The organism is Glutamicibacter sp. TV12E (genome assembly GCF_052441935.1).
In the GTDB taxonomy this organism is placed as follows: Bacteria; Actinomycetota; Actinomycetes; order Actinomycetales; family Micrococcaceae; genus Glutamicibacter.
Genome location: NZ_JBQVVF010000001.1, coordinates 3198225 through 3428910 on the forward strand (window position 1 = coordinate 3198225; position 230686 = coordinate 3428910).

At 58.9% G+C, this 230686-nt stretch carries 212 protein-coding genes, 5 tRNA genes, 1 other RNA gene and 1 pseudogene (2 of these 219 only partly in view); 97 read left to right on the plus strand and 122 right to left on the minus strand.

All coding sequences use genetic code 11. The features are described 5' to 3' along the window. Nucleotides 1–309, minus strand: the 5' end (the start) of a protein-coding gene (locus ACT7DV_RS15255; protein ID WP_444663813.1) for a sugar-binding transcriptional regulator. The gene continues 699 nt to the left of window position 1, outside the view; the window shows 309 of its 1008 coding nt (coding positions 1–309); the start codon lies at nt 307–309; the stop codon falls past the left edge of the window. A gap of 105 nt (nt 310–414) precedes the next feature. Between ACT7DV_RS15255 and ACT7DV_RS15260 the strand changes: the two genes are divergently transcribed. From ACT7DV_RS15260 to glpK, 3 genes are read left to right on the plus strand one after another with little or no spacing between them, the layout of a single operon-like run. Next, on the plus strand, nt 415–2094 hold the full coding sequence (locus ACT7DV_RS15260) for an FAD-dependent oxidoreductase (protein WP_444663815.1): 1680 nt from the start codon (nt 415–417) through the stop codon (nt 2092–2094). A 59-nt stretch (nt 2095–2153) separates the two neighbouring features. Further along, the gene (locus tag ACT7DV_RS15265) at nt 2154–2882 is read left to right on the plus strand and encodes an MIP/aquaporin family protein (RefSeq protein ID WP_444663817.1); all 729 of its coding nucleotides are present in this window, start codon (nt 2154–2156) and stop codon (nt 2880–2882) included. A 17-nt stretch (nt 2883–2899) separates the two neighbouring features. Further along, nucleotides 2900–4420, plus strand: coding sequence for a glycerol kinase GlpK (glpK, locus tag ACT7DV_RS15270; protein ID WP_444663818.1), 1521 nt, complete (start codon nt 2900–2902; stop codon nt 4418–4420). 92 nt (nt 4421–4512) lie between these two features. On the opposite strand, the gene ACT7DV_RS15275 is transcribed toward glpK, so the two are convergent. Continuing rightward, nucleotides 4513–6387 (minus strand): hypothetical protein, encoded by a 1875-nt coding sequence (locus ACT7DV_RS15275; RefSeq protein WP_444663820.1) that lies wholly within the window; start codon nt 6385–6387, stop codon nt 4513–4515. A 266-nt stretch (nt 6388–6653) separates the two neighbouring features. Here ACT7DV_RS15275 and leuS point away from each other — a divergent pair, with 266 nt between their 5' ends. The 6 genes from leuS (at nt 6654) to ACT7DV_RS15305 (ending at nt 15120) form a co-directional block, all read left to right on the plus strand. Next, entirely contained in the window at nt 6654–9143 is a 2490-nt protein-coding gene (gene leuS / locus ACT7DV_RS15280) for a leucine--tRNA ligase (RefSeq protein WP_444663822.1), read from the plus strand. 9 nt (nt 9144–9152) lie between these two features. After that, the gene (locus ACT7DV_RS15285) at nt 9153–10091 is read left to right on the plus strand and encodes a DegV family protein (protein ID WP_444663824.1); all 939 of its coding nucleotides are present in this window, start codon (nt 9153–9155) and stop codon (nt 10089–10091) included. A gap of 15 nt (nt 10092–10106) precedes the next feature. After that, nucleotides 10107–10763 (plus strand): helix-hairpin-helix domain-containing protein, encoded by a 657-nt coding sequence (locus ACT7DV_RS15290; protein WP_444663826.1) that lies wholly within the window; start codon nt 10107–10109, stop codon nt 10761–10763. Further along, nucleotides 10760–13027: a ComEC/Rec2 family competence protein gene (locus ACT7DV_RS15295; RefSeq protein ID WP_444663828.1), complete on the plus strand. Its 2268-nt coding sequence runs from the start codon at nt 10760–10762 to the stop codon at nt 13025–13027. Before ACT7DV_RS15290 ends, ACT7DV_RS15295 begins: the two co-directional genes overlap by 4 nt. A gap of 34 nt (nt 13028–13061) precedes the next feature. Further along, nucleotides 13062–14054 (plus strand): DNA polymerase III subunit delta, encoded by a 993-nt coding sequence (holA, locus tag ACT7DV_RS15300; protein ID WP_444663830.1) that lies wholly within the window; start codon nt 13062–13064, stop codon nt 14052–14054. Between the two features lie 142 nt (nt 14055–14196). Beyond that, complete coding sequence (locus ACT7DV_RS15305) at nt 14197–15120, plus strand: hypothetical protein (RefSeq protein WP_444663831.1); 924 nt, start codon at nt 14197–14199, stop codon at nt 15118–15120. Nucleotides 15121–15429: 309 nt separating this feature from the next. On the opposite strand, the gene rpsT is transcribed toward ACT7DV_RS15305, so the two are convergent. Both rpsT and ACT7DV_RS15315 read right to left on the minus strand, forming a co-directional pair. After that, nucleotides 15430–15690 (minus strand): 30S ribosomal protein S20, encoded by a 261-nt coding sequence (rpsT, locus tag ACT7DV_RS15310; RefSeq protein ID WP_334123499.1) that lies wholly within the window; start codon nt 15688–15690, stop codon nt 15430–15432. Between the two features lie 170 nt (nt 15691–15860). Then, nucleotides 15861–16421: a type II toxin-antitoxin system PemK/MazF family toxin gene (locus ACT7DV_RS15315; RefSeq protein WP_444663833.1), complete on the minus strand. Its 561-nt coding sequence runs from the start codon at nt 16419–16421 to the stop codon at nt 15861–15863. Nucleotides 16422–16533: 112 nt separating this feature from the next. On the opposite strand from ACT7DV_RS15315, the gene lepA reads away from it, so the two are divergent. Both lepA and hemW read left to right on the plus strand, forming a co-directional pair. Beyond that, on the plus strand, nt 16534–18381 hold the full coding sequence (lepA, locus tag ACT7DV_RS15320; protein WP_444663835.1) for a translation elongation factor 4: 1848 nt from the start codon (nt 16534–16536) through the stop codon (nt 18379–18381). Continuing rightward, entirely contained in the window at nt 18382–19611 is a 1230-nt protein-coding gene (hemW, locus tag ACT7DV_RS15325; RefSeq protein ID WP_444663837.1) for a radical SAM family heme chaperone HemW, read from the plus strand. It begins immediately after the preceding gene. Between the two features lie 15 nt (nt 19612–19626). Here the strand turns inward: hemW and ACT7DV_RS15330 are convergent, their stop codons facing one another. Further along, on the minus strand, nt 19627–20028 hold the full coding sequence (locus tag ACT7DV_RS15330) for a DUF4870 domain-containing protein (RefSeq protein ID WP_444663839.1): 402 nt from the start codon (nt 20026–20028) through the stop codon (nt 19627–19629). Between the two features lie 89 nt (nt 20029–20117). Continuing rightward, nucleotides 20118–20990, minus strand: coding sequence for a DUF3097 domain-containing protein (locus ACT7DV_RS15335; RefSeq protein WP_444663841.1), 873 nt, complete (start codon nt 20988–20990; stop codon nt 20118–20120). Nucleotides 20991–21118: 128 nt separating this feature from the next. Here ACT7DV_RS15335 and hrcA point away from each other — a divergent pair, with 128 nt between their 5' ends. From hrcA to ACT7DV_RS15350, 3 genes are all read left to right on the plus strand, one after another. Continuing rightward, nucleotides 21119–22132, plus strand: coding sequence for a heat-inducible transcriptional repressor HrcA (hrcA, locus tag ACT7DV_RS15340; protein ID WP_444663843.1), 1014 nt, complete (start codon nt 21119–21121; stop codon nt 22130–22132). Nucleotides 22133–22198: 66 nt separating this feature from the next. Continuing rightward, a complete protein-coding gene (gene dnaJ, locus ACT7DV_RS15345; RefSeq protein WP_444663845.1) occupies nt 22199–23323 on the plus strand; it encodes a molecular chaperone DnaJ in 1125 nt (374 codons plus the stop codon). 2 nt (nt 23324–23325) lie between these two features. After that, nucleotides 23326–24099 carry a 16S rRNA (uracil(1498)-N(3))-methyltransferase gene (locus tag ACT7DV_RS15350; protein WP_444663847.1) on the plus strand — a complete coding sequence of 258 codons (774 nt, stop codon included), beginning with the start codon at nt 23326–23328 and terminating at the stop codon, nt 24097–24099. 85 nt (nt 24100–24184) lie between these two features. Here ACT7DV_RS15350 and ACT7DV_RS15355 read toward each other — a convergent pair whose 3' ends face one another. Next, nucleotides 24185–25096 carry a GerMN domain-containing protein gene (locus ACT7DV_RS15355; RefSeq protein ID WP_444663848.1) on the minus strand — a complete coding sequence of 304 codons (912 nt, stop codon included), beginning with the start codon at nt 25094–25096 and terminating at the stop codon, nt 24185–24187. A gap of 311 nt (nt 25097–25407) precedes the next feature. Between ACT7DV_RS15355 and ACT7DV_RS15360 the strand changes: the two genes are divergently transcribed. Genes ACT7DV_RS15360 through era form a run of 4 tightly spaced genes read left to right on the plus strand, consistent with a single transcriptional unit; the run spans nt 25408 to nt 29152 of the window. Then, entirely contained in the window at nt 25408–26436 is a 1029-nt protein-coding gene (locus ACT7DV_RS15360) for a PhoH family protein (RefSeq protein WP_444663850.1), read from the plus strand. Further along, a complete protein-coding gene (gene ybeY / locus ACT7DV_RS15365; RefSeq protein ID WP_444663852.1) occupies nt 26433–26906 on the plus strand; it encodes an rRNA maturation RNase YbeY in 474 nt (157 codons plus the stop codon). Before ACT7DV_RS15360 ends, ybeY begins: the two co-directional genes overlap by 4 nt. Before the next feature lie 4 nt (nt 26907–26910). Next, entirely contained in the window at nt 26911–28206 is a 1296-nt protein-coding gene (locus ACT7DV_RS15370) for a hemolysin family protein (RefSeq protein WP_444663854.1), read from the plus strand. Then, nucleotides 28190–29152 (plus strand): GTPase Era, encoded by a 963-nt coding sequence (era, locus tag ACT7DV_RS15375; RefSeq protein WP_060701628.1) that lies wholly within the window; start codon nt 28190–28192, stop codon nt 29150–29152. The genes ACT7DV_RS15370 and era overlap by 17 nt, the downstream gene beginning before the upstream one ends. Nucleotides 29153–29233: 81 nt before the next feature. On the opposite strand, the gene ACT7DV_RS15380 is transcribed toward era, so the two are convergent. Next, on the minus strand, nt 29234–30406 hold the full coding sequence (locus ACT7DV_RS15380) for an FAD-dependent monooxygenase (protein WP_444663856.1): 1173 nt from the start codon (nt 30404–30406) through the stop codon (nt 29234–29236). A 297-nt stretch (nt 30407–30703) separates the two neighbouring features. Between ACT7DV_RS15380 and leuA the strand changes: the two genes are divergently transcribed. From leuA to ACT7DV_RS15395, 3 genes are all read left to right on the plus strand, one after another. Continuing rightward, nucleotides 30704–32446: a 2-isopropylmalate synthase gene (gene leuA / locus ACT7DV_RS15385; protein ID WP_146275148.1), complete on the plus strand. Its 1743-nt coding sequence runs from the start codon at nt 30704–30706 to the stop codon at nt 32444–32446. 147 nt (nt 32447–32593) lie between these two features. Further along, complete coding sequence (gene recO, locus ACT7DV_RS15390) at nt 32594–33343, plus strand: DNA repair protein RecO (protein ID WP_060701626.1); 750 nt, start codon at nt 32594–32596, stop codon at nt 33341–33343. A 68-nt stretch (nt 33344–33411) separates the two neighbouring features. After that, entirely contained in the window at nt 33412–34146 is a 735-nt protein-coding gene (locus ACT7DV_RS15395; RefSeq protein ID WP_444663858.1) for an isoprenyl transferase, read from the plus strand. 3 nt (nt 34147–34149) lie between these two features. On the opposite strand, the gene ACT7DV_RS15400 is transcribed toward ACT7DV_RS15395, so the two are convergent. Beyond that, a complete protein-coding gene (locus tag ACT7DV_RS15400; RefSeq protein ID WP_444663860.1) occupies nt 34150–35208 on the minus strand; it encodes an alpha/beta hydrolase in 1059 nt (352 codons plus the stop codon). A gap of 42 nt (nt 35209–35250) precedes the next feature. On the opposite strand from ACT7DV_RS15400, the gene ACT7DV_RS15405 reads away from it, so the two are divergent. Continuing rightward, complete coding sequence (locus tag ACT7DV_RS15405) at nt 35251–36315, plus strand: quinone-dependent dihydroorotate dehydrogenase (protein WP_444663862.1); 1065 nt, start codon at nt 35251–35253, stop codon at nt 36313–36315. 322 nt (nt 36316–36637) lie between these two features. Here the strand turns inward: ACT7DV_RS15405 and ACT7DV_RS15410 are convergent, their stop codons facing one another. Continuing rightward, the gene (locus ACT7DV_RS15410) at nt 36638–37231 is read right to left on the minus strand and encodes a DUF3043 domain-containing protein (protein WP_444663864.1); all 594 of its coding nucleotides are present in this window, start codon (nt 37229–37231) and stop codon (nt 36638–36640) included. Nucleotides 37232–37300: 69 nt separating this feature from the next. On the opposite strand from ACT7DV_RS15410, the gene ACT7DV_RS15415 reads away from it, so the two are divergent. The 6 genes from ACT7DV_RS15415 to ACT7DV_RS15440 all read left to right on the plus strand — a co-directional run bounded on the left by ACT7DV_RS15415 (nt 37301) and on the right by ACT7DV_RS15440 (nt 43332). Further along, nucleotides 37301–38710 (plus strand): dipeptidase, encoded by a 1410-nt coding sequence (locus ACT7DV_RS15415; protein ID WP_444663866.1) that lies wholly within the window; start codon nt 37301–37303, stop codon nt 38708–38710. A 130-nt stretch (nt 38711–38840) separates the two neighbouring features. Then, nucleotides 38841–39215, plus strand: a complete 375-nt coding sequence (locus ACT7DV_RS15420; RefSeq protein WP_444663868.1) for a HesB/IscA family protein — start codon at nt 38841–38843, stop codon at nt 39213–39215. A gap of 213 nt (nt 39216–39428) precedes the next feature. Further along, complete coding sequence (gene ctaC / locus ACT7DV_RS15425) at nt 39429–40310, plus strand: aa3-type cytochrome oxidase subunit II (RefSeq protein WP_060701619.1); 882 nt, start codon at nt 39429–39431, stop codon at nt 40308–40310. A 5-nt stretch (nt 40311–40315) separates the two neighbouring features. After that, entirely contained in the window at nt 40316–42034 is a 1719-nt protein-coding gene (ctaD, locus tag ACT7DV_RS15430) for an aa3-type cytochrome oxidase subunit I (RefSeq protein ID WP_444663870.1), read from the plus strand. 2 nt (nt 42035–42036) lie between these two features. After that, nucleotides 42037–42438 carry a cytochrome c oxidase subunit 4 gene (locus tag ACT7DV_RS15435; RefSeq protein WP_444663872.1) on the plus strand — a complete coding sequence of 134 codons (402 nt, stop codon included), beginning with the start codon at nt 42037–42039 and terminating at the stop codon, nt 42436–42438. A 111-nt stretch (nt 42439–42549) separates the two neighbouring features. Further along, nucleotides 42550–43332 (plus strand): GntR family transcriptional regulator, encoded by a 783-nt coding sequence (locus ACT7DV_RS15440; RefSeq protein ID WP_444663873.1) that lies wholly within the window; start codon nt 42550–42552, stop codon nt 43330–43332. Between the two features lie 472 nt (nt 43333–43804). Here ACT7DV_RS15440 and qcrB read toward each other — a convergent pair whose 3' ends face one another. From qcrB to ctaE, 4 genes are all read right to left on the minus strand, one after another. After that, complete coding sequence (qcrB, locus tag ACT7DV_RS15445) at nt 43805–45475, minus strand: cytochrome bc1 complex cytochrome b subunit (protein ID WP_444663874.1); 1671 nt, start codon at nt 45473–45475, stop codon at nt 43805–43807. A 2-nt stretch (nt 45476–45477) separates the two neighbouring features. Continuing rightward, nucleotides 45478–46527 carry a cytochrome bc1 complex Rieske iron-sulfur subunit gene (qcrA, locus tag ACT7DV_RS15450; RefSeq protein WP_444663876.1) on the minus strand — a complete coding sequence of 350 codons (1050 nt, stop codon included), beginning with the start codon at nt 46525–46527 and terminating at the stop codon, nt 45478–45480. 70 nt (nt 46528–46597) lie between these two features. Continuing rightward, nucleotides 46598–47392 carry a cytochrome bc1 complex diheme cytochrome c subunit gene (gene qcrC, locus ACT7DV_RS15455; RefSeq protein WP_444663878.1) on the minus strand — a complete coding sequence of 265 codons (795 nt, stop codon included), beginning with the start codon at nt 47390–47392 and terminating at the stop codon, nt 46598–46600. Between the two features lie 76 nt (nt 47393–47468). Further along, nucleotides 47469–48107, minus strand: a complete 639-nt coding sequence (ctaE, locus tag ACT7DV_RS15460) for an aa3-type cytochrome oxidase subunit III (protein ID WP_060701612.1) — start codon at nt 48105–48107, stop codon at nt 47469–47471. Nucleotides 48108–48393: 286 nt separating this feature from the next. On the opposite strand from ctaE, the gene trpD reads away from it, so the two are divergent. Further along, entirely contained in the window at nt 48394–49461 is a 1068-nt protein-coding gene (trpD, locus tag ACT7DV_RS15465; protein WP_444663880.1) for an anthranilate phosphoribosyltransferase, read from the plus strand. Between the two features lie 79 nt (nt 49462–49540). On the opposite strand, the gene ACT7DV_RS15470 is transcribed toward trpD, so the two are convergent. Next, complete coding sequence (locus ACT7DV_RS15470) at nt 49541–49822, minus strand: Lrp/AsnC family transcriptional regulator (protein ID WP_022875133.1); 282 nt, start codon at nt 49820–49822, stop codon at nt 49541–49543. 161 nt (nt 49823–49983) lie between these two features. Between ACT7DV_RS15470 and ACT7DV_RS15475 the strand changes: the two genes are divergently transcribed. Both ACT7DV_RS15475 and ACT7DV_RS15480 read left to right on the plus strand, forming a co-directional pair. Further along, complete coding sequence (locus tag ACT7DV_RS15475; RefSeq protein ID WP_444663882.1) at nt 49984–50580, plus strand: sigma factor-like helix-turn-helix DNA-binding protein; 597 nt, start codon at nt 49984–49986, stop codon at nt 50578–50580. 75 nt (nt 50581–50655) lie between these two features. After that, nucleotides 50656–51123, plus strand: coding sequence for a hypothetical protein (locus ACT7DV_RS15480; protein WP_444663884.1), 468 nt, complete (start codon nt 50656–50658; stop codon nt 51121–51123). Here the strand turns inward: ACT7DV_RS15480 and ACT7DV_RS15485 are convergent. Beyond that, on the minus strand, nt 51103–51486 hold the full coding sequence (locus ACT7DV_RS15485; RefSeq protein WP_444663886.1) for a DUF3054 domain-containing protein: 384 nt from the start codon (nt 51484–51486) through the stop codon (nt 51103–51105). The genes ACT7DV_RS15480 and ACT7DV_RS15485 overlap by 21 nt on opposite strands. Nucleotides 51487–51636: 150 nt before the next feature. On the opposite strand from ACT7DV_RS15485, the gene ACT7DV_RS15490 reads away from it, so the two are divergent. Next, nucleotides 51637–52629 carry an arsenic resistance protein gene (locus ACT7DV_RS15490; protein ID WP_444663888.1) on the plus strand — a complete coding sequence of 331 codons (993 nt, stop codon included), beginning with the start codon at nt 51637–51639 and terminating at the stop codon, nt 52627–52629. A gap of 90 nt (nt 52630–52719) precedes the next feature. Here the strand turns inward: ACT7DV_RS15490 and ACT7DV_RS15495 are convergent, their stop codons facing one another. Both ACT7DV_RS15495 and ACT7DV_RS15500 read right to left on the minus strand, forming a co-directional pair. Then, nucleotides 52720–53181: a DUF3817 domain-containing protein gene (locus ACT7DV_RS15495; protein ID WP_444663890.1), complete on the minus strand. Its 462-nt coding sequence runs from the start codon at nt 53179–53181 to the stop codon at nt 52720–52722. Nucleotides 53182–53766: 585 nt separating this feature from the next. After that, nucleotides 53767–54129: an ArsR/SmtB family transcription factor gene (locus ACT7DV_RS15500; protein ID WP_444664865.1), complete on the minus strand. Its 363-nt coding sequence runs from the start codon at nt 54127–54129 to the stop codon at nt 53767–53769. A 321-nt stretch (nt 54130–54450) separates the two neighbouring features. Between ACT7DV_RS15500 and zapE the strand changes: the two genes are divergently transcribed. The 6 genes from zapE (at nt 54451) to ACT7DV_RS15530 (ending at nt 59085) form a co-directional block, all read left to right on the plus strand. Beyond that, entirely contained in the window at nt 54451–55503 is a 1053-nt protein-coding gene (gene zapE, locus ACT7DV_RS15505) for a cell division protein ZapE (protein ID WP_444663892.1), read from the plus strand. Then, the gene (gene def / locus ACT7DV_RS15510; protein ID WP_444663893.1) at nt 55500–56141 is read left to right on the plus strand and encodes a peptide deformylase; all 642 of its coding nucleotides are present in this window, start codon (nt 55500–55502) and stop codon (nt 56139–56141) included. The genes zapE and def (ACT7DV_RS15510) overlap by 4 nt, the downstream gene beginning before the upstream one ends. Beyond that, nucleotides 56141–56992, plus strand: coding sequence for a putative RNA methyltransferase (locus ACT7DV_RS15515; RefSeq protein WP_444663895.1), 852 nt, complete (start codon nt 56141–56143; stop codon nt 56990–56992). The genes def (ACT7DV_RS15510) and ACT7DV_RS15515 overlap by 1 nt, the downstream gene beginning before the upstream one ends. Nucleotides 56993–57095: 103 nt before the next feature. Next, nucleotides 57096–57572, plus strand: coding sequence for an NfeD family protein (locus ACT7DV_RS15520; RefSeq protein WP_444663897.1), 477 nt, complete (start codon nt 57096–57098; stop codon nt 57570–57572). 50 nt (nt 57573–57622) lie between these two features. After that, nucleotides 57623–58552, plus strand: a complete 930-nt coding sequence (locus ACT7DV_RS15525) for an SPFH domain-containing protein (protein WP_444663899.1) — start codon at nt 57623–57625, stop codon at nt 58550–58552. Between the two features lie 185 nt (nt 58553–58737). Further along, complete coding sequence (locus ACT7DV_RS15530; protein WP_060701601.1) at nt 58738–59085, plus strand: RNA polymerase-binding protein RbpA; 348 nt, start codon at nt 58738–58740, stop codon at nt 59083–59085. Between the two features lie 180 nt (nt 59086–59265). Here ACT7DV_RS15530 and ACT7DV_RS15535 read toward each other — a convergent pair whose 3' ends face one another. The 16 genes from ACT7DV_RS15535 to ACT7DV_RS15610 all read right to left on the minus strand — a co-directional run bounded on the left by ACT7DV_RS15535 (nt 59266) and on the right by ACT7DV_RS15610 (nt 78052). Then, nucleotides 59266–59994 carry a polyprenol monophosphomannose synthase gene (locus ACT7DV_RS15535; protein ID WP_444663902.1) on the minus strand — a complete coding sequence of 243 codons (729 nt, stop codon included), beginning with the start codon at nt 59992–59994 and terminating at the stop codon, nt 59266–59268. Between the two features lie 411 nt (nt 59995–60405). Next, complete coding sequence (locus ACT7DV_RS15540; protein WP_444663904.1) at nt 60406–62004, minus strand: amidohydrolase; 1599 nt, start codon at nt 62002–62004, stop codon at nt 60406–60408. A 61-nt stretch (nt 62005–62065) separates the two neighbouring features. After that, on the minus strand, nt 62066–64849 hold the full coding sequence (locus tag ACT7DV_RS15545) for a DEAD/DEAH box helicase (protein WP_444663905.1): 2784 nt from the start codon (nt 64847–64849) through the stop codon (nt 62066–62068). Nucleotides 64850–64878: 29 nt separating this feature from the next. After that, nucleotides 64879–65745, minus strand: a complete 867-nt coding sequence (tatC, locus tag ACT7DV_RS15550; protein ID WP_444663907.1) for a twin-arginine translocase subunit TatC — start codon at nt 65743–65745, stop codon at nt 64879–64881. A gap of 8 nt (nt 65746–65753) precedes the next feature. Next, nucleotides 65754–65969, minus strand: a complete 216-nt coding sequence (gene tatA, locus ACT7DV_RS15555) for a Sec-independent protein translocase subunit TatA (RefSeq protein WP_060701596.1) — start codon at nt 65967–65969, stop codon at nt 65754–65756. Nucleotides 65970–66001: 32 nt separating this feature from the next. After that, nucleotides 66002–66361, minus strand: coding sequence for a hypothetical protein (locus ACT7DV_RS15560; RefSeq protein WP_444663909.1), 360 nt, complete (start codon nt 66359–66361; stop codon nt 66002–66004). A gap of 3 nt (nt 66362–66364) precedes the next feature. Then, entirely contained in the window at nt 66365–68362 is a 1998-nt protein-coding gene (locus tag ACT7DV_RS15565) for a helix-turn-helix transcriptional regulator (protein ID WP_444663911.1), read from the minus strand. A 93-nt stretch (nt 68363–68455) separates the two neighbouring features. Then, on the minus strand, nt 68456–68851 hold the full coding sequence (locus tag ACT7DV_RS15570) for an FKBP-type peptidyl-prolyl cis-trans isomerase (RefSeq protein WP_444663913.1): 396 nt from the start codon (nt 68849–68851) through the stop codon (nt 68456–68458). Nucleotides 68852–68884: 33 nt separating this feature from the next. Then, nucleotides 68885–69823: an FKBP-type peptidyl-prolyl cis-trans isomerase gene (locus tag ACT7DV_RS15575; protein WP_444663914.1), complete on the minus strand. Its 939-nt coding sequence runs from the start codon at nt 69821–69823 to the stop codon at nt 68885–68887. A 118-nt stretch (nt 69824–69941) separates the two neighbouring features. Continuing rightward, nucleotides 69942–71315: a Pup--protein ligase gene (gene pafA / locus ACT7DV_RS15580; protein WP_444663916.1), complete on the minus strand. Its 1374-nt coding sequence runs from the start codon at nt 71313–71315 to the stop codon at nt 69942–69944. Nucleotides 71316–71391: 76 nt separating this feature from the next. Further along, nucleotides 71392–71577 (minus strand): ubiquitin-like protein Pup, encoded by a 186-nt coding sequence (locus ACT7DV_RS15585; protein WP_444663918.1) that lies wholly within the window; start codon nt 71575–71577, stop codon nt 71392–71394. 65 nt (nt 71578–71642) lie between these two features. After that, nucleotides 71643–73259: a depupylase/deamidase Dop gene (gene dop, locus ACT7DV_RS15590; protein WP_444663920.1), complete on the minus strand. Its 1617-nt coding sequence runs from the start codon at nt 73257–73259 to the stop codon at nt 71643–71645. Beyond that, nucleotides 73256–74956, minus strand: coding sequence for a proteasome ATPase (arc, locus tag ACT7DV_RS15595; RefSeq protein WP_444663922.1), 1701 nt, complete (start codon nt 74954–74956; stop codon nt 73256–73258). Before arc ends, dop begins: the two co-directional genes overlap by 4 nt. A gap of 159 nt (nt 74957–75115) precedes the next feature. Next, nucleotides 75116–76171, minus strand: coding sequence for a tRNA (adenine-N1)-methyltransferase (locus tag ACT7DV_RS15600; protein WP_444663924.1), 1056 nt, complete (start codon nt 76169–76171; stop codon nt 75116–75118). 43 nt (nt 76172–76214) lie between these two features. Further along, a complete protein-coding gene (locus ACT7DV_RS15605; RefSeq protein WP_444663926.1) occupies nt 76215–77342 on the minus strand; it encodes a site-2 protease family protein in 1128 nt (375 codons plus the stop codon). Continuing rightward, nucleotides 77339–78052 (minus strand): HAD family hydrolase, encoded by a 714-nt coding sequence (locus ACT7DV_RS15610; protein WP_444663927.1) that lies wholly within the window; start codon nt 78050–78052, stop codon nt 77339–77341. Before ACT7DV_RS15610 ends, ACT7DV_RS15605 begins: the two co-directional genes overlap by 4 nt. An 82-nt stretch (nt 78053–78134) precedes the next feature. Between ACT7DV_RS15610 and ACT7DV_RS15615 the strand changes: the two genes are divergently transcribed. After that, on the plus strand, nt 78135–79043 hold the full coding sequence (locus ACT7DV_RS15615; RefSeq protein WP_444663929.1) for a proteasome assembly chaperone family protein: 909 nt from the start codon (nt 78135–78137) through the stop codon (nt 79041–79043). Between the two features lie 56 nt (nt 79044–79099). On the opposite strand, the gene mshC is transcribed toward ACT7DV_RS15615, so the two are convergent. The 3 genes from mshC to ACT7DV_RS15630 form a co-directional block, all read right to left on the minus strand. After that, entirely contained in the window at nt 79100–80362 is a 1263-nt protein-coding gene (mshC, locus tag ACT7DV_RS15620; RefSeq protein WP_444663931.1) for a cysteine--1-D-myo-inosityl 2-amino-2-deoxy-alpha-D-glucopyranoside ligase, read from the minus strand. A gap of 128 nt (nt 80363–80490) precedes the next feature. Continuing rightward, complete coding sequence (locus ACT7DV_RS15625; protein WP_444663933.1) at nt 80491–81315, minus strand: undecaprenyl-diphosphate phosphatase; 825 nt, start codon at nt 81313–81315, stop codon at nt 80491–80493. Nucleotides 81316–81393: 78 nt separating this feature from the next. Beyond that, the gene (locus tag ACT7DV_RS15630) at nt 81394–81603 is read right to left on the minus strand and encodes a hypothetical protein (protein WP_444663934.1); all 210 of its coding nucleotides are present in this window, start codon (nt 81601–81603) and stop codon (nt 81394–81396) included. Nucleotides 81604–81647: 44 nt separating this feature from the next. On the opposite strand from ACT7DV_RS15630, the gene ACT7DV_RS15635 reads away from it, so the two are divergent. Continuing rightward, nucleotides 81648–81887 carry a DUF5703 family protein gene (locus ACT7DV_RS15635; protein ID WP_444663936.1) on the plus strand — a complete coding sequence of 80 codons (240 nt, stop codon included), beginning with the start codon at nt 81648–81650 and terminating at the stop codon, nt 81885–81887. Between the two features lie 11 nt (nt 81888–81898). Here ACT7DV_RS15635 and ACT7DV_RS15640 read toward each other — a convergent pair whose 3' ends face one another. From ACT7DV_RS15640 to ACT7DV_RS15660, 5 genes are all read right to left on the minus strand, one after another. After that, on the minus strand, nt 81899–83038 hold the full coding sequence (locus ACT7DV_RS15640; protein WP_444663938.1) for an acyl-CoA dehydrogenase family protein: 1140 nt from the start codon (nt 83036–83038) through the stop codon (nt 81899–81901). A gap of 41 nt (nt 83039–83079) precedes the next feature. Next, nucleotides 83080–84390: a M20/M25/M40 family metallo-hydrolase gene (locus ACT7DV_RS15645; protein ID WP_444663940.1), complete on the minus strand. Its 1311-nt coding sequence runs from the start codon at nt 84388–84390 to the stop codon at nt 83080–83082. Between the two features lie 88 nt (nt 84391–84478). Continuing rightward, nucleotides 84479–85453, minus strand: a complete 975-nt coding sequence (locus ACT7DV_RS15650; protein ID WP_444663942.1) for a TAXI family TRAP transporter solute-binding subunit — start codon at nt 85451–85453, stop codon at nt 84479–84481. Then, the gene (locus ACT7DV_RS15655; protein WP_444663944.1) at nt 85446–86585 is read right to left on the minus strand and encodes a sensor histidine kinase; all 1140 of its coding nucleotides are present in this window, start codon (nt 86583–86585) and stop codon (nt 85446–85448) included. Before ACT7DV_RS15655 ends, ACT7DV_RS15650 begins: the two co-directional genes overlap by 8 nt. Nucleotides 86586–86875: 290 nt before the next feature. Continuing rightward, nucleotides 86876–87544, minus strand: a complete 669-nt coding sequence (locus ACT7DV_RS15660; protein WP_349931695.1) for a response regulator transcription factor — start codon at nt 87542–87544, stop codon at nt 86876–86878. 241 nt (nt 87545–87785) lie between these two features. On the opposite strand from ACT7DV_RS15660, the gene ACT7DV_RS15665 reads away from it, so the two are divergent. The 5 genes from ACT7DV_RS15665 to ACT7DV_RS15685 all read left to right on the plus strand — a co-directional run bounded on the left by ACT7DV_RS15665 (nt 87786) and on the right by ACT7DV_RS15685 (nt 92447). Then, nucleotides 87786–89069, plus strand: a complete 1284-nt coding sequence (locus ACT7DV_RS15665) for an Nramp family divalent metal transporter (RefSeq protein ID WP_444663947.1) — start codon at nt 87786–87788, stop codon at nt 89067–89069. Nucleotides 89070–89150: 81 nt separating this feature from the next. After that, nucleotides 89151–89798: an NADPH-dependent F420 reductase gene (locus ACT7DV_RS15670; protein ID WP_444663949.1), complete on the plus strand. Its 648-nt coding sequence runs from the start codon at nt 89151–89153 to the stop codon at nt 89796–89798. A gap of 230 nt (nt 89799–90028) precedes the next feature. After that, nucleotides 90029–90112: transfer RNA gene (locus ACT7DV_RS15675), tRNA-Leu, on the plus strand. Between the two features lie 100 nt (nt 90113–90212). Next, nucleotides 90213–91190, plus strand: coding sequence for an alpha/beta fold hydrolase (locus ACT7DV_RS15680; RefSeq protein WP_444663951.1), 978 nt, complete (start codon nt 90213–90215; stop codon nt 91188–91190). Between the two features lie 102 nt (nt 91191–91292). After that, entirely contained in the window at nt 91293–92447 is a 1155-nt protein-coding gene (locus ACT7DV_RS15685) for a glycosyltransferase (protein WP_444663952.1), read from the plus strand. Between the two features lie 52 nt (nt 92448–92499). Here the strand turns inward: ACT7DV_RS15685 and ACT7DV_RS15690 are convergent, their stop codons facing one another. Genes ACT7DV_RS15690 through ACT7DV_RS15700 form a run of 3 tightly spaced genes read right to left on the minus strand, consistent with a single transcriptional unit; the run spans nt 92500 to nt 95993 of the window. Beyond that, nucleotides 92500–93360, minus strand: a complete 861-nt coding sequence (locus ACT7DV_RS15690) for a MaoC family dehydratase (RefSeq protein ID WP_444663954.1) — start codon at nt 93358–93360, stop codon at nt 92500–92502. Further along, nucleotides 93361–94698 carry a 3-oxoacyl-ACP reductase gene (locus ACT7DV_RS15695; RefSeq protein WP_444663956.1) on the minus strand — a complete coding sequence of 446 codons (1338 nt, stop codon included), beginning with the start codon at nt 94696–94698 and terminating at the stop codon, nt 93361–93363. Next, the gene (locus tag ACT7DV_RS15700; RefSeq protein ID WP_444663958.1) at nt 94698–95993 is read right to left on the minus strand and encodes an acetyl-CoA C-acetyltransferase; all 1296 of its coding nucleotides are present in this window, start codon (nt 95991–95993) and stop codon (nt 94698–94700) included. The genes ACT7DV_RS15695 and ACT7DV_RS15700 overlap by 1 nt, the downstream gene beginning before the upstream one ends. 72 nt (nt 95994–96065) lie before the next feature. Between ACT7DV_RS15700 and ACT7DV_RS15705 the strand changes: the two genes are divergently transcribed. Together ACT7DV_RS15705 and ACT7DV_RS15710 are read left to right on the plus strand one after the other, a co-directional pair. Continuing rightward, entirely contained in the window at nt 96066–96725 is a 660-nt protein-coding gene (locus ACT7DV_RS15705) for a TetR/AcrR family transcriptional regulator (protein ID WP_444663960.1), read from the plus strand. Nucleotides 96726–96772: 47 nt separating this feature from the next. Beyond that, the gene (locus ACT7DV_RS15710; RefSeq protein ID WP_444663962.1) at nt 96773–98788 is read left to right on the plus strand and encodes an acyl-CoA dehydrogenase family protein; all 2016 of its coding nucleotides are present in this window, start codon (nt 96773–96775) and stop codon (nt 98786–98788) included. A gap of 51 nt (nt 98789–98839) precedes the next feature. Here ACT7DV_RS15710 and ACT7DV_RS15715 read toward each other — a convergent pair whose 3' ends face one another. The 3 genes from ACT7DV_RS15715 to ACT7DV_RS15725 form a co-directional block, all read right to left on the minus strand. Beyond that, nucleotides 98840–99295: a VOC family protein gene (locus ACT7DV_RS15715; RefSeq protein ID WP_444663964.1), complete on the minus strand. Its 456-nt coding sequence runs from the start codon at nt 99293–99295 to the stop codon at nt 98840–98842. Between the two features lie 142 nt (nt 99296–99437). Beyond that, nucleotides 99438–100373, minus strand: coding sequence for a dihydrodipicolinate synthase family protein (locus ACT7DV_RS15720; RefSeq protein WP_444663965.1), 936 nt, complete (start codon nt 100371–100373; stop codon nt 99438–99440). Nucleotides 100374–100422: 49 nt separating this feature from the next. Then, nucleotides 100423–101388, minus strand: a complete 966-nt coding sequence (locus tag ACT7DV_RS15725; RefSeq protein ID WP_444663967.1) for a DMT family transporter — start codon at nt 101386–101388, stop codon at nt 100423–100425. Here ACT7DV_RS15725 and ACT7DV_RS15730 point away from each other — a divergent pair. Continuing rightward, the gene (locus ACT7DV_RS15730) at nt 101387–102799 is read left to right on the plus strand and encodes an aminotransferase-like domain-containing protein (RefSeq protein ID WP_444663969.1); all 1413 of its coding nucleotides are present in this window, start codon (nt 101387–101389) and stop codon (nt 102797–102799) included. The genes ACT7DV_RS15725 and ACT7DV_RS15730 overlap by 2 nt on opposite strands. On the opposite strand, the gene ACT7DV_RS15735 is transcribed toward ACT7DV_RS15730, so the two are convergent. Next, nucleotides 102796–103359 carry a hypothetical protein gene (locus ACT7DV_RS15735; protein ID WP_444663971.1) on the minus strand — a complete coding sequence of 188 codons (564 nt, stop codon included), beginning with the start codon at nt 103357–103359 and terminating at the stop codon, nt 102796–102798. The genes ACT7DV_RS15730 and ACT7DV_RS15735 overlap by 4 nt on opposite strands. Nucleotides 103360–103669: 310 nt before the next feature. Between ACT7DV_RS15735 and pepN the strand changes: the two genes are divergently transcribed. Next, complete coding sequence (gene pepN / locus ACT7DV_RS15740) at nt 103670–106315, plus strand: aminopeptidase N (RefSeq protein WP_444663972.1); 2646 nt, start codon at nt 103670–103672, stop codon at nt 106313–106315. A 78-nt stretch (nt 106316–106393) separates the two neighbouring features. On the opposite strand, the gene ACT7DV_RS15745 is transcribed toward pepN, so the two are convergent. The 5 genes from ACT7DV_RS15745 to ACT7DV_RS15765 all read right to left on the minus strand — a co-directional run bounded on the left by ACT7DV_RS15745 (nt 106394) and on the right by ACT7DV_RS15765 (nt 110437). Continuing rightward, nucleotides 106394–107449 (minus strand): lipoate--protein ligase family protein, encoded by a 1056-nt coding sequence (locus ACT7DV_RS15745; RefSeq protein ID WP_444663974.1) that lies wholly within the window; start codon nt 107447–107449, stop codon nt 106394–106396. A gap of 134 nt (nt 107450–107583) precedes the next feature. Then, the gene (locus ACT7DV_RS15750) at nt 107584–107841 is read right to left on the minus strand and encodes a type B 50S ribosomal protein L31 (protein WP_047119068.1); all 258 of its coding nucleotides are present in this window, start codon (nt 107839–107841) and stop codon (nt 107584–107586) included. 146 nt (nt 107842–107987) lie between these two features. Beyond that, nucleotides 107988–108821: a TrmH family RNA methyltransferase gene (locus ACT7DV_RS15755; RefSeq protein WP_444663976.1), complete on the minus strand. Its 834-nt coding sequence runs from the start codon at nt 108819–108821 to the stop codon at nt 107988–107990. Nucleotides 108822–108825: 4 nt separating this feature from the next. Then, nucleotides 108826–109623 (minus strand): sulfite exporter TauE/SafE family protein, encoded by a 798-nt coding sequence (locus ACT7DV_RS15760; RefSeq protein WP_444663978.1) that lies wholly within the window; start codon nt 109621–109623, stop codon nt 108826–108828. Nucleotides 109624–109651: 28 nt separating this feature from the next. Continuing rightward, the gene (locus ACT7DV_RS15765; RefSeq protein ID WP_444663980.1) at nt 109652–110437 is read right to left on the minus strand and encodes an ABC transporter ATP-binding protein; all 786 of its coding nucleotides are present in this window, start codon (nt 110435–110437) and stop codon (nt 109652–109654) included. Between the two features lie 123 nt (nt 110438–110560). Between ACT7DV_RS15765 and serB the strand changes: the two genes are divergently transcribed. Both serB and ACT7DV_RS15775 read left to right on the plus strand, forming a co-directional pair. Continuing rightward, nucleotides 110561–111481 carry a phosphoserine phosphatase SerB gene (gene serB / locus ACT7DV_RS15770; RefSeq protein ID WP_444663982.1) on the plus strand — a complete coding sequence of 307 codons (921 nt, stop codon included), beginning with the start codon at nt 110561–110563 and terminating at the stop codon, nt 111479–111481. A 163-nt stretch (nt 111482–111644) separates the two neighbouring features. Continuing rightward, nucleotides 111645–113387, plus strand: a complete 1743-nt coding sequence (locus ACT7DV_RS15775; RefSeq protein ID WP_444663984.1) for a VanW family protein — start codon at nt 111645–111647, stop codon at nt 113385–113387. Between the two features lie 206 nt (nt 113388–113593). Here ACT7DV_RS15775 and ACT7DV_RS15780 read toward each other — a convergent pair whose 3' ends face one another. Both ACT7DV_RS15780 and ACT7DV_RS15785 read right to left on the minus strand, forming a co-directional pair. After that, nucleotides 113594–114343 (minus strand): SDR family oxidoreductase, encoded by a 750-nt coding sequence (locus ACT7DV_RS15780; protein ID WP_444663986.1) that lies wholly within the window; start codon nt 114341–114343, stop codon nt 113594–113596. A gap of 70 nt (nt 114344–114413) precedes the next feature. After that, nucleotides 114414–115136: a beta-ketoacyl-ACP reductase gene (locus ACT7DV_RS15785; protein ID WP_060701552.1), complete on the minus strand. Its 723-nt coding sequence runs from the start codon at nt 115134–115136 to the stop codon at nt 114414–114416. Between the two features lie 214 nt (nt 115137–115350). On the opposite strand from ACT7DV_RS15785, the gene ACT7DV_RS15790 reads away from it, so the two are divergent. Genes ACT7DV_RS15790 through ACT7DV_RS15800 form a run of 3 tightly spaced genes read left to right on the plus strand, consistent with a single transcriptional unit; the run spans nt 115351 to nt 116900 of the window. Beyond that, the gene (locus ACT7DV_RS15790) at nt 115351–115749 is read left to right on the plus strand and encodes a DUF3099 domain-containing protein (protein ID WP_444663988.1); all 399 of its coding nucleotides are present in this window, start codon (nt 115351–115353) and stop codon (nt 115747–115749) included. Then, nucleotides 115749–115994, plus strand: a complete 246-nt coding sequence (locus ACT7DV_RS15795; protein WP_060701550.1) for a hypothetical protein — start codon at nt 115749–115751, stop codon at nt 115992–115994. The genes ACT7DV_RS15790 and ACT7DV_RS15795 overlap by 1 nt, the downstream gene beginning before the upstream one ends. Beyond that, nucleotides 115995–116900: an SURF1 family cytochrome oxidase biogenesis protein gene (locus ACT7DV_RS15800; RefSeq protein WP_444663990.1), complete on the plus strand. Its 906-nt coding sequence runs from the start codon at nt 115995–115997 to the stop codon at nt 116898–116900. A gap of 20 nt (nt 116901–116920) precedes the next feature. Here the strand turns inward: ACT7DV_RS15800 and ACT7DV_RS15805 are convergent, their stop codons facing one another. From ACT7DV_RS15805 to mptB (ACT7DV_RS15835), 7 genes are all read right to left on the minus strand, one after another. Beyond that, the gene (locus ACT7DV_RS15805; RefSeq protein WP_444663992.1) at nt 116921–117358 is read right to left on the minus strand and encodes a hypothetical protein; all 438 of its coding nucleotides are present in this window, start codon (nt 117356–117358) and stop codon (nt 116921–116923) included. Nucleotides 117359–117425: 67 nt separating this feature from the next. Then, nucleotides 117426–119027 (minus strand): ABC-F family ATP-binding cassette domain-containing protein, encoded by a 1602-nt coding sequence (locus ACT7DV_RS15810; RefSeq protein WP_444663994.1) that lies wholly within the window; start codon nt 119025–119027, stop codon nt 117426–117428. 133 nt (nt 119028–119160) lie between these two features. Then, a complete protein-coding gene (locus tag ACT7DV_RS15815; protein WP_146275083.1) occupies nt 119161–120258 on the minus strand; it encodes a GTP pyrophosphokinase in 1098 nt (365 codons plus the stop codon). Nucleotides 120259–120342: 84 nt separating this feature from the next. After that, the gene (locus ACT7DV_RS15820) at nt 120343–121113 is read right to left on the minus strand and encodes a DUF2637 domain-containing protein (RefSeq protein ID WP_444663996.1); all 771 of its coding nucleotides are present in this window, start codon (nt 121111–121113) and stop codon (nt 120343–120345) included. A 116-nt stretch (nt 121114–121229) separates the two neighbouring features. Then, nucleotides 121230–122348, minus strand: coding sequence for a VanZ family protein (locus tag ACT7DV_RS15825; protein ID WP_444663998.1), 1119 nt, complete (start codon nt 122346–122348; stop codon nt 121230–121232). A gap of 60 nt (nt 122349–122408) precedes the next feature. Further along, nucleotides 122409–123920, minus strand: coding sequence for a polyprenol phosphomannose-dependent alpha 1,6 mannosyltransferase MptB (gene mptB / locus ACT7DV_RS15830; protein WP_444664000.1), 1512 nt, complete (start codon nt 123918–123920; stop codon nt 122409–122411). After that, nucleotides 123920–125446 (minus strand): polyprenol phosphomannose-dependent alpha 1,6 mannosyltransferase MptB, encoded by a 1527-nt coding sequence (mptB, locus tag ACT7DV_RS15835; protein WP_444664002.1) that lies wholly within the window; start codon nt 125444–125446, stop codon nt 123920–123922. Before mptB (ACT7DV_RS15835) ends, mptB (ACT7DV_RS15830) begins: the two co-directional genes overlap by 1 nt. Before the next feature lie 212 nt (nt 125447–125658). On the opposite strand from mptB (ACT7DV_RS15835), the gene orn reads away from it, so the two are divergent. The 3 genes from orn to ACT7DV_RS15850 all read left to right on the plus strand — a co-directional run bounded on the left by orn (nt 125659) and on the right by ACT7DV_RS15850 (nt 126986). After that, the gene (orn, locus tag ACT7DV_RS15840) at nt 125659–126267 is read left to right on the plus strand and encodes an oligoribonuclease (RefSeq protein ID WP_444664004.1); all 609 of its coding nucleotides are present in this window, start codon (nt 125659–125661) and stop codon (nt 126265–126267) included. 162 nt (nt 126268–126429) lie between these two features. Further along, nucleotides 126430–126505, plus strand: a tRNA-His gene (locus tag ACT7DV_RS15845). Nucleotides 126506–126910: 405 nt separating this feature from the next. Next, nucleotides 126911–126986, plus strand: a tRNA-His gene (locus ACT7DV_RS15850). Nucleotides 126987–127077: 91 nt separating this feature from the next. On the opposite strand, the gene ACT7DV_RS15855 is transcribed toward ACT7DV_RS15850, so the two are convergent. Next, a complete protein-coding gene (locus tag ACT7DV_RS15855; RefSeq protein WP_444664006.1) occupies nt 127078–127575 on the minus strand; it encodes a DUF2306 domain-containing protein in 498 nt (165 codons plus the stop codon). Nucleotides 127576–128276: 701 nt separating this feature from the next. Here ACT7DV_RS15855 and ACT7DV_RS15860 point away from each other — a divergent pair. Both ACT7DV_RS15860 and def (ACT7DV_RS15865) read left to right on the plus strand, forming a co-directional pair. Beyond that, nucleotides 128277–129425: an acyl-CoA dehydrogenase family protein gene (locus ACT7DV_RS15860; RefSeq protein ID WP_444664008.1), complete on the plus strand. Its 1149-nt coding sequence runs from the start codon at nt 128277–128279 to the stop codon at nt 129423–129425. Nucleotides 129426–129449: 24 nt separating this feature from the next. After that, nucleotides 129450–130022: a peptide deformylase gene (def, locus tag ACT7DV_RS15865; protein WP_444664010.1), complete on the plus strand. Its 573-nt coding sequence runs from the start codon at nt 129450–129452 to the stop codon at nt 130020–130022. Between the two features lie 12 nt (nt 130023–130034). Here the strand turns inward: def (ACT7DV_RS15865) and ACT7DV_RS15870 are convergent, their stop codons facing one another. The 4 genes from ACT7DV_RS15870 to rnpB all read right to left on the minus strand — a co-directional run bounded on the left by ACT7DV_RS15870 (nt 130035) and on the right by rnpB (nt 133256). Continuing rightward, nucleotides 130035–130619 (minus strand): DNA glycosylase AlkZ-like family protein, encoded by a 585-nt coding sequence (locus ACT7DV_RS15870; protein WP_444664012.1) that lies wholly within the window; start codon nt 130617–130619, stop codon nt 130035–130037. Further along, entirely contained in the window at nt 130589–131080 is a 492-nt protein-coding gene (locus ACT7DV_RS15875) for a DNA glycosylase AlkZ-like family protein (protein WP_444664013.1), read from the minus strand. Before ACT7DV_RS15875 ends, ACT7DV_RS15870 begins: the two co-directional genes overlap by 31 nt. A gap of 165 nt (nt 131081–131245) precedes the next feature. Beyond that, on the minus strand, nt 131246–132703 hold the full coding sequence (locus tag ACT7DV_RS15880) for a glyceraldehyde-3-phosphate dehydrogenase (protein WP_444664015.1): 1458 nt from the start codon (nt 132701–132703) through the stop codon (nt 131246–131248). 198 nt (nt 132704–132901) lie between these two features. Continuing rightward, nucleotides 132902–133256: RNase P RNA component class A (rnpB, locus tag ACT7DV_RS15885), an RNA gene on the minus strand. A gap of 102 nt (nt 133257–133358) precedes the next feature. Here rnpB and ACT7DV_RS15890 point away from each other — a divergent pair. Beyond that, a complete protein-coding gene (locus ACT7DV_RS15890) occupies nt 133359–134192 on the plus strand; it encodes a YaaA family protein (protein ID WP_444664017.1) in 834 nt (277 codons plus the stop codon). Between the two features lie 83 nt (nt 134193–134275). On the opposite strand, the gene ACT7DV_RS15895 is transcribed toward ACT7DV_RS15890, so the two are convergent. Together ACT7DV_RS15895 and ACT7DV_RS15900 are read right to left on the minus strand one after the other, a co-directional pair. Continuing rightward, nucleotides 134276–134674, minus strand: coding sequence for a VOC family protein (locus ACT7DV_RS15895; RefSeq protein WP_444664019.1), 399 nt, complete (start codon nt 134672–134674; stop codon nt 134276–134278). A 584-nt stretch (nt 134675–135258) separates the two neighbouring features. Next, on the minus strand, nt 135259–136119 hold the full coding sequence (locus tag ACT7DV_RS15900) for a Nif3-like dinuclear metal center hexameric protein (RefSeq protein WP_444664866.1): 861 nt from the start codon (nt 136117–136119) through the stop codon (nt 135259–135261). Nucleotides 136120–136344: 225 nt separating this feature from the next. Here ACT7DV_RS15900 and msrA point away from each other — a divergent pair, with 225 nt between their 5' ends. The 3 genes from msrA (at nt 136345) to epsC (ending at nt 138663) form a co-directional block, all read left to right on the plus strand. Beyond that, nucleotides 136345–136872, plus strand: coding sequence for a peptide-methionine (S)-S-oxide reductase MsrA (gene msrA / locus ACT7DV_RS15905; RefSeq protein ID WP_444664867.1), 528 nt, complete (start codon nt 136345–136347; stop codon nt 136870–136872). 127 nt (nt 136873–136999) lie between these two features. Continuing rightward, nucleotides 137000–137935 carry a cysteine synthase A gene (cysK, locus tag ACT7DV_RS15910; RefSeq protein WP_444664021.1) on the plus strand — a complete coding sequence of 312 codons (936 nt, stop codon included), beginning with the start codon at nt 137000–137002 and terminating at the stop codon, nt 137933–137935. 143 nt (nt 137936–138078) lie between these two features. Beyond that, nucleotides 138079–138663, plus strand: coding sequence for a serine O-acetyltransferase EpsC (epsC, locus tag ACT7DV_RS15915; protein WP_444664023.1), 585 nt, complete (start codon nt 138079–138081; stop codon nt 138661–138663). A gap of 88 nt (nt 138664–138751) precedes the next feature. On the opposite strand, the gene ACT7DV_RS15920 is transcribed toward epsC, so the two are convergent. The 3 genes from ACT7DV_RS15920 to ACT7DV_RS15930 form a co-directional block, all read right to left on the minus strand. Continuing rightward, a complete protein-coding gene (locus ACT7DV_RS15920; RefSeq protein WP_444664763.1) occupies nt 138752–139636 on the minus strand; it encodes an IS3 family transposase in 885 nt (294 codons plus the stop codon). Next, the gene (locus tag ACT7DV_RS15925) at nt 139603–140085 is read right to left on the minus strand and encodes a transposase (protein WP_444664025.1); all 483 of its coding nucleotides are present in this window, start codon (nt 140083–140085) and stop codon (nt 139603–139605) included. The genes ACT7DV_RS15920 and ACT7DV_RS15925 overlap by 34 nt, the downstream gene beginning before the upstream one ends. A 92-nt stretch (nt 140086–140177) precedes the next feature. Continuing rightward, nucleotides 140178–141461, minus strand: coding sequence for a dicarboxylate/amino acid:cation symporter (locus tag ACT7DV_RS15930; RefSeq protein WP_444664027.1), 1284 nt, complete (start codon nt 141459–141461; stop codon nt 140178–140180). 420 nt (nt 141462–141881) lie between these two features. On the opposite strand from ACT7DV_RS15930, the gene ACT7DV_RS15935 reads away from it, so the two are divergent. Together ACT7DV_RS15935 and ACT7DV_RS15940 are read left to right on the plus strand one after the other, a co-directional pair. After that, on the plus strand, nt 141882–144149 hold the full coding sequence (locus ACT7DV_RS15935; protein WP_444664029.1) for an ATP-binding cassette domain-containing protein: 2268 nt from the start codon (nt 141882–141884) through the stop codon (nt 144147–144149). Then, entirely contained in the window at nt 144146–144661 is a 516-nt protein-coding gene (locus tag ACT7DV_RS15940; RefSeq protein ID WP_444664031.1) for a GNAT family N-acetyltransferase, read from the plus strand. Before ACT7DV_RS15935 ends, ACT7DV_RS15940 begins: the two co-directional genes overlap by 4 nt. Before the next feature lie 101 nt (nt 144662–144762). Here ACT7DV_RS15940 and ACT7DV_RS15945 read toward each other — a convergent pair whose 3' ends face one another. Continuing rightward, on the minus strand, nt 144763–145773 hold the full coding sequence (locus tag ACT7DV_RS15945) for an NADP-dependent oxidoreductase (RefSeq protein ID WP_444664033.1): 1011 nt from the start codon (nt 145771–145773) through the stop codon (nt 144763–144765). Between the two features lie 46 nt (nt 145774–145819). Continuing rightward, nucleotides 145820–146206: a DUF1304 domain-containing protein gene (locus ACT7DV_RS15950; protein WP_444664035.1), complete on the minus strand. Its 387-nt coding sequence runs from the start codon at nt 146204–146206 to the stop codon at nt 145820–145822. 98 nt (nt 146207–146304) lie between these two features. On the opposite strand from ACT7DV_RS15950, the gene ACT7DV_RS15955 reads away from it, so the two are divergent. Further along, entirely contained in the window at nt 146305–146889 is a 585-nt protein-coding gene (locus tag ACT7DV_RS15955) for a TetR/AcrR family transcriptional regulator (protein WP_444664037.1), read from the plus strand. 102 nt (nt 146890–146991) lie between these two features. Here the strand turns inward: ACT7DV_RS15955 and ACT7DV_RS15960 are convergent, their stop codons facing one another. The 4 genes from ACT7DV_RS15960 to gndA form a co-directional block, all read right to left on the minus strand. After that, nucleotides 146992–148599, minus strand: a complete 1608-nt coding sequence (locus ACT7DV_RS15960; protein ID WP_444664039.1) for a carbohydrate-binding domain-containing protein — start codon at nt 148597–148599, stop codon at nt 146992–146994. A gap of 65 nt (nt 148600–148664) precedes the next feature. Next, nucleotides 148665–149762, minus strand: a complete 1098-nt coding sequence (locus ACT7DV_RS15965; protein ID WP_444664041.1) for a GtrA family protein — start codon at nt 149760–149762, stop codon at nt 148665–148667. Beyond that, nucleotides 149759–150763, minus strand: a complete 1005-nt coding sequence (locus ACT7DV_RS15970; protein WP_444664043.1) for a phosphodiester glycosidase family protein — start codon at nt 150761–150763, stop codon at nt 149759–149761. Before ACT7DV_RS15970 ends, ACT7DV_RS15965 begins: the two co-directional genes overlap by 4 nt. Before the next feature lie 197 nt (nt 150764–150960). Beyond that, entirely contained in the window at nt 150961–152400 is a 1440-nt protein-coding gene (gene gndA, locus ACT7DV_RS15975) for an NADP-dependent phosphogluconate dehydrogenase (RefSeq protein ID WP_444664045.1), read from the minus strand. Nucleotides 152401–152606: 206 nt separating this feature from the next. On the opposite strand from gndA, the gene ACT7DV_RS15980 reads away from it, so the two are divergent. Next, nucleotides 152607–153341, plus strand: coding sequence for a FadR/GntR family transcriptional regulator (locus ACT7DV_RS15980; RefSeq protein ID WP_060701526.1), 735 nt, complete (start codon nt 152607–152609; stop codon nt 153339–153341). A gap of 97 nt (nt 153342–153438) precedes the next feature. Here the strand turns inward: ACT7DV_RS15980 and ACT7DV_RS15985 are convergent, their stop codons facing one another. Both ACT7DV_RS15985 and ACT7DV_RS15990 read right to left on the minus strand, forming a co-directional pair. Beyond that, nucleotides 153439–154854 carry a GntP family permease gene (locus ACT7DV_RS15985; RefSeq protein WP_444664047.1) on the minus strand — a complete coding sequence of 472 codons (1416 nt, stop codon included), beginning with the start codon at nt 154852–154854 and terminating at the stop codon, nt 153439–153441. A gap of 47 nt (nt 154855–154901) precedes the next feature. Further along, the gene (locus ACT7DV_RS15990; RefSeq protein WP_444664049.1) at nt 154902–155423 is read right to left on the minus strand and encodes a gluconokinase; all 522 of its coding nucleotides are present in this window, start codon (nt 155421–155423) and stop codon (nt 154902–154904) included. A gap of 319 nt (nt 155424–155742) precedes the next feature. On the opposite strand from ACT7DV_RS15990, the gene ACT7DV_RS15995 reads away from it, so the two are divergent. Together ACT7DV_RS15995 and trhA are read left to right on the plus strand one after the other, a co-directional pair. Next, nucleotides 155743–156003 carry a GlsB/YeaQ/YmgE family stress response membrane protein gene (locus tag ACT7DV_RS15995; RefSeq protein ID WP_444664050.1) on the plus strand — a complete coding sequence of 87 codons (261 nt, stop codon included), beginning with the start codon at nt 155743–155745 and terminating at the stop codon, nt 156001–156003. A 167-nt stretch (nt 156004–156170) separates the two neighbouring features. Further along, a complete protein-coding gene (trhA, locus tag ACT7DV_RS16000) occupies nt 156171–156860 on the plus strand; it encodes a PAQR family membrane homeostasis protein TrhA (protein ID WP_444664052.1) in 690 nt (229 codons plus the stop codon). Nucleotides 156861–156934: 74 nt separating this feature from the next. Here the strand turns inward: trhA and ACT7DV_RS16005 are convergent, their stop codons facing one another. From ACT7DV_RS16005 to ACT7DV_RS16015, 3 genes are all read right to left on the minus strand, one after another. Continuing rightward, entirely contained in the window at nt 156935–158209 is a 1275-nt protein-coding gene (locus ACT7DV_RS16005; RefSeq protein WP_444664054.1) for an MFS transporter, read from the minus strand. Next, nucleotides 158206–159375: an acetylornithine deacetylase gene (gene argE / locus ACT7DV_RS16010; RefSeq protein ID WP_444664056.1), complete on the minus strand. Its 1170-nt coding sequence runs from the start codon at nt 159373–159375 to the stop codon at nt 158206–158208. Before argE ends, ACT7DV_RS16005 begins: the two co-directional genes overlap by 4 nt. Before the next feature lie 85 nt (nt 159376–159460). Further along, nucleotides 159461–160117 carry a TetR/AcrR family transcriptional regulator gene (locus ACT7DV_RS16015; protein ID WP_444664057.1) on the minus strand — a complete coding sequence of 219 codons (657 nt, stop codon included), beginning with the start codon at nt 160115–160117 and terminating at the stop codon, nt 159461–159463. A gap of 67 nt (nt 160118–160184) precedes the next feature. Between ACT7DV_RS16015 and ACT7DV_RS16020 the strand changes: the two genes are divergently transcribed. Then, entirely contained in the window at nt 160185–161408 is a 1224-nt protein-coding gene (locus ACT7DV_RS16020) for a glycosyltransferase (protein WP_444664059.1), read from the plus strand. A gap of 50 nt (nt 161409–161458) precedes the next feature. Here ACT7DV_RS16020 and ACT7DV_RS16025 read toward each other — a convergent pair whose 3' ends face one another. Further along, nucleotides 161459–161653 (minus strand): CsbD family protein, encoded by a 195-nt coding sequence (locus ACT7DV_RS16025; protein ID WP_444664061.1) that lies wholly within the window; start codon nt 161651–161653, stop codon nt 161459–161461. A 439-nt stretch (nt 161654–162092) separates the two neighbouring features. Between ACT7DV_RS16025 and ACT7DV_RS16030 the strand changes: the two genes are divergently transcribed. Next, the gene (locus tag ACT7DV_RS16030) at nt 162093–163094 is read left to right on the plus strand and encodes a methyltransferase (protein ID WP_444664063.1); all 1002 of its coding nucleotides are present in this window, start codon (nt 162093–162095) and stop codon (nt 163092–163094) included. 230 nt (nt 163095–163324) lie between these two features. On the opposite strand, the gene ACT7DV_RS16035 is transcribed toward ACT7DV_RS16030, so the two are convergent. After that, nucleotides 163325–163397 (minus strand) — tRNA-Val (locus ACT7DV_RS16035). A gap of 221 nt (nt 163398–163618) precedes the next feature. Between ACT7DV_RS16035 and ACT7DV_RS16040 the strand changes: the two genes are divergently transcribed. Further along, complete coding sequence (locus ACT7DV_RS16040; RefSeq protein ID WP_444664065.1) at nt 163619–164083, plus strand: hypothetical protein; 465 nt, start codon at nt 163619–163621, stop codon at nt 164081–164083. 88 nt (nt 164084–164171) lie between these two features. Here the strand turns inward: ACT7DV_RS16040 and ACT7DV_RS16045 are convergent. The 3 genes from ACT7DV_RS16045 to ACT7DV_RS16055 all read right to left on the minus strand — a co-directional run bounded on the left by ACT7DV_RS16045 (nt 164172) and on the right by ACT7DV_RS16055 (nt 165187). After that, nucleotides 164172–164247: transfer RNA gene (locus tag ACT7DV_RS16045), tRNA-Val, on the minus strand. 116 nt (nt 164248–164363) lie between these two features. Beyond that, entirely contained in the window at nt 164364–164813 is a 450-nt protein-coding gene (locus tag ACT7DV_RS16050) for a redoxin domain-containing protein (RefSeq protein ID WP_444664067.1), read from the minus strand. Then, entirely contained in the window at nt 164813–165187 is a 375-nt protein-coding gene (locus ACT7DV_RS16055; RefSeq protein WP_098945548.1) for a DUF3052 domain-containing protein, read from the minus strand. Before ACT7DV_RS16055 ends, ACT7DV_RS16050 begins: the two co-directional genes overlap by 1 nt. Before the next feature lie 404 nt (nt 165188–165591). Between ACT7DV_RS16055 and aceE the strand changes: the two genes are divergently transcribed. The 6 genes from aceE to ACT7DV_RS16085 all read left to right on the plus strand — a co-directional run bounded on the left by aceE (nt 165592) and on the right by ACT7DV_RS16085 (nt 173357). Then, complete coding sequence (gene aceE / locus ACT7DV_RS16060) at nt 165592–168336, plus strand: pyruvate dehydrogenase (acetyl-transferring), homodimeric type (protein WP_444664069.1); 2745 nt, start codon at nt 165592–165594, stop codon at nt 168334–168336. A 131-nt stretch (nt 168337–168467) separates the two neighbouring features. Continuing rightward, nucleotides 168468–169676: a PucR family transcriptional regulator gene (locus tag ACT7DV_RS16065; RefSeq protein WP_444664071.1), complete on the plus strand. Its 1209-nt coding sequence runs from the start codon at nt 168468–168470 to the stop codon at nt 169674–169676. Nucleotides 169677–169852: 176 nt separating this feature from the next. Then, nucleotides 169853–170776, plus strand: a complete 924-nt coding sequence (locus tag ACT7DV_RS16070) for an ACP S-malonyltransferase (RefSeq protein ID WP_444664073.1) — start codon at nt 169853–169855, stop codon at nt 170774–170776. Between the two features lie 213 nt (nt 170777–170989). After that, nucleotides 170990–171235 (plus strand): acyl carrier protein, encoded by a 246-nt coding sequence (locus ACT7DV_RS16075; protein WP_060701512.1) that lies wholly within the window; start codon nt 170990–170992, stop codon nt 171233–171235. Nucleotides 171236–171342: 107 nt separating this feature from the next. Continuing rightward, nucleotides 171343–172590: a beta-ketoacyl-[acyl-carrier-protein] synthase family protein gene (locus tag ACT7DV_RS16080; protein WP_444664075.1), complete on the plus strand. Its 1248-nt coding sequence runs from the start codon at nt 171343–171345 to the stop codon at nt 172588–172590. Nucleotides 172591–172781: 191 nt separating this feature from the next. Continuing rightward, nucleotides 172782–173357, plus strand: a complete 576-nt coding sequence (locus ACT7DV_RS16085; protein WP_444664077.1) for a dihydrofolate reductase family protein — start codon at nt 172782–172784, stop codon at nt 173355–173357. A gap of 2 nt (nt 173358–173359) precedes the next feature. On the opposite strand, the gene ACT7DV_RS16090 is transcribed toward ACT7DV_RS16085, so the two are convergent. From ACT7DV_RS16090 to rpsP, 17 genes are all read right to left on the minus strand, one after another. Continuing rightward, entirely contained in the window at nt 173360–173740 is a 381-nt protein-coding gene (locus ACT7DV_RS16090; RefSeq protein ID WP_444664079.1) for a VOC family protein, read from the minus strand. A 294-nt stretch (nt 173741–174034) separates the two neighbouring features. Further along, complete coding sequence (locus ACT7DV_RS16095; RefSeq protein ID WP_060701508.1) at nt 174035–174538, minus strand: DUF3145 domain-containing protein; 504 nt, start codon at nt 174536–174538, stop codon at nt 174035–174037. A 142-nt stretch (nt 174539–174680) separates the two neighbouring features. Beyond that, nucleotides 174681–175685: a tyrosine recombinase XerC gene (locus ACT7DV_RS16100; protein WP_444664081.1), complete on the minus strand. Its 1005-nt coding sequence runs from the start codon at nt 175683–175685 to the stop codon at nt 174681–174683. Nucleotides 175686–175704: 19 nt separating this feature from the next. Then, on the minus strand, nt 175705–176949 hold the full coding sequence (gene dprA / locus ACT7DV_RS16105; protein ID WP_444664083.1) for a DNA-processing protein DprA: 1245 nt from the start codon (nt 176947–176949) through the stop codon (nt 175705–175707). 8 nt (nt 176950–176957) lie between these two features. Then, nucleotides 176958–178511, minus strand: coding sequence for a YifB family Mg chelatase-like AAA ATPase (locus tag ACT7DV_RS16110; RefSeq protein ID WP_444664085.1), 1554 nt, complete (start codon nt 178509–178511; stop codon nt 176958–176960). Continuing rightward, nucleotides 178508–178870, minus strand: a complete 363-nt coding sequence (locus ACT7DV_RS16115) for a YraN family protein (RefSeq protein WP_444664087.1) — start codon at nt 178868–178870, stop codon at nt 178508–178510. Before ACT7DV_RS16115 ends, ACT7DV_RS16110 begins: the two co-directional genes overlap by 4 nt. 96 nt (nt 178871–178966) lie before the next feature. Continuing rightward, nucleotides 178967–179287, minus strand: coding sequence for a DUF2469 domain-containing protein (locus ACT7DV_RS16120; protein WP_022876618.1), 321 nt, complete (start codon nt 179285–179287; stop codon nt 178967–178969). Then, nucleotides 179287–180066 carry a ribonuclease HII gene (locus tag ACT7DV_RS16125; protein ID WP_444664090.1) on the minus strand — a complete coding sequence of 260 codons (780 nt, stop codon included), beginning with the start codon at nt 180064–180066 and terminating at the stop codon, nt 179287–179289. The genes ACT7DV_RS16120 and ACT7DV_RS16125 overlap by 1 nt, the downstream gene beginning before the upstream one ends. Beyond that, a complete protein-coding gene (lepB, locus tag ACT7DV_RS16130) occupies nt 180026–180730 on the minus strand; it encodes a signal peptidase I (RefSeq protein ID WP_444664092.1) in 705 nt (234 codons plus the stop codon). The genes ACT7DV_RS16125 and lepB (ACT7DV_RS16130) overlap by 41 nt, the downstream gene beginning before the upstream one ends. A 185-nt stretch (nt 180731–180915) precedes the next feature. Continuing rightward, on the minus strand, nt 180916–181500 hold the full coding sequence (locus ACT7DV_RS16135) for a hypothetical protein (RefSeq protein WP_444664094.1): 585 nt from the start codon (nt 181498–181500) through the stop codon (nt 180916–180918). Between the two features lie 171 nt (nt 181501–181671). Continuing rightward, entirely contained in the window at nt 181672–183987 is a 2316-nt protein-coding gene (locus tag ACT7DV_RS16140; RefSeq protein WP_444664096.1) for an LPXTG cell wall anchor domain-containing protein, read from the minus strand. A 422-nt stretch (nt 183988–184409) separates the two neighbouring features. Continuing rightward, nucleotides 184410–185057, minus strand: coding sequence for a signal peptidase I (gene lepB / locus ACT7DV_RS16145; protein WP_444664098.1), 648 nt, complete (start codon nt 185055–185057; stop codon nt 184410–184412). 13 nt (nt 185058–185070) lie between these two features. Beyond that, nucleotides 185071–185430 carry a 50S ribosomal protein L19 gene (rplS, locus tag ACT7DV_RS16150; RefSeq protein ID WP_444664100.1) on the minus strand — a complete coding sequence of 120 codons (360 nt, stop codon included), beginning with the start codon at nt 185428–185430 and terminating at the stop codon, nt 185071–185073. Between the two features lie 276 nt (nt 185431–185706). Next, nucleotides 185707–186540, minus strand: a complete 834-nt coding sequence (gene trmD / locus ACT7DV_RS16155) for a tRNA (guanosine(37)-N1)-methyltransferase TrmD (RefSeq protein ID WP_444664102.1) — start codon at nt 186538–186540, stop codon at nt 185707–185709. Between the two features lie 3 nt (nt 186541–186543). After that, complete coding sequence (gene rimM, locus ACT7DV_RS16160) at nt 186544–187080, minus strand: ribosome maturation factor RimM (protein ID WP_444664103.1); 537 nt, start codon at nt 187078–187080, stop codon at nt 186544–186546. A gap of 114 nt (nt 187081–187194) precedes the next feature. Further along, nucleotides 187195–187437 carry an RNA-binding protein gene (locus tag ACT7DV_RS16165; protein WP_060701494.1) on the minus strand — a complete coding sequence of 81 codons (243 nt, stop codon included), beginning with the start codon at nt 187435–187437 and terminating at the stop codon, nt 187195–187197. A gap of 2 nt (nt 187438–187439) precedes the next feature. Continuing rightward, nucleotides 187440–187850 carry a 30S ribosomal protein S16 gene (gene rpsP, locus ACT7DV_RS16170; protein ID WP_060701493.1) on the minus strand — a complete coding sequence of 137 codons (411 nt, stop codon included), beginning with the start codon at nt 187848–187850 and terminating at the stop codon, nt 187440–187442. A 660-nt stretch (nt 187851–188510) separates the two neighbouring features. Between rpsP and efeU the strand changes: the two genes are divergently transcribed. The 3 genes from efeU to efeB all read left to right on the plus strand — a co-directional run bounded on the left by efeU (nt 188511) and on the right by efeB (nt 191944). Next, nucleotides 188511–189350 carry an iron uptake transporter permease EfeU gene (gene efeU, locus ACT7DV_RS16175; RefSeq protein ID WP_444664106.1) on the plus strand — a complete coding sequence of 280 codons (840 nt, stop codon included), beginning with the start codon at nt 188511–188513 and terminating at the stop codon, nt 189348–189350. A 78-nt stretch (nt 189351–189428) separates the two neighbouring features. After that, a complete protein-coding gene (efeO, locus tag ACT7DV_RS16180) occupies nt 189429–190580 on the plus strand; it encodes an iron uptake system protein EfeO (protein ID WP_444664108.1) in 1152 nt (383 codons plus the stop codon). A 38-nt stretch (nt 190581–190618) separates the two neighbouring features. Next, nucleotides 190619–191944, plus strand: coding sequence for an iron uptake transporter deferrochelatase/peroxidase subunit (efeB, locus tag ACT7DV_RS16185; RefSeq protein ID WP_444664110.1), 1326 nt, complete (start codon nt 190619–190621; stop codon nt 191942–191944). A gap of 441 nt (nt 191945–192385) precedes the next feature. On the opposite strand, the gene ACT7DV_RS16190 is transcribed toward efeB, so the two are convergent. The 3 genes from ACT7DV_RS16190 to ACT7DV_RS16200 all read right to left on the minus strand — a co-directional run bounded on the left by ACT7DV_RS16190 (nt 192386) and on the right by ACT7DV_RS16200 (nt 196341). Next, nucleotides 192386–194107 (minus strand): HNH endonuclease signature motif containing protein, encoded by a 1722-nt coding sequence (locus ACT7DV_RS16190; RefSeq protein ID WP_444664112.1) that lies wholly within the window; start codon nt 194105–194107, stop codon nt 192386–192388. A gap of 78 nt (nt 194108–194185) precedes the next feature. Then, nucleotides 194186–195250 carry a FecCD family ABC transporter permease gene (locus ACT7DV_RS16195; protein WP_444664114.1) on the minus strand — a complete coding sequence of 355 codons (1065 nt, stop codon included), beginning with the start codon at nt 195248–195250 and terminating at the stop codon, nt 194186–194188. After that, the gene (locus ACT7DV_RS16200; protein WP_444664116.1) at nt 195247–196341 is read right to left on the minus strand and encodes a FecCD family ABC transporter permease; all 1095 of its coding nucleotides are present in this window, start codon (nt 196339–196341) and stop codon (nt 195247–195249) included. The genes ACT7DV_RS16195 and ACT7DV_RS16200 overlap by 4 nt, the downstream gene beginning before the upstream one ends. Nucleotides 196342–196422: 81 nt before the next feature. On the opposite strand from ACT7DV_RS16200, the gene ACT7DV_RS16205 reads away from it, so the two are divergent. The 4 genes from ACT7DV_RS16205 (at nt 196423) to ACT7DV_RS16220 (ending at nt 200339) form a co-directional block, all read left to right on the plus strand. After that, complete coding sequence (locus ACT7DV_RS16205) at nt 196423–197424, plus strand: ABC transporter substrate-binding protein (protein WP_444664118.1); 1002 nt, start codon at nt 196423–196425, stop codon at nt 197422–197424. A gap of 19 nt (nt 197425–197443) precedes the next feature. Then, nucleotides 197444–197644, plus strand: coding sequence for a hypothetical protein (locus ACT7DV_RS16210; RefSeq protein WP_444664120.1), 201 nt, complete (start codon nt 197444–197446; stop codon nt 197642–197644). Nucleotides 197645–197666: 22 nt separating this feature from the next. Next, nucleotides 197667–199472 (plus strand): glycosyltransferase, encoded by a 1806-nt coding sequence (locus ACT7DV_RS16215; RefSeq protein WP_444664122.1) that lies wholly within the window; start codon nt 197667–197669, stop codon nt 199470–199472. Nucleotides 199473–199550: 78 nt separating this feature from the next. After that, on the plus strand, nt 199551–200339 hold the full coding sequence (locus ACT7DV_RS16220) for a CatB-related O-acetyltransferase (RefSeq protein WP_444664124.1): 789 nt from the start codon (nt 199551–199553) through the stop codon (nt 200337–200339). A 21-nt stretch (nt 200340–200360) separates the two neighbouring features. Here ACT7DV_RS16220 and ACT7DV_RS16225 read toward each other — a convergent pair whose 3' ends face one another. After that, complete coding sequence (locus ACT7DV_RS16225; RefSeq protein WP_444664126.1) at nt 200361–201230, minus strand: VOC family protein; 870 nt, start codon at nt 201228–201230, stop codon at nt 200361–200363. A gap of 127 nt (nt 201231–201357) precedes the next feature. Then, nucleotides 201358–202218 (minus strand): carbohydrate kinase family protein, encoded by an 861-nt coding sequence (locus tag ACT7DV_RS16230; RefSeq protein WP_444664128.1) that lies wholly within the window; start codon nt 202216–202218, stop codon nt 201358–201360. Between the two features lie 147 nt (nt 202219–202365). On the opposite strand from ACT7DV_RS16230, the gene ACT7DV_RS16235 reads away from it, so the two are divergent. The 4 genes from ACT7DV_RS16235 to ACT7DV_RS16250 all read left to right on the plus strand — a co-directional run bounded on the left by ACT7DV_RS16235 (nt 202366) and on the right by ACT7DV_RS16250 (nt 207935). Next, nucleotides 202366–204072 (plus strand): AMP-binding protein, encoded by a 1707-nt coding sequence (locus ACT7DV_RS16235; protein ID WP_444664130.1) that lies wholly within the window; start codon nt 202366–202368, stop codon nt 204070–204072. A gap of 196 nt (nt 204073–204268) precedes the next feature. After that, a complete protein-coding gene (locus tag ACT7DV_RS16240) occupies nt 204269–205687 on the plus strand; it encodes a GntP family permease (protein WP_444664132.1) in 1419 nt (472 codons plus the stop codon). A 29-nt stretch (nt 205688–205716) separates the two neighbouring features. Beyond that, the gene (locus tag ACT7DV_RS16245; protein ID WP_444664134.1) at nt 205717–206976 is read left to right on the plus strand and encodes a CaiB/BaiF CoA transferase family protein; all 1260 of its coding nucleotides are present in this window, start codon (nt 205717–205719) and stop codon (nt 206974–206976) included. Continuing rightward, nucleotides 206973–207935: a hydroxymethylglutaryl-CoA lyase gene (locus ACT7DV_RS16250; RefSeq protein WP_444664136.1), complete on the plus strand. Its 963-nt coding sequence runs from the start codon at nt 206973–206975 to the stop codon at nt 207933–207935. Before ACT7DV_RS16245 ends, ACT7DV_RS16250 begins: the two co-directional genes overlap by 4 nt. A gap of 32 nt (nt 207936–207967) precedes the next feature. On the opposite strand, the gene ACT7DV_RS16255 is transcribed toward ACT7DV_RS16250, so the two are convergent. After that, nucleotides 207968–208768, minus strand: coding sequence for an IclR family transcriptional regulator (locus tag ACT7DV_RS16255; protein ID WP_444664138.1), 801 nt, complete (start codon nt 208766–208768; stop codon nt 207968–207970). A gap of 231 nt (nt 208769–208999) precedes the next feature. Here ACT7DV_RS16255 and ACT7DV_RS16260 point away from each other — a divergent pair, with 231 nt between their 5' ends. Further along, complete coding sequence (locus tag ACT7DV_RS16260) at nt 209000–210697, plus strand: AMP-binding protein (protein WP_444664140.1); 1698 nt, start codon at nt 209000–209002, stop codon at nt 210695–210697. A 111-nt stretch (nt 210698–210808) separates the two neighbouring features. Here the strand turns inward: ACT7DV_RS16260 and ACT7DV_RS16265 are convergent, their stop codons facing one another. The 4 genes from ACT7DV_RS16265 to ACT7DV_RS16280 form a co-directional block, all read right to left on the minus strand. Continuing rightward, on the minus strand, nt 210809–212002 hold the full coding sequence (locus ACT7DV_RS16265) for a hypothetical protein (RefSeq protein WP_444664142.1): 1194 nt from the start codon (nt 212000–212002) through the stop codon (nt 210809–210811). 92 nt (nt 212003–212094) lie between these two features. Then, entirely contained in the window at nt 212095–213324 is a 1230-nt protein-coding gene (locus ACT7DV_RS16270) for a hypothetical protein (protein ID WP_444664144.1), read from the minus strand. Next, complete coding sequence (gene ffh / locus ACT7DV_RS16275; protein WP_444664146.1) at nt 213311–214876, minus strand: signal recognition particle protein; 1566 nt, start codon at nt 214874–214876, stop codon at nt 213311–213313. The genes ACT7DV_RS16270 and ffh overlap by 14 nt, the downstream gene beginning before the upstream one ends. A gap of 169 nt (nt 214877–215045) precedes the next feature. Beyond that, a complete protein-coding gene (locus tag ACT7DV_RS16280; protein ID WP_444664891.1) occupies nt 215046–215372 on the minus strand; it encodes a hypothetical protein in 327 nt (108 codons plus the stop codon). A gap of 118 nt (nt 215373–215490) precedes the next feature. On the opposite strand from ACT7DV_RS16280, the gene ACT7DV_RS16285 reads away from it, so the two are divergent. Further along, nucleotides 215491–215997, plus strand: a complete 507-nt coding sequence (locus ACT7DV_RS16285) for a hypothetical protein (protein ID WP_444664893.1) — start codon at nt 215491–215493, stop codon at nt 215995–215997. A 344-nt stretch (nt 215998–216341) separates the two neighbouring features. Here ACT7DV_RS16285 and ACT7DV_RS16290 read toward each other — a convergent pair. Next, a pseudogene (locus tag ACT7DV_RS16290) lies at nt 216342–217049 on the minus strand (M23 family metallopeptidase); the annotation flags it as partial. Between the two features lie 346 nt (nt 217050–217395). Between ACT7DV_RS16290 and ACT7DV_RS16295 the strand changes: the two are divergent. Together ACT7DV_RS16295 and ACT7DV_RS16300 are read left to right on the plus strand one after the other, a co-directional pair. Beyond that, nucleotides 217396–217926: a hypothetical protein gene (locus ACT7DV_RS16295; protein WP_444664148.1), complete on the plus strand. Its 531-nt coding sequence runs from the start codon at nt 217396–217398 to the stop codon at nt 217924–217926. Nucleotides 217927–218462: 536 nt separating this feature from the next. Beyond that, nucleotides 218463–218654: a CsbD family protein gene (locus ACT7DV_RS16300; protein ID WP_060701468.1), complete on the plus strand. Its 192-nt coding sequence runs from the start codon at nt 218463–218465 to the stop codon at nt 218652–218654. 217 nt (nt 218655–218871) lie between these two features. Here the strand turns inward: ACT7DV_RS16300 and ACT7DV_RS16305 are convergent, their stop codons facing one another. Both ACT7DV_RS16305 and ACT7DV_RS16310 read right to left on the minus strand, forming a co-directional pair. Then, on the minus strand, nt 218872–221061 hold the full coding sequence (locus ACT7DV_RS16305) for a catalase (protein WP_444664150.1): 2190 nt from the start codon (nt 221059–221061) through the stop codon (nt 218872–218874). 139 nt (nt 221062–221200) lie between these two features. Beyond that, nucleotides 221201–222421, minus strand: a complete 1221-nt coding sequence (locus tag ACT7DV_RS16310; protein ID WP_444664152.1) for an ammonium transporter — start codon at nt 222419–222421, stop codon at nt 221201–221203. Between the two features lie 279 nt (nt 222422–222700). On the opposite strand from ACT7DV_RS16310, the gene ACT7DV_RS16315 reads away from it, so the two are divergent. The 3 genes from ACT7DV_RS16315 (at nt 222701) to ACT7DV_RS16325 (ending at nt 224785) form a co-directional block, all read left to right on the plus strand. Continuing rightward, on the plus strand, nt 222701–223369 hold the full coding sequence (locus ACT7DV_RS16315; RefSeq protein ID WP_444664154.1) for a DNA-3-methyladenine glycosylase: 669 nt from the start codon (nt 222701–222703) through the stop codon (nt 223367–223369). A gap of 82 nt (nt 223370–223451) precedes the next feature. Continuing rightward, the gene (locus ACT7DV_RS16320) at nt 223452–223934 is read left to right on the plus strand and encodes a transposase (RefSeq protein ID WP_444664025.1); all 483 of its coding nucleotides are present in this window, start codon (nt 223452–223454) and stop codon (nt 223932–223934) included. Between the two features lie 47 nt (nt 223935–223981). After that, entirely contained in the window at nt 223982–224785 is an 804-nt protein-coding gene (locus ACT7DV_RS16325; protein ID WP_444664868.1) for an IS3 family transposase, read from the plus strand. 88 nt (nt 224786–224873) lie between these two features. On the opposite strand, the gene ACT7DV_RS16330 is transcribed toward ACT7DV_RS16325, so the two are convergent. Both ACT7DV_RS16330 and ftsY read right to left on the minus strand, forming a co-directional pair. Next, nucleotides 224874–227012, minus strand: a complete 2139-nt coding sequence (locus ACT7DV_RS16330) for an acyltransferase family protein (RefSeq protein ID WP_444664156.1) — start codon at nt 227010–227012, stop codon at nt 224874–224876. 361 nt (nt 227013–227373) lie between these two features. Beyond that, nucleotides 227374–228555 carry a signal recognition particle-docking protein FtsY gene (gene ftsY, locus ACT7DV_RS16335; protein ID WP_444664158.1) on the minus strand — a complete coding sequence of 394 codons (1182 nt, stop codon included), beginning with the start codon at nt 228553–228555 and terminating at the stop codon, nt 227374–227376. 475 nt (nt 228556–229030) lie between these two features. On the opposite strand from ftsY, the gene ACT7DV_RS16340 reads away from it, so the two are divergent. Beyond that, on the plus strand, nt 229031–229960 hold the full coding sequence (locus ACT7DV_RS16340; protein ID WP_444664160.1) for a GT-D fold domain-containing glycosyltransferase: 930 nt from the start codon (nt 229031–229033) through the stop codon (nt 229958–229960). A gap of 92 nt (nt 229961–230052) precedes the next feature. Here ACT7DV_RS16340 and ACT7DV_RS16345 read toward each other — a convergent pair whose 3' ends face one another. Then, nucleotides 230053–230686: the 3' portion of a polysaccharide pyruvyl transferase family protein gene (locus ACT7DV_RS16345; RefSeq protein ID WP_444664162.1), read on the minus strand. 590 nt of this gene lie beyond the right edge of the window; only the last 634 of its 1224 coding nucleotides appear in the window; its start codon lies beyond the right edge, outside the window — the gene reads right to left on this strand; its stop codon occupies nt 230053–230055.

Genomic DNA, 230686 nt, shown 5'->3' on the forward strand with positions numbered 1-230686 from the left:
GGACCCGTCGGTGGGCACCACGTTGAAAGTCACCCCGTAGTGCTCGGAGAGCTGGTTTCCCAGCAGGGCAGACATGTTGGCGCTGGGGGTGATGCTGATCGAAACCATGCCGGTGCGCTTTGCGTGAGTGAGCAGGCGGGAGACCGTGGAACGCGAAGTCCCCAGCTCCTTGGCTATCACTTCCATCTTCATGTCCTGCAGGTAGTACAGCTGGGCCGCCCGCAATGCGTCCTTGGCCTTGGGTGTGGTGTGCACAGATGTGCCAGTCACGCCACGCTTGTAGGTTCCCCCGGATGGAATTTTCTTCATCAATCTGACCATTTCTGCACGTTTGTGCATTTTGTTTGACCGATTTGCCGTTCACTCACAAGACTAGCCTCAGACTCATTCAATTGTTACAAAGGGGCACACATCGTGATTCGGGAACAGCTATCCAAACTGCGTGAACGCCCGCAAGCGCGGGTACTGGTAGTTGGCGGCGGCATCAACGGCGTAGCGACTTTCCGCTACCTGGCCATGCAGGGAATCGACGTCGCGCTGATTGAACGCGGCGACTACAGCCAGGGTGCCTCCGGCGCCAGTTCGCATATGATCCATGGCGGCATCCGCTACCTGGAGAATGGCGAATTCCGCCTGGTGCACGAATCCGTGCAGGAACGCAATTCCCTGCTGGAAATCGCGCCCCATTACGTGAAGCCGCTGCAAACCACCATCCCGATCTTCTCCACCTTCTCCGGAATCCTCAGCGCACCGACGCGTTTCCTCACCCACAAATCGGGAAAGCCGACCGAGCGCGGCGCGGCACTGATCAAAGCCGGCCTGATCATGTACGACGTGTTCGCCGGCATCGGCGGCCGCAACACCCCGTGGCACAGCTTCAAGTCCGGCAAGGCGGCCCGAAAGGACCTGCCAGAATTGCGCGACGATGTGAAGTACACCGCAACCTACTTCGACGCATCGGTGCACAACCCGGAACGCCTCACCTTGGATGTGCTGCGCGAAGGCCTGAACGCCAACGATCAGGCCCGGGCCACCAATTACGTTGAACTCGCCGGAGTTGACGGCGGCACCGCCAAGCTGCGCGATGTCCTGACCGGCGACGAATTCGACTTTGACGCCGAAGTGATCATCAACGCGACCGGCGCATGGGTTGATTTGACCAATAAGGAATTGGGCCGCGAAACCAAATGGACCGGCGGCACCAAGGGATCGCACATCGTCCTCGATCACCCGGAACTGCTCGAAGCCACCGGTGGCCGCGAAATCTTCTTCGAACACGAAGACGGCCGCATTGTCTTGATCTACCCGATGCTCGGGCGAGTGCTGGTCGGCACCACCGACCTCGAACACGACATGAACGAACCAGCGGTATGCACCGATGAAGAAGTCCAGTACTTCTTCGATCTGATCCACCACGTGTTCCCGGGCATCAAGGCCACCGAGGACCAGATCGTCTACAAGTTCTCCGGCGTGCGCCCACTGCCAAATCACGACGACACCGCGCCTGGCTTTGTATCGCGCGACTATCAGGTCAAGGAAACGCGCCTGACCGACAAGACCACCATGCTCTCGCTGATCGGCGGAAAGTGGACGACCTTCCGCGCGCTGAGCGAGAATTTGGGCGGCCAGGCCCTGGCGTTCCTGGGCGAGCGCCAAGTGCAGTCGACTGCTGGCGTGCCCATTGGCGGCGGCAAGAACTTCCCTGCCAATGAAGGCGCGCTGGCTGCCTGGTACGCGGCCCGCGAATCCAAGGCTTCGCGTGACCGCCTGCGGGTATTGCTTGAGCGCTACGGCACCCGGGCCGACCACGTCCTGGAGCAGCTGGGTGGTAAAGAGCAGATGCTGGAGCACACCGACGAGCTCTCGTGCCAGGAAATCACCTACATGGCAAACAATGAGCAGGTTGGCCGCTTGATCGACGTTTTCATCCGCCGCACCAACCTTGCCTTCCGTGGCTTGGTGACAAAGAATTTGGTCATCGAGGTAGCCAACTGCCTAGCTGACCCAATGGGTTGGGACCAATCCCAGCTGCAAACCGAAATCGACCATTCGCTCTCGGTTCTCGCAGATAGCCACGGAGTGATCCTGGGCTAATCTGCCACGTGGCCGGCGGCAAGTAGCCGCCGGCAGTCGAAATCACTAAGAGGTCAAAGATGTCCACTCACGTGTTTCTTGCCGAGCTTGTCGGCACTTTCATTCTCCTATTGATGGGTGGCGGCGTCTGCGCGAACGTTGCCCTGAAGGGAACCCTCGGCAGCGCCGCAGGCTGGGTCGCCATCAGCTTTGGCTGGGGCCTCGCCGTTTATTGCGGCGTCTGGATAGCCGGCATTTCCGGAGCCCACCTGAACCCAGCTGTCACCCTGGGCCTGCTGGTTAACCCGGATGTCGCAGAATACGCACCCGGCGTTGCCAAAACCCTGGCCAATACCCTGCTGTACTTCCTGGCGCAATTTATTGGCGCCTTCCTCGGAGCCGTCGGCACCTGGCTGACGTACAAGAAGCATCTGGATGATCCGCAGAATGCAGGCACCCAGCTAGGAGTTTTCTCCACCGGACCGGCCATCCGCTCCTACGGTTGGAACCTCGTCACCGAAATTTTCGGTACCTTCGTCCTGGTGTTCGTGATCGCAGGGCTGGGACATACTCCTCATGAGCTTGGCCCGCTGGCTGTTGCGCTATTGGTTGTTGCCATTGGCCTGTCCCTGGGCGGTCCTACCGGTTACGCTATCAACCCATTCCGTGACCTTGGCCCACGCGTTGCCCACGCCATTTTGCCGATCAAGGGCAAGGGATCCTCCGACTGGGCCTACTCGTGGGTGCCATTGGCGGGACCAGCAATCGGCGGTATCCTTGGCGGACTTGTCGCCGCTCTAATGTTCTAGAAAGAGAGCAGTAAATCATGAGTGAAAAATTTGTGATCGCCATTGACCAGGGCACAACCAGCTCCCGTGCGATTGTCTTCAACCACGCGGGCGACGTGCACTCGGTCGGCCAACTTGAACACGAACAGATCTTCCCGGCCGCTGGCTGGGTAGAGCACGACCCAGCCGAAATCTGGAACAACGTGCGCGAGGTGATCGGCCAAGCCCTGTCCAAGGCCAATCTGACCCGTCACGACATCGAGGTTGTTGGCATTACCAACCAGCGTGAAACCACCGTCGTTTGGGACAAGACCACGGGTGAAGCGGTCTACAACGCCATTGTCTGGCAGGACACTCGCACCCAGGACATCGTTGACGAGCTGGCAGCTTCTGGTGGCGTCGACCGCTACAAGGAAACTGTGGGCCTGCCACTGGCCACCTATTTCGCGGGCACCAAGATCAAGTGGATCCTGGACAATGTGGAAGGTGCTCGCGAGCGTGCCGAAGCCGGCGACCTGCTTTTCGGAACCACCGACAGCTGGGTTTTGTGGAACCTGACCGGTGGCACCGATGGCGGTGTGCACGTTACCGACGTGACCAACGCTTCGCGCACCCTGTTCATGGACTTGAAGACCCTGCAGTGGGATGAGAAGATTCTCGCTGATTTTGGTGTTCCTCTTTCGATGATGCCTGAAATTCGTTCGTCATCCGAGGTCTACGGCAACGTGCACACCAACCAGCTGCTGCGCGAGGTACCAGTTGCCGGCATCCTCGGCGACCAGCAGGCGGCCACCTTCGGGCAGGCCGCATTCACCGCTGGTACCGCGAAGAACACCTACGGCACCGGCTGCTTCCTGATCTTCAACACCGGCACCGAAATCGTGAATTCGACCAATGGTCTTCTGACCACCATGGCCTACAAGCTCGGCGATGCCAAGCCGGTGTACGCACTGGAAGGATCGATTGCGGTAGCCGGATCCCTGGTCCAGTGGTTGCGCGACAACATCGGCATGATCTCCTCCGCACCGGAAATCGAAGAGCTGGCGGCCAAGGTGGAAGATAATGGCGGCGTGTACGTGGTGCCTGCATTCTCCGGCTTGTTTGCGCCGTATTGGCGTTCGGATGCCCGTGGTGCCATTGTGGGCCTGACTCGATTTGCCAATAAGAACCACATCGCCCGTGCCGCATTGGAGGCCACCGCATTCCAGACACGCGAGGTCCTGGATGCTGTGAACGCCGACGCCGAAGTACCGCTGACCGAGCTCAAGGTCGATGGCGGCATGGTTGCCAACGAGGCGCTGATGCAGTTCCAGGCCGACATCTTGGGTGTACCCGTGGTTCGCCCGAAGGTTACCGAAACCACTGCCTTGGGTGCGGCCTATGCTGCCGGATTGGCTGTGGGCTTCTGGAAGGATTTGGGCGAGTTGGAAGCCAACTGGTCCGAGGACAAGCGCTGGGAGCCAACCATGGATGAACAAGCGCGCGAGCGCAACCTGCGCCTGTGGAAGAAGGCCGTGACCCGCACCTTCGACTGGGTCGACGAGGACACCAAAGCCTAATCGCTTGCCCTTGCACGAAAATTGAGCATGAAACGACGCCCGAACCTGCAAAGGTTCGGGCGTCGTTGCGTCCAGCCAATTAGCGCATGCAGCTACGGGGACTCATCAGGATCCGGACCGGCGTTGCTGTCCGTGGCCGGGGGCGTGGGGCCGGCAGGTTCTGCGGGCTGGGTTCTGGCAGGGCAGTCCCCAGCCTGGAGCGCACCCCAGTAGGTGTTGCGCCGGGGTTTTTGTTCCGGATCGAGGTGTTCGGGCAGGATCACATGCGGCAGGCCATCGACGTCGACAACCTTGAGCTGGTCCGCATGCCGCTGATGATGACCGGTCGTGCACAGCCCGGCTCCAGACCAGACACTGGTTTCACCGCCCTCGGACCACGGCACGTCATAGTGGTCGACCTCGGTGTTCTCGGGCGGGGTAGTGCAGTCGGGCACAATGCATCCCCGATCCCGGGCCATGATGGCCGTTCTGATCCCTCCTTTGTGGAAACGCTGTGATCGTCCCATGTCCAGGGGCTGGCTGTTTGATCCCAGCACCAGCGGGATGATTCCCGCGTGGGCCAACAGCCGTCGAAGTTCGCCGGGCGGAATATCAACTCCATGGGCGCTGACTCCATGTGCCTCGGCCAGATTCTGCAAGTCGCTGAGCCACATGTACACCAGCACCTTCGGGACAATGTTCCTCTGCTTGCCCGGGGTAGCGCTGGCAGCAAGAATCGCCATAAGCGCGTTGAGTCGGAGCCCTGCGGCGTCCGGTGCCTCGTGATCGGCGGGCTCTGTCTGGGCTTGCGTGTCATTGGGGGTTCCAGCAACGTCTTCGGCGGCGGTTTCGCGCTCGGCAGGTGATTCGTTGTCTCCAGCCATTTCGCTGCGGGCCCAATCAGGCATCGGCTGCTCGCTGATCAGCCAGTCTGGTGTTGGCGCCGCGGGATGGTTTTGCTCCTGGCCGGCGGCAGTGTCATTTTCCTGCGGAGGCTCATCCGGATCGGAAGACGCCGACTTGGAATTTGCCGGCTTGCGTGCCGCCTTGCCCGCCTTGGTGCGCGGATTGCCCGACTGCGCGGCAATGGAATGGAGCACCTCGGCTTGTGAAGCATCGGTGCGCAGGTGGAAAGAGTGCACGCCGCCAAGCACCTTGCCGATGAAGAAACCGAGCTTGGGCGGGATGATCATTCCGTGGGTTTCCCTGTACTGATTGATCTGGGCGCCGATCTGCTTGCGGGCTGCATTGGGGCCAAGCTCAGCCAGGGCTTGCGCGGCGCTCTCCTCGAGCAACAGGCCATCGGCTCCGCGGGCACGCAATTGATCAGGCACCCCGTCAAAGGTCGTATCCCCGGGTTCTAGCTTCTCCAGCTGCCGCGAAATCTGCGCGATCCTGCGCCGATCGACGCTGCCCTGCGCAAAGAGCGCGGCTAGGTGTTCAAAGCGAGGTGCGCATTCTTCACCGCTGGCAGTCCGCCGGCCGATGAGCAAATGGGCATCGTCGATGCGGCGCTCCGCCTCAAAGTAGCTGATGCCCAGCCAGGCGGCAATGAGTTCCGCCGCGTTGTTGTAGCAGGTCCGGCCGCTGGCCAGCTGAGGGGGTTGCGCAAAGCAGGCGTCCAGTTCCGCCTGGGGCCGCCCGGGCAGCTTTCGCAGCGTGTCCAGCGTGGACAGGCTCAATGCGTTGGCAGCGGTCAGTTCGGCATCAAAGGCCAGCGCGATTTTTTGGAAATGCGCCAGCTGCTCGACCTTTTCGATGAGCTGGAGGTTCAGCAGCACCAGGCGCGGGTCCTTGCTTTGGTGGATGAGCCGCCCGATCGCCGTCAGGATCGACAGGCACATGGTGCCCAGCTCGAGGAGCATGGCGGAGGTGAGCTGGGATCCCAGTTTCCAGGGACCCTGGCACAGTTCGCGCATGGCGGCCAAGAGGGCGGTGGTCTTCATGTGCACGAGCATCCCGTGCTGGGCCACGCGCTGATCGAACACTGGGGCGGATTGTGGAGAACTTTCCGGCACGCGGCTTAGGCGCAAGCGAAGCCGGGATTGCCGCTGTGTCGAATCTGGCTCTTCACCGATGCGCGCCACTAGGCGATGTGCGATAGAATCGCGATATGCATCCGAAGCGCAACCTAGTTTAAGCACGGCCGATGGCCGTACCCCCGAGTGGAAATTTGGGGGCTTTTGTTGTGTCTGGAACCAAAAACAAGTTTTCCAATCCGAAATATTTCCGCAAAGCGTGTGAGAAGAGCAGCGTGACATCATCGACGAATGAACCCAGGACCTACGACTTCAAGGACATCGAGTCCAAGTGGCTGCCGGTATGGGACGAGCTAGAAGTATTCAAGCCCGCCGATGATGGCAGCCGTGAACGCCGCTATGTCCTGGACATGTTCCCCTACCCTTCGGGCGACCTGCACATGGGCCACGCCGAGGCCTTTGCCATGGGCGATGTAGTGGCCCGCTACTGGCGCTTGCGCGGCTTTGATGTGATGCACCCGATCGGCTGGGACTCCTTCGGCCTGCCGGCAGAGAACGCCGCGATCAAGCGCAACAGCCACCCGGCCGAGTGGACCTACAAGAACATCGACACCCAGGCCGCCAGCTTCAAGCGCTACGCCATTTCCGCCGACTGGGATCGCCGCCTGCACACCTCGGATCCCGAGTACTACCGCTGGACCCAGTGGCTGTTCACCAAGTTCTACGAAAAGGGACTGGCCTACCGCAAGGACCACCCGGTGAACTGGTGCCCGAAGGACCAGACCGTGCTGGCCAACGAGCAGGTCGTCAACGGCGCCTGCGAGCGTTGCGGCACCGCGGTGACCAAGAAGTCCCTGAACCAGTGGTACTTCAAGATCACCGACTACGCCGACCGCCTGCTTCAGGACATGGAGCAGCTCAAGGGCCACTGGCCCGAGCGCGTGCTGCTGATGCAGAAGAACTGGATCGGCCGCTCCGAAGGCGCCGAGGTGACCTTCGAGATCGAGGCCGCCGGGGACAAGCCCGCGCTGAAGATCCCGGTCTTCACCACCCGCCCGGACACCCTGTACGGTGCCACCTTCATGGTGGTGGCCGCCGACGCCGACCTGGCCGGCGAGCTGGTCACCGATGAACACCGCGGCGCTCTGGAGGAGTACCAGGAGCAGGTCAAGGCGCTGAGCGAGATCGAGCGCCAGTCTACCGAGCGCGAGAAGACCGGCGTGTTCACCGGCCGCTACGGCATCAACCCGCTCTCGGGGGAGAAGCTGCCTATCTGGGCCGCCGACTACGTGCTGGCCGACTACGGCACCGGGGCGATCATGGCCGTGCCCGCGCACGACCAGCGCGACCTGGACTTCGCCCGCGCCTTCGACCTGCCGGTGCGCGTGGTCGTTCAGACCGGCGCCGAGGACCCGAATGAAACCGGCACCGCCACCGCCGGGGAGGGCAAGCTGGTCAACTCGGGCGAGCTGACCGGCCTGGAGAAGACCGCGGCGATCGCCAAGGCAATCGAGATCGTGGAAGCTGCCGGCACCGGCAAGCACACCATCAACTTCCGCCTGCGCGACTGGCTGCTGTCCCGCCAGCGCTTCTGGGGCACCCCGATCCCGATCATCCACTGCGCTGATTGCGGCGAGGTCCCGGTTCCCGATGACCAGCTGCCGGTCCGCCTGCCAGACAATCTGCGCGGCGAGCAGCTGTCCCCGAAGGGCACCAGCCCGCTGGCCGCTGCCGAGGAATGGGTCAATGTGGCCTGCCCGAAGTGCGGCGGCGCCGCCAAGCGCGACACCGACACCATGGACACCTTCGTGGACTCCTCCTGGTACTTCCTGCGCTTCGTCTCCCCGGATTACACCGAGGGGCCTTTCGATCCGAAGGCCGTGCGCGACTGGATGCCGGTAGGCCAGTACGTCGGCGGCGTCGAGCACGCCATCTTGCACCTGCTGTACTCGCGCTTCTTCACCAAGGTCATCCATGACCTGGGCCTGATCGATGCGACCGAGCCATTCTCCGCGCTGCTGAACCAGGGACAGGTGCTCAACGGCGGCAAGGCGATGAGCAAGTCGCTGGGCAACGGCGTGGATCTGGGCGAGCAGCTGGACAAGTTCGGCGTGGACGCCGTGCGCCTGACCATGGTCTTCGCCTCCCCGCCGGAGGACGACGTGGACTGGGCCGATGTCTCCCCATCGGGGTCGCAGAAGTTCTTGGCCCGCGCCTGGCGCATCGCCCAGGACGTGGCCAGCGTGGCGGGCGTGGACTACGCGGCAGGGGACAAGGCGCTGCGCCAGGTCACCCACCGCACCGTGCACGAATCCGCGCAGCTGCTGGATTCGGGCAAGTTCAACGTGGTCATCGCCAAGGCCATGGAGCTGGTCAACGCCACCCGCAAGACCATCGACTCCGGCGCCGGCGCGGCCGACCCGGCAGTGCGCGAAGCGGCCACCGTCGTCGCCCAGCTGCTGAGCATGTTCGCCCCGTACACCGCCGAGGACATGTGGGAAGCCCTGGGCTACGCGCCATCCGTGGTCACCAGCGCCTGGCCAGAAGTTGACGAATCGCTGCTGGTGGATGACACCGTTACCGCCGTGGTGCAGATCAAGGGCAAGGTCCGTGCCCGCCTGGAGGTCCCGGTGGACATCACCGAGGACGAGCTGCGCGAGCAGGCACTGGCCCATGAAGCGGTGATCCGGATGCTCGAGGGCAAGGCGCCGCTGAAGGTGATCGTGCGTGCGCCGAAACTGGTGAACGTGGTTCCGGCCCCGTAAGCTCGGCTCATGGACGAACGACAGAAAAGCTCGCGCGCGGGCTGGCTGCCCAAGTGGCTGGCCCCGCGCGGGCTTTCGCGTCCCCGCATCGGGGTTGTCACCGACTCGGCCTCCTGCCTTCCCGCAGCTTTCCGCGACCGGCCTGGCTTCGTGGAGGTCAACATCCCGATTATCGTGGATAACCACGTGCAGGGCTCGGATACCCAGGCGCTGATGATGGGGCTGGCCATGGGCAAGGCGGTGAAGACCTCGCGCCCGGCACCGGGCGAATTCGCGCGCGTCTACCGCCAGCTGCTTGATTCGGGATGCGATCACGTCATCTCCATCCACATGTCCGGGGCCCTGTCGGGCACCGCGGAGGCCGCGCGGCTGGCTGCCGCCGATTTCGCCCACCAGGTCACGGTGCTCGATTCCCGCACGGTGGCTTTGCCGCTGGGCTTTGCCGTGGCCGACGTGCTCGATGCCAGGGATGCCGGGGCACCGGTGGAAATGCTCGAGCAGATCATCCGGATGTCCGCCGCCAGCTCCGTGTACTTTGCGGTGCCTTCCCTGGAGCAACTACGCCGCGGCGGCCGGATCAGCGCGCTCTCCTCGGTGCTCGGCAGCCTCTTGAACGTGAAGCCGATCCTGACCATCGACCAGGGCGCCATCTGCGCACTGGAAAAGCCCCGCTCCTTCGCCCGCGCCCAGGCCCGGCTCGTAGCCCTTGCGCTGCGCGATGCACGGGCTGCCAAGGGCCCGGTGCGCCTGGGCGTCATGCACTTTGGCGCCGTAGAACTCGCGACCGAAATCGCCACGGAGCTGGGCCCCTTCAGCAGCCAGCCGGTGGTTATCGAATCGCTGCCCGCGGTGCTGGCCGCCCACACCGGGATGGGAGTTCTCGCGGTATCCGTGGCTCCGCTGGATCCACAGCCAGCCGCAGATTCCCCGGAGCCTGCCGGGCCCTGATCCATACTGTGGCGCATGGGCCGCCACGATTTTTTCAGCAAGTACGCGCCACGCCCCGGTCGTGTCAGGTTTGCGATCTCGCGCGTGGCGGTGCTCGCCCTGGTCATGATCGTGCTCGGCTGGATCGGAATCTCGATACTTTTGGCGCCGCCGCCGGCCAGCGAGCAATTGGCGGCGATTCCACTTGAATCCGATCCCTCGAGCAGCAGCGCCCCGGCTGGAAGTCCGTCCAGCCCGGGCCACCCGCCCGGACCGCAGGTGACCGTGCATGTTGTTGGAGCGGTCAAGAAGCCCGGCGTATATGACCTGCCAGAAGGCTCGCGCATCACCGACGCGGTGAAAAAGGCTGGCGGCCTGGCCAAGGATGCCCACCCCGAGCTGGTCAATCTGGCTGCCAAGCTCGTTGATGGCCAGCAAGTGATCCTGCCCGGCGGCGGCAGCGCTGCCACCGGGCAGAACGCCCCTGCGCCCACCGAGAAGGCGAAGATCTCGATCAGCACTGCCGACGCGCAAACACTGCAGGAGCTTCCCGGCATCGGCCCTGCCTTGGCCGAGCGGATCATCGAATTCCGGACCGAAAACGGCCCATTCACCTCGGTCGCGGAACTTGACGCGGTGTCCGGGATCGGCCCGGCCATGCTGGAAAAGCTCACCGAATTGGTGGTCCCATGAACACCGACTTTCGCGGCCTGTGGCTGCTTGCAGGGGCCTGGATCGCCGCCTACTTCACCATGCCTGGGCTGCTGCTCTGGGTGTTCATTGGCCTGCTGGCACTGCTGCTGGCCCTCTTGCTTCGGGAACGCCATGACGGCGCACAGGCCGCACCGTGGTTCACCGGTCCCATCGTCTTCCTGCTGGGGCTGCTGGCGGTGGCCTCACTGGGCTTGACCCGGACCGAATGCGTTCTCCCGGAGGACCAGGAGCATCAGCGCCGCGCCGTGCTCAGTTTTGAGCAGCCCGGGGCGCCTGACCAGGAAGGAGTGCGCAAGGGCAAGGCAACAATTGAACGCTACTGGCAGGATGATGCGTGGGTGCAATGCGAGATACCGGTGTATTTGAGCGTGCCGTACTCGCTGCCGGATCATGCCGCTTCCTTCGAGAGCGTCGTTAGCCTCGACCCGGCGGATGCCGGATCATTTAACTGGTGGGCGCGGGCGGCCAGCGAACCGAAGGTGCTCTCCGAGGCCGAACCGAATGCTGCCGACCATTTGAAGCAGCGGTTTTCGCTGGCCCTGAACCATTTGCCGGGCAACGCGCGGGCACTGCTGCCGGGCATGCTCTATGGCGATCGCGAAGGCCAGGACGAGGCATTGTCTGATGCGATGAAGACCAGCGGCCTGAGCCACCTCACCGCGGTCAGCGGATCAAATATTGCATTGCTGGCCGCAATCGCCCTGGCCCTGCTTCGGCTGTTCCAGATTCCCAAGGCACCAAGCACGTTGTTGATGATTGGCGCAGTGTGGCTTTTTACCTGGTTCGTCGGGCCGGATCCCAGCGTCCTGAGAGCAAGCTTGATGGGCAGCATTGCGGTACTCTCGCTGCTCGCCGGCCGGGGCCAGGCCTCGTTGGGGATCCTGTCTTTGAGCGCGACCATCTTGCTGCTCATTGAACCGGGACTGGGAGCCGAACCGGCTTTTGCCCTTTCTGTCCTGGCCACCCTTGGCATCATCATGCTTGCACCGGCGCTCACCGAAATTTTTGGGCAATTCCTGCCTTCGTGGCTGGCTGAACTGACTGCTATTTGCTGTGCAGCACAATTTACCTGCCTGCCGGTGGTTATTGCGTTGAATAGCAATTTCAGCCTCTATTCATTGCCCGCAAATCTGCTGGTTGCACCCTTGCTCCCGTTGATTACCGCGGTCGGGATGGCCTGTTTGCTGCTTTGCACCCCATTGCCGTCGGTGGCCCATGCCCTTCTGTGGTTCCCGGGGCTCCCAGCCGAGCTTATTGGCCGCATCGCGCAGTTTTCCGCTGGCCTGCCGGGTGCGGCCAGGCCGTGGCCTGCTGGCGCCTTTGGAATTGTCCTGGCCATCATGCTGGCTGCCGTGCTTTGCATCCTCCTGATCGCGGGGCGCGAGACAGAACATTTTCGCGTGCGACAGGTTTCACTAGGAATTCTCGGCGCGGTCCTCGTTTTTGCCGCGGCGTTGATCGTGCCGGCGACGATGTTTTATCGGGCATCGGTTGGCACCAACTGGAATATCGCCATGTGCGATGTCGGCCAAGGTGACGCCGTCGTTGTCAATGTGGGGGAGAACCAGGGATGGCTGATAGATGCAGGTCCTCCGGATGGAAACGTCGTCCAGTGCCTCCGCAGGCTGAATATCACCGCGCTGCCCATCATCTTTGTTACCCATTCCCATGCCGACCATTTAGGAGGAATCGAAGCCGTGGAGGAGTCAGGCATCAAAATTGGCCAGCGGCTGGTTTCTGCCGGTTTCGAAATCGACCGGTGGCCTGGGGCCCAAGTGGTCGAGCAGGGAGATGGCCAGGACTTCGGGATCGTGGACTATCACGTGATCGGTCCGGAGACCGTGGCGGCCAGGAGCGCGGAACCCAATGACACGTCGCTCGTGATCCGTTTTACCTTCCATACGCACAACGGGGAGATCGACTATTTTTCCGCCGGCGACATGGAGACCGAGGCGATGGCCGCGCTGCTGCGCAAGAACCCGCAGCCGCCTGCCGCGATTCTCAAAGCCTCGCATCATGGCGCCCGAAATGGCGGAACAGAGATCATCAAATCCATATCGCCCCAGGTGCTCTTGGTTTCTGCCGGCAAGGACAATTCCTACGGCCATCCGCATCCGGAAACTCTACGCGCCGCTCAAGAGGTTGGAGCCCGCGTCTTCAGGACTGACCAGTCAGGTACGGTGCTTCTCACATTTACCGAGCAAGGGGTTCTGAGTACTGCCATGGGTTCGCCAGTTCGGTAGGATCGATATATCGACCGAAGCACTAAGGAGCTCGATGGCACGCGCCCAAGCCAATCCAGGGATCTCATGGCGAGAACTCACGCCGCAACCGCTGATATTGCTCACCGGTTCAGAAGATTACCTGGCATCCCGAGCTTTCGAGCTGCTCCGTTCGCAAGCCTCCCAGCGTGAGGATATCGAGGTCACACGGCTCGACGCATCCAAATATGAGCCGGGGGAGCTTTTGCTAGCTACCAGTTCCTCGTTGTTCTCCAGTGCCAACCTGGTGGAAGTGCACGAGCTCGCCCACATGAACGAGTACTTCCTGAAAGATGCCACCAGTTATCTCAAGGACCAAGCGCCCGAAAATGTCTTGATCATGCATTACTCGGGTGGTACCCGTGGCAAGAAGCTCATTGATGCGATTAAAGCGGCTGGGGCATTGATCGTGAATTGCCAACCGGTGAAAAAAGATGCGGAGAAGATCGACTTCGTCCAGGCTGAAATGAAGGCCGCGAAGCGCCGGATCACAAACGACGCGGTGAAAGCCCTCGTCGCTGCGGTAGGCAACTCTTTGGCCGAGCTTGGCTCGAGCTGCTCGCAGCTCATTCAGGACACCACAGGCACGATTGACCAGGACATGGTTGATCGCTACTACGGCGGCCGCGTCGAGGCGACGGCTTTTAAAGTCGCTGATGCCGCAATTTCCGGCAATGCACAGGCCGCTCTGCGAACGTTGAGGCATTCTCTGGGGACCGGAACGGATCCGATTCCCATTGTCGCGACCCTGGCAATGAAAGTACGCCAGCTCGCCAAGGTTCTCGGAGTGAATGAGCCAGCTGCGACGCTGGCCTCCGAGCTGGGGATGGCCCCGTGGCAAGTTCAGCAAGCGCAGCAACAGGCTCGCGGCTGGAAACGCAGTGACCTGGCCCTGTGCATTGAAGAAATCGCGAACACGGATCGGATGGTCAAGGGCGGAAGCCGATCGCCAGGCTACGCCCTGGAGCATGCCATCCTGTTCATTTCTGAAAAAGCACCAAAAAGGTAGAACAATGCCCAGTGCGATGACCTGAAGATGCGCTGGCGTAGTGCGCCAGCAAACTTGGATCCAGCACGCAATCTTCTAGTCGTTGCATAAAAAGTCGATGCTGAAGTCCGCGGTTTCCTGCAGCGCCGTTTATACTAACAGCATGATTAATCGACGATCACTCGCAAAAATCGCCGCTGGAGCATTGTCAGCTCTTGCACTGGCCGCAACCCTGTCCGCCCCCGCCTCGGCCTACGAGCCTGCACCCGAAGGCCCGGCGGGACTGACCTGCAACGCAGACATGAAGCGCGGGGATCCAGAGTTCCCCGGCCTTCTCAGGGGAGTGCAATACGCCTACTGGCCCGGCTCGAATGAAGGTGGTCAAGGCGTGGACGCCTTCGTCAATTTGAATCCAGTCCAGCACACGAACTTGGGATTCAATCCGAAAGCGCTCGTCAGGAAAAATGGCTATGATTCCCTGTTGTATGCGACCAATCCCGACGGCACTCTCTATGTGGTAGACGGCTATGAATCAACCGTAGTCAATAACACGTGGGCTGGAATTCGAACCATGACGGACGTTGTGGTGACCGACAAGTACGACTCTGTCACCGGTGTCACCTACACCTACGCCATCACCGATCAGGGTGCGCTTTATCGATACACGCAGTCGCAAGCGACCGCCAACATGTTCGGCAGGGTCCAAGTTTCCCCTCGCGGCTGGTGGCCGTTGAAGGGATTCAGCTACTGGATGACCAAGACCCTGTCCAACGGCGACCAAGCGGATATTTTCCTGTCCAACGCCTCGGACGGCCGGTTGCTGGAATACACCATTCCTCGGGCAACGCCGACGAAATGGTCCTCAAAAGTTGTTCGCTCCTCCACGTGGCAGAACTTTGTTTCCTTCTCCGTTGGAAACTGCACTGATGCCAATGGAAATCGGACACGAACCGCTCCGCTGCTCGCCACCACAAAGGCCGGCGATGTGTGGCTTTACTACGTCAGCAAATCAACTCCCGACGCGCTGCCAGCCGTCACCAATGGCACTCGCATCGCAACTGGTTTCGCCAACTCGTACAACAGCTGACGCTATATAAGCAGAAGTTCCGGGATCTGGCCGGAGCCTGCCAACGTGTTCTGCACCGCAGGGCCCGGCATGGCTGGCTCCGGTTGTTGCGCTCAACTTGGCAGTTCGGTGGGCAGTGGCCTGGTTCATCGATCAGCGCTCAAAGCAACAGGAGATTCCGGTCCGCAGTGACACCCGGCATTGAGCATCGGATTACCTCGCCGAAAAGCCAGGGCCGATTCAACGGCCATCTCCTGTACCACTGCCGCTGGCAACACAAAACCCCCGCACCCAATGGATGCGGGGGAGATGATGAAGTCTAAGCTTGGCTTAGAGGGCGCTAACCTTCTTGGCAATTGCCGACTTGCGGTTTGCAGCGTTGTTCTTGTGCAGAACACCCTTGCTTACAGCCTTGTCGAGCTTCTTGCCAGCCAGGCGCAATGCCTCGGTTGCCTTATCCTTGTCACCGGAGGCTACTGCCTCGTTGACGTTGCGGATTACGGTCTTAACCTCGGAACGGACAGCTACGTTACGCAGACGTGCCTTTTCGTTGGTCAGGATACGCTTCTTCTGGGACTTGATGTTAGCCACTTTAATAAACTCTCTCGTTTATCGTTTTATACGGTCGGTAGAGGGTTCATCCTTCAGGCCATCGACTGAGCGGTGTGGGGCACCTATGGCGACCCGAAGGGGGCGTGTTGCCCAACCTGCGCAACACACAAGGATTAACTTTATCAGACACGGGGCCCAACAACGAGTACTTAGGCTCGTTCGTTTAGGGCGTTCACCACATTTGAGAAGCGTTCCCGGTCCAAGATGGCCCCCTCGCGGCGAATGGACTGGTCATTCAGGCGAATGATGCGATCCAGCTTCACTTCGCTGGGACGCCGTTCCCGATCCCAACTCCCGGTTCCAATATCCATGTAGTCAGGATTCTGGTGGTTTGAGGTGTTCTTGTCCTTGCTCGTAAGCATGAGGCCAAGAAGCCACCCGCTGTCTCGACCGACAATCAGCACCGGACGGTCCTTGCCCTGGGAGTGGTCCTCTTCGTACGGCACCCAGCCCCAGACGATTTCGCCCGGATCGGCGTTGCCGTCCAATGATGGCTGGTACTCGTAGTTGATCGTCCCGCGGAAATCGCCCGGGTAACCGCCCGCAGCCGATGCGCCGGCGTTGCTCGCGCGCCCAGACGAGGCACCAGGGTTGCTCCGCGAGCCAGAATTCCCGGCGCTGCTCTTTCCTGCGGTGCGAGAGCGTGTCGCATTGATCTGCTTGAACACGCGCATCACGAGTCTAAGTATCTTCTCTGGATTCACTGCCATGAACGACAAACTACCAGCTGCCGATGGCTGAAATACGTGATGACTCGGAAACCATGACAGAATGGAGGCTAATCCAACTACGTCTTTTAGTCAGCTAGTGAGGTCTGTTTAGGTGTCTCCATTGGCCCGCACCGCTCAGGTGCCTGCCGCGACCGATCCGTCGCTTATCCGTAACTTCTGCATCATCGCCCATATCGACCATGGCAAGTCGACCCTGGCCGACCGCATGCTGCAGTTGACCGGCGTTGTCTCGGCCCGCGACATGAAGGCCCAATATCTGGATCGCATGGATATTGAGCGCGAACGCGGCATCACCATTAAGTCCCAGGCGGTTCGCATGCCATGGGAGTCCGAAGATGGGACCGCCTACGCGCTGAACATGATCGACACCCCGGGTCACGTCGACTTCACCTACGAAGTGTCGCGTTCCCTGGCCGCTTGCGAAGGCGCCATCCTGCTGGTCGACGCTGCCCAGGGGATCGAGGCCCAGACCCTCGCAAACCTGTACCTCGCTATTGAGGGCGACTTGACCATCATCCCGGTGCTGAACAAGATTGACCTTCCCAACGCGCAGCCTGAAAAATACGCCGCCGAACTGGCCAACCTGATTGGCTGCGAGCCAGATGAGGTGCTCAAGGTTTCGGGCAAGACCGGCGAAGGCGTCGAGGCGCTGCTCGATGAGGTCATCAAGCAGCTTCCACCGCCTGTCGGCGATGCCAAAGCGCCAGCGCGCGCCATGATCTTCGACTCGGTGTACGACACCTACCGCGGTGTGGTGACCTATGTACGTGTCGTGGATGGCAAGCTGTCTCCTCGCGAGAAGATCCAAATGATGTCCACCGGCACCACCCACGAACTGCTGGAAATCGGCGTATCCTCGCCAAACCCGGAGCCCACCAAGGGCCTGGGCGTTGGCGAAGTGGGCTACCTGATCACCGGTGTCAAGGACGTCCGCCAGTCCAAGGTGGGCGATACCGTCACCAACTACCTGAAGCCTGCCAGCGAGTCATTGGGCGGCTACGAAGAAGCCAAGCCAATGGTGTTCTCGGGCCTGTACCCGATGGACGGCACCGATTACCCGGTACTGCGTGACGCGCTGGACAAGCTGCAGCTCAACGACGCCGCCCTGACCTACGAGCCGGAAACGTCTGTCGCCCTGGGCTTCGGCTTCCGCGTGGGCTTCTTGGGCCTATTGCACCTGGAAATCACCCGGCAGCGCCTGGAGTCCGAGTTCAACCTGGATTTGATTTCCACCGCGCCGAACGTGGTGTACGAAGTCATGGGCGAAGACAAGCAGATGATCACCGTGACCAACCCTTCGGAGTTCCCGGACGGAAAGATCCTGGAAGTGCACGAGCCGATGGTGGCCGCCACCATTCTTGCTCCGAGTGAATTCATCGGCGCGGTCATGGAATTGTGCCAGACCCGGCGCGGCACCATGCGAGGCATGGACTACCTTTCCGAGGACCGCGTGGAGATGCGCTACCACTTGCCGTTGGCTGAAATCGTGTTCGACTTCTTCGACCAGCTCAAGTCCAAGACCCGCGGCTACGCCTCGCTGGACTGGAAGGCCGATGGCGAGCAGGTTGCCGACCTGGTCAAGGTCGACATCTTGTTGCAGGGCGACCAGGTGGATGCGTTTTCCGCGATCACCCACCGCGACAAGGCCTACGCCTATGGCACCATGATGACCGGCAAGCTGCGCGAATTGATTCCTCGCCAGCAGTTCGAGGTGCCGATCCAGGCTGCAATCGGTTCGCGCATCATTGCCCGCGAGAACATCCGCGCAATCCGCAAGGACGTTCTTGCCAAGTGCTACGGCGGCGATATCAGCCGCAAGCGCAAGCTGCTGGAGAAGCAGAAGGAAGGCAAGAAGCGCATGAAGATGGTTGGCCGTGTGGAAGTTCCGCAGGAAGCCTTCATCGCAGCCCTGTCCACCGACGAGCCGAAAAAGAAGTAAATGCCATCAGTACTGCCTGACGGCGATCCGGCTCCGGCCGATGGTCTGCTCCCGGCCTCATGCGCGCATGAGGCCCAGGGGCGGACCATGTCCTTTTATGTCCATATTCCGTTCTGCACGGTGCGCTGCGGCTACTGCGATTTCAACACGTACACCGCCACCGAGCTGGGTTCGGGTTCGAGCCAGGCGACCTATGCTGCCACGGTGAACAAGGAAATCAGCTTTGCCCGCGAGGTGATGGACCGCTCGGGCCAGCCGCACCGGGAAATTGAAACCGTCTTCTTTGGCGGCGGCACTCCGACGCTATTGCCCGCCGGTGACTTGGTATCGGTGCTCGGTCAGATTCGCCGGGACTTCGGCCTGAAGCCGGGTGCGGAAATCACCACCGAGGCCAACCCCGATTCGGTGACCCGCGAGAGCTTGCAAGAACTGGCCGACGGCGGATTCACCCGTGTTTCCTTCGGGATGCAGTCTGCTGTGCCCCATGTGCTCAAGGTCCTAGAACGAACCCATGATCCCAAGCGGGTACCCCAGGCTGTGGCATGGGCTCGCGAAGCCGGCCTTGATGTCAGTGTCGATCTGATCTACGGCACTCCGGGGGAGAGCCTGGAAGATTGGCGCATGAGCATCGAAGCGGCGCTGAGCTACGAGCCGGACCATATTTCCGCCTATGCGCTGATCATCGAAGAGGGAACCAAGCTTGCTGCGCAAATCCGCCGTGGCGAGGTTCCCAATATCGACGATGACGACCATGCCGAGAAATACCAGATGGCTGATGAGATGTTCGCTGCCGCCGGTTTCTCTTGGTACGAAGTGAGCAATTGGGCCAAGACTCCAGCCAACGCTTGCCAGCACAATATTGCGTACTGGAAGGGCGGCGACTGGTGGGGTGCAGGACCTGGCGCGCATTCGCACGTCGGCGGCCTGCGCTGGTGGAATGTGAAGCATCCAGCTGCGTATCAGCAGCGCATTGACGCAGGGATCTCACCCGGACACGGCCGAGAGTACCCCGATGCCCAGGCTGTCCAGCTGGAGCGAACGATGCTGTTGACCCGCCTGAGTTCCGGCATGCAAATCAGTGAGCTCGATGCCACCGGGCGCACCAAGGTCGCGGGGCTGATTGCTGATGAACTGATTGATGCCAAGGCGGCTTTTGCTGGCACCTTGGTGTTAACGCAACGAGGCCGGCTGCTAGCCGACCTCGTGGTGCGAGAATTGCTCGATTTCTAGACCTGGGTAGAACTGCTACTTCATCAGGCGAAGATTGAACTTGTAGCGGTAGGGGCGTCCCTTGTTGGCCTGAATGGCGGCAAGGGCGCCCGATACTGTCATCGTGACCCACAGGGCCACGGCAAGCACGGAGAAGAGCCAGCCGATGCCGGGCAGGATCGTGCATACGTTCAGCGCGATAGCCAGGATCGTGAGCGGAAAAGTGAAGTTGAAGGCTTCCTTGGATTCCTGGGCGGTGAATGCGCCTCGGTCACGAAAAACCGCAAAAATAATGGCAGACGGAATGCAGCCGAGAATGGCGCCGAAGTGGGCCATGGTCGACCATTGCCGGTCCTCGGTTGGAGTCAGCGGCAACGCAGCGGTTCGCGATCCTTCGAAGCGCGAATTCTCCGATGACTGCGTCTGGCGTGAAGTCACTGTTTTCCCTTGTCTTGCTGTGGCTGGTTTCTTCTCCATCATAGCTGGCTCGGTTCACGCAGATGCTTCATTACCGGGCTAAAGTCCAGCTATTGGTCAATTGTTAGGAAACCGTAATCTTCGGTGGTCAGAAAATCGATCAATTCTTCTATTCTTCCCAAAAGCTGTGGTTCCAGCTGCCCATAATGCGAAACCGTGGACAGGATCCGCTGCCAGCCGATACCGATATCCTCGGCAGTTTCGTGTGGCCAGCCAAAGGCGCGGAGCACACCGGTTTTCCAGTCGGTGCCCTTGGGGATGACAGGCCAGGCCTTGATTCCGAGCGTCGCGGGCTTGATCGCTTGCCAGACGTCGATATATGGGTGCCCGAGAATCAGGACGTTCTGTGCAGCGCCGGGGACCTTCATGGCCTCGGCGGCAATATGGGCCTCTTTGGTGCCGGCCACGAGGTGGTCAACGAGGATGCCAAGGCGGCGATCCGGGGAAGGGGCAAAATTGCGGATGGCTCCGGCCAAGTCGTCAACACCGTGCAGTGGTTCAACAACTATCCCCTCAACACGCAGGTCGTGGCCCCAAACCTTTTCCACGAGTTCCGCATCGTGCTTGCCTTCCACCCAGATTCGGCTGGCGCGTGCCTGGCGGGCCTTCAATCCGGTGACCGCACGGGAGCCGGAAGCGGAGACCAAGGTCCTGGGCTGCGCGGCCTTGGCTACCGGATCGACCAACTCGACGGGTTCGCCTTCGAGATAGAATCCGAAACCGGCCTGGAACGAGCGGGTCTTGCCATGGCGGTCCTCCAACACGATGATGCGCATGCCGCCGGACTTCTCGGTACGTATGACTTCGCCAACCCAGCCTGAGGTGGCATCTTCCAGAATCATGCCGCGTTCGATGGGTACCTGGCGGAGTTTTTTCTGTGCCGGGGCACTGAGATCTTGCGGTCCCCAGGAGTAATTAGCCACGTACTGCCTTTCGCTGTGATCGAATACGCTCGAAATCCAATGCTAGCAACCGTTGAACGTATTAGACTTGGCACTTGACAGGTTAGAGTGCCAAACCCTTCTGATAGGGATGCCAAGGAGGTGGCGTTGTGAGTGAGCTTCGGCGTTTGGATGTTTTGCGCGCCATCGTGGAAGACTACGTCCAGTCGCGTGAACCCGTTGGTTCCAAGGCGCTGCTCGATCGGCACAATCTTGGCGTCAGTGCGGCCACGATACGAAATGACATGGCCTTGCTGGAAGAAGAGGGCCTAATTGCTGCCCCTCACACCTCTTCGGGCCGTATTCCGACCGAAAAGGGCTATCGCCGCTTTGTCGATGAGATTGGCGAGCTCAAGCCGCTGTCCAGGGCCGAACGCGATGCCATCAACAAGATCCTGGATGACTCCACCGACCTGGATGAAATGCTCAAGAGCACTGTTCGGCTCTTGGCCAGATTGACTAATCAGGTGGCGATGATCCAGGTGCCGCACTACGACACCGCGTCGCTGAAGAACCTCGAACTGCTCAGCTTGGGCAGCTCCCAGGTGCTGATGGTCATGATTGCCTCCAACGGCACCGTGGACCAGCGCATGATGGCCGTTGCGCGCTTGTACTCGGATGCCGAATTGGCCGATCTGAAGTTGTGGCTGCTCAATAGTTTCGAAGGAGTCCAGCTCGCTGATCTGAGCGGCAAGCTGACCCGGGCCGGGTTGAACCCGCAGCAGCAATCCGAACCATTGGTGGACTGCGTATTGCACGCCTTGGAAGAAATGGCCCAGGCAGCCAATACCCAGCGCATCATCATGTCTGGAACAGCCAACTTGGCCCGCGTGGAAGGCGACTTCCCGCTGACCATCACCCCGGTGCTCGAAGCCCTCGAAGAACAGGTCGTGCTGCTCAAGCTCTTCTCCGAGCTGGAGGCCGACTCGTGCGGCGTGGCGGTGGCCATCGGCACCGAGCATCACTACGGGCAGCTCTCGGAGGCCGCGGTGATTGCCACGACCTACGGTGCCGACGTGCGCAACAAGCTTGGCGTGCTCGGCCCGACCCGCATGAACTATCCAACATCTATGGCCTCGGTGCGGGCAGTAGCCCGGTACCTGTCAAAGATTTTGGCGCACTAGCTACGCTGGCGATACGCTTAGCATTTTTTGAATTTTGCATTTTTAGGAAAGGACACGGCGAATAACGTGAGCTCGCATTACGAGACCCTGGGCGTTGCCAAGGACGCGACCCCTCAGGAAATCAAGAGTGCCTACCGAAAGCTGGCACGCAAACTGCACCCGGATGTGAATCCAAGCGACGACGCCGCAGAGCAGTTTAAGCTTGTGACCCGCGCTTACGAGGTTCTTTCCGACCAGACCAAGCGCTCGAACTACGATGCAACTGGCGATGAGAACGGCAACGGCCACCCGGGCTTTGGCGGCGGCGGCCAGGGCTTCGGCGGGTTCGGCGACATCTTCGAGCAGTTCTTCGGTGGCGGCCAGGCCCAGGGCCCGGCATCTCGTACCCAGCCGGGCCGTGACGCGCTGATCACCATCACGATTGACTTGGAAGACGCGGTCAAGGGCACTGTCTACCCGCTGGAGATGGAAACCGCAGTCACCTGCAAGACCTGCAACGGCACGTGCACCCGTGAGGGCACCAGCCCGGTCACCTGCGATATCTGCCATGGCGCCGGACAAGTGCAGCGGCCGGTCCGATCCTTCCTCGGCCAGATGATGACCGTGGAGACCTGCGCGGCCTGCCGCGGCTTCGGTACGACCATTCCGGACCCATGCTTGGAGTGCAACGGCGAAGGACGCGTGCGCGAGCATGTCTCCAAGTCGCTGAATGTTCCAGCAGGTGTCGATTCGGGCACCCGCATCCAGCTGCGCGGCCAGGGCGAGGCGGGCCCCGGCGGTGGACCGAATGGCAACCTGTTTGTCGAGGTTGACGTGCGCCGCCACAAGGTCTTCGAACGCGCGCAGACCGACCTGCATGCCAAGATGAGCCTCCCGATGACCGCAGCCGCACTGGGTTGCGAGCTCAAGCTGGAAACCTTTGACGGCGAACAGCCGATCAACGTCGAAGCCGGTGCGCAAGACGGCGACACCGTCACCTTGCCAGGACTGGGCGTGCCGCGCCTTCGTGGTGGCAAGCGCGGCGATATCATCGTGCATCTTCAGGTGGAGACCCCGACCAAGCTGGACGCTGCACAGCGCGATCTGCTTGAGCAGCTGGCCAAGCTGCGTGGCGAGGAAATGACCGCTGGACGCGTCGAGCATTCAGGTGGCATGTTCTCCCGGCTGCGCGACAAGCTGAACCAGCGCTGAGCATGAGCAACCACAGCTTCGTCATCGACTCCGAATTGGCACAAAACTCAGGTCCGGGGGATACCTTGGAGCTCTCCGGTCCAGAGGCCCATCACGCGGTGACGGTCAAACGAGTCGCGGCAGGTGAGCACCTGGACTTGCTCGACGGCCAGGGCCTTCGCCTTACTGTCGAAGTGCTGGGCACCGGCAAGGATCTGCTGCGCGCCAGGGTGCTCGAATGCACCCAGGAAAGGGGCAGCGACCATCCGGTCACCTTGGTGCAGGCGCTGTCCAAAGGCGAACGTGATTTGCAAGCCGTCGAGTCAGCGGTGGAGCTTGGAGTGCTTGCCGTGCGCCCGTGGCAAGCTGACCGATCGATCGTGCGCTGGAATGCTGCCAAGACGGACAAGGCCCTGGCAAAGTGGCGCGCCCAGGTCCGCTCGGCCCAGAAGCAATCCCGTCGCGCTTTTGAACCCGAGGTTCTGGCACCTGCTCATTCCAAGGAACTAGCGAAGGCTGTTGCTGAAGATGTCCAGGCCGGGGCACTGGTTCTGGTGCTGCACGAGCAGGCCACCCAGCCGGTGGCGGCGCATGTCGCCACCTGGCTTGCCGGGGCGGAACTGGGGCAGAAGGTTGTGATGATCGTCGGCCCCGAAGGGGGAATCTCCGATTCGGAGCTGCAGTCATTCACCGATGCTGGCGCGCATGCGGCCTTGTTGGGCCAGCACGTATTGCGGGCTTCCACCGCAGGACCGGCAGCGCTGGTATTGATCCGGCATTTGCTTGGCGAAATCTGACTAATATGGCTATTCGCGGGCACCTTGTGAAAGGTGCCCGCGAATTTTTGGGTTCTAGCGAAAAATATAGCGGTTCAAGCGCCGGTTATTTAACCGTGAAGACCGAAGTCACTTCGCCAACTTTTGCATCCGATTCGGTTTCCATGCCCCAGAAGGTGAGCCTGTAGGAACCGGGGGAGAGCCGCTCGCTGATGCTGAAGGCGCCACTTTTTTCAATTTTTCCGGGGATCACCTGCTTCTGCGCGGTGATCACCGTGAGTTTTCCGTCGGCGTCTTTTTTCTGCAGGGAGTAGAAGGTTCCAATATCAAACTTGGTTGTTCGTCCATTGATCCGTACTTTGCCATCTTCCAGTACCGTTCCGTACTGCGGATCCACGATCCAGATCGGCGCCATGAACTTGGGGTTGCGCTCATAAGCGTCTTCCAGCCGATGCCCGTCAAAAACCTCGGCATTCGGCTGGCCATCAACCAGGATCTTCACCGTCGGGGCAGAGTCGCCTACCAGAAGTCCGGAACTAGAGGCTGCAGCCGTTGCCGTGAAGACCAGCTGCTGGATCGAGCGTTCCGAGAGGCCTTCATCGAGGTGTGCGCTGAAGACCTTGGCGGGCAAATCCAAGGTGATCACGTTGGTTCCGCTCATCGAGACGCCGATTTCGTCAGATGCGCCCAGATGCGTGTAGCGATGCGGTCCGGCAGGCTCCGCGGACAGCAAGGTCCAGATGGCGTCGCCGATCGGCTCATTGTGGCGGTTATCCGCCAGATACTCGCGATACAGGAACACTCCGGTATCCGTATTTTCCAGCCAGTAGATCGGCAGCTTGGTTGCGACGCCGATCTGTTCACCAGCGTCGGTGGCACTCGGCAGGTTCAAGGACTCGGCGTTTGCGCTGGAAGGCATCTCAAAGGAGCTCTCGCGATTGCTCAAGCCGCAACCAGCGGCGATCACGAGGGCGGCAGCAATTCCGACAACGCCAATTCGGCGCGGAATTTTCTGCAAGAACCTTGACTGCACTACATACCAATCCGTGTAACTTTTTCGGTTTAGGGCTCGCAAAACATTTTGGAGCCGCTGTCATAGCTTGCCATACGAGTTGCCGCAATCTGCCCGAAATCAGCCGCGCCTACTAATCCGTAACCAAATCTATATCTTCGCGACCTGCTGGAAATAGATTCATTTAAGACTACTTTCAGGTTCTGCTCTTACGCTCAGGCCTGAATTTCCACCGGAGAACCCGATGACTGGATAGAATGGAACCAAGGACAAAGCAACACCACCATCAAGCTCACCAAAGGGGCACCAAGCACTGCATGCAGGTTGAACAGAATAAGACGCAAGCGGACTCGGAGTCCGCATCGCTCACCATTAGTTTTGATACAGCTGAACTCATGATTGCTACCTTGGGCCCGAATGATGAGCTCTTGCGGATCCTCTCCGGCGCCTACCCGCAGGTTAATTTCCGGCCTAATGGCCAAGCCCTTGTGCTGGCAGGAAACCCGCAACAGGTCCGCAAGGCACAGCGGGTGACCGAAGAAGCACGATCGCTGGCGATGCGCGGTTCACGCATGAGCGCGGAGACTATCGAGCAGATCATCAAGATGCTCAGCGCCGGGACCCCCGACGCTCCCACCGATGTTCTAGGCCTGAAGATCCTCTCCGGCCGCGGCCGGTCCATTCGCCCCAAGACGGTTAACCAGAAAAGCTACGTCGATGCCATAGAAGAGTCGACCATTACCTTCGGCATCGGGCCTGCCGGCACCGGCAAGACCTTCCTGGCCATGGCCATGGCAGTCGCCGCCTTGCAGGACAAGCAGGTCAACCGAATCATCCTGACTCGACCCGCAGTTGAAGCGGGGGAGAAGCTGGGCTTCCTTCCTGGCTCGCTGACGGAAAAAATCGACCCGTACCTGCGTCCGCTCTACGATGCGCTGCACGACATGGTTAATCCTGAGACCATCCCGCAGCTGCTGGAAGCGGGAACCATCGAGGTAGCGCCGCTGGCATATATGCGCGGGCGCACCTTGAACGACGCCTTCGTCATTCTTGACGAAGCGCAGAACACCACCAGCGAGCAGATGAAGATGTTCCTGACCCGTTTGGGCTTCGGTTCGAAGATGGTCGTCACCGGCGATATCACCCAGGTCGATCTTCCCAACAACGCGATCTCCGGGCTGCGCATGGCCAGCGACGTGCTTGAAGGGATCGATGACATCGCCGTCTGCCGGCTCGACGCATCAGATGTGGTCCGCCATCGCCTGATCGCTGACATCGTGTCCGCCTACGACCGCTGGGACGATACACGACGCAAAGAACACAACCGGGGACGGCGCAGCAAATGAGCATTGAAGTAAATAACGAAACCGAATACGACGTCGACCTCCAAGACGTCAGCGCACTGGCCGACTCGGTGCTCAAGGCCATGTACCTGCACCCCGAGACCGAGGTGTCAGTGGTATTCATCGACGAAGAGGCCATGAGCGCACTGCACGTTGAGTGGATGGACCTTGAGGGTCCCACCGATGTCATGAGCTTCCCCATGGATGAGCTGCGCCCGGGATCCGCCAGCGCACCGGGGGAGAACGGCATTCTCGGCGATATCGTGATTTGCCCTACGGTAGCCGAAGGCCAAGCCAAGGCCGGCGGCCACAGCACCCATGATGAAATCCTGTTGCTGACAACGCATGGCCTGTTGCACCTCATGGGCTTCGACCATATGGAACCCGACGAAAAAACAGAGATGTTCACTTTGCAACGCCGCCTGCTGGAGGCCTACACCGGGCGCCCGGCACCGAAAGAAACGGTGGAATAGCCCCGTGGAAATACTCTTGCTGATTCTCGCACTGGTCTTCATGGCGTTTTCCGCCGTGCTGACAGCAGCAGACTCAGCGTTCTACGCACTATCCCGCCACGCCGCAGAACGCTTGCGTGCCGAATCCAATTCGAAGTCGCTCTCCGCGATTCTCGACGAAACCGAAACCCACGCCCAGGCCATCAAGTTCTGGCGCATCTGGTTCGAAACCGCTTCCGCTGTGGCCGTCGCCCTGCTGGTCGCCCAATGGATTGAAAATGTCTGGCTGATCGGGCTCATATCGACTATTGCCATGGCCGGCTTGGGCTTTGTGCTGGTGAGCGTATCGCCTCGGCGCTACGGCCGCTCCAACGCGGAAAGCGTGGTGCAGAATACCGCACCGATGGTCCGGCTGCTACGCATTGTGCTCGGCCCGGTCACCAACTGGCTGGCGTCCATTGCCAAGGCATTGAGCCCCGGCGGAGTGGACGAAGTCGGATACCTGGGCAAGGAGCGCCTGCGGGACCTGGTAGACCGCGCCTCGGAAGGCGAAGATCTTGATGAGGAATCAGCGGAACTGATTTCCTCGGTCATCGATCTGGAGGAAACCAGTGTCCGCTCGGTGATGGTGCCTCGCACCGATATGGTGGTGCTCACCGCTGAACAGAGCATGCATAGTGCAATCGACCTGTTCATCGCCTCCGGCTATTCGCGTATCCCGCTGATCGGCGAGGACACGGACGATATCCAAGGCATCATCTACCTCAAGGACCTCATTCGCGAGATCCACGGGTTGCAGCAGGCCGAGACCTTGGCAGATCTGGCACGCAAGGTCCGCTTCGTCCCGGAATCCAAATCAGCTGCGGAGCTCCTGCAGGAACTGCAGAAGGAATCCATCCACCTGGCCGTTGTCATTGACGAGTACGGAGGAACCGCCGGACTGGTCACCCTCGAGGACCTGCTGGAGGAAATCGTCGGAGAGATCGATGACGAGTATGATCGGTCAAGGACCGAGCTGATCGAGAACCCCGATGGTTCCCTGTTTGCGGTAGCCACTGCGGCCATCGATGACATCGCCGACCATTTTGACATGCATATTGAAGAGGAAGACGTCGACACCGTTGGCGGTTTGCTCTCCAAGACCCTGGAATCGGTGCCGGTGCTCGGATCCACCGCCGATGTCAACGGCCTGAGGCTGACCGTGGTCTCCCTGGCCGGCAGACGCAACCGGATCGGCAAGATCCATGTAGAGCGCCTGGAAACGGACGCATCCGACCATATTGAGAACGACGAGGATTCCTCACATGAGCGAAAACCATAACCTGCTAGCCGCCAGCGGATGGCCGGAGAATTTCCGATCGGGATTCACCTCCTTCGTAGGACGGCCGAACGCCGGCAAGTCAACGCTGACCAATGCGCTGGTGGGCCAGAAGGTGGCCATCACCTCGGCCAAGCCGCAAACCACCCGCCACACCATTCGCGGCATTGTGCACCGCGAAGATGCGCAGCTGATCCTGGTCGACACCCCGGGCCTGCACCGCCCGCGCACCCTGCTGGGACAGCGGCTCAATGACCTGGTGGCAGACACCCTCTCGGAAGTCGACGCCATTGGCTTCTGCATTCCGGCCAACGAAAAGATCGGCCCCGGCGACCGGTTCATCGCCACCCAGCTGGCCCAATTGCAGCGCAAGCCGATCGTCGCCTTGGTCACCAAGGCGGATCTGGTGGACCGCGAACAGCTCGCCCAGCAATTGATCGCGGTCGCCGAAATGGGCACCCAGAACTTCGGGGAAAATGGCTTTGCCGCCATCATCCCGGTTTCTGCGGTGAAGGAATTCCAGGTCCAGGAGGTCGCCAACGTCCTGGTTGAGCAGCTGCCCAAGGGGCCGCCGCTATACCCTGACGGAGAGCTGACCGACGAGCCCGAGGCCAAAATGGTGGCCGAACTGATCCGCGAGGCCGCATTGGAAGGTGTGCGTGACGAGCTGCCGCACTCGCTGGCCGTGGTGGTCGAAGAGATGATTCCTCGCGAGGGCCGGCCAGAGAACAACCCAATGATCGATATCCACGTCTCGCTGTTCGTGGAGCGTTCAAGCCAGAAGGCCATCGTGATCGGCCGTGGCGGTTCGCGCCTGCGTGAAGTCGGTTCCAATGCGCGCCAGGGCATTGAGAAGCTGCTGGGCACCAAGGTGTACCTTGACCTGCACGTGAAGGTCGCCAAAGACTGGCAGCGCGATCCCAAGCAGCTTGGGCGCCTCGGCTTCTAAGCGGCACGGCACCCGGTGCCAAGAGGCATCTTCAACCGGCCGGAACCACTTGGTTCCGGCCGGTTTTTGCTTAACCGGCCGCTATTTGGCCAGCCGCTTCACGATCTGCCGGGCAATGATCCGATCCATTCCAGGCAGCCTGGTGGAACGCAGGATCAGCCGGCGCCAGAGCAGACCCAGCTTGCGGCGCGGCAGGAAGCTGTTGGCCGCCCGGCGCCCCGAAGCCTGCGCGGTGGCAATTTTCGGCCGCACCGCCCGTTCATACTCATCCAGGGCTGCCGGCAGCTGCTCCGGTCTGGAGACCGGGCCCAAGGCATCGCCCAACGCCGCTGCCGCGCAGACCGCCATCGCACCGCCCTGCCCGGCCAGCAGGGACACCGCGGCGGCTGCGTCCCCGATGAGCACCACGGCGCGCTGATGCCAGCAGGGCATGAGCACCTGGGCGACGGCATCGTCATAGGGATCCGGCGGGCACAGCTCCATCAGCCGGTCCACCTGCCTGCCGGCGCCGGCGAAGATCCGGCGCAAGCGTTCGCGGGTCCCGTCCAGCTGGGCCTGCGGATCCTGCCGGTAGACCAGGAATGAGGCGACCTCCGAGTCGCGCAAACCGTAGATCTCCGCGGCGCAATCCACCGTGTCGCTGAGCACGAACCGGTTCTTGAACTGCCGGTTCAGCGCCGGCTCGTGCACGATGAAGGACGCCGCGCGCATCCCCAGCGGGCTGAGGAAGTCCTGCTCGGGCCCGAAGAACGCGGCCCGCACCGCCGAGTGGATGCCATCGGCGCCGATCAGCAGGTCAGCGGTTTCCACCGGCTGCCCATCTCCGGCCCAGACCCGCACCTGTGCCCCGTCAAGCTCCATCCGCTCGATGTGCACGCCGTAGCGAACCTGCACCCGGCCTGTCTGCACCTCGTCCGGAGCCTTGAGCGCCGCGCTCTCCATATCGGGGCGCAGCAAGGAGAACACATTGCCGCCGGCCAGATCCGCGAATTTGAGGTAGCCCAGGCTGGCGGTGACCCGTCCGCCCGGATCCATGTATTCGGCCGCTTCCACCTGGTAGGCCGCCTCGGCCAGGTAGGGGTGCAGGCCGATGCGTTCGGAGGCTTCGACCCCCGGCCCGAAGAAGTCCATCATGTACCCATCGCGGCGTGGCGCCGCAGAGCGCTCGAGCACCAGCACCTGCCAACCGGCCAGCCCCAGCTGCAGTGCAGCCACCAGTCCGGCGATTCCCGCGCCGACGATGATCGCTTTCATCCGCAAACCTCCTTGGGCCGGTACCGTTCAATTCCCATACTTCGCCGGGAGGCCCGGGCTGTCTAGGGTCGTCGGCACGCCAGCTGTCCACAATGTGACACAGCGTCGACATAAGTTTGAGCACAGCCGAATCCTCGGTGTTATGCTCAATTCGTGCATTTCGAGCTTCTACTACTACTCAGCCGCTGCGAGGATCCAAAGGACCGCTAGTGGTCTACAGGCCGACCCCTCGTCGCGGAGTAGCTCTTGTCTGGCCCCACAAACTAAGCACTATTTTTGTCTAGGGGACACACCGAAATGCAAAACATGCAAAAATCTTCGAACATGCCAATCCACAAGTATGTTCCATTCCAGGACCAGATCGAAGTCAACCTGCCCGATCGCACCTGGCCCGACAAATACATCACCAAGGCCCCGCGCTGGTGCGCCGTCGACCTGCGCGACGGGAACCAGGCGCTGATCGACCCGATGAGCCCTGAGCGCAAGCACAAGATGTTCGACCTGCTGGTGCAGATGGGCTACAAGGAAATCGAAGTTGGCTTCCCATCGGCTTCGCAGACCGATTTCGACTTCGTGCGCCAGCTCATCGAGCAGGATCGCATCCCCGAAGATGTGACCATCCAGGTGCTCACCCAGTCCCGCGAACACCTGATCGAGCGCACCTACGAGGCGCTGGAAGGCGCCAAGCAGGCCATCGTCCACCTGTACAACTCCACCTCGATCCTGCAGCGCGAAGTCGTCTTCCGCCAGGACGAGGACGGCATCGTGGACATCGCCGTCCAGGGCGCCAGGATGTGCAAGAAGTACGAAGAGCAGCTGTCCGGCACCAAGATCACCTACGAGTACTCGCCGGAGTCCTACACCGGCACCGAGCTGGCCTTCGCCAAGCGCATTTCCGAGGCCGTGGCCGAAATCCTGGAAGCCACCCCGGAAAACAAGATGATCCTGAACCTGCCAGCCACCGTGGAAATGGCTACCCCGAACGTCTACGCGGACTCAATCGAGTGGATGCACCGCAACCTGGCCAACCGCGATTCGATCATCCTCTCGCTGCACCCGCATAACGACCGCGGCACCGGCGTGGCCGCGGCAGAACTGGGCTACCTGGCCGGCGCGGACCGCATCGAAGGCTGCCTGTTCGGCAACGGCGAGCGTACCGGCAACGTCGACCTGATCACCTTGGGCATGAACCTGTTTGGCCAGGGGATCGATCCTGAAATCGACTTCTCCGATATGGACCACATCCGCCGCACCGTTGAGTACTGCAACCAGCTGCCCGTGCCAGAACGCAGCCCCTACGGTGGCGACCTGGTCTTCACGGCCTTCTCCGGATCGCACCAGGATGCCATCAAGAAAGGCCTGGAGTCGATGGAAGCCAAGGCCGGCGCCGAGGGCAAGGACATCAACGAGCTGGTTTGGGCCGTTCCCTACCTGCCGATCGACCCGAAGGATATCGGCCGCTCCTACGAGGCTGTGATCCGCGTGAACTCGCAGTCCGGCAAGGGCGGTGTCGCGTACCTGCTGAAGAACGACTACAACTTGGATCTGCCACGCCGTGCCCAGATCGAGTTCTCCGGCGTCATCCAGCGCAAGACCGACACCGAAGGAGGCGAAATCTCCTCGGAGCGCATTTGGAATGTCTTCCAGGACGAATACCTGCCAGTTGCCAAGGATTCAGGCATGGATTCATGGGGCTACTACGAGATCGCTTCGGCTACGGCAACTTCTGCCGAAGATGGCAGCTTCCAGCTGGATACCAAGTTGATCATCGACGGCGTGGCCCATGAACGCACTGCCCAGGGCAACGGTCCACTGTCTGCGCTGGTGAAAATGCTCAACGACGACGGCGTGGACCTGCGCGTCCTGGATTACACCGAGCACGCCATGAGCGAAGGCGGCAACGCCAGTGCCGCAGCCTTCGTTGAATGCGCCGTTGGCGATCGCATCCTCTGGGGCATCGGCATGGACACCAACACGAACATTGCAGCACTCAAGGCCGTGGTATCGGCAGTGAACCGCGCGATCCGCGACGCTGCCTAAAGAGGCCAGCCCTTCTAGAACAAGTGCACGCCATGGCGAAGGCAATGTCCTTTGGCATGGCGTGCACTTTTTTCCCGCAGCATCCTCGCGACACCGGCAATCGTCCAGATTGCGCACTTTGATTGCGGTAGTGGGAGAATATTCTCCGTGTCCCGATCAGGTTTTGCTTCCAGGAGTTACCACACGCGTGGTTTGGTCTTGCGCACCCACAAGCTGGGAGAAGCGGACCGCATCATCACCTTGCTCACGCCCAAGGGCATTGTCCGCGCGGTGGCCAAGGGAGTTCGCCGAACGTCATCGCGGCTGGGTGCAACCCTCGAGCCGTTCATGGAGGTCGAAGCCCTGCTGGTGATGGGGCGGAACCTGGACATCGTGTCCCAGGCGCAGCTTCGCAATTCCTACGGGCAATTGCTGGTGGCAGATTATCCGAGCTACACCGTTGCCAACGCCATGGCCGAGATTGCCGAAAAGCTGCTCGAGGCCGAAGGCGACTCCACCTTGCAGCAATATCGGCTGTTCCATGGAGCCATCGCCCTGCTCTCCAAGCAGCGCGTGGATTCCGGCGCTGTGCTGGATTCCTATATATTGCGCGCGCTATCGATGGCAGGGTGGGCCCCATCCTTTACCGATTGCGTCAAGTGCGGCAAGCCCGGCCCGCATCAGGCCGTGCATATCCAGCTGGGCGGAGTGGTCTGCGCGGAATGCCGTCCGCCAGGTTCATTGTCGCCCCATCCGATCACCATTGACTATCTGCAGGCGCTGCTCGAAGGCAACTGGGCCAGCGTTGCCGAGGCCGGCCCTCGAGCACGCAAGCAGGCAGCAGACATCGTGGCAAACTATTTGCAGTGGCACCTTGAGCGTGCAGTGAATTCCCTACGTCTCGTGGAGAGAAATTGAAAAAACTTCCGAAGATCACCGGCCGGCGAGGTCCCGTAGCGCCATACGCGCATCCAGCGAATCCTCGCATGCCTGCAATTCCCCGGGAGCTGGTCCCTGAGCACGTGGCCATCGTGATGGACGGCAATGGACGCTGGGCCAATCAGCGCGGCCTGCCACGCACCGAAGGCCACCGCGCGGGTGAAGCAGCCCTCCTTGAAGTGATGGCCGGAGCAGTCGAAATGGGCATCAAGTACGTTTCGGTATATGCCTTCTCCACCGAAAACTGGAAGCGGAGCCCGGACGAGGTGCGCTTCCTGATGGGATTTTCCCGCGACGTCCTGCGCCGCCAGCGAGATACGCTGAATTCTTGGGGCGTGCGCATTCGCTGGTCTGGACGCGAACCCAGGCTGTGGAAGTCCGTGATCAACGAATTGCGTGCCGCCGAAGAGCTCACCGAGGCCAACCAGGGGTGCCAGCTGACCATGTGCGTGAATTATGGTGGGCGTGCGGAGATTGGCGATGCGGTGAGCGCTATTGCCAAAGATGTTGCCGCAGGGAAACTGCGCGCCAGCGCGGTGGGGGAGAAGACCATCGCCAAGTACCTGCATGCACCTGAACTGCCGGACGTCGACTTGTTCTTGCGCACCAGTGGCGAACAGCGAACCAGCAATTTCTTGCTCTGGCAGTCTGCGTACGCAGAAATGGTGTTCCTCGACCAGCTCTGGCCAGACGTCGACCGCCGCACGTTGTTCACCGCCGTCGAGGAGTACGCCAAGCGCGACCGGCGGTATGGTGGCGCAATCGACAAGCCACAGGCTTAGGGCCTATTTCCGGATATTGCCGACCAATCGCAGCCACAAGGCCAGATCCCGATAGGCAGTTGCCCTGGCTGGCTCGGCTGACGTGAAAACATCGTGCATGGCGCCCGGTACTTCGCACAGCGTGACGAAGCTTCCCAGCTTTCCTGCGCGAAGGCGGGTTTGCTGAACGTCAAGCACCGAATCGCAATGCTGCATATCCGGCGAATAGCTGGTTCCGATGCGGGTTTTGTCAGAAGTCATGACAAGGATCGGCAAGCGAAGATTCAGGCCCTTGGCAACGTGGGCATGCCCATCGAAGATGGCCTTGAGCCATCCAGCCGTATTGGGGAATGCCAGGCGCGGCCGCCACAGCCGGTGAACGTCCCATTCGCCGTGCGCTTGAGTGCTCAGGGATTGCCAATAGTGGTCAAATTCCGGACCTAACAGCTTGCGTCGGGGATTTGTTCTTGTTATCGCTTCCATGAGCCCGTGCATGGGTATGCGCAAGAACGCTGTTCCCTGGAACTCCAGCCACGGTGAATTCAGTACCAGCGCAGCGATTCCGGGGCTCTTGCGGGCAATCCACAGGCTCAGGATCAGGCCGCCGGTCGAATGGCCTTGGGCGACAATGGGCAGGGCCGGATGCTCGGATTTCATCACGGACAGCGCCGCATCGAGATCCTCGTCAAAAACCGCCAGATCGTCGACGTAGCCTGGCAGCTGGTGTTCTGATCTCAGGCTCCTGCCATGCCGGCGCAGATCAACGGCGTAGAAGTGATAGCCCTGGGCATGCCAGAAGAACGCTAATTCCTGGTTGTAAAAATAGTCGCTCCACCCGTGCACGCTGAGCACGATGCCCCGTGCTTTGCGCCCAAGCTTGTTTCGAATTCCCCGAGGACGGTAGTGAACCAGGGTTGCTACTGCGGGCCCTTCATCATCATCGCCGAAGTCCAAACTTTGGCATTCGAACGACTCGCCCAAAAGATCTTGAGACCACTCGCCGGCCGGCGTTGAGGCCAGGTAATCAGGCCACGCGTCGCTTTCGCGGATGATGTGCTCCTTCATATCTTGAATACTACTCATCTCAAGTTGTCTGTTTCGGGTTCTTCACGGGAAAATGGTTTCATGCGCATATACCCATTGGTCTTCAAGCACGTGTTCACCAAGATGGATCCTGAACAGGCTCACCATTTTGCTTTTAATGCCATCAAGATCGCGCAACGTGCTGGGCTCACCAAAGCGGCCCGCAAGTTTTTCGCTCCTGCGCCGAAACTGAAGAGAACGGTCATGGGAATCGACTTCCCGTCGCCTTTCGGACTGGCAGCCGGATTCGACAAGGGTGCTACCGGAATCGTTGCGCTCAGCGATATCGGATTCGGCCACGTTGAAATTGGTACCTTAACCGGACAGGCGCAGCCAGGCAACCCGCAGCCTCGGCTCTTCCGCCTCGTTGAAGACCGTGCAGTAATCAATCGCATGGGATTCAACAACGAAGGCGCTGAGCGTGTTGCAGCTCGAGTTGCCAGCGCGCGCCAGCACTTGAAGGGCGATTACCAGCAGACCCGGCCGGTCATCGGCGTCAACATCGGTAAGACCAAAGCAGTTGAGCTTGACGACGCTGTAGCGGACTACCTCGCCTCGACGCGCCAGCTGGCCATTCATGCAGACTACTTGGTGGTCAACGTTTCCAGCCCTAATACCCCTGGCCTTCGACTGCTACAAAGCGTCGAATCTTTGCGTCCATTGCTTTCCGAAGTAGGAGAGCTTGCCGACAAAGTCTCCGGACGGCACATTCCATTACTAGTGAAGATTGCTCCGGATCTGAGCGATGAGGATGTCTCGGACGTGGCACAGCTGGCAATAGAGCTAAAGCTCGATGGCATCATCGCGACAAATACGACCATTACCCGTGACGGCTTGAAGAGCGACGCGGCAAAGGTTGAAGAAATTGGTGCTGGCGGATTGTCTGGAGCACCGCTAAAGGAGCGTTCCCTGGCCGTGCTACGCCAGCTTCGTTCGCTCGTACCTGCTGACATGGCGCTCATTGCCGTCGGCGGCGTAGAAAGCGCACAAGATGTCAAGGATCGTTTGGACGCGGGCGCTGACCTCGTGCAGGGATACACTGCATTCTTGTATGAAGGCCCGTTCTGGGCTCGCTCCATCAACAAGGACCTTGAGCGCATGCTCTAGAGCGATCGAGATTCCACTCGCACCGTCTTGGAAAGCTTCGGGGCTGGAGAACGCCATCGTTCTCCAGCCCCGATCTGCGTTAAGGCAGGAGCGGGATGCAAAGAAGGATCGGGATCAGGCTTTGTATCTGCCGCTACAAGAAGATCCGCTCAGTAAATGCAGGGGGAGCGCACGAGGCAAAAAGCGTGTAGGGAATTGCATGACATGCGAGCTAAAACATTGTAATCCAATTTACAAAGTTTTTATCTTGTTCAAAATCGACAGGACATAGCAAAAAAGGCAAGCTCGAATGCGCTTGCCTCTATTGCTAAATTAAGGTTAATCAGTCGACCTTGGCCCCGCGTGCAACCTGCGGCTTAGGCAAGCGAAGCTTGCGGAACTGCATTCCACGCATCGCCGCGTACATGCGAACTCCGCGTTCCATGTGACCGAACTTGGCCACCAGACGGCGCTTGAGCAGAATCGACGTGACGATTGCTTCAAGGATGATCAAGGCGATAACAACCCAGAGCGCCAGCTGAACGAACACCTGGATTTGAAGGTTGCTCTGGAATACAAGCGAAATTACCAAGAATGCCAGAATGATGAACATCATGAACTCGCCAAACATCCAGCGAGAATCGATGAAATTACGGGTATAACGCTTTTGCTCACCCTTGTCGCGTGGCATGAGGTAGCGCTCGTCGCCGGATTCATTGGCTATGCGCAAGCGATTTTGAGCTTCAATTCGCTGCTGTCGCTCCGCTTCCTTGGCCGCCTTGCGGTCAGTCGGAACCAAAGGTCGCTGACGATTCGCCTGCTGCGCACTGCGCTTGGGCGTTGGCCCCGATTTGCGTCCATCGGCTGATTCCGATGACTGCTCTACGGGCTGTACATTTACGGGGGATTGAGGTTCATCCTTCTTACGTCCAAACACCCCTCTATCCTAGCCGGAATTAGCTTGTTGCGTGACATTCGATACGCAATGAATTGCTAGGCTGAAGACATGAGCACAAATTCTGTCTTCGACGCCGCTACGAACGGTGTTGATATTTCTTCAATAAAAGGCCACATTGATACGAACTTCGAGCAGATCCTCGATGAACTCAAGGCTTTAGTTTCCATTCCCAGCATTGCGTGGGAATCCTTTGATCCGCAGAACCTGGAAAAGTCGGCAGAAGCCGTTGCCGAACTGGCCAGGGATGCAGGAATGGAGAGCGTGGAGATTTTGCGTGAACCTGCCGAAAACGGCGCCATGGGCGCCCCGGCAGTCGTAGCCCGGCGCAAGGCCGCGCCAGGCAAGCCAACCGTCCTTTTGTACGCCCACCACGACGTGCAGCCTCCGGGCAGCGAAAAAGATTGGAATACCCCCGTATTCGAGGCCACCAAGATCGGCGACCGCCTCTTTGGCCGTGGGGCAGCGGACGACAAGGCCGGAATCATGGTCCATATCGCAGCTCTGCGCGCGGTGCTGGACCTCGTAAAAGATTTTGGCCTCGGCGTCACCTACTTCTTCGAGGGGGAGGAGGAAGCAGGCTCGCCGTCGTTCCGCAACTTCCTCGAAGCGCATCAGGACAAGCTCGCAGCCGACGTGATCGTTGTGGCCGATTCAAGCAACTGGGCTGTCGGCACTCCGGCGCTCACGAGTTCGCTGCGCGGGATGTGTGCCGCTGAAATCACCGTGCGGTCGCTCAAGCATGCGGTTCATTCCGGCATGTTCGGCGGCCCAGTATTGGATTCCCCGCTCCTCGCGGCAAAGCTCATCTCCACTTTCCACGATGAAGACGGCGCTGTTGCCGTTGCCGGCCTTGTTGCCAATGAATCAGCCGAAGTCGACTTTGACGAAGCGCAGTTCCGCAATGATTCAGGCGTCCTGGATTCATTCGAATTGGCCGGCACTGGAAAAATCACCGATCGCTTGTGGAATAAACCAGCGCTGAGCGTTATTGGAATGGATGTCCCCACCGTTGTCCAGTCGTCGAATACCCTGATTCCGCAAACTCGATTCAAGGTTTCAATGCGCTTGGCACCGGGCCAGGATCCAGCCAAGGCACTTCAGGCGCTGGAGGCGCATGTGAGGGGAGTCGACTTGCGCGGTGCGCAGGTGGATTTCAAGGCCACAGAAGCCGGCAATGCCTACAAGGCCGATCTGGAAGCTTCGGCGAACGACACTGCTCGCTGGGCTCTTGAACAAGCCTGGGGTGTTGTGCCGGTGAATATGGGATTGGGTGGATCAATTCCATTCATCGCTGATCTGCTTGAGGTTTTCCCGAAGGCGCAGATCCTCGTGACTGGAGTCGAGGATCCAGATTCCCGAGCCCACTCGGCGAATGAATCCCTGCACCTTGGCGACTTCCAGCATGCAATTGAGGCTGAAGCGCTGTTGCTGGCCAGGATCAACGCCGAAGGACTATGAAGCGTGTCATACGCCGTGACACAAGGGGAGAAATCCTCGCCGTAGCGACGTAGGATAGTAGCAAGAACAGGGGCGATGCTTCAGGGCAAACCTGATGCAGACGCCACAACGAGCAGTATGGGAGGAAATCATGACTGCAGCTGTTGACCAAACCAAGGGCGACCCAACCGAGTTGCCAACCCACGAGGTAAATATTTCCGACGTGGCCGCCGAAAAGGTGCGTTCGCTGTTGGAGCAGGAAGGCCGCGACGATCTGCGTCTGCGCATCGCCGTGCAGCCAGGTGGCTGCTCAGGCCTGATTTACCAGCTCTACTTCGATGAGCGCATGCTCGACGGCGACGCTGTTCGCAATTTCGACGGCGTAGAGGTCATCGTCGACAAGATGAGCGTTCCCTACCTAGCCGGTGCCTCGATCGACTTCGAAGACACCATCTCCAAGCAGGGCTTCACCATCGATAACCCTTCCGCCTCCGGCTCGTGCGCCTGTGGAGACTCCTTCCACTAGGCCCAAGGGAACTAACGCCGCTGTTCAAACGTTGAAGAAATTTCTCGTTAGAACGGCGGCGTTTTTCGGCATTCTGACCCCGAAGAGGGTAAGCTCTACGTTAAGTAGTAAAACTATGTTTCCCTTCGTAAGCCACCTCACTGTGCAACACGTTAAACCACGAGGTGACTTATGAAGACCACATTCTGCACCAACAAAGAGGAAGGGCCGTCTGTGAGTTCGCAAGACCGAACCGGCAGTCGCGGGTCTGCTAAAGCCAAAGTTCTGGCTTTAGTCGGCGCCGGCGCGCTGCTGTTGACGGGATGTTCAGCGGAGGCTAAACGCGGTTGGCTCCCAAACGTGGAGCGTGACACCACTAACCACACAGCTGCAATCCAGGATTTCTGGGTTCACTCGTGGATCGCCGTGGTCGTCATCGGTATTTTGACTTGGGGCTTGATGCTTTGGTGCATTATCGCCTACCGTCGCCGCAAGACCGACACCGGTTACCCCCGCCAGCTGAGCTACAACATGCCATTGGAGATCTTCTACACGGCCATTCCTTTGGTCCTTGTTCTAGTCTTCTTCAGCTTCAACAACACCCTGGAAAAGAGCATCAACAAGCCTGTTGATTCCGAGGTCGTAGTAGACGTTCGAGCCAAGCAGTGGTCTTGGGACTTCAACTACACCTACCAGGGCACTGAGAAGCATTTCGCTGGCACGCAGGCCCACCTGCACACCGATGGCTCGGAAGGCGCTCGTGAAGAACTGCCTACCTTGTACCTGCCAGCAGGCAAGTCGGTACAGCTGGATCTGAATAGCCGCGATGTCATTCACTCGTTCTGGGTTCCAGCCTTCTTGCAGAAGCTGGACATGATCCCGGGCAAGACCAATCACATCTACCTGACTCCTCAGGTTGAAGGCAACTACGACGGAAAGTGCGCCGAGCTTTGCGGCGAGTACCACTCCGAGATGCTCTTCAACGTGAAGGTTGTCAGCGACGCAGAGTTCAAGGCTCAGCTCGCAAAGATGGACGATGGACACATCGGCGAAGAATACGACCGCCAGCCGGACACGGTTAACGGCGTCGTAGTCGAACACGGGGAAGGAGAATAATCACGATGACAACGTTTGAGTATGCAACTGACGACGTCCGGTCGATTGCCCCAGCCATGGTGCCGAAGTCGAAGGGCCGCCTCTTCGTCGACTACATCACGACGACCGACCACAAGAAGATCGGGTACATGTACCTGATCAGCTCGTTCGTCCTGTTCTGCGTCGGTGGCGTTATGGCGCTGCTGATCCGTGCAGAGCTGTTCGAACCAGGCATGCAGATCCTGCAGACCAAGGAACAGTACAACCAGCTGTTCACCATGCACGGCACCGTCATGCTGCTGATGTTTGCAACCCCGCTCTTCGCAGGCTTCGCCAACGTCATGATGCCTTTGCAGATTGGTTCCCCGGATGTGGCTTTCCCACGTCTGAACGCACTGGCCTTCTGGTTCTTTGCAATGGGTTCGGCCATCGCCCTGGCCGGCTACCTCACCCCGCAGGGTGCAGCTAGCTTCGGTTGGTTCGCTTACGCGCCGCTCTCGAACACCACCTTCTCGCCAGGTGTCGGTGGAGACCTCTGGGTCTTCGGCCTGGCGCTGTCGGGCTTCGGCACCATCCTGGGTGCCGTCAACTTCATCACCACGATCATCTGCCTGCGTGCCCCTGGCATGACCATGTGGCGCATGTCGATCTTCTCGTGGAACACGCTGATCACCTCGCTGCTCGTGCTGATGGCCTTCCCGCCACTGGCAGCCGCGCTGTTCGCACTGGGTGCTGATCGCCGCTTTGGCGCTCACATCTTTGATCCCGAGAACGGCGGTGCCGTCCTCTGGCAGCACCTGTTCTGGTTCTTCGGACACCCAGAGGTCTACATCATTGCGTTGCCGTTCTTCGGCATTGTCTCGGAGATCTTCCCGGTCTTCAGCCGCAAGCCGATCTTCGGCTACAAGGGCCTGGTCTTCGCGACCATCTCGATCGCTGCCCTCTCGGTTTCCGTGTGGGCCCACCACATGTACGTAACCGGCTCGGTCATGCTGCCGTTCTTCGGTTTCATGACCATGCTGATCGCGGTGCCAACCGGCGTGAAGTTCTTCAACTGGATCGGTACCCTGTGGCGCGGTTCGATTACCTTCGAAACCCCCATGCTGTGGAGCATCGGCTTCATGATCACCTTCTTGTTCGGTGGCCTGACCGGTATCATCCTTTCCGCTCCCGCACTGGACTTCCACGTTTCGGACTCCTACTTCGTGGTGGCGCACTTCCACTACGTGGTCTTCGGTACCGTGGTCTTCGCCATGTTCGCTGGCTTCTACTTCTGGTGGCCAAAGTGGACCGGCAAGATGCTCAACGAGCGTCTTGGCAAGATCCACTTCTGGATGCTGTTCATCGGCTTCCACGGAACGTTCCTGATCCAGCACTGGCTGGGCGTCATGGGCATGCCACGTCGTTACGCCGACTACATGCCTGAAGATGGCTTCACTTTCATGAACCAGGTTTCGACTGTGTTCGCGTTCATCTTGGGCGCATCGATGATTCCGTTCTTCTGGAACGTATGGACCACTTTCCGCTACGCCAAGAAGGTTGAAGTTGATGATCCGTGGGGCTTCGGCGCCTCACTGGAGTGGGCGACTTCTTGCCCGCCACCACGTCACAACTTCCACTCGATTCCACGCATCCGTTCGGAGCGCCCAGCTCTGGACCTGCATCACCCGGAACTGAGCGGTCGCGTTACCCCGGAATCCCCGGTTGCGAAGATCTTCGGCCCTGCTGACCAGAAGGACCTGTAAAGATGAAAATTGAATCCTGGATCTTCCTGGGTGGCGTCTTCTTCTTCGCCCCTGTCGCCGTAGTTTACGGTTACATGACCAACTGGAGCGAATGGGTTGGCTTCCTGGCATTGCTGATGCTGGTAGGCCTGTCCGCAATGGTTGGCTGGTACTTGCTCTTCACTGCCAAGCGCATCGGCCCTCGTCCCGAGGACCGCGTTGACGGTGAGATCCACGAGAACGCCGGTGATATCGGCTTGTTCTCGCCATGGAGCTGGTGGCCACTGGTGCTGGCCGCCTCTGCGGCAATCTCCTTCCTTGGCCTCGCCGTAGGCTGGTGGGTCTTCTACATCGGAGCCGGCCTGGCCGTCGTCGGTGTGACCGGCTGGGTTTACGAATACAGCCGTGGAGACCACGCACACTAAGCAGTGACCTTGATGGGGTGACAAGCAATTGGCTTGTCACCCCATTAGTCTTTTAATTACAGCAGGGCCGGTATTGACTCGACGGCCCAGCCAGAGCCTAGGAGATCGATTATGCGCCACGCACCCCAGCCGAAGGTCGAGGGCCATCTTGATCCCGCAAGCAAGCAGAGCAAGTACCGTCAGATCCGGGAGATCCTCAAGACCCATGCACGCGAGGCCTGCAAACCTGGCTACAAGCTTCCGCCAGAACGCGAGCTCGCTGAGCACTTTTCCGTGGCCCGGAAGACCATCCGGCAGGCCATCGACGCGCTGGTCGATGAGCAGGTGCTCAAGCGCGTGGTTGGCATCGGCACTTTCGTGGTGCCAGAGAAGCTCGACCTTCGCGTCAGGTTGCATTCCTATTCCGAGGATATGATGCGCCGTGGCATGGTCCCGGACGCGCACGTTCTCGAATTTGCCGAAATCAAGGCCAACACCAACCTCGCCTTGCAGCTCATGGTGGAGGAAGGCACGCCGGTAGTGCAGTTCAAGCGTCTGCTGCTGGCCGACGGCACCCCAATGAGCCTTGACGAGAACTACATGCCAGCGGACTTGGTTCCGGGCTTCGTTGATGCCGAACCACCGTCCAAGCTCTATCAAGCACTCCACGAGCGCTACGGGATCCTTTTGGAGTGGGGCGAGGATCAGGTCGAAAGTACCGCCGCCAGCAAGAGCCAAGCCCATTTGCTGGCCGTTGAACCAGGGTTCCCGCTTTTGCAGATCACCCGCTACGCCTATATCGGTGAAAGGCTCGCCGACTATTCCGTATCGCTTTATCGCTCGGACCGCTACAAGCTCTTCGTACCACTGCAGCGCGTAGGCACGCGCACCCCGCGCTACACCGACTCGTTCTAGCCTCTGCATGCGGGGGAGCAAGCCTGCAAGCTCCGCAAGAAGCACGGCACCCCGAGCCCTTTCCGGTGGCTTACTGGCTGCTCTCGGCCGTGTGTACGGCCCTCGTCTCCGGGCACGGTCCGTTCTGCATCGATCACCAATGTTCGCAAATGTGCACACAGGCTGATGGGACACATGGATTCCCCGGCACCGATGTCTAGCGCAATGCGAATCTGGCCGCCAGAATTCCAATGGTGCCGCGCGAGAAGGCCAACGCCATAACGGCCATTGGGGGACACGTATCACCTGGCGACTGCCACAGGCCTTTGCCTGCCGCGGACGAGGCCCATCGCTCCCGTCGGTGACCGCTTGCGCCTCCCGCGCTTCTAAAGCGCCCAGAATCGTTCCTGCGGGCTTCTGGCGTGTTGGGTTAAATAAAGGAGGGACACACCTTTCGGTGTGTCCCTCCTTCTGTGACTAACGCGAGTCGGAATTACTTCCCGATCGAGTCCTGCATGTCGCCCTCAACCTCATGGTGGCCGTGAGCAGCATGTGCTGCTTCCAGTTCCGATGGGGTTACCGGGGCGACTCGATCTTCGAAGAAGAACTTCGAGATCAGTGCACGGCGCTTCTCCGAACCGGAGATGTGGCCGGCAGCGTCAGGCTCAGCCGGAATGTACTGGCGATCCACGAAGTTGGTCAAGAGGTAGCGCTTGTACACGTCGACCTCTTCATGCTTCTCGCTGAAGCCGCCTTCCGGCGACATCTGGATGATGCCCGCTTCGCGGCCGTGCAAGACGATCTCGCGATCCTTGCGCTGCAGCGACAGGCAAATGCGGCGGGTCAACCAGAAGCCCAGGATCGGGCCGAGGAAGAACAGTGCGCGCAACCAGTAGGTCACGTCATTCAGCGCCACGTGGAAGTGGGTTGCGATCAAGTCAGAGGATGCAGCTGCCCACATCACGCTGTAGAAGATCACACCAGCAACACCCATAGCGGTACGGAACGGCGCGTTGCGCGGACGATCCAGCAAGTGGTGCTCGCGGTTGTCCTTGGTTACCCAACGCTCGATCCATGGCCATGCGAACATCACCACGAAGAGCGCGCCAGCAGGAACCAGTGCCGGAAGCAGAACCGACAGCACCAGGGTGTTGTCACCCCAAGGGAACGGGATGATCCACTCGAAGCTGAAGTTGCCCAGGGTACCTGGCATCAAGCGCAGTGCACCATCAACGAAGCCGATGTACCAGTCAGGCTGGGTACCAGCCGAAACAGGGGATGGGTCGTATGGTCCGTAGTTCCAGATCGGGTTGATCTGGAAGAGGCCAGCGATGAATGCCACGATGCCGAAGACGATGAAGAAGAATCCACCGGCCTTAGCAGCGTAAACCGGGCCAACAGGGAAGCCAACAACATTGTCGTTGGTGCGGCCTGGGCCTGGGTACTGGGTGTGCTTGTGGGTCACAACCATGAAGAGGTGGACAACGATGAGCAAGATGATCACCGCAGGCACAATCATGATGTGCAGCGAGTACAGGCGCTGGATTACGTGCTCGCCTGGGAACTCGCCACCGAAGAAGAACATCGACAGGTAGGTGCCAACGATGGGGATCGCCTTCATGACGCCGTCGATGATGCGCAGGCCGTTACCGGAAAGCAGATCATCAGGCAAGGAGTAGCCAGTGAAGCCAGCAGCCAGGCCCATGATCAGCAGCACGCCACCGACAACCCAGTTCAATTCACGGGGGCGGCGGAATGCGCCGGTGAAGAACACGCGGAGCATGTGGACGGACAGCGATGCTACGAAGAGCAGTGCCGACCAGTGGTGCACCTGGCGCATGAACAGGCCACCGCGCACGTCGAAGGAGATATCCATGGTGGAAGCCATGGCGGTCGACATGCCCAGACCCTTCATAGGCACATACGAACCGTTGTAGACCACGTGGGCCATCGACGGATCGAAGAAGAAGGTCAGGAAGGTGCCGGAAAGCAGCAGCAACACGAAGGTGTACATTGCCACTTCACCGAACATGAACGACCAGTGGTCAGGGAAGATCTTGCGACCGAATTCCTTGACCATGGCCGAGGCGCCAACACGTGAATCCACGAAGTTGGCGATACGACCGGTGGCGGTCGATGCCTGGTATTCGTTAGTCGTCGTCATGATTAACCACGCTCCCAGTAGGACGGGCCAACAGGCTCATGGAAGTCGCTCTGCGCAACCAGGTAGCCTTCGGAGTCCACGGTGATTGGCAGCTGTGGAAGTGCGTGACCAGCTGGGCCGAAGATAACCTTGCATTCCTGGGTCAGGTCGAAGGTCGACTGGTGGCAAGGGCACAGCAGGTGGTGCGTGTGCTGCTCGTACAGTGCGATTGGGCAACCGACGTGGGTGCAAATCTTGGAGTATGCGACGATGCCGTCCACGTTCCAGTCTTCGCGTCCCTCGGAGATCTGCATTTCTGCTGGATCCATGCGCATCAGCAGAACTACGGCCTTGGCCTTTTCGTTCAGCGGATTCTCGGTATCGTTGATGCCCTCTGGGACAACGTGGAAGGCCGAGCCGATCTGGACATCAGATGCCTTGATCGGGGTACCGGATGGGTCGCGGGTCAAGCGGATGCCCGTGTCCCACATGGTGTGGCGCAGGGAATCGATCATCTGGTTCGCGGTGTTGCCGGTGCGGTCCAGGTCGCGGAACATGAAGATCGCCGGAATCGGAGCCAAGGCAATGGCACCGATCAGGGTGTTGCGGATCAGCGGACGACGCTTGATGCCGGATTCTTCAAGAACGGTATCTACGATCTCGACTGCATCCTGGCGGTCTTCTTCAGATCGGATCTCGTGGCGCATTTCCATGAGCTCGTGATCCGGCATGAGGGTCTTTGCCCAGTGAACAATACCTACACCGATACCGAGCATCGCGAATGCGGTGCCCAGGCCCAGTGCAGCGTTCTGCACACGCAGCTCAGCGAAAGACATTTCGCCCAGGCGGCCCAAGACGAAGTAGGCCACGAAGAAGAAGAGCGTTCCGATGATGGAGATGGTAAATAGGAGCGCTACTTGACGCTCGTGTCGCTTGGCTGCGCGCGGATCGCGATCTGCGAGACGCGGACGATGGGGTGGCAAGCCCGGATCGGGGAAACGATCCTGAGCTACATCGTCAGCCTTAGCAACGGTGCCCGAGTTTTCGGGACTGCCGTGACTATGGTCGCCCATGTTTCTCTCTCATCCTTCTGTTAGGAAATTATGTACGTAGTGATGGTTACGGCCAGTGCCGTGGTTTGCCTTAGGAAGGACGCGAGGTCAACCAAATGGTGAAGGCGATGATGATGCCCAGACCTGCGGTCCAGGTGAACAAGCCTTCAGCAACTGGACCCAGGGAGCCCAGGGCCGCACCGCCAGCAGAACCATTGGCTTCAATGGTCTTCAGGAAGGTGATGACATCACGCTTCTCGTCTGGGGTGATATTCGAGTCATTGAACACGGGCATGTTCTGTGGGCCGGTAGCCATCGCTTCGTAGATGTGCTTCTCAGTTACGCCGGTCAGCGTCGGAGCAAACTTTCCTCGGGTCAAAGCACCACCGGCTGCTGCCGCGTTGTGGCACATTGCGCAGTTCACGCGGAAGACAGTACCACCATGGGCAGCATCGCCCTTGGTGGTATCGAGGTATTCCTCATCCGGAATCGCTGGACCCGCACCCAGGCTGGCCACGTAGGCCGACAGCTGGGAGATCTGCTTGTCATCGAACTGGACTGGCTTCACCTGGGCCTGGGGGCCCTGCATCTGCATTGGCATGCGGCCGGTGCCCACCTGAAAGTCAACAGACGCGGCGCCAACACCGATCAGCGAAGGACCGGAGTCCGAGCCTTCAGCATTCATACCGTGGCAGGTAGCACAGTTGGCGACGAAAAGCTTCTGACCTTCGTCAACATCGGTCTGCGATGCGGCGGTGGTCTCAGCGGCCTTCGCTTCGCTGATGTTTCCTGCTGCGGTGTAGAGACTGCCGGTAATCAGCAATCCAAACAGAAGCAGGGCCACAGCGGCGAGCGGGTGGCGGCGCTTTTTCGAAAGAGCCTTCACTTGCTGGTTCCTCACTTAGTTTCTTTGGTGTGGTGTTGCCGTACTTCTTGGTGTGGCAACTAATGACTAAAAGTTGCTACTTCAAGAAGTAGATGATCGCAAACAGCGCGATCCAAACAACGTCAACGAAGTGCCAGTAGTAGGACACAACGATGGAACCCGTTGCTTCGAAGTGGCCAAACTTCTTAGCCAGCATTGCACGACCAATGATCAGCAGGAATGCAATCAGGCCACCGGTGACGTGAAGGCCGTGGAAGCCGGTGGTCATGTAGAAGGCTGAGGCGTAGGAGTTCGAGTTCAGTGCTACGCCCTCGTGAACGAGGGTGACGTATTCATAGGCCTGGACCGAGACGAAGATTGCACCAAGGATGAAGGTGAGAATGAACCATTCGATCATTCCCCATTCCTTGAAGTTGAATAGTCCGCCGGAACGGCGAGGCTTGAATTCTTCGGCACGGAACACGCCAAGCTGACACGAGAACGAGCTGGACACCAGAATCAAGGTGTTAACCAGCGCAAACGGCACGTTGAGTTTGGCAGTTTCAGTCGCCCATAGTTCGGGCGCGGCAGCCCGGAGGCTGAAATACATGGCGAAGAGGGCGGCGAAGAACATGAGCTCGCTGGAGAGCCACACCATCGTTCCCACCGACACCATGTTTGGGCGGTTCGGCGCATGTGGCGCCGTCGTATTTGGGGCATGAGTCGCAGTTGTCACACTGACATTATGTCTCTAAATGCCCCTCAGATACCAATGCAGAAAGGCGTTGTCGGAGGTTTTTTGCGCCACACAACGACAACAACCGCGGAAACACGGGGAAGTATGCAGAAAACTCTTTCTACAATTCGTAGAGCTTGATTCGGCGAGTCTTGCTAAACAATCATTTATGCAACACTCTTGTAGCCTATTTATCCCTAGAAACACTAGGATTCTAGCGATTTGAGACACATCATTTGGCGACATGAATTGGGTCTGGGACTGCCGGCTCGATAGGCTTTCATTTGTGTCAACGAGCCTTGAAAACGAAAAGTTCCCAACGTGGCCAGATCTCTTAGCCACCCTGATTAGCGGTGGCGATCTCAGTCGCGTTCAGGCAGCGTGGGCCATGAATGAGATCATGAGCGGCGAGGCCAGCGATGTTCAAATTGCCGGCTTCCTGGTTGCCTTGCGCTCCAAAGGTGAAACCGTCGCGGAGCTGACCGGCCTCGTGGATTCCATGGTTGCCAATGCGAAGCCATTGAACATCAAAGCACAAACATTGGACATTGTGGGGACCGGCGGAGATCGCCAGAACACCGTCAACATCTCGACGATGGCCACATTGGTCTGCGCAGGCGCCGGCATCAACATTGTTAAACACGGCAACCGCGCCTCATCATCCTCCTCTGGATCGGCTGACGTCCTTGAAGCGCTCGGCGTCCGCCTTGATGTACCAATCGAGAGGCTTGTCGAGGTGTACGACAAGGTCGGAATCGCGTTCTGCTTTGCCAACGTTTTCCACCCGTCAATGCGCCATGTTGCCGTGGCCAGGCGCCAGCTGCGCGTGCCAACAGCTTTCAACTTCATGGGGCCCCTGACAAACCCCGCCCTTCCCAGCTCGTCGGCCATCGGCTGCTCAGACTTGGCAATGGCTCCAATCATGGCCGGCGTCTTGGCCAGCCGCGGTTCTCGCGGCCTGGTCTTCCGGGGCAACGACGGCCTCGATGAGCTGACCACCACCGCACCCAACCGGGTATGGGAGGTTCGCGATGGACGGGTCAACGAGTTCATTTTTGATGCGCAGGATCTCGGCATAGCGCGCGCAAGCATCGAACAGCTCCGCGGAGGCGACGCCCTACACAATGCAGAGGTTGTCAAAGAGATCGTCTCTGGAGGGCAGGGGCCAATTCGCGATGCCGTTGTGTTGAACGCAGCAGCGGGAATAGTTGCCTACGAACCAACGAACGAGGGCGGCTTCGAAGAACGCATGGCGATCGCCGTCGCAAAGGCATCCGCCTCGATTGATTCCGGAGCAGCAAAGACCGTTCTGGCCAATTGGTCGCAGACCACTCAGAGGATCGTAGGCGAGTAGTACACCGGCTTAAACAAGGACGAGTTCTGGTTGCCGCTAATACAAGCGGCAACCAGAACCCGTCCGTCGTTCTGTGGCTTCAGTCGTCCAAGCCCAGGGAAAAAGCTGCTTCCAAGTCATGATCCGAATAAGCACGGAATGCAATATGGGTTTGGGTGCCCCGGATCCCAGGAATCTTGGAGAGCTTGTTGGCGATTACCTCCGCCAGATCCTCATGCTTGTGGACCCTGGCTACCGCGATCAGATCCCAATCGCCAGCGACGGAATAGACTTCGCTGATCCCTGAGATTGCGGAAATCTGTTGAGCACACTCCGGGATGCTGTCCGTGGCCGTCTGAATCATGACGAATGCAGTAACCATAATTGCGCCTTTCACTACTTGAGCCTTCACACTGAAGGCCTACGACTTAGTTTCAACTCTAGTCGAAAATACAATTTCAGCGAGTCGGTCAAACGCGATATGGACGCGGTTCACAAGCCTTAAAGTTAGTATTTAGATTTACAATGCTTTATACTTGTCGCATGATTGTTTTAACCATCGACCAGCGGCGCTCACGTTCTTCGGAAGACAAGGTGCAAGCTCTCATTGAACAGGCCAACGCCACAGTTCCGGTAGTGCGTCCATTCCAGCGTACCGCCGGAGATGAAGTTCAAGCTGTACTCGATAATGCGTCGGAAGCGATTCGATTGGCAGTCATGATGGCAGCTTCGGGGGATTGGAGCGTCGGTCTCGGATTCGGCCAGGTTGAGACCCCTTTGCCAAAAGAGACACGGGCCGGTCGTGGTCCAGCTTTTGAATACGCCCGAGTCGCCGTTGAGCGCTCAAAGAATACGAATGCGCACGTTGCCGTCCATGGGCCCTCCCATGAAGCAACGCGGCTAGAAGCCGAGCTCCAGCTAACCGCCTGTATTGTCGCCAAGCGCAGGGCCACCGCCTGGGAAGCCGGAACCTTGGCAGACGAGGGCTTTACGCAGCAACAAATTGCCAAGGAATTGGGAATCACCCAGCAGGCAGTTTCGTCTCGCTTATCCGCAGCACTATGGTTTGAGGCAAATCGAATGATGGATGAGGCAGCGAAGTCACTGACTCGACAATTGAAAATGCTAGGAGAGTCGTAGATGTTTTGGATCGCGTGGGGGAGTCTGAGCCTAGCCACAATACTTTCTTGCCTCGCTGCGTATCTGGGTTACGCCATGGGAAAGCGGGCGCGTAGGCGCGAAGTTCTCATTGTGATCTCCGGACTTCTGGCTGCTACTGCGGCAGTTTTATCCGCAGCATCCGGTGCAACTGATCAGTCCAGCCATGTACCGACACTGCATGTCGTAATGCTCTCGTCCATATTCGCGGTGAGTTTTGGTGGACCATTTACGGAACTCGTTTTCAAGCTGGCCGCCAAAAATGATTCAGAGATCGATAAGGAAGAGTCCGACCCATCTCCGCTTCGTGGCGGATTATGGATCGGACTCCTGGAGCGAGCTGCCATCGTCAGTACGTTATGGGCCGGTTGGCCAGAAGGCATCGCCATCGTACTGGCGGTTAAAGGACTCGGCCGGTTCTCTGAATTGAAAGACCACCGCGCGGCTGAACAATTCATCTTGGGCACGTTCTCCAGCAGCTTGGTTGCTGCCGGCTCCTACGGGCTAGGCCTGTTGTTGCTGTGATCGTTTAGCGACAAATCCGCAGACTGCTCGTCGGCCAAGCAAGAATAGCCCAAGAACAATCAACGTGACGATCACGAATGAAATGGCGGCCGTCTTTCCCATCAATAAGCGTGTCGCAACACCCAAGACGACGGTTCCGAGCCAGACCAGAATACCTGTTGGCCAAAGTTTGTTAATCGACTGCCATGGCCGCGACAGGACAGTCATGACGACATAGGCTAAGAGGAAGGGCAGAGCAGTCATGAAGATCCCGCTGATTCCCAGCCCATGCTCATGTTCTCGGCGTCCCAGCAACGCGAAGAGAACGATGAGGAGAACGTCTATGAAAACCATCCAGGGCCACTTGCTCATACTTTGCTTCATGTACTCATGATAGGGATGCCTCCGTCGAATTCACGGTACCTTTCAGGACGAGAACGCTGTTGATTCAGACACAGCAGAGCACCGTCAGCAAGAACAGGCCCACCGGCAGTTATTCAATGGTCGATAATCAGTTTTGGGAGCGTAGAATTCTTGTCTTCGGCAACGACGTGGATGAACAAGCAACAAATCTGGCTCTATTTACTGGCTATCGCGGCAGGCTGCCTTGTTGGCGGGCGCATCCCGAACCTCAACAGCGTCCTTGGTGCTACGATCAACCCATTCTTGGGCATACTGCTTTACATCACGTTCCTGAGCACCCCTCTGACCAAGCTGGTCGAAGGTTTCAAGGATTTCAGATTCATCTCGGTTCTGGTGGTAACCAACTTTATGGTGATCCCGATCTTGGTTTACGTTTTGACGAGATTCATCCAAGCCGATAAAGCTGTTTTGATCGGTGTCGCCCTCGTCTTGTTGGCGCCATGTGTGGACTACGTCATCGTTTTTTCAGGACTGGCCGGGGGAGAGAACCACAAGCTGCTCGCCGCAACACCGCTCTTGCTGCTACTGCAGATGCTGCTGATTCCCATCTATATGTACGTCATAGTCGGGGAATCCTCATTGAAGATGCCTGCGCCAGAACCATTTGCAGCAACCCTGGCATTGCTCATATTCTTACCGCTTGTGCTTGCGTTTACTACTCAGGTCCTGGGCAATAAATTCGCTTGCTTCAGCGATATCGCTTGCCGCGCAGAGAACTTCATGGTGCCAGCCATGATGGGAACGCTTTTCAGCGTGGTGGGTTCACAAATCCACACGTTGACTGATCATGCCGAAAGCCTGCTTCAGGCGGCACTAGTATTTATTATCTTTATCCCTGTGGCAGGTTTCGCCACGTTTCATATTGGCAAAGCATTCGGCCTCCCCGCGACGGCCCTGCGTGCTGTCAGCTTCAGCGGGGTCACAAGAAATTCCCTGGTTGTACTACCCATCGCACTGGCCTTGCCGATTGAATATTCCCTGGCCTCATCAGTCGTAGTGACGCAGACGCTTATTGAGCTCGTGGCGATGCTCGTCATGGTTAGGGTCGTGCCGCTACTTATTAGGGCGACGCCGAACAATCCCCTGGGAAGTCCTAGAGGCTAAAGTACGCTTTGCCTCCAACTCGGAAAACCGGTCCGTGCAGTCAGGGCCGAAGAAGACTGGCCCGAAGCCAGGTGCTCCAACAGGAGCTGATCAGCTTCGGCCACCTGGAGGGCCCATGACCAGCATGGTGGAAAAGACCGCGACAATCACAGCAAAGAGCGCGATGGATGAAAGAACCGGTCGCCCAACAAGCCAACGCATGGCCGAATCCATCCAACGCTGATCTGCCGGATGTTCACTGGCTTGAGTGCGCCAGGAGCCAACAAGTTTGCCTCGACGCTCGAGCCACCTGTCAAAAGGAACTGTCAAGTACGGAACCACGGATGTTGATGCAGCGCCGAGAATTAGCCTCTTGCTCCAGCGCTGATTCATGCCGACCAAGATGGAAGTGGCAATGTAAGTAAGGAAGACGAAGCCGTGGACGAAGCCTGCAATCGATACCGGCCAGTCACCGACTTTCACTGCGTACTTGAGAACCATTGCGATAATCAATAACGTCCAGGTGATCGCTTCTGCACGAGCAACCGTACGGTATAGGGCGCTTGGTGACATAGTCTTGCGTCAGTCCTTGAAAGATAGGGGAGTGCTACGTCTTTAGTAGCTCCTTCTAGACTAACCTGACAGGCACCCTGCAATTTTCTCAATTCCGAATTAGCGACACATTGCTGACGCTCTAACAGTGGCCATTCCGGTGTTTCGATGCAAGCCGAAAAGTTCGACGCAAAGAGTTTTGGATGCAGCCACGTTTCCAGGAACACTCCAAATTATTGCTGCTGGCTGAGGAGCCCTAAAGCCCGCGACTCTAAAAATAATCGGCAAGATTGCCGGTTCGGCTGATGTTCAAAAGCACTGACGTTGAGTTCAGGAGGTCCCAGAGAACACGTCTGCACATCGGTGTCGATGCAAGCAAGCTCCGAGGCATCTTCATTGTCAACGTCCCCGTTGGCCAAAACGAGCCGGTGCTTAGCAATTTCAAGCGTTTTGTTCTGATTAGGTGAACCTCAAAATCGTACGAGCGAAACTGGACTATTGGGGAGTGGCAGATTTCCATTACTTTACATAATGTAGATTATCGGCTTACCGATAATCTACGCGAAAGTAGTGCAGATACCAGCTAATCCGCCTATCAATGCTGCCTCAATCGTCTGTGGAATCCGAAGCACCCTGCAGCTCAAGTCGGTGCGCTGCAAAGTCCAAAGTTTGGCGAATAAACTGGCGGGAAAGCTCATCGTGCATCGAGTAGATCACGTGACGGCCAGACTTTTTCGTTTGCAGGACCCCGGCGGTCCTCATGCGCGAAAGCAATTGGCCGGCCACCGTCGGGCTGACACCTATCAGCTGTGCGAGCTCAGACAATGTCAGATCCCGATCACACAGCGCCCAGAGCATTTGAAGCCGCAAAGGATCGGATAATGTCTTGAGAACGGTCACCGTCATATCCAGCAGATCACTCGATATGATTTCTGCTCGCGCCCTCGGGACGCTATATTCACCAGTCATCACGAACACTCCCTGAACCCATGGCATCAACTCCTCGACCATTCAGCCTTTCGCAAACTGCTTGCCGAGTGTGTCCATTATGGACTTACCCGCTGGAAAAGCGATAGGCGTAGCGAAAATTCACACCGGCCAGCCTTCGGCGAGCCCTTGCCTGGCGCAACTCCCCTGAATAAATCATCCGAAATGAATTGAGGGTTTCAACGCCTGACTAGGTATTTTGAATATTTCTCAGGCTTGTGAACGGCATTGCAATGATGGTGTCAAGAATTGATAGATCGCCTGTGAATTGGATGCCGCATCCGCGAATGGCAAAATTTAGTTATGCCCGAACCGTCGTTACGAAATTCCGCAAAGAATGCACTGGCCAAGCAAATCCTGGATTCCCTGGCTGCAGAAGGAATTATCGCTGATCCTACCCAGCAACAGCTCATCGACGTTCTGGGCAAGACGGTCGGACCAGCCTCGAAGAACGCCCCGCAAAGCGCCTATATCTACGGCCCGCCAGGTCGAGGGAAAACGGTTATCGCCAATTCGTTGGTTGCGCATCTCCCGGCGCACAGCACTAGGAGATTTCATTTCCACGAGTTCTTTCACCAACTGAACTCCCCCAAAAATCGCGTCCCTGGCCAGCCACTTGGCGCCATTTTTTCTCAAGGGCTCGAACGGGAACTGGCTGGCATCCAGGTGCTCATCTTCGACGAATTCCACTGCACGGAGCCAGGCGATGCCATGTTTATGGGAAAACTGGTCAAGTACTGCAAGCAACACGATATTCAATTGGTGACCACGTCCAACTACGAGCCTGAGAAGCTGCTTGACGACGATGCCTTCCACCATTTGGTCAAGCCAATAATCGAGTCCATCCGTGCTGATTACGAGGTATTTGAACTGGATCATGCGCTGGACTACCGTCTACGGAAGGCAGACATGGAGGGCGCCACTTCCGGGTATCGCAGTGGTTCACTGACCCTGCTCCCCCAGCAGGCGCCTAGCGACTCGCTCGAAACATGGATAGAAATCGGATACGACCGAATCGGTCCGGCCCGCCAAGCAGGCGAAGCTATTTGGATTAGCTTCGATCAAATTTGCAGGACCCGGCGCAATACCGCGGATTATCTGGAACTTGCCACCCGTTTTCCGCGGTGGCACATCACCCAAATCCCATCCAGCGAACTGATGCCAATGGATGAAGAGCGCCGTCTCGCGAACCTGATCGATGTCTTCTACGACAAGGACATTGAAGTTCATTTGTACGCCGAGGACGACTTGTCCCAATTGGGCCATATGCTTCATGCCACCGAAAAGGCGCGATTGACCTCGCGCCTAGCGCAGCTACACCGCCACGACATAGAACGGACCACTGTTTCTCCATGAATCCTGAATACACCAACCAAGAGATCCAAGCGCTCGTGCTCGCAGTGCTAGAAACAGCTGACGACAATCTCGTCCTGCCTATCGTCCAGCTTGGCCACCCAGTACTTCGGCAGCAAGCCGTTGCCTACACCGGACAGCTGGATCAGCCCCTGCTCGAACAGCTTTTAAGCGCCATGCGCCAAACCATGTATCACGCGCCGGGTGTAGGGCTGGCTGCACCGCAGGTAGGTATTCCGCTTCAGATCGCAGTGCTTGAAGATTTGTACCCTGTGCCAGAAGAGATTGCCGCCGAACGCGAACGCGAACCGCTGGAGTACTTCGAAATTTTCAACCCGTCGTACGCCGCCACCTCCGATCGCGAAGCCGTGTTTTATGAGGGATGCTTGTCGTTTGAAGGCTTCCAGGGCGTTGTTACTCGTCCTGCCGATATCACGGCAACTTACGAGGACCGCGGCGGAGCGCAACATTCACGCGCGTTCAGTGGCTGGCAAGCACGAATCGTGCAGCACGAGACGGATCATCTCAGCGGGGTCGTCTACGTTGATAAGTCGGAAACGCGCTCGCTGATCAATGAGCAAGAACTATGGCGCCACGAAAGTCTGGACGTCAACACCGCCAAGAAGGTACTGAACTTCTGATGCCCAACATCGACACCACCGTCACCTGTCCCGTCTGCGACATGCCGTTGCAGTTCAGCGACGAAACGAGGAAGTCGCTGCGCTGTGTCTCCAGCCATCGCTTCGACGCCGCAAAACAGGGCTACTTCAACTTCCTCACGGGCAAGGGAACCAATTTCCTTGAAGACACCTCGGCCATGGTGCAGTCACGAGAGGCATTCCAGTCGAGCGGACACTACGCCCCGCTAGCAGGCAAGCTCTTGGAACTTGTAGGGAAATATCATCAAGGATCTACCCTGGATCTGCTCGACGCGGGCGCCGGCACAGGCTACTACCTGAACCAGATCCTCAACGCTACAGCCAACTGCCAGCATGATGCACTGGCGTTGGATATCTCCCGGTTTGCCATGCGCCGTGCCGCGAAGCTGCCCAGCACCATGGCTGTGGTGTGGGACGTTTGGCGGCGATTGCCGTCGGCCGATGCCTCGCGCGATGTGGTGCTCAACTGCTTTGCTCCGCACAATCCAGCCGAGTTTCGCAGAGTCCTGCGTGAGGACGGCGTATGCATCGTCGTCACCGGCGAACCCGATCACCTGAACGAAGTGGTCGAGCCATTGGGCATGCTATCGGTTGCTGAAGGGAAATTGACTGCCCTGACGGAAAAGTTTGCGGCCGAGCATCTGGCGCACAGTGATACTCAGCACCTGAGCTATCAGATGGCGTTGAACGACGAGGACCTGTACAACCTGGCCTTCATGGGCCCCGCGGGACACCACCTCTCCCCCGAAACTTTGAGAGACAAAGTACGTTCCCTCGGCAACCAGCAGGTAACAGCATCCTTCGGAGTACACGTTTTCGTCCCTGAGGCATAGAAAATACCCCAAAATGACTACTACTTTCAGGTCCGGGATACGGCAGAATGTAGGAAAGGCCAAAGCTTGTGGCCCTTGTCCTATGAGAAATTAGGTGGATTCCATGACTACTGCGGAATGGATCATAAGTAATGCGTGGGTAATCTGGCTTGCGCTGTTCTTGCTCTTGGCCATTATCGAGATGCTGTCACTCGACCTTTACTTCATCATGCTGGGCATAGGTGCTCTTGGAGGGGTCACGGTAGCCCTGCTCAATGGACCGCTGTGGTTGCAGGTAGTTGTCTTCTGCGTAGTTTCGCTTTTGATGATCCTGCTAGTTCGGCCCATCGCCGTTAGGCATTTGAAAAAATCACCGGCCGGATTCCGGTCCAATATCGAGCGATTGATCGGTGCGGATGCGCTGATCCTCGAGCCCACCTCTCGGATCTCTGGCTCAGCCAAGATCCAGGGCGAAATTTGGTCCGTTCGCGCAGAGTCGAATGTTCCGACGATGACCCCTGGAACCTACGCCGTGGTTTCCCGCATTGATGGCGCAACCGCATATCTTTCCCCGAAGCCTGAAGACCCAGCTGACAGCTGATTCCTTCTCGACTTTTTCATCACCCCGCACAATGAAAGTGAGTACGAACCATGAATTCTAATGGTTTTGGCGTAACCGTTGTGCTTGTCGTTCTGGCGATCTTCGTGATCGTCGTTCTATTGCGCAGCGTGCGAATCGTGCCCCAGGCACGTGCCGGCATTGTTGAACGCCTCGGCAAGTACAACCGCACCTTGAATCCCGGCCTGACATTGTTGATCCCGTTCGTGGATCGCCTCTTGCCTCTACTTGACCTGCGCGAACAGGTGGTCTCCTTCCCGCCACAGCCAGTGATCACCGAAGATAACCTCGTGGTCTCAATTGACACCGTGGTTTACTTCCAGATCACCGAGCCACGTGCGGCAACCTACGAGATTGCCAACTACATCCAGGCTGTGGAACAGCTGACCACCACCACCTTGCGTAACGTCGTTGGTGGATTGAACTTGGAAGAGGCCCTGACCAGCCGCGACCAGATCAACGGCCAGCTGCGCGGAGTTTTGGACGAGGCCACCGGCAAGTGGGGCATTCGAGTCTCGCGTGTCGAGCTGAAGGCCATTGATCCACCACTGTCCATCCAGGACTCGATGGAAAAGCAGATGCGTGCAGAGCGTGACCGCCGCGCCGCCATCCTGACCGCTGAAGGTACCAAGCAGTCCTCCATCCTCACCGCTGAAGGCCAGCGCCAGGCAGAGATCCTGAAGGCAGAAGGTGATGCGCAGGCATCGATCCTGCGTGCCGATGGTGAAGCCCAGGCTATCCAGAAGGTCTTCGACGCAATTCACGCTGGCCGGCCAGATCAGGAACTGCTGGCTTACCAGTACCTGCAGACCTTGCCGAAGCTTGCTGAAGGCACTTCCAACACGCTGTGGGTCATCCCAAGTGAGCTGACCGAGGCCTTGAAGGGTATCGGCGGAGCACTTGGTGGCAACACGTCCCCAGCAACCCCTCCTACTCCCCCTGCCACTGGCAGCGACGTGTAGCAGCAGCTGGTTTCATAACTAGATAGCAGTTAGCGGCGAGGTGCAGGCCATGCACCTCGCCGCTAACGCGTATAATGGATGTTTTGGTGCCTGAAGATTCCACGGCTGATTGTTGGCTGGAATTATTCTTCGGTGCCAAACGTTGGTACGTGTAGCGAATTCTTTTAACATCGCGGAGGGAAATCATGAGCGATCGCAGCCTACGAGGCATGCGCCTGGGTGCACAGAGCATGGAATCTGAGGCAGGTGTGGAGCCGGCTGCCCGTCAGCGCGTGGAATACCGTACCGAAGACGGCGAGACCGTCTTTGTTGTCTTTGCAGCGGAAGCAGAAATTCCAGCCGTCTGGCACACCAAGACCGGCAAGGAAGCCAAGCTTGTCCATGGCGAAGCCCAGATGGAAGAAGCTAACAATGAGAAGCCAGTCCGCACCCACTGGGATATGCTCCTGGAGCGTCGCAGCGAAGAGGAGCTGGAAAAGACTCTGGCAGACCGCCTGAAGCAGCTGCGTGCCGCTCGCGGGGAAACTGTCTAGCACTCCCCCGATAAGCCGCTGGCAAGCCCAGTGCCGGCTTGAGGGAATATTCGAGGGCTGGTTCCACAACCATTGGTTGCGGAACCAGCCCTCGAATGTTTTCAGCGGGCAGCGGTGCCGAGCTGAAAGCAGAAATGGCGCGCACCGGGTTATCTCCCGGCACGCGCCAAATCATCAAATCTACTTCTTTGAAGTCAGCTTCTTCCAACGAGCGCCCAAACCCCAACGGGTTACATTCCACATCGCTTCGAAGACGATGTTGCCGCTCATCTTGGATGCCCCAAGTTCTCGCTCCACAAAGGTCACTGGAACCTCGACAATCGTCTTGCGCAGCATGGCCACGCGGAAAGTCATATCTACCTGGAAGCCATAGCCGCGCGATTCAACAGCATCGAAGTCGATGGCCTCCAGGGTCTCGCGCTTGAAGGCACGGTACCCGGCAGTGATGTCGCGAAGCGGAAGTCCAAGCATCGTACGGGAGTAGAAGCTGCCGCCACGAGAGATGATCTTGCGCAGCAGCGGCCAGTTAACTACCTCACCGCCCTTGACCCAACGCGACCCGATGACCAGGTCGGCGCCAGCGGCGCTTGCCTCGAGCAAACGTGGAAGCTGTTCCGGCATGTGCGAACCGTCGGCATCCATTTCAACCAGGACATCGTAGTCGCGAGCCAGTGCCCACTCGAAGCCCGCGATGTAGGCGGCGCCGAGACCATCCTTGCCGGTGCGGTGAAGCACATGGATGTTTAAATCATCAGCCGACATCTTGTCAGCAAGTTCGCCTGTGCCATCCGGTGAGTTATCGTCAACGATCAATACATCCGAATCCGGAACCGCGGACCGCAACCGCCCTACGGTTAGCGGGAGCGACTCCAGCTCGTTATAGGTCGGAATGATTGTAATGACGCGCACTCGGCGACACCTTTCTGGGTATGCAACATAAAAGCTCTCCCCCGAAACCCGAAAGTTGGAAAACCAGCAAATTCGGCAACGGGAAGAGATAATCCAAATTCAAAGTATAGTCATCAATTGTTCGCCAGATCATTGAAGACACTGCCTAAAACAACGATCCTCAGTGACTTCGGCCCTATTTTGCCCGCAAGCAGCTCGCAAAATGTTATCTAAGGTCACTGAGGATCGTTGTTTAAACTGCGTCGTTTCGAACGCAACGCTTGTGCATCGCGAAGAGGCGCTTACCTCAGCCTAGTGGGTAACCCACCTAGGCTGTCAACCATCTAATGACTTCAGCCTTTATCTAGACACCACTAGTCAGGTCGTTCTTGATGAAAATTTTTAGGCTAAGGTCAATGGTTTCGCTTTAAGCTAGATGACCTGCTCCAGATTGTCGAAGATCGTAATTCCGGCACGGACGGTGCGCAAGCACTGCGGAATTTCCTCGTCAACCACCGGCAGCATTGGCGTACCTGCGCGAGCGTCCGTGCTCCACGAGCTAATGCGAACGTCCGGGGTCTGCACAGCAAGTTCCGAGGCTGTCCACACGGCGAAAGTTGCCTGTGCCCCGATAGCCAGCTGACCGGCTAGCGGATTCATCTCGCCCATGGCACGGTACGTTGACCTGGTTTGGGCCAAGAAAGCGGCGCGTGCCGAAATGCGTGCTCGGGCATTGGACATGTTCATCGCCGCGCGTACTACTTCCCACCCATCGACCTCGGTCACCGGAGCATCGGATCCAAGAACCATTGGAACACCAGCTGAAAGCATGGCCGAAAGGTTGTTCATCGTTTCGGCGCGCTCGCCCAAGCGCTGAACGTACATTCCGTTCGAACCGCCCCATGCCTTATCGAATACCGGCTGCATGGAAACGGTGATGGCATACTGCAATAGCCGTGACCGAGTTGGCTCATCGACCATCTCCACATGCTCCAGGCGGTGTCGGCCCATCTGCACCTTGGAAACGCCGATTTGTTCGGCGGCCAGATCAAAACCGTCAAGAACCACATCCAGTGCGCCATCTCCGATGACATGGAAGGAAGCCTGGATGCCGCGAGTGCTGCACGCTACCAAATGTGCTGCAATTTTTTCCTTGTCCAAGTACAGCGTGCCACGCTCGCCGGAGCGGTCGCTGTAGTCTTCGCGCAGGTAAGCCGTGTGGCTGCCCAGGGAACCGTCTACTTTGAGATCTCCGCCCAGGCCCAAGAGCCTGCCTGATGGAAATGATGCAAAGAGCTCATCGGCTGCATCAGCATCGCTGACCAGTTCGCCCCAGTAGGCATAGACCTTCGGTAGGTTCGGCTGATCGTCAGCCAACAGCTGGTCCAAGGCAGCACGACCCTCAAGTTGCGGCGCGGCCATTTCCACTACGGTGGCAAAGCCCCGTGACGCGTAGTGCGCCAAAGCCAGGCGCTGGAATTCGTGATCGGCCTTTTGCGCCTTAGCCAGAGCCAAGCGCACCTCGTCATGATCGTTGCCGGCGACGAGTCCGGGCTTCAAATCTCCCAGCCCCAAGAAGTCCAGGAGCTCTTGGTTGACTAGGGCGCTGTGAACATCGCGGCGGGAGAGGTAGTACGCGCGGCCGTCAGCGGCGCTGGTGAGGTCGTTTTCGGCAGGGAGTTCCTGCTGCGCCCAACCGGAGTTGTCCCACCCCTGAGCCAGGACAACCTTGCTGGATTTCTGGCCTTGCCCTGCAACCAGAGCCAACAGCGAGCTGGCTGATGTGGCGGAGCTCAGGTCTCCCCCAGCCAATGTACGGCCCAGGGCCGCAAGGTGAGTGTGCGACTCGACAAAGGCCGGAGTCACCAGCCCTCCTCGCAGATCAACAATCTGGTCAACCGATTCGGCGTGGCGATCCGCGGCGTCCTCACCGCCTAGCCAGGAAATCGTATCGCCATCCACAACCATTGCGGTCGCAAATGGGTCCGCGGCGGAATAGACTGCCCCGTTTCGGTACAGTGTTTTTGCCATCAGCGTGCTCCCTTTTCTCGTGCACCGATTAGTAAGTATTTAATGTGCTGCGCACGGCATGCTAGGCCAGCACGTTCGAGTAGGCCACTACCCCGCGCTTGACCTGGTCGGCTGCCTTATAGGCATTGCGCACGAGCATTGGAGGCAGGTCGGAATTCTTGGCGAATTGGTCCAAGGTATCAATGACCTGCTTGGCCCAACGAACAAAATCTCCCGGTGCCATGTCGGTTCCGCGCAGTGCGCTATTCAGGCTCGAGCCCCGAGCCCACTTGTACATAGGCCAGATCAGTCCGGATTCAGGTGGTGCGGTCGGGTCCAAGGCCAGCGCCTCTTCGGCATCCGACAAGTCGCCCCAGATTTTAATCGTGGTATTCCAGATGTCGGCAACCTTGTCCGTGGGCATCTTCGGATCCGGGCGATCGCCATCCCGGCGCGCCTGGTACACCAGGCTGGCGACGACCGCGCACAGCTCCTCGGAATTGAGCTTGCTGAGCTTTCCTGTCTCGAGGATCTGGCTCGTTAGCAGATCGCGTTCTCCGTAGATCCTGCGCAATCGCCGGCCCGAGTCGGTGAGCGTGAAATCATCGCCTTCACCGGAGGGCGTGAGGTATTCGAACTGTTCAAGCACCTTGCAGACCTTGTCGAACTGCGTGGCAATCGTATTGGTCCGCCCGCGAATGGCGCGGCGTGCCTTGTCCGTGTCCTTCTTCAGCTTCCAATACCGATCGGCCCAGCGCATATGCTGGTCCTTCTCGGAACAGGCATGGCATGGATGATCCTTGAGTTCCAGGCGCAAGGCGTCGATTTCCCGTTCGAAGGAATCCGCGCCATCGTAATTGAAGCTTTGCGCATCCACGCGGGGCGGGCGCTGGTCATGAACGGCGTTGCGCAGCGAGGAGGCCAAGTCGCGGCGTTCCTTCGGTGCCCGGCCAGTGAACCCCTTGGGAATCCTGATCCGCGAAATGATTTCGACCGGTCCGCTGAGGTCCTCGGACGACAGCCGTCGCAGGTGCCCGTCTTCTGTCAGCACCGTATGCCGCGGGTTGTACATTGCGGTATCGAGCTCCACCACCACAGCACGCCCAAAGCGGCGTCCTCCCGGAAGATCGACGACATCTCCGCGGATCACCGAGTGGAGGGAGCGTTCTGCGGCGGAACGGCGTTCGGCGCGGCGGTTCTTGGCCGCGTTCTTTTCCAGTGTCGACAAATTTCGCTGGAGCTTCAGATACTCGGGGAAATCGCCGAGATGGCACTGCATTGATTCCGCGTAGCCGGCCAGTGATTCTTCCTTGGACCGGACCTGGCGGGCCATACCGACAACCGAGCGGTCTGCCTGGTACTGGGCGAAGGATGATTCCAGTATCTGGCGGGTTTGCTCACGGCCGAACTGGGCCAGCAAGTTGGTCGACATGTTGTAGGTCGGCCGGAAAGAAGAATTCAGCGGATAGGTTCGCTTTGAGGCTAGTCCGGCCAGAGCTTCGGGTTCGAGGTCCGGATTCCAAATAACGATGGAGTGGCCCTCGACATCAATGCCTCGACGCCCCGCGCGGCCGGTCAGCTGGGTGTATTCGCCAGAGGAAATCTGCACGTGGGACTCGCCGTTGAATTTGACCAGCTTTTCCAGAACCACGGAACGTGCCGGCATGTTGACGCCCAGGGCCAGGGTCTCGGTGGCAAAAACCACCTTGATGAGGTTCCGGGCAAACAGGTCTTCGACAATTTCTTTGAAGATCGGCAGCAAGCCCGCATGATGCGAGGCGAAACCGCGGATCAGCCCATCGCGCCAAGCCCAGAATTCCAGGACATCGAGGTCTTCGCCGGGAATCCGATAGGCGACCTCGTCCAGTGCCTGTGCGATTTCTGCGGCTTCCTCATTGGTGGTCAGCCGCAGGTCCGCCATGGCGCATTGCTGCACTGCCATGTCGCAGCCCTTGCGGGAGAAAATGAAGAATATGGCCGGCAGCAGCCCGGCCCCGTCCAGTTTGCCGATCACCGATGGACGGTTGACCCGCTGGCCCAAGCCCGAGGCCCGTTGCGGGCCGCGGCTTCCCTTGCCTCGTCCGCGCTGGACACGGCCGCCTGCATTGAGGGTGCGAACCAGCTTTCGAAGTTCAGGGTTGACGCTCGCCTTGGATTCGCCCCCTGCCACCTGGTCGAATGCGACGTCCTCAGCGAAGAGGTCGACAACATTTGGTCCCACCATGACGTGCTGGAAGAGCGGCACAGGACGGTGCTCGGAGACGATGATGTCCGTTTGCCCGCGCACGGTGTCCAGCCAGCCGCCGAATTCCTCGGCGTTGGATACCGTAGCTGACAGGGAGATGATCTGAACGTTCGAGGGCAGGTGAATGATGACTTCTTCCCACACTGCACCACGGAACTTGTCGGCCAAGTAGTGGACCTCGTCCATGATGACGTAGCCGAGTCCATCAAGGGTCTGCGATTCCGCATAAAGCATATTGCGAAGGACTTCGGTGGTCATCACAACGATCTGCGCTTTGGAATTGATCGATGTGTCACCCGTGAGCAGGCCGACGCTCTGGGCGCCATAGCGATTGACCAGTTCGGAATACTTCTGGTTGCTCAGGGCCTTGATCGGAGTGGTGTAGAAGGCCTTGCGGTTTTCACGCAGTGCCTGGAAGATCGCGAATTCACCGACCACGGTCTTTCCGGCGCCAGTTGGCGCTGCAACGAGCACGCTGTGGCCCTCGGTAACTTTCTTGCAGGCCTCGGCTTGGAACGGATCCAGGTCGAAGGAGATGCTTGCGCGGAAGTCGGGTAGCGCGGTGCCGAGTTCGACCTGCCGTGCCTTGGAATTCGCGTATTGTTCCGCGGGTGAAGTCACTTGTGGCCGTTCGCTTTCTTGACGGTTATTTACAACTGTGAATTAGGTTCGTCGATGTGGCTCGGAGCATCGATTGTCGACGAATCCCCCTTGGCCAAGCGCTCGTTTTCAGCATCCTGGGCGGCTTGCTTCTTCGCACGCTTCTTGTCGTTGAAGTAGCAGAATACTGTTGCCGCAGCGAAGGTCAGGAACAGTGGTCCTGCAAGCGCGAACATCGTGATGGCATCGCCACCCGGAGCAGCCATCGCAGCCACCACCGCAATAAGGAAAACGGTGATTCGCCAATTCTTCAAAATCACCTTGGCAGAAAGTACGCCCACCATATTCAAGCCCACCATCAGCACCGGAACCAGCATGGCCAGGCCGAAGGCAAGCAGCAAGCGGATGATGAATGGCAGGTACTCGTTGATGTTGATCAGGTTCTCGGAATTCTCCGGAGCCAAGCTGATGAAAAAATGAAGGGCGAAGGGCAACACAAAGTAGGCCATGGCGACACCGCCGATAAACAGCGGCACCGAGATGGCAACGAAGCTATAGCTGAGCCGGCGTTCATTCTTTTTCAGTCCTGGGACGATAAATGCCCACAACTGATAGAGCCATACCGGGGACGAAATGAGAATTCCGACAAAGAGCGCGACCTTGATCATGATGTCGAAAGGCGACATCACGGCCGTGAAATTGACTGATCCCCCAGCTGCCTGCACTGGAGCGATGATGAGCTCCAGCAGCCAGTCATAGATGAAGAATCCAGCCACGGTGCCCAAGGTCAGCGCTATGAGCGATTTGAAGAGCCGGTTTCGAGCTTCAATCAGATGCTCTTTAAGAGACATCCGGCCTTCGTCGTCTTTGACCCGCTTCTTCTTATTGCGCGGTGTCTTATCGTTATTTGTTGCCACAGATAAGGTTACGAGTTGTTCTTTTCGTTAGGATTCTGTTCGTTGACTGTCCCGTCGACAGTCTCCGATTTTGGATCGTCATCCTTCATCTGGCGAACTTCAGATTTGAAGATGCGCAGCGACTGGCCCATCGAGCGAGCAAGGCCCGGAAGCTTTGGCGCACCGAAAAGCAGCAGTGCCAATACGATAATGATGACCAGATGCCATCCCTGTAAACCACCCATGTGATTTCCCTTCTCTCAAGTTAAAGTCTACGTCAGAACAGGCGAAGATCGCGCATGTTCTGGGCTTGTCCTCGTTCGGTTCGACGGGCGACTCTGCGCAATCTGCGCGCCTCAATGCGTTCTGCTTGACCTTTGTCACGCAGCTTGCGGATCTTCTCGGGATCGCTGTGCGTTGCATCTGTTCCGTGCGGATAGCGGCGTGGATTCGGAGTGTATTCCACGACGGTGCCGGGACGGCTCAGCCCCTCGCCAATCTGGTCGGCAGCAGCGCCTAGACCTTCAACGACAGCCATTCCCCGCTTGAATAAGCGGAATCCAGCAAGAACCGCTACCAGAAGAGTCGCCAATACAAGCACCGTCCACAACAGGACCCAAAACCACCAAGGAAGCATCTACTAATCCTCATACATTCCGATAGCCTCGTCCAACCACAGCACGACTTGTTCGCGCGTAGCGTCAGGACTGACCACGGCCAGTTTACCGCTGTGCCGAGCCACCAGTGGAGCGGCCACTTGATGATCGGAGAAGCGTACCGTGGCCAGGTATCCATTATCGACTTTGCCCGTGGACCAAGTAATAGGGTGGAAAGCTTCTACAACGGGCAAGATTTCCGCATCAACAAAGAGCACGACCTCAAGGTCATCCGAACTCGCCTCATATCGAATCAGGACGTCCTGCTGGTCCTCGTGCCTTGTTGACGGAACGTAATGTTCATCTAGCGTTTGGGCACTTAAAATCCGATCGACACGGAACGTCAGCATATTTTCCCGTTTTCGGCACCATGCGCGCAGGTACTGGATGGACCCGTCTTCAATCATCCTCACCGGTTCAACGTCGCGCAGCTGATGGGTGCGCGAGCTGGCAGAGTAGTAATCGATGCGTACCACTTCATGCTGCCGAACGGCCTGGACTAGCTGGCGCGGGATGTCGCTTTCGCGTGCCTTGGACAGCGCAAAACCCAGTGCGCCGTTCCAGCCTTCAAAGCGGGCTACGGCGGAGTTGACCTTGGCCAGGGCAGAGTTCAGGATATCTTGATGCTCAAACTCCGGGATGCTCGCCAAGGCATTAAGGCCGCCAAGAACCGCGACGGCTTCCAGCGGTGCAAGCTTCTGCGGTTCAGCCAATAGTGCCGCGTTGGAGATCGTGACGGTATCCGATTCAAGGTCTCCGTCATTAACATTGATCAATTCGTCGTGTTGACCATTGGGGACACCGCACATCATGATCATGGATAATTCTTCGCGGACCTTGGCCACGCTCATTGAATAGCGTTCGGCGAGTTCCTGGATTGCCACGGCGCCATGGGCAACGACATATTGGATCATGTCGATATTGCGCATCACCTGGGTGGTCGTCGTTCCGCGTCCGGCAGCCCGGCTGGGCCGGAACTTCACCTGGGAATAGGCATCCAAGCCCTGCTGTGCCAGTTGCGAGGCTTTGGCCGCGGAGAGCAACCCGCGAACTTGCTCGGCCAATTCTGCTGGCTCGAGTACTTGGACTGCCGGCCCGTACGCGGCAAGTTCGGTTGCAAAAGAGTGCGGATCCGAGTAACCAATTTGAAGCTCTGCGCTTGTGCCGCGTCCGTTCAGGGACTGCGCACGCAGCGGAATTGCCTCATCACCGCGCAGCTTGATGGTTGCGATATATCCCGGGTGTCTCAGATCGAAGTCCAGGAGCACCTGGTTCATCTGGAAGCCCTCGGGGCGCGGATGATAGGCGCTCCCCTGCCCGTTGTGCCGGTGGTTGCTGAGCTTGCCCTGCACGCGCGAGAGTCGGAAGACCCGCGAGTCGCTGCGGGAGTGGTCGTAGCCCGTGAAATACCAGTTGCCGTAGCGCTGCCCAATCCCCCACATGTCGACGATGCGTTCCGTTTTTGAGCCTTGGGAAGAAACATAGGTGAATTTCAACGTCTTGCGGTTGAAAACTGCCAGCGCGCAGTCGCGGAAGTTCGGCTCATCCATGGACAAGCGGGGCACCAGCGATCCTGCCAGCGGTGCAACCGGCGACACGGCATCGGCGTGGCCGGTAACCCGGGCGGCCGCGTTCAAGCCCAGCGACTGGAGCTTGGTGTCTTTCCATAGGCTCGCTGCCAGGGCGACGATTCCGGCTTCAGATGGACTGAACATCACCGGCGGCAAGAACCAGTCGGTCGTGTCAATGCTGTAATAGGGAACGCCGTCGATCGTTTCCTTGTCCAACTGCAGTCCGAAGTCATTGCGGATGTCGTCTTTGAGCCGGTCAAGGGCCTTTTCCCGGGTATCGGCAGAACCGTCAGGAACGAGATATTCCCCAATGCGTTCTGCATTGAACTTCCGGGATTTGGTCGCCAATGCATAGATCAGGCTGGTTAGGCGCTCTGCTTTGCTCGGACCACTGGATTGCTTTATGCTCACTTGTTTAGACTAACCAACTTTTACCTTTAAGCATGACTTTTAAGACAGCCAAGGCCCCGATTGTTATATCGGGGCCTTGGCGCCATCAGCTATTTACTTGGTGCCGATGAGATCTACTACGAAGATCAATGCCTCATTTGGGGCGATGGCGCCGGGAGCGCCACGCTCGCCATAGGCAAGGTGGGAGGGGATCTCCAAGCGGCGGCGGCCACCGACCTTCATGCCCAGCAGTCCCTGGTCCCAGCCCTGGATGACCATGCCAACCCCTACTGGGAAGTCCAGGGTCTGTCCACGGTTCCAGGACGAGTCGAATTCTTCACCGGTCGACCAGGCAACACCAACATAGTGCGCCTGAACGGTGGTGCCTGGGGTTACTTCGTCGCCGGTGCCCTCAACCAGGTCGGTGATGACCAGCTCTTCTGGTGCGTCGGTGCCCGGGAAGTCAATCTCAGGCTTGGTGCGGTCGTAGTTGCGTTCTCCGAACGACATGGTCACGGCCTTTCTCAGTCGTGGTTTAGGTGTCTACTTGCTGTCGCCAGCAGTAACAGATTCCAATTCTACGTAGAAGACCAGGGTGCCGGTTGGCGATCCGCTCTGGGAAGAATTTCCATAGGCCTTATCGGCCGGAATGGTCAACAGCACCTTGGAACCGGCCTTCAAGCCGGTCATGCCTTCGGTCCAGCCCTTGATGACCTGGTTGAGACTGAATTCTGTGGCCTCGTCCTTGTCGAAGTTGCCATCGAATTCTTTGCCATCTGCCCAGGTAACACCGGAGTACTTGGCCTTGACCTTGGAGGTCGCGGTGGCGGCTTCGCCCTTGCCCTCTTCCAGAACGTCTACTGCAAGATCCTTGGGAGCTTCAGTGTCCTTCGGGATGGTGATGGTTGGCTTGCCATCGGTGACCTTGACAGTTGGAAGCTTGCCTTCCTTCTTCTGCTTGGCTACTTCATCCTTGCTCATGGTTCCGCTGGCAGCGGTGCTGTCTTCAACGTGCAGCACGATGATGCGCTCGGCTTTTGCTCCCTCTTCAGGTTCTGCAATGCTGCCATCAGCCTGCTGGGTGCCTTCGACGCTGGAGTAGGCGATCCAGTCTCCGACCTTTGACTCGACCAAGCGGTCGTAGAGTTCAGGCATCTGCTGCTTCATGCTGTCGTCGACAGTCATCGGGGTGGCTTGTCCGGTGAAGTTCTCTCCGGCGTTCAGCCCATCGATGGCTTTGTAGAGACCCGACTTAATCGAAATGGTATCGCCTGGGTTGATCTCAGCGCCGTCGCCCTGTTCCAAGGTGACTGCCTCGTCCTTGTCGGTGACAAAAGGAGTGTCGAAGGAAACTTCTGGAGCGGTCTTGTCATCTGACGCTGGCTTGACCGAGATCGAAGACAGATCCGAGGATGAACCTGATCCACAAGCTGCCAGGGCTAGAACCGAGGCGGTAGCGCACAATGCCAATACTTTTCGCACGTATCTACTTTCGTTGAAGTCAAAATTGAAAATTTACACAGATACCCATCATCTGGGTATCAAACTCACTGCTACCACCCTAGGGAAGATAGCTGTGAAAAGTCTTTCCGCCCGCTGGTCAAGATCGCTGACTCATCAGGTCAATGAGCTTGTCAACCTCAGGGTCGCTGGTCGCAAACGGATCCTTGCATAGAACGATGCCACCGGGCTCGTCCTCATATTTCATATGAACCCAGTCTGCACTGTAGCGCCGGCCATGGGCACGCGCGGCACGAATGAATTTGCTCCTGATCGCGGCGCGTGTCGTCGCTGGCGGATTGTTGACGGCCTCGCGAATATCGGCATCGCTGACCACGCTGGAAGCCAAGCCGCGTCGCTTGAGCACGTGGAATAGCCCGCGGGCAGGATCGATATCGTGATAGGTCAAGTTCAGCTGCGCCAGGCGTGGCGATGACAACGGCAAGGAGTTCTTCTGGGCATACCCGTGAATCAGCTTGTGCTTGATGGCCCAGTCGATGTCCTGGTCGATCAGCGAATAGTTGCCGCTTTCAATCGCAGTCAGTGTCCGTTCCCAAAGTTCAAGCACCCGCTCGACCTGATCGTGATGCGCTCCGTGACGGGTGACGAACTCTTTCACCGATTCAAGGAGAATCCATTGGATCTGCAGCGCGGTCGGTTCGTCGCCGCCCATCAGGCGCACAGTTGTTTGGCCGTTGAAGTCATGGGAAATCTGGCGAATTGAACGGATCGGGTTTTCCAGCCGCAGGTCATGGTAGATCTCGCCGGATTCGATCAGTCGCAGGACGAGATCGGTGGCGCCGATTTTCAGCAGCTGCGTGGTCTCGCTCATGGACGAGTCGCCCACGATGACGTGCAAGCGACGGTGGTACTCTGCATCGGCGTGTGGCTCATCGCGCGTATTGATGATCGGACGCGAGCGCGTCGTTGCCGAGGATACGCCTTCCCACATGTGGTCCGCGCGCTGGGAAAAGACGAATTTCGTCTGGTCTTCCTCGGCGATCAAGTGCCCGGCTCCGCACAATAGCTGCCTGGTGACCAGGAAGGGAATGAGCATGTCGGCAAGCCGCTTGAATTCGATCTTGCGAGGAATCAGATAGTTTTCATGGCAGCCATAGGAATTGCCCGCCGAGTCCACATTGTTTTTGAACATGTAGATCCGGCCCTCGTGCCCTTCTTCGAGCAGCTGGTCCTCAGCCTGGTCCACAAGGTCGAGCATGAAGGCCTCGCCGGCACGGTCGTGGGCGATCAGCTGTTTGAGCTGGTCGCATTCGGCCGTGGCATATTCGGGATGGGAGCCGACATCCAAATACAGCCGCGATCCATTCTCCAGGAAGACATTGGAGCTCCTGCCCCAATTGACTACTGGTTTGAACAGATGCCGTGCAGCATCCTCTGGAGTCAGCCGGCGTCCGTCAGACGGGACGTAAGTTAGTCCGAATTCGGTTTCTAGCCCGTAAATTCTGCGATCCACGCGTAGTTACTTCCCCTCGCCCGCGGCGTTGCCTAGTGTCATGCCAGTTGGTGGTTGCGTTGTGCCCGCAGTGGTTTTACTGACCGCCCTTTTGGACGAATCCGCGGACGAATTCCTCGGCGTTGGACTCAAGGACCGAGTCGATCTCGTCGAGCAGGTCATCTACGTCAGCGGACTGCCCGGTGGTGTTGGCCTGCACCTGCTCGGTTTCAGCTGCCTGGTGCTCGGAGCTGCGGCGGGCTGAGAAGCTTTCCTGGGTCATCATATTCTCCTTAAATTTCTGAATCCCGGAATTAGGTCCCGAGACTCATTCCTATTCTGCGCTGTTTACCTGCGCCTCGCCAATTCGTCGATGAATTCCGAAATCTCCAGTTCAGCATCGAATAAGTCGCCAACGCTTTGGCGGGTTCCATGCAAGGGTTCGGACATGTGGAATCGGCTGATCTTTCGTGCGCCGGGAACAGCGAAAGACAGTGCGTCCCAGTTGGCGGCAACCACGTAGGGTGCGTAGCGTTGCAGCGCCATTCCGCGCAGGTATGCGCGGGTGTCCTGGGGAGGAGTGGCAACCGCTTGATTGATTTCTTCCTGGCTGAACAGTGTTTGGATCGCACCGCGCGCAGCGAGCCGATAGTACAGCCCCTTGTCAGTGCGTAGGTCCGCCCATTGCAGATCCATCATGGCTACGCGCGGGTCAGCCAGCGAGAGCTGATGCCTTTGGGCAAACCCGCTGATGAGCTTGTACTTGGCGATCCAATCAACTTGATCCGCTGCGTCCATCGGGTCTCTTTCGAGGACTTCGAGCATCTGTGCCCACCGGGTCAAAATCTCGGTGGTGTCCGGATCGTCAATGCCTCGTGCGGCACAATATTTTTCGCTGGCTTCCAGATACAGCCTCTGGATTTCTATGGCCGACAGTTCTATCCCGCCGCGCAATTTTACTCGTGTCTTGAGACTAGGGTCGTGGCTGATTTGCTGCAAAGCCCGGACCGGGTCAGCTAATTCGAGATCTGGTGCCATATTTGCCTCGATGAGCGAAAGCACCAAACTGGTGGCCCCAACCCTGAGCAGGGTGGAAATCTGCCCCAGGTTGGCGTCGCCAATGATTACATGCAAGCGACGGTACTTGTCCCAGTTGGCGTGCGGCTCATCGCGCGTGTTGATGATTGGGCGATTGATCGTCGTTTCCAATCCAACTTCAGCTTCAAAAAAATCAGCACGCTGCGAAATCTGGAATTCCGCTTTCTCGTTGAGCATGCCTTGGCCTACACGCCCAGAACCACAGTAGATTTGGCGGCTGACAAAGAACGGGGTCAATCCGCTCACGATGGAGGAGAACTCAACGGAGCGCGGAACCAGATAGTTCTCGTGGGCACCGTACGATACCGACTTGTTGTCGGTATTGTTTTTGTAGAGCAGTAACTCGCCACTGCCCAGCCGCTGCGCTGTTTGAGCGGCGCGGCGCATGATTTCGTCTCCGGCCTGGTCCCATAAAACGGCGGCGCGGGGCGTCAGCGATTCAGGGCTGGAGTATTCGGGGTGGGCATGGTCAACGTACAGGCGTGCACCATTTCCCAGCACCATGTTCATCACAACATCGGTAGAATCCTTCTCCTGGTACAAGGTGGATCCCAGCCGGGCATCATTGCCATCCAGCGCAATGGACTCGGCAGTCCAGATGCCAGGCTCCTCTAGCCCTGGCTCCACGTCCGTTAGCTGGCTTGGGTGTGCTTGGTCCCGGTCCATTTCAAAACCGCGGGCATCTTGCAAGGGAGACTCGTCGGCGTAGTCCCAGCGAGCTGCGGTGGCAGTGGAACTTTGCTCGGCCACAAGTTGTGCGTAGGCATCAACGATTTGAGCCGAGAGGACCGTGGCGTTGGCATTGGGCATTTGTGGACGAATGATGCCGTACTCGGTTTCCAGTCCGACGAGGCGATGCGCGCTCATGAGGCGGCCTGGCGGTTGACCAAGGAGCGGATATTGCTGATGCGTTCGCCCTTGCGTCCTGAGATTCTGGCCCAGTCATCTGGATTGGTCGTATTGGGCATATCTTCGTGTTCCGCGAATTCCTCGCGTACTGCGCGAAGCAGATACTCCATCTTCAGGCCGCGCTCACCGGTGGTGATCAGTGCCTTGATGGCGTGCTTTTTGGCACGGTCCACGATGTTGTGGATGACGGCGCCAGAGGCGAAGTCCTTGAAGTAGAGGATTTCTGTTTGACCGGTCACGTAGGTGACTTCCAAGAATTCGTTGATGCGCTCGGTGGAGTACATCTCGGAGACGGTGGAGTCGATCATCCGGCGAATCGTCGCTTCGCCATTGCCTGCGTCGGACGCCAATTCGGATTCGTGCAGCGGGAGGTCGGTTGTCAGGTATTTGCTGAAGATTTCGGTGGCTCCCAGTGCATCTGGCCGGCGAATCTTGATCTTCACATCAAGCCTGCCTGGACGCAGGATGGCGGGATCAATCATGTCCTCGCGGTTCGACGCGCCAATGACGATGACGTTATCCAGTCGTTCCACGCCATCAATTTCGGCCAGCAGCTGGGGAACGATGGTGGTTTCCACGTCGGAGGACACACCGGTTCCACGGGTGCGGAACAGGGCTTCCATTTCGTCGAAGAACACCACAACCGGATCGCCGTGCAAGGCTTTCTCACGGGCCCGGGCGAAGATCAGGCGAATATGGCGTTCGGTTTCGCCGACGTATTTGTCCAGCAGTTCAGGTCCCTTGATATTCAGGAAGTAGCTACGCGTGCTGGTGCCTTCCTTGCGCTCAACAACACGCTGGGCCAACGAATGGGCGACGGCCTTGGCAATCAGGGTCTTGCCGCAGCCCGGAGGGCCATAGAGCAAAATGCCCTTGGGAGCGCTCAATCCATGCTCTCGGTACAGGTCCGGATGGGTGAAGGGAAGCTCAACCGAATCCTTGATGGCCTCGATTTGCGAGTTCAGTCCGCCGATATCGGAGTAGGAGATTTCAGGGACTTCCTCAAGGACCAGCGATTGCATGTCGGTGAGCTGCACGCGGCTTACGGCCATGCCGCTTCGAGAATCAACGGTCAGCTGATCGCCGACTCGCAGGTGGGTCTTGCGCAGGGGTTCCGCCAGCTCGATAACACGCTGGTCATCGGCGTGTGCCATGACCACGGCCAAGTTATTCTCCAGCAGTTCCTTGACGGTGACCAGCTCGCCGGTTTCCTCAAACCCCAGGGCAGCCACCACAACCAGGGCTTCATTCAGCAGTACTTGCTGTCCGATGAGGACGGAGTCGAAGTCCAAAAGCGGGCTCACTGTTACGCGCATTTTGCGGCCGGAATAGATCACGTCGACAGCCTGTATGCCGGTGGACTCGATGCCTTGCCCGGCTGCCGGGTGTTGGCGTGGGTGCTTGGCCACGACGGTGCCGTAGCTGAATGGCGTGTCGCCGTCCTTTTCCAGGGCTGCTTTCAAATTGATGATTTGTTCGCGCGTGGTTTCAAGCAGCGCGACCAGCCGCTGGTTGTTTCCGCTGAGCCCGGCAAGTTGCTTATCGAGGTTGCGATTTTTATCGCGCAGCACATTGACTTGGCGTTCAGTCATCTGAAGCCGTTCGGCCAATTTCTCTGCCTCGTGATTTTCGTTCACGTTCCAACTCCCCCACATTCAACGTCGCTGGTCAGTGTGGATCCAACGAGGTTTTGCCGGTGCTCAGCGCACCGCTTTAGTCCCATCCTAAGAACTTCAGGCCCCGAGTGCAGAACACACGGGGCCTGAAGTCACATACTGAGACAATCTATCTCAGTATTCGGTCATTCGGATTGTTTAGCTCTCTGAGTCCGCATCGGAATTCTGCGCATCGCGCACGCGCACAGCCTGATGTGCATCGCGAGAGGCACGGCGCAGCTTCTTATCCGAAATGCCCCGCTCTCCCAGAGCTTCTGCAGACCACTGCTGCTCATCGTGGTCACGGGTCCAAGCACTCAGGTCTTCAGTTGAGTAGGAGTGCTCCTTGATTCGCTTGGCCTTCGGGATTCCATCAGCGGAATCAGCCAGCCGGCGGCAGGTGATCAGGAAAGCGGTGTGGGCAACCATGCGGTGGTCTGGCCGCACGGCCAAGCCGTCCACATGCCAACCACGCACCAGGGTTTCGAAGCACTCTGGTTCGGTGAACTGACCCGAAGCGCGAATTGCCTCGACGACGCGGGACATTTGGGTCACCGACGAGACGTAGTTCGTCCAGACCCCGCCCGGTGCAAGGACAGTCGCGACAGCATCCAGGCATTCCCACGGGCTGAGCATGTCAAGCACCACTCGGTCCACGCTGCCTGGTTCTTCGAGTTCGACAACCTTGTCCTGGAAGTCGCCGATGGAGATCTGCCATGATGGATGGTCGCCACCGAATACGGTGGACACGTTGCCACGGGCAATATCGGCGAATTCTTCGCGGCGTTCGAACGAGTGCAGGAATCCTTCATCGCCCACGGCCCGAAGCAGGGAAATCGATAACGCGCCAGAACCCACGCCGGCTTCCACTACGCGGGCACCCGGGAAGATGTCACCGAACTGGACAATCTGGGCTGCGTCCTTCGGGTACACCACGGTGGCGCCACGTGGCATCGAGAGCACAAAGTCCTTGGCCAGCGGGCGGAGTGCCTGGTAGCGGAATCCATCGATGTTCTCGATGACAGAGCCCTCGGGAAGACCAATGATCGCCTCATGCGGCAAGACGCCCTTGTGGGTGTGGAACTCCCCGCCGTTTTGCAGGGTGATGGTGTTGATCCGGCGCTTTTCGTCGGTCAATTGCACGCGGTCGCCTACGCGGAATGGTCCGCGGCGGGCTGCCGCACCGTGGGGTGCCGTGCTGTTGGCTTCGCTCACTGGTGTGATCCTTTTCTTAATGCTCTATGAATTCTTTGAAAGTCTACTTGCGTCGTCCGGTAACGGCGCTGATGATATCCCGCTGGTGCAGCAGGCCGACAACTTGTCCTTGCCCGTTGATCACTGCGTATTCGACTGAGCTGACGCTGGCGAGGTAGTCGATCAGTGCACGCCCATCAGATTCTTCGGCCACAATGGCACCTTGCCCCAGCGCTCGCGCGACCGCCAGGGCTGGGACTTCTGCCGCCCGGGCACGGTCAACTCGTGCAATGGCCTGGGCGTCAACCACGCCGACGGGCATGCCCTTGCCATCGACAAGGATTATTTCCCCACCGCGTTGGTTCTGCCGCACATAAACGTCGGCAACCGTTACCTGGGACAGCATGGCGGAAGCGGGCTTCATCAAATCCGAGGCAATCACGCTAGGAAGGTTGAGCATCATCTTCGAGTGCGCAATCAGCCCCGTGGTTGCCTGCCACATGAACATCGCCACCATGAGGCCAACGACGGCGGTGATAATTTGAATTTCTTCGCCGCGCAGATATGGGTAGGCGACGAAGTAGAAGACTACGCCAATCGCAATGACGCGGCCTACCCAGCTCGATGCGATGGTCCCCTTGAACTGTGATCCGGTCGCTTTCCAAACGATCGACTCAATCAGCCGACCGCCATCTAATGGAAGCCCCGGCAAAGCGTTGAATGCTCCGAGTAGCAGATTGGCGTATATAAAGAAGTCCAGTAGCAACTTCGAGTAGATACCTGGTTCAAGATTTTGGAGAATCAGCCAGCCCAGGCCGGCGAGAACAAAGTTGGACACCGGCCCTGAGAGCGCAACCCACAGCGAAGCACCCGGTTTTGCCTTGAAGGAACCGAACTGCGTGTGTCCGCCCATCAGCGTCAGGACAATATGCGCATCGGGCCATTTGAATGCCCGGGCCATCATGGCATGGGCTACTTCGTGGACCAATACCGCAACCGCAATCACCGCAGCGCAGGCAAAACCCATGAGATAGGCGTTGAGCGCCGGAATCCATTGGCTGCGTGAAAGCTGCATCCCCACTGAGACAGTGATGACCGCCGCGACGATGAACCACGAGCTCGAAAGGTAGACAGGAACTCCGCCAATGCGTCCTAGCTTTATTCCGGGGGCTTTTTCTGAAGTATCGCTCACGCGCTAACCTGCACCAACCATCGAGTCATTTCTTTCACGTCTACCCCGTCTAAGCTTTCTATTCGACGCCACTTTCCGTCACCGGGATCAATGGCATTGGGTACCAGCACGGCGTGCAATCCCGCAGCCGACGCTGAGGCAATACCCGGAACCGAATCTTCAAATCCAATGCACTTTTCAGCGACCAGTTCGTGGCCCACCTCGTCTTGCAGCAATTTCAATCCGGTCAGATAAGGTTCTGGATGCGGTTTGCCATGGTCCACTTCTTCGCCCGTGACCGAAGCCTGGAAAGTTCCTTCTGGCAATTGATCCAGAAGCTCATTGACGATGCTGCGCTCAGACATCGTCACCAGGGCCTGCGGAATATTGGCCTCGTGGCAGGCCGCGAGCAGCTCGCGGGCACCCGGCCTCCACGGGATTTCCTTTCGAATCCCGGCAACAACCTGGGCGCTCAGCAGGTCGATGATCTCACGTGCCGACAGCTTGACGCCGGCATCCTGCAAGATCCGCGCTGAATTAGGAAGCGCACTGCCGACGAGAGAGAGGCCCTGCTCCTCAGTCCAGGTTCCGCCATGTGCTGCGACCAGTTCTGACTCGGCAACGATCCAATAAGGCTCGGTGTCGATCAAGGTGCCGTCCATGTCCCACAGAACCGCTTGCGGCGTTCGGGGGTCGGATGCGGAATTAAAGTCAAAACTGGTGCTTGGCATGAGTCCATTCTAGATGGAAGAGTGGGGCTAAGCCGCTTTGGCAAGCCACGCCAACGGCCAGAATGCTGCATAGGAGTTTTCATTGAACAAGGATTTCCACACCCCAACGCTGAATACCTATATCGCCCAGGCCGAGCATGAGATTCGCCCCACTATCGTCGTGGCCGCGTTCGAAGGGTGGAATGACGCAGGCTCAGCGGCAACGGATGCAGTGCGCCTGCTGCTGGAGGAAAACACCTATGAGCATATTGCCACTATCGGCGAGGACGACTTCTACGACTACCAGTTCTCCCGGCCGAAAACACGTCGCACCGCCCAGGGACGTATGGTGGACTGGCCCCGCACCGAAATCTACAAGATGGAACTGCCGCAGGCAGCCGCGGATTTGCTGGTGATCCTCGGAGTGGAACCAACGTTCAAATGGCAAAGCTTCTGCGCCCGGATCATCGAGGTGGCCCAAGCGCACAACGCGCACGCAGTACTGACCTTGGGAGCGCTATTGGCCGATGTGCCGCATACGCGCCCCGTGCCCACGTCATTATCGAGCGACGATGCCAGGCTCCAGGAACACTTCAAGATCGAGGCTTCGAATTACGAGGGGCCTTCAGGCATCCCTTCGATCCTCGGCATCGAATTTGAACGCCGGGGCATCCCCACCATGTCGCTTTGGGCGCAGCTCTCGCACTATGTTGCCCAGTCGCCGAGCCCACGGGTCCAGCTGGCCTTCGTCGAGATGCTTGAAGAGCTGCTGCCCATCACCATTTCGGATCAGCAACTGCGTGATGACGCCTTGGCGTGGAAGCATGGAGTCGACGAATTAGCGGCCGCTGACCCGGACGTGGCCAAGTATGTGCAGCAGCTCGAAGAGGCAACTGATACCAGCGATTTGCCGGAGGCTAGCGGTGAATCCATTGCCCGCGAATTTGAAAGGTATCTGCGCCGGCGGGGAAAATTCCGCCCGGACGGCTCAGGGACCGACTTCGAAATTTGATGTCGGCCCCTGATGGCTTCACCGGTTCACCGGTTCACCGGGGTGGAAGACAGAACTCAGAGCTTGAGGCCCAAGAGCGCGTCGAAGCCTTCACGCACCAATTGCGCGCCGTCGCCGCTGCCATCAGCTGGCTGCGCGGCCCACTGGTCGATGGCCGCCAAGGCGCTCGGAGCGTCTAGATCATTGGCCATATGCGAACGGATGCGGGCTAGCAGCGCGGTGGCCTCGGCAAGGCCCGTGCCTTCCAGGCGCTCTCGCCACAGGGCAATGCGCTGCTGTGCAGTACCGAGCAGGTCATCGGTCCAGAACCAGTTGGTGCGGTAATGCTGGGAAAGCAATACGGCGCGAATGGCCACGGGCTCGACTCCAGCAGCACGCAGCTTGGAAACCAGGACCAAATTGCCCAGCGACTTGCTCATCTTTTCACCGTCTAAGCCCACCATGCCGGTGTGCACGTAGGCTTGGGCAAGCTCATGGTGGTCGCTGGCGGCCGCATGCGCAGCCGAGAATTCATGGTGCGGGAAGATCAAATCGGATCCGCCGCCTTGGACGGTGAAAGGCGCCGGCAATGTCTTGCGGGCGATCACCGAACACTCAATGTGCCATCCCGGACGACCGGTGCCCAGCTTGCCGCCCTCCCACGACGGTTCACCCTCGCGGGCTGCCCGCCACAGCAAGGGATCCAACGCGTCGCGCTTGCCTTCGCGCTGTGGATCACCACCACGCTCTGCAAAAAAGCCCAGCATGGTTTCCCGGTCGTAGTTTGACACTGCGCCCAGCTTCCACGCGTCGTTCTCGGCGGCATAGGTGTCGAAGTAGATATCGCCTTCAACCCCATCGGCGCCGGCTGGAACGCGGTATGCCAAATCCGCTTCGAGAAGCTGCTCCACCACGGGAACGAGCCACTCGATGGATTCGACGGCACCGATGTAGTGCTGCGGTGGAATCACGTTCAGCGCTTCCATATCGTCGCGGAACAGCTGCACCTGCTGCTCAGCGAGGTCCCGCCAATCCACGCCAGTGGCTTCTGCACGCTCAAGGAGCGGGTCATCGACGTCGGTGATATTTTGCGAGTACGTAACAGGGCGCCCGTTGTCCAACCACGTGCGATGCACGAGGTCAAAGGTGACGTAGGTGGATGCATGTCCCATATGGGTTGCGTCGTACGGGGTAATCCCGCAGACATACATGCTGGCGGCGGCATTTGCCGCATCCGCAGGTGCGGTGGCCTGCAGGTTACCGGTGGCGGTATTGAAGAGTTCCAAAATTGGTGCTGAACCAGCCACCTGAGGTACCTCAGGGTTTTTCCACGCGTGCACTGATGAACATCCTTTCGCAGATGCGACGATTTTCTTCCTATAAGTCCAAGTGAAGCAGGACGAGGTTTATTCCCGTTAACGTTGAGATGTCCGTGAAACGCTCCACGGACATCTCGATAAAGATCAAGCTATGGGTTCATCAGGCCGAAGCCCAGCGCCACGAAAAGCACGAGGCCCAGCAAAATGCGGTACCAAACGAAGAACCGATACGAGTGGGTGGAAACGAACTTCAGGAACCAGCCGACAATCAAGAACCCGACCACGAAGGCGATCGCGGTCGCCACACCGGTCTGCGCCAGGGTGTACACCCCAGGCTCGTCAAAGGTCTTGGCCAACTTGTACAGGCCGGAGGCATAGACCGCGGGGATGGCGAGCAGGAACGAGTAGCGCGCGGCGGCTTCACGGGTATATCCCATGAGCAGGCCTGCGGTGATCGTACCGCCGGATCGCGAAACGCCGGGAATCAAGGCCATGGCCTGGGCCAGGCCATAGAGGATGCCGTGCTTGACGGTGAGCTTGTCCAGGCCGCGCTGCTGCTTGCCATAATGATCAGCAAGGGCGAGGAACAGGCCGAAGACCACCAGAGTGGTCGCCACGATCCACAGGGATCGGAAGTTTGAATCGATGTAGTCCTCGAGCAACAGGCCCAGGATAGCGATCGGAATCGAGCCGACAATAATCAGCCAACCCATTTTTGCGTCGGGATCCGAGTGCGGGATCTTGCCCGCGAGGGCCTTGCCCCAGGCACCGATTATTCTCACGATGTCCCGCCAGAAGAACACGATGACCGCGGTCTCTGTGCCGAGCTGGGTGATGGCCGTAAAGGCCGCTCCGGGGTCCTGGGCATTCGGCAAAAGTTCGCCGACAATACGCAGGTGGGCCGAGGACGAGATCGGGAGGAACTCGGTCAGGCCCTGGATCAATCCAAGGAAAGCTGCTTCAAACCAATTCACCCCTCGACATTACTTCACCGCCAGCAAGGAACGAGGCTCAAAAACACGATTGGGCCAAAAATCACCCCGTGGTCGTACTCACGCGTCATCTGCAGGTATGGTGAAAGGCAAAAGTTCCGAATACTGATCGTACAGCGCGTCTTCGTAGTCTTCGAAGGCATCTGCCAATGCTCCAAACGCAGCGTCCACCGACGCTTCGGCAACACCGCGACTTTGCGAAACAACGGCCAGGTGCTGTTCGAGCCGGGCAATCAAAGATTGCAATGCAAAACTTGGATCAGTACTCATGGTCTTAAGCTACAACGCATAGGGTTCTTTAGATAGGGGGCAAGATGCTTCAAGAAAGAATCAAACCGCCGCTGCATCACTCCGATGAACAGCGCTTCGAATATTTGGTGATCACCGCCTTCCCCAGCGAGCCCGTTCATCTTGCTCGTACCGCCCTGCGTGAACATGCTGACAACGGCAAATGGGAACTAATGCGTACCTGCAGATATGAAGGCGGCGTCTACAAATATTGGCTACGGCGGCGGGTCATGAGAATTCGCAGCACCCTTCCACCATCGGACTAGGCAAGCAGCCCCTACGTATCCAATGGCCCAACAAGCCAGGATGCGACGGTGTTTGCTGCCGCGGCAGCGTTCGAGGGGTGGTACCAACTGGCCTGCACGTCGCGATAGAGCCTTTCGAATTCGGAACCGCGGAAGTATCCGCTACCGCCCAATAGCTGCCCGAGCACCTGGATATTCTCCCGGGCGGCATCTCCAGCCAAAGTGCGCAGGGTGACAAGTTTCGGGAACCACGCTTCGCGGTGATCCACTGCGGCATCTATGTCCGCGGCCACCGACCGTTGGAGAGCGTCTAGCGAAATGAGCCTCATCGCGGCCTGGGCTAGAAGCCCCCTGGCACGGATATCCTGGGAGTACTTGGTCCCGTCGTGATGCACTTTCTTATTCAGTGCCTCTTGGCCCAAGGCCACGGCCCGCTCCGCCATGCCCACATAGACGCTGGCAGTCAGGGTCAGGAAAGAAGCGAAGATCCCGAAAATCAGCAGATCCGGATTTGGACCTGCCGGCAGCCGGCTGTGCACCCACTCGCGCGGGGAAACTGCATTTACGAGTTTGGTCGTGTGCGACTGGCTGGCCCGCATGCCCAGGGTGTTCCAGTCCCCCATCGATTCGACCCCCGGCCCCTTGGCCACAAACCCGTGAACCAGTTCACCGGTTGTTTCGTCTTTCCCGAAAACGCCGAGTCGAGTGAATGCCGGTGACAGCGAGGTAAAAATCTTTACCCCGTTAAAAATCACGGATCCATCTGGCCGCGTGCTGGCCGAGGTTTTTGAATCAAAAAGCACCGAATCATTGCCTGGCTCCGAAATTCCGAAGGCCATGACCTCGCCCTGGGAAATCCAGTCGCTGACCATTTGCAGACGATGATCGCCTCGCCCTTGCAACACGTTGGCGACCGAAGCCCAAACGTGGTGCATATTCACCGCCAGCGCCGTGGCTGGGGCTGCCGTGGCCAGGCGCCGTTGGGCCAACGCGAGTTGTTCCAGGCTCCAGCCCAGCCCGCCCTGTCCGACAGGGATCAAGGCTTTCAGATATCCCAACGACACCAGCGCATCAAAGTCCTCTGAGGCGAAGGAATTGTCCGCGTCATATTGCGCAGCACGTTCACGGAATTGCTCTAGAAGTCGATCTGAGAGCACTGACTCGATTGACACTTTTTGCTCCTGCATATTTGAGGCTTCGTTCCGGCTAGCCGCTAGTAGCTGCGCATGAGGTTTTCGAGGACTTTTACCCCGAATTTAATAGCGTCCACCGGGACACGCTCGTCCACGCCGTGGAACATGCCGGTGAAGTCGAGCTCTGCCGGCAATTGCAGCGGCGCAAAACCATATCCGGTGATGCCAATGGTGGCCAGCCATTTGTTGTCGGTGCCGCCAGAGAGCATATAAGGCAAGACAATCGCGTCTGGATCCTCATCCAACAGCGACTTGACCATGGTGTCGACCAGCGCTCCGGCAAAAGGCACTTCCAGCGAATCCTGCTCGTGGACAATGGAAAGCTCAACGCCTTCTCCGGCCAGTTCTGCTAGCTTCTCCAAAGTTGCTTCGTGCTCATCTGGAAGCGTGCGGCAATCAATGAGTGCCTCTGCCTGCCCCGGAATGACGTTGTGCTTATAGCCAGCCTGCAAGGCCGAGGGGTTAGCGGTGTTCTGCAGGGTTGCTCCGACAAAACGCGAAACATTACCCATGGCTTCAAGTAGCGGCTGCGGGTTCTGCTGGTCAAATTCCAGCCCCGTCAACTCGGCAACCTGTTCCAGGAGGGACAGCGTGGTTTTGGTATAGGACAAAGGCCACTGGTATTCGCCGATGCGGTATACGGCACCGGCCAATGTGGTGACGGCGTTATCGGAATTAATTTGGGATCCGTGCCCAGCCATTCCTTGCGCGGTGAGCTTCAGCCACGCGATCCCCTTTTCAGCGGTTTGCAGCATATAGGCCCGGCGCCCGTTGATGTCCACGGAGAATCCGCCGACTTCGCTGATCGCTTCCTCGGCGCCTGCAAAGACCTCCGGGTGATTTTGCACCATCCAGCCAGAACCGTAATCGCCGCCAGCTTCTTCGTCAGCGAAAAAAGCAATGATCAAGTCACGCCGTGGCGAGATCTTCTCACGGTGAAGATGCCGGATAGCGGCGATAATCATCGCATCCATATTCTTCATATCCACCGCGCCACGGCCCCAGATCATGCCATCGATAATTTCGGCGCCGAACGGGTCAACGCTCCAGTCCTCTGCAATGGCTGGAACCACGTCAAGATGCCCATGCACGATAAGCGCCGGCAAGGATGGATTTGAACCCGGAATTCGCAGGACCACATTGGCGCGCCCTGGCGCTGACTCGTAGATCTGCGCGTCCAGGCCAACCTCGTCAAACAGCTCGGCAACATAGCGTGCGGCTTCTAACTCGCCTGCCCCTTTATTGCCGCCATAATTCGTCGTATCAATTCGGATCAGCCCGCGGCAAATTTCAACGGCGTCTTTTTCCATGCGCTCAATGGCGGTTGTCATCAGGGAAATACCTTTCGCAGTGCTGGTCTTGAGTTCCACCATAGTAGGCAATGGGCGATTCGTCGCTTGCTCTGGCGACTTTTGGCAGCTAGCCGTGCAACTCCAGGTAGGCAGCGCGAGCGCCGGGATGGAGCGGCTGCCCAGCGGTGCTGATAAGCGTTTCAGGTGTCAAATGCTGGATTCCGGCGCTGGATTCGGGAACAAGCTGTTGCGCCTTGGTCGCGAGAAGCAGAACGATCGCCTTCGCCGTTCTATCCGGCAAATCAGCGCGGGCCATCAACAAATTGCTGACACCGATCGTGTCAACACCAGGTATCCCCGGATACGTGTTGCCTGGAATGACCACGCGATCATAAAGGCCGGGGTAGGCATCGCGCAGTTGAGGCAGCACCTTGGAGATATCCAAGAGATTCAAGTCGAGTTTTTGGGCCAGCTGGGTCAGGGGCCTTACCGGCATCCCGCCAAATAGGAAGAGCGCATCAATGCGGCCCTGGCTGAGCGCGTGAAGTCCTGCGGTGTACCCAAGTTTCCGTTCCTCCGGCGGCTGGCTATGGACCTTGAGACCAGCAACCTGCAGTATCCGCTGTCCTGTAACCCACGTTCCAGAACCGGCCGCTCCCGTGCCGATAATGCGGCCAGGGAAATCGGCGAGGGATCGGATGCCGCTGCCGGCTCGGACAATGCAATGAAAATAATTCTGGTAGACCCTCCCTAACGCCCGTATGCCACTGTGTTCCTTGTTTTCTGAACGAAATTCAGCGACCGTGTCGGCAAGGGCTAGGGCCAGATGGGCGCCGCCTTGGACAAGCAGCCCAAGATTCTGCGCACTGGCCTGGGTTTTCAGGGCGCTTGACTGCACGGCAATTCCTTCGGTAGCCAAGGCCGAGGAAAGCAGTTGCGCAAATTCGAAGTACATTCCGCCTTCTTCACCTGAAGCAATGTCAAGGCGCGGTTCTGTGGCACGGCTGCTGCATGCGCCCAGGACAGGCATCGACAGAACCACGGGGGCAGCCATCAGGAATTTGAGGATCGTGCGGCGCTCGGGTGGATTTTTCTCAGTCATCGTTCTTCTCCGCGGCTGATGAGGCACGGGGCAAACTGATAATGGCCGCGAGCCCGGCCTGTGAGTTAGCCGTCACGAGCAGCTGGCCTGAGTTTGCCCGTGCCAGCCGATCCACAATCGCTAATCCCAGTCCCGTGCCCGCAGTGCCTCGGACGCTTTCCGCTCGCCAAAAACGTTCGCCCGCACGTCCGATTTCAGCCTTGTTCATCCCTGGGCCCTGATCGCAGATCATGACATCAACCATCGTCGGAGAACTTTTTACGGACAACGTGATTTGGGTGGCCGGCGCATATTTGATCGCGTTTTCCAGAAGCTCCGCAACCATCTGCTGCAGGTCGAAGAGATTGCACCAAACCGACACGTCTTGTGCTGATTCCGCCGTCCCTTCCAGAATCAATGTATTTCCTGCTGCCTGTGCGGTAGCCGACTGGCGTTCAAACTCTTCGGCGAGGACCTGCAGAACATTTATGGATTCTTTCCCAGCAGTTGAACCAGCAACGCCTTCCTCCGAATTTTGCTCGGTTAAACGGTGCTCTGCACTAGCCAAGCGCAAAACTCCGTCCAACAGCATTTCCACTCGTTCCAGCTCATTTTCAACTGAACGCAATCCTTCCGCGCTCGCCCGATCGGGAAGCCTCATTTTCAACAAGTCCACCCGCAGTCTCAACGCGGCCACTGGATTGCGCAGCTGATGGGAGGTTTCTGCAATGAGCTCTTGTTGCTGTTGAAGACTTGTCGCCATGGTTTGCGCCATGGAGCTGACCGAGCGCGACAACGCGCGCAGTTCTGGCGGGCCCTGCTCAACGAGCGGGATGGGACGCTGCGTTTGAGTCAGCAACTGAACTGAGTCATCGAGGCGATGCAAGGGGCGCAAAACCCAGGTTGCCAACCGGTTGGCCAATAACAGGAAGACAGCACCGACGGTGAGGGTCGCGAGAATGACCATGCTCGATGCTTGAAGAACCTTCATGCGCGCGGGTTCCAGATTCACTTTCATGGTGACCGAGCCCAGCACCTGTCCAGTATTACCGAACGGGCGGGCAATCAAGGCCCCGGTGTCAAGGAATGGGTTCACCGCAGGAATGTCCGTGCGTTCGAGGTTTAGCGCGGCTGCACGCAGCGTATCGGCCACATCAGGGTCTTGTGCACTGATATTCCCGGAAACTAGCTGGTGTCCGTCGGCAACTATCAGCAGCCCTTCGCCATAGAGGCCGGAATACGTATCCATCTCGATTTGAAGCATTTCCAAGTCATCGTCGCTCGCGACATGCGACGCGAGCTGGACGAATCGATTCAGTGCAGAGAGCCGGTTCGAGAGAATCTCAGCCGCGGCATCACGGCTGACCCCCTGCATCAGAACCGTGCTGACGAGAACTACTATCACCAGCAGCGAGGAGCCAAGCACCCCCAAAACCCGGACTCTCACGACGACGGAGCCTCAAGGCGATAGCCGACACCGCGAACGTTGACGATCATCCCGGAGCGAGCAAGCTTCGAGCGAAGTCCGGTCAGGTGCACGTCGAGCGAACGGGAGACTGCAAGGAAAGCATCGCCCCATAGCTGATCGAGGATCTGTTCACGGGTCACCACGGATCCTGCATGCCGGGCAAGCAACGTGAGCAGTTCGAATTCCTTGGCGGTCAGGGCAAGAGCCTTACCTGCCAGAACCGCTTCATGCTTATCCAGATTAATCACCAAGGATCCGGCGCTGATCTGGTTTCTGTCTGCTCCGGTGTCCACGTTGGACCGGCGTGCTACGGCATCAATCCTTGCCAGCAAGACGGTGAGTCCGATGGGCTTCACCAAATAGTCATCAGCGCCTTGGCGCAGACCGCGAACCACGCTGCGTTCATCGTTCCTCGCGCTCAGGACGACCACTGGCACGTCGCTCACTTGCCTGAGCTTGCGAAGGACTTCCAAACCGTCCATGTCCGGCAGGCCAAGATCCAACAAGATCAACTCGGCGTCATGGTGGCGCAGCAAGGCATCGGAACCCCTGCCAGCGTGCGCGGCCTCGTGGCCAGCAGCGGTAACAGCATCAATGAGCGCATCCGCAACTGCCTGGTCGTCCTCGACGATCAAAAGCCGCACGGCACCATCCTTGGTGTTTGAATTTGGGCGCTCGGCCCGCGATAACTAGGCAATTCTAGCAATTTTCCAGGCACCAAGCGTTGGCGCCGGCTCGTTGTCCTAAGAAAGTGTTAGTACTTCCAACTCAGATTGCAAGTAATCTGAATCACTACCAATATTGATTACGATCTCGCACGCTTGTGGCCCTCATCACCGACGATGAAGTCCGCAGCGAACCGCACTGTGACAAAGGAATAACCCCATGAGTGAAAGCACCCAGGCACCCGATGCCGGCCTAGAGTCCGGCGGGCCACCGCGCTGGAAAATTATCGGCCCCGGATTGGTTGTCGCCGCTACCGGCGTTGGCGCCGCAGATATGGTGGCAACCCTCGTAGCCGGAAGCCAATATGGCTATGCCCTGCTCTGGGCAGTCATCTTGGGCGTCATCCTGAAAATCGTCCTCGTTGAAGGCGCCGGCCGCTATACCCTGGCCACAGGCCAGACGATCTTCGAAGGCTGGAAGTCCCTGGGCAAGTGGACGACTTGGTACTTTGGCCCCTACATCATCATCTGGGGCTTCGTCTACGGTGCGACGGCAATGAGTTCGGCGGCATTGCCTTTGGCAGCATTGATCCCTGGCGTGGACCTGAAGATCTGGGCCATCATCATGGGTCTTTTGGGCTTTGTAATGGTCTGGTTCGGCCGCTACCACTTCTTCGAAAAGGTCACTGCGGTGCTGGTGGGCATCATGTTCATCACCGTGGTGGGCCTGGCAGTGATCGCAGTGCCCAATGTCCCGGAAATGCTCAAGGGCCTGATCCCGATGATCCCCAAGGGCGGCGTGATCTACACCCTGGCCTTGGCAGGCGGCGTGGGCGGCACCATCACCCTGGCAGCCTACGGCTACTGGCTGCGCGAAAAGGGCTGGTACACCCCCAAGTGGATGCGGGTTATGCGCATCGACAATTCCATGGCCTACGTTATGACCGGCATCTTCGTGATCGCCATGTTGATCGTCGGCGCCGAGGTAGTCCGTGCCGCCGGCGTGTCCATTTCCGGTGGAGACAAGGGTCTGCTGGAACTGGGCGATGTGCTCAAGGCGGAATACGGCGTGGCGGTCGGCAACGGCTTCCTGATCGGCTTCTGGGCCGCTTCGTTCTCCTCGATCATCGGCGTATGGAACGGTGTTTCGCTGATGTTCGCAGACTTCTGGGGCCACATGCGCAAGCGCCCAGCAAATCACCCGGACACCATGACCGGTGGCAAATACTTCAAGTTCTATGTCTTGTGGCTGACCTTCCCGCCAATGGTGCTGTTCCTGCTGGACAAGCCAATCGCGCTGATCCTGGCCTATGGAGTGCTCGGAGCGCTGTTCATGCCGTTCCTTGCGGTCACCTTGCTGGGCCTGCTCAACGGCAAGCGAATCCCGAAGCAGTGGGCCAACCGCTGGCACACCAACACCGCTCTAGCGATTACCGCAATCCTCTTCATCATTCTTGGCATACAGCAGCTCTACAAGGCCCTCTCCCCCCTATGGGCCGGATAGAACTTGGCTAGTTTATTCGAGGCCGCCGGCATCTGTGCAGTTTGCGCAGATGCCGGCGGCCTCGGCGTTTAAGCTGGTTTCATGAGCATCGACAAAATCGGCATTCTCGGGGCAGGCCGTGCCGGAACCGCATTGGCGAGAGCGGCAGCCTCCGCTGGCATTCAAGTGACGATTGCAGGCTCCAGGCCAGCGCGGCTCATGAAATATCATTTGGCGCAGTATGCGCCACAGGCCATCGCCGTGGACGCCACCGACATCGCCAAAGAAGTACAGCTAGTAGCCCTCATGGTTCCGCAGGAAGACTTGGACGACATCGACAGCGAATCGCTGGCGGGTTCGCTGCTGATCGACGCAACAAACCGGTGGAACGACGAACCGCTGCCGCACTGGCTGCAAAGTGCAATTGATCGAGGCCTTTCAAGTTCAGAGGCGCTCGCTGAACACTTCAGCCAATCCCGCGTGGCCAAAGCCTTGAACCACATCAGCCACTGGGACCTCGATGCGGATCGAGCCTCCAAATCCGCGGCCCGGCGCGCCTTGGGAATCGCGACTGACAGTCCCCAAGATGCTGCATTGGTCTCGTCACTGGTTCGCCAATTAGGTTTCACCCCGGTTCAGCTTCCCGATTTGGCCGCTGGAAAAGCGCTAGAACCCACTGGGCAAATCTTCAATGAAGTTCTCGGCGCAGAAGAATTCACCCGAAGGATTGGCGGCGAAAATCAACTATGAGCGCCGGCTAAACCCGTGCCTCACTAGGACAATCACATAAGTTTCATGTGACCCTTGCCACTGATCGAGGGGTTTTTTCCCTTAAATGACTACTCAACCCTGAATTTACCGCGAATTTCCGGGAGTTTTTCGGCATCGGGGCCGAGAACCGCCCGATTGGAATTCATTCGAAAGGGATGGTAAAGTTTTACTTCGTTGCCAGCGATAACAACGCGAACAACGAGTAACCTGCGCGGGTGGCGGAATAGGTAGACGCGCTAGCTTGAGGTGCTAGTCCTCGCAAGAGGGTAGGGGTTCAAGTCCCCTTTCGCGCACAGGTGAAATTCCCGGTTGACTTAGGTCAACCGGGAATTTCTTTTTATGCGCTCGACGCAGATTCCCTTCGCTTCACTCTTCCTCGCATAAGGTTCAGCTATGGATTCCTCAGGTCATCTCAATAGCCCCGGCGAGCATGGATTTCTTCCCGTCAGTGATGGACATCGTCTGTTCTGGGAGGAATCAGGCCTTCCCCAAGGCGTCCCGGCCTTGCATCTTCATGGCGGTCCCGGTGGGACCCTGGGTAATTCAGGTTACCGGCATCGCTGGGATCTGGCTCGCACCCGCCTTATCGGGTTCGAGCAACGCGGTTGCGGACGCTCGACACCATCGGCTGCCGATCTCAATATCCCAGCAGATCAATTCACGACCCAGAAACTGATCGAGGATATCGAGGCCTTGAGAATTGATCGAGGAATCGACAAGTGGATTTTGAATGGGGTGTCCTGGGGATCAACATTGGCGCTGGCGTACGCCCAGGCGCACCCAAGCAGGGTGCTCGGCCTCGTTCTCTTTGCCGTCACGACGACAAGTCGCGAAGAAGTCAAGTGGATAACTGAAACAGCCGGAACCATCTTTCCCGAGGCTTGGGACCGGTTGTCAAAATTTGCCCGGACGCACATCCCTGGTTATGAATCAGGTCAAATGTCTTTGGTCGAGGCCTACGCACAGATGCTTTCCTCCCCTGTTTCCGATCTTCGAGATGCCGCATCGATCGAATGGGCGCTCTGGGAAGATACCCATATTTCTCTCGGCAGCGAACGGGTCCTTCGCGATCCACGCTGGAAGGAGAAAAAATTCCGCCACGCCATGACCCGACTAACCACGCATTTCTGGTCTCACTACGGATTCTGCCAACCACCGATTCTGGACCAGGTCGAGCGCATCAATCATCTTCCGGCAATATTCATCCATGGAAGGAATGACGTTTCCAGTCCCGCGGCAACGGCTTGGAAACTCCATCAATCATGGCCAGAATCTGAGCTGCAGATCTGTGAAGGGAATGCACACGGCGGGGCATCAATGGTGGAGCGCTGGACAGCTGCAAACTCGAAAATGCTCGACCTCGCTTCTTGATAGCATCAACTCTGGGCGTTCAGCCACAGCAGCCCGTCTCCCCCGAATTTTCCTGGAGCCATCAACATGCGCATTGCCATGCTTTCCCTGCACACTTCGCCCATGCAGCAACCGGGTTCGGGTGATGCCGGCGGCATGAATGTCTACATCCAGAACTTGTCCTTTGCGCTGGGCGCCCTGGGCCATGAAGTGCACATGATTACTCGCACCGCGGCTGAATCCCAATCCCTTCAGGTTGGCGAAGGCGTTTGGATGCACGAAGTTCAGGCGGCAGCAAATCAATCATTGTCCAAGGAACAGCTCCCTGAAATCATTGGCCCAGCCGTCCTTGCAGTATCCGCACATCTTCAGGGACTGAAGTTCGATATCATTCACGCCCATTATTGGCTCTCGGGAATGGCCGGACTCGAACTCGCAGAGCTTTGGTCCGTTCCGCTGCTCGTTTCGATGCACACCTCGGCTTCGGCGAAAGAACATGAGTCGGGCATCCCCGAGCCGGGCAATCGTAAACAGGCCGAGAAACAATTGCTGTTGGAATGTGCCCGAATCATTGCCAACACGCCGGTTGAAGCCAAACAGCTTGCGCGCTTCTACCAGGTCGAATCCACCAAATTGGACGTGGTGCTGCCCGGGGTCAATCACCGGATTTTCCACCCAGATCAGGACAAGCTGCGCCGCCCGCTGGGCGAAGATGATTTGCATCTGGTCTACGCGGGCCGCATGCAACCGCTCAAAGGCGCTCACTTATTGCTTAGTGCCATGGGCGCGGCACGCCGCAGCCATCCTGATTTGCGGATCACCGCATCGCTTTTTGGCGCATCTTCTGGATCCGCGGACTACGATCTGAAATCAATGGCCAACGAACAGAACCTGGGCGATGTTGTGCGATTCTATGATCCCCTGGAACCGGCCAAACTGGCTCTGGTTTTTGCCAATGCGGATATTGTCGCGGTTCCGTCCCTTTCCGAAACCTTTGGGCTGGTGGCCGCCGAAGCACAAGCTTGCGGGACACCGGTCTTGGCCAATGCCGTTGGCGGGCTCGCCTATGCGGTGAACGATGGAAAATCGGGTTGGCTTATGCCTGAAGCGGACGCCTCACTGTGGGCGCAGAAACTTGTTGAGCTGGCCCAGAATCCTGATGCGGTGACAACAGCCGGTCATGGCGCCCTTGAACATTCCGGGCTATTCACCTGGGAGCGTGCCGCAGTGGCGACACTGGCCAGTTACCGAATTGCCCAGTCTGAAGTTCAAAGCTGATTAAAAGCTCTGGTCTTCAATCGTTGCTGATTGAAGACCAGAAGATTGGCGATTAGGAACCGGCGACAGAGAGTTCCAGCTCGAAATGCGGCTTGCCCTTGCGCGCATGCCACGCGTTCACGCGGTAGCCATGAGCAGTTGGCTCAAAAGCCAAATCAACGGCGGCCGGTAGGACTACTGGGGTCTTGAACTCGATGTTCCATGAGTAGGACCCCCGGCCGGGTTCAATACCGGCCAGCGCTCGTGCTGCCATGTAGATACCGTGTGCGATGGCTCCGGGCATCCCCAGAACTTTGGCGCTCAACGCCGACAAATGGATCGGATTGTAGTCACCGGCGACTTTCGCCCACCGCCGGCCAGTGCCAGCGTCAAGTTTCCAGTGGGCAGTACGAACCGGCACGTCAAAGGCAGTACGCTCACTGCGGATTGGCTTCTCGCCGGATAGTTTTACGCCTTTGGCAAGGAAGGTACTGCGCAGGAGCATTCGATCCTCGCCGTCGGCTACGATCCGGATTACCAGATCGCATGTTGCCCCTTTCGAGTGGGCACGCAGATTTTCGCTGTGCACCTCGACATCGAAGGCTTCACCCTCGCCCAGGGGCGCGGCGACATCGACGTGATTGCTCAAGTGAATCATGCCCAGAAGTGGCAATGGGAAGTCATCATGCAGCATCAGTGACATGGCCAATGGGAAAGCCAAGGAATGTACATAAAGGCTGGGCAGCACGGCGTTCATCGGCGCTCCCACTGCCCTGCGGTACTCGTTGAGCTTCTCCGGGTCAGCGTGAGCGCCCTGAAAGACCAGTACTGTCTGCGGCAACACCGGCTCCTTGGGTTTGCGTCCGAGAGTTTTTGCGGCTTTGGCAAAAACCGAGGCCATGGAAGGGATCTCAGAAACGATCTGCGCACCCATTCAGGCACCAACCAACGATTGTCCGCACACGCGAAGCACTTGCCCGTTAAGACCGGCGGCCGCGTCCGAGCCGAGGAAGCTGATAGCTTCGGCCACGTCTTCTGGCAAACCACCCTGCATCAATGACGGAAGGACCAAGCGCGCCACGGTGCGAGTGCCGACAGGAATCTTTGCCGTCATGTCGGTTTCAATGAACCCTGGAGCAACGGCCGCGATTGATCCGCCATTTTCTGCAAACAGCTTGGCGCTTGAGCGCACCATGCCGATCACGCCGCCCTTGGACGCAGCGTAGTTTGTCTGGCCGCGATTGCCTGCAATGCCAGAGGTGGAGGCCAGCGACACGACACGCAGGTTTGGCAGCTTTGCTGCCAGGAAGGCTTCGTTCATGCGCAATTGGGAGGCAATGTTCACGGCAATGACGGAATCCCAGCGGCCGGCGTCCATGTTGGCAAGCAACTTGTCGCGGGTGATCCCGGCGTTATGAACCACGATGTCCAGCGAGCCGTGGCGTCCGATTGCATGATCCATGATCTGCTGGGCCGCATCTGGCGCGGTAACATCCAGCTGGAGTGTCGTCGCTCCAATGGTATTGGCCACCTTCGCCAATGAGTCGCCAGCTTGCGGCATGTCTACGACGACCACCTGCGCACCGTCGCGGGCCAAGGTGCGGGCAATAGCTGCGCCAATGCCCCGAGCTGCACCAGTGACCACTGCGACTTTGCCCGCCAATGGCTGGCTGAAGTCTTTTGGCAGTGCGCCGTCATCGTTGCGCACCGTCAGGAACTGGCCGTCGATGTAGGCACTGCGACCGGAGAAAAAGAAACGCAGGGCTGCCAAGGCACTGGGGCTGACCGCGGAAGTCGACTCTTCGAGCACGATGCCATTGGTGGTGGAGCCACCGCGCATTTCGCGTCCAAGGGAACGGATAGCTCCGTCGATTCCCTGGCGTACTGCACCCAGAGCCGGGTCGTCTTCTGCCGTGGCTGGACGCGATATGGAAACAACGCGCGCGCCAGGGCGCAGTTGGCGCAGGGCACGACCAGCACTGAGCATGATTGGCGAGAGCGACTGCGGATGATCCAGCTCTTCAAGCAGCAGCAGGATGCCACCGAGTTTGGCCTCGCCTGCATCATGCCGGCGGACATCCAGCCCCCAAGAAACCAGGATGTCGCTGAGCTCCTGGGCTTGTGCTGATGCACCGAGCACGAGAACTGGCCCAGGCAGCAGTGGGCTGTCTGGAGTGTAGCGGCGCAAGCGTGGCGGCCTCGGCAGGCCCAAGAGCTTGGCCAGCTTCTTTGTCGCCCCGGTGTTCACGAGTTCCATGTACTTGTCTGCCATTAGTTGCGTGCCTCCAAAATTGCCACGACACCCTGTCCACCTGCGGCACAGACAGAAATCAATGCGCGTCCTGAACCCTTTTCGTGCAGCATCTTCGCGGTGCTGGCGATGATGCGTCCACCGGTGGCGGCGAATGGGTGGCCCGCGGCCAACGAGGATCCGTTGACGTTCAGCTTGCTCCGGTCGATGGCTCCCAGCGGTGCTTGCAGCCCCAGCTTCTCCCGGCAGAATTCCTCATCTTCCCATGCTTTGAGGGTCGAGAGCACTGTCCCGGCAAAGGCCTCATGGATCTCGTAGAAATCAAAATCCTGCAGGGTGAGATTATTCCGTTCGAGCATTCGGGCGGTCGCATAGGCCGGTGCCATCAGCAATCCTTCAGCACCATGGACAAAGTCCACCGCGGCTGCCTCGAAATCAACAAAGTTGGCCAGCATCGGCAGGTCGTGGCTGCGAGCATATTCCTCGCTCCCCAAAAGCACCACAGAAGCGCCGTCGGTCAGCGGGGTCGAGTTGCCTGCGGTCATGGTTGCTTCGTCGCCAAGATTCTTGCCGAAGGCCGGCTTGAGCTTGCCCAGCTTTTCCAAAGTCGAATCGGCGCGCAAGTTATTGTCCTTGGACAGGCCTTTAAAAGGGGTTATGAGGTCATTGAAGAAGCCACGGTCATAAGCAGCGGCAAGATTTGCGTGGCTGGCCATGGCCAATTCATCTTGTGCTTCGCGGGTAATTTTCCAGGCCTTGGTGGTCAGCGCCTGATGATCGCCCATGGACAGTCCCGTGCGTGGCTCTCCGGTGCCTGGCGCCGAGGGCGCCAGGTGCGATGGGCGGATCTTTGCAAGCGCTGAAAGCTTGGCCTTCGTCGTACGCGCACGAGCCAATTCGAGCAAAATTCCACGCAGTGAATCAGAAACAGCAATCGGCGCATCCGAAGTCGTATCGACGCCACCGCCAATAGCCGACTCAAGCTGTCCAAGCTTGATCTTGTTGGCCAGCGAGCCGATGGCTTCCATTCCGGTGGCGCAGGCCATCTGCACATCATAGGCGGGAGTTGCCGGATCCAGCGAAGAGCCGAGGACCGATTCACGAATGAGGTTGAAGTCCTTGGAGTGCTTGAGCACTGCGCCACCGCTGACCGCGCCCATGCGCTGGCCTTGCAAGCCGTAGCGGGCCACGAGCCCTTCGAGAGCGGCGGTGAACATGTCTTGGTTCGACGCATTGACATAGGCGGTATTGGAGCGAGCAAAGGGGATGCGGTTTCCACCGATAATTACGGCATTGCGCACTGACTGCTGGGCCATGTTCAAAAACTCCTCCATGGATTGTTGTGACTCCTATTACTGTAACCAAGAGTACATGATACTGTGAGTAACGTGAACAAGATCACGGAAGCAATAAACGGCGAAACTGACGGTCGAGCATCGCGCTGGCATGCGCATCGGACCGCCCGCCACGAAGAACTGCTAAAGCTGGCACGCAAAGCCGTGCACAAGCTCGGGCCGCAGGCATCGATGGAGGACATCGCCAGCCTCGCGAAAACATCCAAACCCGTTTATTACCGATACTTCGGCGACAAGGAAGGGCTGCGCCAAGCCCTGAGCGCCAACGTCATCAACGACTTCCGCGAACGGGTCATCGCCGCGGCGCTGGCGAAGGATCAGGAACTGAGTTCCATGCATGCCATGGTGACGGCCTATCTTGAACTGGCTGCCAACAGCCCGAACCTCTATTACTTTGTGACCAGTGCACCACGCTCAGCAGATGACATGTCCGCAGGAGCCCTGAACGATTTTTTCGATGAAGCCTCTGGAATGATCAGCGATCGCTTGCTGAAGCTCTACGACCAAAAAGCAACAGCAGCCGCCCTGGGCTATTGGCCACGCGCTGCCCTTGGCATGGTCCGGGCCGCAGGGGAACAGTGGCTCCGTGAACCGGATTCAAACTCGAAGCCGAGCATCGAAACCATGGCCCGCGAACTGACCAACTGGCTGGCCTATGGCATTGCTTCGACTTCCGGCACAAAAAACCCATGAACACCAAAGCATCAAGCTCCAACTCACCAAAGAATGAAAGGAACGTTATGAGCGAGAACCGCATCAACGTCACCGACCTGGCAGAACAGCTACTTGGCCCCTATGCAGAAATTCGCAAGGCCTCACGTGCTCGAGCGGCTCGCCCTGAACTCCAGCGAGACCCGCTGCTGGGCATGGACGAACATCGCGACCGCGTCTTGGGCCAGCTCAGCCTCCTAGTGGAAGAAGAAGCAGTTCAGCGCGCCTTCCCGGTAAAATTCGGTGGTTACGATGACCATGGAGGCTCCATCGCTTCCTTTGAGGAGCTCGTTGCCGCGGACCCTTCCCTGCAGATCAAGGCCGGCGTCCAGTGGGGCCTCTTCGCCGGTGCCATTCTTCACCTTGGCACCGAAGACCACCATGCCAAGTGGTTGCCCGATGCCATGAGCCTGAAGACCCCGGGGGCTTTCGCCATGACTGAAATCGGCCACGGCTCAGATGTTGCCTCCGTGGCGACTACCGCGACCTACGACGAAGAGTCCGAAGAATTCGTCATCCACACCCCATTCAAGGCGGCATGGAAGGAATTCTTGGGCAACGCCGCATTGCATGGCAAGGCAGCCACGGTCTTTGCCCAGCTGATCACCAAGGGCGTCAATCACGGCGTTCATTGTTTCTACGTTCCAATCCGTGATGAAGACGGAAACTTCCTGCCAGGCATCGGCGGAGAGGACGACGGCCTCAAGGGCGGTCTGAACGGGATCGACAATGGCCGCCTGCACTTCACCAATGTCCGCGTGCCACGCACCAACCTGCTCAACCGCTACGGCAACGTCACTGCCGATGGCAGCTATAGCTCCCCCATTCCTTCTCCAGGCCGCCGATTCTTCACCATGCTTGGCACACTCGTTCAAGGACGCGTCTCCCTTGACGGTGCCGCCACCAGTGCTTCGAAGATTGGCCTGCAGATCGCCGTGACCTACGGCAATCAGCGCCGCCAGTTCAATTCCACCTCGGATACCGAAGAGACCACGCTGCTGGACTACCAGCGCCACCAGCGCCGCCTGATCACCCGGCTGGCTCGAACCTACGCATCCTCCTTCGCCCACGACGGACTTCTGGACAAGTTCGATGCCGTCTTCTCCGGACGCGCCGACAGCGACGAAGACCGCCAGGATTTGGAAACCCTCGCCGCCGCCTTGAAACCATTGAGCACCTGGGACGCACTGGATACCCTTCAAGAGTGCCGCGAGGCCTGCGGCGGTTCCGGCTTCATCGCCAAGAACCGCTTCACCCAGCTCTACCAGGACCTCGACGTCTACGTAACCTTCGAAGGCGACAACAACGTTTTGCTGCAGCTAGTGGGCAAGCGCCTGCTCACCGATTACGCGGCGGAATTCCGCAAGCTGGATACCGGTGCCATGGCTCTCTATGCAGCCAAGCAGGTAGGAAATACTGCCTTGCACCGTTCAGGCTTGCGCAGCGTTGGCCAAGCCCTGGCTGATGTTTCCGACGAACGAAAGAGCGCCAATTTCTTCAAGGATCCGGAGAACCAACGCGCCCTGCTCACCGATCGAATCAATGCCAAGGTTGCCGAAGTGGCCAATGCCCTACGCGCAGCTGGCAAGAATCCAGTCAAGGCGGCACAGGCCTTCAATGAAAACCAGGAGCTGCTGATTTCTGCGGCGCGGGACCACGGTCAGCTGCTTCGCTGGGAAGCATTTACCGCAGCGCTAGAGAAGATCGCAGACCCGGTAACATCCGAAGTGCTCACTTGGCTTCGCGATGTTTTCACGCTGAGCCTCATTGAAGAAGACCTTGGCTGGTTCCTGGCCAATGGGCACCTGTCGATGCAGCGTGCGCGGACACTGCCCGGTTACCTCAACCGCCTGCTCGCCCGATTGCGCCCCCATGCCCAGGATCTCGTTGACGCTTTCGGCTATACCCAGGATCATCTGCGTGCCGATATCTCCAACGGCACCGAAGCAGAACGCCAAGACGAGGCCATGGAGTACTTCCGCAAGCTGCGTGCTAGCGACAACGCGCCAATCAGCGAAAAATCGTTGAAGAAGGCTTCGGCATAAACCAGATAAGGTGGCGTCCGATTTCAATCAATTGAAATCGGACGCCACCTTTTAGCCAACGGTGTTCTGCAGGCGTTGGGCGAGAGCGACAATCAGTCCTTCAGGCCCTCGGACGTACGCCATGGCCCAGACGCCTTCATATTCGCCGACTCCACCGATCAGCCCGTAGCCTTCGTTCTCCAATTTGGCCACTGTTGCCCGCAAGTCATCAATTTCAAAAGCCAATGATCGAAGCCCCAGTTCGTTTGCCATCGCTTGCGGCTGGCCAGGACCATGGTCGGGTTTTTCAAAGCTGGATAACTCGATTCCCACATCGCTCCCGGGCACCTTCAGCATCACGATGCTGGTGCGCGAGTCAGGGACACCACTGACGGTTTCCAGAAATTCGCCTTCGATGCCGTCCACCCGCCCATCGATTTTCAGGCCGAGCTCAACAAAAAAATTGGTGACTTCCTCAAGGTTCGCCACCGTAATGCCGATATGATCAAACCTCTTGATGCTGCCCATAATTGCCGCCTTCTGGCTCTAAACTTCGCTTACCCCAGTTGCACTCATGCTACGAGCAGGTCCGCTTTAACACCAGCGTTCCGGCATCCCCCCATGAGTCGCGAAATCCGGCAAAATATCATGTCAGGGAAAATTTAGAGCATCAGGAAAACTTCCCTGTGAACTGCTGTCTGGCCGTCTCGTCAAGGCCGAGTTCATTCAATACGCCGATCAATACCTGGCGCTGCTCCGAGCTCAGACCATGAATTGGCAACGGCAGGCATCCAGGTGCTGCCAATCCAAGGTGCTCAGCGATGGCTGCACTGATTCGCAGGCTTCCGCCGAATTCAGTGAATAAGGACCACAATGGTTCGAGGCGCCGGGAAATTTCCAATGCCTCTTGGTGATCACCGGCTTGAACTGCACGGGTGATATCCAGCATTGGACCGGGAATCGTTCCGCCAACCGCCGTGTACCAGGCATCGCATCCAGCGACGAGTCCTGCAGCACCGAAGGCGTCCCCGGAAACACCGATGCCCACATGCTCAGGCAAAATGCTGCGAATCGCATCAACATGCTTCTTGGCCATCCCTGCATGGTCAGGAACCCCTGGTATCTTGATCGAGGCAATCCCAGGCAGACTGGCAATCCGCGCATAAAGATCGTTGCTGAAGGCAAAGTGCGTTGTTCCAGGATTGTCATAGACAATCACCGGCAGGCTGCTGTGTTCAGTGGCCGTCCGATAAAGGTCCAGAACTTCAGATTCTCCCAGCCTTTGATAGCCAACGGGTGCTAGCAAGACGCCATCGGCACCTGCCGCCGCCGCATCATCGATGTGCTCCAAGACGTGAGAAGTGCGCATCGCGCCAACACCAATAACCACTGGCACACCCGCAGCATTCGCCACTGACAATTGAGCGACCCTTGCTCGCTCGGCCCGATTCAAGTACATATAGGAACCGGTGGACCCGAGCGCAGTAATCGAATCCACCCCAGCCGAAGATAGCCGTCGGACCAATCCAGAAAACGCGGATTCGTCCACTTTGTCGTCCGCCAAGGGAGTGAGCGGGAATGCGCTCAAGCCAGTAAAGGTCTTCACGGGCACCTCTTTCAGTTTCGGTTCATTTCATCTTGCCAGAGAACTTCGACTAGTTCATTGAATGCGTCCCGATGGTCCTTGCCGCGGGACGAGAAGTTGAGGTTCTGGAACGTATTGCAAACAAGGCGCATAAAATCACGGCGCATCCCCCTGCTACTGTGCTCCAGCCAATATGCTCACCCAAAAGCAATGCCGCCCATCCTATAGTCAGCACGGGTTGGGCCAGCTGCACCTGGCTAACGCGGGACATCGGGCCGATAGCTAAGCCGCGGTACCAGGCCACAAAGCCCAAGAACATGCTGACTAGGCCCAAATAGGCGAAGGATCCCCAAGCAGCTATGCCGCCGGTTGGCACCTGTTGATTAATGCTCACCACGCTCAGTACCAGCATCAGCGGAAAGGCCAGGACTAATGCCCAGGATATGGTCTGCCAGGAACCCAACTCCCGTGCCAGCAGGCCTCCTTCTGCATATCCAGCAGCACAGACAATCACTGCGACAAAGAGCAGCAGATCCGCCACTTGAATGCCCGATAGTCCCCCACCGCTAATTACAGCAAAGAACACCGCTGCGAGTGTGCCAAGGGCAGCGGCGCACCAAAACGAAGCACGGGCTCGTTCCTTGGTGCGGATAACAGCTGCCACGGCAGTGGCCGCTGGAAGAATCGCAATGACCACAGCCCCGTGGCTGGCTGGAACGGTGGCCATGGCGAATGAGGTGAGCAGCGGAAATCCTGCCACCACGCCGCACGACACCACGGACAGTCGAATCCATTGTCTGGTACTAGGACGTATTTGCTTGGTGGCCCCAAGTGCAACAGCAGCTACGAGTGCAGCAATAACCGCGCGCCCAGCGCCGATAAAAAGCGGATCCATGCCCTCGTTGGACACGGCGATGCGGGTGACTGGAACCGTCAATGAAAAGGCGCAAACGCCAAGCAGGCCCCAAATCAGACCCGCTGGGGAGTTGAATAGCGGTTGATGCTTTGATTGAGTAGCGGTACTATCGTGATTCATGATTAACAGTAGCAGTGAAAACTTGGTTTTGATACTGCGCAAATGGATCTCCCAAGCTCCCGCTGGAACCCAGCTGCCATCGACTCGGCAGCTGGTTGCTGAATATTCGCTCAGTCCAGTTACGGTGCAAAAAGCCTTGCGGGCATTAATCGCCCAAGGATTGATCGAGTCCCGCCCGGGCATTGGAACTTTTGTTCGCGGTATGCCCACGGCGCGACCATACGACTACGGCTGGCAGACGGCGGCTCTGGGCACTCCCCGGCAAAAGCTGCCCGAGGTCCACCCCAGCCAACGCACCCTGCCCAACGACTTCATAGCCCTGCAGTCGGGGTACCCAGATCGGGAACTGTTGCCGGAAAGATTGGTGAAATCAGCCTTCGCGCGGGCCGCGCGCAGCGAGTCGGTCCTGCAAAGGACCGAAGCTGCCGGACTGCCAGAACTTCAATCATGGTTCGCTGCCGAACTGGCCGAACAGATGCTTCCCGGGCTCAGCGCCCCCAGTGCCAGGGACGTCATCATATTGCCCGGAAGCCAGAGCGGATTGGGGTCAATCTTCCGAGCACTGGTTGGCGAGGGGCATCCAATGCTTATCGAGTCGCCAACTTATTGGGGTGCTATTCTCGCTGCTGCACAAGTGGGCGTTACGCTGATCCCCATCCCGGCGGGCCCGCAGGGTCCCGATACCCGAGAGCTGGATCGCGCCTTCGAACGCACCGGCGCCCGTGCCTTTTATGCGCATCCGAACTTCGCCAACCCCACCGGGGCCCAGTGGAGTCCAGAAGTTTCGGAACGAGTACTTGAAATCCTGAAAGCACGCGGTGCTTTCCTGGTCGAAGATGACTGGGCCAAGGATTTTGGAATCAGCAGCGATTCATCCCCCTTGGCGGCCCGAGAAGATAACGGGCATGTCGTCTACTTGCGTTCGCTGACCAAGAGCGTGTCCCCGGCGGTGCGCGTCGCAGGACTGATCGCCCGCGGCCCGGCCAGGGACAGGATCCTGGCAGACCATCAAGCGCAATCAATGTATGTCAGCGGACCCCTGCAAGCGGTGGCATTAGACGTGGTCAGCCAGCCAGCATGGCGAACACACCTTCGATCCCTGCGCCAGCAATTGGCTGGCCGGCGCGACCTGCTCATCGATTCGCTCGCCCGGCATGTTCCCGAAGCCCATTTGCAACTGGTTCCACCGGGCGGGTTGAACCTTTGGGTGCAGCTGCCCGATGGGACCGACCTGCGCCGGTTGGAACGAGAGTGCGAGGTTCGCAAACTCGCCATCGCTCCCGGTGCGAGCTGGTTCCCCGCCGAAGAGTCTGGCCAATATCTGCGGCTGAATTATTCTGGGCCGAATCCGGGTGCTTTTGACCAGGCGGGAAGGATCCTGGGCGAGGCCTTGCGCTCCGCGGACCGCTAGGCCAATCCGTCCACTTCCACCAAGCCGCGGCGTGTAGGCAGCGGCGCGACGTGGGTTCCATTGCCGGCAACTAGCTGAATGCTCAACAGACGCGGGGCATTGCCCTGTGCGGTCTGCAGGATCCACGGGCCAACCATGAGGTACGAGCGGTCGTTTTCTGCTTCGGTAACGACGCCGGTGATCACGAAGTCCCCGTACGGTTCCTGGCTAAAGGAAGCAACCACCAGATCGCCATGGGAGAGCTGTGCAACCTCGATGTCCTGGGGCGAGAATTCCCCATCGAACTGCGCCGGGAATGCTCGCACGTCTTTATCCGGTTGCCGTTGCATCACCTCGGAGCCGTCGCTGGCTTTGGCCGTCTTTTTAGCAGCGGCGGCGTTCAGCCCTCCCACCATCACGTCGTCCAGGACGGTGGGATGCGCTGCTCCGGTAACCAGGAAGTTTCCAAAGCGCTCGGTTTTGTACAGGACCGAAATCACCTCGGATTCTTCAATGGCGCCGAAGGCTGCCTTCATGCCGGCGACGTCGCGCTTGGAAGGGCCCTTGATGAAGGTGTCCATTGGCTTTCTCCGATGCTCAAGAGTGCGGGGTGTCGCTTTAACCCTAGGTCAGAATGCTCCGCCAAGGAAAAACGCCGTAGCGCCAATGCCCGCCAGCCCATCAAGGGGCGACGTGAGGATCAGCGGATTCAGCCCACCGGCCTGCTGCGCTCGATGGCGCGCCTGTCCAGCATGGTGACGAGCAGATGCGCGTCCATTCCGGCCTCCGCCGGCAAAAACCGCGCAGGCTCGCCGCGTGGAGTGCCAGGAGAACAGGAATTAAATGGCCGCCCAAGGTCTCAAACATTTATTTCACAGCTAAGCTGGAATGGTGGACACTCTAGAACGCTATGCACCAAATGAAAACCTGAGACGCGATGAAGCGGCTTGGCGCGCTGAAAACATCTCCTGGCACTTCGCGGAAGTGCAACTGGACCTGGGCAACGCCCCCGAGCCATCGGCCACCAGCTATGCATCGACGACGACGCTAAACTTTTCATCCTTGCGCCCCGACACCTTCATCGACTTCATCCACGAATCCGTGGAGGAAATTCTGGTCAACGGCACCGCCATTGACCTGTCGACGGCCGTACTGGACTCACGCATCTATCTCGATAACCTGCGCACGGATGTGCCAAACACCGTGAAGGTCACCGGTCGAGCGCTCTACTCGCGCTCCGGCGAAGGCCTGCACCGCTTCGTTGATCCGCAAGACGGCGAGACCTATCTTTACACGCAATTCGAGCCATCCGAGGCCCGCCGTGTTTTCGCCTGCTTTGAACAGCCGGACCTGAAAACCAGCTTCCGCTTCACCCTCACTGGCCCCGCAGGGTGGCACCTGGCCAGCAACCAGCCGATCGTGGACGAGGACTTCCACGATGACGGCACCAAAACTGTTGCCTGCTCCCCCACCCCGCCAATCTCCAGCTACATCACCGCGGTCCTTGCCGGCCCGTACCATGTGGAGCGTGGCGAGCATGTCCAAGAACTGCCAGACGGTGAAGAGCTTGTTATTGAATTGGCGGCGACCTGTCGCGCCTCGCTGGCTGAGCACTTTGACGGCCAGGAGATTCTGGAGCTGACCAGCCGCGGGCTGAGCTATTTCCACGAGCTTTTCGACTACCCCTATCCATGGGGCAAATACGATTCTGCCTTCGTTCCCGAATACAATCTCGGCGCCATGGAAAATCCGGGCCTGGTGACCTTCACCGAACGCTACGTGTTTACCTCGCACGCCACCGAGGGCCAGTACGAGCAGCGCAGCAACACCATCATGCACGAAATGGCGCATATGTGGTTCGGCGACCTGGTCACCATGAAATGGTGGGACGACTTGTGGCTCAAGGAGTCCTTCGCAGACTACATCGGCACCCTGGCCAACGACGAGGCCACTGACTTCACCACCGCGTGGACGACCTTCGCAGCCCGGCGCAAGGCCTGGGCCTACGTCGCCGACCAGATGCCCACTACGCACCCCATTGTTGCCGATATCCCAGACCTGCTGGCGGCAGACCAGAACTTCGATGGCATTACCTACGCCAAGGGCGCTAGCGTGCTCAAGCAGCTCGCGGCCTTTGTGGGCGCAGACGCGTTCCGCGACGCGGCGCGCTCCTACTTCCGCAAGCACGCCTACTCGAATACTTCGCTGGAAGACTTCTTGCAGGCTTTGGAAACTGCCAGCGGCCGGGATATGCGCCAATGGGCCGATGCATGGTTGAAAACCAGCGGTGTCCCCAAGCTGAAGGTTGACCTCAAGACCGATAGCCAAGGCGTCATTACCCACGCTCAACTCAATCAGTTCGGCTCGGATCCGGTGACCGGCCAGCCGATCGTTCGTCCCCATGTCCTAAGCGTGGGTGCCTATGAACTTCGCGATGGGCAGCTGGTGCGCACCGACACCGTGCCGGTAGAACTTGTGGGCCAATCCGTGGCACTTGATTTCCTTGTAGGACGAAACGTCCCTGATCTCATCCTGCCTAACGACGGCGATGAAACTTATGCCTTGATTGAATTTGATGAAGCTTCACGCGCTACCCTGCTGGAAAACCTGTCAGGTTTGGCTGATTCCTTGCCGCGCGCTACCTGCTGGGCTTCGCTGTGGGACGCCGTTCGTTCAGCAACCTTGGATGCGCAAAGTTATGTCGATGCGGTGCTGGCTCACGCCTACACCGTAACTGACGCTGGAGTTTTTGGAGTCCTCACGGATCAGCTGGTGAGCTCGATTTCCAAATACGCCGCACCGGAACTGCGGGCAGAATTACGCACTCGCGCCGCTGGGATCCTCACCGGCTGGCTCGGCAAATTCGAGCCGGGCAGCGATCAGCAAACCACGACTGCGCGAACCTTGACCCGTTTGGCACGAGCCGGTGTTGCCGGCGAAGTCATTGACGCGTTCCTCGGCGAGCAGCCTAACGCCTACCAGGTCACGGTCGATGAGCAGTTGCTTTGGAATTCCTACATTGCGCTCGCCGCTGCTGGCAAACTCGACGCAACCGCTGAAGCTGCAATGCACGAATCCGCCAAGCAGAACCCGACGAGCGTTGCGCTCAATGCGGTGAGAACTGCATTGGCTGCCCGCCCCGATCCCGAGGCGAAGATGAACGCCTTCGACACCGTCTTGATGGCTCGCGATGAAAAGGGCCAGCTGTCCAACGATGCACTTTCCGCAACGGCCTTGGGCTTTTCCATGGGTTCAGCGGCCCTTCTAGCGCCTTTTGAGGAGCGCTTCTGGGCCGCTGTCCTCCCAGTCTTCGAATCCATGAGCATGGAGTTCTCTACTCGAGTAATCGAAGGACTCTACCCGGCTCATCAAGACTTGGATGGCTCGGTCGAACAGAACCAGGCATTGTCGGCAGCGACCGCCTGGCTAGAGGAAAATGCGCAGGTACCGAGTGCATTGAAGCGCATCCTTCTGGAAGAGCGCGCGGAACTGGAACGCTCACTGAACGCTCAAGCTTTCAGCCGAACCAGCCGCTAGCTGCCACTCAGAAACCAGCGGGCCTGCGCAATGCTTGACGCATTGCGCAGGCCCGCTGGCCTATTCCCCTTGACGTGGCTAGGAAACGCGAGCGGTCCACTGCTCGGTGGCAAATTTGGTTTCAGCGAGCTCTTGAGCCGCCTGACGGGTAGCATCATCAAGTTGTGCTTGCTGGGCACCGGTACGCTGCGCGAAGGTGTCCATCATGACCCGAATGATTTCCATGCGCTCCAGATCGGTCTGCGACTTCAACGGATCCACTCGCTTCACCGCCGAGGTGATTCCCTTGTCTGAAATTTTCTCCCGGCCGATGCGCAAGACCTGAGTCATCTTCTGGGCATCAATGTCATAGCTCATCGTGACGTGATGAAGCATGGCGCCATTGGCGAACCGCTTTTGCGCCGCACCGCCAATTTTCCCTGCTTCCGTGGCAATGTCGTTCAAAGGCTTGTAGTGCGCCTTGAGGCCGATGTTCTGCAGCGCCTCCATGACCCAAGCATCCAAGAACGGGTAGGAATCGGCAAAACTCATGCCGTCGACCAGCGACTCGGGCGCATACAGGGAATAGGTGATGCAGTTGCCAGCTTCCATGAACATGGCACCGCCGCCGGAAATGCGGCGAACCACTTGAATGCCGTACTTGTCGGCCTGTTCCATATCAACTTCATTCTTGAGCGACTGGAAGGAACCGATGACAACCGCGCCTTCGTTCCAGTCCCAGAATCGAATGGCTGGTTTGCGAACGCCTTTGGCGATCTGGCGGGTCAAAACCTCATCCAGCGCCACTTGTTCAGTGATGGGGATGATTTCCGGTCCGAGTATTTCCCACTCGTGGTCTTCCCACTTAGTTGCATGCCCGAGGGCGCGCCGCACCACGCGGGCGACTGCGTCCGCATCAAATCCGAACATCACTGCGGCTTCGCGCAGGTTGTTGGTTACGGCATCGCGGATGGTGCCATGGCTGGCGTCAGTCGGCAATCCCCGTACCGACTCGTTGAGATCTTCCAGTGCCTCGTCCGGTTCCAGGAAGAAGTCTCCGTTGAGTGATACATCCGTGATTGTCCCGTTGCTTGTTTCAAGATCAACTACGACTAATTTGCCACCGACTACCTTGTATTCACCATGATGCATCATGTTCTCATTCTATCCCCGGGCACCTGCGCCTCGAACTCCTTCCACGGCTGCCAGTGCAGTGCCGTTAAAGCAGCAGCGGCGCGCTTCCAGGGAAACTGGAAGCGCGCCGCGTAAAGCTTGCGAGGGGCGAAGTATTACTTCTTGCCGCCGAAGCCCTTGAAGCGGGCGTTGAAGCGCTCGACACGACCAGCGGTGTCCATGATGCGCTGCTTACCGGTGTAGAACGGGTGCGAAGCAGCCGAGATTTCAACGTCAATCACTGGGTAAGTGTTGCCGTCTTCCCACTCGATGGTCTTGTTCGAAGTTGCGGTCGAACGGGTCAGGATCTTTTCGCCGGATGCCAGGTCGTTGAAGACAACTGGGCCGTACTGTGGATGGATATCAGCCTTCATAGCTATACACCTTTTTGTTTATGGCCACTGGATTTTGCCAGCAGCTAATTGCTCGGAAATTCGCCATGCAGCACAACGTTCATTAAAGAACCTGCAACACACAGACATTACATCCTATCGCACATTTACGGCCGAGGAGAACCGCCTCAACGTGGGGCAGAACACAGATGCCAGAAGGCAATTGCGCTGGCCGCGCCGACGTTGAGCGAATCCACTTCCCGATGCATCGGAATGATGACCGTATGGTCCACGGAAGCCAGCGCTTCTTGCGTTACTCCCCTGCCTTCATTGCCCAGGATCATCGCTATTTTCTGGCCTGGAGCAATCTGGATGTCGTTGAGCGCAATCGCGTCGTCAGTCAATTCCATGGCCAGCAGGTCATAGCCGTGTTTCTTGAGCTTGTCCATGTCATCCGGCCAGTTTTCCAAGCGTACCCACGGAAGATCAAAAACGGTCCCCATGGAGACCCGAGCACTGCGGCGATACCAGGGATCAACGCACTTAGGCGTCAGCAATACAGCATCAATTCCGAGCCCTGAGGCCGACCGGATGATGGCACCCAAGTTGGTATGGTCAGCAATATCTTCGAGAATGGCGATTCGGGAACCGGTTTCCAGCACCTTGTCCAGATCCAGAGGTTCTGGGCGGTTCATGGCCGCCATGGCGCCTCGGTGCAGGTGGAAACCAACAAGGTCTTCCAGCTGGCGGTCATCACCAATAAAAATGGGCGCTGTTGGGAAGCGGTTGAATTCATCGGTTAGCTGTCCCAGATGCTTTTCAGCAAGAAGGAAGCTGCGAGGCACATGCCCTGCATTGATCGCGCGCTGGACAACCTTGGTGCTTTCCGCGATATAGAGACCATTCTCCACGTCGGTGCGCATCCGTAGATGCGCCTCAGAAAGCCTCAGATATTCGTCAAGACGCGAGTCCTGAAGATCTTCAACGTGCAGGATCCGCTCTGGATTAAGAATTTCGGCCACCGGGCTAAACCAACTTCAATAGCATGTTGACCAGTGCAATAACACCGAGGACGACGATAATTCCGCGGAGCCAGCCTGGAGAGAGTTTCCGGCCAATTTTCGCTCCGATGAATCCGCCAATCAGAGATCCCACGGCAATCAAAAGGACGATCAACCAGTTGATACGTTCCGGAGCAATGATGAGGTACATCGCGGCGGCCATAAGATTCACGATCAGCGACAAGATGACCTTGATGGCGTTGGACTGCTGCAGCGAAGCCTGCAGGAAGACACCGAAAACCGCCATGAGCAAGACACCCTGTGCCGCGGTGAAATATCCTCCGTAGATGCCGATAGCAAATACCAGCACATACAGGATCGTCGGCACCTTGGTTCGGTCCGCCTCATCCGGATCCGTCCCACCCCGAGCTGCCTGGCGGGTTTTAGCCCACTTGGCCAACCTCGGTTGGAAGATCACCAGGATCAAGGCACAGACCAAGAGGACCGGCGCGACCACGCCAAATACTGATTCAGGCAAGTTCAGCAGCAGCAACGATCCGATCAGGCCGCCGATGAGGGATACCGGAACCAGCTTGAGCAGCGTCCTCTTCACGCTTGCTGCTTCTTTGCGATAGCCCCAGGCACCAGAGAATCCGCCAGCGACCAGGCCCATCGCATTAGAGACTACCGCGTTGACCGGCGCAGTCCCCAAAGCGACAAGAATCGGGAACGTAACCAGGGAACCGGACCCGACCACCGTGTTAATCGTTCCAGCCCACAGACCACCAATGAAGATGAGGGCTTCACGCCAAAACTCAACCACGCAGAAGCTTCCCCTCTAGAGTGTTCAATTACGCGCCAGCAAATGCCGAATAGCGTCCACCTTCACGGCGAAGCTTCAATTTCATTCCGTAGGTCTTTTCCAGATTCTCTTCGGTGAGTGTGGAATCAATCTCGCCAGCGGCGACCACCTGTGCATCACGCATCATCAAGATGTGGGTAAAGCCGGCAGGAACTTCTTCGAGGTGGTGTGTCACCAACACAAGCGCAGGAGCGTCCTCATCGGCAGCCAGCTCCGCCATTTGGGCGACGAGTTCTTCTCGTCCGGCAAGATCCAGGCCCGCAGCTGGCTCATCCAGGATCAGGAGTTCAGGATCCGTCATCAGCGCACGGGCAATCAGCACCCGCTTGCGCTCGCCTTCAGAAAGATTGCCGAACGGCTGGTTCATGAACGTCGACATGCCCCATTCATGGAGCAAACGGAAGGCACGGCGTTCATCAATTTTTTCGTACTTCTCGCGCCAGCGGCCAGTCATGCCGTACGCTGCGGTCAGAACTACATTTAATGCCTTTTCGTTGGCTGGAATAGAGTTGGCGACCAACGCCGAGCTCAAGCCAATCAGGGGACGAAGATCAAACACTGATACTCGTCCCAAGCGTTCGCCAAGAATATCGGCTGTGCCTCGGGTGGGGTGCAACCGAGTGGCTGCGATATTCATCAAGGTAGATTTGCCGGCGCCGTTGGGGCCGATAACAATCCACCGCTGTCCTTCTTTAACTTCCCAGGACACGTCCTTGAGCAGTTCTTTTCGCCCGCGTACCACGCTGACATCTTTGAAAGTTAGCACTTCGCTCATGGTATTCAAGACTAGACTTTTCGTTGCTGTTTCACTAATTGAATCACCTGCAATCCCCCGATTATTCGCCGTTCGCCGCTGTCATGTTTGGTCGTAATTGCTGAATCATTGAAAAATGGAGGCATGGCTTCTTCACTGGTTTTTGTCTCCCGCCCGTCCTTCCCGCGCCAACAGTTCCTGGCTTTACTGGACCTCGCGGCCGCAGAACAGCTGATTCCACAAGGGCTGGAGCTCTCGATCAAAACCAGCGAAGAACGACTGGTAGCCAAGGTGCACTATGCTGCCGGATCACCTGATCGCCTTCAACAGCTCGCGACTGAATTCATTGACCGGCACGTCACGGCCGGGACTTTGGCCTATGCCGACATGTGCCTGGCCGTAGTGCCAGAAGAGGTCGCTTCGGCCCCACAACTGCTGCTGCTCATGGATGTGGACTCCACGCTGATCAAGCAGGAAGTCATCGAGTTGCTGGCGGCCCATGCCGGGCGGGAAAAAGAGGTCGCGGAAGTTACCGAAGCTGCCATGCGCGGTGAACTGGATTTTGCCCAATCACTGATCCAGCGTGTAGCAACCCTCAAGGATCTGCCGGACTCGGTTCTGGCCGAAGTCGGAGAACGCATCATCTTCTCCGACGGCGCACCTTCATTGGTTCGCCGTTTCCATGCCGCGGGCCACAAGGTTGCTGTCGTTTCGGGTGGATTCCAGCAAATCCTCGACCCGCTGGCCTCAACGCTCAACCTGGACCATGCCTTGGCCAACACGCTGGGTATCACCGACGGAGTGCTTGACGGCACGGTTCACGGAGAAATTGTGGATCGCCAGATGAAGGAGACGAAGCTTCGCGCTTGGTCCGAAGAGCATAAGATCCCATTGAATGCGACGATCGCTGCCGGTGACGGTGCCAATGACCTGGACATGGTGGCGGCAGCGGGCTTGGGGATCGCGTTCAACGCCAAGCCAGCACTGCGTGACAAGGCAGATGTCCGCCTGGATTTCGGGCGACTCGACGTGATCGCTGATCTCGTACTGGATGACTTGAACTAAAAGATTCCAACAACTCGATAACAATTGAGGTGAATAGAGTCTCTCTGCGCGTCTATCGGTTGTTCCAGCGGTTAGTATTTTCACTAGACGCCCCAATGGCCTGTGGTAGATACCTCGACCAAGCGGCTAAATCCTAACGCTTTTCGAAAGAACACTAAAACCAGTGCAGACCCCTCCTCAGGACAGTACCCCCACTACGTCTACGAATCCCTCACACAATAAGAAGAAGCCCAAGAGCAAGGCCAAGCCTTGGATCATTGGCGGTTCTTGTGCGGTGGCCGTAGTCGCGGCGTACTTCGGCGCAGCTGCTTTTGTCAGCTCGCAAGTTCCAGCCAACGCCACGATTGCCGGCGTCAATATCGGGTCGATGAACAGTGACGAGGCGCGTGCTGAAATTGAGCGAGTGGTCTCGCCCTTGGCACAGGAGCCCATCGAAGTCAAAGTTAATGGCAAGGACTACACTGTTGACCCTGCCGAGGCAGGGCTTAGCCTCAACGTCGACGACACAGTCAAGGACTTGACGTCCTATGTCGTCAATCCCGTGAAGCTCTACGAGCGCCTGGCTGGTGACTATGAAGTCATCCCGGAGTTGAATGTTGATCAGCAGAAGCTGTCCGAACAGATTGAGGCTTTGGCGAAAAAGGCCAACGCTGAGGTCACCGAAGGCAAAATCGAATTTGTCGATGGTGCGGCAAAGCTTTCCAAGCCTGTCGACGGGGTGGTCTTGGACAACGAAGCTGCCATTGAAAAATTCAGTGAAGACTGGTCGATTGCCGGTCCCCCGATCGAGCTGCCCGCAGAAGTAGTCAAGCCCCAGATTTCATCGGATACGTTGCAGAAGTTCTACGACGATCAAGTGAAGTCGTTGCTCAAGGGCGACGTGGAACTTGTTTCCGGGGACAAGAAGGCCACCCTCTCACCAGCATCGATTGCGGCAGCTGCGTCCTACGCACCGAAGGATGGGGCTCCTGCCCTCACCCTTGACGACAAAAAGCTGTATAAAGCTGCCACCAGCAATTCGGATCTTTCCAGCACCGCGAAAGACGCAAAGATCGTCCTGAAGGGCGGAAAGCCTTCGATCCAGGCGTCCACCAAGGGCATCTCGCTGGAAACGGAAGGCCTAGGCGCCAAGGTGCTTGCCGCCAGCGCGACCGAGAACCGCACTGCCGAAGTCAAGATGACTGAAAAGGAAGCGGATTTCACAACTGCCGAGGCAAAGAAGCTGGGCATCAAGGAACCAATCGTCGATTTCTCGACCCCCTATCCTGCTTCGGACACCGTGCGCACGAAGAACCTCAAGGCCGGCGCAGCTCGCGTCACCGGCGTCGTGGTGAAGCCCGGAGAACGGTTCTCGCTGCTTGATACCCTGGGCCCGATTACCGTGGCCAACGGATACTTCAGCTCCGGCGTTGTTGAGAACGGTTTCAGCGCCGAAGCAGTCGGTGGAGGACTCTCGCAGATTTCCACGATGATGTACAACGTCGGGTTCCTGGCCGGCTACGACGACATTACCCATAAGCCGCACTCCCGCTGGTTCGAGCGCTATCCAGCCGGTCGCGAAGCCACCCTGTGGGAAGGGCAGATCGATATGATCTGGGAGAACAACACTCCGTACGGCGTGCTGGTGCAGGCATGGGTATCCGACGACGCCGTACACACTCGACTGTGGTCGACCAAGTACTGGGATGTGTCGCAGAAGAGCTCTGGAAAGTACGACCAGACGGACCCCGAGACCAAATACAATACTGCTGAGAAGTGCGTATCCGAGTCCGGTGGCAAGAAGGGCTTCACCATCGATATCACTCGCTACCGCGAAACCTTCGACGGTTCAAAGAAGCTCCCCGCCGAGACCAAGAGCTGGACTTACAGCCCTTGGCACAAGATCGTGTGCGGCGAAAAGCCATAGCAGTTCAGATTGGCCAATGCCGGGCATCTTCCATGGAAGATGCCCGGCATTGAACTTTAATCACCGCGCAAAAACAGCTGCTGCCCAACTTCTGAATTGCTCCCCAAAAGTTGGACTGTAAAAGTCAACAACTTTTGGGGAGCATTTCACTCCCTGAACGGGAGGAAGGCACCAGCTGTTTGGTTTGCTGACGAATCAGGCCTGGACTACTTGCCAGACTGCTTCAGGAAGTCTCCTGCGCCACCGACCAGCTCGGTATAGCCGGTCTCGACGTCGGCAAATACCATCTTGGCTACTTCGGCGCCGAATTCCTCAACGGAGTAGAGCTTGCCAGCGGCCTCGCGGCGGGCATCAATGGCACCTGGCTCCATACGATTCAACAACGTGGCGGTGATGGTTCCCTCGATCATGTCGCCGGAGACGACAACAAAGCTGATGTTCTTTTCGGCAAGCTGGGGGATCATTTCGCGCAGTGCATCTTCACCGGCACGCTTGGATTTCGCCACTGCGTCATAAGCGTCCATAGTGGAAACGTCGTTGATGAAGTGTGCCTGGTGGCTGGTCACGAAGACTACGCGTCCACCATCAGACATTTTTGGCAATGCTGCTTCCAACATGGCCACCTGGGCGTCCCGGTTCAGGCGCAGGGCGTAGTTCTCCCCCATAGAGGTTTCCATGCCACCTGAAGCATTCAGAACAACTACATCCAGGGATCCGAAGTTCTCCACGGCTGCATCAACCAAGGCCGCCGGACCTTCCGGGGTGGTCAAATCGGCGCCAACAGCTACTGCCTTGCCGCCCTTTTCCTCGATAGCGGCAACGATCTTGTTTGCGCGCGGTGCCTTGGCACGGTAATTCACCACAACACCGATGCCCTGTTCAGCCAGCAGCTGCGCGGTGACCGCACCAATGCCACGGGAGGAACCGGTAACTACGGCACCTTTAAATTCGCTCATCTTGAATGTTCTCCTTGGATCTTAGGGAAAATTGAATCTCGTGCAGCATTCCGCGCTGCAGGAAAGCTCTTTAGTGGCCCATTCCCAGGCCGCCATCGACAGGAATCACGGCGCCCGAAATGTAGGCTGCCTCATCGCTGGCGATCCAGCGAACCACGTTGGCAACCTCTTCAGGCTCGGCGAAACGGTTAGCCGGGATATTAGACAGGTAGTCCTTCTGGGTTTCTTCAGGCAGCACGGCGGTCATCTCCGTGTTGATAAAGCCCGGCGCCACCACGTTGGCCGTAATGCCGCGCGAGCCAAGCTCACGGGTAAGCGAGCGGGCGATGCCCACCAGGCCGGCCTTGGATGCAGCGTAGTTAATCTGCCCCGGGGAGCCGTAGAGGCCAACCACCGAAGAAATCAGGACAACGCGGCCCCGCTTCAGGCGCATCATACCCTTGGTGGCTCGCTTGATGACGCGGAAGGCGCCGGTGAGGTTGGTATCGATCACCGAGGTGAAGTCGTCTTCGCTCATGCGCAGCAGCAAGGTGTCCTTGGTGACACCTGCGTTAGCGACCAGCACTTCAACCGGGCCGTGGGCCGCTTCAACCTCTTTGAATGCCTCATCGATGGAGGCGCTGTCGGTGACGTCTGCCTTAACGCCCAGCAGGCCGGCGGGAACCTCGCCGCTGCGGTAGGTGATGGCTACCTTGTCGCCGTTGGCCTCAAAGGCACGGGCAATGGCAAGCCCGATGCCGCGGTTGCCGCCGGTGACGAGGACGCTGCGGCCTGTGGTTGGTTCCGTAGTCAATGTATTTCTCCATTCATGCGTTGGCGCGAGCACGACAAATCGTGTGACTGAGGCCTCGACTAACGCACTTTGCCTAGTTAAGTAGCTTCTCCGTGATCAATCCTATTAGTTACTGCCCAGTTTTACAGCTTCGACAGCGCGTAGAAATTACACTCTCGGTGCCACAGGTGAGACAATGGAAGCAGTTTCTGTACAGCAAAGTGAAGTCTTCTACATGTCATCTCAACCCACGAATCACGATTCGCGTGAACCTGAAGTTCACCGCATCACTGAAGCCCGGGAATCCCATACTTCCGAGCGCGATAGCCGTGTGCGCAAATACACGATTTCGATGACTGTCCGAATGATCTGCTTCATTCTCGCGTTCTTCTTTGACGGTTGGCTGCGCTGGGTATTTATCTCTGGCGCCGTCATCCTGCCCTATATCGCTGTGGTCGTTGCCAACGGCGGTGCGGATTTGACCAAGCGTGAGCCGCCAGCCGAGTTTTACACGGACCCGCAACCCGGACAGCTGCCAGCTCCAGCGGCCTCCGCTGAACCGTCGGAAACGGAAGCTGAAGTCATTGAGGGCACTCTTGCTGATCAGCCAAACAACCCACCCAAGGAGGACTAGTGGATTTATTAGGTTCACTGGGACAGCCGCAAGCCAGCACCGAGGTTCAGTGCTCGCGCAAGGGCTGCCGCAACCGTGCCGAGCACCAGCTGCTTTGGAACAACCCAAAAATCCACACCCCCGAACGCCGCAAAATCTGGCTGGCTTGCCCTGAGCATCTGGACTGGCTGGAGACGTATCTAAAAGAACGCCTGCTTTACCGGCAAACCCTGCCGTTGCCAGGAACTACTGGAGGCACCGAGTAAATGTACCGGTTTCTAGCAAGCACCCGCTGGGTAGGCTGGTTGATTTTGGTAGCCATTTTCGCCACCGCCTGCGTCAGCCTGGGCAACTGGCAGGCCAACCGCAGGGAACAGGTCCTCACGGGCATTGAACGGGTCAACCGCAATTATTTCGCCGACCCGGTCTCAGGCGGACAGGCTCTTGAGAAATTCAACCAGCTTCCCGAAGAGAAAACCTGGATGACGGCCAAGCTCACCGGAAGCTACCTGCCCGGCGATACCTTGATCGTGAGGAATCGCATCAAGGCTGGACGCCCGGGCTACGAAGTGCTGGTGCCCTTCAAGACCACGCAGGGCGAAGTTGTCATCATTGACCGCGGCTACCTGCCGATTGGCGATGAACAGAGCGGACACCCCGACTCCATCCCGGCACCGCCTTCGGGAGAAGTGACGGTGCTCGCTCGGCTGAAGCCTGGTGAAGTGCGGTTGGACCGAGGCGCCCCAGAAGGGCAGATCGCATCAATCCAGCTAGAGGATTATGCGCAGCAGGTCGACTATGGCATCGCACAGGGCGCTTACGGCATCATGTACCAGGAGGATCCTGCCCCGTCCGTCACGCCTCAGCCCCTGGATGCGCCGGATATGGACGAAGGTCCCCACCTCTCCTACGAATTCCAGTGGTACGCCTTCGGAGTGCTCGCTTTTGTCGGTTTCTGGTATGCCGCTAGGCAGCAAAAGAAGTTGAACGCCGAGGACGCAGCCGAGCTGGCTGAAGCACGGGCTTTGGGCTTTGACGAACCGGTGCACAAGGTGCGCAAGGTGCGGGCCAAAGCGGAGAAGAAGTACCGGCGCGACGGTTCCTTGACCGATGAAGCCATCGAAGATGCACTGCTCGATGAGGCGCCAGAAGCACCCAGCGACCTTCGCTAATCGGCTCTAGGAGTCCGGGCTCATGGCGCCCAACGAATGCCTTCCTGGCCGCAGCCCCCAGTTTCATCCCCGGGAGTACCCGCCGCAGCACAGGAAGCATCAATCAGCGTGCGCTGCCCTACCGGCTCTTCGAGCTCCAGCCTGTAGGGAACTGTCTCATTGGACTGACAGGTTTGATGTTCGCCAGTCAGCGGTTCCACCACCATGCCGATGGTGATATTTTCCTCGCCGTAATCAACTTGGGCGCTGGTAATCCCACCGGTCACCCCTGAACCGCAGGCAATGCGCATCACCCCGAGATCAAGGCTTGTGCTCTTGGAGGTCACCGCCGAGGAATCCATCAGGCTCCATTGCGCGTTCACCGCGTCGGATGTTTTCTGCACGCATCCAGTGGCCGCAAGCGTGGCCAGCAAAATGCCTGCGGCGAAAACATCCATTCGGCGTCCAGATAAACTCATGGCTTGGCACAACCCCTTCTAGCGGTGTCATGCCAAGCCTATGAGTTTTCTTGTTGGGCTGCTAGGCCTAGGTCAGCGACACGAGCTCAAGGTAGTCTTCGTTGAACAAGTCCTCGTCGCCATCGGGCAGGATCACGACGCGCTCTGGCTTCAAGGACATCACTGCGCCTTCATCGTGGCTGACCATTACCACGGCGCCTGGGAAGGTCGACAAGGCGCCAAGCACTTCCGCGCGCGAGGCTGGGTCCAGGTTGTTGGTAGGCTCATCGAGCAGCAGCACGTTGGCGCTGGATGCCACGATAGTTGCCAGTGCCAGGCGGGTCTTCTCGCCGCCGGAGAGCACCCCGGCAGGCTTGGAGACGTCATCGCCAACAAACAGGAACGAACCGAGGATCGAGCGCACATCGGCATCGTTGAGGTGATCCGGGGCGTTGCGGCGCATATTTTCCAGCACTGTGGCCTCGGGATCCAGGGTGTCGTGCTCCTGGGCGAAGTAGCCGATCTTCAAGCCATGGCCAGGAACAATCTTTCCGGTATCGGGCTCGGCCACGCCTGCGAGCATGCGCAGCAAGGTGGTCTTACCGGCACCGTTCAGGCCCAGGATGACGACCTTGGAACCGCGGTCGATAGCCAGCGACACGTCGTTGAAGATTTCCAGCGAGCCATAGGCCTTGGACAATCCTTCGGCCATCAATGGGGTCTTGCCGCAGGGAGCCGGATCCGGGAAGCGCAGGGCGGCGACCTTGTCCGAAGCGCGCTCTTCCTGCAGGCCCGAGAGCATGCGGTCAACACGCTTGAGCATGGACTGCGCCGCCGAGGCACCCGAGGCACGGGCTTTCATGCGGGTTGCCTGGGTCAGCAGCACGGAGGCCTTCTTTTCGATGTTGGCACGCTCGCGCTTGCGGGCACGCTCATCGGTTTCACGCTGGATCTTGTAGCGCTTCCAGTTCATGTTGTAGACATCAACAACACCGCGGTTGGCATCAAGGTTCAGGACCTTGTTGACGGTTTCTTCCATCAAGCCGGTGTCGTGGCTGATCATCAGCACACCGCCTGGGTAGTTCTTGATGAAGTCACGCAGCCAGTTGATCGAGTCGACGTCCAAGTGGTTGGTCGGCTCGTCGAGCAGCAGGGTTTCAGCGTCCGAGTAGAGAATCCGGGCCAATTCCACACGGCGGCGCTGGCCACCGGAAAGGGTGCGCAGCGGCTGCTCCAGAATGCGGTCCGGCAAGTCCAGATTGGCGCAGATCGCCGCGGCTTCAGACTCCGCGGCATAGCCGCCGGCAGCAATGAATTCCGCTTCCAGCCGGTCATAGCGGCGCATGGCCTTGGCCGAAACGGCAGGGTCGTCACTGGCCATTTCATCGCGGTTCTGGGCCAGCTTGCCCAGAACAACGTCCAGGCCGCGGGCGCCGAGAATGCGGTCGCGTGCCAGCTGTTCCATATCCGGGGTTTTCGGATCCTGGGGCAGGTAGCCGATGGAGCCCTTATGGGTCACGTCTCCGCTGGTTGGCTGGGTCTCGCCGGCGAGGACCTTGGTCATCGTCGTCTTGCCGGCACCGTTGCGTCCCACCAGTCCGATCTTGTCGCCCTTGTCGATGCGGAAGTTCACTTCGTCCATCAGCAAGCGGGCGCCGACGCGTAGCTCAAGGTTGGCTACGGAAATCATATGGTGTGGACCTTTCACGCGGTGGCACAAAACTATGCCCATTAATCGGGCAACTTAACTAGTCTACCGGCCAAAGGCCCAGGCACTGGCGGAAAGTGCATAAACTAACAGTCCAGCGCGCATTTTTGACCGGCTACTGCCCCGGTTGGGAGCGGTAATCCTTCATTTGAATCAACCGGCGGCGCAGCGAACCTTCTCGGCGAAGGTCCCCACCGCTGGTCTTGTCGATGTGCTCCTTGCCGAAACGCCACAGCAGGACATCGTCCAGCAGGCGGTCTGGGCCTGGCGAATAGCGGTGGTCCAATGCCGCGCGAACATCGGTGACCACGTTGGCGTCCAGCAACTGCGCCAATTGCCAGGTCTGGTTGATTTCGTGCGCATCGAGCAGTTCGGAGGCCCAAGACCAATCGTCGTCGCGTTTGCGGTCAACGTGCGGCAACAGGGTCTGCCAGATTTCACCAATCTTTTCGCCTGACAACGGCTCGGCTCCGGCACCCTGCTGGTCGTGGTAGCCGTTGAGCCGGTGGTACAGCTCATTGATATCGGTGAAGTAGTCTTCAACCGTTTCAAGCATGGCAGCGGTGGCGGTGAAGTGCCGGTCAATCTGCGGGTTCCAGGCTGCTTCGCCAGGATGCTTGAAGCGGATGTCGTGTTCCATCTCGCTCCAAGCGTGCTGGAGCACCGTGCGGATCTGCACTTCAAAGACGAAGTTTCCGCTGGCAACCACCGGCTTTCCCAGGGCTTCCTGGAATTTCCGCACGGTTGGTTCGCTGCGGGTTTTGAGAAGCAGGTGCCGCGACGAGTACCCGTAGGTCCCCGACTCGACTGAACCAATATCCTTCTCGCGATCGCTGCGGCAGTCGAAGGAGTCCCGATGCGATTTGATCAGGCTTGCAACCTGCTGGATTTCATGAGGCAGCATCACGATGATGCGGATGCCGACCATGTCGTGGATTTCGCGCAGCGGGTTGGGGAATTCGAGCACCGGAGCGCTCTCGCTCGTTTCCTGCAGCCGGCGCGAAGCCTTTGCACGGAAGGACTGCGCAGATTTGACCCGGCCGGTGATGAACAAGGGCTGGACTTCGCTTTGCGCAAAGAGCCTGCGGATCTTCGCCTTCATGGCAGACATGACGGTATTCAGCTCGCCGGTGACAGACTTGTACTGTTCAACGGAGTTCTCGATGTGCTCGGAGAACTCATCGTTCCTTGGCTCATGCTGGGATTCCGTCATAACTGCCTCCTCGTTACTGATTTGCTCGTTGCTTTGCAGTCCTCATGCTCCGTGTTGCGCCGGCCGGGGTGATTCTGGAAGAAACTACGGACGGCTCAGGCGCTTGGCCATGTCGTCAAACAGTGGAGCCTTGTCGTCAGTTGCCTTCTTCTGCTCGGCCGCCGGCTCGGCAGCGGTCTTGGCATTCTGCTTGATAGGGGTGACCTTGGCATCCGCGCGTGCGCTGGCGATGCCTTCGGCGCGAGCACGAGCCAAGGCGTCCTGGTGTTCCTGCTCGATCTCGGCCATGCGCTCGTCTTCAGCGGTTTTCGCGTCGTTCAACGCGGCGCCGTAACCATCGTCATAGGCCACGCCGTACTTCTGGGCATTTTCCTGCTCTTCGTCGTACTCAAGGTCGGCACGGAGCTTGGCGGCTTCAGACTTCTTCTGGTACATGTGCACGGTCAAGTGGGTAATGGCCAAAAGAACAATTGGCGGCATCGCGGCGACCAGGGCCGAAACCAGGGCAGGCACTCCGTTCTCAATCGAGTCAACGGTCAAGATGGCGTGCGTGGAGTTCGCGGCGGTGGAAACAATGGCGCCGAAGAACAACAGCGACCAAGGATAGATCATGGCCTTGCGGTTGAATCCATTCAAGGCGACGATGGCCACCGTGGCGGCGACGATCATGCCGTCAATGATGATTGGCCAGATCCAGGCCAGCCGGGGGCTGATGCCCGAGCGCTCGGCCAAGTCGGTAAGTGCGGCGAAAGATAGCACGAATGCGCCGATGGCGATCAGGACCGTCGCGCCGACGGCCGTGCCTAGGACTGCCTTGTGCGGTTCGTTCGGGACCTCAAGCTTATTTTCTTCCATGCTGCTGGGCAGACCTAACTTCTCAGTATTCGGATGTGTCGTCGAAGGCGAGTGTGATGACCCCAGCGCATAGGTCCAAAGCCACCAGATTCTATTTTAGCCCCTAATGATTAGTGCTAATGCTCTCTGATTGATATGGCCCGGCGATCAATAAAACCGGTTCTGGTAGCCTTCCCGGCGAGCCCGCGGTGACGTGAATCAGCGAGGAAGAAGACCACGCTCACAGCGATATAGGCGGTGACCAGCATGTTCAAAATCGGGTATGGGCTGACATCCGTGAGGCTGGTGGAAATTTGGAATAGGAAAGTGATTCCGCCAAATCCAAGGATGCTGCGGATCAGCGCCCGGGGCGCCGAGGCGGGGACAGAGCCGGGACCAGCAACCATCAACCACGCGCAGCGTTGTCCCAGCGAAGCCCGGCCAGGGCTCATGCTGGGAAGCAAGAAGACTAAGACCACGACCACCAGTGGAATCCAGAAATTCATCAAGCGTTCATTGGTGGCGGGTCCGCCCAGTCTTTCGATCAGCGACAGGGCACCGGTGATCGCAAAGACGGCCCCAGTGGTGATGGCCGCGTCAAAGACGTTGGCCATTGCCCGCCGGGCACGGGTAACTCTGCGGGCAGTCGCGTAGCGTGCATCGCCTTCCTTGGGACCGGTGAGGAAGCTGAAGATCGGCAGATAGGCGAGGATGGCACCAAGGAGTGCCCCCGCAGTATTCATGATCAGGTCATCGACATCGGCTACGCGGTAGGCGCAGTCGTACAGGCCCCAAATTCCGGTGTACTGGGTAAGCTCGATCGCCAACGATGCGGCAAAGCCCAGCACCATGCCGGTGAAGACGTTCCCGCGCAACCAGCGCACGGCCAGGATGCCCAGCGGCATGAACAAGATGATATTGAACAAGATCTGCCACAGCACGAAGCTCGTGGCGAATCCGCGGAGCCCCATTTCAGCGATCGCTGCCCTGAAGTCATACAGGAAATGACCGGGATCCGTTTGGGTAATTCCCGAACCGGTGAAGCAAGCCGCTGGACGGGTCGCGGGCAGCGGCAGCATGGTGTAGCTGAACAGGCCGAACCCGTAGATTGCCGCCATGGCTGTGGTGATGGTGCGGCGCCAAGACAACCGACCGTGACGCCGGTATTGCACGGCCAGCAGGAAGACACCCGCAGCACCGAGGAACAGGGCGGCACCGAGAACTGCTATGGCCGCAGGCCAAATCATCGTTTGCATAGTTCTATCTAAGCCGACGGTTCGAAGAAGTACCTGTGATGGGGCATGTGATTTTGGCTATTACATTTTGCCTTGATGCGAAGATCCGGCAGGCCCGGCCGGACCTGCAAGAATGCGCCGGGTTTTGGCATCAAAGCGGAACAGGCCAGCAAACAGCAGCACCGCCAATACCCCGGCGAAGGAGCGCATCATCCACGCCGAGTGCCATTGTTCGATGGAGAGCTGGTCGACAAATACCGCCACTAGAATCAGGCTGGAGACGTAGATCATCAATTTTTCCGAAGACCAGGACACCCGGTGGGAAATCACGAACAGTGCCATCAGCCACAAGATATACCACGGCTGGATTATCGGAGCGAGAAGAACCACTGCCGACAGCGACCAGGCGGCCAATCGCACCGGATTTGAGATGTCCTTGGACAACGCCAGCCGCGCAACAATGACCAGGGCCAGTGCCTGGAACAGCGCCACTACCAAGCCGTTGACGAATCCGATGTCTCCCCCGAGGATTCCCGCCAGGTTGCTCACGCTCCACCCGATCAACCCCACCGGAGCATATGGAAACGCAGCGCTTCCAGCACTGAACATCGCAGGCAGCCACCCAAACCACAGGTTGGTCAGTGCTCCAACGATGCTGAGCCAAATGAGAGTCAGTACAAGGACTTTGGCCCACATGGACCAGCGGGCACGCTTTGATGGGTTCTTGCCGAGAATGATCAAGCCAAGGAACGGCAGGACAAGCAATACGATCGGCTTGACCGAAATGGCAATCGACAAAGCCAAAGTCGAGGCCACAGGCCGGCGATCGTAGGCGTAGGCCATGGCGCAGAAAACTCCGGCAATCATCAGCGCGTCATTGTGTACGCCCCCGATCATGGTCAGCAGGAACAGCGGGTTGCCCACGATGGCCCAGTTGGCCCAGGTCGAGTTCTGGCCCATTTTATTGGCCAGTTTTGCCGTGAAGTGAAAGCAGCCAATCACGCCGAGCATTGCGACAATGCGCAACAGCCCCACGCCGATTTCCGGAATGCCATTGGAGGCGAAAAAGATGACGCGGGCCAGCACCAGGAAGAACGGGCCATATGGCGAAGGCGATTGTGCCCAGAGGCCATCGGAGCCTCCATCAAACCAGCCTGGCAGGGCCGAGATTCCCTCGGCATACGGTGATTTGTCTGCGTGCAGCATCCGCCCTTGGGCAAGATAGGAATACACATCGCGGCTGAGAATCGGGAAGCTGAACATCAACGGCGCCGCCCACATCCCCAGCAGCTGGCCCAGTTGCTTGTGGGTGACACCCGTGGCACCTTGCACGCGTGGCCTGGTGACAATCCACGTTCGGGTCAACCACACCATGCCCAACGCCATCAAGATGATGCACGTGATGACGCCACTGGCATCGGTCCGGAACTCGATGAAGAACCCGCTGCGGGCCAACGGGGAAAGCTGGTTGCGCGGGAACCATCCAATCCCCCAGGAAGCCACGGTGATCATCGCCGAGGCGGCAAAACCCTGCCATCCCAATGAGCGCAGGCTCTCCCCCAAGAGCATCCGGTTAATTGCCAACACCGCCACTAGGCCTTCTTCGACTTCTTCAGCCAGTTGGTGGAGCTCAGAAGGTCAGGGCAGATGGTCTTGGTTTTTGGATCGAAGAAGACCAGGTAAACCGCGCAGGCAATCGAAATGCCCCACGAAATCATCTGGACACGAGGCACCAGGGAATCCTGGAGGAACTGCCAAACGAAGATCTGGTCGGCTGCCTGATAGGCCAGGAAGAAGATCGTGGTCAGGTGGAGCCATAGCATTTGCCAGTCATCGCGCAGGCCCGTGGCGGCAAAGAACGGCAAGAGCCACAGCAGGTACCATGGCTGGATTACCGGAGAGAGGACAACGATCGCGGAGAACGCGATGGCCATGCGCTGCACCAGGTGGGAATATTTGCCGCGGAACATCAGCACGATCGCCATCAGGACGCCGATAAGCCGTCCCGCGGTCTTGATGACCGATAGCACGCCATCTGATTCCCACCCGAAGGATTGGAAAATGCTTGAAATGGCGACGGTCATCAGGCCCAGCGGGGCAAAGATCGAGAAGCCGGCCCCGGTGTAGTTGAGCATGACGTCCAGCCAGCCGAACCAGTATCCGTTGAGCCACCCGACAGCGGTCATGAGGGCCAGGAAGATCATGCCGGAGTAGAACCAATACAGGATGCGGCGGGGCCACGTGGCATTCGGACCGGCCCAGAGCAGGCCGATGAAAGGCAGCAGGACCAGGGTGATGGGCTTGACGCCGATGGAAGCAGCCAGGACAACAATCGCCCAGAACCCGTGCCGCTTGCACGCCAGATAAACCGCCCACACGGACAGGCCGGTCATCAGCGCGTCGTTGTGGGCGCTGGCAACAAAATTCACCAGGAACAGCGGATTCGCAACGGTCATCCAAGCAGCTTTTGCTCCCGGAACAGAATGCAGTTCGGCGAGCTTCGGCACAAAGTGCAGGCAGAGCAATACCCCGATGAACGCGATCGCCCTGAATGCGAGAACCGCAGCATCGGTCGAACCGCCAACAACGTTGACCACCAGGTATTCGATGGACAAGTACAAGGGCCCGTAGGGGGTTCCATCCTGGGCCCACATGGTGTCGGTGCCCAGCTGGAACCAGTTGTTCAGGCTGGAAATCCCATCGACATACGGATCCTGCCCTGCGTCAACCAATCGCCCCTGTCCGATATAGGCGAAGACGTCGCGGCTCATAATCGGCAGCGCGACAAACATCGGTATGCTCCACAGCCAGACCGCCCGGCGAACGATCTTCAGGGATCCTTCACCCCAGTCACCCAGTTTTTGGCCTAGCCGCCACCAAGAGCGGAAAAGCAGCCAGCATCCAATGGCCAGCAGGATGACGCAAGTGATGACACCGGCGGCTTCGGTGCGCAGCATGATGAAAAATGGATCGCGGTTAAGCGGTGATACGCTGGCGAGCCACCCGGTTCCGAATGAGCCAAAAAGTAGCAGCGATGCACCAATGACGCCGCTGAGCAGCGTCCTGTTAATGCCAGCCTCGGGCTGGGAGCGCACTGCTTCTACGTTGCTGGATGACACACTGACACCTCGTGCTGTAGCGGACAAAAAATCTGGTAAAACTTGGCCAACCACGCATCGGGATTCGCCATGCGAACAGGTGATTCAACGGCCGGGAATCTCAGACGATTTTAGCATCGCACCGCCTCTCAAAGCAGGTAGGACACTATTTCCAAGCGCGCAATCACGCCGTGCGCTGCCCCACAGCCTGCCAGCGCGTGTAGATTGGTCATGTGGCTAGTAATTCAGAAAAAATTGTATGGATCGACTGCGAGATGACCGGCCTGGATCTGGTCAACGACGCATTGATCGAGGTAGCAGTGCTGATCACCGATTCAGAGCTGGTGGTCGTTGATGAAGGAATCCAGGTAGTCATCAAGCCTGAACCCGCGGCGTTGGCCCAGATGGACGACTTTGTGCGCAACATGCATACAGTCAGCGGCTTGCTCCCCGAGCTTGAGCAGGGCATCACCATGGACGAAGCCCAGCGCATCGTCCTCGACTACATCAAGCAGCATGTGCCCGAGGCCAAGAAGGCCTTGCTCGGCGGCAACTCGGTGGGTACAGATAAGAACTTCCTGGCACGGGACATGCCCGAGGTCATCGAGCACCTGCACTACCGAATCATCGACGTCTCCACGCTGAAAGAGCTCAGCCGACGCTGGTACCCGACTGCCCACCTCGAAGCCCCGGTGAAAACCGGCAACCACAGGGCACTGGGTGACATCCAGGACTCAATTGACGAACTTCGCTACTACCGCGAGTCCATCATGGTTCCCTCCCCCGGCCCCACCGTGGAAGAAGCCCGGTTGATCACTTCAAGGATTGCTCCGAACAGCTAGCAGCAGCCGCGATTGGGCTCCTGGGGTGCAGGTGACGCACTGCACAGCACCTTCGGGAGCTTCCAATTAGCATACAGCCGAGAAATATGTGTATAGTATTTCTCGTTGCCAGATACTGATCAAGTGTTCAAAAGCGTTCTGACTAGTATCGAAGCAAACATGGTGGGTATAGCTCAGTCGGTAGAGCGTCTGGTTGTGGTCCAGAAGGTCGCGGGTTCAAACCCCGTTACTCACCCCAGGTCAGAAGGCTTGATTCGAAACTCCGGTTTCGAGTCAGGCCTTCTTTGCTTTCCCCGGAGCCTTCGCCAGCAGATTCCGCCCTAGAATAAACCCAGGCGATTCAAGAGCAGTTACCGCCTCGGAGGCGCCTTCCGGCAAACGGAACAACAAAATCAAGACGATGCAGTCAGGTCCAATCGCTTCCATTCAAGAGTCCTCGCATCGATGGCGAATAAGCAAAAAATTCACTGTCGCCCTGAAGAAATCCCCCTTGGGCAATTCAATAATTGAGCTGCTGGTCACATGCAGCCCGATCTCCCATTCCTGATTGGTATTCAACCCGCAATTACGTGTATAGTATTTCTCGTTGCCAGATACACGACTTTTAGCCCTAAGGCTTCTGACTAGTATCGAAGTGAACATGGTGGGTATAGCTCAGTCGGTAGAGCGTCTGGTTGTGGTCCAGAAGGTCGCGGGTTCAAACCCCGTTACTCACCCCAGATCAAAAGGCTCGATTCAGAACTCCGGTTTTGGATCGAGCCTTTTGCTTTCCCGGCTTATCGCACCGCACCCACGAATCGCAGGTCAAACCTACCCTGCCGTCGTACCCATGCCAGAAGCTCGGCCCCGCGCTCCCTTCCGAAGCATCAGCAAAACGTAAAGCACCCAGATAGTTGCAAGGGCGACAACAATTCCGATTGCACCCCAGAGCAACGACGGCTCATCGACATAAAGAGTCGAAATCACCCGACCGGGCGCGAAAACAGCAAAAGCGCCGGCGACCATGGCGCCGATCCACGAACGAACCATGTTTCCGATATGCCCAGGAATATTGCCCCGCCGAATATTTACCACTCCGAAAGTTGTTGTTCCAAAAGTAAAAATTGCCAGCGCATGGAAAATCGTGAATCCCCCGCTAATGGTATAGATGAACATCCCGCTCACGCAGACAAAATACATGGATATAACCCATGCGCGGCCGACCACCCGGTGGCGGAAGTCCTTGCGCCTGCGAAGAATATTGACCGGCGCCAGCAGAATAACGAGACTGGCTGAAATCGCATGAACAGCAATAATGATGTTCTCCATGGCCATAATGTAATTCCGATCGGTTCGACGCGCACCCTTGCCAGCGCAATCCGATGGCTCGGTGAATGCACAGCTCCCGTCGCTTCGCCACCAATAGGTACAACTGGCGCACTATCATGGCAACCCTCGGCGAGCGCCATGCCGTCCCAACAGCGCCTGTTGGGCGCACCGCGTCATTGGCACAAATGAAGTCGCGAAGAACTTTGTGATTATCTACCCGACTCGCTCTGGTTGCCCCGAGGCCAACAGCCAGCACCGCTGGCCAGATGCCCACTGCCACTACTCGTAAACTCTTGGCCGCGCTGGACATCAAAGAAATTGTCCAGCCCCTTAGCTCCCCCGGCGTTCGGCCTTTAGGCCACGCCGTGATTCAAGCCCGGCACCTGGCCAGGTTGCCATCACCCGTTGTTCGGCAAGCGCGGGCTTGAATCGATTTCATAGCTGGTCCGTTGGACCTTTCCCGCAGGTTAAGTCATATTTCAGAAACCTGCAGACAGCATTCGAAACTGTATTCGAATGCGTTGTGCTTTTGGGTCTAACCCCGTATTTTTCGAGACATCTGGCGTTATTTGGCGACTTGAGCACGTGGGTTAGCGATTCTATTAGCTATGAATTCGTGCAAACAACCATAATGGAACTTGTACTTTGGCAAGTCTCTGAGTTGATTGCCTGCGTCCTATCCACTGAAAGGTACTCCCCCTGTGAAACGCGCGCTTTTTGAAGAGGACCACGAACAGTTCCGTGAGTTGGCTACGGAGTTCAACACCCGTGAAGTCTCTGGCAAATACGCCCAGTGGGAGAAGGACCACCAGATTCCTCGCGAGGTATGGCAATCAGCAGGCGAGAATGGCTTGCTGGGCTTGGCGGTTCCCGAGGAATTCGGCGGCATGGGCATTGATGACTACCGCTTCCGCGTGGTCATGGACGAGGAGTTTGTGCGTGCAGGCCACCTGGCTGTCGCGTTGGCCTTCCACTTGCACGACGATCTCGTGCTTCCATACCTGCTGACCTACGGCTCTGCGGAGCTCAAGGCCAAGTGGCTGCCTCGCATGGTTGATGGCTCCACGATTACTTCCTGCGCCTTCACAGAGCCAGGGGCTGGGTCGGATCTGCGCGCGGTGCGCACCAAGGCGGTGCGTGATGGCGAAGATTGGCTGCTGAGCGGCCAGAAGACTTTCATCGGCAACGGAGCCTTCGGCGATGCCGCCCTGGTCCTTGCCCGTACCGACGGCCAGAGCAGTCGCGCGTCCGAGGATTCCTTCTCCCTGTTCATGGTGGAGCGCGCTGAGGGCTACACCAATGGCAATCCATTCGACAAGATGGGTCTGCGCGCTTCGGATACTGCCGAATTGTTCTTTGATGAGGTCCGGGTATCTGATGCTGACCGCATTGGCGAGATCGGCCAGGGGCTTCGCTACGTCAAGGAGCAGTTGCCACAGGCTCGCCTGGCTATCGCCGTGGCAGCAGCCGCCATTTGCACCGCGTCCTTCGAGCAGGCCCTGGAGCATGCGAAGAACCGCTCGACCTTCGGTCAGGCGTTGACCCAGTACCAGAACACCAGGTTCGAATTGGCCAATCTGAAAACTGAGTCCCATGTCACTCAGGCTTTTGTTGATCAAGCAGTACTCGCGTTCAACGACGGCGAATTGGACGCGCACGAAGCGGCCGAAGTGAAGCTTTGGGCTAGTGAGAGCGCAAAAAAGCTATCCGATAAGGCCCTGCAGATCCATGGTGGCTACGGCTACATCATGGAGTACCCTATTGCCCAGTCATTCACCGCAGCCCGCCTGTTGACCATTTTTGGTGGCACAAGCGAGATCATGCGTGAAACTATTGGACGAGCACTTTAAGCACTTTTGAAAGGACCTGATCACGTGCCTATCCGGCAGATCACAGTTTACGGAGAACCTGTTCTACATCGTCGCGCGGTGGAAGTCACCGAGTTCGACGACGAACTTCGCCAGCTCGTTGCAGATATGCATGTGACCATGGACGAAGCACACGGCGTGGGACTGGCCGCTCCGCAGATTGGCATCGGTCTACGCCTTTTCACCTACGTCTTTGCCGACCAGGACTCTGCTCCTGAACGCGGTGTGATCATCAACCCCAAGCTGACCCTATCCAAGGTTTCACAGGCGCCAGCTGACGTTGATGACGAGTCCGAAGGCTGCTTGTCCGTACCTGGGCTGAACTACCCGCTCAAGCGTGCCGAATACGCCAAGGTGGAGGGCTTCGATGAATTTGGCCAGCCGATCGCTTTTGAAGCCCACGATTGGTTCGCCCGCATCATGCAGCACGAATACGACCACCTTGATGGCTTTCTGTATGTAGACAAGCTGCAGCCGCGCTGGGATAAGCGGTGGAAGAAAGCCAAGAAGGCGCTGGGCTGGGGCGTACCAGGGAACACTTGGCTGCCCGGGACCGATGAGGATCCTTTCGGCCATTAGCCTTCTAGCTGCTTATGCAGTAGTCCGGAAGTCGATATACCGCTGATGTAGCGCCGCACCGAGAGCATCGGTCGGCGCTATATTTGCATTCCATAGGCCACAGGCCCTGCCTTGCTCAAGCCAGAATGCATTGAACATCCCGTTCTTCCCTGGCGTGATCTGCTTCTGCATCGATTCATCGGCCACCAGGCTGCGATCGGCCCAAGAGAGATAGTACTCGTCAAAGGTTCCGAGCAAACGGGTGGGAAGTCGCGGCGCGCCTGATGATTCGAAGGCTTGATGGGCTGCCGAGCCCTGGACCACGAAAAAGTCCTCGCCGCGCTCGTTCTTTCCCACGCTGACCAGTTCACGACCCAGTTCCGCGGCCGCCGTGCGGATGGTTGTCAGCGTTTGCCCGGCATACCAGGCGGCATCCCGCAAGGTCGCAGGAGCATGGGAACCCAAATAGCGCAACAGCAATTCCTGTATCGGGCTATCGGGAACATGATGCTTGCTGATCCATTGCTCTGCGAGCACGAAGTCCTGGGCTACCAGCTTGGCGCCTTCCGGAATCGGCCCGAGGCAAATCAAGCCGTGCAGAACCAATGCGAGCAGCAAGTGCGTGCCTCGCTGATTGCTCGTGCCGATTCCTTGTTGCTCAGTTGTTCAAAAATCGCCGTCCTGCTGGCCGCTCCCGCTTCCGCCAGATAGGCATGGATGATCTGGGCTGCTTGTTCAATGGCCGCAGGATCAATCTGCAATTCTCGATGCCTGGCAGCAGCTGAACGCAAGGTGCGTTCCTTGGCCAATTGCACCAGCCATTGTGCGTCTTGGGACAGGCAGCAATGCAGAGTTCCACGCATGGTCCACGAGCGAACAATCAAGCCATCGTTAAAAAACTGGTCGACTTGTGCCCTGCTTGGCATCGGGTCAACGCGCTGGGCCAGTGCATATCGACCAGCAATAAAGTCCTGCGACTGGGTAGCCAGCAGGTGCCCAGCGGCTTCTAGCGTGGATCTGGCAGGCGCGGACAACAATTGGCTGGCCATCCGGGCCGATAAGAGCCTTTCGCGTTCCATCTGCCTGCCTTCCGCCATGGTCCCTGGTACAGAGCGTAACAGCCAGGGGCGCTTGGCGGTGCCTGCGGGATCTTGCCACGAGGATGCCGTAGCTGGTTAAAACTTCGGGACCATGCACCTGCGCACTGTGCGCGGGCATGGTCCCGAGGCTACGGCGATACGGCCTTAGGCGGTGACTGCTTCAGCCTTCAGAGCTGGAACTGCTACCGGATGGGTGCCGGCGATCGATTCGATCACACGCACCACCTGGCAGGAGTAGCCGAACTCGTTGTCGTACCAAACGTAGACAACAGCGTTCTTGCCCGAGACGATGGTAGCCAGGCCGTCGACGATGCCAGCACGGCGCGAGCCGACGAAGTCGGTGGAAACCACCTCAGGAGAGTCGATGTAGTCGATCTGCTTGTGCAGGTTCGAAGTCAGCGAAGTCTCGCGAAGGTAGGCGTTCAGCTCTTCCTTTGTGGTCTCGCTCTCCAGGTTCAAGTTCAAGATGGCCATGGAGACATCCGGGGTTGGTACGCGGATGGCGTTGCCGGTCAACTTGCCTTCGAACTCTGGCAGGGCCTTGGCCACGGCCTTGGCGGCACCAGTTTCGGTGATCACCATGTTCAGCGCTGCGGCGCGGCCGCGGCGTTCGCCCTTGTGGAAGTTGTCGATCAGGTTCTGGTCGTTGGTGAACGAGTGAACGGTCTCGACGTGTCCGTGGCTCACACCGAACTTGTCGTTCAGCGCCTTGAGCACTGGGGTGATCGCGTTGGTGGTGCACGAGGCCGCGGTAACGATCTTGTCCTCGGCGGTGATCCAGGAATCGTTGATTCCGTGAACGATGTTCTTCAAGTCGCCCTTGCCCGGTGCGGTCAGCAGAACGCGGGCAACGCCCTTGGCCTGCAGGTGCTGGGACAGGCCGGCTTCATCGCGCCAGCGGCCGGTGTTGTCAACGACGATGGCGTTGTCGATGCCGTGCGCGGTGTAGTCGACGGTGGTCGGATCATTCGAGTAGATGACCTTGATCAGGGTGCCGTTGGCGAGGATGGTGTTGTTCTCCTCATCGACGGTGATCGAGCCTTCGAAGCGACCGTGGACCGAGTCGCGGCGCAGCAGCGAAGCGCGCTTGACGATGTCATCGTCCGAGCCCTTGCGGACCACGATGGCGCGAAGGCGCAGGCCGTAGCCGCCGCGTTCGATGAGGATGCGGGCGAGCAGGCGGCCAATGCGGCCGAAGCCGTAGAGGACGACGTCCTTTGGTTCTGCATCAGTGGCACCGGCCTGGCCAACTTTGTCGCCAAGTTCGTTGCTCAGGAATGCATTCAGGTCAACAGAACCGGATTCCTTGAACTTCTTGTTCAAACGGCCAAGGTCAACGGATACCGATCCAACATTCAGCGTCTCGATCTCGTCGAGGATTGCTTTGGTTGCCTTCAGGCTTAGCTCTTCGCCATCAATGCGGCGTACTACGCGGTGCGCCTTGATGATGTCGATGGCGGACTGGTTGATCAGCTTGCGGCCATATACGGAGGGCACCACATTGTTCTTGCGGTACAGGCGTCCGATCAGTGGAATCATGGCCTCGGCGAGCTCTTCGCGCCCGCTCCATTCTTGCTGGGCAACGACAGACTGCTGGGTCACAGAAAATCCTTCCAATTCAGCCGACTCGCAGATCCATAAAGTCGGTTGGCACCGTGGGAAGCACCATTGCTTTTGCGGTGGTACGAGGTCTACAGGATCATCCTCGCAAGTACTAAGTACGCCTTCCATTCTAAACGGCGCAGAAAAATTCAGGGCACGAGTCACTGTGAAACTTCTCACCCGAAAGGCTGGAGGAGATGAATGGGATGGCCGATACGCCGGGTTTTGTCGCGCCGAAGCGGGACGGTCATCTATCTACGACTGCCGTTGCCGGCAGCCTCTAGCGGTCCACCCGACTGCATGGGGCGAACAGCCCTCATAACGCAGTCTGTCTGACCTTGCTCCGAGTGGGGTTTACCGAGCCATTCCGGTCACCCGGAACGCTGGTGGTCTCTTACACCACCGTTTCACCCTTACCAGGAAGCCTGGCGGTCTATTTTCTGTGGCACTAGCCTGCGGGTTGCCCCGAGTGGGCGTTACCCACCACCCTGTTCTGTGGAGCCCGGACGTTCCTCGGGGCAATAACTTGCCACGCGACCGTCTGGCCATCCCATTCGTTAACCATTCTAGCCCCGGCAGTTCGCCCCAGCTAACAGCAGCTGCGAGCCCTTCGACACAGGCACAGCCAATTGCCGCCTGGCCAAAGGGCCAGGTCGTGCCGTTATTCATCAACCGGGATTCCTCGCTGTCCTCAGATAAGCTGGAAGGCGTGCTTATTTTGTTGCCACCTTCAGAAGGTAAAACCGCTCATGCTGAAGGTTCCCCGTTCGACCTTGCAGACCTCTCGTTTCCTGAACTGAGCGATGATCGCCATCAAGTGCTCGGAGCCTTGGCTGAGGTTTCCGGCCGGGCGGATGCCATGGACGTTTTGGGCGTTGGCGCTTCCTTGGCGAACGAAGTCGCTCGCAATATCAATTTGCACGTAGAGCCTGCCGCCAAGGCCCACGACATTTATTCTGGCGTGCTCTTTGAAGCGCTGGGCTATTCGACGCTCAGCCCTGAAGCGCAACGGCGCGCTGATCAGAGCATCGTCGTGATTTCCGCACTATGGGGCGCGGTGCGCTTTGCCGACCGCATTCCCCCATACCGGCTGTCCATGTCCGTGAAATTGGAGCCCCTGGGCAAGCTAGCCACCTGGTGGAAAAAGCGGCTCGCTGCGATTCTCGATGAAGCCGCTGCAGACCAGCTGGTCATTGATGCCCGCTCCAGCACTTATGCCGCCGCCTATAAGCCAAGTAACGGAAACAGCGTTGCCATCAATGTTTTCCAGTTGCGCAACGGCGTGCCGAAAGTCGTTTCCCATTTTGCCAAGCACACCCGCGGCGAAGTTGCCCGGTTCCTGGTTCAGCAAGAGACCGAGCCAGCGACTGCCGATGAGCTGGTCCAGCTGATTAGATCCAAGTGGGAGGCGTCTCTCGTTGAGGACAAGAAGGGACGAGCACTGAACATCTTGCTTCCCGAGGACCACCAGTTCACCACCGCCAAATAGCCCAGCGGACTCTGGCCACTTACTGGAGATTTCGCTGGGACGGCCACGCCCATCGTCAGCAAGGCGCAAAATCGCCGGGCCTTTTAGTTTTCCCCTGAGGCTGGTGCTGCAACTAGTTCCACTTCGAAGCCGGCTTGATCCTCTAAATAGGCCGCGTAGTGATCGGGGCCTCCGGCATGCGGATGCTTATCCGCAAACATCATGGTGAATCCATGGTTGAGGGCATCAGCTGCAATGGTTTCAACTAGTTGTGCGCTCGGCAGGCTAAAAGCCAGATGATTCAACCCCGGCAAGCGCCGATCATGAAGTTCATGCCGGACATCTGGCCCAGATTCCAAAACGATGTAATGGCTGCCGTGCTGATAGCTTATGCCGTTGTCCCATTGCGATTGGATGCGATAGCCAAGCTGTGTCAGCAGCCAGCCCAGCGATGCCGTACTAGTTGCTAAATCGTCGACCCAGATTTCCAAATGATGCAGCATGTCCCTGCCCAACCAAGTAGTCCGTCTAGTGGCTAATGATGCCACGGCAGTAGGCCTGCGACCGGTACAACCAATCGATCGTCATCGCCGGGCAGTCAGCCAAGGGTTGATCCGCCGATGCCTTGGCGCCTAACACGCAATGCTGGTCAGTTAAACCAGGCTAATCGTTCTCATGCTTTGCACGATGCGAGTATTCGAAGTCTTCTGCCTGTGATTCACTGTCAAAAATGGGACTCACCGCTCCGCATTCCGGGCAGAAGCCCTGGAATCCTCCCATGGCGGCACGCCCAAAATCGGATCCTACCTCGTTCAATTTTCCCCCATAGAAAGTCAATCGTAGGCTTCCAGCTAATCACAAGGTTTCGACAGTTTACGCATCAATATTCAAATCGTTGCAGAAAGGTTATAGAAGCTATGACTTTCAAGTAAAGAACCGGGCTCCCTTAACCGCGAACCCATCGAGCGCAAAGAAACCCTCCCGGAAGTGAATCCAGGAGGGTATCCAGAAGCTTTGCCCGCGGCGATCTCAAGCCGTTTCCTACGAGGAGCAGCCAGACAATCAAGTTGACCGCTTTTATGCCCAACTATGGAGTCAGGACAAAGTCCCATGGATCGCTATTGACCTGTGAAATTTCAATCTCCACGGCATGCCCCAAATCATTGAGCACGTTCCCCAGGGCGCGGGCTCCCGCCGAAAGCCACACCCATTCGGAGGCAAAGTGCGATACATCGATGAGGTACGGGAACCCTCCATTGGCTGCTTCGCGTGCTTCGCTCGCCGGGTGGTGGCGCAAATCCGCGGTGACGTATACATCGGCCTGGTGTGAACGCACCGCGTCAAAGAGCGAATCACCGGCGCCGCCGCATAGGGCGACTTTTCGAATAATCCCGGTCCGGTCTCCGGCAACACGCACACCACCGGCCACCACCGGCAGCACCGTGTAAACACGTTCCGCGAAATCCTCGAGCTTCATTGGCTTCTCCAAGAAGCCCACACGGCCCAAGCCTTCTTCAGGCAGGCCGTCCTTCGAATCAACCAGCGGCACGCAATCCTTAAGCCCAAAGGCATCGGCCAGCGCGTCGTTTACTCCCCCGATAGCGCTATCGGCATTTGTGTGTGCCGTCAGCAATGCGGTCCCAGTTTCGATGAGCCGATGTATAGCTTCGCCCTTGAAGCTCGTGCCAGCCACCTGGGTCACACCACGCAGGAGCAGCGGGTGGTGAGTAATCAGCAGATCGGCCCCACGCTCGATCGCATCTTCAATCACTTCCAGCGTTGGATCCACTGCCATGACGACTTTCGAGACCGGCTGGCCGGTACGACCGGTTACCAGTCCTACGGCGTCCCAGTCCTCGGCCAAGGAATGTGGCCAAAGCTCTTCCACTGCTTCAAGGACATTACCCAAAGTAGTTGGCGCCGAGGGAGCGGATTCCTCGGACTGCATCACTTCTTCATCGGTAACGGGCTTAAGCGCAGCAGCGTCCGGGTTTTGATTCTTCTTCCCCGGTTCTTGCGAGTTATTTGCCTTGCTCTGCATATCAACAACCCTACGCGTTGCCAACAGGGTTGGAACAGAATGCAACGCCGCATCGTTATGAACTATGTGAGTATTCTCAGCCTTCAATCACCACATCATTTCAGTCCATCACTGCAGCTCGAAGACACCAAGCTGACGACCTTCGTCCTGGCCGGCGGTTGCTTCTGGTGCCTGGATGCGGTTTACCAGCGCACGCGTGGCGTCCATGCAGTCATCTCCGGATACATCGGCGGGCACACCAGCGATCCGGACTATCGACAGGTCTGCTCCGGAACCACCGGCCACGCCGAGGGCGTCGCCGTCATCTTTGATCCACAGATCGTGCCCGCTGAAGTCATCTTGGACATGTTCTTCACCGTTCACGACCCAACTACGCTCAATCGCCAGGGCTATGACGTGGGCACCCAATATCGTTCGGCGATGTTCCCGCTCGATGATCAGCAGCGCGAGCAATTCATTGCGGCTAAGGACAAGTTTGCGTCCTTTTACACTAATCCGATCGTCACTACCATAGAAGAGTCCAAAGATTTCTACCCGGCAGAGCAAATTCACCAGGATTATTACTCTGCGAACCAAGATGTCGGATACTGCCGCGTGATTATTGACCCGAAACTCGCAAAGGTCAGGAAATATTACGCTCAATGGCTAAATGAAGCCTAGCTTGACGAATCGGCTACTAGGGTTGGATATGAACCTCCAAGGTGTCCGCGCTATTGAGCCGGCATCTGCAAGTAACTCGCCGCCAGCAATCGCGGCCGCAATGAGTCACGTAAGGACTGCATAGAAGATGGGCAAAATCTACAACAACGTCACCGAAGTTATCGGCCGCACCCCGCTGGTGAAGCTGAACCGACTTGATGAGGGCCTGGCCGGCAACATCGCCGTGAAGCTGGAATTCTACAACCCAGCCAATTCCGTCAAGGACCGCATCGGTGTAGCCATCGTTGACGCCGCCGAGAAGTCCGGGGCACTGAAGCCAGGCGGCACCATTGTTGAAGGCACTTCCGGCAACACCGGTATCGCCCTTGCCATGGTCGGCGCAGCCCGTGGCTACAAGGTCATCCTGACCATGCCAGAGACCATGTCCACCGAGCGCCGGGTCATGCTGCGTGCCTTCGGCGCAGAGATCGTGCTCACCCCAGGTGCCGACGGCATGCGCGGAGCAGTGGAGAAGGCCAAGGAAATCGTTGCAACTTCTGACAACGCCGTCTGGGCACAGCAGTTCGCCAACACCGCTAACCCGCAGGTCCACTCGGACACCACCGGCCCAGAAATCTGGGACGATACCGAAGGCAAGATCGACGTCCTCGTCGCAGGCATCGGTACCGGTGGCACCATCACCGGTGCCGGACGCTTCCTGAAGGAAAAGAACCCGGACCTGAAGATTGTTGCTGTGGAGCCCAAGGATTCCCCGATCCTCAACGGCGGCAAGCCAGGCCCGCACAAGATCCAGGGCCTGGGCGCAAACTTCATCCCAGAGGTTCTGGACACCGAACTGTACGACGAAGTCCTTGATGCCAGCATCGAGGACTCAGTTTCCACCGCCCGCGCGCTGGGCGTCAAGGAAGGCATCCTCGGCGGAATCTCCGCCGGCGCAGCCGTATGGGGCGCACTGCAAATCGCTGCTCGCGAAGAATACGCAGGCAAGCAGATTGTTGCCATCATTCCCGACTTCGGTGAGCGCTACATTTCCACCCTGCTGTTTGATGACATCCGCGGCTAAATAAGTTTCGGCAAACTAGAATAAATCGGCGCGAGCCACCGTTAGGTCTAATGAGAGTCCTAAATCGGTGCGGCTCGTGCCGATTTGCTGTGTGACGTCTTCGGATTCCAGCGCAGCGAACCGCAACCCCTAAGGTAGTTTCCATGAGTTTTTTCTCCCGGCTGCGTGAAGACCTGGCCACAGCCCGACAGCATGATCCTGCGGCGCGCAGTGATACCGAAAACTTTTTCGTGTATTCAGGGTTGCACGCCATCTGGATGCATCGGCTGGCCCACAAGATGTGGCAAAACCCGTCCCTGAGGTGGCCAGCACGCTTGCTGTCCCAGGCTACCCGTGCGCTCACCGGAATCGAGATCCACCCAGGTGCCACCATTGGCCGCCGCTTCTTCATCGACCACGGCATGGGCATCGTCATCGGCGAGACCGCTGAAATTGGCGAGGATGTCATGATTTACCACGGCGTCACCCTCGGCGGCCGATCCCTGGCCAAGGTCAAGCGCCACCCGACCATTGGCGACCGCGTAGTCATCGGCGCTGGCGCCAAGGTGCTCGGCCCCATCGTAATCGGCGCCGATTCAGCAATCGGCGCCAATGCCGTCGTGGTCAAGGACGCGCCAGAGGGGTCGATCGTCACCGGAATCCCTGCGCAGAATCGTCCGCGCAAGCCTGAGGAACGCAAGCCTGCGGTTGACCCGGCAGAGTACATCGATCCGGCGATGTGGATCTAGCCCCAAAGCAGGCAAACAAGTAATGGCCGATGTTCGCACCATTGTGAACTGGGTCCCGAAAGTTGGACTTACTAAATAATAGTCCTGCTCAGGCTGCAAGGGTATGACACCGATATTCCATCGGAGTCATACCCTTCAGCCGTTCCTTACGACGACTGCTGTTGTACCAATCGATATACACCTCAACCTCCACCTTGAGCTCCTCATAATCCGCGAAATGCTCTCCATGAAACATCTCTGACTTGAGATGTCCAAAGAAATTCTCCATGACCGAGTTGTCGAAGCAATTGCCTTTACGAGACATGGACTGCACCGCGCCATGCTCCTCCAGCAATCGTTTCCACGATTGATGCTGATACTGGAAACCTTGATCCGTATGCACCAACAGCTTCTTGTTGAAGTCCCGGGAACCTAAAGCCAGTGCCAAGCTTTGACTGGTGAACGCCGTAGTAGGTGACGAGGCGATCGTGTAGCTCCGGATGCTGTGGTCAAACAGATCCATAATCGGTGACAAATACAGTTTTCTCTGATCAACTCTGAACTCAGTCACGTCACTGACGTAAACGGTATCCGGAGCTTCAACATCAAACTGTCGTTGCAACAGATTCTCAGCGATCTTGCTCTGCTCACCCTGATACGAGTTATAACGCCGCTTCGGGCGCGCTTTGGATTGGAATCCGAGGAGCCGCATGAGCTTGCGGACCAGCTTCCTACCGACATTCCAGCCTTCAGCGCGAAGGTCCATGTGAACTCTTCGGTACCCGTAGCGCCGTTTGCTGGTCTCAAAGGACGTGGTGATGGCTGTTTTGAGTTCCGCGTGCGGATCCGCCTGGTCCATCAGTTTCAGATGGTAGTAATAGGTTGACCTGGCCAATCCTGCCGCGGCAAGCAGGTCTGTGAGGTCGTGTTCTGACTTGAGAGTGACAATCGCTTTGGTTTTTAGCGGTGCCCCTGCTCCCTCAAGTCCCGCAATTTTTTCAGGTAGGCCACCTCGGCGAGCAGTCGCTTGTTCTCCCGGCGAAGCTTCTCTTCTTCGCTCAAAGGTTCAGGCCGAGCGGCGCCTTTAGGCCGTCCTTTGGGTTTGGGCATGAGCGCTTCGTCCCCACCTTGGCGCCATGCTCGCGTCCAACTCTTCACCAATTCCTTAGAGCTGATATGGAACTCGGCCGCGAGATCCATACCAGTTTCACCGGCGAGGTACCGCTGAACGACTTCCTTCTTGATCTCGAAGGAATATACAGTCTTGGTTGGCTTTTCCATAAGACAAAGCCTGCCATGTAATCGCCACCGATCGTAAAGCTTCTCCGTGGCAGAGTAACGAACGTTCAGTTGGCTGGCGGCAGCTTTCGATCCCATGCCGGCTTCAAAAAGATCAACGAGTCGTTCTCGTTGGCCCTCGGTTAATGTGCTGCGTGTTCGCATGAAGATGCTCCCCAGAAGTAGTTCTGATTTCTCAGTCCAACTTTTGGGGAGCAGTTCATTGGGTGCGAACATCGGCCATTACTATGCAAGCGCTACTCGCCTAGCTGGTGAGCTTTGCTCTGGCTGCCATCAGCCAGTTCAACGATTTCATCTTCGTCGCTTTGCGGCTGTGCTCCGAGCTTGCCTTTGGTCAGTTTCTGCATGATCATCGCCACGGCGCCATCACCGGTCACGTTGGTTGCGGTGCCGAAGCTATCCAAGGCAATGTAGGCGGCGAACATCAGGCCGACTTCCACTTCGCCGAAGCCGAGCATCTGTCCCAGCAGACCCGCGGCGGCTGCAATCGCGCCGCCAGGAACGCCAGGGGCGGCAATCATCATGACGCCGAGCATCAAGATGAACGGGAAGTAGGCTCCGAAGTTGACGTCGCCACCGGTGAGCAGGAGAACCGCGATGGAGAAGCAGGTAATCTTCACCATCGAACCCGAAAGGTGGATAGTGGCACACAACGGAACGACGAACCCGGCTACTGCGTCGGATACTCCGTTCTTTTTCGCCGAGGCCAGTGTGACCGGAATGGTCGCTGCTGACGACGAGGTGCCCAGAGCGGTGAAGTAGGCATCTCGCATTCCCCACAATGCTGTCAATGGATTGCGCTTGTTCATTGCGCCAGCAATCGAGTACTGGATCAGCAGTACGACGAGGGTCAAGGCAAACGACACCACTGCGACGAGCAAGAACTTCGAGACGACGGTGATCGCGCTTCCGCTGGCTGAAAGATCCAGGAAGATGCCGAAAATGAACAATGGCAGAGCTGGAACAACGATGCGGCGAATCACCATTTCGATGATGGTGCGGAATTCAACCACGCCACGGAAGAGCACCTTCGAGCGGAAGGCTGTCATGCCCAGGCCAAGGATGAAAGCCAAGACCAGGGCGGTCATTACATCCAAGGCAGGTGGCAAGACGATTTCGGTCGCCGAATCTCCCGCGCTCGTGACCACGGAGACGAATGGCTCGAAACCTGAGCCCGATCCCTCACCGATGGCTTCGAGCCCGCCTCCGGACAGCGACTGGGTAAATAGCCAACGGCTCACGAAATAGGCAAGGAGTCCCGCGCACAGCGTGGATCCATAGGCGATCGCCGCAGTGATGCCTAGCCACTTGCCTGCTCCTTTACCGAGCTCGGCGATGGCCGGAGCGACCAGACCGAAAATAATCAGGGGAACCACGAAGCTCAGGAAGCCCGAGAAAATCGAATTGTAGGTCAGGAACAAGCTTCCCAGCCACACCGGCATTACCGGGCCCAGCAGGACGCCTAGGACGATGGCGACAAGCACCCAGCCAAGCAATGGAATAGATTTCAGCAGCTTCATGAAGGTCCTTTTGATGGTTCGGGATCATGCGTCAGGTCGAGATGCCACTAATGTGTCGCAGCACACGCCTCGATAATGATAATGCGGCGAAGAGCAACCCGGAAATCTTGTGAATCACTAGGGAATTCCAAGGGTACCGCCTATTTTCGAAGATTCGCCACAAGATCTTTGCAATTCATTCGCAATGTTCGAACTTCATCGCCATTGCGTGTGCGCCGCAGAACAAATGAAGCAAATGCTCCACCCGGTTGCCGGCGCCGAATTAAGGAAAAATCCAAAATCTGCGAAAAGCTTAGATCCTCTCACCCTGACGGCGAGCGCAAACACCGGGAGGCCAAGGGGCTTCGCGAGCGGCAGCGCCGTCAGGGCGTCGGTGAAGCCGGGTATCCACCGGGCTTACCAGTTAGTAAAGTTGGCGTTATGAACCTGCATCCTGCCGACGCCCATGACATGATCCGAGTCCGTCAAGCGAGGGAAAATAACCTCAAAGGCATCGACGTTGATATTCCCAAGCGCCGGATTACCGCATTTACCGGTGTTTCGGGATCCGGAAAGTCCTCGCTCGTCTTCGGGACGATTGCCGCCGAGTCGCAGCGGCTGATCAACGAAACGTACACTTCCTTCATCCAGAACTTCATGCCATCCATGCCCCGCCCCGATGTCGAGGTCCTGGAAAACTTGTCGGCAGCCATCGTTGTGGACCAGGAGCGAATGGGTTCTAATTCTCGCTCCACGGTCGGCACCGCCACCGATGCCTACTCGCTCTTGCGCGTGCTGTTCTCGCGCTACTCGTCACCGAGCGCCGGCGGCGCGGGAGCCTATTCGTTCAACCTCGGCCAAGGCGCCTGCCCGGTGTGCGAGGGGTTCGGCACGGAAGCCAGCATCGATCTGGATGAGCTCCTTGATTGGGATAAGACCCTGAATGAAGGAGCGATCAAGGCTCCGAACTTCACCCCGGGCGCTTGGCTGTGGCAAACCCTGACTGCTGGCACGCAAGTCGATCTTGATGTGAAGCTCAAGGACCTGTCCAAGCAGATGCTCGATCGGTTGCTCTATGCCGAGGATGGCAAGGTCAAGCTCAACGGGGCGAACATGAGCTATTCCGGGCTGATCACGCGCATCAAGTCCAATTACATTCTTTCCGGCCGTGAAATCAAACAGGCTCATATCCGCGAGTGGATCGATCGCATTTCTACAACCGCACCGTGTGCTGCCTGCAATGGCTCTCGGCTGAGCGAAAAGGCCCGAGCTTCAAAAATCAACGGCTTGGGCATTGCCGACATGGCTGCCATGCAGGTTTCGGAATTAGCCGGGGAAATGGCGAAGATTCAGATTGCCGATGCGGCTCCGCTCATCACGAATCTGGGCGCGGTCTTGAGCTCGATGGTCGATCTTGGGCTGGGTTATCTTTCACTGGATCGGCCTGCAGGCACGTTGTCCGGCGGCGAGGCCCAACGCGTTAAGATGATCCGGCACCTTGGCAGTGCGCTGTCGGATGTTACCTATGTCTTTGACGAACCTACCGTGGGATTGCACCCCCATGACATCCAGCGAATGAACGTCCTCTTAGCCAACTTGCGGAACAAGGGAAACACCGTCCTCGTCGTTGAACACAAGCCTGAGGTCATCAGGATTGCCGACCACGTCGTGGACCTGGGTCCAGGTGCGGGTACACATGGTGGCACCTTGTGCTATAGCGGTGACGTGCCCGGGCTACTGGCCAGTGAATCACTGACTGGCCAGCACTTCTCCACGCGTGTACCGCTCAGCTCTCTGCCCCGTACCTCAACTGGCGCCCTGGAAATTCGTGGCGCTTCGACTCATAATCTCAAGAATGTGAATGTTGACGTCCCAACCGGTGTGCTGTGTGCCGTGACCGGAGTCGCCGGCTCGGGCAAGTCCACGTTGATCCACTCCACAATTTCCAAGCGTGAAGACGTAGCGGTCGTGGATCAAAGCGCCATTCGTGGTTCGCGGCGTTCCAACCCAGCGACCTATACCGGGATCATGGATCCTATTCGCGCGGCTTTTGCCAAAGCCAACTCGGTCAAGCCGGCATTATTCAGCGCAAATTCCGAAGGGGCCTGCCCGAATTGCAAGGGTGTCGGCTTCACCTATACCGATCTGGTGTCCATGGCTGGAGTGGCCCTGCCCTGCGAGGTGTGCGAAGGTACCCGTTTTACCGCTGAGGTCTTGAACTACACTCTGGATGGCCTCAGCATCAGTGAAGTTCTGGATTTGAGCATGGAGCAGGCACTGGAACAGCTGAAGATTCCCAAGGCCAAGCCGATGCTGACCAGGCTGAACCAAGTTGGCCTTGGCTACCTCAAGCTTGGGCAGCGGCTGAATACGCTCTCTGGTGGCGAGCGCCAACGGATCAAGCTGGCAATCAACCTGGGCAAGGGATCTGGCACCTATGTGCTCGATGAACCAACCACAGGACTTCACATGGCCGATGTTCAGAATTTGCTGGGCCTGCTCGATGAAATGGTCAACGAAGGCAACACAGTCATCGTCATCGAGCATCACCTCGCCGTTGTTGCCCATGCCGACTGGGTCATTGATCTGGGCCCGGGCGCGGGCCACGAAGGCGGCCAGATCGTATTTGAAGGCACCCCGGAAGCACTGGCGGCATCCGGCACGCTCACCGGAATCCACTTGAAGCAGTATGCAGACGGCGCCAAATGAGCTACACGTTGAGGAAACCGGTGCTCGAGGATGACATGGAGCTTGCTGCCCTGCATGTTGCGTGCTGGAAACAGGCCTATAGCGGATTGTTGCCGGAAGGCTTTTTCGATGCTGCGCATCTTCGACAACGAATCGGCATGTGGCATAGGATTCTTGGCGATCCGAATCCCGATTTCCATCTTGCCCTCGCCTGCAACGAGGACGGTGAGCTGATTGGCTTTTCCTTCGCTGCACCGTGCTCGAAAGACGCTGTCGACGTTCCTGAAGGTATCGAACGTCAACTCTACAATCTGTATCTGCTCAATGATCATCACGGGTCCGGCGCGGGCCAACAATTGATCGATGCCGTACTCGGCGATCAGCCCGCCATGCTATGGGTGGCTGAGCAAAACCCTAGGGCCATCGCTTTCTATCGACGCAATGGTTTCGAATTTGATGGTCTGGCACAACTTGACCCGGGAGCTCCGCTGATTACGGACGCGCGCATGGTGCGCCTGCTCGAGCAGGCCTGAACCAGAAGCTACGGCTGGCAGGACATGGGGTAACGAGGCGCGGGGCCAACCAGATGCTTCTGGCTGGCCCCGCGTTTCGCTGCTATTTGGCGCTCGATCTGCTAGATGCGAACCAGCATCTTGCCGGTGTTGGCTCCGCCCATCATGTCCAGGAAAGCCTGAACGGTGTTTTCAATGCCGTCGACAATGGTTTCGTCGTATGCGACCTTGCCTTCAGCGAACCACTGTCCCATTAGCGCGGAAAATTCTTGGCCGTAGTTCAGGTAGCTCGACAGGGTGAAGCCCTGCAGCTTCAGGCCGCGAGTGATCAGGTTGGCCATGTTCTCTGGGCCTGGGGTTGGTTCGGTGGTGTTGTAGCTGGCGATTGCACCGCACAGGGCCGCACGGCCGCCATCGTTGAAGGCTGCCAGTGCTGCTTCGAGGTGGTCGCCGCCAACGTTGTCGAAGAAAACGTCAATTCCTTCAGGAGCGGCTGCCGCCAGCTGCCCACGAACGTCGCCGTCCTTGTAGTTGAAGGCTGCGTCGTAGCCGTACTTGCTGGTCAGCAGCTCGACCTTTTCAGCGCTGCCAGCGGAACCGATGACGCGCTTCGCGCCCATGAGCTTTGCGATCTGGCCGGCTGCGGTGCCCACAGCACCGGCTGCACCGGAGATGAATACGGTTTCGCCTTCAACAAGTCCTGCAATAGCTTTCAGTCCAACGTAGGCGGTCAAACCGGTCATGCCCAGAATATGCAGGCGCAGCGAGCTGGGCACGCCTGGCAGGTCGGGGATTTCCTTGAAGCTGGCTGCTGGAGCTTGGACCAGATCCGACCAGCCGAGCTGGTGAAGAACCAGGGTGCCCACTGGAAGGGAGCTGTCTTCCGAAGCGATGACTCGCCCTACCGCGCCGCCGGAGATCTGTTCGCCGATCTGGAATGGCTTCACGTAGGAGCGGGTGTCGTTCATGCGTCCACGCATGTATGGATCAACGGAAATGAATTCATTGCGCACCCGGACTTCCCCGGCCTTCAGCTCGGCGAGTTCTACATGCTCAACGGTGAAGTTTTCATTGGTTGGCCATCCGGTAGGGCGGCTTGCGAGATGGATCTGGGTGCTGGTGGTTTCGCTCATGGTGATGAGTACCTTTCCGTAATCGAATTTTTTCGGGTTTGAAAACTTAGAGTGCCACGCTGGCGACTAGTGCGATGACAGTCAGCAGTGGGAAAACGCCTTGCTTGATTGCTGCCGAAGCCTTTGATGGGCTGGAGATGATCAAAACCAAGGCCGCAAGCAGCATTGAGCCGGTTCCTGTGAAGATCAGCGTGGAGCCGATAGCCGACTGCCCTGCGATGTGGAAGATGATGCCGGCGAATGTGGCGATCGCGAGGAACAGGTTGTAGAAGCCCTGGTTGAACGCCATCTCTTTAGTGGCCTCGGCCTCGGCCTCGGTGGAACCAAATGTGGCGCGAACCTTGGCGGTAGTCCACCACAAGGATTCCATGAAGAAAATGTACACGTGGATCAATGCGGCCATGGCGGCCAACACGAGTGCGGTGATAATCATGAGGCAGAGCTCCTGGAAGTCTGAGAGGAACAAGTATTCTGTAACGTCCATTTCAATATATACTGTAATGGTCGTTTCCGAAAGTAGAGAGGTGTGTGATGGCAAGAACACTAGCCTTCGACAGTTCCGCCGTTGTCAAGAATGCGCGATCGCTGTTTTGGGCCAAGGGATTCGAAGCAGCTTCCATCCCGGAACTCGAAGCAGCAACAGGCCTGAGCCGCTCGAGCATCTACAACACCTTTGGCTCAAAACGAGGCCTCTTTGACGCTGCGGTCCAAAGCTACCTGGACGAAATCGTCCGTCCGCGCCTGCAGCCACTGACCGCCGACCATGTCGAGGCCAATGCACTCATCGAATACCTGGACGGGCTAAGTTCCGTTTTCAGCCAACCAGATGCGCTGCCAACGAGCAATGGATGCTTGCTGATCAATACGGCCAATTCCCCGCTGTCAACCGACTCGCACGTATCCAAAGTCATCCAGGCTTATCGCGAAGAACTCGAAGCAGCATTCAACCGTGGCATTCATGCGAGCCGGAGCGATCTCGATCCAATCGTCCAACAGCGCCTCGCCTCAACGGTCACAGGCCTCGTCGTTGCAGCTTTTGCGCTTGTTCGCATTGCCCCGGCACAGGCCCGCACGTTGCTGGAAGATGCCAAGACCCTCGTCGCCTGCGAACGATAGACCCGGCGCATAGCCATTAACAGCACTGAACCCCCGCTGCCCCAGCTCATGATTGGGGCAACGGGGTTCAGCTTCCATGCCAACCCTGCAAGTTATGGATTTCTACTGGCCGCCAGGACCGCCACCCTGGCCACCCATTCCGGAATCGAATTCTCCAGCGGTCGCAGTTGCCACCTTCGTTGCATCCGTGATGCTGCCGGTCCCCAGGCCCGCGTCGACATCGGCAGTTCCTCCGGTGTAGATGCTGTAGCTGTCCCCGTCTACGATCTCAGAGCTGGAATACACCACGTTGGATGTTGCCTTTGAAGTCACAAAACTGGCAATCACGCTGCCGCTGGAATCAACGATGTGAATGGCAACGCCTGCATCGACGCTCGTTCCCAAGGAAGCCTGGACACCGGACTGCTTTGACGTCTCGCCTAGGCCTTCTGCCATGCCATCGCTGCCCGCGGCAAACAGCACGCCGCCGTCGACCGAGATTTCGCCATTCGAGTCCAGCGCCCCGTTGCCGCCATTGGTTGGGCCGTTGACAATGGTAGTGCCACCGGTAATTGAGATGTCCCCATTAGAATCCAACCCGTCGCCTTCGGCAGAGATGGCGACCTTGCCGCCAGAAATATTCAGGTGGGCATCCTGTGCGGCATCCATTGCCCCGCCACCACCCTGAGCAGCATTCTCGGAGCTGCCAGCAGTTGCGTTGACGCCGTCGTCACTGGCAGTCACGTTCACCGTTGCGCCGGTCAGATTGATAGTCGGCGCTTGCAGCCCCTCATTTGACTTGGTGACCGTGGCAGCTCCCCCGCTGAGCGTCAAAAGCTGCTCGGCTTTGATGCCGTCGTCACCAGCCGAAACGTTCAGCTGACCGCCATACTGATGGACCCAGCCCCGGTCAGCATCTGTGTCATTCGTTGATTTAATGCCATCACCGGACGCGGTTATATCAACTTTTCCGCCAAGCAGCGCGACGTAGTCCTTGCCCTTGATTCCATCATCTGCCGACGTAACTGTCAGTTGGCCCGAAGCGAGTACCAGCCCGTCTTTGCTCACAATGCCGTCTTGGTAATTTCCCTTGACATCCAAGGAACCCTCACCAGCAATGGTCAGGTCCGCCATCGAGTAGATCGCTGCATTCGCAGCATCCTCGGCAGTATCTGCATAAGTACTAGCATCCGATACGGAGTTGCTCGTGCCATCTTCAAGGTAGAGGAGGGCCTCATTGGACTCATCGACCTGGATTGCCGAACCGGCCGAGCTGCTAATCGACGTATTGTCCAAAATAATTCGGATCACGTCTTCCTTGCCGGCAGCAACAACCACCTTGCCGTCGCTGAGCGAACCAGAAAGCCGGTATGTGCCCGCTGCGCTAATGGTGACGGTATCTTCGTCCACGGAGACACTATCCGAGTCAGTCCCCGAGGCCGTCGTGCTTCCATCGGAGAGGCCTACTTTTGTTTCCTTATCGGCGTCCCACTGAAGATCGTCTTCATCAAAGTGGGTGTCTTCCGAAAGATCCGTTGCCGGTATCGTTGAATCACCACTCGCTGAGCTCGCGTTTTCGGCAGCTGTGTCTGCGCTGCTGGAACTACTGGTTGCGTTGATGACATCTGAGACCGTGGTCCCGCTGCCGCTACTCGCGCATCCGGTCATTGCCAGTGCAAGCGATAAAGCGGCCACTGAACTTAGTGCCTTGACTTTAAATGTGCGTTTCATGAGCATTCTTTCTTCATTCAAAAGGGATTGCAGTAATTTATTACTGTTCGCTGGAGGGTATATGACTATCTTTCAATACCACTCTGTGGTGAATCTGTATTCACCAAATGCTCCGGATGCGAATCATGAATTGGCACCTCCCGATGCCCTCGTTGCCGAAACAAAAACCGCTTTTGGACGTAGAAACTAACCAAGAACAAGATGATCTCAGTGACAATCTTTGCGAGCAGCAGAGGGTTTCCGTTAGTTGAGAGCAGTGTCAGCAATTCATAATTCAAAGCCAGCAGCACCACTGCCAGCAGCGCGTAGCGTGTCACCGTTGACCTCATCGGCAGCGAACGCCCTTCGGCAAACACCAGTTGGCGATTGATCCAATAGTTCACCACTGCGCTTCCGAATCTCGCCAGGACCACTGCCGGCAACAAGTAATTGAACAGCGTCGTGAACACCATTAGCAGAACAGTATCCACCACGAACCCTGCCAGCGAAGATGCTGAGAACTTCAGCAGTGGCGCATAAATCCGTATCGAATCCTTGATGGGTCGGAAGTGCGAGCTCTCATTGTCGTTGAGATAGATGGTCTGTATCTTGACCGATTCAAGAGCGATATTCTTCCTGCGCGCTTCAAGAAGCATGTTCAATTCGTATTCATAGCGCTCGCCGTCCACGCTTCCAAGCCATCCAAGAACTTCTGCCGGGAATCCGCGCAGTCCTGTTTGGGTGTCGTTGAGCCACGTACCGGTGGATAGTGCGAAGAATAATGTGGTGGCCTTATTTCCTAACCGGCTACGCAGGGGTATTTTCCCGTTGAATTCACGTTGGCCAAGAACGATGCTCTTTTTGCAGCCTACCTGCCTTGCCACAGCGTAAATATCCTCAGCAGCATGCTGTCCGTCGCAATCCGCAGTCACAACATCATGTCCAGGAAAGGTTTCGGCGATGAAGCTGAATCCGGTTTTTAGTGCGGCCCCTTTTCCCATGTTGACCGGATGCTGGACGAGGACCGCGCCTTGGCGCTGGGCGTAGGAGAAAATTTCCTCCGATTCTGGGCCGCTGCCGTCGTCAACAACGACCAGCATCGTTTCGTTGCTTTTTAGTTGTAGCGACTCGATGAGCTGGTTGAGTTTTTCGTCGGGTTCATATGCTGGGATCAGGAGGATCATTGCGCCTCCCCTTGCCCTGCGATGAACAGAATGTCGGAGGTGCCACGCTCTTGATTGCGACCTAGAGGATTGTTAACCAGCTGCCCGTTGAAGAACATGGTCGAAGATCCGCCACCGTCAATGTTGTAAGCAGTTTCGCACCCCAGATCGAGCATGATTTGGGCAAGTTCCGGCATCGTCACGCCGACGCTATAGCCTTCCGAGCGACCATCGACAACGACGAAAATAAAGTGGTTCTCATCAATGATGCCAACGGCAGTTCGTGGTTGTTGACCCTGGATCGAGTGGTTGCCGAAGTTGGTATCAACCTCGACCTGGTCAATGCCGTCAGCCTGTTTCGAGTGCTTGACGATGGCAGGGCCGAAAGACAGAGTTTGCCAGACGCCCTCGGAGACCAGCGTGTCTGCGTTGGTAGTGGTTTCGTCGTAAACCTTGGCGCTGCCATCCTCGTAGAAGGCCAGTCCTTCACGGGCGCCTTTATCCCTGTAGGCCACGCCGTTGCGAATAACAATGCCAGTGTCCCGGAATCCGTAGTAGTCGCCGTTGATGGCAAATACTGCTGAGTTGTTCTCTGCGATGACGCTGGTGGTCTCAGTGATGTTCTCGCCAAAGCTGTCTTTGGCAAAGGCGGAAGCCAGCACGGTTCCTTGTTGAAGCTTGAGATCGGCTGCAAAGTAGGTCACTTGATTGCTGCCGCTGCCCGTGACGGTTTTGGCGATATTGATCTTGGCAAGATTCGAGGTGTAGCTGGTACCGGTGATAGTTGCCGCAGTTTCGGAAGCGGTCGTCGCAGTTTTGGCGGCGGCACTGGTGACACCGGTTTGCTCAACATGCTCGACTACAAATCGATCCAGCGCCCATCCGGCACCACCACTAGCTGAGGCGAGTACCGCTAGCGAACCTATGAGTACCGTTCGGCGCGATGGCTTTTTACTCTTGGCTGCTTTTTCGTGGGCTAATTGTTGGGCTCTCGTATTTTGTGATTGAGCAGAATTCGTCATGGAAAAATTTATATAGTCGCTACCTGTCAGCAGTTACCGATATAGATAGGTATTTTCCGTGAACGATAATTCAAGCGGGATATTGTTGGATGTATCCGGGGAGAAAATTGTCTTTGTGACGCTGATCCTATTAAGAAAAACCGGCCTTCTTTCTAAGTAATTCCTTAGAAAGAAGACCGGTTTAGGCTGTGTGAACTCTAGTGAGTGTCCTCTGCAGCAATCTCGGAACGGTCACCGCTCCACAGAGTGTGGAAGGTGCCTTCCTTGTCAGTGCGGCGGTAGGTGTGCGCACCGAAGAAGTCACGCAGACCCTGGGTCAATGCTGCTGGCAGGCGGTCGTGACGCAGGCCATCGTAGTAAGCCAGCGACGAGGAGAAGACTGGTGCCGGAATGCCAAGCTGAACTGCCACGGAGACAACACGGCGCCATGCAGGAACTGCCTTGGCAATTGCTTCGGCAAAGGCTGGAGCGAACAGCAGGTTGACTGGCTTTTCGTCCGCCGAGTAAGCAGCAGTGATGTCCTTGAGCAGGGCCGCGCGGATGATGCAGCCTTCACGCCACAAGCCAGCGATCTCGTCCAGCTTCAGCTCCCAGTTGTATTCACCGGCAGCCGAGGTGAGCATGTCAAGGCCCTGTGCGTAGGAAACCAGCTTCGAAGCGAACAGTGCCTGGCGCACGGCTTCGACAAAGTTCTCTGGCAGGGTGACCTCGGTGGTGTCTGCTGCGAGCACCCTCTGGCCTACAGCGCGGATGTCACGCTGGGAGGACAGCGAACGGGCGAATACCGATTCGGCGATGGCTGAAACCGGCGAGCCCATGTCCAGTCCGGACTGCACGGTCCAGCGGCCGGTGCCTTTCTGGCCCGCGGAGTCCTGGATTACGTCGATCAGCGGCTTGCCGGTGGCAGCGTCAGTGTGGCCTAGGACCTCAGCGGTGATTTCAATCAGGAAGCTGGAAAGCTCGCCCTGGTTCCATTCGCTGAAGATCTCGGCCTGTGCGGCTGGCTCGATGCCTGCAGCGCTGCGCAGCAGGTCGTAGGCTTCGCCGATAACCTGCATGTCGGCGTACTCAATGCCGTTGTGAACCATCTTCACGAAGTGGCCCGCACCGTCGGTAGAGATCCATGCGCAGCAAGGAGCACCGTCGTCGGCCTTGGCGGAAATCTTTTCCAGCATCGGGCCCAGCGCCTTGTAGGACTCGGCCGAGCCGCCTGGCATGATCGATGGGCCCAGCAGTGCGCCCTCTTCGCCACCGGAAACGCCAACGCCAACGAAGTGGAGGCCCTTTTCGTTCAGGGCTGCTTCACGGCGACGGGTGTCGGTGTAGTGCGAGTTGCCTGCGTCAATGACGATGTCACCTTCATCAAGCAGCGGAACCAGCTGGTCGATGACGGAATCCACCGGACCGCCAGCCTTGACCATAATCAGTACGCGGCGCGGAGTTTCAAGATTCGCGACCAGCTCTTCGAGGCTTTCGGTACGGATGAAGTCGCCTTCATCGCCATGCGCCTCAAGCAGTGCGTCGGTCTTTCCGACCGAGCGGTTGTGCAGGGCGACAGTGTATCCGTTGCGGGCGAAGTTGCGGGCGAGGTTTGCGCCCATCACGGCCAGACCTGTGACACCAATCTGTGCAGGCATAAAAATAAGTCTCCATCAATTACGGGGAGGTGTGCCGTTAACAGAGACCATAAACCATGGCCCCTGAATCACGACCACGTGACCTTCCTATCCTACTAGGCACAGCACCCTGTTTCCCAGAGGACTACCAAAGTTAAAACATATTTATTCTGGGTATTCGGTGGGCGCAACCCTATTTGTCCCTAGCCGTTAGCTAAACTATCCCTATGGCAACTAGTCTGCACGCTCATGTGGTTGAGCATCTCGGCTCCCGCATCGTCAGCGGACAAATCCCCCGCGGCTCCATTATTCTTGCCGCGGATCTTGAGCAGAAGCTCCAGGTCTCCCGTTCGGTGATCCGCGAAGCGGTTCGCGTCCTCGCGCAGTGCGGCCTGGTGACCAGCACCAAGCGGGTGGGCATTCGAGTTCTGGGGGCGGAAAGCTGGAACCCCTACGACGATCACGTCATTCGCTGGCGCCTGGCCGGCGATCAGAAGGGGACGCAGCTCCGGTCCCTGACCGAGCTTCGCATTTCCGTCGAGCCCATGGCCGCTGAATTGGCCGCCGAGGTCGCACCGGAAGCCATGCGCAAGGAGCTGATGATGATATCCGCTCAGATGAATCACTATGGACGCCAAGGCGACCTTCGCCGATTCCTGGAACTGGACATTCGCTTCCATGCCCTGGTGCTTGCCGCTTCAGGCAATGAGATGTTCGCGAATCTCTCCACACCCATTGGCGCGATCCTGCGTGGTCGAACCGAACTTGGACTGATGCCAGAGCGCCCGCACGAAGAGGCGCTGCTCTGGCACCAATCGGTAGCCGATGCCATCTCCAATTCCGATTCGGCTGGTGCACGCAAGAACATGGAAAGCATCATGCGCCGCACCCATAACGAGATTTGCAGCCTCTGGGAGGGCCAGCCGCGCCTGTTTGTCGACCCAGCCAAGGATGCTCGCTAGATCAGCGCACCGATTCACGCTTTCAGGACAACTAAAAATCCGCCGGCCCAACGAATATTCGTTGGGCCGGCGGATTTTTCGCTAGATTGGAAGCGCTTTAGGCCAGCGCAGTTGCAATGCCGTAGAGCACCATCACGAAGGCGAAGCCGACAACCGAAACCAAAGCCTGTCCAACGGTCCATACCCGCAAAGTCGTCGACACGTCCATCTGCAGGAAGCGGGACACCAGCCAGAAGCCGGAGTCGTTCACGTGGCCCGCGAAAACCGAACCGGCGGCCAACGCCAGAACCATGGTGGCCACCTGGAAAGCGGTCAAGGAGCTATCAGCCAATACTGCCGGCTGAACGATGGCAGCTGCGGTGGTCAATGCCACGGTGGCCGAGCCCTGGGCCAAACGCACGATGGCTGCAATCAGGAAGCCCGCGATGATCAGTGGCATGCCCACCGACTGCAACGATTCTGCAATGGCGTCGCCGATACCACTGGCACGAAGCACGCCACCGAACATGCCGCCGGCTCCGGTGATCAAAATGATCGAGCACACCGGGCCAAGCGCCGAATCCACAACGGTTTCGACAAGGGTCTTGTCCTTGCCCTTTCGGAAGCCGAGCAGGAACATTCCAAGCAAGACAGTGACCAGCAGTGCTACCGGGGTCTCGCCAATCAGGCGCAACCAGGTAACCCATGATGCTTCTGCATCAACGATGCCGGCGCTACCGAGCATGTTCAGCCCGGTGTTCATGAAGATCAAGATCAGCGGCAGTAGCAGCAGGCTGAAGACGGTTGCTACCGATGGAGAGGACTTGAAGTCATCCTTGCCAGTGCCGTTGCCCAGTGCTGCATCCAGGATGTCGGGCACCGGAATGTCGAATTTCTTGCCAACGAACTTTCCGAACAGATGGCCGGAGAAGAACCATGTCGGGATGGCAACAAGCAGGCCCAGAACGAGGACCAAGCCAACATTTGCTTCGAGCAGACCCGAAGCAGCCACTGGGCCCGGATGAGGTGGAACGAAGACGTGCATCACCGAGAAAGCGGTTGCTGCTGGAATCGCGTAGAAAAGTACGGATCCACCCAGGCGGCGTGCCACGGTGAAGATGATCGGAAGCATGACCACCAGGCCAGCGTCGAAGAAGATCGGGAACCCGAAAAGTAGTGAGGCTACGGATAGGGCCAGCGGTGCCCGCTTTTCACCGAATTTGGAAATCAGCCAGTTGGTCATTACCTCCGCGCCGCCACTGGTTTCCAGCATTCGGCCGAGCATCGCGCCAAGGCCCACGAGCAACGCGACGCTTGCAAGCGTTGAGCCGAAGCCGCTGGTCAAAGTGGTGATCACCGATGCCGCAGGAATACCTGCGGCAATCGCCGTCAGCAAGCTGGTGAGAACCAGAGCCACAAAAGCATGGACCCGGAAGCGGATAATTAGAACCAGCAGCACGGCGACTGCCGCTACTGCCAGACCGAGGAGACCGGGCGTACCCAGCGTCCAGTTCATTTCGAGCTCAGTTGTCATTGTCGTCCTTGATCAATGGTTATTCATGCCAGTTACTGGCACGTGGCTTATGCGTGGTGCGCTACCCCGAGGTCAACTACAAGTTGACGCACGATGTCCTCAGGGGAGTTGGAGATGTCTGCAGTGAGTACCGCTTCATCCGCGGTAGGCAGCTCCAGAGTTGCCAATTGGCTGTCCAGCAGCGAGGAAGGCATGTACTCATGGGAGCGTGCATTCATTCGATCGCGAATAACAGTGGGCACACCCGCCAGGTGCACAAAAACAGTTGACGGTTCCAAGGAACGAATCAGATCGCGGTAACTGCGCTTCAGGGCGGAGCACGCAACAACCAACGGTTCTCCCTGGTTGGTTCCTTCAGCAAGCTTCTGGCCAATGACTCGCAACCATGGTTCGCGGTCCTGATCATCTAATGCTTCGCCTGCAGCCATTTTCTGCTTATTGGATTCGGGGTGCAGGCTATCACCGTCCACGAATTGACGATTCAGCTCATCTGCCAGCATCTGGCCGATGGTCGTCTTGCCGCTGCCCGAAACACCCATAATGATGATGGCTGGGACCAGTTCACTCATGTATTCACTCCGTCGTGCGCAAACCTAATATCAGACTTAAGGATTGTTTGATTGGATAAAATCTGATTTAACAAGCGTATGAGCGACAGTGACCCGTGTCAACCATTTCACAGAGCTCGAGCATTGACTTCTTCAAAAAGACAGATCAGGCATCATATACAAGCTGAAACTTACGGAACCTTCAAGTTAAACTTGAATCAATGTTGTGAAAAGCCCGAAAATCAACAGGCTACCTGTAGAACCCCAGCTCAAAGCAATGTAATCTCTGGATTAAGTGGTCAAACCCGATCACTAGAGATTCTGACCATTGGAGCGAATCATGGGATTCATTGGATGGATAGTTTTGGGCTTGATTGCTGGCGCTATCGCAAAAGCAATCCTGCCAGGCAAGCAAGGTGGCGGATGGATCGCAACCTTGCTGCTAGGGGTCGTCGGCGCATTGCTCGGCGGCTGGGTTGGCAGCCTCATCTTTGACAAGGGAATGAGCGGATTCTTCTCACTTTGGAGCTGGCTCCTGGCCATCGGCGGCGCATTGATAGTCTTGCTCGTTTGGGGATTCATCACCAAGAAGCGCGCCTAGTCGTTATTTTTATACTTGTCCCTTTCGCCATTGAAGAAACCCGCCCAGTGAACTGGGCGGGTTTCTTCTTGCTTGGCATCCAGCCTCAGACACAGTGGGAACCTAGCATTCTGCCGTAGACTTCGAAGACTGGGGATCACTCCCCGAGCACTACGTTAAGGACTCCCGTGGCCATTGATCCCATGATCCCCACCGCAGAAAATCGAGCTCCGAAAAAATTCTTGTCCATCGGCACCGAACGAACGCGCTGGCGCGGATTGATTCATGCATGGTCAACTCCGGGAATCATCATCATGAATCTGGTGCTCATCGTCTTGGCCGATGGTCGCCTTGCCGAATGGACCAGCGCAATCTTCGCGATATGCTCCATCCTGCTCTTTGGCACCTCCGCGCTCTACCACCGCGGAAATTGGACCGACAAGGTCATGGGTCTTTTCCGCCGAGCGGATCACGCCAACATATTCCTGCTCATCGCCGGCACCTACACACCGGTTGCTGCGCTGACGCTCCCGGGCAAACAGGCAATGATCGTCCTATCCATCATCTGGGCTGGAGCAATAGCCGGGATTGCAATCAAAACCATCTGGCCCACGGCACCGCGCTGGGTCGGCGTGAGTCTCTACATTCTGCTCGGGTGGGGCGCGCTAATGCAGCTGCCAGCATTTTGGGCGGCAAATCCGGCAACCATGATCCTGATCCTTGCCGGCGGACTGGCCTATACGGTTGGGGCTGTTTTTTATGCCACCAAACGCCCCAATCCCCTGCCCGCCGTTTTCGGTTTCCATGAGCTATTCCATGCCTGCACGATCATCGCATTCCTCTGCCACTGGACAGCCGTGCTGCTCGTAGCGATCTAAACCCACCCCAACGCAAAAAAGTCGTGCGCACCAACTTTTAGGAAGTCGGTGCGCACGACTGTTTGACTACGCGTCTAGCGCTGAGCGTATCGTTTTCTCACGAAGAACAACCCCACCAGCGAAATCACGGCAATGGCCATGTAATAGATGCTCGGTGCATCCAACGAACCGGTGGCTTTCAGCAGCCAGGTCAGCACCAGTGGAGCGATTCCACCCAGCAAGGTGACGCCGACGTTGTAGGCCACGGACAATCCGGAGCCACGGATCGAGGCCGGGAAGAGCCCAGACAACAGTGCCGGGAGCGGCCCGAAATAGAAGGACATAATGACGCCCAATAGTGCGATCACGACGACCATGACCCAGACGGTCGGAGTAGACGTCATCAGTTTGAACAAGGGATAAGCCAAGACGAACGCAGCGAACGCGGCGCAGGTCATCACCCTGGCCGGTCCAACGCGATCGGCAAGGTGCCCGACAAATGGCACACCGAAAAGCGTGATGACTCCGGCAGCAATACCTCCCAAGAACGCCGCATCGCCAGGTATACCGAGGTTATTGACTGCGAAGGTCGGCATGAAAAGGATCAGGTAGACAGAAATCGTAGCCACGCCGATCACCGCTACGCCGGCCAACAACCGCCCATAGTGCAGTTTGAAGAGCGTCCCGAGAGGGAATTTCTCCTTTTCCGCCGCGGTGAATTCCTCGGTCTCTTCCAACCGGGCTCGGATATACAAGCCGACCGGGCCGATCAGCAAGCCGACGAAGAATGGCACACGCCAGCCCCACGATTCCAGCGCCTCGGGACTCAGCCCCGTGGTCAGGAAGTATCCGAACCCGGAGGCGAGCATCATCGAGGCACCCTGGCTAGCTACCTGCCACGACGAGTAGTACGCCTTCTTATTCGGCGCCGTCTCGATCAGGAAGGCAGTAGCGGTTCCGAACTCGCCGCCAGCCGAGAACCCTTGAATCAGCCGGGAGAGCAAGATAATCAGCGCGCCAGCCACTCCCACCGAGGCGTAGGGCGGAGCTACGGCCATGATCAGGGTGCCCAGCATCATCAGCCCAAGGGTCAGCGTCAACGCCTTCTTCCGGCCTTTGCGATCCGCATAGCTTCCCAGCACCATGCCGCCGAGCGGTCGGATCACGTAGGAAATCGCAAAGGTCGCGAACGTGAGGATCAGCGCGAAAGTCGGATCCGATTCGGGGTAGAACACTTTGGCGATCGTCGTAGCAAAAGTGGCATAGACAATGATGTCGAACCATTCAAGGGCCGCCCCGATGGAACTTGAGATGACGGCTTTGCGCGCCATCGCCACCTGGTGTGCGGTGGCCCTCTCTCCGGCACTCATCGGCTCAGCTGCGCAATCAGGGATTCAATGAAGTTTTCGCACTCGGCAATCTGGTCGAGCAAGATGTACTCGTCTGGCGCGTGCGCCTGGGCGATGTCGCCTGGGCCGCACACGACCGTCGGTATACCCGCAGCCGAGAACAAGCCGGCCTCGGTGCCGTAGGTGACCTTCTCATCGCTGGCGATCGCACCGCATGCTGCGGCCAGCGCAACGATCTCTTCGCCGGGCGCGGTATCCAGTCCAGGAGCTCCGGCCTGCTGCTCGAAACTGACCGAGCACGACGGATTCTTCTCGCGCATCTGGGCTTCGAGCTTGGCGGCCTCATCACGGAAGCGGGCCGTGAGCTGCTCGCGATCCACCACAGCCAATGAACGGTACTCGAAGAACACCACCGCCTGCGCGGGAATGGTGTTCACTGCGATGCCGGCGTCGAACTTGTTAACGTTCATGGTGGTCGTTGGCTCGATAAACGCCTCATCGCTAGGTCCGCTGGTACGAAGTTCTGCGGAGACTTCTTCCACGAAGTTCGCAAACTTTAGCGCATAGGAGATTGCGTTGACCCCTTCGGTAGGAAGCGATGAATGGGCGGCAACGCCGTTGAATTGCACACGGAAGACGTTCATCGACTTATGCCCGCGAATGGCGCGCATGCTCGACGGCTCCCCCACAAAACATCCACGCGGCGCCAATCCGTCAGCCACAATCTTCTCGACCAGGCTGACTGCGCCAACACAGCCCACTTCCTCGTCGTAGGACAAGGCCAAGTGGATGGGCTCTGCCAGCTGGGCGCTGGTCAGTTGATCAAGCTTGGCAAGAATGACCCCGAGATAGCCCTTCATGTCGCAGGTTCCACGGCCATATAGTTTGTCACCGCGCACCTGGGCATCAAATGGTTCGCTGCTCCAGTCCTGCCCATCAACAGGAACAACGTCTGTATGCCCGGAGAGCACGATGCCTCCGGTACGTGTGCCGTCGCTGGACGGGATGGTCGCCAGGAGATTAGCCTTGCTGCCATCTTCGTTGTGTATCAGCGTTGGCTCGACACCGTGCGCTCGAAGTTTGTCGACAACATTTTCGATGAGTGGCACGTTCGTGTCCCGGCTCGTCGTGTCCACCGCGATCAGCTCGCGGATTTCTTTCATGCTTGCTTCGGACGGTACAGCCATCACAACTCCTGAGTACTCGGCGTAAATACACTGGTTTCATGCTGTCATACCATGTCATCTACGCATAGAAGATTTCATACTAAGGCTATGCGTGCGGGTACTGCCCCACTCCAACACCCCCAAGATAGGTAACGATGGCCTGCTCGAATGCGCTATCCAGGTCCGGAGGCTCATTGATTTCACACAGCGCTACGAGCAAGTGCGGGTAGGAACCCATCTGCATAGTATTCAATAAGGCTGAAGCGTCTTGCTGCTCATGCTGGCTCTGCTCATTGAGCGCAAACGCGGCAGTGATGGAGTTCAGCATTGCGAGAGTGTGCAGTTTTTGGGCGGCGCTCAAATCCGTATCGGCCAGGGCCAGCAAACCACGCTCTAGGTACACCAAAGAATTGTGAGTCATCACCTGTTTTTGCATTACGATCAGCGGAACCCACGGATGACGACGCATGATCCGATGGCCTTGGTGAGCCATTTCCAACAGCTGCTCAATTGCGGAACCCGTACATGCCTCATAGTCATACTCAGCACTGATCCGGTCCACCATCAGTTCGGTGAGCTGATCGTAGGACTTCACGTATCGATAGAGAGATGCGGGCCCCGTGTTGAGCATCGACGCGACGCTCCGCACCGAAACAGCCTCAATTCCTTCAGCATCGGCTAGCCCAACGGCAACATCTACGATTTTTTCGCGCGAGTATTGAGGCTTTGGACCGGTGGTTCTCTGCGTTGGACTCTTGGCCACAGTGGGTGCTCCTGGAGACTGTATAGTTAATCGCGAACACTGTTCGCAATTAATGTTACAGGGATTCATGCGTATACTGATCGTTACCCCAGGCACCCGTGGTGATGTCACGCCTATGGCAGGTCTAGGCCAGACACTTATCCAGCAAGGTTTTGATGTCGCGATCGCTGCAAACCCTGCGTATCAAGAGGTGGTTACTACTTCCGGATGTGCTTTCCGCGAGCTTCCAGGCGATATGAGTGCTCTGGTCAATCCTGCAGCCCCAGGGACAAAGACCAGTCCCAAGGATTTGCGCCACTACCTCGCAGAATTGGGCACCTACTTTGATCATGCGGCCACCGGCACCTTGCAGGCCGCAGAGCACGGTGCAGATTTGATTCTCGCAAATTCGGTGGCACCCTTCGCCTTCGATGTCGCCGAGGCGCTAGGAATCCCGTCGATCAGCGCACATTTGCAACCTACTGAACCAAGCGGTCAATACGCGCCGATGGCCTTGGGCACTGCCCGAAGTTTTGGAAGCATTGGAAACCGGGCACTACATCATCTGCTTTCATCTGCTAAGGCCCCCTACGATGGGCCAAGCGCACGCATACGCACAGAACTAGGACTGCCCAAGCGAAGCCGAGCGGCCACAGAACGTCAGCGCCGAAAGACTGATCAACCAGTCCTAAATGGTTTCAGTTCTGCAGTTGTGCCCCGCCCGGCCGATTGGCACGAGAACATAATCAATTGCGGTTACTGGTGGCCGGCGACCGATCCTTCGTGGAGCGCCCCAGCCCAGCTGCGTGATTTCCTCTCCGCCGGAGAGCCACCGACATTCCTTGGATTCGGGAGTACCGAGGCCTTGGAACCAGATTTCCTACTTGAAGTTGCCCACCGCACTGGCCCCCGAACCATCATCCAAGGCGCCGGAGAATTTATTGAGACCGACGTACTGGGCATTGGTCCAGTACCTCATCAGTGGTTGTTCCCTCAAGTAGCTGCGGTGGTGCACCATGCCGGTGCGGGCACAACGGCCGCCGGCTTGCGCGCTGGCACGCCGGCAGTGCCGGTACCGATTTTCACCGACCAGCCCTTCTGGGCTGCTCAACTGCACCGTCTTGGAGCGGGCGCTGTCCCGGTCTCCTTCAAAAACTTGACCGTTGGTTCGCTCGCCGAAGCCATCAACGAAGCTGTCGGCAATGTGCAATACCGCCAAAGTGCCGCATGGCTCTCGACCAAACTCGCGGCCGAAGAAAACAGTGCGCTAACGGTTGCAAAGTTCTTGGAACTGTACCGGCCCTCACGCTAGAGACAACAAGGGCACCCACCGTGCGGTGCGTGCCCTCGTTGAACTAACTGCTACTTGTTGAAGTCGTCGCGGACGTCTTTGGCTGCATCCTTGACATCTTCGCCGGCCTGCTTCGCTTTGGCCGCGGCCTGATCCTTAACTCCTTCAGCCTGCAAATCCTCATTGTTGGTTGCATCTCCGACAGACTCCTTAACCTTGCCGGATGCTTCCTGAGCCTTGTTCTTGAACTTATCGCCTAAACCCATCAGATGAACTCCTTTTGCAGTCGATTGAACAACGAACACTTTCGACGCTACAGGCCCATATCAGGAATGGGCTGTTGGCCCACTAAGCACATGCTGGACGTATTCGACAAAACCTGCGGTACCCGCAAATAGTCGAGTAAGCTCTCCGCACGCGCACGTCCGGCCGAATTCATCGGTAGACTTACGCTCAACGACCCTCGCAGCTGCACAGCTCATGCGCGGTTCTCCAACGGGTGAGCACCGCAAGTCGACAGGGCGTTGAGCCATCTGCACTGCATCAGGCATTTCCGAACCTACTATTTCGTGGATTCTCGATGGCATAGGCCATCACGCCACCTGGTTCTCGGCCAACGACCGGCCTGCTCCCAAAAATATTGTCGCTGTAGACGATCGGCTCAGCGCAGATGCGGCGATGCGAAATGCGGCGCGAGGCATTGCGATGTTATGGCACGGCGACTACAACAACGCCCGGCAATTATTGTCAGCCATGGATCGCAGACTCAGCGTCGTCGATGCCGTCCGGTTCCCCAAACGAGGGCAAAGCGACGAACAGAAGTTCTATTCCATTCGTCAAGCACGGGCGCATCGTTCCCGGATACTCTCCCTGCTGTTGGTCCCGTTGTCTGTTAACGGCACACCAGGGTCCACGCAGATATCCCTGAGTAGAGCGCCTCAAGCGGGAGCCGCCATCGCGTTCGGATACGAACAGTCCCGAGGCCGCCACGCTGGCCAGGCAGTTGTGAGTCTGCAGGAATTGACCGGAGTGCTCAGCGCACACCAATGGTTCTTCAACGGAGTGGAGGTTCCGGCGCTAGGGAAGAAAATCTACCCCAGCTACGGCACCTTCATGCCCACCCGACAGGAGTACGTGGACCTTGTTGCCAAGGCACCAATCATGAAAGCCCCGCTTGCCTTTGACATAGGCACCGGAACTGGTGTGCTCGCGGCCCTGTTAGTAGACCGTGGCGTGAAGAGAGTTATCGGCACGGACATTCACCAACGTGCGGTGGATTGCGCAAACCAGAATTTCGCGCAACTTGGCATTTCAAGGTCGGCTCATGCCGAACTGACCAATATGTTCCCGAACGGCAAAGCACCACTGATTATCTGCAATCCTCCGTGGCTCCCAGGCAGCGCCCCAACCAGTCTTGATGCAGCCATCTACGATCCCGGAAGCAAAATGCTGTTGCAGTTTCTGCGTGGCCTGCCTGAGCATCTCACTGAAGATGGTGAAGCCTGGTTGATCATGTCGGATCTGGCAGAATTACTCGGGCTCCGAACTAGCCGGGCTCTAGCCGCAGCCATCAATGACGCTGGACTAAAAGTTATTGGTCAAATCGATGCCCAACCGCAACACGCTAGGGCATTTAATCAGTCGGACCCGCTCTACTCGGCCCGTTCCATGGAAACAACAACCCTGTGGCGCCTAGCGGTTCAGTAAAACGTCACTGGCTATTCTCATTAGGCAGGCGCTCGCACGAAGCCGTAAAAGCCTGGAGGAACGCACTAGTAGCTACAACTCCACTACGTCAGTGCATGAGATGAGGACACGCCCCCGGGCATGAAATCGACGTTTGATGATGAGTCCCGTCATTGACGTACCGTCGGAAAATAACAGAAACCCGCTTCAACCAGCCATAATTTGCCTGATTGAAACGGGTTTGATTTCTGTGGGCCCTACCGGGATCGAACCGATGACATTCACGGTGTAAACGTGACGCTCTACCAGCTGAGCTAAAGGCCCTCCTGCAGATTCGATACCAACAAATCTTTTTGTTTCGCTCATTCTCTGCAACAAGAAATAATTTAGTACACCCGGGACTGACTTGGCAAATTGAAATCGTCAAAAATCAACAAGAGTGCCGAGCGTCACCACTAGAACACCGTATTCCTACAACATCTCGCACATCCGTACCCCATCCCACGGGATCAATCCGCCAAACTGTCGGAACACTCAGCCAGACTATGAGCATAAAGAAAATACTCGCTCCTGTTTCAATCGTTCTTAGTTTCGCGCTGGCCGCCTGCGGAAGCCAAACACAGGCCGACGGGCCAGTTTCCACAAGCCCAACAGCCAGCCCAGTTTCGTCAGAATCCGCACACCCCATCGATCTGCAGGGCATATGGAAGCAGAAGAATTCGATGGACGCGGAAGCTTACCAGGAAGCCACTATCGATTCAGAAACTATCACCATCAACCGGGTCACGAACCACGGGGACACGAAATCACTTGATTGGGTTGGTTCATTCGAGGCACCGAATGCCGCAGCGGATACCTATTCGTGGACTTCCAAGCGGGACCGGAAGGCAACTGATAACGCAATATTGGCCTCAAGCGACAAGACCAAGAAATTTACAATTCACAAGGACGAGATTTCATACGAAGCCGGAATCATGGGAACGACCACCACGGTGCGTCTCGCTAAATAATTCAAGCGCCAATCGGCCCACCGGCACAAGGCTGGAAAACTGCAGAAATGCAAAAAACCTCGATCCGAGTGGATCGAGGATTTCTGTTTGGTGGGCCCTACCGGGATCGAACCGATGACATTCACGGTGTAAACGTGACGCTCTACCAGCTGAGCTAAAGGCCCTAACCATGTTCGCTTTGGAAGCCAACGAGGAATAACTCTACCGAGATATTTCCCAACGCGCAAATCGAGGCGGAAGCTTTCTGCGTGAACTGGAGCACAGTGCGAGTTCCCCGGCCCTACAAGGCTTCGATAGCATCCACATAGTCTTGAATCGCGCGAGCTTCGGACATCCCGCTGCGGAAAATCTTGTGCACCTGGCCGTCAACGAGGAGCAAGGAGGCGCGCGTCGCGACACCTTGATACCCATCAAACGCACCGGCTTGCCGTGCGACTTCCCCGTGGGGCCAGAAGTCGGCAAGTAGCTCGAATTCAAGATCCAGCGACTCCGCGTAGCTGCGCAGGGTGAATTTGTGGTCGACTGATATGCCCACAACGCGCACCCCGCGTTCGGCAAAGTACTCATGCTCGTTATTAAGCGCCGCCAATTCCGAACCGCAAACCCTAGAAAACGCCCAGGGGAAAAAGACAACCAGCACCCGGCCTTGTGAAAGCCCGGTACTGGTTATCGACTCACCGTATTGATTTTGCAGCGAGAAATCGAACAGGCGCGAACCTGCTTGAATCATTAGTTCTTCTTACGCGGGGCCAGGCGGACTGCAGACCAGTCCTCCGAAACACCTTCACTCGTAGTCACATGCAGGCCGGCACTTGGCGCCTCCTGCTGGATTAGTGCTGGGGATACGTGACCTTCGCGACCCTGCTTAGGGGTTAGCAGCCAGACAATGCCGCTTTCCTCCAGGCAGTTCAACGCGTCCATCAACGAATCAACAAGGTCTCCATCGCCATCGCGCCACCAGAAGATAACTGCGTCGACAACGTCATGATCCTCTTCGGTGAGCAGCTCTGAACCAATCAGATCCTCGATCGAGTCACGCAGATCGTAATCCACGTCATCGTCGTAACCCAGTTCCTGAATAAGGTCTTCATTTTGGAACCCCATTTTTTTGGCGGGCTCCAGATTTGCCGATACGGCGTCGCTCACTTCATTCCTCCTGCTGGTGCAAAGCGTTACTACCAACGAAACACGGTTTTCCTGTTCCATTCAAGCGCTGCAGCAATAACACGCCGAACAAATATAACCCACGATACAGTGGTCCACATCATATCGACAGGCACGTCGAGCTGATAGCTCCTGTACGGTATTATCCAAGTCACACAAAAAGTATTATTTAAGCGCTATTTGGCTCAAAATTGTGCTCCCAGGCCTGCAAAAATGACATTAGAGTTGCATATGAACCGACAGTGCACATCACTCCAGTGTTACTGCACCCGTTGTCCCAAAACCGTTGCATCGCAGTGGAAAACTGCAACGCAGCGGAGCCGCAATTCAATCAAGGAGCTTCCGTGGCTGTAGAGGAACACATCTCCCAGATCCGTAGCGGGTTGACTTACCAGCTTTCAGATCGGGATCCTGAGGAGACTCAGGAATGGATGGACTCGTTTGATTCTCTCGTAGAATCCCAGGGCACCGAGCGTGCTCAGTTCATTATCCGCTCGCTATTGCAGCGTGCAGGTGCAAAGTCCGTGGGTGTCCCCCATGTGACCACCACCGACTACGTGAACACTATTCCTGTGGACCAGGAACCAGACTTCCCGGGCGATGAAGCCATCGAACGCCGCTACCGCGCTTTCATGCGCTGGAACGCAGCCATCATGGTGCACCGAGCCCAGAACCCGGCCATCGGCGTTGGCGGCCACATCTCCACCTACGCTGGTGCAGCCACCCTCTACGAAGTGGGCTTCAACCACTTCTTCCGTGGCAAGAACCATCCAGGCGGCGGCGATCAGGTCTTCTTCCAGGGCCACGCCTCGCCGGGCATGTACGCCCGCGCCTTCCTCGAAGGCCGCTTGTCGGAAGAGGACATGGACGGCTTCCGCCAGGAGCACTCCAAGGAAGGCCACGCGCTTCCTTCCTACCCGCACCCGCGTTCGCTTCCCGACTTCTGGGAATTCCCGACCGTGTCGATGGGCATCGGCCCAGCTAACGCCATCTACCAGGCACAGCTGAACCGCTACCTGCAAAACCGCGGCATCAAGGACACCTCCGACCAGCAGGTCTGGGCCTTCCTTGGCGACGGCGAAATGGACGAGCCGGAGTCGCGCGGCTTCTTGCAGCTGGCTGCCAACGAAAAGCTGGACAACCTGAACTTCGTCATCAATTGCAACCTGCAGCGCCTGGACGGCCCGGTTCGCGGCAACGGCAAGATCATGCAGGAACTGGAAGCCTTCTTCCGCGGTGCTGGCTGGAACGTCATCAAGGTCACTTGGGGCCGCGAGTGGGATGCCCTGCTCGAAGCCGACAAGACCAATGCCCTGGTCGACATCATGAACCAGACCCCGGATGGCGACTACCAGACCTACAAGGCCGAGTCCGGCGCATTTGTGCGCGAGCACTTCTTCGGCCAGCGTCCGGAAACCAAGGAATTGGTTGCCGACATGACCGACGACGAGATCTGGAACCTCAAGCGCGGTGGCCACGACTATCACAAGGTCTACGCCGCCTACAAGGCTGCCGTCGAGTTCAAGGGCAAGCCAACCGTCATCCTGGCCAAGACCGTCAAGGGCTACGGCTTGGGTTCGCACTTCGAGGCTCGCAACGCGACCCACCAGATGAAGAAGCTGACCATGGAAGACCTTAAGGGCTTCCGCGATCACCTGCGCATCCCGATCACCGACGAGCAGCTCGAAGCCGATCTGTACTCGCCACCGTACTTCCGCCCATCCGAGGATTCGCCGGAGTTCAAGTACATGATGGAACGCCGCGCGGCCCTGGGCGGTTCGGTGCCGACCCGCCGCAAGGAAACTTCAGTCAAGCTCCCGCTGCCAGGCGACAAGGCATACGCCATCGCCAAGCGCGGCTCGGGCAAGCAGCAGGCAGCCACCACCATGGCCTTCGTCCGCCTGCTCAAGGACCTGATGCGCGACAAGGAATTCGGCCACCGCATCGTGCCGATCGTTCCCGATGAGTCACGTACCTTCGGCATGGATTCGTTCTTCCCGACCGCGAAGATCTACAACCCAGGTGGCCAGAACTACCTGTCCGTGGACCGCGACCTGGTACTGGCCTACAAGGAATCCCCTCAGGGCCAGCTGATCCACCCGGGCATCAACGAGGCCGGCGCCGTCGCAGCATTCACCGCTGCCGGCACCAGCTACTCGACCCACGACGAACCGCTGATCCCGATCTACGTGTTCTACTCGATGTTCGGCTTCCAGCGCACCGGCGACCAGTTCTGGGCTGCCGGCGACCAGATGACCCGTGGCTTCATCATCGGCGCTACCGCCGGCCGCACCACACTGACCGGTGAAGGCCTGCAGCACGCCGATGGCCATTCGCCGATCCTGGCTTCGACCAACCCGGCCGTGATCACCTACGATCCTGCCTACGGTTACGAAATCGGCCACATCATGCGCTCCGGCCTGGACCGCATGTACGGCGGAACCCACCAGGATCCAAACGTCATGTACTACCTGACCGTGTACAACGAGCCGATCAGCCAGCCCGCTGAGCCGGAGGACGTTGACGTCGAGGGCATCATCAAGGGCATCCACCTGCTCAAGGAAGCCACCACCGACGGCCCGCGCGCACAGCTGCTGGCCTCCGGCGTGGCCGTGCCATGGGCGCTGGAAGCACAGGAAATCCTCGCCGAAGAGTGGGGCGTTTCCGCCGATGTCTGGTCAGTGACTTCGTGGAACGAACTGGCCCGCGACGGCCAGAACGCCGACGCCGAGGTGCTGATCGATCCTTCCAAGGCTCGCCGCACCCCGTACGTGACCAGCAAGCTGGAGTCCACCCCGGGCCCGGTGATCGCTACCACCGACTACATGCGCGCCGTGCCCGAGCAGATCCGCCCCTACGTGCCAGGTGAATTCCACACCCTGGGCGCGGACGGTTTCGGCTTCTCGGATACCCGTGCAGCGGCCCGCCGCTTCTTCAAGATCGATGCCCACTCGCTGGTGGTCCAGACCTTGCAGTCGCTGGTCGAGCGCGGCGAAATCCCTGCGGACACCGCAGTGAAGGCCCACGCCAAGTACGATCTGAACAACCCGAACGCCGGCAAGTCCGGCAACGCTGGCGGCGACGCCTAAGCACCCACGGGTCGGCACCTGTGCCAGATCGGCTCCTGCCCCGCAACGGAATTTCCGCTGCGGGGCAGGAGCTTTTTAATCACCCTTCATGGCATGGGCATGGCGGAGAAAAAATCACTAAGCTTGAGAGCATGAGTCCCGAACTCGAAGCCGCCACGCCGAAAAACCGATCCAGCCAGCCACAGCCACCGAGCCCGCAAACGCTCAAGCGGCTCCAAAGCCATATCGGGGTCCTGTCCACCACCGCCCTGAAGTATCTTGACCAGCAGCTGCCCTGGTACCGCTCGCTGGATCCGAACGAGCGCGCAGCCCTGGGCCTGATCGCCCAAAAGGGCATCTCAACCTTTGTCACCTGGTATGAGGATCCGTCCTCCACCCCGTCATGGGTGGTCACCGACGTCTTTGGGGCAGCTCCCACCGAATTGACCCGCTCAATCTCGCTGCAAAAGGCCTTGGGGCTGCTGCGCACCATCGTGGAGGTCGTCGAATCCCAGGTTCCGGATATCGCCACGGAGCACGAGCAGGCCGCCCTGCGCGAGGCGGTGCTGCGCTACTCCCGCGAGGTCGCCTTTGCCGCCGCAGACGTCTACGCGCGTGCCGCCGAAACCCGTGGTGCTTGGGACTCCCGGCTGGAGGCCCACGTGGTTGATGCGGTACTCCACGGCGAGCCCCATGACTCGCTGGCTTCGCGGATTGCCGCCATTGGCTGGAAGTCGCAAAAGGACATCCGCATCCTGGTGGGCACCACGCCGGCAGCCAATTCGGCAACCTTCGTCACGACCTTGCGCCGGGTCGCCACCCGCTATTCGCGCGATTCGCTAGTGGGGGTGCTCGGCGACCGCTCGGTGCTAATGCTTTCGGATACCAAATTCGACGACGTCGACCTCACCCGCTTCACCCGGTTCTTCGGCCCGGGCCCGGTGGTGTACTCGCCGCTGGCGGCCACGGTCAAGGACATGCACCATGCCGCAGTGGCCGCGGTCGCCGGCTACAGCGCAGCACGCGCCTGGCCGCAGGCGCCCAATCCGGTCAGCACCGATGATTTGTGGCCGGAACGCGCGTGCAATGGCGATCAGCTGGCACGCACGGCGCTGATCGAACAGGTGTATCAGCCGCTGCAGCAAGCCTCCAACGGGCTGCTTGAAACCCTCTCCAGCTATCTGGCGCTGGGGCATTCGCTGGAAGGCACCGCGCGCGAGCTCTTTGTCCATGCCAATACGGTGCGTTATCGGCTCAAGCGGGTCAGCGAGGTCAGCGGCTGGGACCCGTTGGTGCCGCGTGACGCTTTTGTGCTCCAGTCGGCATTGCTCTACGGCCGGCTCCACGAGTTCAACTTGTAGGCTTCACCCAAAGAATGGGCATGGCAAACAACACCATTTTGCTCGCTCATAGCGCATTACATGGGAATTCCGATTGGGCATGGGATACTGTTTTGTAGAGTTCCTACAAATAGCCACCTTGAGCTTGGTACCGAAATGAAGCGCGAAAAGCTCCTAGAATTTGGAAAGCTGTAAGAGTGTTAGCAATCGTTTGCCCCGGACAGGGCTCCCAGACCCCAGGTTTCCTCGCCGAATGGCTCGAAGTTGAAGGTGTTGCCGATCATCTGGCAGCCCTGAGCGCCATTACCGAGCGCGACCTCACCGCCCACGGAACCGTCTCCGACGAAGAGACCATCAAGGACACCGCCGTGGCGCAGCCGCTGATTGTCGCCGCAGGCCTGGTGACCGCCCGTGCGCTGTTCGGCGATCACTTGCCAGCAGGCAGCATCGTCGCTGGCCACTCGGTTGGCGAAATCACCGCCTCCGCACTGGCCGGGGCCTTGGCTGAATCCGATGCGATGAACTTCGTCAAGGTCCGCGCCAATGCCATGGCCGAAGCGGCCGCAGCCACCCCGACCGGCATGGCCGCCGTGCTCGGCGGCGATCCTGAAGAGGTCCTCGCGGTCTTGGACGGTTTCGGACTCACCCCGGCCAACGCCAACGGTGGCGGGCAGATCGTTGCCGCGGGAACCACCGAACAGCTGGCCGAACTGGTCGAGAATCCACCGGCCAAGGCCCGTGTGATCCCCTTGAAGGTTGCCGGTGCATTCCACACCTCGCACATGCAGCCAGCGGTGGGCACCTTGAAGGAATTGGCCGATACCCTCGCGCCCGCTGACCCGAGCGTGCGCCTGCTCTCGAATTTCGATGGCCAGCCGGTCGCTGATGGCCAAGCCAACCTCGACTCCCTGGTAGCCCAGGTCTCCCGCCCGGTGCGCTGGGACCTATGCATGGAGACCTTGGCCGAAGCCGGCGTCACCGGAGTATTGGAACTGGCTCCAGCTGGCACCCTGGTGGGCTTGGCCCGCCGCGGGCTGAAGGGCGTGAAGACCCTCGCGGTCAAGTCGCCTGCCGATCTTGAAGCCGCCCAGGCCTTCATCGCCGAGCACACTGCCAGCTAACCGGCAGAACTCAAAGATTTGCGCGCCAAACCAGTCATGATGGCACCGGCGGGCTCATCTCTGGCCTAAGCTTTAAACCGACGAAACTGCGGTGCGTGATTCATGCACCTTCGTTTCAGGACATCGGCTCGCGACGGAAACCTGTCCGCAGGGATCTGTTGCAGCCACAAAGAACACCGGAGTCCTCCGGCAACTGAAGAAAAGGAGCCATCCATGGCTAGCAACGAAGAAATCCTGGCGGGCCTCGCCGAAATCGTCAACTCCGAGACCGGCCTGGACGAAGCAGACGTGCAGCTGGACAAGTCCTTCACCGAGGACCTGGACATCGACTCGATCTCGATGATGACCATCGTCGTAGAGGCAGAAGAGAAGTTCGACGTTAAGATTCCGGACGAGGAAGTCAAGAACCTGAAGACCGTAGGCGACGCTGTCAGCTTCATCGCTTCGGTTCAGGCCTAAGCTTTCGGCGTTAATCGCCACACCGTTGCGCGGGCGAGCCGTGCGCATCGGCCGGTACGTCAAGCCGGCCCCCTAAATTTCTTAATCGCACAGTAGAGAGTTTGATGATGGCGCGCAAAGTAGTGATCACCGGTCTCGGAGCCACGACCCCAATCGGCGGGGACGTCCCCACCCTCTGGGCCAACGCTTTGAAGGGCGTCTCCGGCGCCGCAACCCTGGATGATGCCTGGGTGAAGGAATACGACCTTCCGGTCACCTTCGCTGCGCGCGCTTCCGTTCAGCCAACCGAGGTTCTCACCCGCCCGGAAACCAAGCGCATGGATCCTTCCACGCAGTTCGCTGTCGTTGCCTCGCGCGAAGCATGGGCTGACTCCGGTCTGAGCAAGGACGACATCGATCAGAACAAGCTTGCCGTGGCCTTCGCTACCGGCATCGGCGGTGTCTGGACCCTGCTGAACGCCTGGGACACCCTGCGCGAAAAGGGCCCCCGCCGAGTTTTGCCAATGACTGTTCCAATGCTGATGCCCAACGGCCCAGCTGCTGCGGTGTCCCTGGATCTGGGTGCCGCCGGTGGCGCTCACACCCCGGTCTCCGCTTGTGCATCGGGCACCGAGGCCATGCATGTTGGCCTGGAACTGATCCGCTCGGGCAAGGCGGATGTCGTGATGGTTGGTGGCGCTGAAGCCGCCATCCACCCCATGCCAATGGCTGCTTTCTCCTCGATGCATGCGCTCTCGCGCCGCAATGACGATCCTGCCAAGGCCTCCCGCCCGTACGACATCGATCGTGATGGCTTCGTGATGGGTGAAGGCGCTGGCGCCTTGGTGCTGGAAGCCGAAGAGCACGCGTTGGCTCGTGGCGCCCGCATCTACGCCGAGCTGGCCGGCTCGTCGGTCACCTCTGATGCACACCACATCACCGCTCCGGATCCAGATGGCTCGGGTGCTACTCGCGCCCTGAAGGCCGCCATGTTCGACGGCCGCATCCAGCCAGAGGACGTTGTGCACGTCAACGCGCACGCAACCTCCACCCCGGTGGGCGACGCTCCGGAATACACCGCCCTGAAGACCGCCCTGGGCGATCAGCTGGACAACGTCTGGGTCTCGGCGACGAAGTCGCAGATGGGCCACCTGCTTGGCGCCTCCGGTGCCGTTGAATCGGTCCTGTGCGCGCTGGCTGTCTACCACCGCACCACCCCTGTGACGATCAACCTGGATAACCAGGATCCAGCGATCCCGCTGAAGGTAGTCACCGGCCAGCCGGAAGCACTTCCGGCTGAGGGCACCATCGTGGCACTGAACAACTCGTTCGGTTTCGGTGGCCACAACGCAGTCGTCGCTATCCGCAGCGTCTAGCAATATCCCGGTTGCGTGCAACCGCATGGCCGATGGGCTGGTCCAAGGGTTTCCTTGGACCAGCCCATCCTGCTTTAATTCTCTGGCTTCTTCGGCAAAGCGTTGTCTGATCGCACCTGGGCTTGTTACGCTCAAGATCCGCCCACCTGGCGTGGGAACTTGTTACTTCGATCAACTCAGGAGCCACCCTCGTGCGCACACTCATCGCAACTGCATTTGTCTCGCTCGACGGAGTCGTTGAAGCTCCAGGCGGCGAACCTGAATACCGCAATTCCGGCTGGACCATGAATAGTGTCGAGTTCGATCCAGCCGCGTACGAGCTGAAGGGCACCGAACAGGCCGAAGCTTCAGCCATATTGCTGGGCAGGATCAGCTACCAGGCCTTCTCCCCCATCTGGCCATCGATGACCGAGGAATTTCCGCGCTATAACGCCATGCCGAAATACGTGCTTTCCACAACGCTGGCCGAGAAGGACCTCGTAGACAACTGGGGCGAGACAACCATCCTGCGTTCGATCTCCGACGTCGCACGCCTACGCGCGGGCGAGGGCGGACCCATCAGCATCCATGGTTCGGCAACCTTGGTTCGTTCCCTCCAAGAGCACCAGCTTATTGATCGGTACAACCTCCTGGTTTTCCCGGTCCTGCTCGGCGCAGGCAAGCGCCTGTTCAGCCAGAAAAGCATGGACGCGCAAAAGCTCAAGCTCGTGGATTCACAAACATATTCAAATGGTATCCAAAAGAATGTATTCGACGTCGTCCGGTGACCTCATCGCGGGATGTATTCCTTCGTGATTAGTTCCAGATAATGTCCCGATGGGTCAAGCAAATAGACTCCCCTGCCACCGTGCTCATGATTGATTGCTCCGGGTTGCTGACGTTGTGGGTCAGCCCAATGTTCGTGCTCCGCTGCGCGAATTTTTTGGTAAGCGCGGTCAAAATGCGCTTCGCTGAGCAGGAACGCATAGTGCTGAGGCGGAAAATCAATCGGTGGCGTCGCAAACTGCAGCAACACCCCACCGTCAAGGCTGATGTTGCAAAATGGCCCCCAACTGGGGGCAGGCTTCGCTTCGAGCAAGTCAGTGTAAAACTCTGCCATGCGCTGTGGATCCGTTGAAGCGATAATTGTGTGGTTGAATTGCGCGGTCATCTGTCCCTTTCAAAATATGTCCGAAAATTCTGTTGCTTGAATCTTCCGGCGAAAGGGTGGTCCGCGGATCAGGGAACGACCAGATAGCCGTTCCGGGAATGGCTGCCTAGAGCCTGACTGGTCTTCATCGCTAATGAGTCTAGCACCCTTGGCGCGCGCCTGACTATGTCTTCAGGGTAAAACCAAGAAGTGGGATCCCAATATGGCATCCCACTTCTCGTGGTAACAACCCCGCACCACCGGGGTCTAACTGAGTGCAGTTGTAAACTCACCCAGAGACATTAAAACCAGTTGCTAAACCACCTGGTTGAGCCATCGTACAGGTGCTTCATCTCCTGAATGGCGGAAAGGCTCGAGCTCCTCGTCCCAGGCTTCGCCCAGTGCGATGGACATTTCTTGATAGAAAATTGACGGGTTTCCATCGCCCTTCTCATAGGCCCAGCGGATTCTTTCCTCGCCAACCATGATGTTGCCAGCAACATCAACGGTCGCGTGGAAGATCCCCAAGTCTGGCGTTACGGACCAACGGCTGCCGTCGGCGCCGGGGCTTGGATCCTCTGTGATTTCGAAACGCAGATGCTGCCATCCATGCATTTCACTGGTGAGCAGTGCGCCAGTTCCCTGAGGGCCTACCCACTCAATTTCGGCGCGACAAAATCCGGGTGCGACGTGTTGTTCGGTCCAGTCCATCTTGACTGGAGTTCCGAGCACGGACCCAATTGCCCATTCCAGGTGCGGGCATAGTGCAGCAGGGGCGGAATGTACAAATATCACGCCTCTGGTCATCGGTGCAGACATGCCATCCTCCGTTGCGGTGTTGATCGTCTTCCCCTACGTCAACATCGAACTGGTGCTATCGCCGCCGATAGTTCTATTTTGCCCGATGAACAGCACTTTTCGCCACCCACGCGGGCTATATTCACAGATTAGACGAAAATCTCTAGGCCCGAGGGTGTGCTTGGCGGTAACTTTGCCGCAATCGATCGACTGAAACATGCGTATAGAGCTGGGTAGTGGCAAGCGATGCGTGCCCGAGGAACTCTTGCACCGCACGCAGGTCAGCGCCTCCATCGAGCAAATGGGTGGCGACTGTATGGCGTAAGGCGTGTGGCCCGCTGGCCGAGGTGTCACCAAGTGAGCGCAAGGCGCTGGCAACGACTTCACGCGCCTGTCGAACATTCAGCCTGGAACCGCGAATTCCAACCAGCAAGGCATCCCCAGCCTGCTCTGCGGCAACGACTCGACGGTAGGAGCGTATCCATTCAATAATCACCCGCTCGGCAGGTTTGCCGAAGGGCACCATCCGCTCCTTATTGCCTTTACCAAGGACTCTTAACGTCCTTCGCTCAAAGTCGATATCTGAGATATCCAAGGCAACCAGCTCACTGATACGCAATCCCGAAGCGTAGAGCAATTCTGCAATGACCCTGTCTCGACACTGGATCGCCCTGGCTTTGGGATTCTGGTCGGTTCCATCGCCCGTTTGCCCGGCTGCCTCATTTTCATCTTTAGGACCAGCATGTTCCGACAGGAGCCTGTCGATCTGGCTGGGCTGAAGTATGTGCGGCAGCCGCCGCTCTTTTTTCGGTGCTGCCAATCGCAAGGCAGGATCGCTCTCAACCAGGTGGTTCTTCAATGCCCAAGCGAAGAAGTTTTTCACCGCAGAGATGCGGCGGGCCAATGTTGTCCGAGAAACTGCGGACTCATGCAGGTAAGCCAGCCAGTCCCGAAGCATTTGGACAGAAATCTGCTTCAGTGCCGGATCCCCGGCGTGATCGTTGAGGAACTGTCCGAGGTTTCGGAGATCTACGTCGTAGGCGCGCAAGGTATTTTCGCTGCGGCCGCGTTCGTGCTGCAGGTACTCCAAATAGTCGGCCACGGGTTCGGAAAATTTTGCCGACGGGCCGCAGGAATGCTTCGAGGCAGGATCGTGCTTCATCACCATCGAGCTTACCTGAAGGCAGCTATTTGCCCTGGTAGACCAATTTCCACGATAGGCCATCGGTGCTGGCCAGCCCTAGTGCCTCCAGGCGGGCTACCGCCTGCAGTGTTTGGAGCATCGGAACACCACTGCGCGCTGAAATTTCATCAACCAGCCGCGGCTTGGAAAACGACATGACGTCGTAGATCATGCCTTCATCGAGGCCCAGCTGATCTGTTGATCGCTCGGGCACCAGATCCGCGCGTGAAGACTGCGGGATGCGGTCGGCGCCGACGAGCGCGAGGGCATCTTGCGGTGAAGCCAGCAGCGCGGCGCTTCCCTCGGCGATCAGCCGGTGGCAGCCGGCGGAATTCGGAGCGAACACGCTTCCGGGAACGGCTGCGACATCGCGGCCTAGCTCGACCGCATGGCTGGCTGTATTCAGTGCTCCAGAGCGGTGTCGTGCCTCCGCGACGATGACCAACCTGCTCAAGGCGGCAATGATACGGTTGCGGTTTAAAAATCGAAAACGAGCTGATGTGGTCCCCGGCGGGACTTCCGACAGCAGGATGCCCCTCGCGATAATTTGGTTGAGCAAGTTGCTATTGCCTGATGGATAGAGCCGATCGATACCGCCGGCCATCACGGTGATGGTCGGCGGGTTCGGGTAGGCCCAGTCTTCAACTGTCAGAGCTGCCCGGTGGGCGCTGGCATCGATGCCGTAGGCTCCCCCGGAGACGATGGTGTACCCACGCGTGGCAAGAGTCCTGCCAAGGTCGAAGGTCACTTGGTCGCCATAGTCACTGGCATCACGAGAGCCGACGATCGCTACATTTTTCGCAACCTGTGCTCCGGCAAGAAGTTGGGGGTCGCTGGCCCGCCACCATAGGCACAGGGGTCGTCCCAGGTTGAGCTCATCAAGCTGAGTTGGCCACATCGGGTCCGTTGGGATCAGCAGTCCTCCATTACGCCGGGCCGCGGTGTCCAATGCAGCCACGGGGTTGCTCAGCGGCAGCCTCTTGCGCCAACGAGTCAGCGCGGCTTTCAGGTCCTGCGCCATACTCGCGGAAGTCTTCACTCCGAGGATGTCGTCAACCTGGGGCTTGAGCCCCCATGGCACGAAGTCTGCTCTTCGAATCAGTGCAAGCAGTTCCTGGGGGCTCATGAGTTCCAGCAGGGCACTAGCGGTGTAGTCGTTGGGCTCAATCAGCTGGTTCAAGTGCGCATATGTCATCCGTTCCTGATTCGTGCGATCGCCCACTGGAGCAGGATTTGAATTGATGGACATTCGATGGCCTAACTATTCTCAAGACTTTGGCGCAGATGCGCTGCAATGGCCAAGTCGTCTTCGGTGGGAGCTGCGTGCTGTTGTTGATCGGCGACGGTCCAGGCCACCCGCAGCAGTCGGTGGATACCGCGGGCCGAAAGCCCGCGGCGAGCAGCAAGCTGTTCCAAAGCGGCCTTGGTTTTTGCCGGGTATCTCAGCTCGTGGCGCAGTACTTGCGTTGGAATTTGGGCATTGCAGCTAATGGCGAAGGGACGAAGCCGCTCCTGGCTGCGCTCCCTGGTCGTGCGGACTCGCTCGCGAACTATGGCGCTGGATTCATTCTGCGCGGTACTCAACAGCTGTGATTGGTGTACCGGATTCACTCGAACTTGCAAGTCAACACGATCCAAAATGGGCCCGGAGAGCCTGGCGAAGTAGCGCCGGCGGGCCATGGGCGTGCACGTGCAGCCGGTTCCCGTCCCGAAGTTTCTCCCGCAAGGGCAGGGATTGGATGCGAGAATGAGCTGGAATCGGGCGGGCAATCGCTGGTGGCCTCTGGCGCGGGCCAGATTTATATAGCCTTCCTCGATGGGTTGGCGAAGGGCGTCAAGTACGCCGGTATTAAACTGGGCGGCTTCGTCCAAAAACAGGATCCCGTGATGGGCCCGCGTTATCGCCCCGGGATTCAGCTGCGCAGTTCCACCGCCAATCAGCGCCGACAGCGAAGACGTGTGGTGTGGTGCGACGAATGGCGGGGTGCGCTGCAGCTGGTTGACCTCGTTCATTGCACCGCTGGTAATGGAATGCACGGCCGTGGCCTCCAGGGCTTGGCTGTCATCCAGCGGGGGAATGATCGTGGGCAGGCATTTGGCCAGCATGGTTTTCCCGGCGCCCGCCGGACCAACCATGATCAGGTGGTGTCCCCCGGCAGCTGCGAGCTCCAGCGCCAAGCGCGCTTCCTGCTGGCCGTTGACCAGCTGCAGGTCTGCCTCGTCATGGCTGGTGCTGGCCAGAGTGGATTGTGCCCGGGCGACGGCAGGGCCCTCATGGCGCAAATGCGTAGTGATCAGTTCCTTCTGCGCGCCACAGAATTCCAGCACCTGCCCCAAGTGGCGGGCAGACTTCACCTCGATTCCCTCAACCAGCCGTGCCTCATTCCCATTTGCTTCAGCCACAATGACACGATCTAATCCATGTTCCTTGGCCAGTTGCACTGCGGGCAGGACACCAGGAACTGCGCGCAAGGTGCCATCCAGGCCGAGCTCGGCCAGGTACAGCGTGGAGGAGCTGGCGAGCAACTGGTGATCGGCAGCCAGCGCGGCGACAAGAATTGCCAGATCAAAGCCCGAACCGTATTTGGGCAGGGTCGCCGGGGACAGATTAACCGTTAGTTTGCGGTTGGCCAGCGGAATGCCGGTGTTCCGCGCCGCCGCCTTGATGCGTTCCCGTGCTTCATTCAGCGAGGCATCGGGCAGGCCAAGGATAATGAAGCCGGGGATGCCGTTTCCGAGATCGGCTTCTACTTCTATCAGCGACACGCTGACCCCGTGGATGGCCGCAGCGCTGGTTCGTGCAGTGCTCATGCTTGCACCGATTGATGCAGGAGGAAGGTGTACCCCGGGCCTTGAGGATAGACCTCGAGAATATCAACGCGGGGTTCGGCGATGAATGTCCGATGGGCTTGCGCCCAAAGTATCAGCAGCCTGTGAAGCCTGCGGTATTTCTGCGCGGTGATGGCATCAAAGCCGGTGCCAAATCGGGTTGAGGACCTCGTTTTAACCTCGACGGCCACAATCTGGCCGTTGCCGGCGCGAGCTACGGCATCCAGCTCGCCAACAGAGCAGCGCCAGTTCCGGTCGAGGATCTCATACTGGTGGTCGCTGAGGTAATTGGCGGCGGCCAGTTCCCCGGCCGCACCCAATCGTTGTGCCGCGGTGCGCATGATGGCTCCTGAATGTTCGGACTATTGGTCCTCAACATTTTCGGAGTTTCATGCCCGCGCGTGCGCCGCAGGCAAGCGGAGTGTGGAAAACCGGCGCTAGGAGTCCAGCCCCTCCTTGGGAATCTGCAGCTCGTCGCGATTTAGTTCCTCGACGTTGACGTCCTTGAAGGTCAGCACCTTCACGGACTTCACAAAACGCCCTTGCCGGTAGATGTCCCACACCCACGCGTCGGTGAGGTTCAGTTCGAAGTAGACTTCGCCGGCGTTGCTCAGCGTTTTGACGTCTACCTGGTTGGCCAGGTAGAACCGCCGTTCGGTCTCGACCACGTAATTGAAAAGCCCCACCACGGTTTTGTACTCGCGGTACAGCTGCAGTTCCATGTCGGACTCGTAATTTTCCAGATCGTCGCCAGCCATCACTTTGCTTTCTTTGTTGTGGCTTCACCATGGGCCGAGTCGGCCTGCGAAGTCAAGTTCCAGCTTTTGCGGTGGTAATCGCAGGGGCCCTGTGCACTGATTGCCGCACGATGCGCGGCGGTTGCGTAGCCCTTGTTGATTTCCCAGCCGAAGTCGGGGTGGGACAGGGCCAGATCTGTCATGATACCGTCGCGTTCCACCTTGGCCAGGATAGAGGCGCCAGCAATCGCTTGGCAGGTCATATCGCCCTTGATGATGGTGGCCAGCGGCAGGTGCAGTCCCACTGGTTCGCGCTCGTCGGCGAGCACATCAAAAAGGTCCGGTTCCGGGGCGGTCAGCCAGTCGTAGCTTCCGTCCAGCAGGATCGCTTGGGGTGCGACGGCGCATTGCTCCACGGCGCGGGTCCCGGCCAGGCGCAAGGCGGCGGTGACGCCCAGGGCATCTATCTCCTGGGCGGAGGCATGGCCAACGCCGTGGCCCACGGCCCAGTCACGCACCTTGGGCACCAGCTCTTCGCGCGTTTCCGGGCGCAAGAGCTTCGAGTCGCGCAGTTCCGGAAATTCGTGCACACTCTCGATGTCGATCACGGTAATGCCCACGGTAATTGGCCCGGCCAATGCGCCGCGGCCTACCTCGTCGACCGCTCCAATAAAGCGAACGCCGTGGCGCGCCGCCAGGGCGCGTTCGAGGTCGAGGGTGGTGGGCTGGTTCTTGGTGGCTGTCATGATCTCTGGCGGGCTAGTTGCTGGCCGGGGCTGGGACGTTGGCGAAAACTTCATCGTGGGAGTCGATGGTGCCCCAGCGCGAGGTTGGCCACGAAATCACAGAGGCCCGGCCCTGGACGGAGTCCATGTCCACAAATCCGCCTTCGATATCGGTGTGGAAGCGCGAGTCTGCGCTGGCTGCACGATGATCGCCCATGACCCAGATCTTGCCTTCTGGCACGGTGACCGAGAATTCCATGTCCGATGGCTGGTTGCCGGTGTAGATGTATGGTTCGTCGATGGCTTCGCCATTGATCATGATCTTGCCGACGGCCGCATCGTATTCGACGGTGTCTCCTGGCATGCCGATGATGCGCTTGACCAGATACTGCTCGTCGGCGGCCGGAAGGATTCCCACGAAGGAGAGCACATTTTCAAACGCTGTGGGTGACTGTGCCAAGGGCGGCAGCCAGCCCAGGTCGTCACGGAAAACCACTACATCGCCGCGGTTCAGTTCAAAGGGACCGGGGACCATCAGGTTCGCGAAGATGCGATCGTTGACTTCCAAGGTGTGTTCCATGGAGCCCGAAGGAATGTAATAAGCGCGAAAGAAGAAGGTCTTGATCACGAAGGAGAGCGCCAAGGCGATAACCACGATGATGGCGATTTCACGGATGAAACGCCATATCTTGTATAGCGGCCCCTTGTCCTGGGGATTTTCAGCAGATGCGGCGCTCACAGTTCGATTAGTACCTTCCAATATCGCGTAACACACCCCATCTTACGTGCCTGCCGGTGCCGAATCGTTCATTATCGGCTTCGCCTGAACGGTGTGGGACGCAACAACGGCCAGCCCGTTGCGGGGCTGGCCGTTGCAAAATAGTGTTCTGCCCCGCGCGGGCGGGCTATATGCGTGGAAACTATCTACGAGTTGGCGGGCGAGCCTACACCGCCGCTGGACTTGAAGTCCACGGGGATATCGCCGACTGGCTGATCCGCTTCGATCAGCTTAGTGATCGCGTCGATCTGGCTCCTGTCCACGGAGAGCGTAATGCCGCCGGTTTCAGGATTCATCGAATAGGCGTGGATCGAATTGCGGATCGGGTTCTCCTGCTTGCCCTGCCACGTCATGATCTTTTCAATGGCCTGGCGCAGTTCCTGGCTGCTGTGCTTCACGATATGCCCGACGGCGCCGGCTTCTTCGATCGCAGCGAGCTGGCCTTCATCAGTTGTCGACACGTGCAGCTTGCCGTTCTTGATCCAGCCCTGGACATAGTTTTCCCCGAGGTCTGCGGAAAGCTTGTCGTTGATCTTCAGCAGCGCGTTTTGGTCCACGGAATTCTCGCTTTGGTTCTCGGAGGGCGCGGTGGGAGCAGAGGCCTCGGCGCCCGAGGACTCTTTGGTTCCTGGGTCCGTTCCTTGCCCGCAACCGGTTAGCAGCAGGCTCGCCATGAGCGCCGTGGAGGCCAGCACTAATGGAGTGCGGGATGTTCTGGAGTTGAAATTCATAATTGCACCTCGGTTTTTGCGTACCCATAGCCTTCTTGACTTCGAGGTTATAGGGCTTTTCGTAAAACAGTCAGTGAGCCACATGTGCACTAACTAAAAAGTGTCCCGCTACCTGTGGTGAAGTAGCGGGACACTTTCAGAGGTTCCTAGAACCTATGGGTAATTCGTTCCTTAGCCGTGGCGACGGTTGCCGCGACGGAACAGGAGGAAGGTTGCACCGACCAGAGCCAAGGCGCCACCTGCAGCGATCAAAGGAGCGCTGCTCGAACCGGTGTCAGCCAGTGGATCGTCCTTCTTAGGAGTTTCCTTTGGCGTTGCCGACTTGGTTGGGTCATTGGACTTGTCGTCCTGTGGGGCTTCCGAAGACTCTTCGGTCTCGGACTCGGAAGGCTCCTCAGTAGCAGTCTCGGTAGGCGTTGCCGACTCCGAAGGCTCCTCAGTAGCAGTCTCGGTAGGCGTTGCCGACTCCGAAGGCTCCTCAGTAGCAGTCTCGGTAGGCGTTGCCGACTCCGAAGGCTCCTCAGTAGCAGTCTCAGTTGGCGTTGCCGACTCCGAAGGCTCCTCAGTAGCAGTCTCAGTTGGCGTTGCCGACTCCGAAGGCTCCTCAGTAGCAGTCTCGGTAGGCGTTGCCGACTCCGAAGGCTCCTCAGTAGCAGTCTCGGTAGGCGTTGCCGACTCCGAAGGCTCCTCGGTAGGAGTTGGAGTCGGGGTTGGCGTAGGAGTCGGGGTTGGCGTAGGAACGGCTACAACGATGACGTTGCCGTTCGTGGTTGCCGACTTGTCGAAGCCCTTGTGCGCCTGCAAAGTGAACTCGTATGCGCCAGTCTGTTCTGGTGCAGAGAACGTGAAGTCGCCGTTAGAGTCAACCGTCACGGTGTCCACGACTTCGCCGTTGACGATTACGTCAACCTGGGTGCCTTCTGACGCGTCCTTGACGTTACCGGAGATGTCGCTTCCAGCTTCCACCTCTGAACCGTTTTCAGTGGTGATGGCAGGAGCATTGATGAAGAGCTTGACTTGGTAGTCCTTGACTCCATCAATGCGAGTCAGCGCGTCCTTCAGGCCGGTGTACATGGCGATGTCATCCGCAGTGTCTTCTGCGCCGTCTTCGCCAGGACCGTTAGCGGAGTTAATGCCGATGGCCTTGTTGCCGATCAATACGGCACCGCCCGAGTCACCCTGGTCCAGGACGTCCTGGCCCGGGTTATCTGCAGTGTATCCCCAGACGTCACGCAAGGTGCCGTCCATGCCCTGGACGAAGAAGATGCCCTCGCCGGTGATGGTCGAGCAGCTCCACCCGGTAGTTGCACCCGAAGAACAGGCTTCAGCACCAACAGCGCCGGCAGCAACATCAGTAATTTTGATAACCTGGTCGCGCTCGTCGCCACCTGCTGGCCACTGCGAAACTGCTGCGTGAAGATTCAGCGCAGGGTTGATCGCTTCAACCACCGAAATGTCGGTGCCAGGATTCTCGGTATCTACGTCTTCCCAAGTCGCGTCAACCGGGTAGCCCGAGTTGCCAGGGCCGCCGAACTGGGCAAAACCGAATGTACCCAGTGCGTCGGTGTAGCCGAGGAAATCGTTCGGAGCGTTTGCTTCCAGGACATAGGTGTCGGTCATGGAACCGTCTTCGGTGCAGTGACCGGCGCTCAGGATGGCGTTCTTGCCGCTGGCATCCCAGGCGTTGAAGCCGATCGAGCAACGTGAATCGGGAGCTTGGCCGTTCTGGCCGATCGCGTAGCCCATGCCGCCATAGATGTCTTCGTTGGCTCCGGGCTTAGCAGCACCGTTGCCGTCCTTTTCCGATGGGGCAAAGACGACGTCCGAGGCTGCCACATGCTCTGCGAACTGCTCCAAGGACAATTCGCCGTCAGCGACTACCTTCTTGGTGATCTCGCGCTTCTGTCCCTCGATCGAGCCAGGGCCCGAGGCGATGATCTTGACGACCTTCTGCCCCTTGACCGTGGTTTCCACGATCGCGGTCAGGCGGCTCAACTCGGTGCTGTCAACATTGTCGACGAGCTCCTTGTACACGCCCTCGGCGGTAGACAGGTTGTTCTTATTGATTTCCAGGGAAACAGTAGCCTTGGAGGCTTCGACGATTGCCTTGGCCTTGGCAGCGTCCTTCTTGCTGACCTCGACCTCAACCTTGCCGCCCTCGACAGACGAACGAGCTTCGATACCTTCGTCTTCAAGATTCTTATCTACTGCGGCAGCGGTCTCGCTGGACTTCGAGTCTTCCAGGTACTCGTCAACCGACTTGTCCAGGTCGCGCTCGATGGCCTCCGGCAGTCCGGTGGTATCCACCGAGTTTTCCGTGGCGGACGAACTTGCGCTGTTGGCCTCGCTTGAGGAGGCCGACGGAGAAGGCGAACCCTTCGTCTCCTGCGCGGCAACGGCGGGCATGAAGCTGCTGCCAACTACCAAAGCGGTAGCGGCTGCAGCAACGAGGCCACGTTGCGCAGTCTTGTTATTTGGATTTGGCATTAATGCTTCTCCCACATTTATGGTGCGAGTGCCCCCCGCGGCCCTTACCTCTGGGCACGCTTCTAGGCACAGGTGTTGTTACCAAAATGAAACACTAGCCGCATGACACCATGGTTTTCAAGTGCCGAATCAAACGAAAATACAAACCTCGCCAGCCAAATCACCTAGTCAATAGGCGTGGTCGAACTTCGACTAGATCACATTCCAACCGAAGGGCACGTTGGTTTAATATTGGAATTATCTTTCTACGCCCTAGTCAGAGTCGCCAATTCTGTGAATATGCGCAAAAGTTGCATACGAAACTCACAGATTCAGCTTGGCACCAACGAGCGACATGAATATTTCATCATTAAAAAACAACTGTGTCGGATGGGGAGTTCTCCCCATCCGACACAGTTAACTAAAGGTACATATTCAACAAATCAATCGATGGCAGCCTTCTGGTTCAGCGGCCAGGCAATGCTCGTTGCCTTGCCGGTGACGCGGTCAATGCTGATCATTCCGCCGCCGCTGGCCCCAAGCAATGAGCGCGAGTCCTTGGATGTGGAGCGGTGATCGCCCATGACCCACAAACGGCCTTCGGGGACCTGGACCGAGAATTCCTGGTCGCTCGGTGCGTTGCCGGCAAAGATATAGGGCTCGCTGATGGGCTGGCCATTAACGGTGATCCGGCAGTTGGACCCCTTGCATTCGACGGTGTCTCCCCCAACGCCGATGACGCGTTTGACGTACTTGCTGCCCGTGCCGCTCAGGCTCAACGCACCGAGAATATCGTCGGCGAAACCGGCCCTGGCGTAGGGCAGGAATGAACCGCGCCCGTCGAAGACGATCACGTCCCCGCGCTGCGGTGGCGCGTCCCGGTAGGCGCGGCGGTCAACGGCGATGCTCTGGCCCGGATTCAGGGTCGGCTGCATGGAATTGGAGTCGATATGGTAGAGGTCGATCACCGTCGCGCGGAAGATGATGGTGCTCAATAGGCCAAGAATGATGGCGAGTACAGCGAAGCGCCAGACCCATGAAAAGGCCCGGCGCTTCACCATTGCTCGCTCGCTGCGGGCAATCTGGTTCATCGAAGAACGCAGATTACTTCTTTGCGTTGAAGTCACGCTTCTCGCGGATGCGAGCAGCCTTGCCGTGACGATCGCGCATGTAGTACAGCTTTGCACGACGAACGTCGCCCTTGGTCACAACCTCGATCTTGTCGATGATTGGGGAGTGAACCGGGAAGGTACGCTCAACACCGGTGCCGAAGGAAACCTTGCGGACGGTGAAGGTTTCGCCAACGCCCTGGCCCTGACGGCCCATAACGTAGCCCTGGAAAACCTGGACGCGCGAGTTCTTGCCTTCGATGATGTTGACGTGCACCTTCAGGGTGTCGCCAGGACCGAAAGCTGGGATGTCTGAACGCAGCGAAGCTGCATCGACGGAGTCAAGAATATGCATGTTGCATCTCCTAGGATCAATGCCGCAGGTCACCGAATCCTCGTAGCGGGGCCCATCGCCGGCCTCAGGCCTGGCGAACTCCCCGGAACGTTTACCACCGACTGGCTCTAGCAGCCGATGCGGCGGTTCTTTTAGATCCGGTCTTCCCCCTGCGGCAGGAGCCAGATAAAAACACGCCAAGAAACAATTATGCCGTATCACTGGGGTTCGCGCGAGTCCAGCCAAATTCCTGCTGCCGTGATGTTGGCCTCTTGCCCGGCTTTGGCCAGGCAGGCTTCAGCTGCCGCTGCTCTCCCCGGCGCCTGCCCCGGTGGCCCAATCCAGTTCGGATTTCGGCGTGATGGCCCCGTCAACCACAGCAAATCCGTTGTGCCACAGGGCATCGCGGTCACGGCGATTCAGGCTCTGGACATCCATCTGGGTGATCAGGTCCGGGCGGCGGGCGGCCGTGCGCTTGATCTGCTCGTCGCGGCGGAACCGGCCCACGCGCTGGTGGTTTCCGCCAAGCAGGACCTCGGGAACTTCGCGGCCCCGCCACGCAGCAGGCTTGGTGTATACCGGGTATTCCAGCAGGACATCCGAGTGGGATTCCTCCACCAGGGATTCCGGGTTGCCAATGACGCCGGGAATCAGCCGGGCGATGGCCTCGACCATCACCATGACCGCTACTTCTCCCCCATTAAGCACGTAGTCGCCGATGGAAACGGGAATGACGTTGAAGTTCTCGTGCGCGTAGTCGACAACGCGTTCGTCGATGCCTTCATAGCGTCCGCAGGCGAAGACCAGGTGCTCTTCTTCCGCGAGCTCATAGGCCATCTGCTGGTTGAAAACCGCACCGGCCGGCGACGGGACGATGAGGGTCGGCTTGCGACCCGGGGCACCGGCAGGGCGCACGGAGTCCAAGGCCCGGCCCCACGGCTCGGGCATCATTACCATGCCGGCGCCGCCGCCGTACGGGGTGTCGTCCACCTTGCGGTGCTTGTCCTCGGTGAAGTCGCGCAGGTTGGTGACCTTCAAATCCAGGATGCCGTCTTCGGCGGCCCGGCCGATCAGCGAGAGCGAGAGCGGCTGCAGGTACTCGGGGAAAATCGAGATGACATCTAGGCGCATGGTTTAGTGCTCTTCCTCGGTGGAGTCGTCGCCGCTGTTCAGGGTCAGCAGTCCGGCTGGCGGGGTGATGACCACGATGCCAGCTTCCGGATCGACCTCCGGCACGAATTCGTCGACGAAGGGCAGGTACACCTCGTTGCCTTCGGTGTCCTCGAAGACCAGCAGATCCTGTGCGGGGTTGGTGCGCAGTGCGGTGATGACGCCGACCTGCTTGCCCTCGAGCATGACCTTCAGGTCGAGCAGCTCGTGCTCGTACCATTCATCCGAATCGTCCTCGGGCTCGTCGGAAACCTCTATTTCAAGGCGGGCCCCGCGAAGGGTTTCGGCCTGGTTGCGGTCGTTGATCTCCTGGAAGGAAAGCAGCAGGATGGTCTTGTTCCAGCGGGCGTTCTTCACCGTGAGGCTCTTGACTGGACCGTCGATCACGATCAGCTCCTCGCCTGCGGTGAACCGCTCCTCGGGGGTGTCGGTCTGGACCTGAACGGTAACTTCGCCACGGATACCGTGGGGCTTGCCGATGCGGGCAACCTGCAATCGCATAGTCTGCTGCTCTTTCTGCATTGTGTGGGGGTGAAACACGAAAGGAGTTTCCGTCACCAGTGGGACGGAAACTCCTTTCGAGATGAAGCCAACTAAGTGTTGGGCTGCAGTTGCTTAGCCGCGGCGACGGTCGGTGTCGATAACATCAACACGAACCGATTCCTTGGCCAGCGCTGCCATGACGATACGCAATGCTCGTGCGGTGCGTCCCTGGCGTCCGATCACGCGACCGAGATCCTCAGGGTTGACCCGAACTTCGAGCAGATCGCCGCGGCGGGTGGACTTCAAGGCAACCTTGACGTCTTCCGGCTCCTCGACGATTCCGCGCACCATATGATCCAGCGCATCAACGAGCACTGTTACTCAGCCTCGGTTGCTTCGGCCTCTGCCTCTTCAGCAGCTGGCTTCTCAGCCTTCTTGGTGATGGCCTCAGGAAGGATCACCGAACCCTTTTCAGGAGCAACGAATGCTGGCTTAGGCTCGGCAACCTTGTAGGTGCCTTCCTGGCCATCGATGCCCTTGAACTTCTGCCAGTCACCGGTGATCTTCAGCAGTGCGTGTACCTGCTCGGTTGGCTGAGCGCCAACGGACAGCCAGTACTGTGCACGGTCCGAATCGATCTCGATGATCGAAGGGTTCTCGGTTGGGTGGTACTTGCCGATCTCCTCGATGGCACGGCCATCGCGCTTGGCGCGGGAGTCCATGACAACAACGCGGTAGAAAGGTGCGCGCATCTTACCGAAGCGCTTCAGACGAATTTTAACGGCCACTGTAGTGGTCACTCCTGTTTCTCAACATGGTCGAGCACGATTTTTGGCACCTGTGGGGCAGGCCTTACTTCTCGCGCTCTAAAAAGGACAGGATTCGAAGCGGAGAGAGGGGCCACAACAAATCGAGTACCCTGCAATTATGCCAGAGAGCTTAGTTGCTGGCCAACTCTTTTCTGCTGGCGCGTCGACCTGCGCCCATGAGCTTGATCACGTAGCGCGTGATGAGCAGGGTTGTGCGCCACTGAGCGATGAATCAATACTACTCGCCGTCCCCGTGTTGTTCCTTGCCAGGTACAAAGGGCTCCGGCCGCTGGGGCACTGGATACTCTCGCTGCCCACGTGGGTTCGCCGCAACATGGAGCCGGGAAATTTCGCGTAACCGTGTATTTTCTTCACAAGCTGCTTGAGGGGAAAAGATCATACTTGTCTAGCTGTTTTTTAGTCCTCCGCAGGGAGCCTTTGCATGCCGAGGCTAACCAACGCCGAAATACTTAAGCCAATACCGACAGGCCGGTATTGGCACGCGTTTGTTTAGGCTAACCTTATTGAGGTTTGAGTGCTCGCCCGCTGCCTCATCAAGGGATGTGCGCGCAGTGCAAGAACTGCCATGAAGGGGAACGCCTCTTCGCGGTCTCCACACTTTCGAGAAAGCAACACACCATGCTCGGAAACTTCCTGATCGGCCTGCGCGAGGGACTTGAAGCCGTCCTCATCGTCGTCCTGCTCATCGCCTACCTGACCAAAACGGATCGGCGCAATTTGCTTCCGCGTATTTGGGCTGGCGTGGCGTTTGCGGTCATCGTGTCATTGGGCTTTGGTGCATTGCTGACGTTCGGGCCTCGCGGACTGACTTTCCAGGCGCAGGAAATCATTGGCGGCGGGTTGTCGATTATCGCCGCCGGCCTGGTGACCTGGATGATCTTCTGGATGGCCGGCGCTTCTAAAACGCTCAATCAAGATCTGAAAAACCAGGTCGACAAGGCGGCAACCGGTTCAGCATGGGGACTGGTCATGGTCGGCGCGCTGTCGGTTGGCCGCGAAGGACTGGAAACAACGCTATTTATCTGGGCCGCAGCGCGAAGCACCGGAGAAACCTGGCAGCCGCTGCTCGGAGCGGTGCTGGGGCTGATTGGCGCAATCGCCATCGGGTTGCTGATCCACCGCGGCATCGTGAAGATTCAGCTCTCCAAGTTCTTCACCTGGACCGGTACCTTGCTGGTGATTGTGGCCGCCGGGGTCTTCTCCTACGGGGTGCATGATCTGCAGGAAGCCGCAGTGCTGCCCGGGATCCACTCACTTGCCTACGATTTCAGCGCCGCAATCCCGCCGTCAGGCTGGTTGGGCACGGTGTTGCAGGGCGTCTTCAACTTCATCCCTGCCACCCCATGGCTGTCGGCCATCGCATGGTGGGCCTACCTGGTGCCAGTGATGTTCTTCTACCTGCGCAAGACCACCTCCCCGCCACGTGCGGCCAAAGCCAAAGCAGCTGCGGCTAGCTAAGCTGCAGCAGCGCAATTTTTCACACCCTAGCTTGTGAACTCACCTTCACGCTTCATCACCGACCAAGGAATCACCCTCATGAAGAAACTTCTTGCACCCGCCGCGCTGCTCTCGCTCGGCGCCCTGGTTCTGACCGGTTGCACCGATAACAACGTCTCAGCCGCCTCCGACGGCTCCATCAACGTGGTGGCCACCGACGATTCGTGCACTGTGTCCACCAACAACGCGCCCGGCGGGACGCTGAAGTTCAATGTGAAGAACGAAGGAAGCAAGATCAACGAGTTCTACCTGCTGGCCGATGACGGGTTGCGCATCGTGGGAGAAGTCGAAAACGTTGGGCCGGGGGTCAGCCGGGATCTCGTCGTGCTGGCACCGGAAGGCAGCTACCTTGCCGCCTGCAAGCCAGGAATGATCGGCGACGGCATCCGCTCGGCCTTCACCGTGACCGCGGCGGCCGACGGGCAGCAGGTCTCCGCAGACCGCGCCACATTGCAAAAAACCGCAACAGAGCAGTACACCGCCTACGTCAAGGACCAGGCCGAACAGCTGCTGCGAGGCACCAAGGACTTCGCTGCAGCTTTTGCCACCGGCGACGAGAAAACCGCCAAACAGCTCTACGCGTCAACCCGCATGCATTGGGAACGAATTGAACCAGTGGCGGAGTCCTTCGGCGACCTTGATCCGATTCTGGATGCCCGCGAGGCAGATCTGGCCGAAGGCGACCAGTTCACAGGCTGGCACCGCGCCGAAAAGGATTTGTGGGCACCGGAGAAGTACACCAAGATGACCGGGAAGCAGCGCCAGGAAATTGCCGACGGCATGGTGGAAAACACCCAAAAGCTCTACGATCGAACCCTCAAACTCAGCTTCACCCCAGACCAGCTGGCTAACGGCGCAAAGTCGTTGTTGGACGAAGTTGCCACCGGCAAGGTCACCGGCGAGGAAGAGGCGTTCTCGCACACCGACCTCTGGGACTTCCAGGCGAATATGGAAGGGGCAAAGATCGCCTACCAGGACTTGAAGCCGCTGCTGGAAGGAACCGACGACAAGCTGGATGCCCAGCTTGAGAAGAACTTCACCTCTTTGCAGGAGCAACTGGATCAGTACCGCGACGGCGACGGTTTCAAGTACTACGACGAGCTGAGCACCAAGCAAGTCCAGGAACTGGCCGCCGGTGTTGACGCGCTCTCCGAGCCGCTGTCCAAACTGACCGCCGCTGTAGTCAAGTAGCCCCTGTATCAGCACCATCTAGACCAAGGATCAACATCGTGCCCAAAAATTCTTCCACGTCCACGTCCGAGCCTTCAGCTGTTGCTCAGACCGGCGCGAAAGAATCGCGCCGCGGGCTGTCCCGGCGCCTGTTGCTCACCAGCGCCGGGGCAGGAACTGCCGGCCTGGCCGTCGGCGCGCTGGCCCATGCCGGGCTGGCTGGAAGAAGCCACGCTGCCACGGTGGTGGACACCGTGGAATTTTACGGTGCCCATCAGGCCGGAATCACCACCGCCGCCCAAGACCGGATGCATACCGCAGCTTTTGACGTGACCAGCGATGATCGCGAGGCGCTGATCTCCATGCTGCGCTCGTGGACCGATGCCATCGCTGCCATGACCCAGGGCCAGCAGGTGGGTGCCGATGATCCGGCGACAGGTTCCTACGACGCACCACCGTCAGATACCGGCGAGGCAGCAGATTTGAGCGCCGCCAACTTGAGCGTGACCATCGGATTTGGGCGCAGCCTGTTTGTGGGAACGCACGGCAGGGCCCGCTTCGGCCTAGACGGAAAACTGCCCGAAGCGCTGATCGAACTCCCCCACTTTTCCGGGGACCAGATCGAGGAAGGGCGCAGCGACGGGGATATCGTCGTGCAGGCCTGCGCCGATGATCCGCAGGTTGCGGTGCACGCCATCCGCAATCTTTCACGCTTGGGATTTGGCACGGTACGAGTGCGCTGGAGCCAGACCGGATTCGGGCGCACCTCGAAAACCACCAGAGCCCAGCAGACTCCGCGCAACCTCTTTGGTTTCAAGGACGGCACGGCAAACCTTCTGGCGGATAACCAGGAACTGCTCGATCAGCACGTGTGGGTGGGAAAAGATTCCACCGATCAGCCGTGGATGGCGGGCGGAAGCTATATGGTGACCCGGCGGATCCGCATGCACGTGGAGACCTGGGATCGCTCCGCGTTGCGCGAGCAGGAAAACGTGGTCGGACGCGTGAAGTCCACCGGTGCCCCATTATCCGGCGGCGAAGAATTCAGCGAACCCGACTTTGCCATGGCCGGTTCTGCTGGGCCGGTGATTCCGGTGGATTCGCATGTAGCGGTAGTGCATCCATCCCAACACGACGGTGTGCAGATGCTGCGTCGCGGGTTTAACTATGTGGATGGCTCGGATGGTTTGGGGCGCCTGGATGCCGGGCTCTTTTTCATCGCCTTTGTCAACGATGCGCGCACGCATTATGTGCCCTTGCAGGAGGCCATGAGCTCCAAGGACGCCATGAGCGAGTATCTGCGGCATACCTCCTCGGGGCTCTACGCGATCCTGCCCGGCATCAGCCAAGGGCAGTACCTCGGCCAGCAGCTGTTCGAATCCTGACTCCGGCGGTTTCGTTGGCGCCCGCGTTCGCTGTGCTTCGCTGGCTGAGCGGTGACTCCCCGCGTTAAAGAGCCTCGACTCGGCGAGTCACCGGGCCATTGGTGATGCCACCGGTTCAACAATGACTTGAGCTTGTTCTTCACCGTTGAACAAGGGTCGGAGCCAGGGTTTCGGCACGTATCCAGTCGTAGTGCGCCTTTGGCACTGGGCCGTGGCGGGACACCACCCACGCCCAGGGGAACAACTCGATATCCAACCGGGTGACACCCGTTCGCGGCGAAAAGCCACCCCGAATCGACCTGCCCGGCCGCCGCGGGACCGAATCAGCAGATCCATTTCGATCGTCTGCGGCCAGTACGGTTCCCTTGAACTCGTAGTCCAGGGCCGGATGAATCTGGCGCACTCGGCGACCGGCTCGGCAACGTGCCTGGAATCAGCAAGCTAGGCGGCCAAATGGATCCGGTTTCGCTGCGGTCGCTGCAGTGGATCCAGGTGCTTGGGCAGGATGATGTGTGCCAATCCGCCAATCGATACAAGGGCCAGCAGCTTCGCGTGAATGGCATGATGGTGCGCGCGGCACAAACAGCTTCCGTTGCGCGTGGAAGTGCCACCGCCATGCTCCCACCAGGTGTCGTGGTGGTACTCGAGCATTTCCGGCCCCGCGGTGCAGCCCGGGACAATGCAGCCTCGATCGCGGGCAAAAATGGCGCGTTTCATCGCTTCGGTGAAGAAGCGCTCTGATCGGCCCAGATCCAGCGGTTGCCCGTCGGGTCCGAAAATCACCCGGAAGATTTCACCTTGGCAGATCAGCTGGCCGGTGTCCGCCGGCCCCAGCTTGACGCCGTGCTCCGAAATGGAGGTGAGGTTGTCCGGGTTGTTCAGGTCGGCCAGGGATCCGAGCGTGATGTGAATGGCAATTCTGGGGGCCACGGTTTTTCCGGTGCGCGATGATCCACGGTTCTTCAGGGCCGCGATCAACGCGTTCAATCGGCGCTGGGGCACCGGCACGCCCGAATCGGCGAGCGGACCGGCATCGCCATGCTGCTGCCCGGTATCGGCGGTACCCGGGTCAGCAAAGTTTTGCTCTAGCTGCTCGCCCTGCGCCAAGGCGGATTGCTGATCTTCCGGGGGTTGCCCTTCTGGTTCCTGGGCCCAAGGCGGCAGGGGCTCATCGCTGCTGAACAGGTAGTCCCGGGCAGCTGGGCGGTCGTCTGGGCAGTCGTTTGGGTGGTCGCCGGTGTGATCCTCCTGCGCCGCCGACGAGTCCTGGGCGCCGCGGGCCGATTTGCCGGCATCCGTGCGCGGGTTGTCGCTTTGCCCTATCACCGACCGGAATTCCTCGCGCTGGGCGCCAGCGACGATGAGCTCATAGCGGTCGCATTCCCCGATGGTGCCCCGCGGGTAGAAGCCGGGCTGCAGGGACTTGAGGGTTTTGCGGGCAAGGCGCTCGGCGGCAATCAGCTCGGAAACGCGGGATTGGGCCGTGGCCAGGTCCGGCTCCTGGAACAGCTCGACGATGTGCTCCTCCAAGGTGCGGCCGTCGGCGTGGGTGGCGGTGGCATCCAGCGGCAGGCCTTCGAAGGCGGTATCGGCCGGTTCGAATTTGTCCAGGGCGCGGGCGGCGCGGGCCACGGTGCGCGGGTCGAGCACCGGCGAGCCGTTGTAGAGCTGGGCCAGCTTGGCCAGGCGCGGGGCGAGGGTAGAGCCGTCGATGGCCCGGCGGGCGATGAGCAGGTGCGCATCACAGACGCGGTGATCGGCTTCGTGGAAGTTCAGCCCCAGCCAGCTGGCCATGAAATCCGCGGTGCCGCGATAGTGTGCGCGCTGCGAATGCAGGTTGGCCGGTCGGCTGAAGTCCGTGGTTCCCTCGCGGGCCGCGGCCAGATCCTCGTCCGCCAGCAGGTGGGCGGCGGTGGATTCCAGGTGGATGGCGCACTGCAGCTGCTCGCGCACGGTGTAGCGGAAGAGGGTTTCGATCAGCCGGGCGTGGGCGGCGGCGGCGCGCGGGTCTTCGCTGGAGCGCAGGGCGTGGGACAGTTGACCCAGCAGGGCGCAGCAGGCGGCCATGATCTCCAGGAGCACCGCGCACGCCCCGCGCGGCAGTCCCCCGGTGATCGTATGGCGCAACGCGGTGAGCGTGCCGGCCAGCTGGTGAATTCCCATGGACCCATGATGGGCGCCGGCGCACAGATCGGGCGCAGAAAAATTCCGGCTGTGGGAAAGCACCGATCCGGCGCCGCGCTAGCTAGCGGCGCGCACCCGGGATTGGCGAAGGACCAGGAAGATCAGATAGGGCGCGCCGATGACCGCGGTGGCCACGCCGGCTGGCAGGACCACCGGGAAGCTGCGGGCGGCGGCCAGATCGGCCAGGAGCACGAAGATCGCGCCGATCAGCGCGCTGTGCAGCACCGTGGGAATGGTGCTGCGCGCAATGAGCCGGGAGGCATGGCCGCTGGCCAACGCGACGAAGGCCAGCGGGCCGGCAATGACAGTGCCCGCAATGGCCAGCAGTGTCGCCAGTCCCAGCATCAGCACCCTCTCGCGCCCCAGGTTCATGCCCAGCGCCCGGGCGGTGTCGGAGTCCAGGGCCAGCACCTGGCGCTGCTGGTGCAGCATCCCGGCCAGTGCCACGCAGAGCACGATGGCCACCGGCGCGAAGAGCAGATCCGACCAGGAAATGGCGTTTACCGTTCCGGCCAGCCAGGTCAGCGCCTGCTGCGCGTTGTAGACCTCGCCCAGGGTCAGCATCCAGGAGGTGGCCGCGGCGCACAATCCGCTGAATCCCAGCCCGACCAGAACCAGCCGGTTGCTCTCCAGGGAGCTGTGCCAGACCAGGGCGAACACCAGGGCGGAGACGAGCAATCCCCCGGCGGTGGCCGCGAGCACCAGCCCGTGGCGCAGGAAGAATTCGGGCAATCCGGCGACCTGGCTGGTCAGTGCCAGCACGCTGACCGCGCCCAGGGCGGCCCCGTTGGTGACCCCGAGGATGTCGGGGCTGGCCAGCGGATTGCGCGCCACGGTTTGGGTCAGCGCCCCGGCAACTCCGAAGGCCACCCCGGCAAGCACCGCGGCGGCCGTGCGCGGCAGGCGGAATTCGAGCACCGCCAGTTCGGTGCGCGGATCGGGGGCCGCGCCCAGCAGGCTGGCGATGACATCGCGGATCGGGATCGGGGTGCCGCCGATAGCCAGGTGCAGGCACAGCGCTCCGAGCGCCACGGCCAGCAGGCCCAGCGCGGTGGACATGGCGCGCCGCGATCGGCGCCGGGCCGCCGGAGCAGCGTCGTGGATGAATAAGCGGGTGCTCATACGGACACCGGCTTGCGGCGGCGGGCCACATAGATGAAGAAGGGGGCGCCGATCAGTGCGACCACCACTCCGACCGGCAGTTCGCCGGGGCGGGCCAGCACCCGTCCGATCACATCGGAGAGGCAAAGCAGCAGCGCGCCGCAGGCCGCGGAGCCCGGTATCACCCAGCGGTAGTCGGCCCCGAAAATCCGGCGGGCCACGTGCGGGACGAGCAGGCCGAGGAACGCGATCGGCCCGGCCAGGGTGACCGCCAGGCCCGAGAGCGCCACGATGGCGGCCAGGCCCAGGGTGCGGGCACGCGCCGCGGTGACCCCGAGGCTTCGCGCCGAATCCTCGCCCAGGGTCAGCGCATTCAGCCCGCGGGCATTGGCCAGGGCCAGCACGCTGCCCAGAACCAGCAGCGGCCACAGCGCCAGGAAGGAATCGTAGCCCTGGACCACGGAGCCGACCTGCCAGAAGCGCAGGGTTTCCAGCGCCGCCTCGCTGAGCAGCACAATCGCCGAGACCACCGCCGCGCACAGGGCGGTGACCGCGGCCCCGACCAGCACCAGGGTGATCGGCGAGCTGCCCGGCCCGTCCACCCGCCCGATGCCAAACACGACCAGGGCCGCCAGCAGCGCACCGCCCAGGGCGAGCACCGCTTGGGTCCACGGGGCCAGCGGGCCGGTAAAGACCGCAACGGCCACGATGGCCAGCGCCGCGCCCTGGTTGATGCCCAGCAGGCCAGGCTCGGCGATCGGGTTCCGGGTGTGCCCCTGGATGAGCGTTCCGGCCATGCCCAAGGCGGCGCCGGCGGCCAGCGCGGTGACCGTGCGCGGCCAGCGGATCTCGCGGATGGCGATGTCGCTGGCTGAGCCGTCGGGCGCAAACAGGGCGTGGCCCAGTTCGGCCGGAGTGGACGTTCGGCTTCCGACCCAGAGGCTCAGTGCGACGGCGGCGAACAGCCCCAGGGCCAGGGCCAGCAGGCTGGCGGTGCGCAATGTGGTTCGTGGAATGGCTCGGCGCTCTTTGTCATATGGCAGGGATGCGGGTTTATGTCGTGCGGGGTTGACCGCGGTGGCCTGGGCCATGCTACTGTTCAACCTGCGCATTGAGCTTACCCTTGCCTAACCTCCGGGTGCAAAATTACATAATGCCGCAATCAATAAATCTTCATCACGGAAAGCACTCGCATGCACATTCGACGAATTCTCCCCCTCACCGCGGCCCTTGCCGCCGCCGCCCTGGCCCTGAGCTCTTGCGGCGGCGCCAGCACCAGCGAGCCCTCGGCCAACGCCACCTCGGCCTCCGACGGGCAGTTCCCGGCAACCATCAAGCACTTCCGCGGCACGACCGAACTGCCACAACGCCCGCTGCGCGTGGCCGCGCTGGATCCCTCCTATGTTGATGCCACGATGCTGCTGGGCGCCGAATTGGTCGCCTACACCGAATACCGCTCCTCGGGCAGCCCCTTCCCGGAATACCTCGGCGATGTCTCCGAGCTGACCGACGAGGCGGTCAACATCGGAACCACCACCGAGCCGGACCTGGAAAAGCTGCTGGCCACAGAACCGGATGTCATCATTTCCGCCGATGTCCGCCAGGGCGCCATGTACGACCAGCTGAACAAGATCGCACCGACGATCTTCTCCGAATCCACCGGGCCCACCTGGAAGGAGAACGTGGTCCTGCTCGGCGAGGCCCTGGGCAAGAAGCAACAAGCGCAGGAGGCCGTGGCAGCCTACGAAGAACGCGCCGCCGCGGTCGGCAAGGAAATCCTCGCCAAGGATGCCGCTGCCACCTACTCCCTGGTGCGATTTGCCGGGGAAGACACCGCCCGCTTGTACTCCAGCGACTCCTTCATCGGCGAGATCATGTCGGATATGGCCATCCCGCGCACGGAAGGCTCGCCGGATACCACCGAATCCATCTTCGTGCCGCTCTCGCCCGAGGAAATCCTCAAGGCCGACGCGGGTGTCATTTTCCAGTCCACCTGGTCGCCTGAAGGCGCTGAAGGCGATGCCTCGCGCGACCAGGAAAAGAAGTTCACCTCCAACCCGCTGTGGAAGAAGCTGAAGGGCGAAGTGGTTGCGGTCGACGACTCCATCTTCCTGTCCTCGGTGTCGATCCAGGGAGCGAATGAAGTGATCACCCAGGTTGCCGAGCACTTCGACGTGGATCCGCAGCTGCCGTAGCCCTCCGGAAGTGCGCCCCTTGGCCTCGACCCGTTCGCGGGCCGGCGCCAAGGGGCTTTTGCGGTTGTGCGCGAGCTATGCCGGGGCACCGAAGCCGCTGGCAGCTCGCGGGACAATGCGTGCGCGGCCCTGGCCCCGCATCGGCGAGCGGCTAGACTTGGTGGCAGCGGCCAGCCCGGTCCCCGGCCGGGGATCGGGCCTTGGCCAGCACCGCCAATAGAGTTCAACCAAAGGATCGGCCCGTGGCATCGCCCAGCGAACATCTAGACGCCTATATGGTGACGTGGAAGCTCGAACGCGAATTCGGCGGCATGACCACGGTGTGCACCCAGCGCGCCGGGCTGTTCGCCCAGCGCTATGGCCGGGCCTTCGTGGTGACGTTCAACCCCGCGCCGGATCAGCCGCAGGTGGTTGACGAGCTGGTTCGCAAGGGCAAGCTGTCACCGGCGGTGCAAGTGATCAACCTGTACCTTGACCTGGCGCAGCGCCCGATGGCGCCGCAGGATCCGGTGGCTCCGCTTTCGTTCAATCCGGCTGCCCGCGATCTGGTGCTCGAGGAGACCGTGGAATATCCCGAGGCACCCGGGTGCGCCTTCAGCCAGCATTTCACCGGTGGCACGGCCTCGGGAACCAGCCAGACGCGGTTCTTGCGCAAGGACGGCAGCATCTTCCTGCTCGACACCAAGGGTGTTGACCAGCAGGGCAGGAAAAGCAGGTGCCTGGAGGTGATGGCTCCCGAAGGCACGGTGATCGCCCGATTCACCACCGCCGGCGCCCTGTACCGGCATTGGCTCGGTTCGCTGGTCGACCACGAGAACTCGCTGGTTGTGGTCGACAGCAAATACACCGCGGCGTTGCTGGGCCCGTGGAAAACCACGAAAGTTCCCAAGCTGTACGCCTTCCACAGCGTTCACGTGGCCAAGGGCGAATCCCTGCTCACCGGCCAGCTATCCGAACCGCATGCGCCGATCATCGGGCAGCGGCACCTCTGGGATGGCTTCGTCTTCCTCACCGCGGCGCAGCGCGATGCCTACGTGCGGCGCTTCGGGGATGCCGAAACCGCCTCCGTGATTCCCAATCCGCTCAAGGCCAGCGTGGCCACGGGCCCGCCGCCGCAGCGCCGCAGCACGCACCTGATTGCGGCCGGATCGCTGACGGCGAATAAGAATGTGGCCGCCAGCATCGAGGTGGTGGCAGAGCTGGTTCGCCGTGGTCATGAGCCGGTGCTGCATGTGGCCGGCCAGGGCGCGCAGCGCGAGAAGCTCGAAGCACTGAGCCAGGAGCTCGGGGTCCGCGAACAGGTGGTCTTCCACGGGCATACCGATCGGCTGCCGGAGCTTTTTGCCGGTTGCACGGCGCAATTATTCACCTCCACCAATGAGGGCCAGGCACTGGTCTTGCTCGAAGCGCAGCAGCAGGGGTGCATTCCGGTGTCCTTCGACATCAATTTCGGCCCCGCCGATAGCATCCGCGACGGAGTCAATGGCTTCCTGGTGGCCCCCGGCGATCTCCAGGCGATGGCCGACCGGGTCGAAGAGCTGATGGCCAATGCGCAGCTGGCCGCCACGATGTCCACGCACTGCCGGGAATTCGCCCGGGAGTATGCCGGCCGGGATGTCACCTCACGATGGGAAGAGACCATGAAGATTGCCGCCAAGCTCAAGGCCCTGGGTTCCAGGGAAGAGATGCCAGAGTTTTCGGCCCGCATCGCCTCGCTTGAATTCCTCGACGACGATGGGCTTGAACTGCGCGTCAGGCCTTCCGGGCCGCTGCCTGCGGGAGCCAGTTTCGAGCTGGTAGTCCTGGACCGCGAAAGCCAAGAGGAACTCCAGGCTTATCCGGCCAGCGCCCGAGAAGGAGCGCAGCTGGTGTTCACCCTGGATCCGCAGGCGCTGCGGGCCACTGCGGGGCATGGTTCGCCCAGTGATGTGTATTTGCGCTGCCGGCTGGGGCAGAGCGTGAAGCTCAAGCGGCTGGGCGTGAAGAATTCGCGCACCTTGCCGTATTTCACGTCGCACAACAACCTCTCGTTCAAATCCGGGAAGTAGCGCTCGGCGGACGCACCACCAGTTGCTCTTCGGAGCCCGCTCATGGCGCGCACAGTTCCCGGCCCTAGGCTGGCAGACATGAAAATTGCGATGTCCCAGTTGCAGCCGCTGTTGCGCGAGTACCGGATCCTCTTGGCCGGCCGTGGTGTGGACAGCATGGAGAAGACCGGGGATTCCTATGCCCCGGACGCCTTGGTGAACTACGAGGCCGACCTCGCATTGCATCCCTACACGACGTTTTGGGGAACGACGGGTTTGGCCTTGGGCCGGATGGGCGCGTTTTCCTATACGCATTCGAGGCTGCACAAGTCGCTGGCCGTCGGCCGATTCACCTCGATCGCCAAGGGCCTGAGCGTGATGGGCGCCCGCCATCCGCATGAGTGGGCCTCGACCAGCCCGGTGTTCTACAACCAGCAGCTGCTGGCCCAGGCCTATGGCCAGGATCGCGGTGTGGTGCTGAATTCCACGAAATTCGGCTACAAGGCCGGGAAGATCGCAATCGGCAATGATGTGTGGATCGGCGAGAAAGTGACCTTGGGCCACGGGATCAGCATCGGGGATGGTGCGGTGATCGCATCGAACTCGGTGGTGACCAAGGATGTGGCGCCCTATACAGTGGTGGGCGGCGTCCCGGCACGGGTGATCCGCGACCGCTTTGAGCCCGAAACGGTGCAAGCGCTGCAGGCCTCGGCGTGGTGGGAGTTGGCTCCCGAGGATCTGACGCGATGCGATGTCAGGTCCCCGGACCTGTTTGCGGCGCAGGTGCTGCGCGGCCGCGAGCATGGCCAGTTCCAGCCGCTTCAGACACAGCCGTTGACCGCGGAGGTGATTTCAGAACATCTGGGCACCCCGGCCACCGCGGGCTGAATCCCCGGGCGCAATGCCCGGCTAGGCGACGGTGACGCGCAGCTGGTTGTTCCACGGATCCTTGAAGCGCAGTTCGGCTCCGGTGTGATGGTGGGCGATCTTGGCGAAGCTCAATCGCTGTGCCAGCTTGCTGATTTCCTCGGTGGTGGGCACGTTGATCAGCACTTCGCCCAGGCCCAGGGTGTCCTTGCGCGGGCCTGCGCCGCGGGAGTTCCAGACGTTCATCGCCATATGGTGGTGGTAGCCGCCAGCGGAAACGAAGAGCGCCTGGTTGCCCAATGCGGTGGTCTGGTCAAAGCCGAGCGTGTTGACGTAGAACTGCCGTGCGCTGCCCACATCGCCAACCTGCAGGTGGACGTGGCCAACTTCGGCGCTGGCCGACTGCAGGGAAGACACGGCCTGCTCGCTCAGGTGGGTTTCGAGGTAGCGGTTGGGATCAAGATAGATGGTGTCCATGCGCACCACTCCGTTGTTCCAGGTCCACGTGTCGCGGGGCCGGTCGAAGTACAATTCGATGCCATTGCCCTCAGGGTCGGTGAAGTAGAAGGCCTCGGAGACCAGATGATCCGAGCTTCCGACAAATTTTCCCTGATCGAACCGCGCTGCCGAAAGCACGGTAGCGGCCAGGTCGGCTTGGCTGTTGAAGAGCAATGCCGTATGGAACAAGCCCGCTTCGCTGCGTGCCGGAAGCTTGAGCCCGGGGGCGTTGCGCAGGTTGACCAATTCCTGCGTGCCGCGACCCAGCCGGGTGCCTTCCGCGGTTTCATCCAAAACCGTCAGCCCCAAGGCCTGTTGGTAGTACCCGCTCATGGCCTTCATGTCGCCGACCTTCAGCTGCACGGCGTTCATGTGTGTGGTTGCGGCGAGCTTGTCTTCTTTGAGCGTGGTCATCTCCAGCGCCTTCTTTCCGATCAGGACTTCCTGTTGGCCATAACCCTACTCCGATTTACTTGATGCTTCAAGTAACTTCTGGTGTTCCGGCGATCACGCCATTGCGCGCATTGGGTGCACCCCGGCATTAGGCGGGCAACTGGGCGAGCTTCGGGTGCAGATGCCTGCTCGATAGAGCTACCGCCGCACTGCTGGCAGCCGCTTCCATCGACGCCTGCACTGGCGCGCCGCGCAGGCGGGCCGCCAAGAATCCTGCCATGAAGGCATCTCCGGCGCCATTGGTGTCGACCACCTCGACCTTCGGCGCGGCCACTTCCCAACGCCGGCCCTGGTGATCCATGGCCACCGCTCCCTGCTCCCCCAGCGTGCAAATAGCCAGGCTGGGGCCACGGCGCAGGCAACCGGCCAGCAGCTCCCACGGGTCGCTGGTGGCGTCATCGTTCATGAAAACCACAGAAGCCGCACCCAGGAATGGCATATGGAATGGGGAAAAGCCATCAAAGTCATGCAGGTCGACCCACAGCGGCACGGCCGGCTCCCGCAGTCGCCCAATGACCCGCAGCCCCAACTCGCTCAGGTCAACGACCGCCAGATCAGCTTCGCGCACCGCGGCGCAAACGGCATCGACATCCGCATCCGCGGGAGCGGACGGGGTGGCAAGATAGACCGAGACCCGCTGGCCGCCAGCCATGAGGTTAACATGCTGCTCGGTGCTGGTACTGGGCACCACCTGCAGGTTGATGCCAGCATCCAAGAGCGCACGCCGCAGCGCCCGGCCGGATTCGTCGTCGGCCACCTGGGTAAAGAGCTCGGTGGCAATATCCAGCGAACTCAAGTGCAGCGCTTTGCCCGCAGACGTGCCGCCGACGGTGCGCCATGCGCTGTGCGCGAAGAGTTGCTGAGGACGGGGTTCGGGCAGGCGGTCGAGCTCAACCAGCTGATTCCAGCTGGAAGGACCGCAGACAAGCACCTTGGGCTGCTGGCTCATGCACTTATTCAATACCCCAGCCCCGGGTGATTCAAGACTTCGGTGGGTAACAACGCTTTCAAACGCTAGGACTTCCAAGTATATTGGCAAGTGATCCGCCTCACTCTATCGACGGGGCGCCATTGTCCACGCGAGGGAAGGTTAGTTGTGAGCGTTACCGATGAATTCAGAGCCGCCCGCGATCAACTCCTGGAATTGCGCAATGATTACGAACAGGCGCGGGCCGAGTTCCGATGGCCCCAGTTCAGCGAGTTCAATTTCGGCTTCGACTGGTTCGACCAGGTTGCCAAGGATCCGCAGCGGGCGGATACCCCGGCGCTGATCATCACCGAACGAGACGGCAGCTCAATCAGGCGCACCTGGGCCGAGCTCTCCGAGCGCTCCACCCAATTGGCCCGCTGGCTCGCCGACCAGGGCGTGAACCGCTCGGATTCCATTGCCATCATGCTCGGCAACCAGGTTGAGCTCTGGGAATCGATGCTCGCCGGAATCAAGCTCGGCGCCATCCTGGTCCCGTGCACCACGCAGCTGACGCCCACGGATCTGGCCGACCGGATCGATCGCGGGCACATCCAATGGGTGATCACCAATGAGGCCGAGATCCAGAAGTTCGACACCGTGCCCGGGGACTACACGCTGATCCAGATCGGCGGCAGCGCCCCAGAAGGAATTCTCGACTTCGCCCAGTCCCACCAGGCCGAGGCCATTTTCCAGCTCGGCTCCCCCACGCGTGCCGATGAAACGCTCTTGCGCTACTTCACCTCTGGCACCACGTCCAAGGCCAAGCTGGTTGAGCACACCCATACGTCCTACCCGGTGGGCCATTTGAGCACCATGTTCTGGATCGGGCTGGAACCTGGGGATGTGCACCTGAATGTCGCCTCGCCGGGCTGGGCAAAACATGCGTGGTCCAACCTGTTTGCGCCATGGATCGCCGAGGCGACCGTTTTCCTCTATAACTACGACCGCTTTGACCCGATCGCGCTGATGAACCAGATGGATGCCGAAAAGGTGACCAGCTTCTGCGCGCCGCCCACCGTGTGGCGCCTGCTGATCCAGGCGGATCTGGGCGCCTTGAAGACGGCGCCGCAAAAACTGGTCTCGGCCGGCGAACCGCTGAATGCGGAAGTCATCGACCAGGTGCACAAGTCCTGGGGACAGGTCATCCGCGATGGCTTTGGGCAAACCGAAACCACGGTGCAAATCGCCAATCCTCCGGGAGAGCGAATCACCATCGGCGCCATGGGACGCGCAATGCCCGGCTACAGCGTCATCCTGCGTGACCCGGCCACGGGCGAATCTGGCGACGTGGGCGAAATCTGCCTGGTGACCGAACCGCGCCCGCTGGGGCTGATGAAGGGGTACTTCGAAAACCCGGAGAAGACCGCCGAGGTGTTCAGCGACGGTGTCTATCACACCGGGGATATCGCCGAACGCGATGAGCGCGGGGTGCTGACCTATGTCGGGCGCGCGGACGACGTCTTCAAGTCCAGCGACTACAAGATCAGCCCCTTCGAACTGGAGTCGGTGCTGATCGAGCACCCCGGGGTAGCCGAGGCGGCGGTTGTCCCGGCGCCGGATGAACTGCGCTTGAGCGTGCCGAAGGCCTACATTGTTCCAACCAGCAGCGCGCAGCCCGGCCCCGAACTGGCCGAGTCGATCCTGGCGCACTGCCGCGAGCACCTGTCGGCCTTCAAGCGGGTGCGGCGCATCGAGTTCGCCCAGTTGCCCAAGACCATCTCGGGCAAGATTCGCCGCGTGGAACTGCGCCAGGCCGAGGAGCGCCGCTTCCAGGGCGGCGATCCGGCAGGCACCGAATACAAGGACACCGATTTCCCTTCGCTCAAATCCTAGCCTCGGAAATTCCGCGGCCCGGCGGGTCCCGCAGCCATAGGCTGCGGGACCCGTTTCCTTTAAAGGAACTGGAGCCAAAGGACGTGTGACTCGAGCACGACACGAAGTTTACATCGTGAGTTGCAACCCATACTATGAATCAGAAATTCGTGACCCAGCTCACTTTGTCCCCGCATTCAATGAAGATCGGAACCCCATGTCAGATACAGCGATTCTGATAAACACCGCCGTGGCCGTGCTCGCCACGGTGCTGCTGATCGTGAAATTCAAGGTCAATCCCGTCATCGGCCTGATTCTCGGCTCCCTGTATCTGGGGCTGAGCACCCAGCTGGGAATCACCAAAACCATCGAAACCATCACCCAGGGCTTCGGCGACATCATGGTGGAAGTCGGCCTGCTCATCGCCTTCGGCGTGCTCATGGGGTCGATCCTGAACCAGGCCGGAGCGATCCGGCGCCTGGTTGAAAAACTGCTCAGCGTCTTTGGCCCGAAGTACCTTCCATACTCCATGGCGTTAGCCATGAGCACCGTGCTGCAGTCGATCTTTGTCGATGTGCTGCTGGTGATTTCCGCCCCGCTGGCACGGCGCATGGCGCCAAAGATCGGCCCCATGGGCACCGCCCGCCTGGCCACCGCAATGGCCATCTCGCTGGAGTGCGGCATCATCTTCATGGTTCCCGGCGTCGGCTCGCTGGCCGTGGCCGGCGTGCTCGGCGTGCCGCTGGGCACCATGCTGATCTGCGGCCTGCTGCTGGTCGTGCCCACGGTTCTGCTGGCCACCATGGTGATGTCCTTCATCTTCCGCCGCGGCTTCTGGAAGCCCGAACGCGACGAACAGCATGTCTTCGAAGAAGACGACTTCCCGCAGGCCAACCCATCTGGCCCCGGGCAGATTTCCAGGATTCCTTTCGCCAACGAGGACGAACAGGCCAGCGCCGTGAAGCTCGCGGTGGGCCAGGAGCGCAAGAAGGAAACCCCGCTGCTGCTGCTTTTTGCGCCGCTGCTGCTGTCGCTGCTGCTGATTGCCATCGGCGCGGTGACCGAAATTGCGAAGATCCACAATGGCGTGCTTGAACTGGTCGGCAACCCGGTGGTCGCATTGCTCATCGGACTGATTGGCACCACCATTGTGGGACGCGGCGCCATCGGCCAGCAGGGCGTCGAGGCAGCCATCACCACCGGCTTCAAGGAAAGCGGCCAGATCCTGCTGCTCACCGGTGCCGGCGGTTCGCTGGCTGCCACCGTGGCCGCCGCAGGCCTGGGCGATATCCTCGGCGGATTCTTCAGTGCCAGCGCTGTCGCTCCCCTGGTCGTCGTCTGGGCCATCGCCGCGGTTCTGCACATCGCGGTAGGCTCGGTCACCCTCTCGGCCATCACCGCCGCCGGCATGCTCGCCCCGATCGCGCCGGCCCTGGGACTGGATCCGGTGCTCATCGCGCTGGCTGCCGGGGCAGGCTCGCTGTTCATGATCCACGTCACCTCCAACACCTTCTGGCTCCTGCAATCCCTCCTGGGCCAAACCGTCCGGGGCGCCCTGAAGTCCGTGACCGTCGGCGTTTCCGTCGCATCGGTGATCGCGCTGGGACTTGTCCTGGTCATGAGCATCTTTATCTAATTCCAGCCAGCAGATCCAAGGAGCTATCCATGAGCCGCTTAGAGTCCAACACCCCGGCTATCGCACCGCTAGAAGGCATCCGCGTTCTGGAACTGGGCAACTACATTGCCGCACCCACCGCAGGGCGCCTGCTGGCGGACTTCGGTGCCGAAGTCATCAAGGTCGAACGCCCCGAAACCGGCGACGAACTGCGCAACTGGAGGCTGAAAAAGGGCAGTGTGTCGATGCTCTACCGCACCATCAACCGGAACAAGAAATCGGTGGTGCTTGATCTGCGCAGCGATGCCGGACGGGCCGCCGTGCTCGACCTGGTGCGTGAATGCGACGTATTGCTGGAGAATTTCCGGCCCGGCACCCTGGAAAAGTGGGGCCTGGGCCCCCAGCAGCTCAGCGCCGCCAATCCGGACCTGGTGATCACCCGGATCTCCGCCTTCGGGCAGACCGGCCCGCTGGCCGAACGCCCCGGCTTTGCCGCGGTGGCCGAAGCCTTCAGCGGATTCCGCAATCTGGTCGGCGACCCCGACCGGGCGCCGGTGCGCGTGGGCGTGTCCATCGGAGACTCCATTGCCGGGCTCTATGCCGCTTTCGGGGCAGTGATGGCGCTCTTTGAACGCGACCGCAAGAGCGCCACGGCCCGGCCGCTGCCACTGGATCACCGAATCATCGACGTGGCATTGCACGAGGCCATGTTCTCCATGATGGAATCGCTCATCCCCGACCAGGGCGCCTATGGTGAATCGCGCACCCGCTCCGGCGGGCGCATGGAAGGCATCGCCCCCTCCAACGCCTATCTCTGTGCCGACGGAGCAAGCATCGTCGTGGCCGGAAATGGCGACGGCATCTACCGGCGGTATATGGAAGCCATCGGACGACCCGACCTGGCCAGCGATGAATCCTTGAAATCCAACGCCCAACGGTGGGAACAACGCGAAATGCTCGATGAGGCCATCGGCGCATGGAGCAGCACCTTGGACTCCAAGGCGGCATTGGAAATCCTCGACGCCGCCGGAGTGCCCGCCGGTCCCATCTACACCGCCGAGGACATTGTGAATGAGCCGCAGTACCAGGCCCGCAACATGATCCAGAACTTCAGCGTATCCACCGGCGAGGAAATCCTGCCCGACGTCGGGTTCCCCGGAATAGTGCCGGTGATGGGATCCGTTTCCCTGCCCATCCGCAGCCTCGGCCCGGACCTGGGCGAGCATACCGGGGAAATCCTGGGCACCCTGCTGGGCTACAGCCCGGAAGAAATCACCAACGCCACCAACAGCGAAACGAGCCAAGCATGAGCTACTCCTTCTCCCCGGCAGCAACCCTGCGCGATGTCACCCTGCGCGACGGCCTGCAGCTGACCGGAAAGCTTCTGGACACCGAGCAGAAAATCGCGACCGTCCGGGAACTGCTGCGCCTGGGCGTCCAGGAAATCGAGCTGGGCTCGATGGCCCGCGCCGATCTGGTCCCTCCGATGGCCAATACCCTGGCGGTGGCCGAGGCGCTGACCGCGGAGGAACTGGCCCACTGCTGGATCTGGGTGGCCACGCCCGGACATGTCGCCAAGGCGGCCAAGGCCGGCATCACCAACTTCCAGTACTGCCTTTCGGTGTCCGACGCGCATAACCAGGCCAACATCTCGCGCAGCACCGAAGCGAGCTTGGAGGCCCTGCCCGAGGCCATCGGGTACGCACAGGCGGTCAACGGCAGAATCCAGCTCTGCCTGGCCACCTCATTTACCTGCCCTTTTGACGGGCAGGTCCCCGAGTCGCGGGTGCTGGAGATCGCCAATGATCCCCGGGCCGAAGGAACCTGCGACATCGTCATCTGCGACACCTTGGGCCAGGCGGTCCCCGCCCAGGTGGCCTCGCTGATCAGCAATGTGCGCGCAAATTCGCCGCGGCGGCGCATCGTCTTCCACGGGCACGACACTTGGGGGCTGGGAGTGGCCAATACCTTGGCCGCCATCGCGGCCGGGGCCGATGTGGTGGACGGCGCGTTGGGCGGATTGGGTGGATGCCCCTTCGCTCCAGGGGCCAGCGGCAATACGTCGAGCGAGGATATCCTCTTCGCTACCCGTCCCCAGTGGCTGACCCCGGAACGCTTTGGCGAACTGGTGCAGCTATCCGAATCGCTGCTGGCCCAGCTGGGCGAGCCAAACCGGTCGAAGTCGGCCCAGGGAGCCCGGTCCAAGGCCAAGGCCTTCGAATGGGTGATCGATTCGGAGCCCAGCGCCATGGGCAACGCCCGGACCTAGGAACCGCGAACGATCAGCCCATCGTCTCGCCGCTATGCGGGGCGGTGGGTTTCCCCTGGAAAACGCCCGCCAATCAAACGGGTCATCCGCTCGGCCGTTTCCAGCAAGGGCTCAACCCAGCTCTCGCAGACCGCTTGCGGCATGCGCAGGGTCGGTCCGCTAATGGTCACGGCAGCCACCAATCGGGCCGCCGAGTCGAAAACCGGTGCCGACAAGCCGGAGGCGCCGCTTTCGCGCTCTCCGATGGTGATGGCAAAACCATCGGCGCGGGTCGCCTCCACAGCAGCCTGCAAGTCGCCAAGGCCGGTAATCGTCGAGGAGGTCAGGGACTCCAGCGAGCCCTCAACCAACCGCTGCATCAGCTCCGGTTTCCAGGCCAGCAGCACACGGCCGGCAGAGCCGGCATGCAGTGGCGCCAGCTCCCCCAGGTGCATTTCCCGGCGCAGGACGTGGCGGGTTTCGGCGATGCCAACGCAGACCCGGTACACCGCTTCGGCACGGAAAAGGCAGGCCGATTCCCCGGTGCTATCCCGGAGTTCTGCGAGCAGCGGGCTGATCACGTCGAGCACTTCCTTGCCGCGCGTGGCAGGCGCAGCCCAGTACGCCATCTTCATGCCAATGCGATAGCCATCCCCCTCGCGGTCCAAGAAGCCCTGCTCCACCAGGTTGGCCACCAGCCGCTGGACTGTGGAGGCCGGCATGGAGGTGGCCTCGCGCAAATCAGAGAGGGTCAGGACCGGCTGGCGCAAGGAAAAGGAGTCAAGGATGGCGCTGATTTTTCCCAGCACAAGAAGCGGATTCTGTTTCTTGGCGGGACCTTGTTCCTTTGGCATATTTCAGACGCTAGACCATCACGGCCATTACCGTCCAATTCTTTCTCCCACCGCGCATCCGGGGCCGCACTGCTGGATTGATCAGGGCGGCATCGCGGGAAAACCAGGCATCTGGATCCCGCCTCATGCCCACGGTCAGGCGGCGCTTTGTCCTGCTGGTCGCTACCGTATATTGGGTGGCAACGAACAATGACGGCTGCTGGCGATCTCGCCCCGACGCAAAGGACTGCGATGAGCAATACCGAGAAGTTCCGAGCCGCACGCGACCTGCTCCTGGACGCCCGTGATGACTACCGCAGGGCCCGGGGCGAGTTCACCTGGCCAGAGTTCACCGACTTCAACTTCGCCTATGACTGGTTCGACGCCATCGCGCAGGATCCCCGGCGTTCCAGCGAACCCGCGCTGATCCTGGCTGAACCAGATGGCAGCACTGCCCGATATAGCTGGTCCGAGCTCTCCGCGCGCTCCACCCAGGTGGCCCGCTGGCTCAGCGATCACGGGCTGCGGCGCGGAGAGGCGATCATTGTGATGCTCGGCAACGAGGTGGCGCTGTGGGAAACGATGCTGGCCGGCATGAAGCTGGGCGCCGTGATCATCCCTACGACTACCCAGGCCACCAGCGAGGATCTGGCTGACCGCTTCGAACGCGGCAAGGCTTCATGGGTCATCGCCGGCCACGGCCAGATGGAAAAGCTCCGCGCAGTTCCCGGGACCCGCACCATCGTGCAGGTCGGCGGCGCCCCCGAGGCTGGAACATTGCATTTCGAGGATTCGCATCGCGCGCCCATCGAGTTCTCGCTGGATGTGCCAACTCGTGCCGACGAAAACTTGCTGCTGTATTTCACTTCCGGCACCACTTCCCAGCCCAAGCTCGTGCAGCACACCCATTCCTCGTATCCGGTAGGCCATCTGGCAACCATGTTCTGGATTGGGCTGGAACCCGGCGACGTTCATTTGAACGTTGCCTCCCCCGGCTGGGGCAAGCACGCCTGGTCGAATTTCTTTGGCCCGTGGATCGCCGAGGCCACCGTCTTTGTCTTCAACTATGACCGCTTCGAGCCGGTGGCGCTGATGGGCCAGATGGGGAAGGAAAATGTCACGAGCTTCTGCGCGCCACCGACGGTCTGGCGCTATTTGATCCAGGCGGATCTTTCCATACTGAAAAGCCCTCCGCGCAAATTGGTTTCGGCCGGCGAACCGCTGAATGCCGAAGTCATCGACCAGGTGCGCAATGCGTGGGGCCAGGTGATCCGCGACGGCTATGGGCAGACCGAAACCACCGTGCAAATCGCCAATTCACCCGGGGAGTCGCTCAAGGTGGGTGCCATGGGGCGCCCGATGCCTGGATATGATGTCGAACTGCGCAATCCAACCACTGGCCAGCTTGCCGAGGTTGGCGAAATCTGCCTGCGCATGGATCCGCGTCCGGTGGGCCTGATGAAGGGCTATTTTGATGACCAGGAGAAGACCGGCGAAGTAATGCGCGACGGGCTCTACCACACCGGGGATATTGCCGAACGCGATGAGGAAGGGATCTTGACCTACATCGGGCGGGCTGACGATGTCTTCAAATCCAGCGATTACAAGCTCAGTCCATTTGAATTGGAGTCCGTGGTTTTGGAGCATCCGGCCGTGGCCGAAGTTGCTGTAGTCCCTTCACCGGATCCGCTGAAGCTATCGGTGCCCAAGGCCTTTGTCACCTTGGCTTCCGGTTATGAGCCCAGCGCTGGCACAGCGAAAGATATCCTCGGATTCTGCCGTGAGCATTTGGCCCCGTACAAGCGGATTCGCCGCTTGGAGTTCTCGGATCTGCCCAAGACCATATCCGGGAAGATCCGCCGGGTTGAATTGCGCCTGGCTGAAGAAGAGCAGCATGCGGCCGGCAAAGTCCCGCCCAATGAATTCCGCGATACCGACTTCCAGGACTGAAATATCGCAGCTTGCGATGCTTGGGTGCATTCAATGCACTAGGGCACCGGCGGGGACAGCGCGATTGAGCTGCTCCCCGCCGGTGCCCTATGAAGATCTGCCAGTTATGGCTCAGAAATCTCGTTTGGCCTTCGCGGCATCAACAATTCCCTTGCCCAGATAGAACGCTCCGTCAGCGTACCAAGCGAACATCAGCAGCTGGCGGGCTGGCTTGGGAAGCCATGCGAACTTCTCGCTCTTGGCCAATACTGCATGAACGCCCAGCCCAGAGGCCAAGACGAAAGCGCCGGAGCCGATCAAGGCCTGCGGGTTCCACCCGGCACGGAAGAGCACCCGCTTGAGCCCGGTGGCTTCGCGTTCCTGCTCGCTCAAGGCGGCGCGCAAGCTCCGGAAAGGTCCGCCGGTGGAAATGACACGGCGGTCTTCCGGAATCGGGCGGCCGGTCAGATAGTCAATGCTCCGCGGATCGAAGCCCAGCAAGGCGACAAAGCGCTTCATGCCCGCCAAATCAACCGGGCCCTGCAGCAGGCCCAAAGCCTCATCTCGTGCTATTGGGTCAGAGACCAGTTCATCCAGCAGTTGCACGGTCTCGTCATCGATGCCCAAGAGCAGCCCATCAAGTTCCTTCAGGCGCTGCGCGGCCGGAGAATCCGTCTCGGGCTCAAGAATGACCTGACGTTCAAGATCCAGAACCATCATCAACGACGGGCCATAGAGCTCGCGCCGAGGGCGCTTGGCTTCAACGGTGGCCATGATGACATTGCCGGTGCGGGCCAGCGACAGGAATGGGCGGTTGGAGCGAGCGATTCCAGGGGCGAAGACCGGCTGGGCAGGCATTGCCATGAGTCCGGAATCGGTGTTCCATACGGTGATCTGGTTATCGTCGAAGCCGGCGGCGAGCACCAGTTCCGAGGCCTTCAGCGTTGCCCCGTGAAGCAGCTCATTGGTGGCCCCGAGATCCCCGAGAATGTCATCATCGGGGGTTGGTCCGTCGATCTCGTCGCCGTCGACCAGCACGTAGTCGGCCTCGGTCGAGTTCTTCAATTCGTGCACCAGCTTGGTGACCCGGGAACCTTCGCGCAATTTGCCCTTGGCATCGATGCGGTAGAGCACCGCATCCCGGGCTTCGCTGACAGTTGCGACCTCGGCGAGTACCTCGGTGGAGTTCTCTCGCTCGACGGCTCCCCCAACGAATCCCAGCAATCGGCGGTCGGCCAATGCGGTGCGCACGACTTCGGCGGCATCTGGCTTATCGCCCATGAAAATGAACTCTAGGTTGAGGTAGTTGAACTCGGTTGAATCCACGAAGAGTAGCCCCTTTGGTCAATTGAAGATGGCAATATGTCAATCATAGGCGGTAACCGGTACCCACTTGGAAGAGAACGTACGGGCCAACGCTAGCGGTAGCGTCGGCGACGGGTGCGGAACCAGCGCAGCGCTCCGAAGGCGGTATTCCCGGCGGCGTCCGCATAGCCAAGCACCAGTAGCAGCATGATGGCCCAAGGCGGCATCCAAGGCTCTTGCCAATTGGTTCCTGCCAGCATCAGCGAGAACACCAATGCCTCCGCAAGGCCCAGCGCCAGCTGGGCCACAGGCTTCCACGACGAAGCGTTGTACCACCGCGGCCGGGCATTGATCTTTCTGAATTCGGCAATCATGGCTCGGACCACGGCCTTGGCCATGCCCACCGGCTCGACCTGCCGCGCGTTCTCGGGAAGAACTGCATCCTCCAGGTAGCGGGCCAGCGCTGGTTCATGCCCAAAGGTTTCCAGCACCCGCTGCACCGATTCCAGGCTGCCGGTGCCGGCCAGCACCTGCTTAAGCCTTTCGATCTCTTGGGCGCCCACCGATAGCCCAGCGAGCTCATCAAGCTCCTGCTCATCGATGCTGTCCTGGTTGGCTATCAACCAGTCCAATTCCCTTCTGGCGGGACTTTGCTCCGCCGGCCAGAAAGCGGGGCTGGCTGCGACTGGCCAGATATGAACCCAGGCTGGAAGCCCGCCGAGCTTAACCGCCTGCTTGCGGAACCAGAAGCTCGCGGCGAATCGCGCTCCGGTGCGGCTGAGCATAATAGCCGGATGCTGGCTCGCTGCAGGAACCCCTCCCACCAAAAAGCCCTCGTGCACGGCCACTGCTGCGGCCCCGGGCCCCGGCGGCAGAAGCTGCCAGCTGGTTCTGCTCGCGGACGCCCACACGCCCATGTCCGGCTCGTTCAGCGCGCCGATGACCAGGGTCCGCCCCGAAGGCATGGCCTCGAGCCGCGGATCGTCGATGGGTTCCCCGCTTTGCACCTCGACGTCGTCCTGGTCGACATATAGCGCACCGGTGCCCAGCTTCAACGCCAGCGCGAAATCCTCGACCTGCTGGCCCAGCCTCAGGCTGCCTCCCGCGTTGGCCAAAAACAACAGGCCTTCGGGGGTGACTGCGATGCTGATCTCGATAATGGACAGTCCATTCCAGGGCACCGGGATGGAGACCAGCGAGATGACCTCACGGGCGGCCAGCAGCTCCCGGACCTTGGCTTCGGCCTGCCCGGCGTTCGGTTCTTCGAAGATAAGAGTCAGGGCGGCGACCAGCGTTTGCTCCTGGTCGCCGCCCTGCAAGGACTCGTGATTACTTGTTGCCAAGGTACTTTTCGAAGCCGGCTGGCAAGTTCAGGCTCGATGGATCGAAGTCCTGGTTGGCGCCCTGTCCGAAGGAGGCCCCGGCTGGTGCCGAAGACTTCTTGTTCTTGGCCTCCAGCTCGGCCTGTGCGGCTTTGGCCGGGTTTCCGAACTTCTGCTGCTTCTTGCCCTTGCCCTTGGCCTTCGCCTTGCGGGCAGCGCCCTTGCCTGCACCTGGCATGCCCGGGATGCCGCCGCCGGCGGCCATCTTCTTCATCATCTTCTGCGCTTCGGTGAAGCGCTCAAGCATCTGGTTGACCTCGGAGACCGAGACGCCCGAGCCCTTGGCGATACGCGCGCGGCGCGAGCCGTTGATGATCTTCGGCGCGACACGCTCATGCGGGGTCATCGAGCGGACGATGGCTTCCACGCGGTCGATCTGGCGCTCGTCGAACTGCTCTAGCTGCTGGCGGGAAATCTGCGCGCCGGGCATCATGCCCAGCAGCTTCTTCATCGAGCCCATCTTCTTGATCTGGGCCATCTGGGCGAGGAAGTCGTCCAGGGTGAAGTCTTCCTGGTCGGCGAACTTCTTCGCCATCCGCTCGGCTTCGTCCTTGTCCCAGTTCTTCTCGGCCTGCTCGATGAGCGTCATGACGTCGCCCATGTCCAGGATGCGCGAAGCCATGCGGTCCGGGTGGAAGATCTCGAAGTCGTCCAGGTTTTCGCCGGTGGAGGCGAACATGACCGGCTTGCCGGTCACCGAGGCTACCGACAGGGCGGCGCCACCGCGGGCATCGCCATCGAGCTTGGAGAGCACCACGCCGGTGAAGTCAACGCCCTCATGGAAGGCCTGGGCGGTGTTGACCGCGTCCTGGCCGATCATGGCATCGATGACAAAGAGCACTTCGTCCGGGTTGATGGCGGCGCGGATATTCGCGGCCTGGGCCATCATCTCGGTGTCCACGCCCAGGCGGCCGGCGGTATCGACAATCACCACGTCGTGCAGCTTGGACTTGGCTTCGGCGATGCCGTCGCGGGCAACGGCGACCGGGTCGCCGGTTGGGGTGTCGAACTCCGAGGAGACGCCCGGGTGCGGTGCGTAGACCGGAACGCCAGCACGCTCGCCGTTGATCTGCAGCTGCTTGACAGCATTGGGGCGCTGCAGGTCGCAGGCCACCAGCATCGGGGTGTGGCCCTCGGACTTCAGGTGCTTGGCCAGCTTTCCGGCCAAGGTGGTCTTGCCGGCACCCTGCAAACCGGCGAGCATGATCACCGTTGGAGGGTTCTTGGCCAGGTTCAGGCGGCGGGTTTCGCCACCGAGGATTCCAACAAGCTCCTCATTGACAATCTTGACGACCTGCTGGCCCGGGTTCAGGGACTCGGAAACCTCGGCACCCAGTGCGCGTTCTTTCACCTGGGCCACGAAGGCGCGGACCACCGAGACGGCAACGTCAGCGTCGAGCAGGGCACGGCGGATTTCGCGGACTGTACCGTCGATGTCTGCTTCAGTCAGGCGGCCCTTGCCGCGCAGGTTCTTGAAGGTTGCTGTCAGGCGATCGGAAAGTGAATTAAACACGTGCCGGGCACTTCTTTCGATAGGTCTTGTGGTGCGCGTCAAAAACGCACAGGACTCGACTTATAAGAATATCAAGAATCACGGCACGATCTAACCAGTTCCATATCACTTTGCGGTGCGCGCCGTAGCCAAGGGTTGCCCTGGACTACGGGCGCGCAACTGGCGGTTGCTACGGAGCGCTCGCTGCCGGCTTGGTGGCCACGGCTGCACTGCGTGGTTCAGCTGATGCTGGCTTCGGCGGGTTCTTGCTGGCGGCCTGCTTGACCGGCGGTACAGCGGCCACAGGCTTCTTGGACGGGATCGGAGCTGGTGCGGCCTTCGCTACCGGCACCTTGGCCTTGGCCATAGGAGCCTTGGGCTGGGCAACAGAAGCCTTGGGCTTGGCAATTGGCGCTTTGGACTGGGCAATTGGCGCCTTGGATGAGGAGGCAGCCGCCTTGACCATGGGCTTCTTTGACGGCGCGGCGGTGGCAGCATGGGCAAGCTTTTTCTTCACAGGCTTGGCTTCCTGAACAGCAGGGCGGGCCGGCGGCTCGGATTCTATTGTCTTCCCGGCTGTCGCCTTGGTTGCCGGCGGCGATTTCTTGGCTGGGTCCTTATGAGGGGGCTTGGCCTTGGGCACGCTTGCTGTTGGCGCATTCTCCGGAACTTTGAGGTTCACTTCCAATGTGGCTGTTGGCTCAGGCGATGGCTCCCCTGCTGGTCCTTCAGTTGGCTGGGAATCAGCGATCGGTGCCTGGCTGGCATCGGTGGGCGGCACGCTGGGCGATGTGCTCGGCGTGGGCTTCGGCGGTTCAGGCGATGATGATGGCTGCACCGACGGCGATGGCGAAGGCGCAATGCTCGGCCTGGATTCTTGCGTCGGCCGTGGAGTCAGCGAAGGCTTTGCGCTTGCCGAAGCGGTTGGCGCGGCACTCGGGCTGGATGTCCCTACAAGGCTCGGGGAAGCGGTTGGATGGGCTGTGCTCGGTTTTGGCGTGGGCACCGGTGTAATTGTCTGTGCGTGCTCCGTCGGCGACGGCGAAGCGCTCGGTGGCACCGTGCGTGTTGGCGTTGCTGGCGGCGTGCTTATTGGGCGTGGCTTCTCGGCCTGCTTGGATGGTGCGGTGCGCTGTGGCTGAAGAACCTTTGGAGCATTAGTTTTCGCCTTGTCCGTCCGGTGCTTCGCGGCTGAAGATGCAGCGGGCTTCAAGCTCGATGATCCCTGCGCGCGAACCGGCTTCTTAGGTGCGTGCCTCGATCCGTGCACCGGAGCTTTTGCGGAGTGCTGCGCTGCAGCCTGCAAGCTGCGAGCTGGAAGACGCTGGGGACTTTGGGCGGCGAGGAATCGGTTGGCCGCCACCGCTGGAGCATCTGGGAGAAACATCGAAGCGATTTGTCCCGCGCCCATGGCCAGATATTTGCTCGGGTTCTGCCACTGGCCATCGATGATGACCTCGAAGTGGACGTGACAGCCAGTGGAATTTCCGGTGGTGCCCGCCAAGGCAATGACTTGGCCTTGGCTTACCCTTTGCCCTGCACCGACGAGGATCAGGGAATTGTGGCTGTATCCGGTCTGGATCCGATTGCCGTGGTCAATGGTGACGCGGTTTCCTGAATGGCCAGCCCATGAGGCGACCACAACAATACCGTCCTCGCTAGCTCTCACCGGTGAGCCGCAAGCTATGGGATAGTCCTGGCCGATGTGGATTTGCCGGCCAGGACCTGTCGGATTTCTGCGCCATCCGAAGGGGCTGGAAATCATGCTCGTAGCCACGGGGCGCATGAGCTGGAAAGACAACAAGTTTGGCCTGATTAGCGGGTTGCTTGCGGATTCCAGATATGCCGGCTGGTTGGCGATAGCTGGCGGGTGGATGCCACCGTGGGCGACTCGGGAGTTGTCCTGCCCAATCGCAGCGCTCTTCGGAACCGAGCTGAGGGTGCCGACCACGCCGAGCAGGGGCTTCTGGGACTCAGGTGCAGTCACCAGAAGGGGGCCCGGCCGTGCGATAGCCGTTTGTTCAATGGCCAAGTGGCTGGAGGCCACGCGAGCTGGCGGCGGAACTGGCCATCCCGTGGCGCTGCTCAGGCCCACAACCGCTGCTATCCCCAAAGCAAAATATGCAAATCCATGAGTGGTTGCCGGCGCCTGTGAAGGCACAGAAATATCCAAATCGTGATGACGTCGCTTCATAACTTGCCAGTCCCCCAAAACCGCAAATCAACAACAGGCTCTCAGGATAGACCCAGAAGCATGCAATGACCATAGCTCGACTTGACTCATAAAAATCTCCCCGAAACCAACTCTTGATTCCCAGGCTCTGCGGCTACCCGCTGTGGACCACGGGTAAATCCGGCGGCCTGGGCAAGCTGGCCCGATTAACTGCTTAGCTGCGAAGAACAGCAGGTCCAGGCAAGGCCTCCGTTGCTAGCTGGATGCCACCTGCAGATCCGTGGACACGGATTGGTTGAGTGGCGGCGGTGCCCTAGGGTTTCGAAGCGAACCAGAAATTCCCCGACCCGATTGGAGAATCGAAGCCATGACGCCATCGACGATCGACCAGGACACTTTGCATCGCTACCTCGACCGGCATCTGCTGGGCTCCGAATCCGGGCTTGATCATTTCAAGGCTGCACATGGCACTTGGGCCGGCACCGCCTTCGAAGAACGCTTTGAATCCCTGCACCAGCAAGTTCAGGCGGACCAAGAGGACCTCAAGAAGATCATGGCCCAGCTCGGCTGCAGCCCGCGCCCCATCGGAAAGCTCCTGGCTCCTGTGGCCCGGCTTGCCGGGAAGGCCAACCCCTTCAACCCATTGCGCCTGCACACACAAGCCGCTGCACAAGTCCAACTGGATGTTCTCACCGGATTGCTCAATGCCAAGCTGCGCATGTGGCAGACGCTGCTGCTCATGCTCCCCCATGAGCAGCGGCTTGATCGGGGACTGCTGCTGGACCTTTCACGCCGGGCCGATTCGCAGATCAAGCAGCTCGTGGCATTGAGCGACGAGACCTGGGCCGAGCGCTTTGCCCCGCAAGAACATCATGATGGCGATGAACACGGCCGCTGATGGGCCGTTGAAATGCGGCCCTCGCAGATCTCGCGGCCTGGCAGGAAGGGGAATCGGCGCGCCGGGGTTCCTCTCTGCCTGATTGCCCCGTCCTTCGTTGGCTCTGCCACCAGTCTGTTTCCCTGCTGAGATCAGGAACTGAACCAGCATAAGTAGCCGCCATCGGTGGTTGGAATCAATTTTTCTGCCCCTGGTCGCAACTGCGGTTGCTTCCTGGTTGCATTACTGCTTGGCGACGAAAATGTCGCAGGATTGCCCGTCCGAAGCCGGGCCAGGCCACGGCTGCCTGCCCTGAGGCAGGGCAGAGTGCATCGGCCAGTTCCAGCGGTGGTAGCGCCATGCGGGATCCGTACGGCAACAGCGATGCTCCGGCGGCAGTTTCCACTGCGTTGACGGGGCACCCCGCCAAATCCGGGACCAGATTCATATGCTGCGCCATGCAACCACTCAGCAATCGTCCAGCCAAAATAACCGGTGGCGAGATCCGTTCTATAGTTCAAATTGTCAGTATCAGATCAATTCAGAAAGCAGGAATCATGGGTATTGGAGATAAGATCAAGAACAAGGCCCAGGAAGCATCTGGAAAGGCCAAGGAAGCCTTGGGTGATGCCACCGACAACGAGCGTTTGCAGGCCGAAGGCGCCAAGGACCAAGCCGCAGCCAAGGCCAAGCAGGCTGGGGAACATGTCAAGGATGCTGCCAAGGACATCAAGGATGATCTGTCCTAAGATTCGCTGACCCAGTTGCGTCCCATGGAATGATTTCCATGGGACGCAACTCTGTGTTCAGCGAGTTTTCACGGATACTATCTCCTGATCACGTCCTGCAGGACAGCACGACCGATGCGTGGATGTTCAGCGGTTGAATGTCCCTAGCCGGAGCATCCTGGATTCCTCGATAGGGGCAGGCTGGCTGCAGCACCCGATTCCGGCCTATCGGCGCCTATTACGCAGCCGGGAACCGTTCCCAGACACGATGCGCGGATAGCAGCCGCGCGGCACTGTCGGCCACCGCGGAGACCTCGACCACGCTCACGCCCGGAGCCTCATCTGGCAGGCCCACGGCACGGAGCAGGTCAGCGGACTGTCCGGACAGGCAGATGATGGCCTTGCAATGGCGGTAGGCCTCGTTGATCAGCAAACCCGCCCGCGGATCGACAAGATCCCCATCGCTGCCAGCATCCCCGGCCTTGGCATCCAGCGGAGCCTCGGCATCCGGGGCCGGAGGCAGCGGCCCGACCAGCACCAGCGCGTCGAATTCAATGGACCGCGCCGTCAGGTAGGTCCGGTCAATCGCCACTCCCTCAGCGATTTCTCCGCCCCTGGCCGAAACCAGCATTGCGACCATGCCGCGCTCGCGAAGTGCCGAACGGATGGCCAGCACCTGCTCGCGGTTTCCCTGGTCGAACACGACCCCGATCTTGCGCCCATCCACCGGCCAGGACTTTCCAATCTGGGATAGTGCAGGACTGCGCTCGGGTTCGCCAAGCTCCTGTGCCGCCGGAGCAGGCAGGCCCAGGGCCCCAGCGACACCGGCCGCCAGCCCGGTGTCGATTTTGGCCAGGCATCCGACCTGCCGCTGGCGCACCTGGACATCGGTGCATTTGCCCAGCTCGAAGGAATAGGCCTGCATCACGTGCGCGCGTTCAACGCCCGACAGGCTGAGATAGAACAAGCGGGCCTGGCTGAAATGGTCGGAGAAGCTGGCCGGCTCTGCGCGAAGCTTCTTGCCGGGCTCGAGCTTCTGCGGGAAATCCAGCGGAGGCCGCTGCCCCGACGCCAGCTGCGCCATGTATGGGCAGCCGCCATCCAGCGAGTTCGGCTTGTAGGGCGCGATGCCCTCGGGCACCCGGTGCTGGTGCTGCCCGTCCCGGAACATGTCGTTGACCGGTGCCTGCGGCTGGTTGACAGGGATCTGCGCGAAGTTCGGGCCTCCGAGGCGGGTGAGCTGGGTGTCCAGATAGGAGAACAGCCGCGCCTGCAGCAAGGGATCATCCGTGATGTCGATGCCCGGCACCAGATGGCCCGGGTGGAACGCCACCTGCTCGGTCTGCGCGAAATAGTTCTCCGGGTTGCGCTCCAGCACCATCTTGCCCAGGGGCTGGACCGGAGCCAGCTCTTCGGGGACGAACTTCGTGGGATCCAGCAGGTCGATCCCCTCGAATATCGAGGTGCCGTCATCCTCGAAGATCTGCACGCCAAGCTCCCATTCGGGGTATGCGCCGGTGTCAATGGCTTCGGCCAGATCGCGTCGGTGGAAATCCGGATCCGCGCCAGCGGCCAACTGGGACTCTTCCCAAACCAGCGAATGAACGCCGAGCTTGGGCTTCCAGTGGAACTTCACCAGCGAGGACTTGCCCTGCGCATTGACCATGCGGAAGGTGTGCACGCCGAAGCCCTCCATCATGCGGTAGGAACGCGGGATCGCCCGGTCGCTCATTTGCCACATCACATGGGCTTGCGCCGGGGTATGCAGCGAGACGAAATCCCAGAAGGTGTCATGGGCGGATTGCGCCTGCGGGATCTCCAGGTCGGGATGTGGCTTCGCCGCATGCACCAGGTCGGGAAATTTCATCCCGTCTTGGATGAAGAACACCGGGATGTTGTTGCCCACCAGGTCGAAGATGCCTTCGTCAGTGTAGAACTTCGTGGCGAATCCACGGGTATCTCGGGCGGTATCCATGGAACCACGGGAGCCGACCACGGTGGAGAAACGCACGAAAACGCGGGTGGTACGTCCGGGCTTCAAGAAGTCGGCCCGGGTCAGCTCCTCGGCATTGCCGTAACTGGTGAAAAGGCCATGGGCCCCGGCCCCGCGGGCGTGGACCACGCGTTCAGGAATGCGCTCATGGTCGAAGTGCATGATTTTTTCACGCAGGTGGTGGTCCTGCAGCAAGGTCGGACCGCGTTCGCCTGCTTTGAGCGAATGGTCGGTATCGCTGACCGGTGCGCCCTGCGCGGTGGTGAGGTATTCGCTGTCCTGGCCCGGCACCGATTCCGGCTGCTGTCCTGGGTCAGTTGGATGCTTCGGTTCATTGGCCATGGCGTTCTCCTTGTTTCTCGGGAAATCTGGCTGGATATTCTCCACGCTAGAGGCCACCGACTCGCGCTCTCCAGCGGGTCCAGCGATTCCCATGGTTTACACATCTAGCCCGGAATAGGCCGTTAAATGCGGAAACCGCCGGTGGCTGCATGGCCCACCGGCGGTTTCCTGGACACCAGAATCGTGTCCTACCCCTTGATGATGTATTTGCTATTTTTCAGTTCCCACCTCTTTACTTGGATGCCAGCTGGTAACCGGCCTCGTTGTGTTCCGCTGCGTCGATGCCGGCGATTTCGATATCGGCCGATACACGCCATGGGCTGAACTTGCCGATGATCGTGGCGATAATCCACGTCATGCCGGCGGAGAAGGCGATGACCACGAGAAGCGTCATGAACTGCGCGAAGAGCTGTGCGAGACCGCCGCCGTAGAACAGGCCGCCTGCGCTTTCCTCATTGGGCAGTGCAAAGAATCCAAGGAAGAGGGTGCCGATGATACCGGCGACCAGGTGGACGCCAACCACGTCGAGAGAGTCGTCGTAGCCGAGCTTCCACTTCAGGTTCACTGCCCAAGCTGCACCAGCACCGGCCAGGACGCCCAGCAGCAGTGCTGCCCATGGGGCGACGTCTGCACAAGAAGGAGTGATGGCCACCAGGCCTGCGACGAGACCGGATGCTACGCCTACCGAGCTTGCACGCTCTCCACGCAGCTTTTCAACGAGGATCCAGCCGAGCACTGCGGCGCCTGGTGCTGCGAAAGTATTGATCCAGATCAGGCCAGCCTGCTCGATGGTGGTGGCAGCGCCGGCGTTGAAGCCGAACCAGCCGAACCACAGAAGGCCTGCGCCGAGCATAACCAGTGGAGTGTTGTGCGGCTGCGGGCGATCATGGAAGTTGTGGCGCTGGCCGAGCTTGAGTGCGAGTACAAGAGCCGCGATACCTGCGTTGGTGTGGACCACAGCACCACCAGCGAAGTCGATTGCTTCGCCGAAGATCTTACCCAGTGCGCCGTCTGCGGAAAGCAGTCCGCCACCCCAGACCCAGAACGCAACCGGTGCGTACACCAGGGTGACCCACAGCGGGATGAAGAAGAGCCAAGGAGCGAAACGAGCACGGTCGGCGATGGCGCCGGAGATGATGGCCACCGAAATCATGGCGAAGGTGCCGGAGAAGCCTGCAGAAAGCAGGTCTGCCTGTTCGGTGTTGTGCATCGCGAAATCGCTGATTGGATTTCCTACGATACCTGCGATGGTTGGTTCACCTGCGGAGAACGAGTACCCCCACAGTACCCAGACCACGGCGGTGATTGCCGCGGCGGAGAAGCTCATCAGCATCATGTTGACGACGCCGGTAGCTCGCGTCATGCCGCCATAAAAAAGTCCCAATGCCGGCGTCATCATCAGTACAAGTGCGGCTGCTATCAGGATCCATAAGCTGGCTACGTCCAACTCCATCTGGATCACTTCCCCTCAAGGTGTTCGGTGTGTCGGTGGCGAGTCGGGCCGGCTGCAGATTTGCGGTGTCCTTGGCCCGGTGTTGAGACCATTCTTCGCTAACCATGTTTCGGTTCCCTCGCTGCCGCATTTCAAGAATGTATCCAAGAGCGCGTCGGGGTAACGTTTGCTTCTCGAACCGGTTTCCGGCATGTTTCAAAGCCTTCACGAATGGCCGGTGTCCATGTGAATGCAGGGCGAAAGTAAGCCTGGAAGTTGACGCGCTGGCATACTGGGGTCGTGGACCGATCCTTCTTCATGCCTGATGCGCTCAGCGTGGCCCCTCGCCTGCTTGGCACGATCCTGAGCGTCGATTCTCCCCAGGGGCCAGTGAGCCTGCGAATCACGGAGGCCGAAGCCTATCTGGGCGTCGGGTCCACCGGCCCTTACGATCCGGGCAGCCATTCCAAGGATCGAAAAACTGCCCGCAACTCCTCGATGTTCCTGCCGCCGGGCCACGCCTATGTGTATTTCAGCTATGGGATGCACTTCGCGTTGAATCTGGTGTGCTCCGAGGAGCATGTGGCATCCGGCGTACTGGTACGTTCAGGACAGATTGTCCAAGGGATCGATCTGGCGCGGGAACGAAGACATGCCAAGCAGAGTCCGCGCCCTGCATCGAAATACGTCAAGGATGCCCAGTTGGCCCGCGGGCCTGGCAATCTCGCGGCGGCTTTGGGCATTACTCGTGAATCGCATGACGGCTTGGATTTGCTGGCTGAGCCATTTCACATTGTCCAAAGCGGAGTGGCGGAGACTGATATTGCCAGAGGACCTCGTGTCGGGGTGGCCGGAGTCGCAGGAGGGCCTGCTTATCCTTGGCGATTCTGGCTGAAAGGCGACCCGACGGTTTCTGCCTTCCGGCCAGGGAGGGACGCCCCGGTGCCCCCAGCAAAACCTCGGGGATAAAAAGAGCTGGCGCGGGACCAGGAATGAACTGCTCCCCAAAAGTTGGACTGAGAAATCAGAACTACTTCTGGGGAGCATCTTCATGCGAACACGCAGCACATTAACCGAGGGCCAACGAGAACGACTCGTTGATCTTTTTGAAGCCGGCATGGGATCGAAAGCTGCCGCCAGCCAACTGAACGTTCGTTACTCTGCCACGGAGAAGCTTTACGATCGGTGGCGATTACATGGCAGGCTTTGTCTTATGGAAAAGCCAACCAAGACTGTATATTCCTTCGAGATCAAGAAGGAAGTCGTTCAGCGGTACCTCGCCGGTGAAACTGGTATGGATCTCGCGGCCGAGTTCCATATCAGCTCTAAGGAATTGGTGAAGAGTTGGACGCGAGCATGGCGCCAAGGTGGGGACGAAGCGCTCATGCCCAAACCCAAAGGACGGCCTAAAGGCGCCGCTCGGCCTGAACCTTTGAGCGAAGAAGAGAAGCTTCGCCGGGAGAACAAGCGACTGCTCGCCGAGGTGGCCTACCTGAAAAAATTGCGGGACTTGAGGGAGCAGGGGCACCGCTAAAAACCAAAGCGATTGTCACTCTCAAGTCAGAACACGACCTCACAGACCTGCTTGCCGCGGCAGGATTGGCCAGGTCAACCTATTACTACCATCTGAAACTGATGGACCAGGCGGATCCGCACGCGGAACTCAAAACAGCCATCACCACGTCCTTTGAGACCAGCAAACGGCGCTACGGGTACCGAAGAGTTCACATGGACCTTCGCGCTGAAGGCTGGAATGTCGGTAGGAAGCTGGTCCGCAAGCTCATGCGGCTCCTCGGATTCCAATCCAAAGCGCGCCCGAAGCGGCGTTATAACTCGTATCAGGGTGAGCAGAGCAAGATCGCTGAGAATCTGTTGCAACGACAGTTTGATGTTGAAGCTCCGGATACCGTTTACGTCAGTGACGTGACTGAGTTCAGAGTTGATCAGAGAAAACTGTATTTGTCACCGATTATGGATCTGTTTGACCACAGCATCCGGAGCTACACGATCGCCTCGTCACCTACTACGGCGTTCACCAGTCAAAGCTTGGCACTGGCTTTAGGTTCCCGGGACTTCAACAAGAAGCTGTTGGTGCATACGGATCAAGGTTTCCAGTATCAGCATCAATCGTGGAAACGATTGCTGGAGGAGCATGGCGCGGTGCAGTCCATGTCTCGTAAAGGCAATTGCTTCGACAACTCGGTCATGGAGAATTTCTTTGGACATCTCAAGTCAGAGATGTTTCATGGAGAGCATTTCGCGGATTATGAGGAGCTCAAGGTGGAGGTTGAGGTGTATATCGATTGGTACAACAGCAGTCGTCGTAAGGAACGGCTGAAGGGTATGACTCCGATGGAATATCGGTGTCATACCCTTGCAGCCTGAGCAGGACTATTATTTAGTAAGTCCAACTTTCGGGACCCAGTTCAGGAATGGTTCAACGCCAGCTCTGTTTTGCTATTAGCTTGCAGTATCAGCTGGAGGATCCAGGAAAGAGATCCTTTGAATCAACGGCCTTCTGCAAGCGGGAGTCGACGGTCTCGGCCAGCATCTGCACGTAGGTCTCGCTCAAATGAGAGTGGTCCCAATAGGCCATGACTCCTCCGACGACTGGGTAGCACGTGGTGTCATCGCACAGCTGATCATTCATGTCGATGCTCACGACGTCTGGATCATCCAGCGCCTTGACTGCTTCGGCCTGCGGGTCCATGGGAATCCATTCGTCAGCAGCTGCGGAGCAATCCTTGTAGTCTGCGGAATTCGCTGCCACGCAGTCCGGAATGTTTCCTACCGTTGACCCGGGCCACGGAGTGTCGCGGATCACCGCGACCTCTGCCCCGGTATCGCTCCAGTCCTGGAGCATTTCTTCATAGGCATCGCGCCCTGGGGCCTCGCTCTCTGCCAGGGTGCGTCCCGCAAGAGGCTGGGCGAATCTGTTGGAGCTGATGATCAGGTCGTAGTCCTCTTTTTCAAACTGCTTCGTAGCCCAGCGGGCATAGTCATTGCAGCCTTGAACGTCTTCTTCCGACTCGAACTCCTGCGGGGCATCGAGTACTGCACACCGGCTGGCCAGATAGGTATCCAGGCTCCAGCCATGTGCCTTGGCGACCTTGTCAATGGCAGGGAACCACTGTCCCGCATGGGAATTGCCCACCAGCGCCACCTTGATTTCCCCATGTCCGTAGTTGCATACGGGGCGAGTCGCGAAATCTGTCCCTGCGCCCGAGAAGCAGTCGTCCGCATATACCCGCGGCTTGTCTTCTTTCGCAACGACAGGCGCCGGCGCAGCACTCTCGTAGGAGGTTTGAAGCGTCTGCGGATCATCACAGCTAGCTGACAGCCCCTCTGGTCCGAAGCAGTCTTCGCCCAGTTCTTCTTGCACCGAAGCGAGGGCAGCGTCGATATTTTCCGCATCCCGGATGATACGTGCGCTGGTCAGGTAGAAGCTGCCTGCCACAAGGGCGAGGACCAGGCTTCCGGCTGCCAGGAAGCGCGGGGCGGAGAGGATGGCGGAAGTATCGATGAACTTCCGGAAACGGACCTCCACCAGCTTCTGCGTCAGGACAGCAAGAACCAAAGTCAGGGCCAAGGCAATGAACTTCTGCGGCCACTCAAAGTCATCAACGAGATACGGCATGAGGATCAGCAGCGGCCAGTGCCAGAGATAGATCGCATAGGAGTTATCGCCGAAGAATTGGAAAAGCCTGGTGTTCAGGAAAATGTTGGGCGAATACTTGTGCGTGGAATGCGAAAGCAACAGCAATGCCGTGCCCAATACCGGGACGGCGGCAATATAGCCGGGGAACGGCATATCGCCGGTGAAGGCCAGCGCGCTGAAGGCAAGAGCCAGCATGCCTCCCCATGCGCCTACCAGACTGACCCAGTCCTTTTTCGCTGCGTGCATCCTGCTTCCCAAGGCTGCGACCAGCGCTCCTGCTGAGAACTCCCAAGCGCGGGTGAAGGTGGAGAAATATGCGCTGCCCGGATCGGTGGCCGTGGCGTAGATGGAGTATCCCAGGGACACCGCGAAGACCGTGCCTACTCCAGCTAGCGCCACGGTCCCGGGCTTCAGCCGGAACCGCAGCGCGGCAATGACCAGCGCGCCAATCAGGATTGGCCACACGAAGTAGAACTGCTCTTCTGCGGACAGCGACCAGAAATGCTGGAACGGGCTTACGGCATCGCCTTCGGCCAGATAATCGACCTTGGTGAGGGCGAGGAACCAGTTCTGGAAATAAAAGGTCGCAGCTATGGCCTGCAAGCCCCAGTCTTGCCACACCGTGGCGGGAGCAATCAACCAAATCCCCACGACGCTGCATAAAATCACGACGAAGGAGGCAGGGATAAGCCGCTTGACTCGGCGCATCCAGAAACGCCCTACATCCGCCAAATTCTTTGGCGGCTTGGAAATAAGGTGCGAGGTGATCAGGAATCCTGAGATGACAAAGAAGACATCAACGCCGACGAATCCACCTGGAAGGTAATGTCCCCAGAAGTGATAGAGCACCACAATGCCAACGGCAATGGCGCGAAGTCCCTGGATGTCAGCGCGGAAGGCCCGGGGCCTCGGGTCGCGTTGAATGGGCAAGGGCAGGTCTTGGTTCGACGTCACGTCCTAAGAGATCCTTTGCGGGTGGAGACCGAACGATCCAAACAGTTGGTCGCGCCAACGTCATCTGGTGTTCAGGTGTAGTAATTTCACGTTAAACTTCCAGCCTTCATTTCTACCGAAGGTAACTGGCATGTTTCTGGGAATCCTGGGCATCCAAGCGGCTGCTTGGATCCACTGGCTGCGGCTATCCGCAACATATTTCAGTACTGACATGGCGCAACGGACCGCGCAACCCGGCAATGTTCGTGCCGATCCAGAATTTACATCGACTGATCGCCATCGGCGTGGCGCATCCAATTTGACGCGCAAACAGGCCGGGCGGTACCGCCATAGCGAGGCCCGCCCGGCCTGTCGTTGCCTGCTAGCCTTCGAGCAAAGCGTCCACGAAGTCCTCCGGGCTGAATGGCGCCAGATCATCCGGGCCCTCGCCCAGGCCAACCAGCTTCACCGGTACGCCCAGCTGCCGCTGGATAGCGACAACGATGCCGCCCTTGGCGGTGCCGTCGAGCTTGGTCAGCACGATGCCGGTCACGTTGACCACCTCCGAGAAGACCTTGGCCTGCTGCAGGCCGTTCTGTCCGGTAGTAGCATCCAAGACGAGCAGCACCTCGTCAATGGTGGCCTTCTTCTCGACGACGCGCTTGATCTTTCCAAGCTCGTCCATCAATCCGACCTTGTTCTGCAAACGTCCGGCGGTGTCGATCATGACGATGTCGACTTCCTGGTCGATGCCGGCGGAAACTGCTTCGAAAGCCACCGAGGCCGGATCGGCACCGTCGATGTCGGAGCGAACCGTTGGAACACCCACGCGGTCTCCCCAGGTGGCCAGCTGCTCGGCTGCTGCCGCTCGGAAGGTGTCAGCGGCACCCAACAGCACGTCCTTGTCCTCGGCGACGAGGACACGGGCCATTTTGCCGATGGTGGTGGTTTTGCCAACGCCGTTGACACCCACGACCATGATGATGCTTGGACGATCCGGGTGCGGCTCAGGCAGATAGCTGCGATCCAGGCTCGGATCCACGAGCTTGAGCAGTTCCTCGCGGAGCATGGCCTTCACGCGGGCGGGATCCTTGCTGCCTTCGATCTTCACTCGTTCGCGCAGGGCATCGACCAGTTCCATGGCTGGTTCGGTGCCGAGGTCTGCCATCAGCAGATTCTCTTCGATCTCTTCCCAGACATCCTCGTCAATGGTGTCCTGGCTGAGCAGCGCCAGCAGTCCCTTGGAGAACATGTTGTTGGACTTGGTCAAGCGGGCACGCAGTCGCGCCAATCGGCCCTGGACCGGCTCGGGAACATCGAGCTGCGGCGTTGCCGGTACGACGGGCTCTTCAACGGCGACGGCCGCATCGGTTGCACCGGCGGAGTCAGCAATAGCCTCGGTCGTGCTTTCTGCGGTTTGACCGGCTGGCAGGTCGTCAGCATCGCGCTCGGAAGTATATGGAGTCTTGGGCTTGCGGCCCTTGGTGACAAAGGCAATGACGCCAATGCCCACCACGGCAACAACCGCGACAATGATGATGGTTAATGTAAGCGAATCAGACACGCGTTAAATCGTCTCACACCTCCTCGTCTTTGGGGACGATGCCCCGTACTGCACCAAGAAAGAAGAGCCTAGTTTCTCGATACTTCTTGGAGCGCGACCGGCGAGGCCCACTGGCAGTGCCGCTGCTGCTGGTTCTCGGCTGCAAACCGTCAAGCAAGGTGCGCCGCCATAGGGCACGGGCCCGACACGCTAATCCTGCGCGGCACGCCCGCAGATTATCGCCGAAATGATGTCGCCAATGGAAGATGTGAAGCCCGAGCGCGCCATGCTGCAATAGCGGCTTCAAATACGGCCCGCGGTTCGACGATTATTCTTTCAAAGTCTGCGGATTGAACCAGGCCCAATGATTGACCCCGCTGATGATTATCCTAGTCAGAAGCGGATGACTACGTGTCTGCAGCGCCGATCGCAGTGGAAATAACGCAGGAGGAGAATGATAAGCTCAACAAGAGCTGGAGTGAAAGAGGATTTCCGCATGTTAGATCGCATTCGAAAAGTCGCCAACCGTATTTTCAGCGTCAAAGTAGTCAATAGCAGGCCAATCGCAGTAACGCTGGACCCGCCAATTACTGCCGACCGGGATCAGAAGACCCTGCTGCGCCAGATTCACAATGAGCTGAAGACACATCGACGGGAGCTCGAAACCATCCGGCTTGCGGCAACCTCTGAAGTCATGCAGGATGTATCAAAGTTCCACCGCAATCAAGTCAAAACGCTACTGGAAACCCTGGAACTGCTAGCCACAACGGATGTGTCCATGTCACGTTTCGGTGACGGCGAGTTCCGGCTCATGCTGCTCAATGATTTTAATCTTCGCTTTCAGAAGAACTCCTCCGAACTCCAAGAAGACCTTCGGAATGTTTTCACCAGTAATGACGCCAACTTGGCAGTCGGTTTTCCTCAGCTGTTCCGTGATGCACATTGGTCCGGCGTATATCAAGAACTATGGCCGCGCTTAGTGCAACTTACAGCTTCTGACCGCGCCTACGCTTGCGCCCATGTTACTCGCCCCCAAGCCTTCTCGACCTTGGGACAGCGTGCCGTCGATCTGTGGCGTCAAGTATGGGATGGCAAAAAGGTGGCTATCGTGACCGGTGAAGGGTCACGATTTGAACTGATTCCTGAACTGTTCGACAACCTTGCGAGCCACGAGTTCATTTATTCGAAACCAGTGGGAGCGTACGACGATTTGGATCGCGTTCAAGCTCTCGTTGCCGACAGCGACTGTGAACTCGTGCTCATCGCCTTGGGGCCCGCCGGAGGGATCCTTGCCCACCGCCTTGCTGGGGCCGGAAAACGAGCGCTGGATATCGGCCATCTCTCAAACAGCTATGAGAATGTCTTCAAGGGCGCACCGCGCCCCGAAGCCACCGCAGTGACTACCGATGGCGAGAAAAATCCGTAGCGTCAGGCGGCAAGCCTTTCGGCTGTAGACAAAGCACCTGCCTGACACGTCCGCATCTGGCCAGGTGCCCCATGTTAATGGACAGTTCCGGGCTAGCGGAGCACTTCTACACGGGCACGAAAATCTTCGTGCAGCGGGCCGGACACAGGATCGATCGGAAACGCGTCGCGTAACAGGGACAAGTCAATCTGAAGCGCCGGCAGCGTCGCCTTGGCTCCCAGTGCCGCTAGATCAATACTTGCGAGCTCGCTTGCGCTGATCTGTATCCGGCTTACGGTCTCGCGGTCCAGACAGCTGAAGAAGTCCTCGAACTTGAAGTCCTTGCCCCCCAGCTGATGGTCAATGACATCAAGCCATACCCAAGGCACACCATATGCCTGCGCAACAATCAAACCATGCAAGGAGCTGGACACCACCGCTTGGGCCCCGGCGATCTCCTCGACGACTGTCTTGACATCATTGCGCACATCTACCACTCGTCCACTCACAGCAGTGTGGTCAATTCTTGGCAAATGAACGTAGTGCGGAACGACTGCGACTTGGCCGTGACCTTGGTCATGGGGCAGGATCATATCGGGCAATAGTAGCGCAGGGTCACCATAGACCTCGGGAACTTCCCAACCGAGTGAATCTTGCAGTTCACGACGGGTCAGCTTGCCACGCACCGCGTGGACCTTAATCCCTTTGAGCCGCTTGCGCACTTCAACTTCCTTGATCGTCAATGGA

What these genes read in the sequence shown, in the direction of transcription:
- ACT7DV_RS16305 (WP_444664150.1), bottom strand. Translation starts at nt 221,061, where the DNA reads ATGGGAATCGCTGGACCCGCTGGAGAGCGCGAGTCGGTGGCCTCTAGC.
- ACT7DV_RS16050 (WP_444664067.1), bottom strand. Translation starts at nt 164,813, where the DNA reads ATGATTCAAGCAGGTTCGCGCCTGTTCGATTTCTCGCTGCAAAATCAA.
- ACT7DV_RS15560 (WP_444663909.1), bottom strand. Translation starts at nt 66,361, where the DNA reads ATGCTTCCTTGGTGGTTTTGGGTCCTGTTGTGGACGGTGCTTGTATTG.
- serB (WP_444663982.1), top strand. Translation starts at nt 110,561, where the DNA reads ATGGCTTCTTCACTGGTTTTTGTCTCCCGCCCGTCCTTCCCGCGCCAA.
- ACT7DV_RS16080 (WP_444664075.1), top strand. Translation starts at nt 171,343, where the DNA reads ATGGCGCGCAAAGTAGTGATCACCGGTCTCGGAGCCACGACCCCAATC.
- ACT7DV_RS15485 (WP_444663886.1), bottom strand. Translation starts at nt 51,486, where the DNA reads ATGAAGCAAAGTATGAGCAAGTGGCCCTGGATGGTTTTCATAGACGTT.
- ACT7DV_RS15570 (WP_444663913.1), bottom strand. Translation starts at nt 68,851, where the DNA reads ATGTCGTTCGGAGAACGCAACTACGACCGCACCAAGCCTGAGATTGAC.
- ACT7DV_RS15610 (WP_444663927.1), bottom strand. Translation starts at nt 78,052, where the DNA reads ATGCCAAGCACCAGTTTTGACTTTAATTCCGCATCCGACCCCCGAACG.
- ACT7DV_RS15945 (WP_444664033.1), bottom strand. Translation starts at nt 145,773, where the DNA reads ATGAGCGAAACCACCAGCACCCAGATCCATCTCGCAAGCCGCCCTACC.
- ACT7DV_RS16030 (WP_444664063.1), top strand. Translation starts at nt 162,093, where the DNA reads ATGTTATGGCACGGCGACTACAACAACGCCCGGCAATTATTGTCAGCC.
- ACT7DV_RS15265 (WP_444663817.1), top strand. Translation starts at nt 2,154, where the DNA reads ATGTCCACTCACGTGTTTCTTGCCGAGCTTGTCGGCACTTTCATTCTC.
- ACT7DV_RS15750 (WP_047119068.1), bottom strand. Translation starts at nt 107,841, where the DNA reads ATGAAGGCTGATATCCATCCACAGTACGGCCCAGTTGTCTTCAACGAC.
- ACT7DV_RS15925 (WP_444664025.1), bottom strand. Translation starts at nt 140,085, where the DNA reads ATGCGAACACGCAGCACATTAACCGAGGGCCAACGAGAACGACTCGTT.
- hemW (WP_444663837.1), top strand. Translation starts at nt 18,382, where the DNA reads ATGCCATCAGTACTGCCTGACGGCGATCCGGCTCCGGCCGATGGTCTG.
- ACT7DV_RS15985 (WP_444664047.1), bottom strand. Translation starts at nt 154,854, where the DNA reads ATGACAACTGAGCTCGAAATGAACTGGACGCTGGGTACGCCCGGTCTC.
- ACT7DV_RS15645 (WP_444663940.1), bottom strand. Translation starts at nt 84,390, where the DNA reads ATGACAACCGCCATTGAGCGCATGGAAAAAGACGCCGTTGAAATTTGC.
- ACT7DV_RS15960 (WP_444664039.1), bottom strand. Translation starts at nt 148,599, where the DNA reads ATGAAACGCACATTTAAAGTCAAGGCACTAAGTTCAGTGGCCGCTTTA.
- ACT7DV_RS15520 (WP_444663897.1), top strand. Translation starts at nt 57,096, where the DNA reads ATGACTACTGCGGAATGGATCATAAGTAATGCGTGGGTAATCTGGCTT.
- ACT7DV_RS15730 (WP_444663969.1), top strand. Translation starts at nt 101,387, where the DNA reads ATGATTAACAGTAGCAGTGAAAACTTGGTTTTGATACTGCGCAAATGG.
- ACT7DV_RS15470 (WP_022875133.1), bottom strand. Translation starts at nt 49,822, where the DNA reads ATGGTTACTGCATTCGTCATGATTCAGACGGCCACGGACAGCATCCCG.
- ACT7DV_RS15400 (WP_444663860.1), bottom strand. Translation starts at nt 35,208, where the DNA reads ATGAGTAGTATTCAAGATATGAAGGAGCACATCATCCGCGAAAGCGAC.
- lepB (WP_444664098.1), bottom strand. Translation starts at nt 185,057, where the DNA reads ATGAACCAGATTGCCCGCAGCGAGCGAGCAATGGTGAAGCGCCGGGCC.
- ACT7DV_RS15690 (WP_444663954.1), bottom strand. Translation starts at nt 93,360, where the DNA reads ATGGGTGCGCAGATCGTTTCTGAGATCCCTTCCATGGCCTCGGTTTTT.
- ACT7DV_RS15995 (WP_444664050.1), top strand. Translation starts at nt 155,743, where the DNA reads ATGGGATTCATTGGATGGATAGTTTTGGGCTTGATTGCTGGCGCTATC.
- gndA (WP_444664045.1), bottom strand. Translation starts at nt 152,400, where the DNA reads ATGCCTGCACAGATTGGTGTCACAGGTCTGGCCGTGATGGGCGCAAAC.
- epsC (WP_444664023.1), top strand. Translation starts at nt 138,079, where the DNA reads ATGAGTTTTTTCTCCCGGCTGCGTGAAGACCTGGCCACAGCCCGACAG.
- ACT7DV_RS16200 (WP_444664116.1), bottom strand. Translation starts at nt 196,341, where the DNA reads ATGCGCAGGTTGAACAGTAGCATGGCCCAGGCCACCGCGGTCAACCCC.
- ACT7DV_RS15900 (WP_444664866.1), bottom strand. Translation starts at nt 136,119, where the DNA reads ATGCAGTCCGAGGAATCCGCTCCCTCGGCGCCAACTACTTTGGGTAAT.
- ACT7DV_RS15820 (WP_444663996.1), bottom strand. Translation starts at nt 121,113, where the DNA reads ATGGAAGAAAATAAGCTTGAGGTCCCGAACGAACCGCACAAGGCAGTC.
- ACT7DV_RS15765 (WP_444663980.1), bottom strand. Translation starts at nt 110,437, where the DNA reads ATGAGCGAAGTGCTAACTTTCAAAGATGTCAGCGTGGTACGCGGGCGA.
- ACT7DV_RS16005 (WP_444664054.1), bottom strand. Translation starts at nt 158,209, where the DNA reads ATGAGTGCCGGAGAGAGGGCCACCGCACACCAGGTGGCGATGGCGCGC.
- ACT7DV_RS15790 (WP_444663988.1), top strand. Translation starts at nt 115,351, where the DNA reads ATGTCATCTCAACCCACGAATCACGATTCGCGTGAACCTGAAGTTCAC.
- ACT7DV_RS15315 (WP_444663833.1), bottom strand. Translation starts at nt 16,421, where the DNA reads ATGGCAGTGAATCCAGAGAAGATACTTAGACTCGTGATGCGCGTGTTC.
- ACT7DV_RS16135 (WP_444664094.1), bottom strand. Translation starts at nt 181,500, where the DNA reads ATGAATTTCAACTCCAGAACATCCCGCACTCCATTAGTGCTGGCCTCC.
- ACT7DV_RS16190 (WP_444664112.1), bottom strand. Translation starts at nt 194,107, where the DNA reads ATGGGAATTCACCAGCTGGCCGGCACGCTCACCGCGTTGCGCCATACG.
- ACT7DV_RS15935 (WP_444664029.1), top strand. Translation starts at nt 141,882, where the DNA reads ATGAACCTGCATCCTGCCGACGCCCATGACATGATCCGAGTCCGTCAA.
- rplS (WP_444664100.1), bottom strand. Translation starts at nt 185,430, where the DNA reads ATGCATATTCTTGACTCCGTCGATGCAGCTTCGCTGCGTTCAGACATC.
- ACT7DV_RS15305 (WP_444663831.1), top strand. Translation starts at nt 14,197, where the DNA reads ATGATTAATCGACGATCACTCGCAAAAATCGCCGCTGGAGCATTGTCA.
- ACT7DV_RS16310 (WP_444664152.1), bottom strand. Translation starts at nt 222,421, where the DNA reads ATGGAGTTGGACGTAGCCAGCTTATGGATCCTGATAGCAGCCGCACTT.
- ACT7DV_RS16205 (WP_444664118.1), top strand. Translation starts at nt 196,423, where the DNA reads ATGCACATTCGACGAATTCTCCCCCTCACCGCGGCCCTTGCCGCCGCC.
- rimM (WP_444664103.1), bottom strand. Translation starts at nt 187,080, where the DNA reads ATGCGATTGCAGGTTGCCCGCATCGGCAAGCCCCACGGTATCCGTGGC.
- ACT7DV_RS15815 (WP_146275083.1), bottom strand. Translation starts at nt 120,258, where the DNA reads ATGACGGAATCCCAGCATGAGCCAAGGAACGATGAGTTCTCCGAGCAC.
- ACT7DV_RS16040 (WP_444664065.1), top strand. Translation starts at nt 163,619, where the DNA reads ATGAGCATAAAGAAAATACTCGCTCCTGTTTCAATCGTTCTTAGTTTC.
- ACT7DV_RS16255 (WP_444664138.1), bottom strand. Translation starts at nt 208,768, where the DNA reads ATGCCAAAGGAACAAGGTCCCGCCAAGAAACAGAATCCGCTTCTTGTG.
- ACT7DV_RS15285 (WP_444663824.1), top strand. Translation starts at nt 9,153, where the DNA reads ATGGACGAACGACAGAAAAGCTCGCGCGCGGGCTGGCTGCCCAAGTGG.
- ACT7DV_RS16245 (WP_444664134.1), top strand. Translation starts at nt 205,717, where the DNA reads ATGAGCCGCTTAGAGTCCAACACCCCGGCTATCGCACCGCTAGAAGGC.
- glpK (WP_444663818.1), top strand. Translation starts at nt 2,900, where the DNA reads ATGAGTGAAAAATTTGTGATCGCCATTGACCAGGGCACAACCAGCTCC.
- ACT7DV_RS15970 (WP_444664043.1), bottom strand. Translation starts at nt 150,763, where the DNA reads ATGACGAATTCTGCTCAATCACAAAATACGAGAGCCCAACAATTAGCC.
- ACT7DV_RS15670 (WP_444663949.1), top strand. Translation starts at nt 89,151, where the DNA reads ATGAGCATCGACAAAATCGGCATTCTCGGGGCAGGCCGTGCCGGAACC.
- ACT7DV_RS15665 (WP_444663947.1), top strand. Translation starts at nt 87,786, where the DNA reads ATGAGTGAAAGCACCCAGGCACCCGATGCCGGCCTAGAGTCCGGCGGG.
- ACT7DV_RS15940 (WP_444664031.1), top strand. Translation starts at nt 144,146, where the DNA reads ATGAGCTACACGTTGAGGAAACCGGTGCTCGAGGATGACATGGAGCTT.
- ACT7DV_RS15495 (WP_444663890.1), bottom strand. Translation starts at nt 53,181, where the DNA reads ATGTCACCAAGCGCCCTATACCGTACGGTTGCTCGTGCAGAAGCGATC.
- ACT7DV_RS15500 (WP_444664865.1), bottom strand. Translation starts at nt 54,129, where the DNA reads ATGACTGGTGAATATAGCGTCCCGAGGGCGCGAGCAGAAATCATATCG.
- ACT7DV_RS15630 (WP_444663934.1), bottom strand. Translation starts at nt 81,603, where the DNA reads ATGAGTACTGATCCAAGTTTTGCATTGCAATCTTTGATTGCCCGGCTC.
- ACT7DV_RS16220 (WP_444664124.1), top strand. Translation starts at nt 199,551, where the DNA reads ATGAAAATTGCGATGTCCCAGTTGCAGCCGCTGTTGCGCGAGTACCGG.
- trmD (WP_444664102.1), bottom strand. Translation starts at nt 186,540, where the DNA reads ATGCGCCTAGATGTCATCTCGATTTTCCCCGAGTACCTGCAGCCGCTC.
- ctaD (WP_444663870.1), top strand. Translation starts at nt 40,316, where the DNA reads ATGACAACGTTTGAGTATGCAACTGACGACGTCCGGTCGATTGCCCCA.
- efeU (WP_444664106.1), top strand. Translation starts at nt 188,511, where the DNA reads ATGCTCGGAAACTTCCTGATCGGCCTGCGCGAGGGACTTGAAGCCGTC.
- qcrA (WP_444663876.1), bottom strand. Translation starts at nt 46,527, where the DNA reads ATGGGCGACCATAGTCACGGCAGTCCCGAAAACTCGGGCACCGTTGCT.
- arc (WP_444663922.1), bottom strand. Translation starts at nt 74,956, where the DNA reads ATGTGGGGGAGTTGGAACGTGAACGAAAATCACGAGGCAGAGAAATTG.
- ACT7DV_RS15525 (WP_444663899.1), top strand. Translation starts at nt 57,623, where the DNA reads ATGAATTCTAATGGTTTTGGCGTAACCGTTGTGCTTGTCGTTCTGGCG.
- ACT7DV_RS15895 (WP_444664019.1), bottom strand. Translation starts at nt 134,674, where the DNA reads ATGCTGCATCATTTGGAAATCTGGGTCGACGATTTAGCAACTAGTACG.
- ACT7DV_RS15710 (WP_444663962.1), top strand. Translation starts at nt 96,773, where the DNA reads ATGAGCGAGAACCGCATCAACGTCACCGACCTGGCAGAACAGCTACTT.
- ACT7DV_RS15530 (WP_060701601.1), top strand. Translation starts at nt 58,738, where the DNA reads ATGAGCGATCGCAGCCTACGAGGCATGCGCCTGGGTGCACAGAGCATG.
- ACT7DV_RS15440 (WP_444663873.1), top strand. Translation starts at nt 42,550, where the DNA reads ATGCGCCACGCACCCCAGCCGAAGGTCGAGGGCCATCTTGATCCCGCA.
- ACT7DV_RS16140 (WP_444664096.1), bottom strand. Translation starts at nt 183,987, where the DNA reads ATGCCAAATCCAAATAACAAGACTGCGCAACGTGGCCTCGTTGCTGCA.
- ACT7DV_RS16240 (WP_444664132.1), top strand. Translation starts at nt 204,269, where the DNA reads ATGTCAGATACAGCGATTCTGATAAACACCGCCGTGGCCGTGCTCGCC.
- ACT7DV_RS16075 (WP_060701512.1), top strand. Translation starts at nt 170,990, where the DNA reads ATGGCTAGCAACGAAGAAATCCTGGCGGGCCTCGCCGAAATCGTCAAC.
- ACT7DV_RS16300 (WP_060701468.1), top strand. Translation starts at nt 218,463, where the DNA reads ATGGGTATTGGAGATAAGATCAAGAACAAGGCCCAGGAAGCATCTGGA.
- ACT7DV_RS16230 (WP_444664128.1), bottom strand. Translation starts at nt 202,218, where the DNA reads ATGAGCCAGCAGCCCAAGGTGCTTGTCTGCGGTCCTTCCAGCTGGAAT.
- ACT7DV_RS16095 (WP_060701508.1), bottom strand. Translation starts at nt 174,538, where the DNA reads ATGTCTGCACCGATGACCAGAGGCGTGATATTTGTACATTCCGCCCCT.
- ybeY (WP_444663852.1), top strand. Translation starts at nt 26,433, where the DNA reads ATGAGCATTGAAGTAAATAACGAAACCGAATACGACGTCGACCTCCAA.
- ACT7DV_RS15800 (WP_444663990.1), top strand. Translation starts at nt 115,995, where the DNA reads ATGTACCGGTTTCTAGCAAGCACCCGCTGGGTAGGCTGGTTGATTTTG.
- ACT7DV_RS15380 (WP_444663856.1), bottom strand. Translation starts at nt 30,406, where the DNA reads ATGAAAGCGATCATCGTCGGCGCGGGAATCGCCGGACTGGTGGCTGCA.
- def (WP_444663893.1), top strand. Translation starts at nt 55,500, where the DNA reads ATGAATCCTGAATACACCAACCAAGAGATCCAAGCGCTCGTGCTCGCA.
- ACT7DV_RS16025 (WP_444664061.1), bottom strand. Translation starts at nt 161,653, where the DNA reads ATGGGTTTAGGCGATAAGTTCAAGAACAAGGCTCAGGAAGCATCCGGC.
- ACT7DV_RS16225 (WP_444664126.1), bottom strand. Translation starts at nt 201,230, where the DNA reads ATGACCACGCTCAAAGAAGACAAGCTCGCCGCAACCACACACATGAAC.
- ACT7DV_RS15955 (WP_444664037.1), top strand. Translation starts at nt 146,305, where the DNA reads ATGGCAAGAACACTAGCCTTCGACAGTTCCGCCGTTGTCAAGAATGCG.
- dop (WP_444663920.1), bottom strand. Translation starts at nt 73,259, where the DNA reads ATGAGCGCGCATCGCCTCGTCGGACTGGAAACCGAGTACGGCATCATT.
- ACT7DV_RS15855 (WP_444664006.1), bottom strand. Translation starts at nt 127,575, where the DNA reads ATGGAGAACATCATTATTGCTGTTCATGCGATTTCAGCCAGTCTCGTT.
- ACT7DV_RS15635 (WP_444663936.1), top strand. Translation starts at nt 81,648, where the DNA reads ATGCTTCAAGAAAGAATCAAACCGCCGCTGCATCACTCCGATGAACAG.
- ACT7DV_RS16055 (WP_098945548.1), bottom strand. Translation starts at nt 165,187, where the DNA reads ATGGGGTTCCAAAATGAAGACCTTATTCAGGAACTGGGTTACGACGAT.
- ACT7DV_RS15825 (WP_444663998.1), bottom strand. Translation starts at nt 122,348, where the DNA reads ATGCAAACGATGATTTGGCCTGCGGCCATAGCAGTTCTCGGTGCCGCC.
- ACT7DV_RS15735 (WP_444663971.1), bottom strand. Translation starts at nt 103,359, where the DNA reads ATGGACACCTTCATCAAGGGCCCTTCCAAGCGCGACGTCGCCGGCATG.
- ACT7DV_RS15480 (WP_444663884.1), top strand. Translation starts at nt 50,656, where the DNA reads ATGGGAAAGCGGGCGCGTAGGCGCGAAGTTCTCATTGTGATCTCCGGA.
- ACT7DV_RS15810 (WP_444663994.1), bottom strand. Translation starts at nt 119,027, where the DNA reads ATGATTTCCGTAGCCAACCTTGAGCTACGCGTCGGCGCCCGCTTGCTG.
- ACT7DV_RS15805 (WP_444663992.1), bottom strand. Translation starts at nt 117,358, where the DNA reads ATGAGTTTATCTGGACGCCGAATGGATGTTTTCGCCGCAGGCATTTTG.
- ACT7DV_RS16320 (WP_444664025.1), top strand. Translation starts at nt 223,452, where the DNA reads ATGCGAACACGCAGCACATTAACCGAGGGCCAACGAGAACGACTCGTT.
- ACT7DV_RS15435 (WP_444663872.1), top strand. Translation starts at nt 42,037, where the DNA reads ATGAAAATTGAATCCTGGATCTTCCTGGGTGGCGTCTTCTTCTTCGCC.
- ACT7DV_RS15405 (WP_444663862.1), top strand. Translation starts at nt 35,251, where the DNA reads ATGCGCATATACCCATTGGTCTTCAAGCACGTGTTCACCAAGATGGAT.
- ACT7DV_RS16115 (WP_444664087.1), bottom strand. Translation starts at nt 178,870, where the DNA reads ATGCGCACCGCGGCACAACGATTGGGTGCGGCCGGGGAACTGGCCGCC.
- ACT7DV_RS15415 (WP_444663866.1), top strand. Translation starts at nt 37,301, where the DNA reads ATGAGCACAAATTCTGTCTTCGACGCCGCTACGAACGGTGTTGATATT.
- ACT7DV_RS15965 (WP_444664041.1), bottom strand. Translation starts at nt 149,762, where the DNA reads ATGATCCTCCTGATCCCAGCATATGAACCCGACGAAAAACTCAACCAG.
- ACT7DV_RS15475 (WP_444663882.1), top strand. Translation starts at nt 49,984, where the DNA reads ATGATTGTTTTAACCATCGACCAGCGGCGCTCACGTTCTTCGGAAGAC.
- ACT7DV_RS15990 (WP_444664049.1), bottom strand. Translation starts at nt 155,423, where the DNA reads ATGAGTGAACTGGTCCCAGCCATCATCATTATGGGTGTTTCGGGCAGC.
- ACT7DV_RS15700 (WP_444663958.1), bottom strand. Translation starts at nt 95,993, where the DNA reads ATGGCCCAGCAGTCAGTGCGCAATGCCGTAATTATCGGTGGAAACCGC.
- ACT7DV_RS16250 (WP_444664136.1), top strand. Translation starts at nt 206,973, where the DNA reads ATGAGCTACTCCTTCTCCCCGGCAGCAACCCTGCGCGATGTCACCCTG.
- ACT7DV_RS15680 (WP_444663951.1), top strand. Translation starts at nt 90,213, where the DNA reads ATGGATTCCTCAGGTCATCTCAATAGCCCCGGCGAGCATGGATTTCTT.
- qcrB (WP_444663874.1), bottom strand. Translation starts at nt 45,475, where the DNA reads ATGACGACGACTAACGAATACCAGGCATCGACCGCCACCGGTCGTATC.
- ACT7DV_RS15980 (WP_060701526.1), top strand. Translation starts at nt 152,607, where the DNA reads ATGGCAACTAGTCTGCACGCTCATGTGGTTGAGCATCTCGGCTCCCGC.
- ACT7DV_RS15420 (WP_444663868.1), top strand. Translation starts at nt 38,841, where the DNA reads ATGACTGCAGCTGTTGACCAAACCAAGGGCGACCCAACCGAGTTGCCA.
- ACT7DV_RS15780 (WP_444663986.1), bottom strand. Translation starts at nt 114,343, where the DNA reads ATGAGCGAATTTAAAGGTGCCGTAGTTACCGGTTCCTCCCGTGGCATT.
- ACT7DV_RS16110 (WP_444664085.1), bottom strand. Translation starts at nt 178,511, where the DNA reads ATGAGCACTGCACGAACCAGCGCTGCGGCCATCCACGGGGTCAGCGTG.
- ACT7DV_RS15695 (WP_444663956.1), bottom strand. Translation starts at nt 94,698, where the DNA reads ATGGCAGACAAGTACATGGAACTCGTGAACACCGGGGCGACAAAGAAG.
- ACT7DV_RS16125 (WP_444664090.1), bottom strand. Translation starts at nt 180,066, where the DNA reads ATGAAGTTTTCGCCAACGTCCCAGCCCCGGCCAGCAACTAGCCCGCCA.
- ACT7DV_RS16340 (WP_444664160.1), top strand. Translation starts at nt 229,031, where the DNA reads ATGTTAGATCGCATTCGAAAAGTCGCCAACCGTATTTTCAGCGTCAAA.
- ACT7DV_RS15585 (WP_444663918.1), bottom strand. Translation starts at nt 71,577, where the DNA reads ATGACCCAGGAAAGCTTCTCAGCCCGCCGCAGCTCCGAGCACCAGGCA.
- ACT7DV_RS15875 (WP_444664013.1), bottom strand. Translation starts at nt 131,080, where the DNA reads ATGGAACGCGAAAGGCTCTTATCGGCCCGGATGGCCAGCCAATTGTTG.
- ACT7DV_RS16295 (WP_444664148.1), top strand. Translation starts at nt 217,396, where the DNA reads ATGACGCCATCGACGATCGACCAGGACACTTTGCATCGCTACCTCGAC.
- tatA (WP_060701596.1), bottom strand. Translation starts at nt 65,969, where the DNA reads ATGGGTGGTTTACAGGGATGGCATCTGGTCATCATTATCGTATTGGCA.
- ACT7DV_RS15360 (WP_444663850.1), top strand. Translation starts at nt 25,408, where the DNA reads ATGCAGGTTGAACAGAATAAGACGCAAGCGGACTCGGAGTCCGCATCG.
- zapE (WP_444663892.1), top strand. Translation starts at nt 54,451, where the DNA reads ATGCCCGAACCGTCGTTACGAAATTCCGCAAAGAATGCACTGGCCAAG.
- ACT7DV_RS15295 (WP_444663828.1), top strand. Translation starts at nt 10,760, where the DNA reads ATGAACACCGACTTTCGCGGCCTGTGGCTGCTTGCAGGGGCCTGGATC.
- dprA (WP_444664083.1), bottom strand. Translation starts at nt 176,949, where the DNA reads ATGTCCATCAATTCAAATCCTGCTCCAGTGGGCGATCGCACGAATCAG.
- ACT7DV_RS15725 (WP_444663967.1), bottom strand. Translation starts at nt 101,388, where the DNA reads ATGAATCACGATAGTACCGCTACTCAATCAAAGCATCAACCGCTATTC.
- ACT7DV_RS16090 (WP_444664079.1), bottom strand. Translation starts at nt 173,740, where the DNA reads ATGACCGCGCAATTCAACCACACAATTATCGCTTCAACGGATCCACAG.
- cysK (WP_444664021.1), top strand. Translation starts at nt 137,000, where the DNA reads ATGGGCAAAATCTACAACAACGTCACCGAAGTTATCGGCCGCACCCCG.
- efeO (WP_444664108.1), top strand. Translation starts at nt 189,429, where the DNA reads ATGAAGAAACTTCTTGCACCCGCCGCGCTGCTCTCGCTCGGCGCCCTG.
- ACT7DV_RS15395 (WP_444663858.1), top strand. Translation starts at nt 33,412, where the DNA reads ATGCCTGCAATTCCCCGGGAGCTGGTCCCTGAGCACGTGGCCATCGTG.
- leuA (WP_146275148.1), top strand. Translation starts at nt 30,704, where the DNA reads ATGCAAAACATGCAAAAATCTTCGAACATGCCAATCCACAAGTATGTT.
- ACT7DV_RS15685 (WP_444663952.1), top strand. Translation starts at nt 91,293, where the DNA reads ATGCAGCAACCGGGTTCGGGTGATGCCGGCGGCATGAATGTCTACATC.
- ACT7DV_RS15515 (WP_444663895.1), top strand. Translation starts at nt 56,141, where the DNA reads ATGCCCAACATCGACACCACCGTCACCTGTCCCGTCTGCGACATGCCG.
- era (WP_060701628.1), top strand. Translation starts at nt 28,190, where the DNA reads ATGAGCGAAAACCATAACCTGCTAGCCGCCAGCGGATGGCCGGAGAAT.
- ACT7DV_RS15715 (WP_444663964.1), bottom strand. Translation starts at nt 99,295, where the DNA reads ATGGGCAGCATCAAGAGGTTTGATCATATCGGCATTACGGTGGCGAAC.
- ACT7DV_RS15745 (WP_444663974.1), bottom strand. Translation starts at nt 107,449, where the DNA reads ATGATGCATCATGGTGAATACAAGGTAGTCGGTGGCAAATTAGTCGTA.
- ACT7DV_RS16020 (WP_444664059.1), top strand. Translation starts at nt 160,185, where the DNA reads ATGCGTATACTGATCGTTACCCCAGGCACCCGTGGTGATGTCACGCCT.
- ACT7DV_RS16195 (WP_444664114.1), bottom strand. Translation starts at nt 195,250, where the DNA reads ATGAGCACCCGCTTATTCATCCACGACGCTGCTCCGGCGGCCCGGCGC.
- ACT7DV_RS16065 (WP_444664071.1), top strand. Translation starts at nt 168,468, where the DNA reads ATGAGTCCCGAACTCGAAGCCGCCACGCCGAAAAACCGATCCAGCCAG.
- ACT7DV_RS15290 (WP_444663826.1), top strand. Translation starts at nt 10,107, where the DNA reads ATGGGCCGCCACGATTTTTTCAGCAAGTACGCGCCACGCCCCGGTCGT.
- holA (WP_444663830.1), top strand. Translation starts at nt 13,062, where the DNA reads ATGGCACGCGCCCAAGCCAATCCAGGGATCTCATGGCGAGAACTCACG.
- ACT7DV_RS15350 (WP_444663847.1), top strand. Translation starts at nt 23,326, where the DNA reads ATGAGCAACCACAGCTTCGTCATCGACTCCGAATTGGCACAAAACTCA.
- ACT7DV_RS15930 (WP_444664027.1), bottom strand. Translation starts at nt 141,461, where the DNA reads ATGAAGCTGCTGAAATCTATTCCATTGCTTGGCTGGGTGCTTGTCGCC.
- ACT7DV_RS15650 (WP_444663942.1), bottom strand. Translation starts at nt 85,453, where the DNA reads ATGACTGAGAAAAATCCACCCGAGCGCCGCACGATCCTCAAATTCCTG.
- argE (WP_444664056.1), bottom strand. Translation starts at nt 159,375, where the DNA reads ATGGCTGTACCGTCCGAAGCAAGCATGAAAGAAATCCGCGAGCTGATC.
- ACT7DV_RS15540 (WP_444663904.1), bottom strand. Translation starts at nt 62,004, where the DNA reads ATGGCAAAAACACTGTACCGAAACGGGGCAGTCTATTCCGCCGCGGAC.
- ACT7DV_RS16120 (WP_022876618.1), bottom strand. Translation starts at nt 179,287, where the DNA reads ATGGCTGGCGACGATCTGGAAAATTACGAGTCCGACATGGAACTGCAG.
- ACT7DV_RS16100 (WP_444664081.1), bottom strand. Translation starts at nt 175,685, where the DNA reads ATGGTGATGAAGCACGATCCTGCCTCGAAGCATTCCTGCGGCCCGTCG.
- ACT7DV_RS16260 (WP_444664140.1), top strand. Translation starts at nt 209,000, where the DNA reads ATGAGCAATACCGAGAAGTTCCGAGCCGCACGCGACCTGCTCCTGGAC.
- ACT7DV_RS15950 (WP_444664035.1), bottom strand. Translation starts at nt 146,206, where the DNA reads ATGATTATCACCGCACTCGTGTTGGCCGCCATGGCCGCATTGATCCAC.